This window comes from Streptomyces sp. NPDC031225, from assembly GCF_055570355.1.
On record NZ_JBVIHJ010000011.1, the window covers coordinates 111,904 to 295,538 of the forward strand.

The 183,635-nt window shown below is 70.9% G+C and carries 161 protein-coding genes, 4 pseudogenes and 1 riboswitch (1 of these 166 running past the window's edge); of the genes and pseudogenes, 84 read left to right on the forward strand and 81 right to left on the reverse strand.

Annotation, left to right across the window (positions count from 1 at the left end; genetic code table 11):
• Positions 1-178: the 5' portion of an RNA polymerase sigma factor SigJ gene (gene sigJ, locus ACZ48Z_RS20190; RefSeq protein ID WP_468737212.1), read on the reverse strand. It extends 731 nt beyond the left edge of the window; the window shows 178 of its 909 coding nt (coding positions 1-178); its start codon is at positions 176-178; the stop codon falls past the left edge of the window.
• Between the two features lie 232 nt (positions 179-410).
• Here sigJ and ACZ48Z_RS20195 point away from each other — a divergent pair, with 232 nt between their 5' ends.
• The 3 genes from ACZ48Z_RS20195 to ACZ48Z_RS20205 all read left to right on the forward strand — a co-directional run bounded on the left by ACZ48Z_RS20195 (position 411) and on the right by ACZ48Z_RS20205 (position 3,195).
• A complete protein-coding gene (locus tag ACZ48Z_RS20195; RefSeq protein WP_468737213.1) occupies positions 411-656 on the forward strand; it encodes a hypothetical protein in 246 nt (81 codons plus the stop codon).
• Between the two features lie 3 nt (positions 657-659).
• On the forward strand, positions 660-1,037 hold the full coding sequence (locus ACZ48Z_RS20200) for a hypothetical protein (protein WP_020134791.1): 378 nt from the start codon (positions 660-662) through the stop codon (positions 1,035-1,037).
• Positions 1,038-1,581: 544 nt separating this feature from the next.
• Complete coding sequence (locus ACZ48Z_RS20205; protein WP_468737214.1) at positions 1,582-3,195, forward strand: RICIN domain-containing protein; 1,614 nt, start codon at positions 1,582-1,584, stop codon at positions 3,193-3,195.
• Between the two features lie 39 nt (positions 3,196-3,234).
• Here the strand turns inward: ACZ48Z_RS20205 and ACZ48Z_RS20210 are convergent, their stop codons facing one another.
• From ACZ48Z_RS20210 to ACZ48Z_RS20220, 3 genes are all read right to left on the reverse strand, one after another.
• A complete protein-coding gene (locus ACZ48Z_RS20210) occupies positions 3,235-4,404 on the reverse strand; it encodes a lactate 2-monooxygenase (RefSeq protein WP_468737215.1) in 1,170 nt (389 codons plus the stop codon).
• 58 nt (positions 4,405-4,462) lie between these two features.
• On the reverse strand, positions 4,463-5,164 hold the full coding sequence (locus ACZ48Z_RS20215) for an alpha/beta fold hydrolase (RefSeq protein ID WP_468737216.1): 702 nt from the start codon (positions 5,162-5,164) through the stop codon (positions 4,463-4,465).
• 135 nt (positions 5,165-5,299) lie between these two features.
• The gene (locus ACZ48Z_RS20220) at positions 5,300-5,863 is read right to left on the reverse strand and encodes a hypothetical protein (protein ID WP_468737217.1); all 564 of its coding nucleotides are present in this window, start codon (positions 5,861-5,863) and stop codon (positions 5,300-5,302) included.
• A gap of 319 nt (positions 5,864-6,182) precedes the next feature.
• Here ACZ48Z_RS20220 and ACZ48Z_RS20225 point away from each other — a divergent pair, with 319 nt between their 5' ends.
• Positions 6,183-6,617: a protease inhibitor gene (locus ACZ48Z_RS20225; protein ID WP_468737218.1), complete on the forward strand. Its 435-nt coding sequence runs from the start codon at positions 6,183-6,185 to the stop codon at positions 6,615-6,617.
• A gap of 132 nt (positions 6,618-6,749) precedes the next feature.
• On the opposite strand, the gene ACZ48Z_RS20230 is transcribed toward ACZ48Z_RS20225, so the two are convergent.
• The 13 genes from ACZ48Z_RS20230 to ACZ48Z_RS20290 all read right to left on the reverse strand — a co-directional run bounded on the left by ACZ48Z_RS20230 (position 6,750) and on the right by ACZ48Z_RS20290 (position 20,032).
• A complete protein-coding gene (locus ACZ48Z_RS20230; RefSeq protein ID WP_468737219.1) occupies positions 6,750-7,139 on the reverse strand; it encodes an STAS domain-containing protein in 390 nt (129 codons plus the stop codon).
• A 137-nt stretch (positions 7,140-7,276) separates the two neighbouring features.
• Positions 7,277-7,480 (reverse strand): CDGSH iron-sulfur domain-containing protein, encoded by a 204-nt coding sequence (locus ACZ48Z_RS20235; RefSeq protein WP_468737220.1) that lies wholly within the window; start codon positions 7,478-7,480, stop codon positions 7,277-7,279.
• A complete protein-coding gene (locus ACZ48Z_RS20240) occupies positions 7,461-8,159 on the reverse strand; it encodes a HemK2/MTQ2 family protein methyltransferase (RefSeq protein ID WP_468737221.1) in 699 nt (232 codons plus the stop codon). Before ACZ48Z_RS20240 ends, ACZ48Z_RS20235 begins: the two co-directional genes overlap by 20 nt.
• Complete coding sequence (locus tag ACZ48Z_RS20245; RefSeq protein ID WP_468737222.1) at positions 8,160-9,173, reverse strand: iron-containing redox enzyme family protein; 1,014 nt, start codon at positions 9,171-9,173, stop codon at positions 8,160-8,162. It abuts the gene before it with no gap.
• Positions 9,174-9,288: 115 nt separating this feature from the next.
• Entirely contained in the window at positions 9,289-9,459 is a 171-nt protein-coding gene (locus tag ACZ48Z_RS20250; protein ID WP_468737223.1) for a hypothetical protein, read from the reverse strand.
• Positions 9,460-9,532: 73 nt separating this feature from the next.
• Complete coding sequence (locus ACZ48Z_RS20255) at positions 9,533-10,540, reverse strand: Ppx/GppA family phosphatase (protein ID WP_468737360.1); 1,008 nt, start codon at positions 10,538-10,540, stop codon at positions 9,533-9,535.
• Between the two features lie 170 nt (positions 10,541-10,710).
• On the reverse strand, positions 10,711-12,213 hold the full coding sequence (locus ACZ48Z_RS20260) for an MFS transporter (protein WP_468737224.1): 1,503 nt from the start codon (positions 12,211-12,213) through the stop codon (positions 10,711-10,713).
• Positions 12,214-12,370: 157 nt separating this feature from the next.
• Positions 12,371-12,790 (reverse strand): GNAT family N-acetyltransferase, encoded by a 420-nt coding sequence (locus ACZ48Z_RS20265; protein ID WP_468737225.1) that lies wholly within the window; start codon positions 12,788-12,790, stop codon positions 12,371-12,373.
• Between the two features lie 118 nt (positions 12,791-12,908).
• Positions 12,909-15,722, reverse strand: a complete 2,814-nt coding sequence (locus ACZ48Z_RS20270; RefSeq protein ID WP_468737361.1) for an NHLP bacteriocin export ABC transporter permease/ATPase subunit — start codon at positions 15,720-15,722, stop codon at positions 12,909-12,911.
• 16 nt (positions 15,723-15,738) lie between these two features.
• Positions 15,739-17,961 carry an NHLP family bacteriocin export ABC transporter peptidase/permease/ATPase subunit gene (locus ACZ48Z_RS20275; protein ID WP_468737226.1) on the reverse strand — a complete coding sequence of 741 codons (2,223 nt, stop codon included), beginning with the start codon at positions 17,959-17,961 and terminating at the stop codon, positions 15,739-15,741.
• Positions 17,958-18,764 carry a hypothetical protein gene (locus tag ACZ48Z_RS20280; protein ID WP_468737227.1) on the reverse strand — a complete coding sequence of 269 codons (807 nt, stop codon included), beginning with the start codon at positions 18,762-18,764 and terminating at the stop codon, positions 17,958-17,960. The genes ACZ48Z_RS20275 and ACZ48Z_RS20280 overlap by 4 nt, the downstream gene beginning before the upstream one ends.
• 170 nt (positions 18,765-18,934) lie before the next feature.
• Complete coding sequence (locus ACZ48Z_RS20285; protein ID WP_468737228.1) at positions 18,935-19,150, reverse strand: type A2 lantipeptide; 216 nt, start codon at positions 19,148-19,150, stop codon at positions 18,935-18,937.
• A 468-nt stretch (positions 19,151-19,618) separates the two neighbouring features.
• Positions 19,619-20,032 carry a hotdog domain-containing protein gene (locus ACZ48Z_RS20290; RefSeq protein WP_468737229.1) on the reverse strand — a complete coding sequence of 138 codons (414 nt, stop codon included), beginning with the start codon at positions 20,030-20,032 and terminating at the stop codon, positions 19,619-19,621.
• Between the two features lie 186 nt (positions 20,033-20,218).
• On the opposite strand from ACZ48Z_RS20290, the gene ACZ48Z_RS20295 reads away from it, so the two are divergent.
• A complete protein-coding gene (locus tag ACZ48Z_RS20295) occupies positions 20,219-21,646 on the forward strand; it encodes a S1 family peptidase (protein ID WP_468737230.1) in 1,428 nt (475 codons plus the stop codon).
• Between the two features lie 196 nt (positions 21,647-21,842).
• On the opposite strand, the gene ACZ48Z_RS20300 is transcribed toward ACZ48Z_RS20295, so the two are convergent.
• Positions 21,843-23,990, reverse strand: coding sequence for a PP2C family protein-serine/threonine phosphatase (locus ACZ48Z_RS20300; protein WP_468737231.1), 2,148 nt, complete (start codon positions 23,988-23,990; stop codon positions 21,843-21,845).
• A gap of 348 nt (positions 23,991-24,338) precedes the next feature.
• Between ACZ48Z_RS20300 and ACZ48Z_RS20305 the strand changes: the two genes are divergently transcribed.
• A complete protein-coding gene (locus ACZ48Z_RS20305; protein ID WP_468737232.1) occupies positions 24,339-24,947 on the forward strand; it encodes a LuxR C-terminal-related transcriptional regulator in 609 nt (202 codons plus the stop codon).
• A 306-nt stretch (positions 24,948-25,253) separates the two neighbouring features.
• On the opposite strand, the pseudogene ACZ48Z_RS20310 reads toward ACZ48Z_RS20305, so the two are convergent.
• From ACZ48Z_RS20310 to lanKC, 4 genes and pseudogenes are all read right to left on the reverse strand, one after another.
• Positions 25,254-27,092, reverse strand: a pseudogene (locus ACZ48Z_RS20310) (ATP-binding cassette domain-containing protein); the annotation flags it as partial.
• On the reverse strand, positions 27,089-28,798 hold the full coding sequence (locus tag ACZ48Z_RS20315) for an ABC transporter ATP-binding protein (protein WP_468737233.1): 1,710 nt from the start codon (positions 28,796-28,798) through the stop codon (positions 27,089-27,091). The gene ACZ48Z_RS20315 and the pseudogene ACZ48Z_RS20310, both read right to left, overlap by 4 nt.
• Positions 28,799-28,886: 88 nt before the next feature.
• Positions 28,887-29,003: a SapB/AmfS family lanthipeptide gene (locus ACZ48Z_RS20320; RefSeq protein ID WP_468737234.1), complete on the reverse strand. Its 117-nt coding sequence runs from the start codon at positions 29,001-29,003 to the stop codon at positions 28,887-28,889.
• Positions 29,004-29,062: 59 nt separating this feature from the next.
• Complete coding sequence (gene lanKC / locus ACZ48Z_RS20325) at positions 29,063-31,732, reverse strand: class III lanthionine synthetase LanKC (RefSeq protein WP_468737235.1); 2,670 nt, start codon at positions 31,730-31,732, stop codon at positions 29,063-29,065.
• Between the two features lie 196 nt (positions 31,733-31,928).
• Between lanKC and ACZ48Z_RS20330 the strand changes: the two genes are divergently transcribed.
• The 5 genes from ACZ48Z_RS20330 to ACZ48Z_RS20350 all read left to right on the forward strand — a co-directional run bounded on the left by ACZ48Z_RS20330 (position 31,929) and on the right by ACZ48Z_RS20350 (position 36,877).
• The gene (locus ACZ48Z_RS20330) at positions 31,929-34,376 is read left to right on the forward strand and encodes a SpoIIE family protein phosphatase (RefSeq protein ID WP_468737362.1); all 2,448 of its coding nucleotides are present in this window, start codon (positions 31,929-31,931) and stop codon (positions 34,374-34,376) included.
• Between the two features lie 45 nt (positions 34,377-34,421).
• Positions 34,422-34,841 carry a CBS domain-containing protein gene (locus ACZ48Z_RS20335; protein ID WP_468737236.1) on the forward strand — a complete coding sequence of 140 codons (420 nt, stop codon included), beginning with the start codon at positions 34,422-34,424 and terminating at the stop codon, positions 34,839-34,841.
• Positions 34,842-35,009: 168 nt separating this feature from the next.
• Positions 35,010-35,186 (forward strand): hypothetical protein, encoded by a 177-nt coding sequence (locus ACZ48Z_RS20340; RefSeq protein ID WP_468737237.1) that lies wholly within the window; start codon positions 35,010-35,012, stop codon positions 35,184-35,186.
• 76 nt (positions 35,187-35,262) lie between these two features.
• Entirely contained in the window at positions 35,263-35,691 is a 429-nt protein-coding gene (locus ACZ48Z_RS20345) for a sugar phosphate nucleotidyltransferase (protein ID WP_468737238.1), read from the forward strand.
• Positions 35,692-36,073: 382 nt separating this feature from the next.
• Positions 36,074-36,877, forward strand: a complete 804-nt coding sequence (locus ACZ48Z_RS20350) for a class I SAM-dependent methyltransferase (protein ID WP_468737239.1) — start codon at positions 36,074-36,076, stop codon at positions 36,875-36,877.
• A 61-nt stretch (positions 36,878-36,938) separates the two neighbouring features.
• On the opposite strand, the gene ACZ48Z_RS20355 is transcribed toward ACZ48Z_RS20350, so the two are convergent.
• The gene (locus tag ACZ48Z_RS20355) at positions 36,939-38,885 is read right to left on the reverse strand and encodes a glycosyltransferase family 2 protein (protein ID WP_468737240.1); all 1,947 of its coding nucleotides are present in this window, start codon (positions 38,883-38,885) and stop codon (positions 36,939-36,941) included.
• Between the two features lie 167 nt (positions 38,886-39,052).
• Between ACZ48Z_RS20355 and ACZ48Z_RS20360 the strand changes: the two genes are divergently transcribed.
• The 3 genes from ACZ48Z_RS20360 to ACZ48Z_RS20370 all read left to right on the forward strand — a co-directional run bounded on the left by ACZ48Z_RS20360 (position 39,053) and on the right by ACZ48Z_RS20370 (position 43,660).
• A complete protein-coding gene (locus ACZ48Z_RS20360; RefSeq protein WP_468737241.1) occupies positions 39,053-39,553 on the forward strand; it encodes a metallophosphoesterase family protein in 501 nt (166 codons plus the stop codon).
• Between the two features lie 247 nt (positions 39,554-39,800).
• A complete protein-coding gene (locus ACZ48Z_RS20365; RefSeq protein ID WP_468737242.1) occupies positions 39,801-41,747 on the forward strand; it encodes a GTP-binding protein in 1,947 nt (648 codons plus the stop codon).
• Positions 41,748-41,806: 59 nt separating this feature from the next.
• Positions 41,807-43,660: a cellulase family glycosylhydrolase gene (locus ACZ48Z_RS20370; RefSeq protein ID WP_468737243.1), complete on the forward strand. Its 1,854-nt coding sequence runs from the start codon at positions 41,807-41,809 to the stop codon at positions 43,658-43,660.
• A gap of 99 nt (positions 43,661-43,759) precedes the next feature.
• On the opposite strand, the gene ACZ48Z_RS20375 is transcribed toward ACZ48Z_RS20370, so the two are convergent.
• On the reverse strand, positions 43,760-45,004 hold the full coding sequence (locus tag ACZ48Z_RS20375) for a YncE family protein (RefSeq protein WP_468737244.1): 1,245 nt from the start codon (positions 45,002-45,004) through the stop codon (positions 43,760-43,762).
• Between the two features lie 183 nt (positions 45,005-45,187).
• Between ACZ48Z_RS20375 and ACZ48Z_RS20380 the strand changes: the two genes are divergently transcribed.
• Positions 45,188-45,862 (forward strand): TetR/AcrR family transcriptional regulator, encoded by a 675-nt coding sequence (locus ACZ48Z_RS20380; protein WP_468737245.1) that lies wholly within the window; start codon positions 45,188-45,190, stop codon positions 45,860-45,862.
• A 12-nt stretch (positions 45,863-45,874) separates the two neighbouring features.
• On the opposite strand, the gene ACZ48Z_RS20385 is transcribed toward ACZ48Z_RS20380, so the two are convergent.
• The 3 genes from ACZ48Z_RS20385 to ACZ48Z_RS20395 all read right to left on the reverse strand — a co-directional run bounded on the left by ACZ48Z_RS20385 (position 45,875) and on the right by ACZ48Z_RS20395 (position 48,706).
• Positions 45,875-47,104 (reverse strand): glycosyltransferase, encoded by a 1,230-nt coding sequence (locus ACZ48Z_RS20385; RefSeq protein WP_468737363.1) that lies wholly within the window; start codon positions 47,102-47,104, stop codon positions 45,875-45,877.
• Positions 47,105-47,237: 133 nt separating this feature from the next.
• On the reverse strand, positions 47,238-48,086 hold the full coding sequence (locus tag ACZ48Z_RS20390; RefSeq protein WP_468737246.1) for a bifunctional 5,10-methylenetetrahydrofolate dehydrogenase/5,10-methenyltetrahydrofolate cyclohydrolase: 849 nt from the start codon (positions 48,084-48,086) through the stop codon (positions 47,238-47,240).
• A gap of 22 nt (positions 48,087-48,108) precedes the next feature.
• Positions 48,109-48,191, reverse strand: a riboswitch (ZMP/ZTP riboswitch).
• A gap of 149 nt (positions 48,192-48,340) precedes the next feature.
• Positions 48,341-48,706 carry a nuclear transport factor 2 family protein gene (locus ACZ48Z_RS20395; protein ID WP_468737247.1) on the reverse strand — a complete coding sequence of 122 codons (366 nt, stop codon included), beginning with the start codon at positions 48,704-48,706 and terminating at the stop codon, positions 48,341-48,343.
• Between the two features lie 174 nt (positions 48,707-48,880).
• On the opposite strand from ACZ48Z_RS20395, the gene ACZ48Z_RS20400 reads away from it, so the two are divergent.
• Positions 48,881-49,177 (forward strand): hypothetical protein, encoded by a 297-nt coding sequence (locus ACZ48Z_RS20400; protein ID WP_468737248.1) that lies wholly within the window; start codon positions 48,881-48,883, stop codon positions 49,175-49,177.
• 513 nt (positions 49,178-49,690) lie between these two features.
• Here ACZ48Z_RS20400 and ACZ48Z_RS20405 read toward each other — a convergent pair.
• Positions 49,691-51,445 (reverse strand): ABC transporter ATP-binding protein, encoded by a 1,755-nt coding sequence (locus tag ACZ48Z_RS20405; protein WP_468737249.1) that lies wholly within the window; start codon positions 51,443-51,445, stop codon positions 49,691-49,693.
• A 189-nt stretch (positions 51,446-51,634) separates the two neighbouring features.
• On the opposite strand from ACZ48Z_RS20405, the gene ACZ48Z_RS20410 reads away from it, so the two are divergent.
• The 6 genes from ACZ48Z_RS20410 (at position 51,635) to ACZ48Z_RS20435 (ending at position 57,491) form a co-directional block, all read left to right on the forward strand.
• On the forward strand, positions 51,635-52,723 hold the full coding sequence (locus ACZ48Z_RS20410; RefSeq protein WP_468737250.1) for an S-(hydroxymethyl)mycothiol dehydrogenase: 1,089 nt from the start codon (positions 51,635-51,637) through the stop codon (positions 52,721-52,723).
• Positions 52,723-53,352 carry an MBL fold metallo-hydrolase gene (locus ACZ48Z_RS20415; RefSeq protein WP_468737251.1) on the forward strand — a complete coding sequence of 210 codons (630 nt, stop codon included), beginning with the start codon at positions 52,723-52,725 and terminating at the stop codon, positions 53,350-53,352. The genes ACZ48Z_RS20410 and ACZ48Z_RS20415 overlap by 1 nt, the downstream gene beginning before the upstream one ends.
• 110 nt (positions 53,353-53,462) lie before the next feature.
• Entirely contained in the window at positions 53,463-54,377 is a 915-nt protein-coding gene (locus tag ACZ48Z_RS20420; RefSeq protein WP_468737252.1) for an SDR family oxidoreductase, read from the forward strand.
• A gap of 71 nt (positions 54,378-54,448) precedes the next feature.
• Entirely contained in the window at positions 54,449-55,246 is a 798-nt protein-coding gene (locus ACZ48Z_RS20425; protein WP_468737253.1) for an SDR family NAD(P)-dependent oxidoreductase, read from the forward strand.
• Positions 55,247-55,303: 57 nt separating this feature from the next.
• Positions 55,304-56,578 carry an MFS transporter gene (locus tag ACZ48Z_RS20430; RefSeq protein WP_468737254.1) on the forward strand — a complete coding sequence of 425 codons (1,275 nt, stop codon included), beginning with the start codon at positions 55,304-55,306 and terminating at the stop codon, positions 56,576-56,578.
• Between the two features lie 217 nt (positions 56,579-56,795).
• Positions 56,796-57,491 carry a L,D-transpeptidase family protein gene (locus tag ACZ48Z_RS20435; protein ID WP_468737255.1) on the forward strand — a complete coding sequence of 232 codons (696 nt, stop codon included), beginning with the start codon at positions 56,796-56,798 and terminating at the stop codon, positions 57,489-57,491.
• A gap of 29 nt (positions 57,492-57,520) precedes the next feature.
• Here the strand turns inward: ACZ48Z_RS20435 and ACZ48Z_RS20440 are convergent, their stop codons facing one another.
• Genes ACZ48Z_RS20440 through ACZ48Z_RS20455 form a run of 4 tightly spaced genes read right to left on the reverse strand, consistent with a single transcriptional unit; the run spans position 57,521 to position 62,033 of the window.
• On the reverse strand, positions 57,521-58,723 hold the full coding sequence (locus ACZ48Z_RS20440; RefSeq protein ID WP_468737364.1) for a Gfo/Idh/MocA family protein: 1,203 nt from the start codon (positions 58,721-58,723) through the stop codon (positions 57,521-57,523).
• Positions 58,724-58,749: 26 nt separating this feature from the next.
• Complete coding sequence (locus ACZ48Z_RS20445; RefSeq protein WP_468737256.1) at positions 58,750-60,093, reverse strand: ABC transporter substrate-binding protein; 1,344 nt, start codon at positions 60,091-60,093, stop codon at positions 58,750-58,752.
• 31 nt (positions 60,094-60,124) lie between these two features.
• The gene (locus tag ACZ48Z_RS20450) at positions 60,125-61,051 is read right to left on the reverse strand and encodes a carbohydrate ABC transporter permease (RefSeq protein WP_468737257.1); all 927 of its coding nucleotides are present in this window, start codon (positions 61,049-61,051) and stop codon (positions 60,125-60,127) included.
• Between the two features lie 16 nt (positions 61,052-61,067).
• Positions 61,068-62,033 carry a carbohydrate ABC transporter permease gene (locus ACZ48Z_RS20455; protein WP_468737258.1) on the reverse strand — a complete coding sequence of 322 codons (966 nt, stop codon included), beginning with the start codon at positions 62,031-62,033 and terminating at the stop codon, positions 61,068-61,070.
• 167 nt (positions 62,034-62,200) lie between these two features.
• On the opposite strand from ACZ48Z_RS20455, the gene ACZ48Z_RS20460 reads away from it, so the two are divergent.
• Together ACZ48Z_RS20460 and ACZ48Z_RS20465 are read left to right on the forward strand one after the other, a co-directional pair.
• Positions 62,201-63,361, forward strand: coding sequence for an ROK family protein (locus tag ACZ48Z_RS20460; protein ID WP_468737259.1), 1,161 nt, complete (start codon positions 62,201-62,203; stop codon positions 63,359-63,361).
• 99 nt (positions 63,362-63,460) lie between these two features.
• The gene (locus tag ACZ48Z_RS20465; RefSeq protein WP_468737260.1) at positions 63,461-63,646 is read left to right on the forward strand and encodes a hypothetical protein; all 186 of its coding nucleotides are present in this window, start codon (positions 63,461-63,463) and stop codon (positions 63,644-63,646) included.
• Positions 63,647-64,082: 436 nt separating this feature from the next.
• Here the strand turns inward: ACZ48Z_RS20465 and ACZ48Z_RS20470 are convergent, their stop codons facing one another.
• Positions 64,083-65,450, reverse strand: a complete 1,368-nt coding sequence (locus ACZ48Z_RS20470) for a S1 family peptidase (protein WP_468737261.1) — start codon at positions 65,448-65,450, stop codon at positions 64,083-64,085.
• 350 nt (positions 65,451-65,800) lie between these two features.
• Between ACZ48Z_RS20470 and ACZ48Z_RS20475 the strand changes: the two genes are divergently transcribed.
• Positions 65,801-66,181 carry a PPOX class F420-dependent oxidoreductase gene (locus ACZ48Z_RS20475; protein ID WP_468737262.1) on the forward strand — a complete coding sequence of 127 codons (381 nt, stop codon included), beginning with the start codon at positions 65,801-65,803 and terminating at the stop codon, positions 66,179-66,181.
• A gap of 94 nt (positions 66,182-66,275) precedes the next feature.
• Here the strand turns inward: ACZ48Z_RS20475 and ACZ48Z_RS20480 are convergent, their stop codons facing one another.
• The 4 genes from ACZ48Z_RS20480 to ACZ48Z_RS20495 form a co-directional block, all read right to left on the reverse strand.
• Positions 66,276-69,020 carry a hypothetical protein gene (locus ACZ48Z_RS20480; RefSeq protein WP_468737263.1) on the reverse strand — a complete coding sequence of 915 codons (2,745 nt, stop codon included), beginning with the start codon at positions 69,018-69,020 and terminating at the stop codon, positions 66,276-66,278.
• A gap of 168 nt (positions 69,021-69,188) precedes the next feature.
• On the reverse strand, positions 69,189-69,494 hold the full coding sequence (locus tag ACZ48Z_RS20485; RefSeq protein WP_468737264.1) for a hypothetical protein: 306 nt from the start codon (positions 69,492-69,494) through the stop codon (positions 69,189-69,191).
• A 184-nt stretch (positions 69,495-69,678) separates the two neighbouring features.
• On the reverse strand, positions 69,679-70,092 hold the full coding sequence (locus tag ACZ48Z_RS20490; protein WP_468737265.1) for a Zn-ribbon domain-containing OB-fold protein: 414 nt from the start codon (positions 70,090-70,092) through the stop codon (positions 69,679-69,681).
• A 190-nt stretch (positions 70,093-70,282) separates the two neighbouring features.
• Entirely contained in the window at positions 70,283-70,972 is a 690-nt protein-coding gene (locus ACZ48Z_RS20495) for a TetR family transcriptional regulator (protein ID WP_468737266.1), read from the reverse strand.
• A 130-nt stretch (positions 70,973-71,102) separates the two neighbouring features.
• Here ACZ48Z_RS20495 and ACZ48Z_RS20500 point away from each other — a divergent pair, with 130 nt between their 5' ends.
• Positions 71,103-71,966: an ATP-grasp domain-containing protein gene (locus ACZ48Z_RS20500; RefSeq protein WP_468737267.1), complete on the forward strand. Its 864-nt coding sequence runs from the start codon at positions 71,103-71,105 to the stop codon at positions 71,964-71,966.
• 79 nt (positions 71,967-72,045) lie between these two features.
• Positions 72,046-72,714, forward strand: coding sequence for a peptidoglycan-binding protein (locus ACZ48Z_RS20505; protein WP_468737268.1), 669 nt, complete (start codon positions 72,046-72,048; stop codon positions 72,712-72,714).
• Between the two features lie 106 nt (positions 72,715-72,820).
• Here the strand turns inward: ACZ48Z_RS20505 and ACZ48Z_RS20510 are convergent, their stop codons facing one another.
• The 4 genes from ACZ48Z_RS20510 to ACZ48Z_RS20525 form a co-directional block, all read right to left on the reverse strand.
• Positions 72,821-75,217, reverse strand: a complete 2,397-nt coding sequence (locus tag ACZ48Z_RS20510) for a SpoIIE family protein phosphatase (protein WP_468737269.1) — start codon at positions 75,215-75,217, stop codon at positions 72,821-72,823.
• A 162-nt stretch (positions 75,218-75,379) separates the two neighbouring features.
• Positions 75,380-75,946, reverse strand: a complete 567-nt coding sequence (locus tag ACZ48Z_RS20515; protein WP_468737270.1) for an antibiotic biosynthesis monooxygenase — start codon at positions 75,944-75,946, stop codon at positions 75,380-75,382.
• 47 nt (positions 75,947-75,993) lie between these two features.
• Positions 75,994-76,386 carry a hypothetical protein gene (locus ACZ48Z_RS20520; protein WP_468737271.1) on the reverse strand — a complete coding sequence of 131 codons (393 nt, stop codon included), beginning with the start codon at positions 76,384-76,386 and terminating at the stop codon, positions 75,994-75,996.
• A gap of 409 nt (positions 76,387-76,795) precedes the next feature.
• Entirely contained in the window at positions 76,796-77,719 is a 924-nt protein-coding gene (locus ACZ48Z_RS20525) for a MurR/RpiR family transcriptional regulator (RefSeq protein ID WP_468737272.1), read from the reverse strand.
• Between the two features lie 221 nt (positions 77,720-77,940).
• Here ACZ48Z_RS20525 and ACZ48Z_RS20530 point away from each other — a divergent pair, with 221 nt between their 5' ends.
• Positions 77,941-78,342, forward strand: coding sequence for a DUF3662 domain-containing protein (locus tag ACZ48Z_RS20530; protein WP_468737273.1), 402 nt, complete (start codon positions 77,941-77,943; stop codon positions 78,340-78,342).
• 29 nt (positions 78,343-78,371) lie between these two features.
• On the opposite strand, the gene ACZ48Z_RS20535 is transcribed toward ACZ48Z_RS20530, so the two are convergent.
• From ACZ48Z_RS20535 to ACZ48Z_RS20545, 3 genes are all read right to left on the reverse strand, one after another.
• Positions 78,372-80,048, reverse strand: coding sequence for a phospholipid carrier-dependent glycosyltransferase (locus tag ACZ48Z_RS20535; RefSeq protein WP_468737365.1), 1,677 nt, complete (start codon positions 80,046-80,048; stop codon positions 78,372-78,374).
• Positions 80,049-80,141: 93 nt separating this feature from the next.
• A complete protein-coding gene (locus ACZ48Z_RS20540; protein ID WP_468737274.1) occupies positions 80,142-82,073 on the reverse strand; it encodes a phosphatase PAP2 family protein in 1,932 nt (643 codons plus the stop codon).
• A gap of 170 nt (positions 82,074-82,243) precedes the next feature.
• On the reverse strand, positions 82,244-83,143 hold the full coding sequence (locus ACZ48Z_RS20545) for an N-acetylglucosamine kinase (RefSeq protein WP_468737275.1): 900 nt from the start codon (positions 83,141-83,143) through the stop codon (positions 82,244-82,246).
• Positions 83,144-83,451: 308 nt separating this feature from the next.
• On the opposite strand from ACZ48Z_RS20545, the gene ACZ48Z_RS20550 reads away from it, so the two are divergent.
• From ACZ48Z_RS20550 to ACZ48Z_RS20575, 6 genes are all read left to right on the forward strand, one after another.
• Entirely contained in the window at positions 83,452-84,573 is a 1,122-nt protein-coding gene (locus ACZ48Z_RS20550) for an ROK family protein (protein ID WP_468737276.1), read from the forward strand.
• A 278-nt stretch (positions 84,574-84,851) separates the two neighbouring features.
• A complete protein-coding gene (locus ACZ48Z_RS20555) occupies positions 84,852-86,174 on the forward strand; it encodes an extracellular solute-binding protein (RefSeq protein ID WP_468737277.1) in 1,323 nt (440 codons plus the stop codon).
• A gap of 121 nt (positions 86,175-86,295) precedes the next feature.
• On the forward strand, positions 86,296-87,216 hold the full coding sequence (locus tag ACZ48Z_RS20560; protein WP_468737278.1) for a carbohydrate ABC transporter permease: 921 nt from the start codon (positions 86,296-86,298) through the stop codon (positions 87,214-87,216).
• A complete protein-coding gene (locus ACZ48Z_RS20565; RefSeq protein ID WP_468737279.1) occupies positions 87,213-88,115 on the forward strand; it encodes a carbohydrate ABC transporter permease in 903 nt (300 codons plus the stop codon). The genes ACZ48Z_RS20560 and ACZ48Z_RS20565 overlap by 4 nt, the downstream gene beginning before the upstream one ends.
• Positions 88,116-88,117: 2 nt before the next feature.
• Positions 88,118-89,836, forward strand: a complete 1,719-nt coding sequence (locus tag ACZ48Z_RS20570; protein ID WP_468737280.1) for a hypothetical protein — start codon at positions 88,118-88,120, stop codon at positions 89,834-89,836.
• A gap of 70 nt (positions 89,837-89,906) precedes the next feature.
• A complete protein-coding gene (locus ACZ48Z_RS20575) occupies positions 89,907-91,742 on the forward strand; it encodes a hypothetical protein (protein ID WP_468737281.1) in 1,836 nt (611 codons plus the stop codon).
• Positions 91,743-91,764: 22 nt separating this feature from the next.
• Here ACZ48Z_RS20575 and ACZ48Z_RS20580 read toward each other — a convergent pair whose 3' ends face one another.
• The gene (locus ACZ48Z_RS20580; protein ID WP_468737282.1) at positions 91,765-92,424 is read right to left on the reverse strand and encodes a nucleoside/nucleotide kinase family protein; all 660 of its coding nucleotides are present in this window, start codon (positions 92,422-92,424) and stop codon (positions 91,765-91,767) included.
• A gap of 77 nt (positions 92,425-92,501) precedes the next feature.
• Between ACZ48Z_RS20580 and ACZ48Z_RS20585 the strand changes: the two genes are divergently transcribed.
• The 6 genes and pseudogenes from ACZ48Z_RS20585 (at position 92,502) to nicT (ending at position 98,820) form a co-directional block, all read left to right on the forward strand.
• Complete coding sequence (locus tag ACZ48Z_RS20585; protein ID WP_468737283.1) at positions 92,502-92,933, forward strand: YybH family protein; 432 nt, start codon at positions 92,502-92,504, stop codon at positions 92,931-92,933.
• 43 nt (positions 92,934-92,976) lie between these two features.
• Positions 92,977-93,714, forward strand: coding sequence for a beta-phosphoglucomutase family hydrolase (locus ACZ48Z_RS20590; protein ID WP_468737284.1), 738 nt, complete (start codon positions 92,977-92,979; stop codon positions 93,712-93,714).
• Complete coding sequence (locus tag ACZ48Z_RS20595; protein WP_468737285.1) at positions 93,711-96,068, forward strand: glycoside hydrolase family 65 protein; 2,358 nt, start codon at positions 93,711-93,713, stop codon at positions 96,066-96,068. The genes ACZ48Z_RS20590 and ACZ48Z_RS20595 overlap by 4 nt, the downstream gene beginning before the upstream one ends.
• 210 nt (positions 96,069-96,278) lie before the next feature.
• Complete coding sequence (locus tag ACZ48Z_RS20600) at positions 96,279-97,220, forward strand: lysylphosphatidylglycerol synthase transmembrane domain-containing protein (RefSeq protein WP_468737286.1); 942 nt, start codon at positions 96,279-96,281, stop codon at positions 97,218-97,220.
• Positions 97,221-97,261: 41 nt separating this feature from the next.
• Positions 97,262-97,534, forward strand: a pseudogene (locus ACZ48Z_RS20605) (proteasome subunit beta); the annotation flags it as partial.
• Between the two features lie 128 nt (positions 97,535-97,662).
• Positions 97,663-98,820 carry a Nickel transporter NicT gene (nicT, locus tag ACZ48Z_RS20610; protein ID WP_468737287.1) on the forward strand — a complete coding sequence of 386 codons (1,158 nt, stop codon included), beginning with the start codon at positions 97,663-97,665 and terminating at the stop codon, positions 98,818-98,820.
• Positions 98,821-99,327: 507 nt separating this feature from the next.
• Here nicT and ACZ48Z_RS20615 read toward each other — a convergent pair.
• Together ACZ48Z_RS20615 and ACZ48Z_RS20620 are read right to left on the reverse strand one after the other, a co-directional pair.
• Positions 99,328-100,290, reverse strand: a complete 963-nt coding sequence (locus tag ACZ48Z_RS20615) for a hypothetical protein (RefSeq protein ID WP_468737288.1) — start codon at positions 100,288-100,290, stop codon at positions 99,328-99,330.
• 11 nt (positions 100,291-100,301) lie between these two features.
• Positions 100,302-101,774 (reverse strand): APC family permease, encoded by a 1,473-nt coding sequence (locus ACZ48Z_RS20620; RefSeq protein WP_468737289.1) that lies wholly within the window; start codon positions 101,772-101,774, stop codon positions 100,302-100,304.
• A gap of 350 nt (positions 101,775-102,124) precedes the next feature.
• Here ACZ48Z_RS20620 and ACZ48Z_RS20625 point away from each other — a divergent pair, with 350 nt between their 5' ends.
• Positions 102,125-102,610, forward strand: a complete 486-nt coding sequence (locus ACZ48Z_RS20625; RefSeq protein WP_468737290.1) for a DUF5709 domain-containing protein — start codon at positions 102,125-102,127, stop codon at positions 102,608-102,610.
• 20 nt (positions 102,611-102,630) lie between these two features.
• Here the strand turns inward: ACZ48Z_RS20625 and sthA are convergent, their stop codons facing one another.
• A complete protein-coding gene (sthA, locus tag ACZ48Z_RS20630; protein ID WP_468737291.1) occupies positions 102,631-104,034 on the reverse strand; it encodes a Si-specific NAD(P)(+) transhydrogenase in 1,404 nt (467 codons plus the stop codon).
• Positions 104,035-104,191: 157 nt separating this feature from the next.
• On the opposite strand from sthA, the gene ACZ48Z_RS20635 reads away from it, so the two are divergent.
• Positions 104,192-105,334 carry a sulfite oxidase gene (locus ACZ48Z_RS20635; RefSeq protein WP_468737292.1) on the forward strand — a complete coding sequence of 381 codons (1,143 nt, stop codon included), beginning with the start codon at positions 104,192-104,194 and terminating at the stop codon, positions 105,332-105,334.
• A gap of 51 nt (positions 105,335-105,385) precedes the next feature.
• On the opposite strand, the gene ACZ48Z_RS20640 is transcribed toward ACZ48Z_RS20635, so the two are convergent.
• Positions 105,386-105,592, reverse strand: coding sequence for a hypothetical protein (locus ACZ48Z_RS20640; RefSeq protein WP_468737293.1), 207 nt, complete (start codon positions 105,590-105,592; stop codon positions 105,386-105,388).
• A 190-nt stretch (positions 105,593-105,782) separates the two neighbouring features.
• On the opposite strand from ACZ48Z_RS20640, the gene ACZ48Z_RS20645 reads away from it, so the two are divergent.
• The gene (locus ACZ48Z_RS20645; RefSeq protein WP_468737294.1) at positions 105,783-108,032 is read left to right on the forward strand and encodes an MMPL family transporter; all 2,250 of its coding nucleotides are present in this window, start codon (positions 105,783-105,785) and stop codon (positions 108,030-108,032) included.
• On the opposite strand, the gene ACZ48Z_RS20650 is transcribed toward ACZ48Z_RS20645, so the two are convergent.
• Positions 107,989-109,077 (reverse strand): PP2C family protein-serine/threonine phosphatase, encoded by a 1,089-nt coding sequence (locus tag ACZ48Z_RS20650; protein ID WP_468737295.1) that lies wholly within the window; start codon positions 109,075-109,077, stop codon positions 107,989-107,991. The genes ACZ48Z_RS20645 and ACZ48Z_RS20650 overlap by 44 nt on opposite strands.
• Positions 109,078-109,121: 44 nt before the next feature.
• Positions 109,122-110,312: a glycoside hydrolase family 64 protein gene (locus tag ACZ48Z_RS20655; protein WP_468737296.1), complete on the reverse strand. Its 1,191-nt coding sequence runs from the start codon at positions 110,310-110,312 to the stop codon at positions 109,122-109,124.
• Between the two features lie 332 nt (positions 110,313-110,644).
• Here ACZ48Z_RS20655 and ACZ48Z_RS20660 point away from each other — a divergent pair, with 332 nt between their 5' ends.
• Positions 110,645-111,541: a GNAT family N-acetyltransferase gene (locus ACZ48Z_RS20660; protein ID WP_468737297.1), complete on the forward strand. Its 897-nt coding sequence runs from the start codon at positions 110,645-110,647 to the stop codon at positions 111,539-111,541.
• A 132-nt stretch (positions 111,542-111,673) separates the two neighbouring features.
• Here the strand turns inward: ACZ48Z_RS20660 and ACZ48Z_RS20665 are convergent, their stop codons facing one another.
• Positions 111,674-112,564 (reverse strand): Gfo/Idh/MocA family protein, encoded by an 891-nt coding sequence (locus ACZ48Z_RS20665; RefSeq protein ID WP_468737298.1) that lies wholly within the window; start codon positions 112,562-112,564, stop codon positions 111,674-111,676.
• A gap of 260 nt (positions 112,565-112,824) precedes the next feature.
• Here ACZ48Z_RS20665 and ACZ48Z_RS20670 point away from each other — a divergent pair, with 260 nt between their 5' ends.
• Positions 112,825-113,682 carry an aldo/keto reductase gene (locus tag ACZ48Z_RS20670; RefSeq protein WP_468737299.1) on the forward strand — a complete coding sequence of 286 codons (858 nt, stop codon included), beginning with the start codon at positions 112,825-112,827 and terminating at the stop codon, positions 113,680-113,682.
• Positions 113,683-113,841: 159 nt separating this feature from the next.
• Positions 113,842-114,660: an SAM-dependent methyltransferase gene (locus tag ACZ48Z_RS20675; RefSeq protein WP_468737300.1), complete on the forward strand. Its 819-nt coding sequence runs from the start codon at positions 113,842-113,844 to the stop codon at positions 114,658-114,660.
• A 183-nt stretch (positions 114,661-114,843) separates the two neighbouring features.
• Here the strand turns inward: ACZ48Z_RS20675 and ACZ48Z_RS20680 are convergent, their stop codons facing one another.
• Both ACZ48Z_RS20680 and ACZ48Z_RS20685 read right to left on the reverse strand, forming a co-directional pair.
• Positions 114,844-115,761: a helix-turn-helix domain-containing protein gene (locus ACZ48Z_RS20680; RefSeq protein ID WP_468737301.1), complete on the reverse strand. Its 918-nt coding sequence runs from the start codon at positions 115,759-115,761 to the stop codon at positions 114,844-114,846.
• A 141-nt stretch (positions 115,762-115,902) separates the two neighbouring features.
• Positions 115,903-116,133 (reverse strand): DUF397 domain-containing protein, encoded by a 231-nt coding sequence (locus tag ACZ48Z_RS20685; RefSeq protein ID WP_468737302.1) that lies wholly within the window; start codon positions 116,131-116,133, stop codon positions 115,903-115,905.
• Between the two features lie 211 nt (positions 116,134-116,344).
• Here ACZ48Z_RS20685 and ACZ48Z_RS20690 point away from each other — a divergent pair, with 211 nt between their 5' ends.
• Both ACZ48Z_RS20690 and ACZ48Z_RS20695 read left to right on the forward strand, forming a co-directional pair.
• A complete protein-coding gene (locus ACZ48Z_RS20690; RefSeq protein WP_468737303.1) occupies positions 116,345-116,896 on the forward strand; it encodes an ATP-binding protein in 552 nt (183 codons plus the stop codon).
• 28 nt (positions 116,897-116,924) lie between these two features.
• Positions 116,925-117,467, forward strand: coding sequence for a hypothetical protein (locus tag ACZ48Z_RS20695; RefSeq protein ID WP_468737304.1), 543 nt, complete (start codon positions 116,925-116,927; stop codon positions 117,465-117,467).
• A gap of 105 nt (positions 117,468-117,572) precedes the next feature.
• On the opposite strand, the gene ACZ48Z_RS20700 is transcribed toward ACZ48Z_RS20695, so the two are convergent.
• Complete coding sequence (locus ACZ48Z_RS20700) at positions 117,573-117,920, reverse strand: hypothetical protein (RefSeq protein ID WP_468737305.1); 348 nt, start codon at positions 117,918-117,920, stop codon at positions 117,573-117,575.
• A 172-nt stretch (positions 117,921-118,092) separates the two neighbouring features.
• On the opposite strand from ACZ48Z_RS20700, the gene ACZ48Z_RS20705 reads away from it, so the two are divergent.
• A complete protein-coding gene (locus ACZ48Z_RS20705; RefSeq protein WP_468737306.1) occupies positions 118,093-118,335 on the forward strand; it encodes a DUF5133 domain-containing protein in 243 nt (80 codons plus the stop codon).
• A gap of 39 nt (positions 118,336-118,374) precedes the next feature.
• Here ACZ48Z_RS20705 and ACZ48Z_RS20710 read toward each other — a convergent pair whose 3' ends face one another.
• A complete protein-coding gene (locus ACZ48Z_RS20710; RefSeq protein ID WP_468737307.1) occupies positions 118,375-119,346 on the reverse strand; it encodes a GlxA family transcriptional regulator in 972 nt (323 codons plus the stop codon).
• A 181-nt stretch (positions 119,347-119,527) separates the two neighbouring features.
• On the opposite strand from ACZ48Z_RS20710, the gene ACZ48Z_RS20715 reads away from it, so the two are divergent.
• Positions 119,528-119,983 carry a hypothetical protein gene (locus tag ACZ48Z_RS20715; RefSeq protein WP_468737308.1) on the forward strand — a complete coding sequence of 152 codons (456 nt, stop codon included), beginning with the start codon at positions 119,528-119,530 and terminating at the stop codon, positions 119,981-119,983.
• A 117-nt stretch (positions 119,984-120,100) separates the two neighbouring features.
• Positions 120,101-120,316: a hypothetical protein gene (locus ACZ48Z_RS20720; protein WP_328752572.1), complete on the forward strand. Its 216-nt coding sequence runs from the start codon at positions 120,101-120,103 to the stop codon at positions 120,314-120,316.
• Positions 120,317-120,323: 7 nt separating this feature from the next.
• Here ACZ48Z_RS20720 and tgmB read toward each other — a convergent pair whose 3' ends face one another.
• From tgmB to ACZ48Z_RS20735, 3 genes are all read right to left on the reverse strand, one after another.
• Positions 120,324-121,298: an ATP-grasp ribosomal peptide maturase gene (tgmB, locus tag ACZ48Z_RS20725; protein WP_468737309.1), complete on the reverse strand. Its 975-nt coding sequence runs from the start codon at positions 121,296-121,298 to the stop codon at positions 120,324-120,326.
• 17 nt (positions 121,299-121,315) lie between these two features.
• Positions 121,316-121,507 carry a putative ATP-grasp-modified RiPP gene (gene tgmA, locus ACZ48Z_RS20730; RefSeq protein ID WP_020134687.1) on the reverse strand — a complete coding sequence of 64 codons (192 nt, stop codon included), beginning with the start codon at positions 121,505-121,507 and terminating at the stop codon, positions 121,316-121,318.
• Positions 121,508-121,639: 132 nt separating this feature from the next.
• Positions 121,640-121,957 carry a YkvA family protein gene (locus ACZ48Z_RS20735; protein ID WP_468737310.1) on the reverse strand — a complete coding sequence of 106 codons (318 nt, stop codon included), beginning with the start codon at positions 121,955-121,957 and terminating at the stop codon, positions 121,640-121,642.
• 214 nt (positions 121,958-122,171) lie between these two features.
• Here ACZ48Z_RS20735 and ACZ48Z_RS20740 point away from each other — a divergent pair, with 214 nt between their 5' ends.
• Both ACZ48Z_RS20740 and ACZ48Z_RS20745 read left to right on the forward strand, forming a co-directional pair.
• Entirely contained in the window at positions 122,172-123,167 is a 996-nt protein-coding gene (locus ACZ48Z_RS20740; RefSeq protein ID WP_468737311.1) for a hypothetical protein, read from the forward strand.
• 89 nt (positions 123,168-123,256) lie between these two features.
• Positions 123,257-123,928 carry a maleylpyruvate isomerase N-terminal domain-containing protein gene (locus tag ACZ48Z_RS20745; protein ID WP_468737312.1) on the forward strand — a complete coding sequence of 224 codons (672 nt, stop codon included), beginning with the start codon at positions 123,257-123,259 and terminating at the stop codon, positions 123,926-123,928.
• Here the strand turns inward: ACZ48Z_RS20745 and ACZ48Z_RS20750 are convergent.
• Positions 123,921-125,033, reverse strand: coding sequence for a hypothetical protein (locus ACZ48Z_RS20750; protein ID WP_468737313.1), 1,113 nt, complete (start codon positions 125,031-125,033; stop codon positions 123,921-123,923). The genes ACZ48Z_RS20745 and ACZ48Z_RS20750 overlap by 8 nt on opposite strands.
• Before the next feature lie 374 nt (positions 125,034-125,407).
• On the opposite strand from ACZ48Z_RS20750, the gene ACZ48Z_RS20755 reads away from it, so the two are divergent.
• Together ACZ48Z_RS20755 and ACZ48Z_RS20760 are read left to right on the forward strand one after the other, a co-directional pair.
• Complete coding sequence (locus ACZ48Z_RS20755) at positions 125,408-125,767, forward strand: PadR family transcriptional regulator (protein ID WP_468737366.1); 360 nt, start codon at positions 125,408-125,410, stop codon at positions 125,765-125,767.
• Positions 125,764-126,771 (forward strand): hypothetical protein, encoded by a 1,008-nt coding sequence (locus ACZ48Z_RS20760; protein WP_468737314.1) that lies wholly within the window; start codon positions 125,764-125,766, stop codon positions 126,769-126,771. Before ACZ48Z_RS20755 ends, ACZ48Z_RS20760 begins: the two co-directional genes overlap by 4 nt.
• Here the strand turns inward: ACZ48Z_RS20760 and ACZ48Z_RS20765 are convergent.
• The 3 genes from ACZ48Z_RS20765 to ACZ48Z_RS20775 all read right to left on the reverse strand — a co-directional run bounded on the left by ACZ48Z_RS20765 (position 126,755) and on the right by ACZ48Z_RS20775 (position 130,219).
• Positions 126,755-127,249 carry a lamin tail domain-containing protein gene (locus tag ACZ48Z_RS20765; protein ID WP_468737315.1) on the reverse strand — a complete coding sequence of 165 codons (495 nt, stop codon included), beginning with the start codon at positions 127,247-127,249 and terminating at the stop codon, positions 126,755-126,757. The two genes, ACZ48Z_RS20760 and ACZ48Z_RS20765, sit on opposite strands and share 17 nt — an antisense overlap.
• 82 nt (positions 127,250-127,331) lie before the next feature.
• Complete coding sequence (locus tag ACZ48Z_RS20770) at positions 127,332-128,708, reverse strand: glycoside hydrolase family 43 protein (protein ID WP_468737316.1); 1,377 nt, start codon at positions 128,706-128,708, stop codon at positions 127,332-127,334.
• Positions 128,709-128,878: 170 nt separating this feature from the next.
• Entirely contained in the window at positions 128,879-130,219 is a 1,341-nt protein-coding gene (locus ACZ48Z_RS20775; RefSeq protein ID WP_468737317.1) for a jacalin-like lectin, read from the reverse strand.
• A gap of 285 nt (positions 130,220-130,504) precedes the next feature.
• Here ACZ48Z_RS20775 and ACZ48Z_RS20780 point away from each other — a divergent pair, with 285 nt between their 5' ends.
• Positions 130,505-131,419: a peptidoglycan-binding domain-containing protein gene (locus ACZ48Z_RS20780; protein ID WP_468737318.1), complete on the forward strand. Its 915-nt coding sequence runs from the start codon at positions 130,505-130,507 to the stop codon at positions 131,417-131,419.
• Between the two features lie 10 nt (positions 131,420-131,429).
• On the opposite strand, the gene ACZ48Z_RS20785 is transcribed toward ACZ48Z_RS20780, so the two are convergent.
• Positions 131,430-132,812, reverse strand: coding sequence for an alpha/beta hydrolase family protein (locus ACZ48Z_RS20785; RefSeq protein ID WP_468737319.1), 1,383 nt, complete (start codon positions 132,810-132,812; stop codon positions 131,430-131,432).
• Between the two features lie 151 nt (positions 132,813-132,963).
• Here ACZ48Z_RS20785 and ACZ48Z_RS20790 point away from each other — a divergent pair, with 151 nt between their 5' ends.
• Positions 132,964-133,941, forward strand: coding sequence for an ABC transporter substrate-binding protein (locus ACZ48Z_RS20790; RefSeq protein ID WP_468737320.1), 978 nt, complete (start codon positions 132,964-132,966; stop codon positions 133,939-133,941).
• 47 nt (positions 133,942-133,988) lie between these two features.
• Here the strand turns inward: ACZ48Z_RS20790 and ACZ48Z_RS20795 are convergent, their stop codons facing one another.
• The 5 genes and pseudogenes from ACZ48Z_RS20795 to ACZ48Z_RS20815 form a co-directional block, all read right to left on the reverse strand.
• Positions 133,989-135,152 (reverse strand): FAD-dependent oxidoreductase, encoded by a 1,164-nt coding sequence (locus tag ACZ48Z_RS20795; protein WP_468737321.1) that lies wholly within the window; start codon positions 135,150-135,152, stop codon positions 133,989-133,991.
• Positions 135,153-135,318: 166 nt separating this feature from the next.
• Positions 135,319-136,683 (reverse strand): FAD-dependent oxidoreductase, encoded by a 1,365-nt coding sequence (locus ACZ48Z_RS20800; RefSeq protein ID WP_468737322.1) that lies wholly within the window; start codon positions 136,681-136,683, stop codon positions 135,319-135,321.
• A 132-nt stretch (positions 136,684-136,815) separates the two neighbouring features.
• Positions 136,816-137,208, reverse strand: a pseudogene (locus tag ACZ48Z_RS20805) (ATP-binding protein); the annotation flags it as partial.
• A gap of 51 nt (positions 137,209-137,259) precedes the next feature.
• A pseudogene (locus ACZ48Z_RS20810) lies at positions 137,260-139,608 on the reverse strand (SpoIIE family protein phosphatase); the annotation flags it as partial.
• Positions 139,609-140,137: 529 nt separating this feature from the next.
• The gene (locus ACZ48Z_RS20815) at positions 140,138-142,783 is read right to left on the reverse strand and encodes a SpoIIE family protein phosphatase (RefSeq protein WP_468737323.1); all 2,646 of its coding nucleotides are present in this window, start codon (positions 142,781-142,783) and stop codon (positions 140,138-140,140) included.
• 203 nt (positions 142,784-142,986) lie between these two features.
• Here ACZ48Z_RS20815 and ACZ48Z_RS20820 point away from each other — a divergent pair, with 203 nt between their 5' ends.
• The 7 genes from ACZ48Z_RS20820 (at position 142,987) to ACZ48Z_RS20850 (ending at position 151,768) form a co-directional block, all read left to right on the forward strand.
• Entirely contained in the window at positions 142,987-143,613 is a 627-nt protein-coding gene (locus ACZ48Z_RS20820; protein ID WP_468737324.1) for a helix-turn-helix transcriptional regulator, read from the forward strand.
• Between the two features lie 136 nt (positions 143,614-143,749).
• Positions 143,750-144,886, forward strand: a complete 1,137-nt coding sequence (locus ACZ48Z_RS20825; protein ID WP_468737367.1) for a DSD1 family PLP-dependent enzyme — start codon at positions 143,750-143,752, stop codon at positions 144,884-144,886.
• Positions 144,887-145,569: 683 nt separating this feature from the next.
• Complete coding sequence (locus tag ACZ48Z_RS20830; protein ID WP_468737325.1) at positions 145,570-145,950, forward strand: DUF742 domain-containing protein; 381 nt, start codon at positions 145,570-145,572, stop codon at positions 145,948-145,950.
• A 147-nt stretch (positions 145,951-146,097) separates the two neighbouring features.
• Positions 146,098-147,462 carry a cytochrome P450 gene (locus tag ACZ48Z_RS20835; protein ID WP_468737326.1) on the forward strand — a complete coding sequence of 455 codons (1,365 nt, stop codon included), beginning with the start codon at positions 146,098-146,100 and terminating at the stop codon, positions 147,460-147,462.
• Between the two features lie 325 nt (positions 147,463-147,787).
• Positions 147,788-150,367, forward strand: coding sequence for a tryptophanase (locus ACZ48Z_RS20840; RefSeq protein WP_468737327.1), 2,580 nt, complete (start codon positions 147,788-147,790; stop codon positions 150,365-150,367).
• Between the two features lie 407 nt (positions 150,368-150,774).
• On the forward strand, positions 150,775-151,137 hold the full coding sequence (locus ACZ48Z_RS20845) for an ArsR/SmtB family transcription factor (protein ID WP_468737368.1): 363 nt from the start codon (positions 150,775-150,777) through the stop codon (positions 151,135-151,137).
• Positions 151,130-151,768: an SRPBCC family protein gene (locus ACZ48Z_RS20850; protein WP_468737328.1), complete on the forward strand. Its 639-nt coding sequence runs from the start codon at positions 151,130-151,132 to the stop codon at positions 151,766-151,768. Before ACZ48Z_RS20845 ends, ACZ48Z_RS20850 begins: the two co-directional genes overlap by 8 nt.
• Before the next feature lie 16 nt (positions 151,769-151,784).
• Here the strand turns inward: ACZ48Z_RS20850 and ACZ48Z_RS20855 are convergent, their stop codons facing one another.
• The gene (locus tag ACZ48Z_RS20855) at positions 151,785-152,444 is read right to left on the reverse strand and encodes a lipoprotein (protein WP_468737329.1); all 660 of its coding nucleotides are present in this window, start codon (positions 152,442-152,444) and stop codon (positions 151,785-151,787) included.
• A 76-nt stretch (positions 152,445-152,520) separates the two neighbouring features.
• On the opposite strand from ACZ48Z_RS20855, the gene ACZ48Z_RS20860 reads away from it, so the two are divergent.
• Positions 152,521-153,315 carry a maleylpyruvate isomerase family mycothiol-dependent enzyme gene (locus tag ACZ48Z_RS20860; protein WP_468737330.1) on the forward strand — a complete coding sequence of 265 codons (795 nt, stop codon included), beginning with the start codon at positions 152,521-152,523 and terminating at the stop codon, positions 153,313-153,315.
• Positions 153,316-153,445: 130 nt separating this feature from the next.
• Positions 153,446-153,973 carry a hypothetical protein gene (locus ACZ48Z_RS20865; protein ID WP_468737331.1) on the forward strand — a complete coding sequence of 176 codons (528 nt, stop codon included), beginning with the start codon at positions 153,446-153,448 and terminating at the stop codon, positions 153,971-153,973.
• Between the two features lie 103 nt (positions 153,974-154,076).
• Here the strand turns inward: ACZ48Z_RS20865 and ACZ48Z_RS20870 are convergent, their stop codons facing one another.
• Entirely contained in the window at positions 154,077-154,640 is a 564-nt protein-coding gene (locus ACZ48Z_RS20870) for a hemerythrin domain-containing protein (RefSeq protein ID WP_468737332.1), read from the reverse strand.
• A 482-nt stretch (positions 154,641-155,122) separates the two neighbouring features.
• Between ACZ48Z_RS20870 and ACZ48Z_RS20875 the strand changes: the two genes are divergently transcribed.
• Complete coding sequence (locus tag ACZ48Z_RS20875) at positions 155,123-156,313, forward strand: amidohydrolase (protein ID WP_468737333.1); 1,191 nt, start codon at positions 155,123-155,125, stop codon at positions 156,311-156,313.
• Positions 156,314-156,384: 71 nt separating this feature from the next.
• On the opposite strand, the gene ACZ48Z_RS20880 is transcribed toward ACZ48Z_RS20875, so the two are convergent.
• From ACZ48Z_RS20880 to ACZ48Z_RS20895, 4 genes are all read right to left on the reverse strand, one after another.
• Positions 156,385-157,110: a metallophosphoesterase family protein gene (locus ACZ48Z_RS20880; RefSeq protein WP_468737334.1), complete on the reverse strand. Its 726-nt coding sequence runs from the start codon at positions 157,108-157,110 to the stop codon at positions 156,385-156,387.
• Entirely contained in the window at positions 157,107-157,379 is a 273-nt protein-coding gene (locus ACZ48Z_RS20885) for a BON domain-containing protein (RefSeq protein WP_468737335.1), read from the reverse strand. The genes ACZ48Z_RS20880 and ACZ48Z_RS20885 overlap by 4 nt, the downstream gene beginning before the upstream one ends.
• Positions 157,376-158,053 carry a nucleotidyltransferase domain-containing protein gene (locus ACZ48Z_RS20890; protein ID WP_468737336.1) on the reverse strand — a complete coding sequence of 226 codons (678 nt, stop codon included), beginning with the start codon at positions 158,051-158,053 and terminating at the stop codon, positions 157,376-157,378. The genes ACZ48Z_RS20885 and ACZ48Z_RS20890 overlap by 4 nt, the downstream gene beginning before the upstream one ends.
• 181 nt (positions 158,054-158,234) lie before the next feature.
• Positions 158,235-159,005 (reverse strand): MBL fold metallo-hydrolase, encoded by a 771-nt coding sequence (locus ACZ48Z_RS20895; RefSeq protein ID WP_468737337.1) that lies wholly within the window; start codon positions 159,003-159,005, stop codon positions 158,235-158,237.
• A gap of 85 nt (positions 159,006-159,090) precedes the next feature.
• Here ACZ48Z_RS20895 and ACZ48Z_RS20900 point away from each other — a divergent pair, with 85 nt between their 5' ends.
• Positions 159,091-159,696, forward strand: a complete 606-nt coding sequence (locus ACZ48Z_RS20900; RefSeq protein WP_468737338.1) for an ABATE domain-containing protein — start codon at positions 159,091-159,093, stop codon at positions 159,694-159,696.
• Between the two features lie 302 nt (positions 159,697-159,998).
• On the opposite strand, the gene ACZ48Z_RS20905 is transcribed toward ACZ48Z_RS20900, so the two are convergent.
• From ACZ48Z_RS20905 to ACZ48Z_RS20915, 3 genes are all read right to left on the reverse strand, one after another.
• Positions 159,999-160,529, reverse strand: coding sequence for a GNAT family N-acetyltransferase (locus tag ACZ48Z_RS20905; RefSeq protein WP_468737339.1), 531 nt, complete (start codon positions 160,527-160,529; stop codon positions 159,999-160,001).
• Between the two features lie 63 nt (positions 160,530-160,592).
• Entirely contained in the window at positions 160,593-160,760 is a 168-nt protein-coding gene (locus ACZ48Z_RS20910) for a hypothetical protein (protein WP_468737340.1), read from the reverse strand.
• 105 nt (positions 160,761-160,865) lie between these two features.
• Positions 160,866-161,435 carry a 3'-5' exonuclease gene (locus ACZ48Z_RS20915; RefSeq protein WP_468737341.1) on the reverse strand — a complete coding sequence of 190 codons (570 nt, stop codon included), beginning with the start codon at positions 161,433-161,435 and terminating at the stop codon, positions 160,866-160,868.
• 264 nt (positions 161,436-161,699) lie between these two features.
• Between ACZ48Z_RS20915 and ACZ48Z_RS20920 the strand changes: the two genes are divergently transcribed.
• Together ACZ48Z_RS20920 and ACZ48Z_RS20925 are read left to right on the forward strand one after the other, a co-directional pair.
• Complete coding sequence (locus tag ACZ48Z_RS20920; protein WP_468737369.1) at positions 161,700-163,778, forward strand: DUF1996 domain-containing protein; 2,079 nt, start codon at positions 161,700-161,702, stop codon at positions 163,776-163,778.
• Between the two features lie 384 nt (positions 163,779-164,162).
• The gene (locus ACZ48Z_RS20925; protein WP_468737342.1) at positions 164,163-165,338 is read left to right on the forward strand and encodes a serine hydrolase domain-containing protein; all 1,176 of its coding nucleotides are present in this window, start codon (positions 164,163-164,165) and stop codon (positions 165,336-165,338) included.
• A gap of 22 nt (positions 165,339-165,360) precedes the next feature.
• Here ACZ48Z_RS20925 and ACZ48Z_RS20930 read toward each other — a convergent pair whose 3' ends face one another.
• Complete coding sequence (locus tag ACZ48Z_RS20930; protein ID WP_468737343.1) at positions 165,361-166,287, reverse strand: GNAT family N-acetyltransferase; 927 nt, start codon at positions 166,285-166,287, stop codon at positions 165,361-165,363.
• Between the two features lie 574 nt (positions 166,288-166,861).
• Between ACZ48Z_RS20930 and ACZ48Z_RS20935 the strand changes: the two genes are divergently transcribed.
• The 10 genes from ACZ48Z_RS20935 to add all read left to right on the forward strand — a co-directional run bounded on the left by ACZ48Z_RS20935 (position 166,862) and on the right by add (position 174,742).
• Positions 166,862-168,049 carry an ATP-binding protein gene (locus tag ACZ48Z_RS20935; protein WP_468737344.1) on the forward strand — a complete coding sequence of 396 codons (1,188 nt, stop codon included), beginning with the start codon at positions 166,862-166,864 and terminating at the stop codon, positions 168,047-168,049.
• Positions 168,046-168,447 (forward strand): roadblock/LC7 domain-containing protein, encoded by a 402-nt coding sequence (locus ACZ48Z_RS20940; protein ID WP_007386761.1) that lies wholly within the window; start codon positions 168,046-168,048, stop codon positions 168,445-168,447. The genes ACZ48Z_RS20935 and ACZ48Z_RS20940 overlap by 4 nt, the downstream gene beginning before the upstream one ends.
• Positions 168,444-168,821: a DUF742 domain-containing protein gene (locus ACZ48Z_RS20945; protein ID WP_468737345.1), complete on the forward strand. Its 378-nt coding sequence runs from the start codon at positions 168,444-168,446 to the stop codon at positions 168,819-168,821. Before ACZ48Z_RS20940 ends, ACZ48Z_RS20945 begins: the two co-directional genes overlap by 4 nt.
• Positions 168,793-169,401, forward strand: a complete 609-nt coding sequence (locus tag ACZ48Z_RS20950) for a GTP-binding protein (protein WP_468737346.1) — start codon at positions 168,793-168,795, stop codon at positions 169,399-169,401. The genes ACZ48Z_RS20945 and ACZ48Z_RS20950 overlap by 29 nt, the downstream gene beginning before the upstream one ends.
• 98 nt (positions 169,402-169,499) lie before the next feature.
• Positions 169,500-169,655, forward strand: coding sequence for a hypothetical protein (locus ACZ48Z_RS20955; protein WP_468737347.1), 156 nt, complete (start codon positions 169,500-169,502; stop codon positions 169,653-169,655).
• A gap of 121 nt (positions 169,656-169,776) precedes the next feature.
• Positions 169,777-170,745, forward strand: coding sequence for a phosphotransferase enzyme family protein (locus ACZ48Z_RS20960; RefSeq protein ID WP_468737348.1), 969 nt, complete (start codon positions 169,777-169,779; stop codon positions 170,743-170,745).
• Positions 170,746-170,862: 117 nt separating this feature from the next.
• Entirely contained in the window at positions 170,863-171,291 is a 429-nt protein-coding gene (locus ACZ48Z_RS20965; RefSeq protein WP_468737349.1) for an OsmC family protein, read from the forward strand.
• 41 nt (positions 171,292-171,332) lie between these two features.
• Positions 171,333-172,289, forward strand: a complete 957-nt coding sequence (locus ACZ48Z_RS20970; RefSeq protein ID WP_468737350.1) for a GlxA family transcriptional regulator — start codon at positions 171,333-171,335, stop codon at positions 172,287-172,289.
• A 109-nt stretch (positions 172,290-172,398) separates the two neighbouring features.
• Positions 172,399-173,397, forward strand: coding sequence for a type I glyceraldehyde-3-phosphate dehydrogenase (gene gap / locus ACZ48Z_RS20975; protein WP_468737351.1), 999 nt, complete (start codon positions 172,399-172,401; stop codon positions 173,395-173,397).
• Between the two features lie 262 nt (positions 173,398-173,659).
• Positions 173,660-174,742: an adenosine deaminase gene (gene add, locus ACZ48Z_RS20980; RefSeq protein WP_468737352.1), complete on the forward strand. Its 1,083-nt coding sequence runs from the start codon at positions 173,660-173,662 to the stop codon at positions 174,740-174,742.
• Here add and ACZ48Z_RS20985 read toward each other — a convergent pair.
• Positions 174,739-175,926, reverse strand: coding sequence for an acyl-CoA dehydrogenase family protein (locus tag ACZ48Z_RS20985; RefSeq protein ID WP_468737353.1), 1,188 nt, complete (start codon positions 175,924-175,926; stop codon positions 174,739-174,741). The genes add and ACZ48Z_RS20985 overlap by 4 nt on opposite strands.
• Positions 175,927-176,232: 306 nt before the next feature.
• Between ACZ48Z_RS20985 and ACZ48Z_RS20990 the strand changes: the two genes are divergently transcribed.
• From ACZ48Z_RS20990 to ACZ48Z_RS21005, 4 genes are all read left to right on the forward strand, one after another.
• Complete coding sequence (locus tag ACZ48Z_RS20990; RefSeq protein ID WP_468737354.1) at positions 176,233-178,542, forward strand: glycosyl hydrolase family 95 catalytic domain-containing protein; 2,310 nt, start codon at positions 176,233-176,235, stop codon at positions 178,540-178,542.
• Positions 178,543-178,568: 26 nt separating this feature from the next.
• Positions 178,569-180,467 carry a glycoside hydrolase family 97 protein gene (locus ACZ48Z_RS20995; RefSeq protein WP_468737355.1) on the forward strand — a complete coding sequence of 633 codons (1,899 nt, stop codon included), beginning with the start codon at positions 178,569-178,571 and terminating at the stop codon, positions 180,465-180,467.
• 116 nt (positions 180,468-180,583) lie between these two features.
• A complete protein-coding gene (locus ACZ48Z_RS21000; protein WP_468737356.1) occupies positions 180,584-181,849 on the forward strand; it encodes a 4-hydroxybenzoate 3-monooxygenase in 1,266 nt (421 codons plus the stop codon).
• Positions 181,850-181,904: 55 nt separating this feature from the next.
• Positions 181,905-182,858 (forward strand): expansin EXLX1 family cellulose-binding protein, encoded by a 954-nt coding sequence (locus tag ACZ48Z_RS21005; RefSeq protein ID WP_468737357.1) that lies wholly within the window; start codon positions 181,905-181,907, stop codon positions 182,856-182,858.
• 120 nt (positions 182,859-182,978) lie between these two features.
• Here the strand turns inward: ACZ48Z_RS21005 and araD are convergent.
• Positions 182,979-183,635 (reverse strand): L-ribulose-5-phosphate 4-epimerase AraD (araD, locus tag ACZ48Z_RS21010; RefSeq protein ID WP_468737358.1); only part of this gene is annotated, 657 nt, incomplete at its 5' end.

The window sequence follows — 183,635 nt, forward strand, 5'->3', positions numbered from 1 at the left end:
GCGGGTTGTCGATTCCGCCGGTGCCCCGGCGCGACCACGACAGCCAGGTCTCCTGGAGCACGTCCTCGGTGTCGGCGACACCGCCGAGCATGTTGTAGACGACACCGAACAGCAGCTCTCGGTGCTCGACGAAGACACCGGTCGCGTCTTCGACGTCGGGAACGGGTATCTCGGACATGTCGTGTGGCCTCCCAGTGGCACGCTCACTACTGCGAGGCCTTCAGCTACCGGAATGTGACATCGGACGGCCCGAATGTGACCCACGCCTCACCGAGCCGGGTCGGTGGGCCGGGACGCGCCGAACGTCCTGCGGGATTCGGACAGCATGTTCGTGAGCTCGTGGTACCGCCGAAAACATGGCTTGAACTGGGAGTATTTACGGTTGAGTACCCGAGCGGTACCGTGAGGACATGCCAGCTCTCAACGTGGAGTTCAGCGATCGCGAGCTAGAGGACCTGCGGCAGATCGCCAAGGAGCGCGGTACGTCGATGAAGGCCCTCGTACGGGAGGCTGCCGCGGCCGACATCGCCCGGCACCGGGCCCTCCAGGAAGGCGCGGAGGCCTTCCGGCGGTTCTTCGCCGCCCATGCCGACGAGTTCGCCGCCGCGTTCCCCGAGGACGAACCGGCGGCCGAGGGCACGGGGCGGGTCGGCTGACCGATGGCTTCCGTCGTCCACATCGACGTGCCCTGGCTGCTCCAGCGGCACGAAGAGGTCCTGCCCGAGCAGCCCACGATCAACGACTTCTCGGCCCTCGTCGCCGCCGTCGCCCGGCATCGCGTCGACCCGCCGCGGCTCGGCGTCGACTCCGACCCGGCCTGGCGTGCCGCCGCTCTGCTGCACACCCTCGCGCTGCTCAAGCCCTTACCGTCCGCCAACGCCCGCTTCGCCTGCGCCACCGCCGTGGCCTACATGTTCGTCAGCGGTGTGGGCATCGACCCGCCCTACGGTGCCCTCGTCGACCTCGCCCGCGACCTGATCTCCGGCAAGACCGACGTGTACGGCGCGGCGGACCGGCTGCGCTCCTGGCAGATCTGAGCCGGCCGAGCGGATCCTGAGCCGGACTGAGGGCCGGAGCCAGGCGCCCCGGCCGGCCGTCGGCCAACCCGCCCCCGGGGCCGCCGACCGGGGGCGGGAGGAACAGGGCCGGCGGCCGGGGCTTCGCGCGGGAGAGCCGCCGTGCCGCGCGGGGCCTTCGAGAAGGACCGGTACCAGTGGACTACCCGTCGCCGTGCGAAGGGAGCGTGCGCGGCGCTCCGGCGCGTGCGCGGGTTTCACACGGGGCGCATGGAATGTCGAAAGCGGGTACGGGTGAACGCAGTTGCGAGGGCCTGCGGCGAACTTTCCCGTGTCTCCGATGTTGCCCGGGTGCCTTGTTGGTCACGAGTGACTTGTGCAATGGTGAACCACCTGTGTGGGGGGCAGGGGCCGGGCTGCATTCGTCCCGTGGGGAACCGGGATGGACAGGCGTCGGTGAATTCGTGCTTCCCACGCCCGCCCGAAAGGGATGCGCCCTTCGGCGCTTTCTTTTCGGCAACGAGAACTTCTGTGAGTCCCATGCCCGTGGGAAGGAATCCGCTCAGTGCCCACCCCCCACCCACCGCTCCCGCCTTACCCGCCGCCGGGCGCCGCGTCCGGCGAATCCGACGAGGACCTCGCAGCCCGGCTCAGAGGCCGTCCCGACGGCGAGGCCGCCCAGTCCGTCGCGCTGCTCATGGCGCGCCACTGGAAACCGGCCCACGAATACGCGGTCATCTGTCTCGCCTCCCCGTCCGAGACCGCTTCCATGGTGGCCACGGCCGCCTTCCACCAGGTACTGGACCGGCTCGCGCTCGGCGAACCGGCCCTCGCGCTGCGGCCCAGAACCCTTGTGGCCGTGCGGGACACGGTCAAGGAGTGGACGGCCGAGGACCGGATAACCGACGTTCTGCCGGATTTGGTGAAACCCAACGGCGGCCGGGGTATGCGGGCCGCGAAGTCCATGACACCGGAAAACCGCAAGCTCGCCGAGCGGTCATTCCAGTCCCTTCCCGGACTCGCCCGCTGTCTGCTGTGGCACACCGAGGTGGAGGCGGAGTCGATTACCGTGCCCGCCGCACTCCTCGGCATGGCCACCGACACCGCGTCGACGGCGCTCGAACAGGCGCGTGAAAAATTCCGGGAAGGATGTGTACATGCCCATCGGGAACTCGCTCCGACCAAGGACTGCCGCTTCTACAACCGCCTCCTCGACGTTCCGATTCGTCGCGGCGGAACCCTGCTGCCGGATGTCCAGCAGCATCTCTCGGAGTGCCGCTACTGCCGTTCCGCCGCGGAACAACTGAGCCATTTCGAGGGCGGTCTGGGCATACTGCTCGCCGAGGCGGTGCTCGGCTGGGGTGCCCGCCGCTATCTCGAACTGCGCGCCGGGCGTACGCCCCAGGAGGCGGGACGCCGGGGCAGCGGCCGGCACGGGGCGGCCCGCCGCCGCATCCTCGCGCGCATTCCCACACCCGGCCGGCGCGATCCCGGCACGGGTGGCGGACTGCGGTCCTCTCGGACGCTCCTCACCGGCGTGGGCCTCACCTCCGCGGGACTCCTCGCCGTCATGCTCGCCTCCGGGCTGTGGTCGCACGACGACGGGGCCGACCCGGCCGCCTCCACCAGCGCCAGCGACGAGGGCGTGGTCCCGGGAGCCGGGCCCGGGACGCCGGGCACCGCCCAGCTGCCCAACGCACCCGAGGTGACCCGGCTGCGCAACGCCGCCGCCGGCCTCTGCCTCGACATCCGGGGCACGCCCAAGGAGGGCGCCGCCGCCGAACTGGCGACCTGCTCCACCGAGCGGACCCAGCAGTGGTCGTACGAGATCGACGGCCTGCTGCGCAGCGAGGCGGATCCCGAGCTGTGCCTGGACTCGCATGTGGACGCGGGCGTGGTCATCCTCGGCGAGTGCGCCGACGCGAAGGCGAAGCGAGGCGGTGATGTGCGCTACGACCTCACCGTGCAGGGGGAGTTGCTGCCCCGCTGGGACGAGCAGCTCGCTCTCGCCACCACCACCGAGGCCCCGGGCGCCGACATCGTCGTCAAGGTCCGTGACCACTCGGACCAGCAGCGCTGGCTGACCGACCCCGCCACCGACGCCAGCCCCGGCTCGCTGTCGGTCACCGGGAGCGAGGCCCCGCAGGCGCGGCCCGCCGACCTCACGGACCGGACCTAGGAACAGGGGGAGGCCTTCCCGCAAGGAGGCCTCCCCCTGTCAGGCTGGGCTCTCCACGAGGTCGTCGGGGCCGATCGTCGCCGGTGTCGCGTGCCCGGACAGCGCCAGCGTGAGGTCCAGCTCGGCGAGCAGGCAGCGGATCACGTGCTCGACGCCCGGCTGCCCGTCGAGGCCCAGGCCGTAGACATAGGGCCGTCCGAGGAGGACCGCGCGGGCGCCGAGCGCGAGGGCCTTGAAGACGTCGTCGCCGGTGCGGATCCCGCTGTCGAAGAGCACGGTCAGCCGGTCACCGACCGCCTCCACCACCCGTGGCAGTGCGTCGGCCGCGGCGACGGACCCGGCCACCTGCCGTCCGCCGTGGTTGGACACCACGACCCCGTCCATCCCGGCGTCGGCGGCCAGCCGGGCGTCGTCCGGGTGCAGGACACCCTTGAGCACGATCGGCCCGTCCCAGTGCTCCCGCAGGAACGCGAGATCGGGCCAGGTCTTGCCGGGGTCCGCGAACATCCCGACGAAATGCAGGACGGCCGCGTTCGGGTCCTCGTGCACCGGCTTGGCCAGGCCCGCCTGAAAGGCCGGGTCGGAGAAGTAGTTGGCGGTGCCCACGCCGTGCAGGAACGGCAGATACGCCTGGTCGAGGTCGCGGGGCCGCCAGGACAGCAGCGGGGTGTCCAGGGTGACGACCAGGGCCGTGAACCCGGCCGCCCTCGCCCGGTTCAGGAAGCTCAGGGCCACCTCGGGGTCCTTCGGCCAGTACAGCTGGAACCAGCGCTCGGCGTCCCCCATCGCCTCGGCGACCTGCTCCATCGGCGTACTGGACGCCGACGACAGGATGTACGGCACGCCCTGCGCCGCGGCTGCCCGGGCGGCGGCCGGCTCCGCGCCCGGGTGCATGATCGACAGGACGCCGACCGGTGCCAGGGCCAGCGGGACGGGCAGGGAGCGACCCAACACCTCGACCGACAGGTCGCGTTCGTGGACGTCCCGCAACATGCGCGGGACGATCCGGCGCCGCTCCAGGGCCACCCGGTTCGCCCGCGCCGTACTGCCGTCACCCGCGCTGCCCGCCACATAGCCCACCGGGCCGGGCCCGAGCCGCTGCTCGGTCAGCTCCTCCAGCCGGGTCAGGTCGGTGGGGAGCCGGGGCACCGCGCCGGACATGCCGCTCAGGTAGATCTCGTACTGGAAGTCCGCCCAGTGCCTGGCCATTCGTCCGCACCGCCTCTCGTCGTCGAGTGCGTCGACGATATCCGTGGGCGGGCGCAGGTCAGGAGCGGGTGGCGGTCCCGGACTCGGCAAGGATCCGGGCCAGTTCGCGCGGCTGCGAGTACATCGGCCAGTGCCCGGTGTCCATCTCGACCAGGTTCCAGCGCTCGCTCTTCAGCAACTCGGTCACGACGGGCATCGGTTCACCGCCGTCGAGGAGGCACTTGACGTAGGTGGCCGGGAGGTCGCCGAGGGGACGAGTGAGGACGGCCGGTTCGGTGAGCGTCGCGCCCGGGTGCGGGGTCGCATCAGCGAGGATCCGGGATATCTGCTCGTCCGTCAGCCCCTGGTCGGCGTAGTGGTCGGCGCCCACCGGCGGCCAGAAGCCGTCGTTCTCCTCGATCTGCTTGCGCACATGGTCGCTCGGCCACCCCGACAGGAACGACTCCCCGTCGACGGGTACGTCGGAGTCCACGAACACCACTCGCGCGAGCCGGCCGCCGATCCGTTCGGCCGCCTGTCCCACGGGTACGCCCGCGTAGCTGTGTCCGACCAGCACCACCTCGCGCAGGTCCAGCCGCTCGACCTCGGCGACGATGTCCTGAACGTGCGTCTGCTGTCCCGCCGGGACACCGCGCTTGTCCGCGAGGCCCGACAGGGTCAGGGGACGGGGCCGGTGCCCGGCCGCGCGCAGCTCGGCCGCGACCTCGTCCCACGCCGACGCCCCGAGTCTCGCTCCCGCCACCAGTACGAAGTCGGTCATGCCCGCAATGTAGTCGAGGGCACTGACATCGCCCCGGGCCGGTGGTGCCTCTCCGGATCGAACCGGGCGCGGATGCCGTCCTGCCGGGGCCTGCCGACGGCACGGCTCGCGGCAGGACCCCAGCCGGCGGGCGTCTCATCCCTGTTCCGTGTCCTCGGTGGAGGTGTCGGCCACCTCCTCGGCGTCCGGTCCCTGGGCCCGCACCCGCTGGACGTGCTCCAAGGACTCCCGCAGCTCGGCGAGCCAGTCGTCGCTGTGGCGCTGGACCAGCCGGACGCACCAGGCGAGGGCGTCACTGCGGCTGCGGGCGACCCCGGCGGCGATGAGGGTGTCCAGGACCTGGCGCTCGGGCTGGCGCAGCCGGGTCATGACGGGCGCGGCCACATGTGTGAACAGGACGCGCTCACCGCCGCACTCCACACCCCAGGAGACCTTCCGGCGGAACGTGTGCTCGGCCTCACGCGCGACTGTGATCCGCTCGTCCCTGGTGCGTTCCCGGAACTCCTGGATCCGGCTCTGTACGGCCGCTTCCCGCTCGGCGGCCGAGACGTCCTCGGCGAGCCGGGGCTCGGGGATGCGGCCGACCACGGTGATCTCCTCGCGGTCGACGACCACCTCGGCCGGGGCGTCGAAGAGATCGTCGGGCAGCCGGCCGGCGAACCAGCCGCGCAGCTTCTCTCGCTGTTCGTTGGTAATCATGTAATGACGATTACTCCACCGAAGCGTGAACGCAAGGGAACGTGACGGTGTGCGCTGACGGCTGAAGCGGAATGTTTCAGGCCTATTGCCGAGGCGGGGTGATCAGGCCATCCGGCCGGATCGGACGATCAAGAACCGTGCGGTTGAAGGGATCGGATGTTCGGATGATGTGACTTCACGCCACTGATTCAATACGCAAGGTTACTGAAACCTGTGGGGTCGATGTGAAGTTCGGGCCAGGACTCGGCAGACTCACGCTCGCCGCTCCGGCACCGACCGAGTCGGAGGGCACCCTCGAACCAGCGGAAGGATGCACACAATGCGGAACACCGCGCGCTGGGCAGCGACCCTCGGCCTCACGGCCACCGCCGTCTGCGGACCCCTGACCGGGGCCGCTCTCGCCGAACCGGCCGCCGCTCCCATGGGCCTCTACGCCCCGTCCGCGCTCGTGCTCACCCTCGGCCACGGCGACAGCGCCGCCGCCGTCACCCCGGAACGGGCCGTGACCCTGACCTGTGCCCCGACCTCGTCGGGCACCCACCCGGCAGCGGCCCAGGCCTGCGCCGAACTGCGCGCCGTCGGAGGCGACCTGGAGGCCCTGGTGAACAGGAGCGACGCGCAGTGCACCAAGGAGTACGCCCCCCTGGTGGTCACCGTCGACGGCGTGTGGAGGGGCAAGCGCGTCTCCTATGAGCACACCTTCGCCAACGAGTGCGTGAAGAACTCCTACGGGGCGAGCGTCTTCACGTTCTGAGACCGGGATCGCATGGTTCCCGTGATCTGTCCGAGGGGCTCGCGGTTGGGGAGTGCCGCCCCTCTCACGGAACCCTGTGATCCCGCACCGAGGTCCGGCGGACGGAGTGGGGCCGTCCGCCGGACCCTCGGGTCATTCCGCTTCGGGCAGCTCCGAGGGCTCCGGGAACCCGGGCAGCGGCGGAAAGCGGCGCCACAGGCCCGCGGCGCGCAGCAACCGGTGCAGGCGTGGCTCGTCGGCGAGCACGCGCAGTCGTCCGCCGCGCTCCCGGGCCCGGGTGTCGGCGCGGCACAGCACCCGCAGGCCCGAGCAGTCGAAGAACTCGACCTGCCGCAGGTCCACCAGCACGTCCGGCCGGGGCGTCGCGGTCGCCGCGTCCAGATGCTCCGCGAGGAAGCCCGCCGTCGCGAGGTCGATCTCGCCGGCGGCCTCCACCACGGTGAAACCGCCGTCGGCCCGGGTGCGGGCATACGGGTTAGCCGTGGGTGTCTCGGGAAAGCGGTCGTCGGACTCCGGCGTCATGGCCGCTCCACCTCGGCGAGGGACGCATGTGATCTCGGTAGCTACCCCGGAGCGGCCCGGAACATCCATCCAGCGAGGTCCGCAAGATCTGGTTCACTCGACCAAGTGAATTTCAGTCAATAGCGTTGACTTCTTGTCTATGTGTGGGTGCGGTCCCGGTGGCTGGTGTCGCACCAGGGGTAGCGACGACTGCGCCGGCACGTGCACAGAGCCACCCGGAAGCGGTCGGAGACGACCGTGCTGCCGTCCTCCAGCTCCACCTCCACCGGCCCTTCCACGAGGAGCGGACCCCGGTGCTGGACGCGGATGCGGCACGGCTGCTCAGAGGGGGAGTTCGGCACGGACGACCACCAGCTCTTCCTTCTCGTCGGCCGTGGCGGTGGCGGACAGCAGCCCGCACCGGCGCAGCCAGTCCTCCCGGGTACGCAACACCGGACCGAACGCGATGCGGTGACGGCGGGTCACGGCGGCCTTGAGACCGGCCTCGCGCAGATGCCCGACCGTCCGCGCCGAGTCGCTCAGCTCGGAGTGCACGATCAGCAGCACCCCTCCGGGACGCAGCAGACCGGGCGCCTCCCGGCAGACCCGGTCCAGCACGAACCGCCCGTCATGGCCCGCGTCCCAGGCCCGGGCCCTGCCCCGCGGCAGTTTGCCCGCCGTCGTCGGCGCGGGCACGTACGGCGGATTGGTCAGGATCAGATCGAACGACTGGTCCCGTACGGGCGTGAACAGGTTCCCGCGCCGGACGTGGACGGACGCCCCGGTCAGCCAGGCGTTCAGCCGGGCCGTGCAGACCGCCCGCCACGACACGTCCACCGCCGTCACCCTGCTGCCCCGGTGCGCTGCCTGCAGTGCCAGCGCACCGGTGCCGGTGCCCACGTCGAGGACGTGCGCGCCCGGCGGCAGCGGTTCTTCGGACAGGGCCCCCGCCAGGAGCGCGGTGTCCTCCTGCGGGGTGTACACACCGGGGAGGACCAGGGGCGGAATCAGTGATCTCACCTCGGCCAAGTACCCCGGCATTCAGGAAATATGGGAGGTTTCGGAAGGAAGCGGAATGCGCAGGGACGAGCGGCCGGCCCGCCAGTCACTCAGGAGACGCTCCGCGAGCCGGTCCTCGACATGACCGGTGACGTCGATGCCGAAGGCGATGTCAGCGGCGAGATGCGGCTCCTCGTCCAGCAGACCCCCGATGACGTCATGGCGTACGACCTGCTCGTGGACGGCGTCGGCCTCGACGTGTTCGTCGTAGAAGTGCTCGGCGGCCGCTCCCGCGCCGGTGCGGCGCATCGCCTCGGCCAGCCGCCGGGAGCCGGGCGAGGAGGTGATCTCGACCGCCGCGAAGTGGCCCACGAGTGCCCCGCGCAGACTGCGGTGCAGGCCCAGCAGCGACATGAGGTTCACCGTCGCGAGCAGCTCCGCGCAGGCCGCGTCCAGGTAGTGCCCGTAGGTCGTGTCCAGGCGCAGGTCCGTCATCAGCTCGGCGAACAGGAGGGCGTGGACGCGGTCGGGGCGGCCGCCGCCGAACTCGTCGAACTCCACGGCCGCCATGCCCGCCTTGGCGCGGCCCCAGAGCCTGGGCAGCACCCATGCGTGCGGGTCGGCCTCCTTGAGGTGGTAGAGGGAGCGCTGGGCCGCGTACTCGCGCACCTGCCACAGCTCGCCCTCCTTGCTCAGGAAGTGGCTGACACCCGTGCCGTCGACGGGTTCGACGAGAAGTCCGGCGAGCGCGTCCTCGACGCTGTCGTGGACTTCGGTGTCCGTGCGCAGGGCGGACAGGAAGCGGTGCTCCAGTGCGGCCCGGGTGCGCAGCAGGTCGGGGTCCCACTCGTGGTCGGGGGACACGCCGGCGAAGCCGCGGTAGTGCAGTTCGTAACAGAGGTACAGGGCGAGCTGGAAGTCGTCGCCGTACACGGCTGCCGCCGCGACCTCCTCGTGGCGCGGCAACGATCCGGCGCCGAGCAGATACTCCTCGACGGCCGCGGAGACAGGGCCCCGGGCCGGCGGCAGCAGTGGTCCTTGGAGGTCGTGATCCATGCGCCCCGAGTACCCGGGGAACACGAGGTCATCCGGCCGCGTCGACACCCAGGAGGGCGCGCACCACGTGATCACGGAGATCTCGGGTGCGCCGGCCGGCATCGGCTGCCCGGGGTCACTCGCCCTTCGACTCCTCCTGGGCGTGGGTGTTCGGGGTGATGGCCTCTCCGGCCTCGCCCTCGTGTCCGCGCTTCTCGTCGGGGTCCTGGATGCGCGTCTCGGCGTCCTCGAACTCGCGCAGGACCTCCTCCAGGGAGGTGTCCGGCCTCTGCCTCCTCTCGGACACGGTCGGCTCCTCTCTGCTCGTCCACCGGTCGGCGGCCGGTGGCCTTCTCGTCGTTCGGATGGGGCGGCTTGGCTCAGCGTGTGGCGGCCGCGATGCGCAGGGGCACCGGGTCCGGGGGAGTGGTCTCCTCGTTCCGGTGGGCGACCTCCGCCCACCAGGACGGGCCGTCCTCGATGTGCCGCAGCAGGACGCCCTCGCGGATCGCCCAGGGACAGATGGTGACCGTCCTGATGCCGGTGAGCTTCATCGCCGTGTGTCCGACCACCGCACCCGCCAGACTCTGCGCGGCGCGCGGCGCGGAGATGCCGGGCAGTTCGGACCGGCGTGCGGCCGGGAGCGCGGCCAGCCGCTCGATCGCGTCCCCCAGGTCGGCGCGGTGCATCCGCCGTTCCACGAACGGACCGTGCCGCCCCGGTGAGGTTCCGCAGAGCCGACCCAGCTGCTGGAAGGTGCGCGAGGTGGCCACCGCGGTGCGTGGTCCTTCCCAGCGGATGCGCGACGCCACGTCCCGCAGCTGGTGGCGGACCTTGCGGCGCAGTGCCCGCAGTGCCTCCGGGGGCGGTGGGTCCTGGCCCAGGAGGAACTCGTGGGTCAGCCGGCCCGCGCCCAGCGGGAGCGAGGCCACGTAGTCCGGCAACCGGCCGCGTCCGAAGGCCACTTCGAGTGAGCCGCCGCCGATGTCGAACAGCGCGAGCGGCCCGGAGCGCCAGCCCATCCACCGTCGCGCCCCGAGGAAGGTGAGTTCGGCCTCCACCTCGCCGGGCAGCGTGCAGAGAGCGACGCCGGTCCTCGTCCGCACGGCGCGAAGCACCTCCTCGCGGTTCGGTGCGGAGCGCACGACGGCCGTCGCGAAGGCGAGCGGTCCGGCCGCACCCCACCTCGCGGCGGTCCGCTTCGCCCCTTCCACCGCCTCCACCAGTTGCTCCACGGCCTCCTCGGGTACCGGTCCACCCGGCCGCACATGATTGGAGAGTCTCAGCCGCCACTTCGCCGTGTGCACCGGCAACGGCACCCCGTCCTCGGCGTCCGCCACCACGAGTCGCACCGTGTTCGAACCCACATCCACCACGCTTATCCGCATGGAACTGTGGGTACCCATGCGCGACCCCCTTCAACGTCAGCCGTCGCGCCGGGTCGTCACTCCGGGCGACCGGGCCCGAGGAGTCCCATTACGCGTACGGGACCACGAGAAGGGCCGCCGTCTCCCTGCTGACGGCGGCCCTTCGGACCTGGCGGCTCCTGCGGCGGCGGTTACATGTGGACGACGGGTGCGGCGTCCGCGTCCTGCTCCGGCACCCCGCGCCGGAAGAGCAGCAGGGTGATCACGGCGCCGGCGCCGAAGAGGCCCGCCGACCACCAGAAGGCGGTGGTGTAGCTCTCGATCGTCGCCTGGGCCTGGACCAGCTTGTTCGCGGCGTTCCTGCCGACCAGGTAGTCGGTGGCGGCGCTCGCGGCCAGCGTGTTCAGCAGCGCCGTACCGATCGAACCGCCCACCTGCTGCATGGCGTTGACGGTGGCGGAGGCGACACCGGCGTCCTCGGACGCCACCCCGCCGGTGGCCAGCTGCATGGCCGGAGGCATGACCAGGCCGAGGCCGAGTCCGGTCACGATCAGCTGCGGCAGCACCGCGGAGACGTAGCTGGAGCCGACGTCGATCCCGGAGAGCCAGGCCATGCCGACCGCGGCGATCGCGAAGCCCAGCGGGATGACCGCCTTCGGGCCGATCCGGGGCACCAGCATCGTGGTGCCGATCTGCGCGGCGACCATCAGCGCGGCGACCATCGGCAGGAAGGCCACACCGGTCTTCGTGGGGCTGAAGCCGAGGTTTAGCTGGAGGTAGTAGGTGAGGAAGAGGAAGACACCGAACATGCCGCCGCCGGAGATCAGCACGGCCAGGAAGGACGCGGCGCGGTTGCGGTCCAGCAGGATGCGCAGCGGCAGCAGGGGGTGCGCGGCGCGGGTCTGCCACCAGGTGAAGGCGGCCAGCAGCGCGCCGCCCGCGATCAGGAAGCCCCAGGTCTGCGGGGAACCCCAGTCGTGGGTCTCGGCGTTGGAGAAGCCGTACACCAGGGAGAAGAGACCGCCGGCGACCAGTACGGTACCGGGCACGTCCAGCTTGGAGTTGGCGGCGTCGCGGTGGTTGTGCAGCAGCAGCCAGCCGCCCGCGAAGGCGACGACGGCGATGGCGACGTTGACGTAGAGCGTCCAGCGCCAGTCCAGGGCGTCGGTCAGGACGCCACCGAGCAGCAGGCCCACCGCACCGCCGGCACCGGCGATGGCGCCGTAGACACTGAACGCCTTGGCGCGTTCCTTGGCGTCGGTGAACGTCGTGTTGAGCAACGAGAGCGCGGCGGGCGCGAGGAGCGCGCCGAACGCACCCTGCAGAGCGCGGGCGGTGACCAGCATCTCGAAGTTGGTGGCGGCACCGCCGAGCGCGGAGACGGCGGCGAAGCCGACGACACCGATGAGGAAGGCCGTCTTGCGGCCGAAGAGGTCGGCGATCCTGCCGCCGAGCAGCAGCAGGGACGCGAACGCCAACGCGTACGCCGTGACGATCCACTGCCGGTTGCCGTCGGAGAAGCCGAGGTCGGCCTGGGCCGAGGGCAGGGCGATGTTCACGATGGTGGCGTCCAGGACCACCATCAGCTGGGCGAGGGCGACGACGGCGAGAATCCACCACCGCTTGGCCGAGGCGTCGGGGTGTGCCTGTACGGCGTCCTCCCGGCTGCTCTCGGTCAGAGTCTTCTCGGACATGGGAATCCACCACTCCAGGGAAAGTCGGCTGGGCGTTACCAATGCGTAAACGAAACCGTTTCGTACACATGGAGGCTAGACCACTCTCAGCGAAACGGCAACGTTTCGCTGAGAGTGGGTGGAGTGGGGGCGGTGCGCGAGGGAGGGGTCGCCGGTCCTAGAGCGGCTTGACCCAGCGGCGCCAGTGGTCCTCGCGGTGATAGCCGGCGGCGGCCCAGGCATGCTGTGCCTGTTCGTTGGCCTCCAGGACCATGGCGTCGACGCGGCGCCCGCCCAGGGCGGCGAAGCGCTGTTCGACCGCGTCCAGCAGGGCGGTGGCGATGCCCTGCCGGCGGTGGTCCGGATGTACGGCGAGCCGGTAGGCGGAGCAGCGCCAGCCGTCGAAACCGGCGATCACGGTTCCCGTGAGCAGTCCGTCGCGCTCTGCGAGAAGCAGGGCTTCGGGGTCTCGCGCGATGAGTCGGCCCACTCCGTCGTGGTCGTCGCTGATGCTCGTTCCTTCGGCGGCGTCGCGCCAGAACCGCAGCACGGTGTCGATGTCGGCAGGGGTGGCGTGGCGGATGTGGAGATCGGTCATGGGGTCAGCCAAGCAGAGCGCCGGGCGGTCCGGCGAACGGTTTCTCCGCCGTGGACACAGACGGTTCCCGCGAACGCCCTGACCGGTCCTGACGTCACCCCGTCAGGCCGTCTCAGCGTCACGCCATCTGTCGTCGCACCAGCTCGTGCAGCCGTCCGCCGGTGTCCGCGAGGAGTTGTGCGGGCGGTCCCTGCTGGGCGACCTTGCCGTTCTCCATCACGATCACGCGGTCCGCGTCCAGCACCGTGGACAGGCGGTGGGCGATGACGATCCGGGTGGCGTGGAGGGCCTTGGTGGACTCGATGACCGTGCGCTGGGTCTCGTTGTCCAGGGCGCTGGTCGCCTCGTCGAAGAAGAGGATCCGCGGCCGCCGTATCAACGCCTGGGCGATCATCAGGCGTTGGCGCTGCCCGCCGGAGATGGCGCCGCTGCCCGACACGATGGTGTGCAGGCCCATCGGCATCCGCTGGATGTCCTCCGCGAGCCCCGCCATCGAGGCCGCCGCCATCGCCTCCTCCGGGGTGTAGGGCTCGGTGCCGCAGATCACGTCCATGATGGAGCCGGTGAACGGCTGGGCGTGCTGGAGGACGACACCGCACTGCCTGCGCACCGCCGACTGGTCGAGGGCCGCCAGGTCCTGGCCGTCGTAGAGGACACTCCCGGAGACCGGGCGGTCGAATCCGATCAGCAGCCTGAGCAGGGTCGACTTGCCGCAGCCGCTCGGGCCGACGATCGCCACGAACTCACCCGGCCGGATCTCGAAGGACACGTCGTCGAGGATCAGCGGACCGTCGTCGGAGTAACGGAAGGAGAGCCTGCGCGCCTCCATCGCCCCGGTGAGCGGACCCGGACGGGTGCTCGCGGTGCGGACCTCGGGGGCGGCGTCCAGGACCGGCTTGATCTCCTCGAACAGCGGGAGCGCGGCCACCACCGAGACGAAGGAGCCGGTGAGCGAGGTGACCGCGGTCAGCAGCATCGTCACCGAGGTGTTGAAGGTGAGGAACTCCGCCGCCGACATCGAGCCGCGCGCCGGGCCCGCGAGCAGCATGAACATCAGCAGGGTGCACAGCGGGAGGTAGACCGAGCCCATCACCGTGGTGAGGTTCTTGATCCGCCCGACCTTCTGCTGGAGTTCGCGGCTGCGGGCGAACTCCGAGGCCCAGGCCGCGTAGGCGTAGTTCTCGGCCGCCGCGACGCGCAGCTTGGGCAGCCCGCGCAGGGTCTGGAAGGCCTGGTTGTTCAGCTTGTTGCTGAGGACCACCAGCCGTCGCTGCCAGCGCACCTGCCACAGCCCGAGGCCGAGGAATCCCGCGGCGATCACGACGAGCATGCCGATCGCCGCCATGGCCATCGGCGCGCTGTACCAGAACAGCAGTGCCAGGTTCATCGCTCCGACGGTCAGCGACTGGGCGACCGCCGGGCCGATGCCCGCCATCATCCGGCGGATCGAGCTGATGCCCATGGCCTGACTGGCCAGTTCACCGGTGGAGCGCTCGGTGAAGAACTTCGTGGGCAGCCTCAGGAGCCGGTCCCACACCGCCGGCTGGAGGGTCGCCTCGATACGGCCCTCCAGGCGGAGCATGGTGAGGTTCTGGAGCAACATGAAGGCCGCCGTCACCACACCGCTGACCATCACGGCCAGACACACCTGGACGATCAGCCCGGTCTGCGCCTTCGGTACGAACTCACCGAGCACCTTTCCGGTGGCGATCGGGACCAGCGCGCCGATCCCCACCGTCACCAGACCGCTGAGCAGCAGGTTCGACACGTCGCCACCGGTGCCGCGCATGCTGAACCGGAGCAGTCCCGGCAGGCTGAGCTTCCGGTCGGGAAGGGGGCGGTAGAACATCACCGCGCGGGGCTCGAACTCCTCCGTGTTGTCCTTCTCGACCGGCGTCTCCCGTCCCGTCGCCGGGTGCACCGCCACATAACCGCCGCGTCGCCACAGCAGCGCGACCGGCGCACCCGACAGGGCCCGGTGACCGACCAGCGGACCGACGTTGTCGTGCCACCAACTGCCCTCAAGGCGTACGGACCTGATACGGACCCGGGAGGCGAGGGCGATGCGCTCGACAGGATCGAGGCGGTCGCTCTCGGTGCCGCTCCGGGCGTTCTCGGCGAGCGGGATCCCGGCGGCCTCGGCGACCAGCTTGCACGCCGCGTAACTCGCGTCCGCGTCGGCGGCCGTCGCCCGCTGCTTCGACCGGCCGATGGACGCCAGCAGTGTCCGGTCGGCCTGGGCGCGGACCGCCTCACCGGCCTTGATGCCGGCGGCCGTCCGGGTCTCGTGGGTGTGTTCCAGCTGTTCGATCCAGCGGTCCAGCGTGGTCAGCAGCCGGTACTGCTGGTCGACCATGCTCTGCCAGACCCCGGGGTCCATCAGCAGGTCGGCGGCCGCCTCGGCGCCGTAGTGCGAGCCGTACTGCACGCTTCCCGGCGGCACCTGCATCCAGAAGACGTCGTCGTCGGTCGGGGCGGCGGCCCGTTCGTCGGCCATCGGCGCCTGGAAGAGGATGGACAGACTCCGGCCCACGCCGAGTGCGAGGGCGTACTCCAGCGGGCTCGTCGTCGGCGGTACGTACTGGGGGTTGCCGTACGCGTCGTACGACCACGTCTGGGTGTTCGCGGGTTCGTACAGCTCGCGCAGGCCGATGCGGTGGACCACGCAGTCCCGCAGGGGCCGTGCCACCAGGGTGTGCTGGGGTCCCGCCACCGGCCCGAGCAGCAGGGCGCCCGGCTCCAGACGGCCCAGGTGATGCCAGTGGCCCTGTTGTTCGGCGTCCACCGCGAACAGGTCCACGGCACCGGACATCACCAGCCACAGCACCTGCGGGCCTTCGAGGTCCAGGCGGCTGTGCCCTGCGCAGTCGATGCGGGTGCCCATCTGCCCCAGAGCACTGAGGACCACGTCACCGTGCTGGGGGGAGTTCATGTCCGGGGAGGTCATGTCACCGTTCCTTGACCAGCGCCGCGTACGCGCCGCCGCGCGCCACCAGTTCCTCGTGCCGCCCGCGCTCCACGATCGTGCCGTGTTCCAGTACGACGATCTCGTCGCTGTCGCGCACGGTGCTGAGCCGGTGCGCGATCACCACACAGGCGCAGCCGCGCTTGCGGAGGTTGTCCATGACGGTCAGTTCGGTCTCCGCGTCCAGCGCGCTGGTCACCTCGTCGAGGACCAGGATGCTGGGTCTGCGCACCAACGCCCTCGCGATCTCCAGGCGTTGGCGCTGCCCGCCGGAGAAGTTGCGGCCGTCCTGCTCGACCCTGGTGTGGATGCCGCCGGGGCGGCGCAGCACCACGTCGTACAGGGCGGCGTCCCGCAGGGCGTCCACCACGGCGTCGTCCGGGATCGACGGGTCCCACAGCGCCACGTTGTCGCGGACGGAGCCCTCGAAGAGGAACACGTCCTGGTCGACGAAGGACACCGAGGAGGCGAGCGCGCCGCGCGGGATGTCGTCCAGGCGCTGTCCGTCGATGCGGATCACCCCCTCCCAGGGGGCGTACAGGCCCGAGATCAGCCGGGACACGGTCGACTTGCCGCTGCCGGAACCGCCGACCAGCGCAACCTGCCGGCCGGGCCCCACGGTCAGGTCGAAGCCGGTCAGCAGCGGCTTGTCGAGCGGGTTGTAGCCGAAGGTGATGTTCTGCAGCTCGACGTGACCCTGCAGCCGGCGCGTCGAGTCGCCGGCGCCGGGGCGGTCGTAGAGCGGGTCGGCCTTGAAGTTCTCCACGTCCTTCAGGCGGGCCACGTCGGCGGCGAAGTCCTGGATGCGGCCGGCCACGCCGTTGAGGCGGGTGATCGGCGCGGTGAAACGGGTGACCAGGGCCTGGAAGGCGACCAGCAGACCGACGGAGATCCCGCCCTCGACGGCTCGCATGCCGCCGATCCACAGGATGAGGGCGCTGTTGAAGGTGGCCAGCATCGGCGCCACCACACCCAGCCAGGCGCTCGGCACCCCGAGCCGCTGCTGCTCCTCCAGCGTGGTGGCGTGCTGCCCGGCCCACTTGCGGAAGTAGCCGTCCTCGCCGCCGGTCGCCTTCATCGTCTCGATCAACTGCAGGCCGGTGTAGGCGGTGTTGGTGAGCCGGGCGCTGTCCGCGCGCAGCTTCGCCGTACGGGTGGCCCGCAGCCGGATGACGACCCGCATCGCCACCACGTTGAGCAGGGCGACGCCGATGCCGACGTAGGTGAGCTGCGGATCGTAGGTGTAGAGCAGGAGCGCGTACAGGACGACGACCACGGCGTCGACGCCCGCCGCCGCGAGGTCGCGGGACAGGGTCTCGGCGACCTGGTCGTTGGACTGGAGTCGCTGGACCAGGTCGGCCGGGCTGCGCTGGGAGAAGAACGTCACCGGCAGGCGCAGCAGGTGGCGCAGGAAACGGGCGCTGGAGAGGGTCGAGGAGATGATGCGGCCGTGCAGCAGGTTCGCCTGCTGGAGCCAGGTCAGGGCGAGGGTGAGAGCCACACAGGTGCCCATCGACGCGAAGAGCACGCCGAGCAGGGAGGTCTGGCCGCCGATCAGGAACATGTCGATGTAGGTGCGGCTCAGAGCGGGCGTGGCGGCGCCTACCAGCACCAGCAGCAGACTCGCCAGGACCGACGCCGGCATGGTGCCCGCGGTGCCGCGCAGCCGGGCCGGCATCGCGCCGAGGATCCCCGGTTTGCGGCCGCCCGTGGTGAAGCCCTCGCCGGGCTCCATCACCAGCACGACACCCGTGAAGCTGCCGTCGAAGTCCTCCATGGGCACGAAACGACGGCCCTTGCCCGGGTCGTTGATGTACACACCGCGGCGGCCGAAGCGGCGCCCCATGCCGTCGTAGACGACGTAGTGGTTGAACTCCCAGAACAGCACGGCCGGTGTCCTCACCCCGGCGAGCGCGGCCGTGTCCATCTGCATGCCCTTGGCGGTCAGGCCGTAACTGCGGGCCGCCTTGAGGAGGTTGCTGGCCCGCGAGCCGTCCCGGGAGACACCGCAGGCGATGCGCAGCTCCTCCAGCGGGACGTGCTTGCCGTAGTGGCCGAGCACCATGGCCAAAGACGCGGCGCCGCACTCCACGGCCTCCATCTGCAGGACGGTGGGTGTCCGGACCGTCTTCGCCTTCCCCGTGGGGACCGGGCGCTTGGGCGGGGCGGAGCGGCGTCTGCTCCTGGTGTCCTGTGCGGTGCTCACGGCAGCAGCCAATCGACGGGGCGCTGGTCGGCCAGCCGGATCGAACCCGAGGCCACGGTCATGGAGGTGAGGGCGAAGGGCGGTCCGTCCGCGGATGACCACTTGTAACCGCTCTTCGTGCCCTTCGACTTGTCCAGCCTCACCAGGACGGCGACCGGACGGCCGTCCTTGGAGAACTGCTCGCCGAGCTGGCTGTCCCCGAGGAAAGCGGCGATCTGCTGCGCCGACTGCGCCGAGCGGTCCACCGACTTCACATGGCCGCGCAGCACGCCGTACTCCTGGGTGGGCACCGAGGAGACGGTCAGGTCCACGGGGGCGTTCGCCGGGATGGCGGCCGCGTTCTCGGCGGGCACGTACACCGTGGCGTACATCGGGTCGGAGCTGTGGGCGACCTTCTCCACGGCGGCGACGTTCGCGCCGGTCGAGATGATCTGGCCGATGGTGGCCGCCAGTGCGGTGACCCGGCCCGCGGCGACCGTACGGACGACCGTGTCGCCCTTGGACGTGCGGACCTTCAGTACGGGGGAGTCGGCGGGCAGTTGCTGCCCCTCGGCGGCGAGCACCTTCGTGACCTGGCCGGCGACCGGGCTCTGCAGGATGTAACTGCCCTGCCCGTGCGTGAGGATGGCGGGCGCGCTCACCGTGGAGGCGACCGAACCGGTCACCGCCCACACGGCGGCGGCGGCCATCACGACCACCGTCACGGACATCACGAGCCAGCCCTGCGGACGGGCGAAGCGCACCGGAAGGTCGAGCTCCTCCGGTGACTGGAGCTTGGCGAGGGCCTGTTGGCGGAACTGCACGGAACTTCCCTCACCTGCGAAAGAGAGAGGACCGGCTCGCGTGAGCCGGTTGGTGTACGATCCCCGGCCCGTGAGCCGGCTGGTTTTCGAAACCCGAAAGCCCCGGAGCCAGTAAGCGGCTCCGGGACAGGGCGATCACAAGTGGTGCGATCAGATCACGTGGAGTGTGATCAGAGACCGGCGACCAGGCCGGTGACCGGGGCGGTGTTCAGGCCGGTGACACCCTCGACGGTGCCGACAACGGTGTTGACCAGGCCGGAAACCGGGGCGACGCCGTCCACCAGGCCGGTGACGGTGCCGAGGGCGTTGAGGGCGAGGCCGCCGGAGACGTTGTCGAGGTCGGCGTCCGAGATCTCGACGGTCTCAACCTGGGGGGTGGAGTTCATGATGGAACTTCCCTTCGTGTGGATATCTCAGCAAGGGGGGAGCGGCCCCCTCTGGGGACAGATGACGGCCGCGATCGCAGATGCCCGACCCCCGTTTCCGGGAATGCCTGGCTGCCCTGCGGTGCGATGGATCAAAGCACGCTGCGGCGCCGCGCTTCCAATCAATCACCCGTCTCACCAGGGAACTTGAGTCACAGAAGCTTCCATCGGTGCAGGGTTGCGCACGCCTTGGAGTCGACTTCTTCACATGTGATGCCGTAATGGCGTGCGGCGGCGCTTGCCGTCGGTGCGGCGAATGCGACACACCTCTCCAATGGCATGGGCGCCGGCCGCCAAGTGTGCAGAACTTCCGCCACCGGTGACCTGGTTGAGCATTCGATGTGCAGATTCGCTGAAGGGGGGATTCGGGGCAGAATCCACAACGGAACGTCGCCGACCACTTGCTGAGCGTGTCATTTCCGCGAGTGTTCAGCCCAGGAGCGCGTAGACCGTGCTCGCGCGGGCCGCGAGTCCACCCGACACGGAGTCGGTCAGGGTGATGTCGGCGAACGGCATGCGGCGGCCCAGCTTGGTGACGACCGCCTTGATCAGGACATCCGAACCGGCCACCGCCCGCTGGAAAGCCGTGGACTGCTGCACCGCCGTCATGGGCCCGTGGCTGCCCCGGTCCGCCGCCACGGCGATCACCGCGGCGGTGTCGGCGGCGGCCGTCAGCGCCTGGCCCGACAGTGCGCCACCCTCCCGGGCCAACCGCTGTGACCAGGAAAGACGCAGGACCGCATGGTCGTCCCCGAGCGTCTCGACCATGAGGCCGAGGTCGAGGACCCAAGGGGCGAAGTTGCCGGTGAGGATCTTGTCGGCTTCGGCGGGCGTCATCGTCATATGGGGGATTGTTCCCGCCCGCCACGCGCCCGGCACGGCCCGTGGCCGAATCGGCGTGGCAATCGGCGTGTAAAGAAACGGCATTGAACGCACCGGGCGCACCCTGCGTACCCATGACCATCCAGGCGCCCCGCACAACTGCCATACGGCGGTAAAGACTCCGGTCCCCCCAGGAGGTCGAGAAGTTTGAGTCACAAGCGAATTCCGAAGCGCAAGGCCGCGTTCGCGGCAGGCACCGTCGTAGCGCTCGGAGCGGCCGCGATTCTGCTGCCCAACGCCAACGCGTCCCAGGACGGCTCGTCGAACGACACGGCGGCCGTCGCACCCAAGACGCTCAAGGCGACGGACGCCTCGGACCTCGCCTCGCAACTCGAGAAGCTGCTGGGCGACGCCTTCGCCGGGTCCTACTACGACTCCGACAAGCAGCAGCTCGTCGTGAACGTCGTGAACAACGTGGTCTCCGGCGACAGCAACAACGTCGTCGTGCAGGCGAAGAAGGCGGGCGCAGAGGTCCGCGAAGTCGACAACAGCCTCCCCGAACTGGCTGCCGGCGCGAAGACCCTCAAGCAGGAGGCGACCATCCCGGGCACCTCCTGGGCCGTCGACCCGCGCACCAACAAGATCCTCGTGACCGCCGACAGCACGGTCACCGGCGCCAAGTGGAACACCATCGAGTCGACCGTGAAGAGCCTCGGCTCCGACATGGCGACGATCAAGAAGTCGGCCGGCACCCTCAAGACCTTCGTCTCCGGTGGTGACGCGATCTTCGGCGGCGGCGCCCGCTGCTCGCTCGGCTTCAACGTCACCGCGGGCGACGGCAGCCCCGCATTCCTGACCGCGGGTCACTGCGGGGTCGCGGCCGAGCAGTGGTCGGACACCCAGGACGGCCAGCCCATCGCCACCGTCGACCAGGCCACCTTCCCCGGTGACGGCGACTTCGCCCTCGTCAAGTACGACGACCCGGCGACCGTGGCGCCCAGCGAGGTCAACGTCGGCGGCGGCCAGACCGTCGCGATCAACCAGGCCGCGGACGCCGAGGTCGGCGCCCAGGTCTTCCGGATGGGCTCCACCACGGGCCTCGCCGACGGCCAGGTCCTCGGACTCGACGCGACCGTGAACTACCCCGAGGGCACCGTCACCGGGCTCATCCAGACCGACGTCTGCGCCGAGCCCGGCGACAGCGGCGGCTCGCTGTTCACCCAGGACGGCTCCGCGATCGGCCTGACCTCCGGCGGCAGCGGCGACTGCACCGTCGGCGGCGAGACCTTCTTCCAGCCGGTGACCACCGCTCTCCAGGCGGTCGGCGCCACCCTCGGCGCGGGTGACGCGGCCGGCGGCGCGGGCGACGACCAGGCCGGCGGCGAGGAAGCCGGTGCGGGCGACGCGGGTGCCGGTGACGCCGGTGCCGGTGCGGGCGAAGAGGCCGGTGCCGGTGACGACGCGGGTGCCGGTGCGGGTGCCGGTGCGGGCGACGAGGCCAGTGCGAGCCCCGGCGAGGAGGTCGGCGGTGACCAGATCGGCGGCGAAGAGGCCGGCAACGGCGACGCGACGGGCAACGGCGACGCGACGGGCAACGGCGCCGACGACGGCACCGGTGTGACGGAGTCCCACTGATCCCTCAGGGGGTCTGACGCCGGACCTCCTGTACCGGTCCCCTGTACCGGCCGCGTCGGCAGCGGTCCGCCCCCCACCCTCCGCTGCCGACGTCGGTCCGCACGACCACCTTCCGGCCACAGCGCGATGCAGGACGGAAGGTGCAACGGTCCGGCCCTCCGGCGGGAGGGCCGGACCGGCGCGTTGCGCCCCGTCGTCAGCCGTCGGCCCGCAGCAACAGCAACGCCACGTCGTCGATCCGCTCCCGCGCGGCGGCACTGCGGCGGACGAGTTCGTCGGCCAGGTCGTCGAGTGGACGGTCACCGGCCTCGGCCAGCCGCTCTCCCAGATCGGCCAACGCGTCCTCGATGTCGACGCCGGGGGACTCGATCAGACCGTCGGTATAGAGGACGAGGACGGAACCCGGCGCGAGCTCCACCTCCGTCGACGGGTAGACGGCCGAGGCGTCGATCCCCAGCAGCGGGCCGCCGGCCAGGTCCAGCACCCGCACCCGTCCGTCCGGCCGCCGCAGCAACGGCGGGGGATGCCCCGCCCGCGCCATCACGGCCCGCCCCCGCCCGGGATCGAGCCCCAGATACAGACAACTCGCGAACAGGTCGGCGCCGAGGTCGATCAGCAGCCGGTTGGTCGAGCGCATGACCTCCTCGGGCGGCTGGCCGACGGTCGTGTACGCCCGTACCGCCGTCCGGAGCTGCCCCATCAGCCCGGCTGCCGTCACGTTGTGCCCCTGCACATCCCCGATCACGGCGGCCGCGTGTCCGTTCACCGGCACCAGGTCGTAGAAGTCGCCGCCGATGTCCATGCCCTGAGTGGCCGGCAGATAGCGGGCCGCCGCGTCGATGCCGGGCAGTCGGGGCAACGTGTGCGGCAGCAGGGCGGCCTGCAGACCGTGCGCCAACCGGTGCTTGGCGTCGTACAGCACGGCCCGCTCCAGGGCCTGGGCGATCAGCCCGCCGAGACTCGTCAGGACCGCACGCTCGTCCGCGTGGAAGGGGTGCGGTTCCGCGTAGGCCAGCACGCATGTGCCCACCGGGCGCCCCGAGGCGATCAACGGCAGGTAGGCCCAGGCCGCGAACCCGTCGGGGGTGGCGTTCCGCCCCGGATACAGGTGCTCCAACTGTTCCCGGGAGTCGAAGAACGCGGGCACCCCGGTGTTCAGGGCGTGCGTCCCGGGCGTCGGTTCGGCCAGCGGCAGCCCGTCGAAGCGCTCCACTACCCGCGCGTCCGGATAGCCGCGATGCCCGAGCACGTGCAGCCGCCCCGCCTGCGCACCGAGCACCACCAGCGCCTGGCCCCCCACCGCCGGGGCGATCTCGTCCGCCACCAGCTGCACCACGTCCTGCACCCCGACCGCCTCGGTCAGGGCCCCGGCCAGACTCAGCACCTGCGAGATCGTCACCAGTCGGGCCGGCGTGTCCCCGGGCCGCGGTCCTGCCCGGTTCATCTCCGCCACGGCCCGGGCCCGGCTGACCCGGACGCTCAGCCCGGTCGTGCTCGGGTGCAGCCGGAACGACAGCCAGTCCCCGGGCGGCCGCAACGCCACGAACGACGTACTGTGCTGGCTGAGCAGCGCGGCCCGGTAACGGTCCTCGTAGACCGGGTCGTTGAGCCACGGCACCGCCGCCCACAGCTGCGAGCCCAGCAGCCGGGAGACCGGGACCCCGATCAGCCCGGCCGCCGCAGCGTTGGCGAACGAGACCCGCCCGTGCAGGTCGAGCGAGCACAGCCCGTACGGCAGCCGCGCCACCATCCGAGCCGCCTCCACCGTGCCCAGCGTCCCGGCCACGCCCCCCGCCGGCGCCGCGGCGAGCAGATCCGGCTCGGCGTACGGCGGCCGGCTGTCCTGCACCGCCCGCTCCAGCCGCATCGCGAGCCGCCCGCAGGCCGCGCTCAGATGGTCCCGCTCCCGGTCGGTCAGCTCCGGCGGATGCGAACCCGGCCAGGTCACGAAGACCGCGCCGTACACCTTGGACGGGGTCGCCACCGGCACCGCGGCCAGCGCGAACGGATACGGCAGCACCACGGCGATCCGCGGATAGCGGTGCGCCATGTCCCGCTCGCCGCCGACCCACACCAGCCGCCGCTCCCGCACCGCCTCGGCCACCGGGATCGGCGCGCTCAGGCCCACCCGTTCCCAGGGCGCCGCGAACGCCCGCGGCAGGCCCGCCATCACCGCCATCTCCAGCACCGGTTCGCCGGGGGCCAGCAGATACACCGCACCCGAATGGGCGTGCACCTCGTCCATCATCGACGCCAGTGCCAGGGAGAGCAGCGGACGGCCCACCCGCGTCCGGGCGCTCGCCGGCGCCGGGGCGGACATGTGCCCGTCGGACACGCCGACCACCTCCTCGCACGGGCGCGTCCCGGAAGGGGCACCGGGCCGCTGACGCACGCCGGGCCCCAGGGATCAAATCTCCCCCCTCCCGGCGCGTCCCGCACGGCGAGGATTCCGCGCCGGTGACCGGGTGCGGGCACACGGGTAGCGGTGCGACGGCGAGGTGGGCTGTGTACCCCCTCGCTCCCGGCCCATGCCCCCCCAGTCGAAGCGCGCGGCGGCTGACGGGCGCCGTTCGTGCGCCCCCGCGCACCCTGATGGCCAATTCTTCGCGCCCGCCGGACGTCCGGGACCCGAACAATTGGGCACGCGTTCATGGCCATGAATCCGAGTACGGCGAATCGAGGGGGACGAGCAGTGATCCGGGTGCTTCTGGTGCACGACGCGTGTCTGGTCAGATCGGTGCTGGCGGAGTGGCTCCGCCGGGAACCGGACCTCGGGGTGTTCGACGCCCCGTGGCACACGGCGCCGGGCCGCATGCGATCCGTGCAGCCCGATGTGTGCGCCGCCGACCTCGAGTCCTCGGACGCCCACGGCATCCCGCCCTTGGGGGAGTTATCGGTGCGCGAGCCGGACCGCAGTCCGCCGCGCCTCCTCGTACTCGCCACGGCCAGCCGGCCCGGGCTGCTGAAACGGGCCGCCGAGGCGGGAGCACTCGGCTATGTCGACAAGGAGGGTTCCCCGGAGCGTCTGGTGCGCGGGATCCGACGCGTCGCCGAAGGGAAACGATTCGTCGACGACTCACTGGGCTTCGGTTTCCTCCAGGCCGCCGAGATGCCGTTGACCAGACGGGAGTTGAGCGTGCTGACCCTCGCGGCCGAGGGCGCCTCCATCGCGGAGATCGCGGGGAACCTGCACCTGTCCCACGGGACCGTGCGCAACTACATGGCCGCCATCACCCGCAAGACCGGCGCCCGCAACCGCATCGACGCCATCCGTATCTCGCAGGGGCAGGGCTGGCTCTGACCGGTCCGGGGACGCGGTCCGCTTCGGGGCCACGGCCGTCCAGCCGCCCACGAGTTCGCGGTACGCCGCCGAGTCGCGCACGAGCTCGTCGTGGGTGCCGTGCGCCGTGCGGCGGCCGTCCATCAGCAGCACGCTCCCGGCGCGCCGGGCCGAGCTGATCCGGTGGGCGACGACGACCAGCGTGGTGTCCGGCCGCTCGGCGAAGGCCCGTTCGGCGCGCTCCTCGGCCCGGGGATCGAGATGGCAGGTCGCCTCGTCGAGCAGGACGAGCGGGGCGTGTGACAGATAGGCCCGGGTCAGCGCGATGAGCTGCCGCTCACCGGCGGAGAGGACGGCCGGGTCCACGGTCGCCTGCGGCCCGCCGAGCGTTTCGAGCAGGGGGGTGAGCCCGACCGCCCGGGCCGCCGCGAGCAGCTCAGTCTCCGGCACCGTGTGCGGCCTGAGGTGCCCGAGGTTCTCGGCGAGGGTGCCGGAGTGGACGTACGCCTCCTGCGGGATCAGCACCCGCCGCGCCGCGGCCTCGGGGGAGGGCACGGGGTGTCCGCAGAGCCCGATCTCTCCGCCGGTGGGGCGCAGGAGACCGGCGACGAGAGCGGTGAGCGTCGACTTCCCGATCCCGCTGGGGCCTACGACGGCCAGGTGGGCGCCCGGCTGGAGGGCGAGGTCCAGGTCGTCGACGACGGGGGTGGCGGTGGGGCCGTAGGCGAAGGTGACGGAGCTGAGTGAGAGGACGGGGGTGCGGGTGGCCTCACCGCACGCGGTGCGCGCCGCTTCATGACCGTCGGGCGGGCCCACGGTTACCGCGGCGGTCGGCGCCCCATGCTCGGGTCCGTGCCCGGAGCGGGGTGATCCTGTGCGGCCGGGGCACGGGGGGTCGGCTCGCGTTGCGAGGGTCTTGGAGGCCTTCTGAGGCGGGCGGTCCTCGCCGGGGGATGCGGTGTGTTCCGGTCCGCAGCGGGCGTGCGCTGCTGTCGCGACGGTCGCCGAGTCGCGCACGAGTCCGTCGTGTGTTCCGGTACGGCCAGGTGCGTCAGGGGAGTGCGCCGTCGTCGTGGGGGGCTCGGTGGCGCACCGGGGCAGGCCATCCCCGTTGTGGGAGCGGGTACCTTCCGTTGCGTTCTGCGCGACTTCCGCCGGTGCGGGGGCCCTGTCGTTCCCGGGCAGGCGGTCCCCGGCGCGTTCGCTCACGCCCTCGGCCGGTTCGCGGGTCAGTCGGCGCAGGACCACGACCAGCCGCGACCCACTGGTGCCCAGGCCGTGGACCAGGTTGCGCAGGGCGGGGAGGAGGGACTGGGTGACGTAGGCGAGGGCGCCGACCAGGGCGCCCGTGGTGACGCCCCTGGACAGGAGCCAGGGGGCGCAGGCGAGGAGGAGGACGACCGGGAGCTGGCCGCCGAGGGCGAGGGAGGCCACACGCAGCACGGACCAGTGGGCCAGGGAGTACGCGACCCGCTGCTCGGTGTCGACAAGTCGGCCCGCGTCGGCGGCGACGCGCCCCTCCGCGCCGGCCGCCGTGATGTCCCGCAGCCCCGGGCAGACCCTGCCGAGACCTTCGGCCAGTGCCTCGTCGGCGACCAGGAACTCCTCCTGGCGCCGGGCCAGCGGCCGCAGCGTGGCCGCGAACAGGCCCAGGCCCGCGGCGAGCGGCGGCCCCACGACCAGCAGGAGCAGCGGGTCGAGCGAGGCCAGTCCGACGACGGCACCGACGGCCGTGAACACGAACGAACGCGACACCAGCACCAGCCCGGCGAAGGTGTCCCGGGCGATCTCGACCTGCTGGGTCAGCCCGGACAGCGCCCCTGTGTCCGCCTCCCGCACCCCGCGCCCCACCACCCGCGTGACCAGGAGGTCCCGCAGCGGTTCGACCAACGCGGCGACGGCGGCGTACACCCGCACGGTCCCGTACGCGCCGACGAGCACCCCGAGACCGGCCACGCAGAGCCAGGCGAGTCCCGTGCCGGGCCGCCCGGCCAGAAACCCCGCGTCCAGCGCGCGGGCGGGCGCGTACCCGGTGAGGAAGGTCTGGCCGGTCTCCAGCACGGACCACCCGGCGAGCCGCGCCACCGCCCGCCACCGGAGCCGGAGGAACCGCAGACCGCGTGCGGTGATTCCGCGGGTGACGGGGCCACTCCTGCGGAAGGTCATGAGCAGCCCCCGTCCGGCACGGCGGTGTCCGCCCCCTCCGCGAACACCGCCCGGTACTCGGCCAGACCCCACAGCGTTTCGTGCGGCCCCACCGCGCGCACCCGCCCCCCGTCCAGCCAGGCCACCGCGTCCGCGCGGGCCGCCGTGGCGGCGCGGTGGGCGACCAGGAGGCGGGTGCCGCCGGCGCGGCCGTTCACCAGGGCCTCGGTGATGCGGGCCTCCGTCACCGTGTCGAGGCTGGAGAGTGCGTCGTCGAGGATCAGGACGCGGCCACCGTGGGCGAACGCCCTGGCCAGGCCCAGGCGTTGGGACTCACCGCCGGAACGCGGGGCGTCGGCGACGAGGGTGTCGTACCCGTCGGGCAGCCGGCGCACGAAGTCGTCCGCGTGGGCGGTCCGGGCGGCTTCTCGGACGCGGGCGGGGGAGGGGGACGCCAGGGCGAGCCCGATCTCCTCCGCGACGGTGCCGCCGAGCAGGGCGGGACGTCCGAAGGCGTAGCAGGTTGAGCGGCGGAGTTCGTCGTGGGTGAGCTCGCGCAGCGGTACGCCGTCGAGGAGGACCTCACCGGCGTCCGGGTCGGTGAGCCTCCCGGCGACCGCCGCGAGCAGCGACTTGCCCGCGCCGGACCGGCCCACCACCGCGAGCGTCGTCCCGCCCGGCACGACGAGGTCGACCCCGTCGAGCACGGCCCGTCCGCCGCGCAGGGCGGTGACGCCGCGCAGTTCGAGCCGTCCCGGGCCGGGCGGCAGCCGGCGTTCGCCGTGAGCGACGGCGGGTTCCGCGAGGACCTCGTCCAGGCGTCCGGCCGCGGCCCGGGCCCGGGCCAGGCCGGCGAGCTGGCCCACCAGGGCGCCGAGGCCGGTCCCGAGGACCGCGTATCGGGAGGCGGCGAGGACCTCGCCCACCGTGACCCGGTGCCGGGCGAGCAGGACCCCGGCCACGGCGACGACACCGAGCTGGAGCAGGGGGGCGACGGCGACGGACTGGCCCGAGGCGCGGCCCTGCACCCGCCACATGCGGTGACCGGCCTCGGAGAGCTCGGGCAGGGGTCGCAGGATCCGCGCCGTCTCCCGGTCCGCCGTTCCGGCGGCCTGGATGGTGCGGTGTCCGCCGACGGCCTCCGTGAGTGCCTGCGCGATCCGGCCCTGCACCTCCTGGTAGCGGGTCACGCATTCCCGGGTGTCACGGGCGAAGGCGCGCAGCAGCAGGGCGAGGACCGGGGCTCCGGCCAGGAACACGGCCGCCAGCCATGGCGAGATGAGGCCGAGGGCCACCACGGCGCCGACGGGTCCGGCGAGCGCGGCGAGCAGCGCGGCGCGGGCGGTCGGGGCGGTGCCGGCCTGCGCGGCGTTGCCGATGAGGCGGGCGACGAGGTCGCCGGGCCCGAAGCGGGCGGTGGCGCGCGGGCCGACGGCCAGGACGTGACCGGTGAGGCGGCGGCGCAGCCAGGCGGTGGTGCGGGCGTCGACCGTGCCGCCGAGGACGGTTTCCGACGCGTCGAGCAGAGCGATCAGGAGGACCAGTGCGGCGCAGTACAGCACCCAGCGGGTCGCCGGTGCCTGGGCGAGCAGCAGGTCCAGGGTCCGGCCCAGGGCGGCGGGCAGCAGCAGTCCGGCAGCGGTCGCGGCCGTGCTCACCAGGCACAGCACCAGCCAGCGGGCGGGCGCCGGGCCCAGCGGGCCGGACCCCGCTGTGCGAGTGGTCATGCGGTGGCCTTCCCCAGGTGTGCAGAACCCCGGGCGGCCCCTCCCTCGCGGGAGTGGACCGCCCGGAGTCATGGGCGCACGGTCTCTGTCAGAGACAGAGGGTGACGCTCGCCGCGCTGACGCAGGACAACAGGCTCAGAGTGCTGTTGGCGCCGGTGGCGGCCTGCTCGTCGGACTCCATCGTCTGCAGGTCGAGAAGTGCCATCTCGTTTTCCTTCCTTCGGTGTCGTCCACCCGTGGGGACGGGGTTGGGTCACGGCTCCGTCAGGTCGCGGAACCGCGTATGTGGGGCCGCCTGAGCGGCGGGAGGAACGGCAGGTGCGCGGTGGCGGCCTCGCCGGAGGACACCTGGAACTCGGCGGCCGCTTGGGCCGCTTGGGCCGCGCCGAGCGCGAGCAGGCACCCTGCCGTTCCGGTGCCCAGATCCATCGAAAGCCGCATCATCTGGTGGCCGGGGAAGGCCAGTTGGCCCTGGTAGTCCATGGAGAACCAGCCCAGCCCGTCGATCTGTTCGGCGAGCCGCTGCCGGGTCGCGCCGGGTGTGTCCGTGCGGGCGAGGTGCAGAATCATCCCGGCACGGCCCTGGAAGAGGCCTGGCTGTACGTAGAAGCGGCTGGTGGCGGCGGTCAGGATCCCGGCGCGCGCCCGCTCCAACTCGCCTTCGGTGTCGATGCCCTGGGCGAGGTAGTCGTCCAGGACCATCCCGATGCCCGCGCTTCCCTCGCCGAGGTACGGCAGCGTCCGCCAGCCCTCGTCGACCTCCAGCGAACCGCTCGGATGCGTCACGCAGCACTCCAGGTCGCGGCGCAGCGCGACATCGGCCGCCCTCAACAGCAGTGGTTCACCAGTGTGTTCGTACTGCCGCAGCAGGAACAGCGCCGGCCCGGCCCACCCTCGCAACAGCCCGGCCCGGCGCCGCTTGGGGGTGTCCGCGAGGGGCTGCGCGAGTCGTCGTACGAGAACGTCGGCGGCCTCGGCGGCCCGGTCCCGCAGCTCTTTCTCGCCGGTCGTGCGGGCCAACCCGCCGAGCACGAGCCCGAGTCCGGCGAGGCCTCCGTGCAGGTCGGAGGAGAGGTTCTGCCAGCGTTCGGCGAGGACGCGCTCGACCAGGTCGAGAGCGCGCTGCCGGTGGCCGAGCCGGTCCAGGACGTGGGCGACACCCGCGAGTCCGTCGTACAGGCCCAGCGGTGTGCCCGTCGGCGGGGGCGCGGTGCGCTCCAGGAGCCAGCGCTCGCCCTCCTCATACCGTTCGGCGCCGACCGCGTCCAGCGCGTACAGCACTCCGGCCGCGCCGTGCGCGATCCCGAGACCGCCGCCGTCGTTGAACTGGGTGATGTCGCCGGGGAACAACCGGTCCGCGCGCTCCGGGGTGGCCGAGGCGAGGAGGGCCTTGACCATGGAGTCACGGCTGTAGGGCCAGTCGCCGGGCTCGATGAAGGAGGGCGCGACCTCGGTGCGGACGGCCGACCGGTCGCTCCCGGTGCCGGGGGCCCGCGTGGCGGTGTCCCGGGTGATCTCCGTGACCGCCTCGTCCAGGAACTCCTCGGGCACGTCCGGGAACTGACGGAGGATCACCTCGGCGAGGTGGGCCGCCTTGCCCCGGTCGACCACGAACAGCGTGGTGACCGGCATGAACAGGGCGAGCCGCAGACAGGCCAGGGCGTAGCGGTCGACGTCGATGCCCTTGCGGTCCGGCGGGGCGAAGAAGCCGGGGTGGGCGACGACCTGGCGGCCGTTCTCCTCGACCGGCGCCGCCGCCTCGAAGTCAAGCAGGGACACCGACTCCTCGTCGGGGCCGACCATGATGTTGAAGACGTGCAGGTCGTTGAAGACGATCCCGCGCGCGTGCACCGCGGCCACCGCCCGCTCGACGGCCCCGTGGATGCGTACGGCCCACGCCGTGTAGTCGGCGACCGCTTTCGGATCGGGGTCCGGGGTGAGCAGCGGATGCCGCTCGGCGAAGAACGAGTTCAGCGTGCGCCCCTCCAGGAAGTCCATGACGAGGAACTTGTGGTCGCCGAGCGTGAACCAGTCCCGCACCTCGGGCACCACACCCGTCCCCGCCACCTGCTCCAGGGCGTACTTCTCCCGCTCCAGGCGGGCGATCGCGTCCGCGCCGTCGGCCGCGAGCCCCGCGTGCGGCCGGCCCTCCTTCAGGACGACCTTGCGCCCGTCGCGGGTGTCGGTCCCCGTGTAGACCCCGCCGCCGTTGGAGAAGTGCAGCGCCTTCTCGATCCGGTACGGCAGCTCGCCCACCGTCGTGGTGTTCCGGGCCTCCAGATGCGGCTCCAGGAAGGCGGGCAGCGTCACCCACTCCGGCACCTGGAAGGACGGCGCCCGCCGGTCCGGCACCAGCGTCCCCTCGCCGTCGCGTACCGCCGGTACCAGCGAGCCCCGCTCGTCGACGACGAAGGTGCGCGCGAACGCGCCGTAGCGGACGTAGAGCGGCCCGTCGTGCCAGCGCAGATCGGTGAGGATGTACGGCCCCTCGCAGCCGTCGAGGAGCGCGCCCAACTCCCGCAGCACGACGTGCAGCTGCTCCTCGTCGGCCGGGTAGATCGTGACGAACTTGCCGCTGGTGTCGCGGCCCGCGTACTTGGTGTTGCGCAGATGCAGCAGATGCGGGGCCGGCACGAACTTGAACGAGATGCGCCGGGGCACGCAGTAGTCCCACACGGTCGCGGCGATCCGCTCCGCGTTCGCCCGGGTGGCCGAGGCGTGGATCTTCCAGCCCTGCGACGGTCCCGATACCGGCTTCCCGTCCGGACCGAGGGGCGTCAGCGTCAGCCAGTCGCCGATCCGTGCCGCGTCCCAGCCCTCGGGAACCTCGCGGCGCGTCGTCTCGTAGACGGGCGCCTCGCCCGCGGAGATCCGGTCGGGCGTCTCGTAGAAGTGTCTGTCGGCGAGCGCGTACACCTCGTAGCGCTTGTCCATGCGTCCTCCTCCTTGGCCCGCTGTCGAGCTTTCCAGCGGGACGGTGGCCACGGACAGTCACGGCTGTCACGAGATCACCGTGCGAAACGCATGGGTCAAGAATTGTTGGGAGGGTTTCGAGCACGGCCCCCGCGGATGCTCCACGTACCGCCCTCAGGGGCTGCGCACGTGCCGTATAAGCGCTGTAATGGCGAACGTGGTGAGTGAGGACGCTGCGGGACGCGGAACGAGAGCGTTGCGTGCCGAGGACGCCCTGACAGCGCTCATGGACGGTCCCGGATCGCCGGAACGACTGCGCAGCGTCCTCGAACAGGCGCTCGTCTTCGCCGGGGCGACCCTCGCCGCCGTGTACATCCCAGGCGACGACGGGGACCAGCTGTGCCTCGTCGAGTCGGCCGGCGTCCCCCGCACGCTGTACGGGCTGCGCGACAGCTACCCGAGCTCGGGCGCCTCCCCGCCCGCCGAAGCGCACCGCTCGGGGAGCCCGCTCTTCCTCGGCCCCGAGGAACTCGCCGCCTGCGCCGAGGTCCCAACAGTGCCCCGGCGGGACGTCCACCTGGCCGTGCTGCCCGCGCACGGCGACGACGGCCGGGCCTGTCTCCTGGCCGTCGGTGAGGGTCCTGGCGGCTTCGACGACGAGGACCGCAAGTGCCTCGAACTGATCGCCGGCGCGATCGTCTGTCCCGTCCCCGAGGCGGTCCAGGAGGACGCCGAACCGCGCTCCAACGCGTTCAGCCTCGCCATGGACACCGGCCGGGTCGAGGTCGGCGACGAGCTCCTGGACCTGTTCGGCATGAGCCCGGCCGCCTTCGACGGCAAGGTCGAGACCCTGCTCGGCCTCACCGTGCCCGAGGACCTGCCCTCGCTGATGTCCCTGTTCGAGGCCGGCCACATGTCCCTCGGCGACCGCGAGCTGGAGTTCCGCGTCCTCCAGCCGTCGGGTCCGCCCAGGTGGCTCAGACTGCGCGGCCGCATGCTGCCGGGCACCGAGGACCGGCCCGCCCGGCTCGCGGGCACGGTCGCCGACGCCTCCACCCTGCGCTCCGACGTCACCGACGTGTCCCGTGTGCAGCGCCTGGCCGCCGCCCTCGCCATGGCGGGCACGGTCCGTGACGTCAGCCAGGCCGTCGTCTCCGCCCTGCGCGCCCCGCTGCGGGCCGACCGCATCGCCCTCGCCGAGCTGGAGAACGAACGCCTCGTCGTCACCGTCCTCGACCCGCCCGAACCCGAGTCCTGGCCCGAACTGTGGCGCCTGGAGTGGCGCAGCGAGTGGCCCGAGGCACCGGTGCGGGCCATGCCCACCCTGGCCGCCGCCCTGCGCGAGGGCCGCGCCCAGATCTGGCCGGCCGGCACCGTCCTGGAACCGGCCCTCGCCGACGTCGGTCCCGGCGGCCTCGCCGTCCTGCCGCTGCCCGCGGCCGGGCGCATGGCCGGCGCCTGCCTCATCGGCTGGGACACCCCGCACCACTTCGGCCCCGACGAACGCGCCCTGCTCACCGCCTCCGCCGGCCTCGCCGGGCAGGCCCTGACCCGCGCCCACGCCCTCGACGCCGAACACGAACTCGTCGGCATGCTCCAGCGCCAGCTGCTGCCCCGCCGCCTGCCCGCACTGCCCGGTGCGACCGCCGTCGCCCGCTACCTGCCCAGCACCGCGGGCCTCGAACTCGGCGGCGACTGGTACGACGTGATCCCGCTGCCCGACAACCACGTCGCCCTCGTCATCGGCGACGTCCAGGGCCACAGCGCCGCCGCCGCCACCCTCATGGGCCAGATGCGCACCGCCCTGCGCGCCTACGCCGTCGAGGGCCACCCGCCGGACGTCGTCGTCGCCCGCGCCAACCGGCTCCTCATGGACCTGGAGACCGACCTCTTCGCCACCTGCGCCTACGTCGACCTCGACATGGAGGAGGGCACCGCCTGGTGCGTCAGGGCCGGCCACCTGCCGCCCGTCCTGCGCCACCCCGACGGCACCACGGAGATCGTGGAGGCGGACGGCGGCCCGCCGCTCGGCGTGCTGGCCCAGACCGACTTCCCGATGACCCCGCTCCGGCTGCGGCCCGGCACCCTGGTCGCCCTGACCACCGACGGCCTGGTCGAGTCCACCGAGGCCGACATCGACGAGGGCATGGACCGTTTCGCCCGCGGACTTGCCGCCTCCGACCCCGCCAACCTGGGACTCGTCGCCGACGCCCTGCTCGTCGGCGCCCGCCGCAGCGACGACGTGGCCCTGCTCCTGCTGCGGTACGACGGCATGGCCACCCACCCGCTCAGGGAGGGCTGGACGGTGTGGCGCGTCCCGCAGGCCGCCGGACACGCCCGCCGCTTCACCCGGCGCGTCCTGCGCCGATGGGGGGTACGGAACGGCGCCCTCGACACCGCCCTGCTCGTCGTCTCCGAACTCGTCACCAACGCCCTCGTGCACACCGACGGGCCGGTCCGCCTCGACCTCACCCTCGTGAGCCGGCGGCTGCGCGTGTCCGTCTCCGACGCCTCGCCCCGCACTCCCGTCAAGCCCACCGACATCGGCTGGGAGGCCACCGGCGGCCGCGGGGTCCTGCTCGTCGAGGCCGTGTCGGCGGCCTGGGGCACCGTCCCCGTCAGCGGTGGCAAACAGGTGTGGAGCGAAATCGCACTCGATACCTGAGCCTGGGTACCCGGGCCGCAGAATCCCCTGCCGGAGAGGTACGCCATGACCCAGCACGTCAGCGACATCATGACCAGCGCCCCGGTCACCGTGGAACCGCAGACCTCCGTGACCGCCGTCGCCCGCATCATGCGCGACCAGAACCTCGGCGCCGTACTCGTCACCGAGGGCGACGAACTGCGAGGTCTGGTCACCGACCGTGACCTCGTCGTGCGGTCCCTCGCCGAGGGCGGCGACCCCGACCGGACCACCGTGGCCGGCGCGTGCAGCGACGACCTGGTGACCGTCGGCCCCGAGGACGACCTGGACCACGCCATCGAGCTCATGCGGGAACACGCCGTACGCCGGATCCCGGTCGTCGAGGACGGCCACCCCGTCGGCATCGTCGCTCTCGGCGACGCCGCCATGGAACGCGACCCGGAGTCCGCCCTGGGTGACATCAGCGCGGCCCGCTCCAACACCTGAGCCGTGCAGGCGAGTTCGCCCCGCGGGTCCGGCCGGCCGTCAAGCGGCACGGGTACGGGTCCCCGCTGTACGCGTGTGCGGTGTCGACGCCCTGACGGCCGGTCCGGTCCGTTTGGGCCGGCCGTCACCGGGGACCCGGAGCGGAGCATGGAAGGACGGTGAACCACCGTGACCCCGCTGACCGTTGAGAAACCCCTCGCACGCCGGCCCGAGACGGGCTGGTCCAGGGCCCGACGCCTGCACGGCAAGGGCGACCTGCGGACCTGCCTGTCCGCTGTCGAGGACCACGTCGGATCCACCACCGCGCACACGGGCGAGAGCAACATCTTCCGCGGCGAGGACTGAGCGCCTCCCGGGTGCAACTCCCGGGCAATCCTCCCGCCATGGCCCGTTGCTGTGAATTCGGGCTAAGGTGGCGCAGATGAAGGCTCTCGTGCTGTCCGGCGAGGCCGGCACACGGTTGTGGCCACGTACGCGCACTTCGGCCGAACGACCGGTGCCCGTCGCCCACCAAGCAGTCCGTTCGCACGGCCTCGCGTCGATCGCCGACGCGGGGCTCACCCACGCCGGGGTGATCCCGGGCGACACCTCCGTACACACTCGGGAAACCATCGGCACCGAGGTGCACGACCCCTGCATCGGCCCCTTCACGTCCGTGGCGGAGAACCGCCGGGTCGTGGACAGTGAGGCCGAGTCCTCCGTCGCCCTGCGGGACGCCCCGACCGAGGGCACGGCCCGCGCAGAGGCCTCGCCGGCCGGCCCCCTCGCCGGGGAGTGCCCGGCGCCGAGCGCGCCCCGGGCCCACCACCTCGTACGCGGAGACGGCAGCAAGGTGCAGATTTCTTCATGAGTCCTCCCGCCGCCGCCCGCGACCGCTCCGGCGGGTCCAGCACCGCCCTCCGCCCCGTCGCCGGGTACGCGGCCCTCCCACCGGGACCGTGCCGCTCGGCGCGAAGCGCTGCCGTGAACACGGCACAGACGGTATGTTCCAGGGCACCGGATCCGGCGCGGGCAGCCGTGACGGACCGGTGCGGGAAGCGTTCCGGCACCACTGCGGTCGGCCCCTGCCGGGCCGCCCCCACCAGCAGCGAGGTCCGCATCGGGCCCGCACCACGTCCCGCCCTCCGCGCCCTCGGGCACGACCGGGGGACGGGGGCCGCACCGGCCTCGCACCGGCACCGGCGGTCCGCCCTGCACGAAGCACTGCCACACATCCGCAAGGAGATTTCCCAGTGAAACGTCACGAGTTCCTGCGGGGGCTCCACAAAGCCAGCGCGAACCGCAACTACCTGGAGATCGGCGTCAACGACGGCCGCAGCCTGACGTTCTCCCGGGTACCGAGTATCGCGATCGACCCGGCGTTCAAAGTGGTCTCGGAGATCCGCTGCGACGTCCATCTGGCCAAGGCCACCAGCGACGACTTCTTCGCGCGAGACAACCCGCTCCAGCATCTGAAGGGCGGCCGTCACCCGCTGCGCAACATCATCCGGAACCGCAGCCCGTTCGGCTACTGGCAGGACGTCACGCTCGACCTGGCGTTCATCGACGGCATGCACCTGTTCGAGTACGCGCTCCGCGACTTCATCAACGTCGAGAAGTACGCGGACTGGGCCAGCGTGATCGTCTTCGACGACATGCTGCCGCGCAACGTGGACGAGGCGGCCCGCGACCGGCACACCAACGCCTGGACCGGTGACGTCTACAAGGTCATCGAGGTCCTGAACCGCTACCGGCCCGACCTGGTGACCGTCCTGGTCGACACCGAGCCCACAGGCCAGCTCCTGGTCTTCGGCGCGGACCCGACCAGCACGGTGCTGCAGGACAAGTACGACGAGATCATCGCGGAGTACGTCGTCCCGGACCCGCAGAAGGTGCCCGAGTCGGTCCTGGAGCGCACCTCGGCGATCAAGCCGGAGACGCTGATCGAGGCGTCCTTCTGGAAGGCGCTGGTGAACGCCCGCAACCGCGGGAGCAAGCGGTCCCGTAGCTGGGAGCACCTGCGCACCAGCCTGGAGCGGCTCAACGACGCCAGCTGAGCGACATGCGGTGAGACGGGGAGGACGCTCGGCGTCCTCCCCGTCTGTCGTGCTCCCCGCGCTACTTGCCGCGTGCCCTGACCCGGCGGACCAGCCTCCCGGCGAGGCGCCTGGCCCTGCGGACCAGCCGCTGCGCGGCCCCCGGACGGGGCGGGTGGACGATCTGCACGCTGCCCGCTTTCGCCCGCACGGCGAACGGCAGCGGGTGGAAGCGCGGCTCCGTCGCGTCGGGAGCCGGGCTCAGCGCGACCCGCCAGGCCGCGCCCTGGAGCTCGTCGAGGGGCAGCACCGCTTCCAGAAGGGCCGCGGGGCCCTTGGGCCGCAGCGTTCCTGACACCTGCACGGGCGCGGCGCCGGAACCACGGGTGAGCTTCAGCAGCACCGGAGTCTCACCGGGTACGTGGAACGGCACCGACACCTCGACGCCGTCGCCGGACACGGTGACCGCACCCGCCGGCAGGCGCCCGAGTTCCAGACGCTCGCCGGCCGTGTCGACGTCGAGGGCGAGCGTGCCCTGCTTCGTCGTCCAGTACGGCAGTACCACCCGGCCGCCGGCCACACCGGCATCCGCGGCCGGACGTCCCTTGAGGGCGGCCGGTCCCAGTCGGCTCTGCTTGGTCCAGCCGCCGAGCTTGACGCGGATGTACACGTCCCACAGCCCGGCGCCGAGCGGGCTGCCGTCGGCCGCGGTGGCGGGGTCCACGGCCGCGGTGCCCCGCAGCACGAGCCGGACCCGACCGTCCCCCTCCGCAGGGACGGTCTCCCGGGTGAACTCCACCGGCTGGAAGTACTGGGCGGCACTGGCGCGCTCGCGCAGCAGCAGCTCGACCGTGGCACGGCCGAAACCGGCGACGCTGTGGGACCCCACCCAGTCCACCGCCTCCTGGACGGAGTCCGGCGCCCCGTCGAGCGGGGCGGCGGTGCCCTTCGCGGGGAACGTCATCGGCGTGCCGCCGGACGCGAGTTCGGCGGACAGCCCGATCCGCAGCACACCGCCGTCCCACTCGACGCCGTCCGGACCGGCCGTGGGCGAGACGGAGGACTCCCATTCCGCGAACGCCACCAGGTCGTCGAGCCGGCCGTCGGCGATCAGGGCGGCGATGACCTGCTGGGTGGGCTGCAGACCGGCCGCGACACCGGGACCGAAGCGCTCGACGACCACTGTGCGGATCTCGGCGAAGAGCTCCTTGCGGTAGTCCTCGGGCGCGTTGAGCAGCCGCTTGCCGCGCATCCGCTCGACCATCTCGTTGCGCAGCCAGCGACGCAGCAGCCGGTCACGCGAGGGCCCCGGCTCGGTGTACTTCTCGACGACGTCGAGCGCCTCGCGCAGGTTCGCGAAGTAGCCCACCGGGTCGAAGCGCTGGAAGCCCGCGTTGGAGGCGTCGTCGCGCTTGAGGTGGTAGTAGCAGACGTAGTCACTGAGCACGGAGACGTTGTCCGCGCGCAGATACGCCTCCGTGACGAAGACGTGGTCCTCCAGCCTGCGCCTGCCCTCGGGGAAGCGCAGCCCGATCCGGTCCAGGAAGGCCCGCCGGAACATCTTGTGCGGGGTGAGACTGTCGATCAGCGGCGCGTTGTCGACGGTGGCACGCGGATGGTTGCGGCGGAACAGCTCCACCGGCACGCCCCGGCCCTGTCCTGCCATCTTGCCGACGACCACGTCGGCGCCGTTGGCGACCGCGTAGTCGTACATCCGCTCCAGGGCCTCGTCGCCGAGGTAGTCGTCGTTGTCGACGAACATCACGAACTCGCCCCGGGCGGCTTCGATCCCGACGTTGCGCGGCTTTCCGGACCAGCCGGAGGCCTCCTGGTGCACGACGGTGACGCGCGGGTCCGACGCGGCGAGTTCGTCCAGCCGGGCGGGCGTCCCGTCGGTCGAACCGTCGTCGACGAAGATCGCCTCGTACTCGTCGGGGGGCAGTGACTGCCTGAGCAGCGAGGCGATGCAGTCCTCGATGTAGTTCCCCGGGTTGTAGACGGGGATGACGACGCTGACCTTGACCGGCATCGGTGTCCGGACTCCTTGGGTGGCTTGTGGCTTGCGTCACGGATAGACGCTTTGTGCGCCGATGTTAACGCCGCCGGGCAAGTGCCGCGTCAGTGGGCCGTCTTGGCGAGCGGATCCTGTGCCGTCGGTCGACGTTCCCGTATGTCGGTTCCTCTAGGGTGGTCGGCGTGCGCCTGCTGCTGATGTCCGACACCCACCTGCCCAAGCGCGCCAAGGAACTCCCGGCCCCGCTGCTCGCCGAACTCCCGCACGCCGACGTCGTGTTCCACGCCGGTGACTGGGTGGACACCGCCACGCTCGAACTGCTGGAGAGCCGCAGCGCACGGCTCGTCGGGGTGTACGGCAACAACGACGGGCCCGGTCTGCGCGCGCGGCTCCCGGAGGTGGCGTACGCCGATGTCGGCGGTGTGCGCTTTGCTGTCGTGCACGAGACGGGCGCCGCGCAGGGCCGTGAGGCCCGCTGCGCCGCGCAGTACCCCGACACCGACGTCCTGGTCTTCGGCCACAGCCACATCCCCTGGGACACCACCGCCCCCGGCGGACTGCGCCTGCTCAACCCCGGCTCGCCGACCGACCGCCGCCGTCAGCCCCACTGCACCTACATGACGGCGACCGCGGCCGACGGCCGCCTCACGGACGTACGCCTGCACCGGCTCCCGCCGCGCTGACGCCCACCCGCCCCGGCTGCTGAACAGGAGCAATCGAGCCTCGCCTCCGCGGTCCTCTCGTACGCGGGCGCCGTGAAAGTCGGGACGCGGCTGGACTGGTTGAGCGTTAATCCGTTGCCGCTGGGGCCCACACCTGCTGGACTTCGGATGTCCATGCCCTCGTCGTACGAACCAGGAGCAGCAATGCGCACTTCGTCCATGTCCACCCAGGAAGGAATGACCCCCATTCTTAAGGACATGACGCTTCGTGCACTTGCTCAACCTAGGGATCCTCGCCCACGTCGACGCAGGTAAGACCAGCCTGACCGAGCGGCTGCTGCACTCGGCCGGAGTCATCGACGAGATCGGCAGCGTCGACGCCGGCAGCACACAGACCGACACCCTCGCGCTGGAGCGCCGGCGCGGCATCACCATCAAGTCCGCCGTCGTCTCCTTCACGGTCGACGACGTGACCGTCAACCTCATCGACACCCCCGGCCACCCCGACTTCATCGCCGAGGTGGAGCGGGTCCTCGGCGTGCTCGACGGAGCGGTCCTGGTCGTCTCGGCCGTCGAGGGCGTTCAGGCGCAGACCAGGGTCCTCATGCGGACCCTGAAACGGCTGGGCGTCCCGACCCTCGTCTTCGTCAACAAGACCGACCGACGCGGGGCCCGCTATGACGGTGTCCTGCGGGACATCGCCGAGCGGCTCACCCCGGCGGTGGTGCCGATGGGCACGGTGGGTGACCTCGGCACGCGCCAGGCCCGTTTCCTGCCCGGGCTCGGTTCCTACGACGTCCTCGCGGACCATGACGACGACCTGCTGGCCGCCTGTGTCGAAGGGCGGGTTCCCGAGGGCCTGCCGCGCGCCGCGCTCGTCACGCAGACCCGGCGGGGCCTGGTGCACCCGGTGTACTTCGGCTCGGCCGTCACGGGCGCGGGCGTCCCCGAACTGGTCGCGGGAATCCGGGAGTTGCTGCCCGCAGCCGACGGTGACCCCGAAGGGCCCGTGTCCGCGACGGTGTTCAAGGTCGACCGGGGCCCGGCGGGGGAGAAGGTCGCGTACGCCCGCCTGTTCTCCGGCACGTTGCGCACCCGCGACCGGGTGCCTTTCGGCGCGGCTCGCGCGGCACGAGGCCGTGCGGAAGCGGTCCGCGCGGAGGGCCGTGTCACCGCCGTCAGTGTCTTCGACAGCGGCACCGAGGTCCGTCAGGACGCGGTTCCAGCGGGCCGGATCGCCAAGCTGTGGGGCCTGCCGGGCATCCGCATCGGTGACGCCCTCGGCGAACCCCGCGCGGCCCACGAGCGTTTCTTCGCCCCGCCCTCCCTCGAAACAGTCGTCGTCCCGGCCCCCGGCACCGACAGCAGGTCCCTCCACCTCGCCCTCACCCAGCTCGCCGAGCAGGACCCCCTGATCGCCCTCAGGCACGACGAGGGCCGCCAGGAGACCTCCGTCTCCCTCTACGGCGAGGTCCAGAAGGAGGTCATCCAGGCCACGCTCGCCGAGGAGTTCGGCCTCGACGTCACCTTCCGCGAGACGACGCCGCTGTGCGTCGAGCGACCGGCCGGGACGGGCGCGGCCGTCGAGTTCAACAAGAAGGACGGCAACCCCTTCCTCGCCACCGTCGGCCTGCGGGTCGACCCGGCGCCGGCCGGCTCCGGCGTGTCCTTCGGGTTGGAGGTGGAGCTCGGCGCCATGCCGTACGCGTTCTTCAAGGCCGTAGAGGACACCGTGTACGAGACCCTCGGCCAGGGCCTGTACGGCTGGCAGGTCACCGACTGCACGGTGACCATGACCCACTCCGGCTACTCACCTCGGCAGAGCCACGCTCACCAGGGCTTCAACAAGAGCATGTCCAGCACGGGCGCCGACTTCCGCGGCGTGACCCCGCTGGTTCTCGTCCGGGCGCTGCGGCGGGCGGGCACCGTGGTCCACGAGCCGATGCACCGGTTCCGTGTCGAGGCCCCGGCCGACACGCTCGGGACCCTGCTGCCCGCGCTGGCCGCGCTGCGGGCCGTACCGGAGACCACCGATACGCGCGGCGAGAGGGCCTGGGTGGAGGGCGGGGTTCCGGCGGCCCGGCTCCATGAGCTGGAGCAGCGGCTGCCGGGACTCACCCGCGGCGAGGGCGAGTTGGAAAGCGCCTTCGACCACTACACGCGGATCACTCACGGCATTGTTCCGATTCGTCCGGCGGTTACCCGGAAAAGCTGAAACTTACTCATCAGTCATAAGTGTTGACGGTGTGCCGGATGAGTCGGACTGTAAGGGACATGCCGAATATGCGCGCGCGTCTGCTCGTTGTTCTGGTTGTCCTCTGTGGATTCCTGACGGTGGCGGGAAACCCGTCCGCCTCCGCCGCCGGTATCGCCGACTCCCTCCCCTTCGACGGAACCGCCCTCACCGTGGCGAACGGCCGTTTCGTCGACGCCGACGGCCGCGAGGTCGTCCTGCGCGGCTACAACGTCTCGGGCGAGACCAAACTCGCCGAGAACCACGGTCTGCCCTTCGCCTCGGTCGCCGACGCCAAGAAGTCGGCGACCGCGCTGAGAGCTCTCGGCGGCGGCAACTCCGTCCGCTTCCTGCTGTCCTGGGCCTACGCCGAACCGGTGAAGGGGCAGGTCGACACCGCATATCTGGCGAACGCCACCGAGCAGATGCGCGCGTTCCTCGACGCGGGCATCCGCGTCTACCCCGACTTCCACCAGGACCTGTACTCCCGCTGGCTGTTCAACTCGGGCAGCTGGTACACCGGCGACGGCGCGCCCGCCTGGGCGGTGGCGCTCGGCAACTACTCCGCCGAGTCCTGCGGCATCTGCATCATGTGGGGCCAGAACATCACCCAGAACGGCGCGGTGAAGGCCGGCCAGTACGACTTCTGGCACAACAGGTACGGCCTCCAGGACTACTTCCTGGCCACCGCCCAGAAGACCATGACGTACATCAAGGCGAACCTCAGCACCGCACAGTTCGCCGGGATCGTCGGCTTCGACCCCTACAACGAGCCCTACGCCGGCACCTACGACTCCGGGCAGACCAGCCGCACCTGGGAACGCGATGTGCTGTGGCCCTTCTACGTGAAGTTCCGGGCCCGGATGGACACGGCCGGCTGGACGGACAAGCCCACCATGGTCGAGCCGAACCTCTTCTGGAACGGCAACGTCAGCAAGGAGGAGGGCGGCCTCCTGGACGCCGGCACGCTCGGCTCGCGGTACGTGTTCAACACCCACTTCTACGACCAGAAGGCGATCTCCGGCATCCTGATGTGGGGCAACGCCTCCGACGGCCAGTACGTCACCGACTTCGGCACCGTCCGCGACCGTGCCACGGCGACCGGTACGACGGCCGTGGTCAGCGAGTTCGGGCACCCGCTGAACGGCAGCACCGCGGGCAAGGCGCCGACCGTCCTCAAGGCCATGTACCAGGCCCTGGACTCCCGGGTGAAGGGCGCCAACTGGTGGTCCACGCCCGCGGGTTCGGGACCGGTCCTGTCCGGCAGCCAGTGGCAGTGGGACATCTACAACGGCCGCCACCACGAACTCATGAACGACAATCCGGACAAGGTCATCACCTCGGGCGACGGCTGGAACGACGAGGACCTGTCGGCCGTGAAGCTCGACGACTCGGGCACGGCGGTGCTCCGCCAGGACGCCCGGCTCCTCGACCGGATCTACCCGAGCGCCACCTCGGGCACGACGGCCGCCTTCACCTACGAGGACCGCTCCAGGGACGGCTCCACGACCCTGACCTGGAACCCGGTGCCGAGCAGCCTGCCGAACGTGTCGTCACTGGTCGGGTCCGGCCAGTACTCGGTGCTCGTGTGGCGGTCGGGCAGCGGCACGGCACCCACCGAACTCCATCTCCCCGCCTCCTTCCCGAACGCGACGACCACGGTCGTCTCCGACCTCGGCACTGTCTACGGCCCGCCGGCGTACACCTCCTCGACCCCCGTCGGAACGGCCCTCGAACCGGGCGGCACCGGCAGCCGCCGGCTCCTCCTCACCGACTCCGACTCCGGCGTGCTGCACTATGCGCTGGTCACCAACGGGGCCGGCTCGCCCTCCGCGTCGCTGCTCGCCGCGGCCAGGTCCGAGCTCGCGACCTGGACGGCGCAGAAGTTCGGCTGACCCCGGCCATACCGACAGCCGGGCCGGTACCGCCTCCGGAGAGGGGCGGTACCGGCCCGGCTGCGACGTTCGCCCGGTCGGTGCGCGTGGACGCTCCCGCTATGAGGAAGGGCTCGCCCAGTCCGTGGCCACATGCCCCAGCCGCACCCGCTGGGGATGGTCGCCGACCGCCACGGACACCGTCTTCTGCCCGGTCGCGAAGTCGATCGCGGTGACCTGGTCGGCGCCGCTCTCGGACACCACACAGCTCTTGCCGTCGCCGCTGACGGTGGCCCAGTACGGCTTCGAGGCCGGCACGAGCGGGCCCTCCTGGAGGGTCGTGCGGTCGACCACGGTGGCGTAGTCGTCCATCGTGCCCGCGACGCACAGCTTGCTGCCGTCCGGGCTCATCGAAATGCCATGGTGGCGCGAGTCGTTGACCATGGTGGTGCGGTCGTCGCTGGTCGCCGGGTTCTTCGGCAGGACCTTGGTCCGGGTGATCTTGTCGGTCGCGACGTCGTACTCGAAGAAGCCGTTGAAGAACGAGACCTGGAAGTACAGCTTGGACTCGTCCGGCGAGAAGACCGCGGGCCGGACCGCGTCCGAGTAGTCCTTGAGGCCGATCGCGTCCAGCTTGGCCCGCATGTCGATGACCTTGACCTGCTTGTACGTCGTGGCGTCGACGACCGTGATGTGCCGGTCGCCCTTCGTGAAGTCCTGCCACGGGGCGTCGGAGTCGGTGTTGACGTCACCGATCGCCATGTTCCAGATGTACTTGCCGTCCTTGGTGAAGATGTTCTCGTGCGGCTTGTCGCCGGTGGCGAACGACCCGAGCTGCTGGCCGGTGTTGATGTTGAGCACGTGCACGGTGTTCGCGGTCGAGGCCGACACCGCGACCCGGAGGCCGTCGGGGGAGACGGCCATGTGGTCCGCGCGGTAACCCGACACCCGGAAACGCCAGTTGATCTTCCCGGTGGCCACGTCGATCGACACGACGTCCGCGAAGCTCGGCCGGGAGACGACCACCGACTTGCCGTCCGGCGTGGAGTACATGTCGTCGGCGAACTGGTCGTGGCCCTCGCCGACGCTGTTGCGGATCGCCATGAAGTAGATCCACTTGATCGGATCGGCGTTGATCTCCGCCATCCGGGCGTCCTTGTCGGGGATCACGTTGATCCGGCCGATCTTGGCCAGATCACCGGAGGACTTCAGGACGTCGGCCGTGCCGTCCCAGTTGTTGCCCACGAACAGCACCTCGCGGAGGGCGGCCGCGTCCACGGCGCTCGCGGAGGTGGCGGGGGCGGTGAGGGCCAGGACGACTGCGGCGGCCATGGCGCACAGGTGTCTTGGGCGGAGAGCGGACATGAGGGGGCTCCCTTGGGCGGCTCATGAAGGAGGCATGACACATCGGAAAATCTGAAGACGCGTGGATTCAGAGTGAACTTACTGCAAAGTAAGGAAGGGGGGCCCTTCTCCACAAGACTGCGTGCACGACAAACTTGGGCGACATACGGAAGGCCGGAGCGTCCGGCCCGGGTAGGAGGTGCGGTGACGGGCAGGCTCAGGGCCCCGACCGGTCGCTATGGCGGCAAGACCGCCGCGGAGCGGCAGGCCGATCGACGCCGGCGTTTCCTGGACGCGGCACTCCAGCTCTTCGGGGACACCCCCGGATACCGCGCCACGACCGTCGCGGCCCTCAGCGAGGCCGCGGGCCTGTCCACCCGCCAGTTCTACGAGGAGTTCCGCACCCTCGAGGACGTCCTGGCCGCGCTCCATCTGGAGGTCAACGACTGGGCGACGGCAGCCGTGCTGGAGGCGGTCGCGGGCGGGGACCACCTGCCGCTCGCCGAGCGCGCCGCCGCGATCTTCCGCGCCTACGCGGCGAACGTCACCGCGGACCCGTGTCGGGTGCGCATCACCTTCGTCGAGATCATCGGCGTCAGCCCGCGGCTGGAGGAACAGCGCCTGGCCCGCCGGGCGCACTGGGTGGACCTGGTGTGCGCCGAGGCACAGCGGGCGGTGGCCCGTGGCGAGGCGGCGCCCCGCGACTTCCGGCTCGCCGCGACGGCGTTCATCGGCAGCGTCAACGGTCTGCTCCACGACTGGAACGCCGGGTGGGTGGACGCGACCCTGGACGAGGTCGTCGAGGAACTGGTCCGGCAGCTGCTGGGAATCCTGCAGCCACCGGGCTGGACGGCACCGCCCGCCCGGGATTCCGCCTGACCGCCCACAGCGCTACGCGGTCATGCGGTCCAGGGCCGCCACCACCGGCGCCACCCCGTCCTCCTCGCGAACATGTGCCGCCAGCACCTGAGCCCGCTCCCGGAAACCGGCATCCCGGGTGGCCCGCACCAGCGCCGCCCCCAGTGTGTCCGCGGTCAGACGTCTGAGCGGCAGCACGCGCGGAGCCACCCCCAGCGCGACCAGCCGAGCCGCCCAGAAGCTCTCGTCGAACTGGATCGGCACCGGTACGGCCGGTACCCCGGCGCGCAGTCCCGCCGCGGTCGTGCCCGCGCCCGCGTGGTGGACCACCGCCGCCATCCGGGGGAAGAGCGCGCAGTGCGGTGCCTCGTCGATGGTCAGCATGTCGTCGCCGCCGGCCGCCAGGCCCGCCCACCCGCGCTGGATCACCCCGCGCAGCCCGGCCCGGCGCAGCGCCCGCACGATCTCGGTGCTGATCCTCCCGGGATCGGGCACGGTCGCGCTGCCCAGCCCCACGAACACCGGCGGCGGCCCCGCGTCGACGAATGCGCGCAGCTCGTCGGAGAGCCGCTCGTCCCCGGCGTACGGCCACCAGTAGCCCGTTACGTCGAGCCCGCGACGCCAGTCACGGGGCCGGGCGACGACCCGCGGGCTGAATCCGTGCAGCACCGGCCAGCCCTGCCGCTCCCGGGCCCGCAGCGCCGCGACCGTCCCCACTGGCGCCAGCCCCAGCCGGGTGCGCACCGACGGGAGCGCCGCGGCGAAGACCTGCTCGACGGCCAGGTTCAGTCCCGCCCCAGCGACCCGGTTGCCGAGCGCGCCCCAGGAACCGACGCCCAGCATGGGCGGCGCGAACTCCCGGGTGGCCGCGAGAGGCTGGAGGTTGAGGCCCAGGCTGGGCAGTGCCAGTCCCTCCGCGACGGCGTGCCCCAGCGGGGCCACCGAACCGGACAGGAGCAGCGCGTCGGCGGTCCGGGCGGCAGCCACCAGCTCGTCGGCCATCTCCACGGCCAGGGTCCTGGCCATCGCGACCACCCGCACCAGTTTGCCCACGCCGGTCGTGCTGCGGTGCAGGGCCCGCCCGCGCGACGACTCCAGCTCCGCCCGCGGATCGACGGGCAGGGCGTGGAACCCGAGCCCGGCCCGGGCCGCGAGCGGCTCGAAACGGCTGTGGGTGACCAGGGTGACCTCGTGACCGGCCCGCGCCAGACCGTGCCCGAGACCGGTGAAGGGGGCCACGTCGCCCCGGGAGCCCGCTGTCATGATCGCTACCCGCACGACGGACAGTATGGCGCCACGGCCCGCCACAGGGCCTCAACGACCCGTGACATCCGGCCAGTTCACCCTCGTCGCGAACTGCGGCCCGAGGGTGAGCGGCCGACCCCCGCGGCCCGCGCTAGGCCCCGAGCTGCCGGGCGGCGGCCGCCACCGTCTGCTCCAGCAGCGTGGCGATGGTCATCGGACCCACGCCGCCCGGCACCGGTGTGATCAGCGAGGCACGCTCCACCGCGGAGTCGAAGTCGACGTCGCCGACGTTGCCCGCGTTGTAGCCGGCGTCGATCACGACCGCGCCGGGCTTGATGTCCTGGCCCCGGATCAGCCGGGGCCTGCCCACCGCGGCGACCACGATGTCCGCCTCCCGTACGGCAGCCGACAGGTCCGCCGTACGGGAGTGGCAGTAGGTCACCGTGGCGTCGCGGGCGAGCAGCAGCACGCCGGCCGGCTTGCCGAGGATCGCGCTGCGGCCCACGACCACGGCACGCTTGCCGGCCGGGTCGACGTCGTACGCGTCGAGCAGCCGCATGATCCCGCCGGGCGTGCACGACACGAAGCCCGGAAGGCCGAAGCTCATCGTCGCGAAGGAGGCGAAGGTGACACCGTCGACGTCCTTCTCCGGTGCGATCGCCTCGAACGCCGCCCGCTCGTCGATGTGCGCGCCCATCGGGTGCTGGAGGAGGATGCCGTGCACGGTGGGATCGACCGACAGGGCACGCAGTGTGCCGACGAGTTCCTCGGTGGTGGTGGCCGCGGGCAGCTCCACGTGCCGGGACTCGATGCCGGCCTTGCGGCAGCGGTTGCGCTTCATGCGCACGTAGGTGACGGAGGCGGGGTCCTCGCCGACCAGTACCGTGGCCAGACAAGGGGACTGACCTGTGCGTTTGGTGAGGTCTGCCGCCCGCTCGGCGGTGTCCTCGCCGATGCGCCGGGCAAGCGCGGTGCCGTCCATGAGCCGTGCCTGGGACATGGTCCACTCCTGAGCCGATCGAAGGAATCGCCCAGGCGCACGGCATCGAATGTGCGAACCGCTCCCCGGTGGTGATCCACCTCAGCGCCAGTCACGGTCCGGACATCAGGCTAACCGACGTGCAACCGCCCGACGTGCCCCGTGCTCCTTTCCGCGGGCACCGCGGCAGAACCTGCCGCGCGGATACTCCCCGCGCCGAGAAGGTCCAGGTCAGCCGTTCGACGTGACCCGGACCCTCGGCCTTTTCGTTCTCGCTATTCGTCCCACGCCTGGATCAGGGTCTGCTCGGTGATCTTGCCGTCCCGCAGGGTCAGCATCGACTCGGAGAGGACGCGTACCCCGTCGGAGTACTCGCACGACTCGCTGAAGGCGACGTGATCGCCGTCGACGACGCACTGTTCCAGCTTGTGCGTCATGTCGCGGCTGTAGACGTCGTCGAGCATCGCGCTGATCTGGTCCCTGCCGTGCAGCACCGTGGGGTGGCTCGGCTGGCTGTTGCGGTCCACGACGCGTATCTCGGCGTCGTCCGCGTAGAGCGACAGAAGAGTCGCCGCAGTGTGTCCTTCGATGCCCCGGCGCAGTGCGTCGGCGTCGAAACCGGAGCGTGCCGCAGTGCCCATGGTGACCTCCTTCGAGGGCCGCGGCCCGACGAGGAGCGGGCCGCGTAGGGCCTCTTTCCTACGAGACTCCTCCGCCTCGGCGGTCACGGCAAGCCCAGTACGGGCGCTCCGCCTGACGAGTGAGCGGCGCCGGACGGCCGTGTCCGCCAGGGGGTCGGTGGCGTTGCTGACAACATGATCTCAACTCGACGTATCGTCGCCGCGGTCGGTCTCGCCGTCGGTGTCACCGGCCTCGCCGCCCCCCTCGCGAACGCGGCCGACGCGGCTGCCCCGGAGGCGAGCCCGCTCAGCCCGATCGCCATGCTCGACTCGCTCGCGGCCAGCGACATCCCCGCGGAGCACAAGGCCGAGATGCCGAAGGTCTCCGCGCAGCTGAACAAGGCCAACGACCTGTACAAGCTCAACGAGCTGCACCAGGTCACCGACCTCGCCGCCCCCGTCACCGGGCTGGTACCCGCGGTCGAGGCCTGACCGCTCCCGCACACACACCGAGGGCCGCCCGGTGATCCGGGCGGCCCTCGGTGTGTGTCCGCCGGAAGTGGCATCAGGGCCGGGGATGCCTCAGGCAGGACGACCACCGGGCGCCGGGACCCTTGTCAGGAGGGCTGCCCGAGGTGCTGACGCTGCCTCAGGAGCGGTACTCGTGCGCGCCGTTGCGGATGGCCGTCGCCGATCGCATGCGACCGCTTAAGACCGCGCCCGGCCCCGTCACCTGCGGCCGCCCACAAACCCCCGGTCTGCGGCCTCCGGTACCCGGACCGGATGCCGGGCCAGGAGGCCGCGGCAGTGCGGCGGCCACCGACGCCCGCCGCTGGGGGTGCGCCCGTGCTCGGGTGGAACGGACTTCCGTCGACCGGTGGACGAGGGCGTCGGCCGGCACGTCAGCCGCACCCGGACGGGCTGCCGCGTGTTCCACACGATCCACGCGCCCGCGAGCAGGAGATGCCGTGCGGCTCAGACGGCCGGGAAGCCGACGGCGCGAACTCACCCTGCGGTGGCGAGGAACTGCGTCGCCGCCAGCTCCGCGTACAGCGGATCCCCGGCGACCAGCTCCTGGTGCGTTCCCACGGCCCGCACCCGCCCCGCATCCATCACCACGATCCGGTCGGCCATCGTCACCGTGGACAACCGATGCGCCACGACCAACACCGTGGTCGTACGCGCCACATCGGCCACCGTGTCCCGCAGCGCCGCCTCGTTCACCGCGTCCAGCTGGGACGTGGCCTCGTCAAGGAGCAACAGCCGGGGCCGCCGCAGCAACGCACGGGCGATCGCCACCCGTTGCCGCTCACCGCCCGACAGCTTGGTCCCCCGATGCCCGACCAGCGTCTCAAGGCCGCCGGGCAGCTTGGCCACCAGCCCGTCCAGACGCGTCGTCTTCAGCACCCGCGCCACCGCGTCCTCGTCCGCCGTCGGGTTCCCCAGCAGCAGGTTCTCCCGCAGCGACCCCGACAGCACCGGCGCGTCCTGCTCCACATACCCGATGGCGGAGCGGAGTTGGGGCAGATCCCACTCGGCGAGATCCCGCCCGTCCAGCGTCACCGCCCCGGACTCGGGATCGTAGAACCGCTCGATCAGCGAGAACACCGTCGTCTTGCCCGCCCCCGAAGGCCCGACGAACGCCGTCATGCCCCGCGCCGGCACATCGAAGGTCACGCCGTGATGGACGTACGGCAGATCGTCGGCATACCGGAACCGGACGTCCGCGAAGGCGACGGCCGCCGGTGCCGCGCCGTCCGCGGGCAACGGCGCGGGCAGAGCCGCCGGTTCGGCCGGCAGGCTCAGTGCCTCCTGGATGCGGGCGAGCGCCGCCGCACCCGTCTGGTACTGCGTGATCGCCCCCACGACCTGCTGGATCGGCGACATGAGATAGAAGACGTACAGCAGGAACGCCACCAGCGTGCCGACGTCGATCGCCCCGGTCGCGACCCGCGCCCCGCCCACCGCGAGCACCGTGATGAACGCGATCTGCATCGCGAGGCCCGCCGTGTTGCCCGCTGCGGCCGACCACTTGGCGGCCCGCACGCTCTGCCGCCACGACTCCTCGGCCGCCGCGTGCAGCGTCAGCTCCTCCCGGTGCTCGGCCCCGGACGCCTTCACCGTGCGCAGCGCCCCGAGGATCCGCTCCAGCGACGCGCCCATCACACCGACCGCGTCCTGCGCCTGCCGGCTCGCCCGGTTGATGCGCGGCACGATCACCCCGAGCACCGTGCCCGCGGCCAGGATCACCGCCAGCGTGACGCCCAGCAGCACCGGGTCGACCAGGCCCATCATCACCACGGTCGCCACCAGCGTGAGGCCGCCGGTGCCAAGGCCCACCAGCGAGTCGGTGGTGACCTCGCGCAGCAGGGTGGTGTCCGAGGTGATCCGGGCCATCAGATCGCCGGGTTCGGTACGGTCCACGGCCGGGATGCGCAGCCGCAGCAGATACGACGACAGGGCGCGCCGCGCGCCCAGCACCACCGACTCCGCGGTGCGCCGCAGCACATACGAACCCAGTCCGCCCATCGCCGCGTTGGTGATCACGAGCGCCGACATGATGAACAACGCGCCGGTGATCGTGCGGTCGTGGGACAGGTCGTCGATCAACTCCCGTGCCACCAGGGGCAGCAGCAGGCCGGTGGCCCCGGTCAGGAGCGAGAGCACGGCACCCGCGAGCAGGGTCCACCGGTGCGGCCTCACGTATCCGAGGAGCAGCCGCCAGGTGGGCGGGCCGCTCTCCGTCTCGGCAGTGCTCACGGTGCTCCCTCGTGCCCGGTGACGTGCTGAGCCTTCAGGCTACGTCGGCGCTCTGGCGACGTGCGGTCGCCCAGCCCCCTCCGTCCCGGTCGCCCGGCCTGCTCCTCCGGCCTGGTCCGAGTGCCGTTACCGATCAGTCACGCGTAGGGTCGGCAGGGACGTGCACCGGGCGACAGAAGGGGTCAGGCCATGGCGCAGGAGGTACGCGGAGTGATCGCACCCGGCAAGGACGAGCCGGTGCGGGTGGAGACGATCCTGGTGCCGGACCCGGGACCGGGAGAGGCCGTCGTACAGGTGCAGGCCTGCGGGGTCTGTCACACCGATCTGCACTACAAGCAGGGCGGCATCAACGACGAGTTCCCGTTCCTGCTCGGCCACGAGGCCGCCGGTGTCGTGGAGTCCGTCGGCGCGGGGGTCACCGATGTCGCGCCCGGCGACTTCGTGATCCTCAACTGGCGCGCGGTGTGCGGGAACTGCCGGGCCTGTCTGCGCGGGCGGCCCTGGTACTGCTTCGACACCCACAACGCCGAGCAGCGGATGACCCTCGCCTCGACCGGCCAGGAGCTCTCGCCCGCCCTGGGTATCGGCGCCTTCGCCGAGAAGACGCTGGTCGCCGCCGGACAGTGCACCAAGGTCGACCCGTCGGTCTCGGCTGCCGTCGCGGGGCTGCTGGGCTGCGGGGTGATGGCCGGAATCGGTGCCGCGATCAACACCGGGAACGTCGGCCGGGGCGACACCGTCGCCGTCATCGGCTGCGGTGGTGTCGGCGACGCGGCGATCGCCGGATCGAACCTCGCGGGCGCGGCGAGGATCATCGCCGTGGACATCGACGACCGCAAGCTGGAGAAGGCCCGCACCATGGGCGCCACGCACACCGTCAACTCGCGCGAGAACGACCCCGTGGAGGCGATCCGCGAACTGACCGGCGGCTTCGGTGCCGACGTCGTCATCGAGGCGGTCGGGCGCCCCGAGACGTACAAGCAGGCCTTCTACGCCCGCGACCTCGCCGGCACCGTCGTCCTGGTCGGCGTGCCGACCCCCGAGATGAAGCTGGAGCTTCCCCTGCTGGACGTCTTCGGCCGCGGCGGCTCGCTCAAGTCGTCCTGGTACGGCGACTGTCTGCCCTCCCGTGACTTCCCGATGCTGATCGACCTGCACCTGCAGGGCCGCCTGGACCTGGAGGCGTTCGTGACCGAGACCATCCAACTCGACGAGGTGGAGAAGGCGTTCGAGCGCATGCACGACGGCGACGTCCTGCGTTCGGTGGTGGTGCTCTGATGGCCGCCCGCATCGAACGCCTCGTCACCTCGGGGCAGTTCAGCCTCGACGGCGGCACCTGGGACGTCGACAACAACGTCTGGATCGTCGGCGACGACCATGAGGTGATCGTCATCGACGCCGCCCACGACGCCGACGCCATCGCCGAGGCCGTGGGCGACCGCAGGCTCACCGCGATCGTCTGCACCCACGCCCACAACGACCACATCGACGCGGCGCCCGCCCTCGCCGACCGCACCGGCGCGACGATCTGGCTGCACCCCGACGACCTGCCGCTGTGGAAGCAGACCCACCCCGACCGTGACCCCGACGCCCACCTGCGGGACGGGCAGGTCATCGAGGCCGCGGGCGCCGACCTCAGGGTGCTGCACACCCCCGGCCACGCGCCGGGTGCCGTCTGCCTCTACGACCCGGGCCTCGCCACCGTCTTCACCGGCGACACCCTGTTCAAGGGCGGGCCCGGCGCCACCGGCCGCTCCTGGTCGCACTTCCCGACGATCATCGACTCGATCCGCGACCGGCTGCTGGCCCTGCCGCCCGAGACGAAGGTCCTCACCGGTCACGGAGACCCCACCACCATCGGTGCGGAGGCTCCGAACCTGCAGGAGTGGATCGCCCGCGGCCACTGACGCCGACAGGTGGGTGACGCCGTACAAAACACGACAGAGGTTGTCCGACTTCCCCGTCATGCTCGAACCGACAAGCCACAGGCGACATCGGGCACAACGGGAGGTCGGACATGTCACAGCCGCTGGAGGGCAGGGTCGCGCTGGTCGCCGGAGCGACAAGGGGAGCCGGACGCGGGATCGCCGTGGAGCTGGGGGCGGCCGGTGCCACCGTGTACGTCACCGGACGCAGCACCCGGGCCCGCCGCTCCGAGTGCGACCGCCCCGAGACCGTCGAGGACACCGCCGACCTCGTCACCGCGGCCGGCGGCCAGGGCATCGCGGTCCCCACCGACCACCTGGACCCGGCACAGGTCCGCGCGCTCGTCGCCCGCGTCGCCGACGAGCAGGACCGCCTCGACGTCCTCGTCAACGACATCTGGGGCGGCGAGCACCTCTTCGAGTGGGACAGCCCGGTGTGGGAGCACGACCTCGACAACGGACTCAGGCTGCTCAGGCTCGCGGTGGAGACCCACGCGATCACCAGCCACCACGCCCTGCCCCTGCTGCTGCGCCGCCCCGGCGGCCTGGTCGTCGAGATGACCGACGGAACCGACGCCTACAACCGCGGGAACTACCGCAACTCCTTCTTCTACGACCTCGCCAAGACATCCGTCCTGCGCATGGCCTTCTCCCTCGGCCACGAACTCGGCCCGCGCGGCGCCACCGCCGTCGCGCTCACCCCCGGCTGGCTGCGCTCGGAGATGATGCTCGATGCCTTCGGAGTAGGCGAGGACAACTGGTACGACGCCCTGGACCGCGTCCCCCACTTCGCCATCTCGGAGACCCCGCGCTACGTGGGCCGCGCAGTGGCCGCGCTGGCCGCCGACCCGGACGTGGCCCGCTGGAACGGCGCGTCCCTCGACAGCGGCTCGCTGGCCCGGACGTACGGCTTCACCGACCTCGACGGCAGCCGCCCCGACGCCTGGCGCTATCTGGTGGAGGTCCAGGACGCGGGCAAACCGGCGGACGTGTCGGGCTACCGCTGATCCGGCACGTCTCGCGCCGGTGCGCCGGCGCTCCATCCACGCCTGCCGGCTCAGGGACTACGTTCGGTCGCATGACACACACCAACCGCTTCGAGGGACACGGAGTTCTCCTCACGGGCGCGGCGCGCGGCATCGGCGCCGCCGCGGCCCGTCGCCTCGCCGAGGAGGGGGCGGCGGTTCTGCTCACCGACCGGGACGGCACCGTCGTCGAGGAGACCGCCGCTGGTCTGCGTGAACAGGGCCTGTCCGCGCGGGCGTTGGCGTGCGACGTGGCGGACCGTTCGGCCATCGAGGCGGCCATCGCCCACGCCGTCGACGCGTTCGGCTCGCTCGACGTGCTGGTCAACTGCGCCGCCCGGTGCACTCCCGAGACCCCCCGCTTCGAGGACGACGCCGACGACGAGTGGGACCGGGACCTCGACGTCACCCTCGGCGGACCGTACCGCTGCTCGCGCGCCGCGCTCCCGCACCTGGCCGCCTCCGGACGCGGTGCGATCGTCACCATCGGTTCCGTCAACGCCCTCCAGGACTTCGGCAACCACGCCTACAGTGCGGCCAAGGCGGGCCTCGGCTCTCTGACCCGCACCCTCGCCGGACACGCGGCCGCCCGCGGGGTACGCGTCAACATGGTCGTCCCGGGCACGGTCCGCACCTCGGCCTGGGAGGGGCGGGAGGACGAACTCACCGCGATGCGACGGCTGTACCCGCTCGGCCGGGTCGGCGAACCCGAGGACATCGCCGCCGCCGTCGCCTTCCTCGCCTCCCGCGACGCCGCCTGGATCACCGGCACGACCCTGGTGGTCGACGGTGGCCTCACCGCGGTCAACACCGGGTTCCACGCGACGGTCCATCCATTTAGAGGCGCTTAAAGGTTGCGGTAGATCTTTTCACTTGTCCTTCGTGGATCTCTCGGGCAGCGTTCTCGTGTGCCGATACCCCCTCCCGCGTCCCCCTGGCGCACCGCCGACTTCCGCACCTTGTTCGCCGCCAGCACGCTCAGCCAGCTCGGGGCGAACGTCAGCTATGTCGCGATACCCCTGACCGCCGTCGTGGCCCTGGACGCCGACCCGGGTCAGGTCGGCGCCCTGGCCACGCTCAGCACCCTGGCGTTCCTGCTCATCGGGCTGCCCGCCGGAGCCTGGGTGGACCGGATGCGGCAGCGCACGGTGCTCGTCGGGGCGGACCTGGCCCGCGGGGCCCTGTTCGCCTCCGTCCCGATCGCCTGGTGGACGGACGCGCTCACCCTCGGCCAGCTGTACGCGGTCGTCCTCCTGAGCGGCTGCGCCACCGTGTTCTTCGACGTCGGCTCGCAGAGCTTCCTGCCCCGGCTCGTGGACCGTGCGGCCCTCGTACCCGCGAACACCGCCATGGTCGGACTCCAGGCGGCCGGCACCATCGCCGGACGCAGCGTGGGCGGCGCCCTGGTGCAACTGCTCACCGCACCCGTCGCCGTCCTCTGCGCCTCGCTCACCTACTTCGCCTCGGCCGTCCAGCTCGCCTTCCTCCGCCGCGAGGCCGCCGCACCCGTCCCCGTGCGCGGCACGCCCCTGCGGGCCCAGATCGCCGAAGGGCTGCGCCACGTCTTCGGCAACCCGGAGCTGCGCGCCCTCGCGCTGACCGCCGCCCTCACCAACCTGGGCATGCAGACCGTCAACACCATGCTCCCGATCCTGTTCGTGCGCGAACTACGCCTTCCCGCAGCGGCGTTGGGCGCCTTCTGGGCGGCCGGCGGGGTCGGCCTGCTCATCGGCGCCCGCTGCGCCCGCCCGCTCGCCGGGCGACTGGGATACGGCCGTACGCTCGGCCTGGCCGGTGCGGTACTGGCACCCGCAGCACTGCTCGTGCCGCTGATCGGCCGGGGCCCCTGGCTGTGGCTCGCGGGCGCGGGCTGGGTGCTGGCCCTCTTCAAGACCGGCACGGACAACGTCCTGGGCGTGAGCCTGCGCCAGCGCATGACCCCGGACGACCTGCTGGGCCGTATGAACGCCACTTTCCGGTTCGTGCTGACCGGATCCCTCGCGATCGGCGCCGCACTGTCCGGCCTTGTCGGTGAACTGGCGGGAGTACGCGCGACGTTGTGGCTGGGCGGCGCCCTGATCGCCGTGGCCTTCCTGCCGGTGTTCCTGTCGCCCGTCCGCTCACGGCGCCACCTCCCGGCCCAGCGGGCCGTGATGCCCGAGCAGGCACCGGCACCGAATTGATCGCGCCGATCACCCCCGGCGCGGACCTGTGTGATCAGCCACAACCGTGGACCGCGCTGCGTCTCAGCCGGCACCCGGCGGGTAGCCTCGCCTCGCGACCCGGGTGAACGTCGAGGTTTGTCACCGTTTCGTCGCAGCGTGCCCGGCGGTACAACGAACACGTGCGGACACCGGTCTAAAGGGCAGAGATCGCAGAACCGTACTGAGGAGACAGGCCATGGGGGACATACGCAGACGGGGTGCCATCGCACTCGGGATCACCGGACTCGTCGCACCGCTGACGCTCGCGCTGGGCGCCGCGCCCGCACAGGCGGCGAGCTGCACCACGCAGGCGGGGCCGTACCAGAAGCAGGTGGAGAAGTTCCTCGGCCGACCGGTCGACGGCAGGCAGTCCACCGCCGACTGCAAGGCGATCAAGGCCTTCCAGACCAAGCACGGCATCACACCGAACATCGGCTACGCGGGATCCGTCACCTGGGGCGTGATGGATCTCATGAACAAGCAGAAGGCCGTCGGCAGCAACCCCAACAGGGACGGCAAGTGCCCGACCAACAAGGGCCGCATCGCCTGCGTGAACCTCACCCTCCAGCTGAGCTGGATCCAGGACGGCAGCCGGCTCGTCTACGGCCCGGTCCCGGTCCGCACGGGCCGTGACGGCTACGAGACCCGCACCGGCCTGAAGAAGATCTACTGGCGTGACATCGATCACGTGTCGAACATCTACAACGTGCCGATGCCCTACAGCCAGTTCTTCGACGGCGGCCAGGCCTTCCACTCGGTGAATCTCAGCATGTGGAACCCGCCCGGCTCGCACGGCTGCACCAACATGACGCCCAAGGACGCCAAGAAGTACTGGTCCCTCCTCAAGACGGGCGACGACGTCTTCGTGTACGGCCGCAAGCCGGGCACCTGAGACAGCAGGCGCCCGGCGTGACGCCGGCGTCACGCGTCAGGCGCGTCTCCGAAGTCCGGGATCTCCAGCCTGGCTCCACCCTGCCGCGCCGAATCGTGCGCGATGATGCCCGGCAGGGTGTAGCGGGCCGCCACCCAGGCGTTGACCGAGGGCAGCGACCTGGTGTTCACCGCGGTCACGAAGTCGTCCACCAGGAAGTGGTGGCTGCCCTCGTGACCGTTGTGCAGGTTGTCGAACGCCCGCGGCAGCCGTGCCCGGTCGTGCACCGGGGCCGAGCCCGAGGTGAACGCGGCCCGGAGTTCCGGCGCGATGTGCTGAAGTGACGGGTCGTCAGGAGACATGGTGGGCTTGGGCTCAAGGAGCTCGCTGATGTCCTTGACGCCCTTCTTGTCCTGCCAGAAGGCGACCGTGGCGAGCTGCTCCATGCTCGCCTCCGTCCCGAAGAACCGGAAACGCGACTCCCGGATGTGGGACGGATAGCCGACCCGCCGGAACTCGTTGGTGCGGAACGACCCGCCGCCCGCCACCTCGAACAGCGCGGTCGCGTTCGAGATGTCGTTGCCGAACCGGCTGACGTCCTTGTCGAACACCCCGTCCCCGCGGTCGTCGACGACACCGATCGCCGACACGCTCACCGCGTGCGTCTGCCAGGCGCCCAGCACCCCGCCCACCGAGTGCGTGGGGTAGAGCAGCGGGGGATAGCTGGCGGTCTCCTTCCACTTCTCGCCGCCGCTGTACTGGTACGCCTCGTAGAACCCGAGGTCCATGTCGTGGACGTAGTCGCCCTCGGCGTAGAAGAGCCGCCCGAAGGCGCCCTCGGCGATCTGGTTGCGGGCGTGCACGGTTGCCGGGTTGTACTGGCTGGTCTCGCCCATCATGTACGTCAGCCCGGTCGCCCGGACCGCGTCGATGATCGCCGCGATCTCCTCCGTGGTGATCGCCATGGGGACCGCGGAGTACACGTGCTTGCCGGCGTTCAGGCCCTGGAGCACCAGCGGGCCGTGCGTCCAGCGCTGGGTGAAGATCGCGACCGCGTCGACCTCCTGCGCCTCCAGCATGGCCTCGTACGTGGGGAAGGTGCCGGCCAGTCCCTGCGCGACGGCGAGCCGCTCGGCCCGTTCGGGCAGCAGATCGGTGACGTAGACGTCACCGACACCGGGGTGGGCCTGGAACAGCGTGGCGAACTGGCCGGAGAACTGGCCGGCGCCGACGATGCCGATCGAGAACGTCATGACGTGCGTGCCCTTCGGAGGAGAGATCACTGGGAGAGGATCAGGTTGATCTGGTCGTTGGTCCGGTCGAGGCTGGTCACCGACCTGCCGTTGCCGAAGATGTCCTGCATGGCGGGATGCATCAACGCGTACACGTCCGCCGCGTAGTTGGTGATGGGGTAGGAGAAGGTGGTGAAGTCCTTCTTGTCGGCGATCGGCTCGGTGAAGGCCGTGACGTCGATGCCCTTCTTCTTGTAGGCGGCCACGGCGGCGGCGGTGCCGTCAGGGGTGGCCGGGAAGACGATGCCGTAACCGCCCACCGTCTTCTGGCACTCGTTCGACGACAGGTACTTCACCCACTTGCGGGCGCCTTCCTTGTTACGGGCGTTCTTGGTGATGGAGTCGGCGAGGCCGTTCATCATGGTGGCGCGCTTGCCCGTGGGGCCCACGGGCGTGACGGCCGTACGCATGTCGAGGCCCTTGAAGCCGGCGTACGTCGAGATCATCCAGGCCCCGTCGAAGGCGGTTGCCGCCTTGCCGGCCGCGATCTGGGTGTTGGCCTGGTTGGACTGGGAGTTGTAGTCCGTGAAGGGTGCCATGTAGCCCTTCTTGGCCAGGCCGAAGTACCACTTGATGACGGACTGGAACTTCGTGCTGTCGTACCGGTACTTCGTGCCCCACCGCTTCTCGTCGGTGTAGTTCCAGCCCGCGGAGGCCGCGAAGGTGCTCCACTGGGTCTGGCCGTCGCCGTCCCCGCCGCCGTTGGTGGCCAGGCCGTACACCTTGACGCTGTTCTTGTCGAAGCCGGGTTCGTCGCCCCGCTTGCCGTTCCTGTCGACACTGAGGTGGGCGATGGCCTTCTCGAAGGTGCCGCCGTCCTTCGGGTTCCACGACAGGTCGTTCAGCTGCGCGGCCGTGAGCCCGGCGGCGTCGGCCAGCTTCTTGTTGTAGAAGAGGGCGACGGTGTCCCAGTCCTTCGGGGCGCCGTAGCGGTGGCCGTCCTGGCCCATCCAGTTGGCCGCCAGGCCCGGCTGGTACGCGGAGTCGTCGACGCCCAGGTCGTCGAGCGGTTCGAGGACCTTCAGGTCGGCGAACTGGCCGAACTTCTGGATGTGGTCGGTGAACACGTCCGGCTCGGTGCCCGCGATGAAGCTCGCGGTGAGCTTGGTCCAGTAGTCGTCCCAGCCCAACTGGGTGATCTTCACGTGGAGTCCGGGGTTCTGCTTCTCGAAGTCCTTGGCGCAGGCCTGGTAGGCGGGCTGCTGGTTGGAGTCCCACAGCCAGTAGGTGACCGTGTCCGACCCCGAGCCCGTCGTACCGCCCTGCGCGCAGCCGGTCAGCGCCACCAGGCCCAGCGCGAGGACGCCGGCCAGCCGGGTGTGCGGTCGCATCCGTCGTGTCCCAAGTCGCATGCGTGGTCCTCTACTTGATGCCGGTGAAGCTGATGGTGGACACGATGCGGCGCGCGAAGAACCCGAACAGCGCCAGCATCGGCAGCGCGGCGATGAGCGTCGCCGCCATGAGGCCCGACCAGTCGACGCCGGTCTGCGGGGTCTGTGCCCGGAAGATGGCCAGCGCCACGGTCAGCACGCGTGAGCTGTCGCTGTAGGACACCATCAGCGGCCAGAAGTAGTCGTTCCAGGACGTGATGTACGTCAGCACGGCCAGCGTGAGGACCGGCGTGGACGCCATCGGCAGCAGCACCCGGAAGAAGATCCGCACCTTCCCGGCACCGTCGAGCAGGGCCGCCTCCTCGACCTCGCGGGGCACGTTCATGAAGAACTGCCTCAGGAAGAACACCGCGAACGGCGTCATGAACATCGTCGGCAGCGCGATGCCCAACAGGTTGTCGATCAGGCCGAGTTCCTTGATGAGCACGAAGTTCGGCAGCAGGGTGAAGATGGTCGGCACCATCAGTCCGGCCAGGAACAGCGCGAACATCTGGTCGCGGCCCCGCCAGCGCAGCCGGGCGAACGCGTAGGCGGCCATCGCGGAGAAGAAGATCTGGCAGGCGGTCACCAGGGTGGAGACGATCACCGAGTTGAGCAGGTAGCGCCAGAACTTCAGTCCGCCGCCCGCACCGCCCTGCGCGATCGCGTCCTTGGTGGACTCCAGGCCCAGGGCGCGGGCGAACCCGGTGCCGGTCAGGCCCACCGGCAGGGGGTCGGAGGCGTGGGCGGCGAGCCCTGAGTTGGTGGACAGCGCGGTGCGCAGGATCCAGTAGAACGGCAGCAGGGTCACGAGCATGATCGCGCCCAGCGCCGCCCAGGCCAGGACCCGGCCGGGAGTGAGGGGACGGCGCCCGGTGGACCGTACGCGTGTCGTCGTGGTGGTGGCAACGGCAGCCATGTCGACTCCTTCCCGGTCAGCCGAGGTCGGTCTGACCGGCTCGGGTGAGCCGGTACTGGAGGAAAGTGATCGCGCTCAGCACGACCAGCAGGGCCACGGACATCGCGGAGGCGTAGCCGAACTGGAAGCGCCCGAAGGCCGATTGGTAGATGTAGAACTGGAGCACGTTGGTGGCGTTCGCCGGGCCGCCCGCGGTCGTCACGGCGACCGTGTCGAACACCTGGAACGAACCGATCACCGTCATGATCAGCACGACCGCGAGGACCGGCCGCAGCAGCGGCATGGTGATCCGCCAGAACATCCGCCACTCGCTCGCGCCGTCCACCTTCGCCGCCTCGTACATGTCACCCGGAATGGCCATGAGCCCCGCGAACAGCAGCAGCGCGGTGTAGCCGACATGCCGCCACACGTTGATCAGCGCGATCGTCGGGATCGCCCAGGTCTCGTCGGCGAGGAAGGGGATCCGGTCGAAGCCGAGCCCGGCGATGATCTCGTTGCCGATGCCGAGCTGGTTGTCGAGGATCCACAGCCAGACCAGGCCCGCGACGACGTTCGACATCAGATACGGGGTGAGCACGATTCCGCGCAGCACCGCCGACTGCGTCAGGCGCTGCAGCAGAACCGCGATGGCGAGGGCGGACATGGTCTGGACGCCGATGTTGATGACCACGTACTCGACGGTGACCTTCAGCGAGTCCCAGAAGATCGGGTCGTGGACCATCCGGTCGTAGTTGGCGAGGCCCACCCACTGTGCCGGGGTCAGCAGGTTGAAGCGGGTGAAGCTCAGATAGATGCCCCGCAGCGTCGGCCAGAGCAGGAAGACTACGAACCCCACCAGGGCCGGCGCGATGAACACCGCGGCGAGCCGCCCGTCCCCCCGGCTGTGACCGCCCCCGCTCCGATCGGTCCTCGATGGGGCCCGTGCCCCCTCCGCGCTGCCTGTCGGCAGGCGCGACGGGGGACTGCTGGAGGCGATCGTCATCGGGAGACTCCCTTGTCTGCGGCGGCTCATCCTCGACCACTTACTTTTGTGGCGGAAGAATCCAGGCGTCAAGAGGTGCGCAGATATCTTTTCAGGCCGAAGCTGCAGCCCTAGCGTGACGGTGTTGCTTTCGCGATGAAAAGAAATCGTGTGGGAGTCTGACCTTCATGACCGCAGTTGCCGCCAGCTGGCTACCCCTGAGCACCGGTGAACGCTCGGTGGCGATCGAGGTGCTCGTCCACGGGCCCCTGTCACGCACCGAACTCGCCCGCCGCCTCGACCTCTCCGCGGGCAGCCTCACCCGGCTGACCAAGCCGCTCATCGAGTCGGGCCTGTTGATCGAGGTCCCCGAGGCGGGCACCCCGGCCGAGGTGCGCCAGGGGCGGCCCTCGCAGCCCCTCGACGTCGTCGCCGAGTCCCGGTCCTTCATCGGCTTCAAGATCACCGAGGACATGGTCTACGGCGTCGTCACCACCCTCAGGAGCGAGATCGTCGCCCGTCACGACCGCCCCCTCGCCGACCACGACCCCGCTCGGGTCGCCGACCTGCTCGCGGAGATGACCGCCGAACTGGCCCGCACCTCTCCGCGACTCGCCGGCATCGGCATTGGGGTCGGCGGACTGGTCCAGGAACGTGCCGTGGTCGGCGAGTCCCCGTTCCTGCACTGGCGGGACGTCCCCCTGGGCGAACTCGTCGAGGAGCGCACGGGGGTGCCGGTCGTCGTCGAGAACGACGTCTGCGCCCTCGTCGAGGCCGAGACCTGGTTCGGCGCCGGGCGCGGGCTCGACCGCTTCGTCGTCCTCACCATCGGCGCGGGCATCGGCTACGGCCTCGTCCTGGGCGGCCGGCGCGTCCCCAACGCCGAGGAGGACCGCGGCTTCGGGCGGCACTGGATCATCGACCCCAACGGCCCGCTCACCCCCGACGGCGCCCGCGGCAGCGCCGTGTCCCTCCTGGCCATCCCCAGCATCCGCTACCAGGTCCGGGCCGCCACCGGCCGCGACCACACCTACGAGGAGATCCTCGCCCTCGCCGCGGCGGGCGAGTCCATGCCCGCCCGCGTCATCGACGAGGCGGGGCGTGCTCTCGGCGTCCTGGTCGCCCAGATCGCCAACTTCGCCATGCCGCAGAAGATCCTGCTCGCCGGTGAGGGTGTCGGGCTCATGGACGTCGCCGGCAAGACCGTCGAGGACACGATCCGCGCCCACCGGCACCCGCTGGCCGCCCCGATCGACGTGGAGACCAAGGTGTCCGACTTCCACGACTGGGCCCGGGGAGCGGCCGTGCTGGCGATCCAGGTGCTGGTCCTGGGTGTGGCCGAGGTGTGAAGCAGCCGTGCTCCTTGACAGAACGACGTGATCAGTAACACGGTCCGATATGCCCGTTTCTTCCGTGATCGCTCACGGTGCCTTCACTTCCTGAACCGTATGCTTCACACCATGTGCACCACTGTTGAACCCGTTACCGATCGATCGGCCGACGAGGTCAACGAGGAGATCCGGGCCCTGTGGCGCCGGGCGGGCGGGACACTGAGCGGCGAGCAGCGCGAGGAATACCAGCGTCTCGTCCTGGAGTGGGCCCTCGCCGCTCCTCATCCGGCCCAGGCGGTCTGACAGTCCCGTTCGGCGGGACTCCGCCGCCTTCCCTGGGCATCCTCCAGGGAAGGGGCACTCTTCTCGCGCTGGCCTCAGCGGTCTGCCACCCCGGGCGGCTGCGCCTTCCGCCCCTTCGAGCGCTTCAGGCGCTGCTGGTCGGAGCAGGCGCAGCCCTCGGGCTCATCCTTTATCTCCTCGCCGCCCAACGGCAGTTGGGCGGCGGTCGCCGTCGTGCGGGCCTCGCTCTATCCGGCCCTTCCCGTGATCCTCGGACTGGCGCTGCTGCACGAGAGGCTCAGCACGAGAGGCTCAAGGGGAAACAGCCGGCCGGACTTGTGGGGGCGGCCCTCGCCACGGTGCTGCTCAGCCTGGGATGACAGCGGGGACACCCCAGGCCTCGGGGCGTCCCCAGCTCGGATACCCCCCGCGCCAGACGTCTCCGCCCCAGGCGTCCTCAGCCCCAAGTCGCCGAGTAGTACCGCTGATAGGCCCTGCGGTCCTGTTCCGAGCGGATGTACCGCGTCGCCACCAGGGCGATCAGGCTTCCCCCCACGACCAGCAGACCGGGCCCGATGTTCCGGGTGTCCGTGAGCCGGCTCAACAGAGGTGTGCCCGGCGCCCCCTCGACCGCCGCCGAGGAACCGGGAGAAGCGGCGCCCGGAGCAGCCGAGCCCTGCGCAGAGGTGGCCGACGGCGCGGGAGACGGTGCGCCGGCCGCGGCCGGGTTCGACACGAGCAGCTTCACGTTGAGCGCCGTCAACGCCGTGGACACCGGCTCGAAGAACGTCGTACCGCCCTGCTTGCAGTCACCGCTGCCGCCCGAGGTGATGCCGAGCGCGATCCCCTCGGAGAACATCGGGCCACCGCTGTCCCCGGGCTCGGCGCACACGTTCGTCTCGATCAGCCCGGTGACCGTGCCCTCCGGGTAGTTCACCGTCGCGTTGAGCGAGGTCACCTGGCCGTCGCGCAGTCCGCTGGTGCTGCCGCTGCGGAACACCCGCTGGCCGATGGTCGGATCGCCCGCGCCGGTGATCTGCACGCCCTTGCCGTTGCCGATGAACACGACGCCCGCGCCGTCGCCCGCCTTCCCATTGGCGTACTGCACCAGGGAGAAGTCGTTGCCCGGGAAGTTCTGCGTGACCGTCTTGCCCAGCTGGTTGGTGCCCCCGGTGTCCGAGAACCAGATGGAACCGGTGGGGCCGCAGTGCCCGGCGGTGAGGATGAAGTCGCTCTGACCGTTCGTCACGTTGAAGCCCGCCGAACAGCGCCCACCGGTCGACAGGATCGGCTGCGCCCCGTTCAGCCGGGGCGTGAACGTGCCTTCGGCGCGCTCCGTCTTCACGAAGCCGCCGATGCCGTCCGCGACCTTCGTCATCGCGGACCAGTCGGAGGCGGAGACGGTGCTGTCGCCCTGCACCACCACCTGATTGGTCCGGTAGTCCATGGACCAGGCGGTACCGGCGACCCGGGGCGCCGAACGCAGCGTCTTCGCAGCCGACTTGAGATCGTCCATGCTGTGTTCGACGACCTTCGCCACCGCGCCCGCGGTGCGCACCTCGGCGGCCGCCTTCTCGTCCGTGACCGCCACCACCGGCTTGCCGTCGGAGCCGATCCAGGTGCCGGCCGTACGGGAGCTGCCGAGCCGCGCCACGAGATCGGCCCCGGTCTGCCCCGCCTCCATGGCGTACGTGCGCGGCGGGACGGTGGTGGCGGGAGTCTCGCTCGCGACGGCCCGCGTGACCATCGTCCCTCCCAGGAGGAGTCCGCCGACGGCCGCCAGCCGTGCCACTCGCCGGACGACCCGTCGTCGTGCGTGCCTCATGCATGGCTCCCGAACCCGAACAAGCGGTGACTGCACCGCAGGGCCCTCTGATCGTTGAGTGCCCTCCTTGCATACGTGGCCCGGGCCGGGCGCGTTCACGGCATCGCGGTGATCCTGTGCCGGAAGATCTTGCCGAGGTGTCCCAACCAGCCATGTGCGGGCCCGTGTTGGCCTGATCCGGGCACATGCCGGCGCATCCGGGCTCAGCAGGGCGCGTCACCCGGTACGGGCACATGCGTGGCCGCGGTGCCGGGTTCCGCTGTCGGACTCCAGGTCACGCCGCCGCTCCCGTGACGGGCGTCGCGCACCTCACCTGTGCCGGCCGGGCGCGTCTGCATAGACTTCCCGCCATGGACAACACCCCGCTGGACCGGCTCGGCGCAGGCAAATACCTGCTGCTCACCAGCTTCCGCAGGAACGGCACCGCGGTTGCCACCCCCGTCTGGGTGGTCCGCGACGGGGAGGCGCTCGGCGTCTGGTCGGCGGCCGACGCCTGGAAGGTGAAGCGGATCCGGGCCCGCGCGGACGTCCTCGTCGGCCCCTGCGATGTACGGGGCAACCCGACCGGTGACCAGATCCCGGCCACCGCGGAGATCTGCGACGCGGGGACCACGGCCCGTTACCGGCAGCTCCTGTCCCGCAAGTACGGCATCCTCGGCCGGCTCACCCTTTTCGGCAGCAGGCTGCGCCGGGGCCTGGACGGAACGGTCGGGATCCGCGTCACGCTGTGAGAAACGGGGCCCGGTCGGACCGGGCCCCGCTCAAGAGGGTGATCATGAACCGTCGTACGGGACGGCCTCTACCGCCGGACGTACGACACCGGACTCACGGCCGGTCGAGCACCGTCCCCGTCAGCACCGGCCTGCCGGGCAGCGGGTTGTCGTAGTAGTCGGTCAGCGCGAGACGCGTCGACTCGGCCGGCTCGGCCACCTGGTCGCGGACGGTCGGCACGACGAAGTCGGCGCTGGTGGTGCCGGCCGGGATCTCCAGCCATACCCACAGGTTCGCGCCGGACAGCGGCCGCTCGGGGTCGGGCGCCTCACCGGAGGCATCCGCCAGCCACTGCGGGTCCACGTCCTTGGTCGACAGTTCGGTTCCCCCGGTGACCGGGAGCACCCGGACGGGCTGCGTGACGGCCACGGACGCGGCCTTGTCGAGGGTCAGCCGCCAGGTCAGCGACTCGCCCTCGGTCACCCGGTCCGCGACCGGCGTCATGGTGACCACCGGCTCCGGATCGTCGTTCTCGACGGTGACCCCGCCCCGGACCTTGCCGACGACCGCGTTGTGAACTGCCTTGACGGCGATGTCGTGGTCCGCGTCGTCGCCGTAGACCGTGTCGCCCTTCACGACGACCGGTACGTCGATCGCGTCGCTTCCGGGCCGTACCGTCACGACGCTGTTGCGGGTCCGGCCGCTGTCCGGGTCGAAGACGTACACGCGGACCTGGCCGCTGCCGTGCCCGGAGATCTTGACCGGGATCCGGTAGGTGCGGGTGCCCGAGTCGCCTTCCTTGACGGTCGCGCGGCCCACGTCGACCCGCGGCAGCGCTGCCGCCTGCACTGCGGGAGTGCCGGGAGCCCAGCCCCAGGCGTCCATCAGCCAGGCCTGTCCCGACTGCGAACGGGGCGTCAGCACAAGGGACTTGACGTGCCTGAGGTCGAGCCCGGCACGGGTGGCCGGCGCCAGCGGGACACGCAGTTCCTGCGCCCAGTAGGAGGCGGTGCCGGCGGAGCCCGGCAGTCCCGCCACCTCGGCCCGGCCCAGCGTGGCCCGGCGCCCCGAGGAGTCGGTGACGGACACGTCGAACTTCGTGCCGGTGGTGTTCGGCGGGACGAAGACCCGCAGGGCGAGCTTCTGGGCGCCTTGCAGCGAGAGCGGCCGGGCCGCGGTGACGCGTGCGGCCGTCCCCGGCGCGGACCACTTCAGGGCCACCGCGCTGCGGCCCGTCTCCTGACCTGTCTCCCATTGCGCGAAGTGCGGTGACGATCCGGGGGTCTCCGGGTTCAGACAGGCCACGGCCGGGTCGGGGTCGATCGCGGAACACAGCCGGGCACCGGTCACCTTCACCCCGCCGTCCGGCAGGAAGCCGCCGCTGCGGCGACCGCCGACGGCGTGGGTCAGCACCCGGGCCGGGTCGGCGGACGGGGCCCGCTTGCCGGAACCGTCGAGCAGCGGACGCGCCCGGTCGTCACCGGCGAGGAAGAGCCGGGCCGCGGTCGCGATGTACGTGGCGCCCGCCTTGTGCTGCTGGGCGGCGGTCAGCCGGGTCGCGGCGCCCGGCGAGCACACCGGGTCCGGCTGCTGATCCGGGTCGGTCCAGAAGTCGTCCTCGGCCGGAGCCTTCGCCTCGCCCGGGGTCCACTCACTGTTGAAGAAGTTGTGGTTGGCGCCGACCACGTAGACCGCGCTGTGCAGCGCGGCGCCCCTGCTGATCCCGCGCGTCCCGTCGACGAACGTCTCGCCCTGGAGGTCGGACACGTCTCCGTCGCAGCCCGGCAGCAGCGTCACGGACGGCACGTCGGCGACCGGATTCTGGCCGAAGATCGTCGGTCCGATGAGCACGGTCCCGCGCACCTTCCAGCGCACCGGGCCGCGATAGCCGTCCTCGGCGGCCGGGGGCGGGTAGAGGCTGTCCATGGCGGCCCGGTTGACGCCCTCACCGCCGCGGGAGTGGCCGACGAGCAGGACCTTGGAGAGGTCCGCCTTCGGTGCCTGGCGGACGACGGCCGGGGCGGTGGAGGGGTGGGCGGCCCAGTCGGCCCAGTGGGCGAGGTGCTGCCGTACCAGCGAGGAGCGCGCCTGCGCGCCGGCGTCCTCGGGCTCCCAGTCCTGGGCGTTGATGCCGTTCGCCGAGATCGACACCGTCACATAGCCCTGGGAGGCCAGCAGTTGCTGGTCGCGCAGGTAGCCCAGGTAGCTCGGGATCGGCTTGTAGCCGTCCGCGCAGGGCCAGTCGCCTGTCACGTCGTCCTCGGAGCCCGGCTTGTAGCAGGTGGAGTGGCGGCCGTGCAGGAACAGCGCCAGCGGCCGGCTGCCGGTCGCTCCCTTCGGCGCCACCACCTCGGCGCGCATCTCGACGGGGGTGGCGAACCCGGGCAGGCGCACCGGGGCGAGTTCGTACTCCCCGGTGACCGTGCGGTACGAGCCGGGCTTGCCCGGATCAACGCTGTTCGCGGGCGCTTGAGCGGGGACATGCGCCCCGCGCGGGCCGCGCTCGGCCGTGTCGTCGGCCGCGTCCAACCGGCGTCCCGCGGCCGTCACCTGCAGGTCGGCCAACCGGGCCGGACGTGCCGTGTCGAGGGCGAGCCGGAAGGTCCGCCCGTCCTTCGCGGGTTTCGGCACCCCGAGCAGCCGGTCCCCGGTACGGAACTCGACACGCGCGTCCCCCATGGGCACCGCCGTCGGCGCACGCCAGACCAGCTGACGCGCCCCGCTCTTCCCGTCGATCCGCCACCCCGGCGGAAGTCCGCTGTCGTCCGTCGCGCTCAACAGTCCCGCGTGGGCCGGCTGTTGCGCCTGTGCCAGTCCGGGCGAGCCCGCCAGGGCCGCCACCACCGCCACGGCGGTCACACATATTCGCCGGGCACGGATCAATGGTTCTCTCCTCAAGACCCCGTGCGCAGACGTCCCGTCGGTCCCGGGCGTCTCTCGCGTCACGTAGGACGGGAGCGGGGCGTCTGTGGGTTGTCTGTGCGTGGGGCTTGGTTGCGCCACAACGGCGTGATCAAGCCAGGGCGTTCATGGGGACTGGCGCGTCACCGGACAGGGGAAGCGCTGTCCATCAGCCGAACTCCCCACCTCCGCGCGGCCGTCGTCGGCACCGGCCACCGCGTCCAGCTGTTCACCCGGGCTCTTGCCGTCCGCCCCGGACACCGCGTCGTCGCCCTGTGCGATCCCAGCCCCACCCGCATGGCCTTCCACAACCGGCTGCTCACCGAGGTGGGCGAACCCACCGCCGCCCAGTGGGAGCCCGAGCACTTCGCCGACCTGCTCGCCAAGGAGGGCGTGGACGAGGTCGTCGTCACCACCGTCGACGCCGAGCACGACCGCTGCATCGTCCCGGCCCTGAAGGCGGGCTGCCGGGTGACGGGACGGCGCCCTGGCGCTCGGCGTGGGTCTCGCCGCCAACCGGTGCTTCGAGACCGGGCAGCCGGTCAGGGTGCGGGACCTGATTCCCGGGGCATGGCGAGCGGTGAAGTCCCGCAACCCGCAGCGGAGTTGACGTTCGTCAGCTCCAGGCGCGGTAGGGCTCGTCGAGCAGCTGGAAGACCGGCTCGGCACGCACCGGGTCCTTGGCCGTCGACATCCGCACCCGGTCACCGCTGTGGATCGCCGCGGGCGGACCCATGACCCGCCCCCGGACGACGAAGCCCTCGGCCAGCTCGATCAGTGACACGTTGCGCGCGGCGGGGGTGTTGCGGTTCACCACCGTGGAGTGGCGGACCGTGCCCACGCCCTCGCTGCGTTCCGTGCGCAGATCGCCGCCCTGGCAGACCGGACACAGCAGGCGGTGGTACATCGCTGTGGCGCACCAGGTGCAGCGCTGGAAGAGGATCGCGTTCGTGGCCGGGGCGACGGGATCGAGCACGCCCGTCGCGGAGCCGACTGCCGGACGAGCAATGCTTGCTGAGTGGTGGTACACGCTGGTCAACTCCCTGCGCTCGACCGGAATCCCCCGTGCGCGGGTCACCGGGCACGGACGTGCGCGCGGCTCTCCGTGCCACCGTGCACGGCGTCAGCGTATGGCACTCAGTGCCGGGAGTAAAGGTACTGGGTACCCTCCATTTTGGACGGATGCAGTGGCTCACCCGGGAGTCCGGCCGGGGCGCGACTCACACGTCGTCGAGCGTGGACTCGATCTCCTGGACCACCCGCCACAGCGGGGCACCGCGGCGGGAGACGATCACCACCACGTCCTCGGGCCGTTCGACGGCGGCCGGCGCGGCGGGCTCCCCGAAGGCCGTCTGCACATAGCCGAGTGCGTGCTCCACCGCCTGTTCGGCGTCCCCCTGGCCGTCCGAGCGCAGCCAGGAACGCAGGGCGTTGTTGTGCGCCGCGGCCACGGCGGCGGCGATCACATCGGCCCGGAGCGTCCCGTCGTGCAGGCCCTTCAGGCGCCCGCGCAGGTACTCGGCGAAGGACCGCTCGTAGCGCCACACCACGGACAGCTCGTAGGCGCGCAGGCCGGGCACCTGCTTGGTGAGGCGGTAGCGCTGCACGGAGAAGGTCGGGTTCTCGGTGTACATCCGCAGGACCAGCCGCACCGCCTCGCAGACCCGTTCGAGGGGGTCGCACGCGGGGTCGCTCGCGGCCAGGAAGGCCGTCATGTCGGTCAGGCAGCGCTCGTGGTCGGGGAAGACCACGTCCTCCTTGGAGGGGAAGTACCGGAAGAACGAACGGCGTCCGACTTCGGCGAGCGCGACGATGTCGTCGACGGTGGTCTGCTCGTACCCCCGTTCCAGGAACAGCTGGAAGGCGGCCGCGACCAGCGCGTCCCGCATGGGGGGCTTAGTGGAGCTCATGGTCGCGAACGTAGCACCTGGACCACTCGTATGGCACTGGGTGCAGTGCGAGAGGGAACTGAGTGCTGTTTGCGTTGCCCGGTGGGGTTTGGCCGCATACGATCGGCTTCCGCCCACCGAGGAGCCCCGCATGCCCCGCCGTCCCGCCCTCCTGTACGTGACCGACCTGGCCTACCCGGCCCGCGGGCGCCGGTACTGCGACGAGGACATCTTCCTCACCTCGCGGCTCAGGGAGGAGTTCGACCTCGCCCTGTGCCATCCCCTGGATGCCGCCGCGCTGGCGGACGGCTTCGACGCCGTCGTCGTCCGCAACAGCGGGCCCGTCCTGGGGCACCAGGAGGCGTACGACGCGTTCCGCGAGCGTGCGCTCCGGGTCGGCACGCGCGTGTACAACCCGCTCTCCGGCAAGGGTGACATGGCCGGCAAGCAGTACCTGCTCGACCTCACGGCCATGGGCCACCCCGTCATCCCCACCGTCGACCGCGCCGAGGACCTGCACCGGCTGCCCAGGGCTGACCGGTACGTCGTCAAGCCCAGGCTCGGCGCCGACTCCATAGGCCTGCGGGTGGTCCCCGAGCACGAGGTGCGCGACCACATCGACGGGCACGTCCTCGTCCAGCCCTGGGTCGACTTCGCCTACGAGGTGTCCTTCTACTTCGTCGACCACGACTTCCAGTACGCCCTGTACGCCCCGCACGCCGACCGGCGCTGGGATCTGGAGCCGTACGAACCCACCCCGGACGACCTGGAGTTCGCCCGGCGCTTCATCGACTGGAACGCCCTTGGCCACGGCATCCAGCGCGTGGACGCCTGCCGGGCCCCGGACGGCGCACTCCTGCTGGTCGAACTGGAGGACCTGAACCCGTACCTGTCCCTGGACGCCCTGGACGACCGGGGCAGGGACGCCTTCGTCAGCGCGATGACGACCTCGCTGCACAGGTTCCTCGCCTCCGGGAACACCGGTGGCCCGGCCCCCACGCCCGCACAGCGCTGAACTCCCGGCCCCGCGGCCCCGTATCTCTCTCCGGGGAACGGCGCGCAGACCTCTGTGCACGGGACGGAAGGAGACCGGGATGCCCACACCGTCCGACCGAGGGGTGCCGCCGGACAGAGAGCCCATCGAACCCATCGTGGTGCTGCGCCCGCGCCGCACCGACGCCCTCGCGGAACTGCTCAAGGACCTGCCGCCCCGAGGCGCCGTCGGCTACGAGTCCATCGCCCTGCCCGGCCCGCAGCCGGGAGCGGAGGACGCGACCGAGGAACTGCCGCCCGTCAGGGAGCGCGGCCGCACCGGCACCCGTGACGTTCCCCGCGGACGGGTGCCGGGGCTGCGCCGAACTGCGATCGCGACGGCCGTGACCGCTGCCGCGGTGATCGGGTTCGGCTGTGCGCTGCTGCTGGTCGGGCGCGGGGAGAGCGCCGCCGAGGCCGCTCCCCAGCCCTCCGCCACCGCCCCCGCCTCCGTGCCGCCCACCCCGTCGCCGACCGTGTCCGGCGCCACCGACCCCGACGGCCCCGGCACCCTCCGGGAGGGGGCGAGCGGCCCCGAGGTGACCGACCTCCAGGAACGCCTGCTGCGCATCCCGGACGTCTACCCCGACGGATCGACAGCCGGCACCTACGATGCGACCCTGACGGCCGCCGTGGCCCGCTTCCAGCTCTGGTACGGCATCCGCGGCGACGAGAACGGTGTGTACGGGGACGACACGCGGCGCGACCTGGAGTCCCGTACGGGCGGCTGAGGGAGCACGATGAAAGCGGCGTCGTGACCGTGGCCGCGAACGGCGAGCGTGCGGGGGGCCTGGTCGGATTCGCCTCCCAGTGCCCGGCCGGAAGGACGGGAAGGGCTCAGGCGGTTCCGTCCGGGCCGGCCGGTACCCGGATGTCCAGGACGCAGACGTCGTCCCGCCGGTCGCCGTCCAGCACCGAGGCCAGCAGCGGGGCCAGGGAGCCGGGCTCGTCCGTGTGGTGCGCCGCGACGGCCGCGGCGAGCCGGTCCAGACCGTGGTCGATGCCCTCCGCGGGCCGCTCGACCAGGCCGTCCGTGTAGAGCAGGACGCGATCGCCCGGTTCCAGGACGCAGCGTGCCTCCTCGAAGTTCGGATCGGAGCACGCCCCCAGCAGCATGCCGACCGGGCGGTCGAGAAAGCGCACCTGTCCGCCGCGCACCAGCAGCGGTGGCGGATGACCGGCCTGGGCCCACACCAGACAGCGTTCGTCGGGTTCGTACCGGGCCAGCACCATGGTCGCGGTGCCGTGCGAGTCGCGTGAGTGCAGCAGCAGGGTGTTGAGCCGGGCCAGCGCCCCCGTCAGGGACGAGCCGGTGATGACCATGCCCTTGGCGGTGAAGCGCAGTTGGGCCATCGTCGCCACGGCGTCCATGCCGTGTCCGGCGACATCCCCGACCACGAACAGGGCGTCACCGTTGGGCAGTTCGATGGCGCTGAACCAGTCGCCGCCGACGTGGATACCCGACTGGGCCGGCAGATAGGCCACTTCGACCCGCAGCCCGGCGAGGTCCACCGGGCGGGTCGGCAGGGGCAGCAGCGCGTGCTGGAGCCGCGTTGCCAGGGTGCGCTCCGCCCGCAGCACGCCGTGCTGGGTCACGATCGCCGCCTCGCTCTCGACGAGGGCGAGTTCGGCGCTGCGCTGCGCGGTGAGGTCCTGGACGAAGCCGTGCACCTCGACGGGCCTGTCCTCGGTGTCCGTCACGACCTCGGCGACCATCCGCAGATGGCGGATCCCGGCTCCGGAACTGATGCGGAACGGGACATCGAACTGCCGCCCCGTCTGCACGAGTTCACGCACGGCCCGGGCCAGGGACGGGGCGTCCTCGGGCAGTGCGAGCTGCGGCAGCTCGGCGAGGCGGACCGGCCCCAGCGCGGGGTCCCGGTTCATCACCAGGAAGGCCTGGGAGGACCAGCTGCCCTCGCCGGTGACCAGGTTCCAGTTCGCCCAGCCCAGGTTCCCCAGCCGCTGCACGTCCGCCAGACGCTGCTCCTGCCGGTCGGAGGAGTCCTGCCGGACCCAGCTGACGACCAGGGCGCCGTCCAGCCGGGCCGAGTGCACCGTGTACGTGGACAGTTCGGCGGTGCCGTCCACGACCTCCTGGTGGGCGAACGGCTCGCCCTCGAAAGGTTCGCCCGTGGTGAGCGTACGCAGGCAGCCGTGCCACAGCGCATCGTCCGCCATGCTCGGGAAGCACTCCAGGATGCGTCGGCCGAGCAGTTGCCTGCCGGTGCGGCCGACGACGTCGACCGCTTCCCTGGTGGCGGCGTCGATGCGGTAGTCCTCGACCTCACCGGTCGGGCCGCGCAGGGGCGTGAGCAGCATCGCGGAGCCGGGCAGCGAGTCGAATACAGGCTGTGTCGCGGAGGCCGCGGCACCGGTGCTGCGTTCCGGGCGGGCGCCGAAGGACCGCAGCCAGCCGGCGCACAGCCGCACGACGGCCGGCAGGAGCTGTCGGACCCGCGGCGAGAACGGTCCGCTCCGGCTGCGCAGGAATCCGATGCAGACTTCGGCCCTGTCGCCGATCGGCACCGGCAGCCAGGCGCGGGACAGCCAGCGCTCGGGCGGGTCGCCGATGAGCAGGAACCTCTCGCGGTCGGTCGGGAAGTCCTCCAGCCAGTAGGGCTTGCGCGCGCGCAGGGCCTCGAGCGCGGCGATGCCGCTCAGCGGAGGGACCTGGGCCCACTGGGTGGCCAGCGTCTCGTCGATGCCGGCGTGACCGATCAGCGCGAGTCCGCCCGTGGGCAGGGACCGGAAGATGAGGAGTGCGTCGGCGTCGACGTCCGCCGCGAGCTCCTCCAGGAGGCACCCGGCCAGGTCGTGGGGTGAGACGACGTGCACGAGGGACTTGCCGAGACGGGCGAGCACGGCGAAGCCGTCGTCCATGTCGGAGGTGTCCCGGCCGGCGGTGACCGGCGGGACGGCCCGCGGACCGGCAGGTCCGGGAATGGCGGACAGAGGCGCGGCGGTTGGAACGACGTCGCGGCCGGGCTCGGGAGCGGTGCCGGGCAGCGCAGGCACGAGGGAGCCGAGGACGATCCAGCACTCCTCGAGCAGTGTGCGATTGGCGGCCTTGGCGCGCTGCTGCAGGTCCTCGCCCGCCGCGTCCGGAGTGCAGCCGCTGAGGGCCATGAGGACACCCTTGGCCCGCTCCAGTACCGCCTCGGTGGCGGCCTGGTCCCGCAGCCGGTCCATTTCGGCACGTTGCCTGGCCACGACCTTGGCAAGCGCGGCCATGTCAGGAGTGGTACCGGCGGGCGAAGGGCCGGCGGGCTCGCTCGTCACGCGTTGAGCATCGCACATAGGACGCACGTCGATCACACCCTTGCGAACACACATCCCACACACCGGTGACACTGCCCGTTCACGGAACCGGAACCGCCACCGGACCATTGTGACTCAGTGGTCCGGCGGTGGGTACAGCCACCTCCGCAGCAGCCGGCTCAGCAACGGCATCACCAGATATGTCAGCGTCGGCAGCAGTACCACCGGGAACACCGCGGCCCGCAGCGGCAGCGGCCAGGCGGCCGTACGGGGCGCCGCCAGCCACTGGATCAGCAGCGTGCACGGGAAGGCGCCGAGGAACGTGGTGAGCACCATCTTCCAGCGGACCGGGGGCCGCACCGTGGTGCCGGGCAGGCTGAACCAGGTCTCAAGGCCCGTGGTCGACTGGCGTTCGCTGCCGAGTTCCACGGCGATGTCCTCGATCCGCGCGTGCCAGGCCGCCCGTTCCCCGGACTCCAGCCAGGCGGTGAGCCGGTGCGCGTCGGACCAGCGCAGTACCGCGTGGAAGCGGTGGCCGCCCTCGGGGCGCAGCCAGGACACCCCCTCGTTGCCGGGGAAGCGTCGTGCGCAGCGGGTGATGCCGCGCGTCCAGCGTTCGAACTCGCGCTCCCGGCCGGGCCGCACCTCCCAGGTGAGAACCGTGGTGACCGGGTCGCCGCGCCGTACGTCGGTGGTGCTCATGCTCACCGCGGGTCCCACGTACGGCGGGGATCATGCCCGCGCGGACGTCAGCGGCCGTGATGGTGCCCGACGAGGGCCTGGGTGACCTCGCGGACGCTGCGGGCGATGTGCTGGAGCTGGAGGAGTTCCGCCGCGTACAGCTTGATGGTGTGCTCGATGACCGATTCCGGCAGTCCGAGTGCGGGCAGGTCGGCCCGGGCGGTCTGGAGCGCGGTGCGGGCGACCCTGATCTCGTGCTGGACCTGGATCTGCGCGTGCCGGGCGAGGAGCACGGTGTGCCGCATCAGCGCCGGGTAGCCGGCGTACCGCGCGGGCACCAGTTCGCGCAGCCACTTGGCCGCGGAGCGCTCCCAGTCGTAGCTGCCGGGGGTCTTGACCTGGCACGGCCAGTCCGGGCCGAGGCGGGTGGTGGTCCGCGTGGTCGTCAGGGGCATGGTCATCGCTTCCGGGTGTGCGGCGTCGTGCGGGTGGTCCGACGGTTTGGGCGGCCCCGGTCTAGGGGATGACCGGGGCCGCCATGGGCTCGCGTGCAGGCGAGGCCCTACCGAACACCCCGGGCGCCGACGCGGGTAGGAGACGACGGCTCGGGATGTTCGTACAGGAGCCCTGGAAGGCGGAACGGGGCCTGCGCGGCGGATGGGGCAGCGTGCGCATGGGCGGTCCGTCGGCTTTCTCGGGCGGATGTGGGGGAGGGGACGAGGGTGCGGAACGGGGTCCCGGTGGGGTTCCCGGGGTGATCCGTGAGCAGTATTTATATATGCCGTCCGCTTTGCAAGCGGTATGAAAACATTCATGCTCGATTTGTTGTGGATGGTCCCGTTGTCACGCAGGACGGCGAGGGTGAGGGGGTCAGTCCCTGAGGAAGAACTGGTGCAGGTCGGAGATCTGTTCGTACTCCTCAAGCCGCGCCTGGGTGCGCTCGGGATCGGCGTCGGTCATCGCCTGGAGCAGGGCGGCGGCGATCACACCGGGGGCCGCGTAGGAGTCGAAGACCAGGCGGGAGCCCGTGCCGGTGGTGAACAGGACGTCCGCCTCGTCGGCCACGTGCCCGAGCGCCAGGTCCGTGACCAGGGCGACCTTGAGGCCGGCGCTGCGGGCGACCCGCAGGGCGGTGAGGGTCTCCTGGGCGTGCCGCGGCATCGAGAACGCCAGCACCCAGGTGCCGCCCGCCTCGCGGGACTGCAGGAGGGAGTCGTAGGCGACGCTGCCACCGCGGGTGACCAGCCGTACGTCGGGATGGATACGGCGGGCCGCGTAGGCGAAGTACTCGGCCAGCGACGCGGAGATGCGCAGGCCCAGGATGGTCAGCGGGGTCGACTCCGACAGCTTGCGGCCGAGGTCGATCATCTGGTCGGGGTCGGCGAAGTCACGGCGCAGGTTCTCCAGGTTCTCGATCTCCGCGTCGACCGCGGCCTGGAGTTCGTTGCCGCGCGACTCCTCGTCCGCCACCGGGCCGCCGGCGAGGGTGCCGAGCGCGATGGCCTGGAGTTTCTCCCGCAGGGCGGGGTAGCCGCTGAAGCCCACGGCCGCGGCGAACCGGGTCACCGAGGGCTGGCTCACACCGACGCGCTCGGCGAGGTCGGTGATGGAGAGGAACGCCGCTTCGGTGATGTGCTCGATCAGGTACTGCGCGATGCGCCGCTGCCCCGGGGAGAGCCGGGGCCTGTCGAAGAGCGTCCTGAGCTGGGAGGCCGGGGCGGCCTCCGTTTCCGGTGCGGTCCTGCCCGAGGTGATCGCGGATGCCTGTGCGCGTGCCTGTTGCGGCGATGGCACCGAGGCGCCTCCTTTGTCTCCCACGGTGAGTCAACATAGCTCACACGCCCCGGTGACCAGCGCTTGTCCGAAGGCATCCGGCGACCGCCGGAAAGGGCGGATACCCGGCCGCCACAGGGGCACCCGCCCCTGGGCGTCCGAGGAGGCGCGGGTGCGGCCCGACGACTTCGCCGGGCGACGACGCCGTACACGACACCGGATCTATCGGCAGGTGAGAGGTAATGGGCGCGCTGAGCACGCTGGAACAGGCAATGGAGCACGGGTGGGAGGCGCTGTGGTCGCGCGTTGTCGACCGGGAGCCCGTCGAACTCCTCGAAGCGCTGCGGCGTGAGTGCGACAGCAACGTGGTCGTGTGCAGCGAGAACCGGGTGGTGGTCCCGAACGCGTACGACGTCGAGCTCGCGGACTTCGCCTACGACGAACTCGCCCGCCGGGGCAGCGACGTGGGCCAGGAACTCACGGACACCCTGGTCCGGCACGGCGAGCGGCACGGCTACGAGTGGGCGGGCCCGCTGACCGTGCACCTCACCAGGTCCGACCGGGTGCCCAACGGCCGCTATCGCGTGGCGAGCAGGGCGATGCCGCACGTGAGCGCCGAGGCGTTCCAGCGCGCGACCCGCTGAACACGCGCGCGCCGCATCCGACGGGGTGGTCATCGGCGGTAGATCGTGATCGAGTGGCCGACCTCGTCGATCGGACGGCTGCTGTCGATCAACTCGGCCAGCCGGCCCTTCGCTTTGGCAACCGACGAGTCCGAGACCACCAACAGCCCGTGCACGTCGTCGACCGGTGCCTCACGCGGATCGGATGCCTCGATGCCGTAGGCGGACGGCACCCCGCTGCCCTTGTAGACGAGCCAGATCCGCTCGTCCGGATAGCGCCCGCGCAGCCGGTCGGCGAGCCGGCCGAGGTCCTGGCCCCAGTCGACGTTGGAGTCGTGCAGCCGCAGATGAGTGCGGGACGGACCGCCGAACGCCTCGTTGGAGTACGGCAGATAGTAGGGAAAGGCCAGCAGTGAACTGACCGCGACGAACAGCACCATGACACCGGTCACGACCGTCGCCCGGCGTCGGCGCACCGTCAGGACACAGCCGGCCGCCACCGTCAGGAACATGGGCAGGAAGAGCGCGTACCGGGTCCCGAAGTCCCGTGACCCCGTCATCGCCGAGGCCAGCAACACGCCTGCGGGCACGAGCAGATACGGGGCGGCGGGCCGCAGCCGCCGTACCGCGACCAGCACGACGGCACCGACGGCCCACAGCGCGAGCAGGCCCAGCGGGGTCTTCACCAGCAGTGCGGCCGGCAGGTAGTACCAGAGGTGCCCCGTGTACACCCGCCCGAACAGGAAGCCCTCCCACGGGTAGTTCTCGAAGTGGAACTGCAGGCGCATCCCGTCCGCGTAGGCCTGCGGGAACGGCAGCAGGTCGACGAGGACCCCCCGCAGCCCGTGCACGACCGGCACCGGATCCTGGGACGTCCACCGCAGCCGCGGATCCACCACCAGGTACGACGCCCACACGACGGCGGTCGCGGCCACCGCCACGACGGCTGCTGCGGCGAGCGCCCGCAGCAGCCTCCGGCGGGTTTCGGCGCCCCGGCACGCGCTCCACACCGAGACGGCGGCCAGCCCCAGCAGTACCGGCACCGCCGGCAGCGCGCTCATCTTCGTCGCCAGCGCCGCCCCGAGGGCCAGACCGGCGAGCGGCACGTACAGCCGTGGCCGTCGGCGGGCTCGCCACGACAGCCACACCGAGGTGAGCAGGAAGCCGGCCGTCGGCACGTCGAGGGTGGCCAGCGACCCGTGGGCGACGACGTCGGGGGAGAAGGCGTACAGGGCGAGTGCGGCCAGGCCGGCGGCCCTTCCGGCGAGCTCCCGGGCGAAGGCGAACACGACCAGCCCGAACAGCAGCGTCAGCACGATCACCGGCAGCCGGCCCCAGAACATCAGCTTCCAGGGGTCGTTGCCCGACTCGTAGAGCAGATGCGGCCCGAGCCCGATCTGGGGACCGCGGTACGACGTGTCGACGTGCGGGTCGGCGATCGCCACCCCGGCGGCGATGACGAGCTTGCCGAGCGGCGGGTGCTCGGGGTTGTAGCGGATGCCCTGACCGCGCAGGTACCCGGCGGCCGTGGCCACGTAGACGGGCTCGTCGATCGTCGGGGTCTGCTGTACGGCGGTGGTCACCATGGCGGCGGCCATCTGGGCGAGCAGCACGACGACGAGGAGCGGCACCAGCCATCGTCGCGATGGTCGGGGCCGCTGTTCCTCGTCGCGTGTCCCGGACCCGGGGGCCGTGTCCGGGACCGTCTGCTGTTCGCTCGCCATCATCCGCCCCGCGGTGACACCGGCCGGGCGGTGGCGGGAGCGATGCGGAGCCACCTCATGAGGGCCACTCTCGCACCGGCTCCCGCCCCGTGGGCGTCACCGCTTCAGGAGCCGTACCGACAGACCTTCCGCCGTGTAGACGGGTACGGCCCGCAGCGTGTCGGAGTTCAGTTCGACACGGTCGAACCGGCCGCGCAGTCCCTGGGAGCCGAGGACCCGGACCGTGTGCCCGGCCTTCGGCGGCTTGTGCGCGTCGAGCTGCAGCGACAGCACGCTGCCCGCGCCGAGCGCCGCGCGCCGCGTCACCTCCAGGACCGGCTCCTGGCCGGAGCGCAGGGTCAGCTCCAGCGTGCCGGCCTCCTGGCTGTAGGAGCCGTGGATCTGCAGGGACTTGTGGCCCACCGTCAGCTTTCCGCCCTGCACGCGCACGTCGCCGTGCCCGAGCGCGTGGGCCGAACCGGCGACCAGGCCACCGTCCTTGAGCACCGTCCCGCCGGTGTAGGTGTTGTGGCCGGTCAGGGTGAGCGTGCCGCTGCCCCGCTTGGTCAGGCCGCCGCAGCCGTCGATGTCGTTGCGCCAGCTGTCGGCTGCGTTGAAGCCGCCGGACTTCGCGTCGAGTGTGACCGAGACGTCGGAGTCGAAGGAGGCGTAGGCGTCCGCCGCCGCGAAGAGGTTCAGGCGGCCCCACTGCTCGAAGCCGTCGAGGAGGACGTACCCCGAGGGCAGCGCGGTGGTCCGCAGCACCTCACGGCGCTGTTCGGCGCTGAGGTACGGCTGGCGCGTCTCCAGGAGGACCTCCGCGCCCTTCGGCACGGTGAACGGCTTGCTGCGGCCCTCCCGCTTGAGCACGTAGGTCAGCCGGGGCGTGACGGCGCGCTCGTTGGCCTCGCGGTCCGCGTAGGGGTCGGAGGCGTCCGAGTGGGCGTAGGCGAACAGGGTGTCGGCGGTGGTGCCGGTCTGCTGGGTGAAGTACGCCAGTGCCTGGGCGCGGGCGGCGGCCTTGAGGTCGGCGTTCGCGGGGTCGGCCAGGGTGGCGGCGGTCAGCGCGGTGGCCATGACGCGGCCGCCGAGCACGTCCACGGGGGAGTGCATGCCGGCCAGGATCCGGGTGTGGCTGAGCTCCAGTGCCCGGGTGACCAGCTCCTGGAACCGCTCGGGGACGGCGTAGGCGTAGGCCAGCGAGGCCAGGTGGAAGGCGTTGGTGTGACCGCTGGGGAAGCCGCCGTCGTCCGCCGGGGAGGTGCTGCGCTGGCGCAGCAGCTGGGGCGCGACGACCACCTTCGAGTCGTACACCGGGTAGCCAAGCGCGTCCTTCTGCCCGGTGTCGACGACCTGGCTGTCCTCGTTCATGCGCCACGGACGGGGATACAGGTAGGTGTACTTGGACGGGTTGCCGGATGCCCAGTTGCCGCGCACGGTGTCGACCAGTTCGGCCACCTTGCCGAGCGCCGAGTCGTGCGAGCCCGCGCCGAGCGCGGAGCCGGCGGGAGCGTCGGCGGGCACGGCGTCGTCGATGGTGGTGGCGGGAGTGCCGTCGGGCGCGCCGGTGATGGACGTGACCGCCTTGGCGCCGGCCTTGTACAGGCCGGTGAGCGGGCCGAGTCCGGCTATCGTCGAGTAGCTCTGGTGCTGGCGGTCGTAGAGGAACGCCAGCTTCGACTCGGCCGGGGTGCGCCGGGTCGTGACGTCGATGCAGTAGCGCACGTTGGCGCGCAGGATGTCGGGCCGCAACGGCGTGCCGGTGTTCCAGGCGTCGCCGGTCTTCCACACCTGGGCGAAGCCTCCCAGGGCACGCACGACCGCGTTGGTCTCGGGCGAGCGGTTCGCCGAGACGTTGGTCTTGTAGTCGTCGACGAACGCGAGGGTCGCGGTGGCGGCCTTCGCGTCAGCGGCGGCCAGCCAGCTGACGAGGGTCGGCGCGGCCAGGACGCCGGCCGAGGCGCCCAGGGACGCCTTGAGGAATCCCCTTCGTCGCATGGCTCGTTCGGTGACCGGCGCGGGGGAGTGCTGCCCGGCGGAAGACGGCATGGGTGTGGCCTCTCTTGAGTTCTGCGGCCCTGCGGCCGGGGAAGCTGGTGCGGATGCGACTCATGATGCGCCGGACGACGCGCGTGTCGAATGCGCTTTCTTAATTCGTACGAGCGAACATCTACGGGCGAGTCATGTCGGAGTGGAGGAGACTCAGCGACCAGGACATGTCACGCAAGTGAACGGGCCATCGCCACGGCTCCGTCGACCGGCGGGGCGCGCAGAGGCGTCGGCCGGGCCGAGGGCACAGCGGCCGCCAGAGCCGTCACGAAGGCGTCGTAGAGCGGGGGTTGGGCGAGAACGGTGCTGCCCGCCACCACGACGTCGTCGACCACCACCCCGCGCGCGGCGAGACGTTCGACGAGCCCGGCCAGGGCGCGGCCCGCCTCCGCGATCACGGTGTGGGCCAGCGGGGAGCCCGCCTCGGCGGCGGCGAAGACGGCCGGGGCATGCCGGCCCCACTCGGCGGAGGCGGCCGTGACATGCTCCAGCGCGGCGCCGAGTGCGGGTACCTCAAGGACGTCGAACCCGGCCAGCAGACCGAGCGCCAGCGCGTCGGGCTCCTCGCCGCGGTCGTGCGCCGCCCATACGGCACGCACGGCCTCGCGGACGAGACCGGCGGCCCCGCCCTCGTCGCCGAGCAGCGCGCCCCAGCCTCCGACCTGGACGGCGGTGCCGTCGGCGAAGCGGCCCACCGCGACCGAACCGGTACCGGCGACCAGGCCGACACCCTTGTCCAGTCCCGCTGCCGGGACCAGCAGTTCGGCGTCGCCCACGACCAGCGCGGGCGCGTCGAAGTGCAGTTGGAGAGCGGTGCGGATCTGCGCGCACTGGCGCGGGGTCTCGCAGGCGTGCCCGCCGACGGCGAGGGCGGACGGGCGGGTGCCGGCGGGAAGTGCGTCTGCGGCCAGTGCGGCGAGCCAGGCAGCGGCGGTCACGGGGTCGTGCGGCCGCCAGCCGCTGCTGGAACGGACGTGGTCGGCCACGAGAGTGTCGCCCGCGAACGCGCGGAGCTGCGTCTTGGTGCCGCCCACGTCGATGCCGACCACCAGGGGTGCGGTGTCCTGCACGGAACCTCTTTCGTCGATGCGCTGTGTGCTGCGACGGTGGGCGAACCGTGCCTGGAGGCAGGGTAGTTGAGCACTAGGGAAGCCCCGGGACGGGCCTCTGACGGACCACGGCAGGCGAGTACCGTGACGTTCGTTAGGAAGTTAACTAACGAAGTACAGTGCGTGTCAATAGGCGTCACGCACTCGACTTGCCAGGCATCTCGCCGCGGGTCGGGACGCGTGCCGCCAGGGCAACCCACCGCCACCTCCCGCCGAGCCGCTCGGCCCCGGAGCATGGCCCTTGACCTGGGGGAACTGTGGAACACGACGTGGCAAGAGCCCCCCGTCTGACCGAAAGCGCGAACGCTGTGTTCACCGTGCTGGCCCAGGCGGGCACCGCGACCCGCCCGCAGCTCGCCAGCCTCGCGCGGCTGTCCAAGCCGACGGTCTCCGCCGCCGTCGCCGAACTGGAGGGCGTCCACCTCGCCGCCCACTCCGGGACCTCCTCCAGCGGCACGGGCCGCAGCGCCGCCGTGTACCGCCTGGGCCCGGCCGCGGGTGCCGTCCTCGCCGTCGACCTCGGCCCCGCCCTGACCAGGGTCCGCGCCTGCGCCCTGGACGGCACCCTCCTCGCCGAGGCCACCGGACCCCGCGCCGAGGCCGCCGACGTGGTCCGCGACGCACTCATGGCGCTGCCCGCCGACGCCCCGCTGCGCACCATCGTCGTGGCCGTCGGTGACGTCACCGCACCGCAGCGGATGCGCCCCGCCACGGCCAAGGCGGGCCCTGTCTTCGACGCGGTGACCGTCGCCCTGCCGGCCGGAGTGCCCGTCCACCTCGAGAACAACGTCAACTGCGCCGCGCTCGCCGAACTCCACGAGGGTGCGGCGCGCGGCCGTCACACCTTCGGCTACCTGCGGATCGGTGTCGGTATCGGTCTCGGCATCGTCGTCGGAGGGCAGGTGCTGGCCGGGGCCAACGGCGCCGCCGGAGAGGTCGCCCGGCTGCCCTACCCCTGGGACGACGCCCTGGAGCCGCGCCACGAGGCCCTGGAGGAGTACATCGGGTCCCGCTCCCTGCTGCGCCGGGCCGCGCAGGCCTGGCCGGAAGCCGACGGTGCCCGCCCCCACACGGCCGAGCGGCTCTTCGCCCTCGCCGGACAGGGCAACGCCACAGCCCGCGCGATCGTCGACCGGCACGCCGTGGACGTGGGCCGGCTGGCCGCCGCCGTGACCGCCGTACTCGATCCCGGACTGCTGGTGCTGGGCGGCAGCACGGGCGCGTATCCGCAGCTCCTGGCCGGTGTGCGGGCCGAGCTGGAACGGCTGAGCTGGCCCACCGAGGTGGTCAGCAGTCAGGTCGGTGATCTCGGCACCGTCGTGGGCGCCGCCCGCCTCGCGGTCGCCCGAGGAGTCCAAACCGTGACCCAGGTGGCGCGGACGAAGGATTGACGGTTTCGGACTCGGTCTGCCAATGTCCGGACAAGCGCTTTCTAGGTCGGCCGGGACGTCGGCTTGGAGCGAGCGTCCCGCCCGTACTCGACGTACGGCAACCGCACCAGGGCGTGCTCGTGCGGTGACGGCCACGAAGGCCGGGGATCCTCGCCCGTCAGGATGACGCGGCCGGGCGAGGCCGCGCCCTCGGAAAGCAAACCTTCCTGCAAACTGCACCTGTGCCGCATCGGTCGGCGCCGTGCTCCGTCCCCTACGACGAAAAAAAGGGATCGAAGATGACCACTGTAGGTGTGCGGCGCTCTCGCCGACTCGGCCGCGGCGGCATGGGCCGCCTGGTCTCCCTCGCTGCCGCTGTCACGGCAGGTGCTCTGACGCTCACCGCCTGCGGCGGGGACTCGGGCTCGGGCGGCACGTCCAAGTCCCTGACGTTCTGGATCTCCACGGTTCCGGGACAGGACGCGGGCTGGAAGAAGTCGGTGGCGGCGTACCAGAAGGAAACCGGCGTCAAGGTCAAGCTCGTCAACATCCCCTACGACGGCTACACGACGAAGCTGCACAACGCCGCGCAGGCCAACTCCCTGCCCGACGTCGCGGCCGTGCCGGCGCTGGACCCGATCTGGTCGAGCAAGCTGATCGACCTCGCCTCCATCGCCAACAACAAGACCAACAAGATCAACCCCAACTTCCTGGCGAAGGACTCGTCCGGGAAGGTGCTGGCCATCCCCTCGGACGTCACCGCGTCCGGCCTGTACATCAACAAGAGCCTGTTCGAGAAGGCCGGCGTCTCCTTCCCGACCTCGCCCGACAAGACCTGGACCTGGACCGACTTCATCGCAGCGGCGAACAAGGTCCGCGAGAAGACCAAGGCCAAGTACTCCCTGACCTTCGACCAGTCGCCGTCGCGACTGCGCGCCATGGTGTACGAGATGGGCGGGCAGTACGTCCACGCGGACGACTCCGGCAAGTTCTCGGTGGACGCGGCGACCAAGAAGGCCGTGAACACCTTCGTCGGATGGAACGACGACAAGACCATGCCGAAGTCGGTGTGGACCAGCGGCGCCGACCCGTCCGCCATGTTCCAGAGCGGTGACGTCGTCGCCTACTGGTCCGGTGTGTGGCAGGTGCCCGCCTTCGCGGACAGCATCAAGAAGTTCGAGTGGGCGAGCGTCCCGACTCCGGCCCAGCCGGTGCAGGCCAGTGACGTGAACAGCGGCGGCAACGTCGTGGGCTTCAACAACAACGCCGACGCGTCCGCCGCCGCGAAGAAGTTCCTGTCCTGGCTGTACGAGCCGGCCCACTACCAGGCGCTGTGCGAGGCGTCCGGTTTCCTGCCGGTCGAGAGCGGTCTGAACCCGAAGTACCCCTTCAAGTCCGAGGCGGCGCAGGCGGCGTTCAAGCTCTACAACGAGTCGATCCCGCTGTACGCCCCGATCTCCGGCTACTTCAACGGCGCGCAGACCAACTGGGTGCTGAAGGGCAAGAGCCTCACCGAGGACCCGACCAAGACGGAACTCGGCAAGGCGATCAACGGCCAGCAGTCGGCCGACAAGGCCCTGCAGAACATCGTGGACGGCTACAACCAGCAGGTCGGCGGCTGATCGTGGGCCGGTGTCCGGGCGGCGGTGTCTTCACGCCGCCGCCCGGACCGGGCGCCCACGCGATGCCGGGCTCATGGCGTGAGCCCACAGGAATCCCTTCCACCAGCACGGAGTCAGGAAGATGACAAAACGCGCCTCGGCCGTGACCGCGAGCCCGCCGAGCCGGTCCAGGAGACGCAGCAAGTACACCCTTGCGCCGCTCGTCCTCATCTCGGCCAATGTCGTGCTCTTCGCGCTGTTCTTCGTCTGGCCGGCGGTGATCGGGCTCGTCTACTCGTTCACGAACTACACAGGCGTGGGGGCGTTCCAGTTCATCGGGCTGGACAACTACCACAACCTGTTCGGGGACTCCACCTTCTACGACGCGCTGACCCGGACGCTGCTGTACGCCGTGCTCTTCGTCCCGCTGAACTTCGTGGTCTCGCTGCTCGCCGCCAACCTGGTGGTGAGCAAGCACGCGAAGGGCGGGTCGGTCGCCCGCGTCATCTTCTTCATTCCGTGGCTGCTGTCGCCCATCGTCGTGGGTGTCCTGTGGCGGTGGATGTTCGGTGAGAACTTCGGTCTGGTCAACTACGTCATCGAGAAGTTCGGCGGAGACGCCGTTCCGTGGCAGTCGAACGCGGACCTCTCGTTGCTCGTGGTGGTGATGGCGGCATCCTGGGCCTGGACGGGTTTCACGATGCTGCTGTTCATCGCGGCGATCAAGAACGTACCCGTGTCGTACTACGAGGCCGCCTCGCTCGACGGCGCCGGCCCCTGGCGCCAGTTCTTCAGCATCACGCTGCCGAGCATCGCGCCCACCTCGTTCATCGTCATCCTGCTCAACACGATCAACGCGATGAAGGAGTACCCGGTGTTCGTCGCCCTCAACAACGGCGGCCCCGGATCGTCGAACAACCTGCTCGTCCAGTACATCTACGAGACCGGCTTCAAACGGGGACAGATCGGCTACGCGAGCGCCGCGTCGTTCGTGCTCATGCTCATCCTGATGGCCGTCGCGGTCATCCAGCTGATCGTCAACCGGCGGGTGGAGAACCGATGACAACCACAGACGTCCCGCGCCCGGCCGACGCCGCTCCGCGCCGATCCGTCTCCAAGAGGCGGCCCCGCAAGACGGCCACCGGTGGACTCAGGCAGGCGGTGTCCGCGACGACACTGCTGTGGATCATGGCGTGCCTGTACGGGTTTCCGGTGCTGTGGTTCGTCCTCAGCTCCTTCAAGCCGTCCAGCGACCTGTTCTCGTATCCGCTGACGCTGGTTCCGCACAACCCCACCCTGACGGGGTTCAAGGCGGCGTGGGACAGCGCGAACTTCTCCCAGTACTTCATCAACACGGCCCTCGTGTGCGTGATCACGACGATCCTCACGGTGGGAATCAGCTGCTGCACCGGGTACGCGCTGGCCAAGTACGACAACAAGTGGCTCAAGGCGTTCTTCATCTGCATCCTGGCCACCACGATGCTGCCGGGCGAGGTCATGCTCGCCCCCGAGTTCCTGGTGGTCCGCAACCTCGGCCTCTACAACTCCTTCGCCGGCATCATCCTCCCGGCCGTGCTCACCGCGACCGGCTGCTTCATGTTCCGTCAGTTCTTCCTGACGGTTCCCGACGAACTCGTCGAGGCCGCACGCATCGACGGGGCCAAGGAGCTGTCGATCTTCCTGCGGATCATGGTGCCGCTCTCCCGGCCCATCATGCTGACGCTGGCCATCCTGTCCTTCCAGTGGCGGTGGAACGACTACATCTGGCCGCTGCTGATGCTCAACGACCCCAACAAGTTCACCGTGCAGATCGGCATCCAGAGCATCGTCGGCGCGCAGAACATCAACTGGTCCGTGCTGCTCGGCGCATCGGTCATCTCGATGATCCCGCTGATCCTCATCTTCCTGGTCTTCCAGCGCTACGTCATGGGCGCCGACATCAACGCCGGACTGAAGGACTGACCTTGCCCACCCCGCTCGACCACGAGTTCGTCCGGTCGGCGGCGCGCGCCGCCGACCGGCTGGCCACTCCGCTCGCGGCCGGTCCCGACGAGGAACCCGCCGGTGTGCCACACCGTGGTCTGGCGCGGCGGGTGAAGACCCTGGTCGCGGCATATCGTTCTCCGGACTCGGCACTGCACGGCAGCGGACAGGCCGTCGCCGCCGCGATCACCCACCTGCGTGCCCTGCGGGCCGCGCAGACCACGACCGGCCTCTTCGCCGGCGGCGACAACGTGCAGTCCCCGCCGGACTCCGCCTTCACCGTCAACGACGTGTGCGACGCGCACGTCCTCGCTGCGGGCGCGGGTCCGGAACTGCACGACGTCACGGCCGCGCTCGCCGAAATCGCCCGCGCCGCCACCGGCAGTCTCCTGACGGGCGGGGTGCACACCCCGAACCACCGCTGGGAGCTGTGCGCGGCACTGGCCCGGCTGCACCGGTCCTTCCCGGACGACCGGCTGCTCGCCCGCGTGGAGGAGTGGCTCTCCGAGGGCGTCGACATCGACGCGGAGGGCCTGTACTCGGAGCGGAGCGCCATCTACGCGTCCCACGTCTCCAACCCCTCGCTGCTCCTGCTGGCCGATGTCCTCGGCCGCGCCGACCTGCGGGACGCCGTGGAGCACAATCTCGCCACCACCCTGGACCTCATCAGGCCGGACGGCACGGTGGAGACCGTCCACTCGCGACGCCAGGACCAGAACCACCCGTTCCCGCTGGCGCCCTACCTGCGGCACTACCGGCTGTTCGCGGTCCGCACCGGCCGGGGCGACTTCAGCCGGGCGGCGCGGCTGGCGGCCGACGGCTGTGTCGACGACCCCGACCTGCTCGCCGAGACCTTCCTCACCCCGGACCTCACCCGTGCACTGCCCGCACCGGCCGCGGAGGCCCTGCCCCGCGACCGGTACCTCACCACCGCCCGCCTCGCCGACCGCGCCTCGGCCACCGCGCACACGGTGGTGTACGGCGGCTCCGACGTGCCGGAGCACCGGCGCATCCGCTCGGGCCTGGCCTGCAATCCCACCTTCCTGCGGCTGTTCGCCGGTGATGCCGTCCTCGACGCGGTCCGCCTCTCGCGGGGCTTCTTCGACCTGGGCCCGTTCCGCGCCGCCGACATGCACCAGCTCGCCGACAACCGGTACCGGCTCACCGAAACCCTCACCGCCGCCTACTACCAGCCGCTCCCGAGGGACCTGAGGCGCGACGACGGCGGCTACCGACTGGTGGACGACGGGCGCTTCTCGGCCTCGATGGCCTTCCCCGACCGGCCTCGCGACGAGGTCTCACACACGACCCGCGTAGAGGTGGACCTGCGGGAGGACGGCGCCGACCTGCGGATCGACCTCAGCGGACCACGGGTGCCCTGGTCCCTCGAACTGACCTTCCGGCCGGGCGGCGTGCCCGAGGGCGCCGTACCGATCGACGACGGACGCTGGTGCCTGACGAGCAGCCCGATGACCTATCGCGCGGGCGGCGACGAGATCCGGGTCGAGGTCGGCGTCGAAGCGGGCGAGCCGCTCGCCGGTCCTGACCGGAGCGAGGTCCTGCGGTACGACCCGGGCCAGGACCACACCGTGGTCGGCGGCACCGATGCCACGGCCGGGAACCGCGTCTACATCGGCGGACTCGGCCCGCACACACTCACCGTCGCACTGCGCGCCCACCGGCCCGCCCTTGTCGTGTGACCCAGACGAACCCCGCCATGGCCACCCCCGGCATGAAGGACTGAACTCCGTGCACCTCACGCCTCCTCCCGTGCATCTCCCGCGCCAGCTCGGCCCCTTGCACGACCTGCCGGACAGCCCCGAGGCGTACGACGCCGTCCTCGCCGACGTCACCGAGCAGGCCCTCGCCCGGCTCACGCCCGAGGGCAACCTCGAACACCCCGACTGCGTGGACGACATCGGTGACACCTCGCTCGGCATCACCTCGCTGCTCGCGTTCGCCTGGCAGCGCGGCAAGGACCCACGGCTGCCGGAGGCGGTGAGCCGCAGCCTCGCGTTCCATCTGCGCGAGCGGGTCTATACCGAGGACAACCCCGGCTACCCGAACCTGAGGGTGCGCAACTCCGGTCTGCCGTACGCCCGTTACACCCTGGCGGCGGGTGCGCACCCCATCGGTGACTGGCCGAGCACGGTGTGGGCGCTGCTCCAGGCGGTGAACATCCTCGACGCGGCGGAGGGGCTGGTCGAGGACGGGCAGCGCGCCGAACTTCTCGACCTGGCGCGCGGATACTGGCGCTGGCTGACCGAAGCGACCTTCTTCAACCCGCAGGAGGCCGGCAACCAGGCGATCGGCTGCGTGGTCGGCGGCCTGATGCTGGCGGCCCATCTCCCGAACTCGGAGTCGGAGTCGGTCCGCGCGCGGGCGCTCCAGCTGTACACCGACGAGATCCGCGCCCACCGGGTCGGCGACCGGGGCGCCCTGCTGCCCCCCGAACACGGCGGCGCCTACGACAACAACTACGGCCCGATCTCCCTGTCCTTCCTCGCCCAGGCCCACCGGATCAGCGGCGAGGAGGTCTTCGCCGAGGACGGCGACACCCTGGCCCGCTACATCGACGCCCGCCTGACGGGCGGTGGCTTCGACAACGGCGGCGCGCGCTACAGCGAGCAGCACTCCGCCTTCGAGTCGGTCCTCGGCCTGCGCTACTTCGGTGCCCGTATCGGCGCCGACCTGGGCCGCTACCGGGGCGACTCCCGCTGGGGCCGGCACGCGGTCAAGGAGGACGGGGGAGTGGACGGCCACTTCGCCTGGATGCTGGTCTGGCAGATCCAGGACACCGCGCGCTGGCACCGGGAACCGTCCACGGCGGCCGCACGGTACCAACTGCGCGCGGGGACGGTGTCGGTGGCCTTCGACTCCAAGGGGACTCCGGCGGTGGTCGAGGCGGCGGGAACCTACTACCTGCCCGCGGCCGTCAACCGCCAGCACGGCTTCGGTCCCGTCGTCGACGGCTTCCTGTTGTGCCGCCCGATGGGCGAGGTCCGCGTCCGCGACGTCCGCGCCGACGGCCTCACCGCCAAGCTGGTCACCAAGCCCGTCGTCGGCCGCGACCACGTCCTGCGCCACATCCAGTCCCTGTACGTCACCGACGGCACACGCCTGTGGACCACGGTGACCGTGGAACGGCTCCCCGGCACGCCCTACCTGCTGGCCGGAATGCCGTACGCCGAGGACGACGGCGACCGGGTGCGCCGGACGGCCGAGGGCGAAGTGGCCTCCGTGGGCGCGCTGCGGCTGACGCACCCCGAGGCGACGGGCGTCGACCACTTCGACGCCCGCTCGGAGACGACCCAGGAGCAGGCCGCCTTCGCGCTGGCCGCGGACCCGCGCGGCTACGGCAACCCGGACGAGGGCTGGCGCCACCTCGTCAGCTCCACCGCGCTGGAGGCCGACCCCGCCCAGGACGCCCCGGACGACCTGCACGCCTTCGCCGTCCGCTACGGCCCTGCGGGCGCCCCTCTCACGGCGGCCTTCGCACGTGACGGCGCCGCACTGACGGTCCGCACCGAGGCGTTCACGGCAAGGATCGGAGACCCGGCGGGCGACGCCCACGGCGAACCGGAACTCACCTTGTCCGCCTGCTGAGACGAGGGACTCGGGCCGGCCTTCACGCGGTGTCGACGCGCGCCATTGTCGCCACCGGCACCACGAGGTCGGCCCGGTCCCGGGTCGCCGCCACCAGATCCGCGTTGCGCTGGTCCGAGCGCAGGACCCACGCGACCGCCTCCTCGTGGCTCTTGCCGAACTCCTCGTGCCGGGCGACCAGTCGGCGGACCCGCTCACCCTCGTCGAGTTCGCAGAACCACACCTCGTCCAGCTGCGGCCGGACCCGGGCCCACGCGTCCGTGCCCAGGAGCAGGTAGTTCCCCTCGGTCACGGTCAGGCGGACGGCCGGGAGCACCGAAATCGCCCCGGCGACCGGCTGTTCCAGCACGCGCTCGAAGCCCGGCGCGTACACGATGTCGCCGTCCGGATCCTCGCGCAGCCGCCGCAGCAGGGCCGCGTACCCGGCCGCGTCGAAGGTCTCGGGCGCCCCCTTGCGGTCGCGCAGACCGAGCCGGTCCAGTTCCACGTCGGCCAGATGGAAACCGTCCATCGGAACGTGCGCCACCCACGGCTCACCGGTGCCGTTGAGCGCCCGCACCAGGTGCTCGGCGAGGGTCGTCTTGCCCGCACCGGGGGAGCCGGCGAGCCCGAGGACGGCACGGCCCCCGTGCTCGGCGAGGGAACGGGCGCGGGCCAGGAGGTCGTCGAAGGTCAGCGGCACACGTCGAGTGTGTCATTCGAGGACTTCAGGTCGGCCAGGCACCCTTGATGCGGAAGGGGGAGAAAGGAGGGCCGGTCGTGTCCCACGACTCCTACGGCTCCCGTGGCTCCGCCGCCTCTGACGACGAGGCGCGGATCCGCGCTCTGATCACCGGGTGGGCCGCCGCCGTCCACCGCGGTGACCTCGCGGGTGTGATCGCCGACCACGCCCAGGACCTGGTGATGTTCAACGTGCCGCCGCCCCACCACGGCATCCGGGGTCTCGCCGCCTACCGTGCGGCGTGGCCGCCCTTCTTCGAGTGGCAGGCCCAGGGCGCCCGCTTCGACATCGAGTCCCTCGACATCACGGCCGGCACCGACGTCGCCTTCGCCCACGCCCTGGTGCGCTGCGCGACCCCGGAAGAGCTCGCCGCCCAACCGGGCTTCCGGCTCCGGCTCACCTTCGGCCTGCGCAAGGAGCGCGGCCGCTGGCTGGTGGCACACGAGCACCACTCGTTCCCGCACGAATGAATCCACCTGTTGGCAAGCCGTCTCGCAGGGAACCGGGTCCTGTATGACGAAGCTCGGTCTACCCGAAGACATCAAGGCCTGCCTCTTCGACCTCGACGGGGTCGTCACCAGGACGGCCGTCGTGCACGCGGCCGCCTGGAAGGCGATGTTCGACGCCTTCCTGCGCGAACGCGAGGGCGAACACTTCCGGCCTTTCGACGACAACGACTACGACGAGTTCGTCGACGGCCTCCCTCGCGCCGAGGGCGTGCGCACCTTCCTCGCCTCCCGCGGCATCGAGCTGCCCGAAGGGGCGCCGGACGACCCGCCCGGCGCCGAGACGGTCCACGGCCTCGGCAACCGCAAGAACGACCTCGTCCTGGAGAAGATCCGCACGGACGGCGTCGAGGCCTACGACGACACCCTGGCCTACATCCGGGCGGCCCGCGCACAGGGGCTGCGCACCGCGATCGTCTCCTCCAGCGCCAACTGCCGTGACGTACTGCGCGCGATCGACGCCGAGGACCTCTTCGACGTACGCGTCGACGGCGTGGTCGCGGCCGAACGCGGGCTGCCCGGCAAGCCGCACCCCGACACCTTTCTCGCCGCCGCAGCCGACCTCGGGCTGGACGCACCCAGGTCCGCCGTCTTCGAGGACGCCCTCGCCGGCATGGACGCGGGCCGCGCAGGCGACTTCGGATACGTCGTCGGACTCGACCGTGTCGGACAGACCGACGCCCTGTACGCGCACGGCGCCGACGTGGTCGTGAAGGGCCTCGCCGAACTGGGGGACCGCGCATGATCACCCACCGGAACTACACCGTCGAGCCCTGGGCCGTACGCGAGACCGCCCTCAACCTCGACGTCCTGGCCCAGAGCGAGTCCGTGTTCGCCCTGTCCAACGGCCACGTCGGCTGGCGCGGCAACCTCGACGAGGGCGAACCGCACGGCCTGCCCGGCTCCTACCTCAACGGCGTCCACGAACTGCACCCGCTGCCGTACGCCGAGGCGGGCTACGGCTATCCGGAGTCCGGCCAGACCGCCATCGACGTCACCAACGGCAAGATCGTGCGTCTCCTCGTCGACGACGAGCCCTTCGACCTGCGCTACGGCCGTCTCGTCTCCCACGAACGCTGCCTCGACCTGCGCCGGGGCGTGCTGGAGCGGTCCTGCGAGTGGATCTCACCGGCGGGCTCCCGGATCCGGGTGCGCTCGACCCGGCTCGTCTCGCTCACCCAGCGGGCGATCGCCGCCGTGGCCTACGAGGTGGAGCCCGTCGACAGCCGCACCCGGGTGGTGATCCAGTCCGAGCTCGTCACCAACGAGAGCCTGCCCGAGCCGAAGAACGGCGACCCGCGCGCCTCCAAGGCCCTCAAGTCTCCGCTGGAACACGAGGAGGGCTTCGCGGACGGCACCCGCCTGCGCCTCGTGCACCGCACCCGCCGCAGCGGCCTGCGGGTCGCGGTGGCCGCCGACCATGTCATCGACGGGCCCGAACGCACCACCACGGCCAGTGAGGAGATGGTGGACCTGGCCCGGCTCACCGTCACCTCGGTCCTGGAGCCGGGCCAGCGGCTACGGCTGGAGAAGCTGGTCGCCCACGGCTGGTCCGGCGCCCGATCCCGGCCCGCGATGAGCGACCAGGTCGACGCGGCCCTCGCGGCCGCGGCCCACAGCGGCTGGGACGGACTCCTGGACGAACAGCGCGGCTACCTCGACGACTTCTGGGCCCGTGCCGACGTCGAGGTCGACGGCGACGAGGAGATCCAGCAGGCGGTCCGCTTCGCGCTCTTCCACGTGCTCCAGGCGGGCGCCCGCGCGGAACAAAGGGCCATCCCCGCCAAGGGCCTTACCGGCTCCGGCTACGACGGGCACGCCTTCTGGGACACCGAGACCTTCGTCCTGCCCCTGCTCACCTACACCGAACCCGGCGCCGTGTCCGAGGTGTTGCGCTGGCGGCAGAACACCCTGCCCGCCGCCCGCGAGCGCGCCGCGCAACTCGGCCTGAAGGGGGCCGCGTTCCCCTGGCGGACCATCGACGGCTCGGAAGGATCCGCCTACTGGCCCGCCGGTACCGCCGCCTTCCACATCAACGCGGCCGTCGCGGACGCCGTGGTCCGCTACACGGCGGCCACCGGAGACACGGAGTTCGAACGCGACACCGGTGTCGAACTCCTCGTGGAGACGGCCCGGCTGTGGCGCTCGCTCGGCCACCACGACCACCACGGCGTCTTCCACATCGACGGCGTCACAGGACCGGACGAGTACAGCGCGGTCGCCGACGACAACACGTACACCAACCTCATGGCCCGCGCGAACCTCCTCGCAGCCGCCGACGCCTGCGCCCGCTACCCGGAACAGTCCGCCGCGCTCGGTGTCGACGACGAGGAGAGCGCCGCCTGGCGGGACGCCGCCGAGGCCGTGCACATCCCCTACAACGACGAACTCGGCGTCCACGAGCAGCACGCGGGCTTCACTCGCTACCAGCAGTGGGACTTCGCCGGCACCGATGCCGACCAGTACCCGCTGATGCTGCACTTCCCCTACTTCGACATCTACCGCAAGCAGGTCGTCAAACAGGCGGACCTGGTCCTGGCGATGTACCTGTGCAGCAGCTGGTTCGAGGAGTTCCACGACGAGGAGCAGATAGCCCGCAACTTCGCCTACTACGAGCCCCTGACCGTACGGGACTCCTCGCTGTCGGCCTGCGTCCAGGCCGTGGTCGCAGCCCGTGCCGGACACCTGTCCCTGGCCTACGCCTACACGGCCGAGGCGGCGCTGATGGACCTCGCCGACCTGGCGAACAACACCCGCGACGGACTCCACATCGCCTCCCTCGCCGGTACCTGGACCGCTCTCGTCGCCGGATTCGGGGGTCTGCGCCGAGACGGCGACTCCCTCCGCTTCGCGCCCCGCCTGCCCGAGCGGTTCAGTCGTCTCGCGTTCAACCTGCGGCTCCTGGACCGCTGCCTGCGGGTGGAGATAGGCCCGGACAAGGCGACGTACACCCTGATGTCGGGCTCCCCTCTGACGATCCGCCATCACGGCGCCCCCCTGACCCTGAACGGCGACGGCCCCGTCGTCCGCCCCGTCCCGCCTCCCGAGGACCGTCCGGCCCCACGGCAGCCCCCGCACCGGGTCCCCCGCGCCCGCTGATTCCTGACCGGCGGTCCGGTCGGACGGGTGGTCAGGTCGGACGGGCGGACAGGTGGTCCGGCGGCCGCTTGGCCGAACTCCACCCCGCGGCCCCTCCCCTCTCGGGTTACTTTGTCCATGTCCATGCTTTTCATGACTGGACCAGGTTCCCGCGGTGTGCGGGGCTGAGGGGTGGACGATGGCCGACGGTGACAGCGCGGACGGACGGGCATGACGTCCGAGCGGATCGCCGTCGCCGCCTCCCGCAGAAGCGGCTACTGGCAGCTCGCCCTCACGCTCGCCGTCCTGACGGCCGCCGGCTGTCTGGCCCGGCGCCACTGGCCCGTACTGGAGAACGGGGCCCTGCGGCTCGCCGTCGCCGACCAGGGCTGGCTGCTCGTCGCCGCCGCGGCCACCGCCGCGACCTGGGCCTGTGCGGCCCTCGCCCAACAGGGCGCGGTGCGCAGGGCCCTGCCCTGGGGGCGCCTGGTGGCGGCCCAGTTCGCGGCCTCCGCCGCGGGCCAGCTGCTGCCCGCCGGTCTCGGCTCCGGCGCGGTCAACCTGCGCTTCCTCATGCGCTGCGGAATGTCGGCCTCCCGCTCGGCGACCGCGCTCGCGGTGAAGGCCACGGTGGGCGGCCTGGTGCGGGCGGCCCTCATCGCCGTACTCGCGACGGCCTGCCCCGGCGTCCTCGGGCTCCCGCGTCTCTCCGCGGGATGGCTGGCCGTGGCCGGGGCGAGCTCAGTCCTGGCGGTGCTCCTGACGGCCGCACTGTGGGCGCGGTGCCGTACCGCCCTGGTCCTCGTCCTGGCCGACATCAGGGCGATCCACGCGCGACCGCGCAGGGCGGCGGCCCTGTGGGGCGGCTCCCTGGCATTCGCCGTCCTGCACGCGCTCGTGCTGATCGCCGTCACCCGAGCTGTCGCCCTGCCGCTGGCCCCGTCCCTGGTGGCCCTGCTCTACCTCGCCGCGAGCAGCGCCGCCGCCCTGCTCCCCACCCCGGGCGGCCTCGGCTCCCTCGACGCGGCGCTCACCTTCGCCCTCACCGCCGGTGGCGCACCGGCCGTGACCGCCGCCTCCGCCGTGCTCGGCTACCGGCTGCTGACCGTGTGGCTGCCCCTGCTCCCCGGCCTGCTGGTGCTCGCCCTGCTCGTCCGCCGCAAGGCGCTGTGAACGACGACCGGCGTTTCCGGGTCCTGTGGTTCTGGTAGGACTCCGGATACGCCAGGGGTGCGCTGAAAAAGCTGTTCCGCAAGGGACTCGACCGCCACGAGGCCGCCCTCGCCGCGCTCCAGGCGCTCTACGACGCGGCCGACGACGACTCCGCGACCGGCGGCCCCGACATCAACCGCCGGATCTTCCCCGTCGTCTCCGTCATCACCGAGGACGGCTTCGAGCGCCTGTCCGAGCCGGAGACCGAGGAACTCAGCCGCGAGATCGTCGAGCAGCGCCGCACCAGGCCGGACGGACCGACCGCGGCGCCCTGACCGGGGACTTTCCCCAGTCGTGGAAAAGACCTGCCACGGGCTTTACTGCACATGACTTGCAGGTACCGGAGGATGGCACAAGGCTGCTGACCGCGGCCGTACCCCTCCGAAAAGGATTCCTCCGCTCGATGACGGCCGCCCCTGACTCCGCTCCGCCCCTCCTCCCCGCCACCGCCCCCGCGAGGGGCTCGGTCTGGCACCGCGTCCGTGGCTCCATGACGCGCCAGGAGTGGATCAGGGCGGGCGGCATGACCGCGGTCGTGCTGGCGCTGCACGTCATCGGCTGGTTCACCCTCGTCGCGATCGTCGCCCCGCACCACTACGGCGTCGGCGAGAAGTCCTTCGGCATCGGCATCGGCGTGACCGCCTACACCCTGGGGATGCGGCACGCCTTCGACGCCGACCACATCGCGGCCATCGACAACACCACGCGCAAGCTGATGGGGGAGGGGCAGCGGCCGCTGTCGGTCGGCTTCTGGTTCTCGCTCGGCCACTCCAGCGTCGTCTTCGTCCTCGCGCTGCTGCTCTCACTCGGCGTGAAGGCCCTCGCGGGACCGGTGCAGAACGACAACTCCCGCCTCCACGACGTGACCGCGCTGATCGGTACGACCGTCTCGGGCGCGTTCCTCTATCTGATCGCCGCGGTCAACCTGGTCGTCCTGGTGGGCATCTGGAAGGTGTTCCGGCGGATGCGCTCCGGCCGCTACGACGAGGCCGCGCTGGAGGAGCAGCTCAACAACCGCGGCTTCATGAACCGTCTGCTCGGCCGCGTCATGAAGTCGATCACCAAGCCGTGGCAGATGTACCCCCTCGGACTCCTCTTCGGCCTCGGCTTCGACACCGCGACGGAGATCGCCCTGCTGGTCCTGGCCGGCTCGGGCGCCGCCTCCGGTCTGCCCTGGTACGCGATCCTCACCCTGCCCGTCCTCTTCGCCGCCGGCATGTCCCTCCTCGACACCATCGACGGCTCCTTCATGAACTTCGCCTACGGCTGGGCCTTCTCCAAGCCGGTCCGCAAGGTCTACTACAACCTCACGATCACCGGCCTTTCCGTGGCCGTGGCCCTCCTCATCGGCACGGCCGAACTCCTGGGCCTCCTCGCCGAGAAACTCGACCTCCAGGGCCCCTTCTGGAACTGGATCGGCGGCCTCGACCTCAACCTCCTGGGCTTCGTCATCGTGGGCCTGTTCTTCGCCACGTGGGCCGTCGCCCTGGTGGTGTGGAAGGTCGGCCGGATCGAGGAGAAGTGGACGGCGGGGCTGGCGGGGGAGCGGGCGGGTGACTGACCGCATGCAGGAACGCCGGATGCGGTGTGGAGACGGCTGCCGATCCGCGGCCGACCTCCGGGGCCGGGCAAGTCACAGTTGACCGCGGCCGCCTGATCCCATGTCCGGCGGGCCACCGGATCTCCCCACGGGTGATCCCGGAAGAGGAGCGCGAGGCCCGATCGCGCACCGCCCTCCTCCCCGCACCGGACGTGGCGACGCCGTGCCCCGGCCGGAAATACGCAGACCAGCCGGCGGGAGCTCTCCGACCGGTGCCACGGCTCGGGGCCCCAGACGGAAGCCGACCGCGGCGACCGGCCCGGTGACGCGGACCCGTCGATCCGCCACACCGGATACCCACCACACCGGATACCCACCCGCTCCCTCGCGGCGGGAGCCGCCTCTCCCGGCCCGCCCCCCGGACGGCGACGCGTTCGACGTCGTGCGCCCCCCGCCTGCTCGGCCCGGTGCTCCACCCAGGTCGCCCTGTCCGGCTCGCCGGGAAGGGGCACACCCCGTCCCCGCCGCTCAGGCCCGCACCTTGAACTCCTTGCGTGACTTGGCGAACTGCTGCTCCGGATCCCCGGTGTACGACCACGGGGCGCGGGTGCCCCGGCGGTCCAGCATGCGCAGCAGGGGGACGGCGACCTCGGGGAGACCGGCGTGACAGGCCGCGTGGGTCAGGTAGTTGAGGTCGCGCAACTCGCCGGGGACGACGGTGTGGTCGGTCCGGCCCATGATCCAGCGCTGCCAGGTGCGCCGCACGTCGCTGACGGCACCGTCGTGCTTCCAGTGCTGGCCGAGCGCCGCGGAGGCCGACCGGTCCCCCTCGGCCGCGTCCACCGCGGCGCGGAACTCCTCCACGCGCGCGTACTGCACCAGCACCGGCAGTGCGCAGCCCGGCGGTGCCACTCCGGCGGCGTCACGGGCGAAGTCGTACATCAGACCGTGCGAGCCGTGCCACCGCGACGAGTAGTAGTGCAGCACCTGGAGGTGCCCCTCGACGCTGTACGGGTCCCGGCCGTGCAACTCGTCCCACCAGCGCCCCAGTTCCTGCCGCCGCACCCCGGCCGGGTACAGCCGCGCCACCGAGATCAGGGAGATCCACGGCGTGGGGTCGTCGACGAACGCCTCCGCAGCGTTGAGGCAGGACATCACCGCCGCGTCGATGCGGCGCTGGTCGATCGGCACACCCCGGCCCGCGGAGATGGCCAGATTGAACGCCCGGGCCGTCTCCGTGGCCGCCCGCAGCACCAGCGCGTCCCCGCTGTTCGGCTCGGCCGCCAGCCACGACTCCACCGTCGAACTGCCCGCACAGGCCTGGGCGAGCACCCGCACGCGGTGGCCTCGTGCCAGCCAGTCGGGCCCGGTCGCGCGCAGCAGCTCGCGCAGACCCTGCCAGCGGCCGATGACGATGTCCTGCCGGGCGGTGGTGAGGGGGAGGTCCCCGAAGTCGGGGTCGAACTCCGGGGCGAAACGGTCGCGCGCCATCGCAGAACCCCTCAGAAGTCGGTCGGGAGACCCTCGTGGACGAGCGAGGGCCCGGCCTCCTGGCCGTCGGGCACGTAGTCCGCCTCGACGGTACGGCTCGCGTCAAGTCGCGCCGGCCGGTAGTAGTCGCTGCCCTGCTTCCAGTACCAGAGCATCGGGACCAGCCCCACCGCCAGCCCGCCCACGCCGATCGAGATCGCGGCGGTGCTCAGCTCGCTCAGCGACTCGACGAAGATCCAGAACATGAACAGGGCGCCCAGCAGCGGCCACAGCCCGCCGAGGAGGAAGTCGGTCGGCGACTTGAGCAGCATCTTGCGGTACGCGACGACCACCGCGAGGCCGGTGAGGCCGTAGTAGACGGCGATCTGGAGCCCGATCGCCGAGATCGCGTCGGAGAGGATGTCGCCCACCGAGCCCAGGGCGTTGGAGGCGATGAACATCATCAGCGCAACGCCACCGACCACCACGATCGCCACCCACGGCGTGTTCCAGCGCCGGTGCACCCGGCCCAGCGCGGAGGGCATCGTACGGTCCCGGCCCATCGCGAACAGGGAACGTGTGACCTGGATCAGCGTGGTCTCCAGCGTGGCGATGGTCGACAGCATCACCGCGACGATCAGCAGCTTGCCGCCCCAGCCCGGCCAGATCTCCTCACCCAGCACGGCCAGTACGTTGGCGTCGTTGTCCTCGATCTGCTTCGAGGTGAGGATGACGTTCACCGCGATGGTGAACACCTCGAAGAGCAGGAAGACGATGCCGACGCCGATGAGCCCCGCGAGCCCGGTCGTGCGGCGGCTGTTGCGAGTCTCCTCGCTGAGGTTGCTGGTGACGTCCCAGCCCCAGTAGTAGAACGCGGCGATCAGCGCGCCCGACGCGAAACCGGCCATGCCGTCGAAGTGGCCGAAGCCCAGCCAGGACCAGTCGAAGGCCCGCGCGTTGCCGGTGTGGAAGAGCGCCAGTACCGCGAACACGGCCAGTATCGCCAGCTCCACGCCGGACATGACGAGCTGCGCGCGCACCGTGAGCCGGGCGCCGCCGAGCACCACCAGCAGCATCAGCACGAACCAGGCGGCGCCCACCACGGTCGACAGCGCGGTGTTGTCCGCGAGGTCCTGGTCGAAGAGGGCGAGCGTCATCGAACCGGCGGGCAGTGAGCCGGCCACCATGAAGATGGTCGCCGAGATCACCAGCGCCCAGCCGCTGACGAAGCCCAGAAAGGGATGGAGGGTGCGCCCCACCCAGGAGTAACTGGCGCCCGCGTTCACGTCGATCCGGCTGAGATAGCTGAACGCCAGCGCGATGCCCAGCATGGGTATCGCGCAGTACAGCAGAGCCGCCGGACTGGCCAGACCCACCGAGCCGACCAGGACCGCGGTGGTCGCGGCGATCGAGTACGCCGGTGCGCTGCCGGCGACGGCCATCACCACCGTGTCGAACGTACCGAGGGCATTGGCCTGCAGCCCTCTGCCCCTGTTGATGCTCATGGTTGCGCTGCTTTCCGTAGGGCACGACGCGCGGACGGAGGGGCCCGTACGGCGCAAGGGGGTGGGGGGTGGCTCCGCCCGGGTCCGGAGAGGGATGGCCTCGGCCAGGTGCGGTGAAGCGGGACAGCGAGGGGTGCGGGCGACCGTACGGCCGCTGCGTCGAGGAACGGTCACTCCGTGTGTGCGAGTGATGATAGCCGTATTCCTTGACCCTTCAAGATTAACTGGGGGGTAACCTTCCGCCCCGTGGAATGCCTTACTCCGGCGGTCTTTTGAGGTTGGAGCGCGCGTACCGGGAAACGCGGATCAGGACACCGCACAGCACACCCGACGCGCGAGGGAGGCAGCCCATGGGCGCCGAACAGACACCCGCCGAGCCGATGGCCGACGACGCCTACCAGCCCACCGGCACCAACGAGGAGCAGGAGGACGCGAGCCCGCTCGACCTCCAGGACGCCCTCGACGAACGGACCTACGACGACATCCTCGACGAGGGGTACTCCCCACCGGAGAAGCCGCTCGGCGTCACCCGGCACGGCACCACCGCCGCCGAGCAGCATGACGGTGAGAGCCTGGACGAACGTCTCGCCCAGGAGGTCCCCGAGGTGGCCGGGCCCGTCGGTGACGAGGTCGGCGACCTGCCCGGCGGCGAGGGCGAGCCGGTCGACCCGCAGGCCGGAACCGACCGCGCGGGACGCCTCGTGGCCCCCGACGAGGGCGCCCACTCCGCCACGACCAAGGAGGAGATCGCCACCGACGTGGGCATCGACGCGGGCGCGGCCGGAGCCGAGGAGGCCGCCATGCACATCGTCGAGGACCCCTTCGACGAGTCCTGACGTCCGCTCCCCTCGCCCGCTCAGTCCCCGATCCGGTCGATCTGCCGGAGCTTGTTCGTGGCGTCCAGGGCCGCGACCTTGTAGGACTCCGCGAGCGTCGGGTAGTTGAAGACCGCGTCGACCAGGTAGTCGACGGTGCCGCCGCAGCCCATCACGGACTGTCCGATGTGGATCAGTTCGGTGGCGCCGGAGCCGAAGCAGTGCACGCCGAGCAGGGTGCGGTCCTTGGAGGACACCAGCAGCTTCAGCATGCCGTGCGAGTCGCCGATGATCTGGCCGCGGGCGAGTTCCCGGTAGCGGGAGATGCCGACCTCGAACGGCACGCGGTTCTCGGTCAGTTGGTCCTCCGTCTGCCCCACGAAGCTGATCTCCGGGATGGTGTAGATGCCGATCGGCTGGAGGTTGTGCATCTGCCCGACCGGCTCCCCGCAGGCGTGGTAGGCCGCCGACCGGCCCTGCTCCATCGAGGTCGCCGCCAGCGCGGGGAAGCCGATGACGTCGCCCACGGCGTAGATGTGCGGCACCTCGGTGCGGTAGTGCTCGTCGACGGTGATCCGCCCGCGCCGGTCCGCGGACAGGCCCGCCTTGTCGAGGTCGAGGTCGTCGGTGAGCCCCTGGCGGCCCGCCGAGTACATCACCGCGTCGGCCGGGATCTTCTTCCCGCTCTCCAGAACGGTCAGCGTGCCCCGCGGATGGCTCTCCACCGCGGCCACGGTCTCCCCGAAGCGGAACGTCACGGCGAGGTCCCGCAGGTGGTACTTGAGCGCCTCGATCACCTCGACGTCGCACATGTCGAGCATCCCGGCACGCTTCTCGACCACCGTGACCTTGCTGCCCAGAGCGCCGAACATCGACGCGTACTCCATGCCGATGACGCCCGCGCCGACGATGACCATGGAGCGCGGAACCCGTTGCAGATCAAGGACGTTGTCCGAGTCCATGATGGTCTGACCGTCGAACTCGACGCTGTCGGGCCGCGCGGGCCGGGTTCCGGTGGCGATCACGATGTGCTCGGCGCTGAGCAGACGCTCATGGCCGGTGACCTCGCGCAGGGCGATCGTGTGGTCGTCGACGAAGCGGCCGGTGCCGGCGTAGAGGGCGATGTGGTTGCGGGAGAGCTGACTGCGGATCACGTCGACCTCACGGCCGACCACGTGCTGGGTGCGCGCGGTCAGGTCGGAGACGGTGATGTCCTCCTTGAGCCGGTAGCTCTGTCCGTACAGGTCGCGCTGGGTGAGGCCGGTCAGGTACAGCACCGCCTCGCGCAGGGTCTTGGAGGGAATGGTGCCGGTGTGGATGGAGACCCCGCCGACCATGTCGGGGCGGTCGATGACGGCCACCCGGCGGCCCAGCTTGGCCGCGGCGATGGCGGCCTTCTGGCCACCCGGACCGGATCCGATGACGAGCATGTCGAAGTCGGGCACCCTCGGAAGTCTGGCAGCCGGGAGGCCTCTTTCGAAAGGGTGAGCAGTAAACCGGCCGCCCGCCGAACCGGCGTGGGCCGCGGGGAAGTTGCCCGGAGGCCGCCGGAGATGTCCCGCAGACCGCGACAGCTCGCGCGGACCGCGGGACAATACGCCCATGGGTCACCGACTCGCCGACGCGAGCACCCCGGCCCGGTTGGCCGCCCCCGACGAGGGCATCAGCCGGGACGAACTGGCGCTCGCCACCCGCAACCACGGCCTGCCGCTCGAAGCGATGCGCCACGACCTCACCCCGCCAGGCCTGCACTACGTCCTCACGCACTACGACATTCCGTACGTCCCCGACGGCGCTCCCTGGCAACTCACCCTCAAAGGACGGGTCCGCCGCGCGCTCACCCTGGCCCCGGCCGACCTGCGGGCCCTCCCGCAGGTCACCACCCGGGTCACGCTGGAGTGTGCGGGCAACGGCCGCGCCCTGCTCACGCCCCGCCCGGTCAGCCAGCCCTGGCTGGTGGAGGCCGTGGGAACCGCCGAATGGACGGGCGTCCCCCTCAGGTTGCTGCTCGCCGAAGCCGGCGGAGTGGAGAGGGACGCCGTCGACGTCGTGTGCACCGGCGCCGACCACGGAGTGGAACGCGGCGTCGAACAGGACTACCAGCGGTCCCTGCCCGTGGACGTGGCCACCGGGACCGACCCCGAAGTGCTCGTGGCCTACGAGATGAACGGCGCGCCCCTGCCCCCGCAGCACGGCCATCCGCTCCGGCTCGTCGTACCCGGCTGGTACGGCATGGCCCATGTGAAGTGGCTGCGCGAGATCACCGTCACCGACACCCCGTTCACGGGGTTCCAGCAGACCGTCGCCTACCGGCTCAGGCAGCACCCCGGGGACGAGGGCGAACCGGTCACCCGGATCGCACCGCGCGCCCTGCTGGTCCCGCCCGGGTTCCCGGACTTCATGTCCCGGGCCCGGGTCGTGCGGCCCGGCACGGTAATGCTGGAGGGGCGCGCCTGGTCGGGGCGGGCGCCGGTGACCAGCACCGAGGTGAGCACGGACGCCGGACACACCTGGCACCGGGCCGAACTCGAACCGGACACCGGTCACCGTTGGGCGTGGCGGCGCTGGAGCATGCCCTGGACCGCGGAGCCGGGGGAGTACGTCCTCAGCGCGCGGGCCACCGACGCCGAGGGGCACACCCAGCCGCTGGAACAGCCGTGGAACCGGGGCGGCTTCGTCAACAACCTCGTCCAGCGGGTCGACGTGCTGTGCCTGGACGAGGAGCCGGAGGAGACCGGCGGCTGAGGCACGGCCGCGCCCGGCTGTCCCCGCGGACAGCCGGGCGTCCGGCCATGGCTAGGGCAGCAGCTTGTCGAGCGCTGCCGGGCCCTCCGCCTCCAGCTTGCGCCGGGCCCATTCGAGACTGTGCGGGGTGATGTCCTTGCCCGAGGCGAGGACGATGTCCTCGGGCGACACCTCGGTGCCGGTACGGGTGTGGAGCAAGGCGTCCGGGGTGGCACGGTCCTCGGGCGGCCCGGACGCGTCGGGCTGTGACGTCGGCATGATCTCTGCTCCTCGGATCCGGATCACTGTGCGGTCCCGGTGCTGTCAACGGGTCCGATATCACCATTCAACGCCCGGGCCGACCCTGCATCCGGAAGCGCCGGCGAGGGCGCCCGGGATGCCCCGTCAACCGGACGGGCGTGTAATGGACGGGAGCGATCTCTCGGGGGGCCGGCAGGGAGACGACGCCATGACCACCACCCGGAACAGCCCGAAGGGCGCCTTGCGCAGACTGGGCGAGTGGTGCGCCCGGCACTTCGTGATCGTGCTGGTGGCCTGGCTCGTGGCCCTGGTCGCCCTGCAGACCCTGAACCGGTCCTTCGGCGGGGAGTACTCCGACAACTTCTCCCTGCCCGGCGTGCAGTCCCAGGAGGGCCTGGACGTCCTGAAGCGGCACGACCCGGCAGCCGGCGGCTACAGCGGCCAGATCGTCCTGCACGACGGTGACAAGCAGCTCACCTCGCTCGGCTCACAGATCTCCACGACCGTCGCCGACCTCCAGAAGCTGCCCCACGTGCTGTCGGCGCAGAACCCGCTCTCCGTGCCCGCCTCGAAGGTCGGTCCGCTGTCGTCGGACGGGAAGACGGCGTACATCACGATCCGCTTCGACGTTCAGCCCTCGACCCTGGGTGACGGCTACCTGAGCGGCGTCGACCACGCCGTACAGCCCCTCAGGGCGGCCGGCGCGGACGTCGAGTACGGCGGTCCGCTCGGCGAACTGGCCCGGCCCGCCGCCGACGACCGGGTGAGTGAGCTGATCGGCTTCGCCGTCGCGATCGTCGTCCTGCTCCTCGGGTTCGGCAGTGTCATCGCCGCCGGAATCCCCCTGGTGACCGCCCTGATCAGCGTGATCGGCGGACTCGCCTGCCTCGGCCTGCTGGCCTCGGCGTTCACCTTCGCGACCGTCTCGCCCACCCTGGCCACGATGATCGGGCTCGGCGTCGGTATCGACTACGCGCTCTTCCAGATCACCCGCCACCGGCAGAGCCTCATGGACGGAAAGGACCCGGTGCGCGCGGCGGGCGGGGCCACCGCCACCAGCGGCCGTGCCGTACTCGTCTCCGGCTGCACGGTGATCATCGCCCTGGCCGGGCTGTCCGCCTCCGGAGTCGCGTTCATCGGGAAACTCGGACTCGCCGCCGCCGTCACCGTCGTCTCCGCGGTCCTCGGCGCCCTGACCCTGGTCCCGGCCCTGCTGGGCCTGATCGGCACCCGCATCGACCGCTACCGGGTGCGCCGCCCGGTCGCCGAGACCGACGCCGCCGAGGGCGAAACTCCGCAGGGAACATGGCACCGCTACGCCCAGCGGGTCGAGCGGCGCCCCTGGCGCTACCTCGCCGCGGGCGTCACGGCCGTCGTCGTCCTCGCCATCCCCGTGCTCTCCCTCCAGCTCGGCCACATCGGTGACGGCGCGGACCCCACGTCCTTCACCGACCGGCGGGCCTACGACCGGATGACCGACGCCTTCGGGCCCGGCTCCAACGGCCCCCTCACCGTCGTCATCGACCAGACCTCCGTACCGTCCTCCCAGCGCTCCGCTCTCACCACGCAGGCACAGAAGAGCCTCGCCGGTGTGCCCGGCGCCGCCACCGTCACCCAGCTGACCCCCACCAAGGACGGCGACGTCCTGCTCGCCACCGTCTACTCGAAGCAGTCCCCGCAGAGCTCCGGCACCACCGACCTCACCAACCGCCTGGTCGACACCACCCTGCCCGCCGCGGTCTCCGGCACGGAAGCCAAGGGATACGTCACCGGCACCACCGCCGCCCAGGTCGACTTCCGGGACATCGTCTCCAGCCGGCTGCCGCTGATCATCGGCGTGGTCGTCGCCCTCGCCTTCCTGATCATCCTGGCCGTGTTCCGCGGACTGCTCGTCGCCCTCAAGGCGGCCGTCCTCAACGTCCTGTCCATCGCCGCCTCCTACGGTGTCGTCGTCGCCGTCTTCCAGTGGGGCTGGGGCGGACCCGCGCTCGGTGTCTCCGGCAAGGTGCCCATCGAGAGCTATGTGCCGATGATGATGTTCGCCATCATCTTCGGACTGAGCATGGACTACGAGATCTTCCTGCTCTCCCGGGTCCACGAGGCCTGGCTGCGCACCGGGGACGCCAAGGCCTCCGTCGCCCACGCCCTGGAGATCACCGCGCGGGTGATCACCTGCGCGGCACTGATCATGGTGAGCGTCTTCGCCGCGTTCGTGGTCAGCGACAACATCGTGGTCAAGATGCTCGGACTCGGCCTCGCCGTGAGCGTGCTGATCGACGCGACCGTCGTACGGCTGCTCATGGTCCCGGCCGTCATGACCCTGCTGGGAGCGCGCGCCTGGTGGACACCCCGGTGGCTCGACCGGATCCTCCCGCACATCGACGCCGAGGGGGACGGCGAGGCGGCCGGGACGGTCAGCGGGGCTCCGGGGCGCCGGGCGCGAGAACGAGCATCGTGACGTCGTCCTGGAGTACCGGGGCCCAGCGCACGAGATCGGCCCACACCCGCTCGGCGAGCCCGGGGAGGTCGTCCGCGAGCCCGGTGATCCGTTCGAGCAGCGGATAGAAGGCACCGGCGGCGTTCCGTGCCTCCCACACGCCGTCCGAGGCCAGGAAGAGCAGGTCGCCGGGGTGCAGCGGGACCGTGACCCCGGTCGGCGGCGCCGCGTCGGACAGGCCCAGACCGAGCGGGCCGCCCACGGGGACATCGAGCTCCACCGCCCGCCCGTCGCGCAGCAGCACCGGGCCGGCCTGGCCGCACGCCACGATGCGCACCACTGTCGCGTCGAGCCCGAACTCCAGCACCACGGCCGTCGCGAACAGCTCCGAGTGCCGTACGGCCGCGGAGTCCACCATCAGCCTGCGATCGAGCCGGGCGGCCACCGACTCGGGGTCCGGCCGGTCCAGCACCGCCTCCCGGAAGGCCCCCAGCAGCGAGGCGACGGTGGCGACGGCCGACAGCCCGTGCCCCTGCACGTCGCCCATCACCGCCCGCACCCCGCAGGGTCCCTCCCGCACGTCGAAGAAGTCACCGCCGACCAGCGTCCCGCGCTGCGCCGCCCGGTACAGACCCGCGCACCGCACCGGCCCCACCCGCTTCGGCAGCAACGGCACGACGGCCCGCTGCGCGGCCTCGGCGACCGCGCGCTCGGTCACCAGCTGCGCGTCACGCCGACTCCGGACGAACGACACGAGGACGCTGAGCGCCGCGACGAAACCCACGGTCAGCACATCGGTGCTGCCGGGATCGTTCAGCCGGAAGGCCGGAACGTTCAGCACGGCCAGAACGAGCGTCCCGAGCACCGCGGTCGCCGCCGGCCCGTACGACAGCACCGCCAGCGGCGGGATCGCGCCCAGCAGGAACCCGATGTCGAGCGGACCGGGGCTCGCGAGAGTCGCCACGCACACCCCGGTCAGCATCGCGGCCGGCAGCACCCGCACCCAGCCGGGCGGCGGCGCACCCGTCAGCCAGCTCCGCCGGTCCCCGTCGTGCGCTCCGCTCACACCACTACGCTGCTACGACCCGTCCGGCCCCGCACGCCGAGCCGCTAGAACGGCGTGAGCGTCAGCCGGATTCCCGTGGGCGCGGTGTCCTGGACGTAGGAGGCGAAGTCGGCCACGTCGTCGAAGGCGAAGCCGTACGCCTTGCCGTCCTCGGTGGCCGCGTGCATGGCCTTGGCGTAGTGGTTGGTGAGCGTGGTCCGGTAGAAGGCCGCGGGGTCGGTGGCCGGCTGGGCGGCGGAGCTCAGCAGCGTCGACCGGTTGAACCCGGCACCGAGCACGGCGGCGACCGGCCCCGTCGTGCCGTCGTTGGGAGCGGCGAGCGCGCCGTCGCAGAAGAGCACGTCCCGGGTCGACGGGCGGGCGAAGGAGACCTGCGCGGGCCCGTCGAACACGAGCCGTCCGCCGCGCACCCGGCCGGTGAAGGTGCCCGCGTTCGTGGTGACGGTCAGGTCCCTGCCGGTGTACGTGCTCCACACCTCGTCGAGGTACGGCGCGAAGTAGTCCGCCGGGAACAGCCCGGCATCCAGGCCGTGACCGGGCGCGATGACCCGCGTGTCGGCCACGACCAGCGGCGCGAACTTCTCGGCCTGCCGTACGGCGGCGAAGGCGGTCGCCCGCCCCGAGGCGCGCAGCGTGCCCGTCGTCCGGTCCCGCGCTCCGGTGAGCCGGATGCTCATCGGCACGCTGAACATGTCCACCATGGTGGTGTTGCAGAACATGCCCGCCGCGTTGTGCGTGAACTCGACGCAGTCGTGCAGCACCGGGTAGTTGGGATCCGAGGCCACCCAGCCGGCCGGGTACTGGAGGGCCGGGTTCCCGTTGCCGTCCGTGACGACCCTGAACTTCAGCTTCGCGCCCAGGGAGACGTAGATCCGGCCGGACAGGTAGGGGAGGGACAGACTGGTCCCGCCGCTGCCGGCCAGGCTTATCGCGTAGTCGGTGTAGCCGTCGGGGCCGTTGTCGGAGAGGGCAACCGGAGCGAGGGCGCCGTCCGGGGTGACGCGGACCTGCCTGCCGTCCAGGTTGCCGACGATGTAGACGTGGACGTTCGCGTTGTCGTAGGCGCCGGTGTTGTTGACGACCGTCAGCGGCAGTGCTCCGGCCGCCGCGGCGCGGTTGCCGGCCGCGAGGGCGTACGGGGCGAGCGCGGCCGCGGCCGGGACGGCCACCAAGGTCCCGCCGAGGCCGAGGAGGACTGTGCGCCGGCCGGGACCGCGCTGGTGACGAGGTGTCATGTGGGGGGTCTCCTCGGGTTCTTGAGAGCGCTCTCACGTCGTGGACGGGCCCCGATGCTACGGACGGAGGAGGTTCCGGCATACAGAGCGGACGGCGTTTAATCCGGCCTTAAGGACCGTTTAAGCGGCTGCGAGGACCGGGCGCGCGTGCCGTGAAACCGATGGACGCCGCTCCCGAAGATCCCGTAGCGTGAGCCGCCACGCCCCGAGTCGGCGAAAGGAGGCGAGTGCCGTGCAGTCCACCACCGTCCAGCGCTCCCTCTCCGCGACCCCGGCGTGCCTCGGCTGACCGGGAGCGCTCCCAGCAGTACGCACCCGGAGGAATCCACCCCATGACCGATCTGGTCATCCGCGCGCTCGACGAGCGCGACGCGCACCTTTTCGACACCCTTGCCGACCCCTTCGGCAATCGCGAGTCCCACCGGCTCACCCGTCACCGCCCCGACTGGAAACGAGTCGCCCTGCGCGACGGCAGGGTCGTGGCCCGCGGCGCCTGGTGGGGCGGCCCCGACGACGCCGAACCCCTCAACGTCAACTGGTTCGACGTGGCCGAGGGCGAGGAGGAGGCCGGCGCCGAACTCCTGCGCACCGCGCCCTGGCAGGTCGAACTGGAGATGAACCTGCCCGCGGGTTGGCGCGAGAACCCGGAGCTGCGCGCCGCCGCCGCAACCCGGTCCGCCGCCCTGGAAGCGGCCGGATACGAACTCCTCGTGGAGCGGTTCCTGTACCGGTGGACACCGGAGTGCGGGCTACCCGAGCGGCCCGGACGCCTCACCTTCCGGGCCGAACCGGACGACGCGGTCTTCTTCGACCTGCTGCGCCGCATCCACTCCGCCACCCTCGACGCGCACGCCCTCAAGGCCATCGAGGAGGGCGGCCTCGACAAGGCGGCCCAGGAGGAACTGGACTTCTTCCACTGGTGCCCCTCGCCCCGCGAGTGGTGGCAGATCGCCCGCACACCGGAGGGGGATGTCGCCGGGATCCACATTCCGCTGCACAATCCGTCGGGTCCCTGCGTGGGGTTCATCGGGGTCGTACCGGAACAGCGGGGGCACGGCTACGCCTACGACCTGCTGGCCGAGTGCACCCACTATCTGGTCGAGCAGGGCGCCGAGTTCGTCTCCGCTGCGACGGACCAGGGGAACTTCCCCATGGCCGCGAACTTCGCCAAGGCCGGCCATCCCGTCGTACGGGAACGCCTGAACTACCGGCCGCCACACAGCGGATGACCTGAAGCGCGGCCCCGGTGCCGGCGGTCGGTCCTGACCGGCTGTCGGCACCGGGTGCCACGCCGGCCGACAGGACGACCGGCGGGTGGCGGAGACGGGTTCGACGGGGGTTCCGGAGAATGAACCGATGCCTCAGGCCGCGCTTCCGCCGTCCAGCAGAGCCTCCGCCTCCGTCAGGATCTCGGTGACCCGCAGACCGAACGTGGCGTCGCACGGGTGGGCCTGCCCGGTGCGCGCGGCGGCGAGCAGTCCGTCGACGGCCCGCAGCACGGCGGGTACGACACCCTCCGACGGCTCGGGGAGCAGGGCGACGCCGCCCGCGCCCCGCAGCTCCACACCCGCTCCCGCGGCCGCGGGCGGAGCCGTGAGGCTCAGCGTCAGGGTGCTCGACGCACCGCCGGTGTGCCGCAGGACCAGATGAACCGTGTCCCCGGGGCCGTGCGCGGCCGCCGCCACCTCCCGGACCTCGCCGAGGATCGGCAGCAGCACCGAAAGGGCATGCGGTCCGACGTCCCACAGGGCGCCCTTCTCCTGGCGCCAGGGCGAGTCGGCGAACGGGCTCTCGCTGGTGAACACCGACCCGAGCCACTCGGCGCGCGCCGTGAACCAGCCCTCCACGCCCGCCTGTTCCCCGATCCACGCCTCGGTCTCGGCGAGGAAGCGGGAGGTGAAGAACACCACCGAGGCGACCCCGCTCTCCCGGATCGCCTCGACCACCGCCCGCCCCTGCTCGACCGTCGTGGCAAGGGGCTTGTCCAGCAGCAGATGGCACCCTGCCCGGGCCGCCCGCGCCGCGAGATCGGCCTGGACGGCAGGCGGCAGGGCGATGGCGACGGCGTCCACGTCGGCGAGCAGCGCGTCGACGTCGTCGTACGCACGTGTGCCGTACTCGTCGGCCAACTCCTTCGCGGCGTCCGGGCGACGGCCCCACACCCCGACGAAGTCCAGCTCCGGATGTGCGCCGAGCGCGGGGGCGTGGGCCATCCGGGCCCAGGGACCGGTGCCGAGCAGTCCGATACGCATGCCGCCGCCTCTTTCACCTTGCCGAACCTCACGGGACCGGCCCCGGATCACCGGCCGGTCGAGGTGAGGGTGTCACACGCGCACAGCTGCCCCGCAACCCCGGTTCCGCGCCTCGGACACCCATGAGCGCCATGAGCGGCGATTCAGTTGCTCCGTCGCTGAATCCGTTCTCATTCTTCTATTGGACCCCGGGAGCGGGAGGCGGCCACCCTGGTGGGAGCCCTGCTCCGCCGCCCGACAGCCGAAAGAGGTCCAAGGCCATGCACACCCGCCGCATCGGTGATGTCGACGTCAGCTCGATCGGTCTGGGCGCGATGCCCATGTCCATCGAGGGACGGCCGGACGAGGAACGCTCCATCGCCACCGTCCACGCCGCGCTCGACGCGGGAGTGACCCTGATCGACACCGCCGACGCCTACCACCGGGGCGCCGACGAGGTCGGCCACAACGAGACCCTGATCGCCAAGGCACTCGCCTCGCACGAGCGCGGCGGTGACGTCCTCGTCGCCACCAAGGGCGGCCACCTCCGCCCCGGGGACGGCAGCTGGACCCTCGACGGCAGCCCCCGGCATCTCAAGGAGGCCTGCGAGGCGTCCCTGAGCCGACTGGGTGTCGAGGCCATCGGGCTGTACCAGTTCCACCGCCCCGACCCCCGGGTCCCCTACGAGGAGTCCGTCGGCGCGGTGCGCGACCTGCTCGACGAGGGCAAGATCCTCGCCGCGGGCATCTCCAACGCCGACCCCGGCCAGATCAGGCTGGCCAACGAGATCCTCGGCGGCCGGCTGGTCTCCGTGCAGAACCAGTTCTCCCCGGCCTTCCGCTCCAGCGAGCCGGAATTGCGGCTGTGCGACGAACTCGGCATCGCGTTCCTGCCGTGGAGCCCCCTCGGCGGCATCTCCCGCGCGGGCGAACTCGGCTCGGCGCACGCCCCGTTCGCCCGGATCGCCGAGAAGTACGCGGTCAGCCCGCAGCGCGTCTGCCTGGCCTGGATGCTCGCCAAGTCGCCGGTCGTCGTGCCGATCCCGGGCGCGAGCCGCCCGGAGACGATCCGCGACTCCCTCGCCGCCGCCGACCTCGTGCTCGGCGCGGACGAACTCGCGGAACTGGACGCCGCCTGACCCCTCGCCCTACGGGCCCTCGCAGGTGCCGTCCGCCGCGCCCGCCGCGTAGCTCTTCCGTGGTCGCAACCGTGTGCGGACTGGCACCGGCGATCGTGGTGTCTCTAGGATGGACTCCCTGTCCTGCCAGGCCAGTTGGCAGTATGAGCTGGGGGAAAGATGAGCACCGGTAAGAAGCTGTCCACGGCGATCGACGCCTCCGTACCCACAGCCGCACGCATGTACGACCACTATCTCGGCGGCAAGGACAACTACGCGGCCGACCGGGCCGCCTGCGAAGAGCTCGACAAGGTCGTCCCCAGCACCCGCAGGCTCGCCGTGAACAACCGGCGCTTCCTCCAGCGGGTCGTCAGGACCCTCACGGCGGAGTACGGAATCCGGCAGTACCTGGACCACGGCTCCGGCCTGCCCACCCAGGACAACGTCCACCAGGTCGCCCAGAGCATCGACCCCACCACACATGTGGTCTACGTCGACAACGACCCCATGGTCCTCGTCCACGGCCGGGCACTGCTGGAGGAGGACGAGCGCACCACCGTCATCCACGCGGACATGCGGGAGACCGAGGCGATCTTCGCCCACGAGGACACCCGGCGGCTGATCGACTTCGACCAGCCCGTCGCCGTCCTCTTCAACTCGGTCATGCACTGCATCCAAGACAGCGACACGGACGGGCCGGCCGCTCTGGCCCGCCGCGTGCGCGAGAAGCTCGCGCCCGGCAGCTTCATGCTGATGTGCCAGCTGGTCAGCGGGGACCCCGAAGTCCGTGACTTCGTCACCAACTTCATGGACCAGGCGACCCACGGGAACTGGGGCCGGGTGCGCGAGGAGAAGGACGTCGCCGCGTGGTTCGAGGGCCTGGAGATCCTCGAACCGGGTCTCGTGGAGGTCTCCACCTGGCGGCCCGACTCCGAGGTGGCCCCCCGTCAGCTCACCCACGAGTGGATCGAGTTCGGCGGCGTGGCCCGAATCGTCTGACCCGACACGAACGCCCCTGACGCGACCGCGAAGGTCCCGCGTCAGGGGCGTACTCGTGCTTCGCCGACGGGCCCACGGCGTCCCGTCCGCCGGACACGGAGCTCCACGGGCAGGGCCGGCTCGACGGCGGAGCCGCTGCACCGGATCTTCTCCGACCTCACCGAGACCGCACTGCGGCGACCCTCAGCCGCCGTAACGCTGTTCCATCGTCTCGCGCAACAGCCGAAGCGAGTCCCGGGGTTCCAGCGCGTCGTCGGCCAGCCGGTCCAGGGCGAGGCGGTACTCCTCCGTCTCGTCCCGGTCCTCCAGGAAGTTGGCGCTCTTGATGTGCTCCAGGTAGACGACGTCCGGCAGATCCAGGCCGCCGAAGCGCAGATACGTGATCGGGATGGCGGGGGCCGAGGCGTTCGTCACGTCCAACGGCACGACCTGCACCGTCACATGGGGGCGCTTGGCCATGTCGATGAGGTGCGCGAGCTGTTCCCGCATGACCTCCCGGCTGCCCAGCACCCGCAGCAGCACCGACTCGTCGATCACCGCCCACAGCTGCGGAGGGTCCTCGCGGTGCAACAACTGCGCGCGCCGGGTGCGCAGTTCCACGCGGCGGCCGACCTCGCCGGCGGCCGCGGTGGGCAGCCCGCGCTCCACCACGGCCCGGGTGTAGTCCGGGGTCTGGAGCAGACCGGGGACGTACTGGATCTCGAAGGTACGGATCGCCGCGGCCGCCTCCTGGAGTCCGACCAGCCGGTCGAACCACTCGGGCATCAGGCGCTTGTCGTACCGCTGCCACCAGCCCGGCTCGCCGGCGCGCTGGAGCAGCTTGACGAGCACCGAGGCCTCGTAGTCCTCGGTGCCGTACAGCTGGAGGAGGGCCCGGACGTCGTTCTCCGACGGGGGCCTGCGGCCCTTGCCCGACTCGATGCGGGAGAGCTTGGCGGGGCTGAACCCGAGGGCCCGTGCCGCCTGGTCCTGGGCGAGCCCGGCATCCTCGCGGAATCCCGCCAACTGGACACCGACCAGCATCTTCAGCAGGGTGGGAGCCGGTTCGGACCGGTCCAGATACGGTTCCAGACGGGAGATGCGGTGGGACGCGGCAGACATCCTGACTCCCAGTAAACCGGCATAGAGACGTCTCACACTATCGCACGCAGTGTGGTCGTTCCGCATCATTCCGTAGATGCCGTGGGCGGCGCGGGAGTTGGAGCCGCTCCCGCTGCCCGGCCCCCGACCCGGACCCGGAGGTCACAGGAGGTGGTCGAACTCACCGTCCTTCGCCCCGGCGACGAACGCCGCGACCTCGGCCGGTGTGTAGACCAGCGCGGGGCCGTCGGGGTCACGGGAGTTGCGCAGCGCGACGTCACCGTCGCCGAGTGAGGCCACTTCGACGCAGTTGCCCTCGGCATTGCTGTGACGGCTCTTGACCCAGCGGGCGTCCAGCGAACTCGCCCGCACTCCGTTCTGCATGGGTGGCACTGTCAGTCTCCTTGCTGTTCACGTGCTGTGCCGGGCGCTGTGCCCGGCCGTCCGGGCGGGAGAGGGCACACCTCCACAATCTCTGTGGCCCCACCCGCCGTTCGCGCAATTTCTCGTGCAATTGCACGCGGGCGCCTTCAGCGTGGATAATAGCTCCGGCGTCAACCCCCGTGGTTGCGCCCCCGCCTTGACGTCGCATCAGGGAGATGCCGTGTCATCACCTGTGAATCACGTGCTCCGGCCGCCGGGCCAAGCTGTGCCGACGGCGGGCGGTGCGAACACCCTCGGCGAGACCGTGGGGCGTCCGAGTGCCGCCGTCGGGAGACAGCGACCGCTGCCGGGCGCTCCCCTCGTCTCCGCCGCGCTGCTCGTCAGCTGCAGCCGGGAGGGCTTCGCCCGGGCGCGCGCCTTCACCCGCGAAACCCTGAGCTGCTGGTCCCTCGGCCACCGCAGCGACGACGCCACCCTCGTGATCACCGAGCTCGCGGCCAACGCCGTGGCCCACGCGGTCCTCCGGCCCTCCGCGGGCGGCGCGGCGGAGGTGTGGCTGGGGCTGGCCCTGGACCAGGCCCATCTCCTGGTCACCGTCTCGGACCCCGGTGACGATCCGCCCGCGTACACGCCCGCCGATGTCTGTGACCTGCGCGAGCACGGCCGTGGCCTGTACATCGTCGACGCCCTGGCGGAGGAGTGGGGCTGGACCTCGCGGCCCCCGGCCGGCAAGACCGTCTGGGCCAAGCTGTCGACCTCCCCTCCTTCCTGACATGACTGCCGCGGAAAGGCCTCACGCCATGCGCACCGCTCCGGACCAGCCGAGCAACGAGCGCACGACCTGCCCCGTGTCCACGACCGGGGTGTCACGGACCACGCCCTTGGTGGCGCTGAGCCAGGTCCCCTGGGCCGAGATCCAGGACTCCACCGGCTCCGCGGCGGCCATCCCCCTCCTCCTCAACAGCGTGGCCTGGGGCGACCCCGACACCGCCGGCGCCGCACTCGCTGACCTCCGCATGCGCATCTGCCAGTACGGCTTCGTCGTGGAGCAGGCCACCGCCGCCACCGTCCCCTTCCTGTGGGAGCTCGCCCAACTGCCCCAGGTGACCTGCCGGGCGGAGATCATCCAGCTGCTCAGGAGCATCGCGGGCGCCCGCCAGTGGGAGAGCACGGCGGCTGTCTACCCCAAGCTGCTCAACCACCGTGAGAACCCTGTGGTGTGGGAGCGTCAGGCCCGCCAGGCCGTCCGGGCCAAGAGCGGCGCGCTCAGCCGGCTGATGGCCGACGACGACACGGAGATCGCCCACGCCACCACGGAGCTGGCCCGCACGCTGGACGAGTAGAAAGTCCTCGGCACACCCGGTCGCCGCACGACGGACGGACCCGGGAGGCGGCGCGACGGCTGCCGGTCGGGGACCTGCTGCGCCGCACCGCACGCCGAGGAGCCGTCAGGCCGCGCTGCTCCTGGGCACCCGCCGGGGGCACGTCGAGTCGTGGTCGGTGCCGCAGCTCGTCCACCAGCGTTCGCAGCACGCGGTGTCGAGTTCGGCGCGGACGATGTCGTCGGCGCCCCCCGCACCCGGCCCGGCCGCCCGCCTCCACATCTCGGCCAGAGCGTGCCGCTGGTCGCAGATCACGCACTCGCGCACGACGGCGATCACCGGGACCAGGCTCGCCGCGGCGAACAGGCACGCGGCCCACGGCGGGCCGTGGCGCAGGGCGAGGACCCCGGTCCAGGCGAGTCCGGTGCTCGTGGCGAGGTAGAGGGCGCTGAGGAGACCTGCAGAGCGGTTCATGGGCGTATACCGTTCATGGTGCGAGGGATGCCCCTTGTTCAACGGTTTGCGGCCCTTGTGGAAGCGGGTCGGGTCGCACGGTATTGCGCCAATTGCGTGCCGGGCGGCGGCGGATGGGATTGGGCCCGGGGAGACGGGGCATACGCAGCGAAAAATCGAGAGAGGGGCTTTCGTGCTCGTTCCGGACCCGAAGACTGTCAGAACGCTGCTGACCCGCTACGCGTCGCTGAGGATCGCGCAGGCGGAGAGGATGAGGCCGACGACGGCTCGTGAGCTGGACGACGTCAGCTACACACTGTGCGTGATGATGGGCACCACCGATGTCGCTGAAGCGGTCGCCAGGGCGGATGCCCTGCTGCAGGCCGCCGGGCGTACGGACCCGGAAGGTGAGAGCGGCCTGCCACTGGCCGTGTGACACGCGACAGGAGCAGGACGCCGTCCCCCGGCGCGCAGGTCAGGCGTGCGCCGCGGGGACGGCGTCCTTCGCGTGGAAGGCCGCGCGGTACGCCTGCGGTGTGGTGCCGACGACGCGGCGGAAGCGCTCCCGGAACGCCGTGGGGGAGCCGAACCCCGCCTGCCGCGCGATCCGTTCGACCGGGTGGCCGGTGTTCTCCAGCAAATACTGGGCGCGCCGCACGCGGGCCCGCAACAGCCACTGCAGGGGTGTGCTGCCCGTCTGCTCGCGGAAGCGGCGACTGAAAGTACGTTCGCTCATCCCGGAGCGGGCCGCCATCGCCCCGAGGGTGATCTCGTGTGCGAGATGGTCCTCGATCCACTCCAGGAGCGGCTCCAGCGCCGAACCGCGGGGCACGGGCGGATGGTCGTGCACGATGAACTGGGCCTGCCCGCCCTCCCGTTCGAGGGGCATCACCGACATCCGGGCGGCGTGCGCGGCGACCGACGACCCCAGATCCCGGCGGATCATGTGCAGACACATGTCGAGGGCCGCGGCCGCGCCCGCGGAGGTCAGGATCCGACCGTTGTCGACGTACAGCACGTCCGGCTGGACGTCGACGGCGGGGAAGCGCCGCGCCAGGTCGTCCGCGGCCACCCAGTGCGTGGTGGCGCGCAGCCCGTCCAGGAGTCCGGCCTCGGCCAGCACGAACGCGCCCACGCACACGGACGCGATCCGGGTGCCCGCCCCGGCTGCCTCTCGCAGGGCCGTCAGGACGCGCGGGGAAGGAGGTGCGGCGGTGGGGGAGCAGCCCGGCACGATGACCGTGTCCGCCTCGGCGAGGGCTTCCAGCCCGTGCTCGACCCGCAGGGTGAAACCCCCGTCCGCCCGTACCTCCGGCGACTCGGCGCACAGTCGGACCCGGTAGGCGGGGCGGCCGTCGGGCAGGTGCGTCCAGTCGAACACCTGCATGGGGGCCGCCATGTCGAACGGCACCACGTCGTCGAGGACCAGGATCGCCACGGAGTGCATGACGGACACGATAAGCGGGTTCCCGCCACGGCCATGACCTCGGGGAGGGGAGGGAAGCCGCTGTGAAGCGCATTGGCGAGAATCCGTTGGAACCTGTCGTTTCAGCCTCTGTGTGATCACCGGGCGGCTTCCTACGGTGGGCGGGCACCGCCGACCGCACCGGAGAAGGACACGCCACCCCATGACCAAGTTGCTGCTGACCCTGCACGTCCTCGTCGCCATCGTCGCCGTGGGGCCGGTGACCGTCGCGGCCAGCATGTTCCCGCCGGCGGTCCGCCGGGCCCACACGGAGGAGGCCGGGGCCGGCACGGCACGGCTGCTGCACCGCATCTGCCGGGTGTACTCCGGCATCGGCATCGCGGTCCCCGTCCTGGGCCTCGCCACCGCGGGCGCGATGGGCGTCCTGGGCGACGGCTGGCTCACGACCTCCATCGCCCTGACCGCCGCGGCCGCCGGAGTCCTCGCCGCCTTCGTGCTGCCCCGGCAGGGCGAGCTCCTGGAGGAACTGACCGGGCAGGGCGCCGTCGAGCGCCGGGGCACGGTCCAACTGGCCATGTTCACGGGCATCTTCAACCTCCTGTGGGCGACCGTGACCGTCCTGATGATCGTCCGGCCGGGGTCCACCACCGGGGCGTGACGGCCCGCGGCCCGTCAAGGCCGGCGCCGGAATTCGCACGTCGGTGCGTGGGGGCGCCTAGACTCGTCAGCCGTGCCCCTGCGCGTGGGGCCGAGAAAACGAAAGGCGCGTTGACGGGTGTTCCAGGATTCCCCCATTTACGACCGACTCGTCGCCGAGCGCGGCGACGTCCCCGCTGTAGCCCGCAGGGAGGCCGAGCGCGTACGCAGGGAACTGGAGTACGTCATGCGGCCGTTTCAGCCCCTCATGCCCCCGCCCGCCCCCGAACGCCCCGCCTCGCCCGGCCAGGGATGGGTGCCCGCCGCCCTTCCCCCCGGCCCGCGGCCCTACTGAACCGTCTTCAGGACACCGTGGTGTTCGCGCCGTTGGCGGATGCGCGCTGCTCCGGGCCCGGCAGGGCCAGCCACTCGGCGATGCTGCGCGCGATCGGCTGGCCCGTCTCCACCTCGACGAAGCCGAACTGTCCCGACTGGTTGCACTCCAGGAACCACCAGGTCCCGTCCCCGTCCTCCGCGAAGTCGAATGCGCCGTAGGACAGTTCGGCCCTCTTGAGATAGTCGAGAACGGCCGCGGCGACCCGCGGGGCAACGTCGGTGGGGTGCCAGGACGCGTCGGACGCGGCGAAGCGGACGTCCACCTCGTCGTCGGCACCGGTGACCTTCCGGGCGGCCAGGATCGTCCCGCCGACGACGGTCAGGCGTATGTCGGCCCGTTTGGCGACCCGCCGCTGCAGCAGGGTCGGGCCGAACGCGACGGCCGCGAAGTCGGTGTCCGGTTCGACCCGGCTGGTCGGCACCGCCCGCGGCGGATCCTGCGGATGCGCGCCGGAGACCGGCTTGACCACCAGATCGGGGTAGCGCTCGGCGAACTCGCGCGCGGCCTGCGGGAACGTCGTCACGATCGTCGCCGGAACGGGCAGACCGCAGCGCTGGGCGAGCCGCAGCTGCCAGGGCTTGTGCCGGGCCCGCCGGGCCGCGTCGGGATGGTTCATCCACCGGGCGTCACTGCCGCGGAGCATGCCGTACAGGGCCTGGGCGGACTCCTCGGTCAGCCAGTCGGAGGGCTGCGCCGCCCGCGCGGCGGGTGTGCCCGGCCGGCGGACCCAGATCGAGCGCAGCCCGGTGATGCCCACCAGCCGGCCGCCGGCCGAGAGGTGGCCTCGGAAGGCGCCGTGGACGTACTCGCCGGACAGCGCGACCCCCTCGGTGAGATCGGCCGGGTCGAGCCGGACCACCGGAACCCCCGTGGCGTCGAGGTGCACCACGACCATGTCGGCCGTCACGTCCTCTTCGCAGGTCAGAATCAACACGGTCATCAGTCGTCGGCCTGTGTTCAGTCGTCGAAGTGAGTCTTGGAGCCCGCCGTGGACGTGGTGGTCCCCAGTTCCCTCATCAGGGCATGGTCGCGGGCCGCGACCCGGCCGTCCATGAGCACGTTCAACTGCCGCCCGGAGTCGTAGACGTACGGAGTGGTCGCCTCCAACGCCGCTGCCGGACGTGCGTAGTTGAGCGCGAACGGTTGCATCGTCTCTCCCTCGCCGGTACTGCCTCTCGCCGACGGACGTCACCCCAGGACGCCGTCAGGTCAGCCGACTTCGTTCGGCTTCCAGAGACTTATACGAATCGAACGAGTGATTGGTTTCCTCACACTGCGTAATCACGGTCGGCGCGGTGTCTCCGGGCCCCGCTCGGCGAGCCGCAGCGCGGCCCGGTCCTCGGGAGAGACGCGCAGGGTGCGCAACGCGAGGAGCAGGACACCGATGTCATCGAGATACACCGGGTCCGGCACCAGATCGGTGGGCAGCACGAAGTACAACAGGGCGCCCCAGAAGACCCAGCGGGGTCCGGTCGGAAGCCCCGCCCGCCGCAGACCGCGACGGGTTCTGACGAGCCGTACCAGCAGTCCTACGGCCACCGCCAGCGCCAGCGCCGCGAGCACCGCGGCGACGACGATCAGTGCTGTGGTCGAATCCACGGGCCGACCTCCTCCTCGGGGCGCCGTGCGGCGCGCTGTCTCACGGATTCCCGCATCCGGCCCCCCTAAGGCTCGCCGAGGTCCGCCACTCACACCCGTGGCTCATCCGAGTGGCACTGCGCCGCGTACCCGCTTACGAATTGGTTCACCTCAGTTTCGCGGTCGCACGCGGGGGGCGCACGGAGGCGACCGCACTCAATTCCTGGAGCACAGCATGACCACCGGCCCGTCAGCAGCTCACCCGAACGAACCCGCCATACCGATGGACCGGCCGTACGGCGATCCCGTCGGCGACCTGGTGCGCGCCGCCGTGTCCGACCGTCCCCTGGAGGACGTCGTCCACCTCATCACGCTGCTGGAACAGTCGCCCCAGTACGCCCAGGCCACGGGCGCCGCCCTGCGCGCGGTCGGCGTGGACCGGTCCGTGGAGGACGTCACCCGGCTCGTCGCCCTGCTGACCCGGCCGCCGAGAGACGTCGACAGCGCGGACGAGGCGATCCGGGCCGCCGCCGAGACGCGTCCCATAGAGGACGTGACCCGGCTGGTGGCCCTGCTGAACCGGTCCGAACTGCAGCCCCACTGCGGGCAGGAGGCGGTGCGGGCGGCCGCGACCGGCCGCCCCGTCGAGGAACTCGTCGAGCTCATCGGCCGACTGGCGGTGGAGAGGCCCGAGCAACCGTCGTACGAGGCGCCCGGGTCCTACGAGTTCGCAGGCCGGCCGGAGCAGGAGAGCGCGGGCCCGGACGTCTTCCCGGCCCCGCCGCCGCATCCCCCCGCCCGACGTCGGACCGTGAGAGTACCGGCCTGGCCGGGCCGGCTGGCCGCCCTGGCACTGCTGGTGTGCGGTCTGCTCTGCTTCCCCGCGCACCGGGACGGGGCGTCGCTTCGGGTGTACGGCTTCGCCGTCGGCGTGTCGGGCCTGTGCGCCCTGCTGGCGCTGCTGCTGGCGATCCGGCCGGTCGTCGCGCTCCTCGCCCTGGCGGTGCTGGTACCGGCAGGCGTGGCCGCGGGCCAGCTGCTCGACGGCCGTTTCCGCTCGGCGGGTCTGTCGCGGGCCCTGGAGCTTCCGCTCGCCCCGGCCTGGCTCGCCGGCACGGTTGCTGTGTGCGCGTCCCTGGCCGCCCTGACCGCACTCGTGGTGCGTCTCGCGGTGCCGGCACGGCCCGAGATCGTGCTGACGGAGCGGCCGCTGGCCGAGGCGGTCCGCTAGGCGGGCCGCGTCCGCGTACTGCTGCGTCCGGTACGGGAGTTGAGGACATGCCCGACATGGTCCCCTGAGCCCCCGCCTAGGCTGGCGCCATGAGCCGAACCCAGCCCGCCGAAGTCCTGCGAGCCGCCTACGAGGCCTTCGCGGCCGTCGTACGCCCCCTCGGGGACGAGGAGTCCTGGCGGCCCACCGGCTGCGCGGGCTGGGCGGTGCGCGACCTGGTCTTCCACTGTGCCGGGGACGCCCAGCGCGCCCTGGTCGCCCTGCACACGCCCGCGGCCGGACCGCCCGACCGGACCTCCGTGACCTACTGGCGGGACTGGGCGCCGAACCCCGTCGGGGCGGCGAACGGGCGGCGCTGGAACCGGGTGAGCGCCAGCATGTTCCTCGACTTCCGCGAGCTGCGCGACCTGTATCTGGAGACCGCGGCGGCCACCGTGTCCGCCGCCACGGGCACCCGGCCGGAGCTGCGGGTCGCCACGCAGGGGCATGTCCTGACCGCGGGCGACCTGATGCTCACCCTCGCCGTCGAGGCCACCGTCCACCATCTCGACCTGGCCACGGACCTGCCGGAGGCGCCGGGACCGGCACCGGCCGGACTGGACGCGGTCCGGGTCACCCTCGACGGTCTCCTCGGCCGGCCCGTGCCGCTCGACTGGAGCGACGAGCACTATGCCCGCGCCGCCACCGGCCGCGCGCCCCTCACGGACCCCGAACGCCTCGCTCTCGGGGCCGACGCGGAGCGTTTCCCGCTCTTCAGCTGATCTGGCCGTCCGGGTCGTCGTCACGGCCCGGGGGCCGCAAGGTGCCCTTCCACCGCCCGAACGTCCGCGACAACTGCTGCAACGGCGAGGTGGCCTGCGGATCCACCGGGGGCAGTGGCGCCGGTGCGTTCTCGCGGTAGATGGCCAGGGCCTCGTTCGCCCGTTCGGCGGCCTCCCGGTACAGGTCCCGGGACTTCGTCATGGCGTCCAGAGCCTCGGCGTACATCGTCACCAGTGCCCGCGCACGTTCGACTTCCTCTGCCGGGGTGAGCAGCTGCCACCGTTCCCGCAGTGCGGTGAGAGCCGCCTCGGCGCCGTCGGGCAGCGGCTTCGGCATCGCGGCGTAACGCGTCACGGTGGCGATCAGCTCGGTGGGCTCCGAGCCGTCCAGGAAGACACTGCGCACGGAGAAGTCCTGGCCGTCGTAGCCGGGCGGCTCCGGTGTCCCGGGCAGCACAACGGCGCCGCCGCGCGGCACCTCCACTCCGAAGTCCTTCACGGCCCAGTTCAGGATCCGCAGCTGATGGGGCTGCGCCCGGTGTTCGACGATCCGGTGGCGCAGGCTGGGCGGCAGCATGTCCGCCAGTGGACGGCGGCCCTTCTGGCCGGTGGTCATGGCCTCGTGGACGACGACATGCACGGCCCAGCTGCCGCGCACGGCCTGCCGCAGCAGCCGCCGTACGTCCTTGTCCTCCTCCGGCAGCACGCTCAGCTCGCGCAGGCGCAGTCCGGTGGCGGCGTCACGGTCCCAGAAGACGTCCTCGTCCTCGGGCCAGAACATCGTCGCGGGCGATGGCCAGCGCAGATCCCACGGTTGTTCCGCCTCGGCCACCAGCACCCAGTCCTGGCTGCCGCTCGACACCGGAGCCAGCGAGAGCCGGGCCCGGACGGTCACCTCGTCGGCGACCCGCCAGCGGGCCTCGAAGATCCGCTCCGGGACGTCAGCGGTCTCGGAGGGTTCCTGGAAGTCGTCGAGGACGGCACTCTCCTTGAGGCGACCCAGACTTCGGCGCAGGACGTCGGTCGCGTCGGATCCGAGATGGCGGCCGTGGGCCAGCCAGACGGTGGAAGGTGCCGTGGAGTCTGCCGAAGGAGTGCGTGACATGGGTCCATCTGTGAGAGGGGGCGGTGCTTGCCACGGCCAAGTATCGTCGCCGCCGGCCCGTGCGGACCAGGCGGGGTCCGGCAGCCGGACAGGATGCCTGCGTACGGCCCGGGGGAGCCGGGACTCGCCCGGTGTCGGAGCGCGCGGCCGGTCCGGTCCCGGCCGCTCACACGGGGCGCACATGTTCCGCACCGGACAACCGCCTTTCACCCGTGCCCAGTTCGGCGCGCGGCCGTCAGAATGACCTCTCGAACAGGGCCCGCCCACCATCCGCTTAGGGGCGGGTCCTGTTCCCTTTCTCCTGCTGACCTCGTGTCTCGGCTCGCTGAATATATCGGCATCCGATATATTCTTGTTTCATGGCACCCAGGAACATGACACAGGCGGCGTTCTTCGTCCTGACCGCCCTCGCCGATCAGCCGCGGCACGGCTACGGCATCCTGCGCGAGGTCGAGGAACTCTCCGAGGGAAGCGTGCAGATGCGCGTCGGCACCCTCTACGGCGTACTCGACCGGCTCACCGCCGACGCCCTGATCGTGCTGGACCGAGAAGAGGTGCAGCAGGGCCGGCTCAGGCGCTACTACCGTCTCACCGACGCGGGGACCGCGGCCCTGGACGCCGAGGCGGAGCGGCTGGCCGCCGGAGCGAGCGCCGCCAAGGAGCGGATCGCCCAGGGACGGCGCACCCCCGGCAGTGCCCCCACGGGCCGCGGACTCGCCGGAGGTCTGGCATGACGACTCTGCTGGAGACCCGCTACCGCTCCGTCCTGCGTCTGCTCCCCGCCTATTACCGGCGCGAGCGTGAGGAGGAGATGGTGGAGACCTATCTCTGGGACGTCGACCCGGACGTCCAGGACCAGAGCCGGCCCACCCTCGCAGAGGTGGCGAGCATCGCCGCACTGGCCGTGCGCAGCAGGCTCGGTGCGAGCGGCGCACCCCGCCGGTACGCCGTGCTCGGCTCGGCGCTGCGCCTCTTCGCGCTGTTCGCCGTCCTGCTCCAGGCGGCGTCCGCCGTGGTCGACCGGGTCCTGGGGCTGACCTGGGCGTCGACCCGTGGCGGACGGCAGTGGGACATGTTCATCGACGGCTTCACCGGGCACGGCGTGTGGGACGGTGTCGGCGGGGCCGCCCAGTGGTTCCTGCCGCTGCTGTGGACGGTCGCCTACTTCGCTCTCCTGCGCGACCACCGCCGTCTCGCCCGGGCGTCCGCGCTGCTCGCGGCCCTGGCGACGCTCTGGCCGCTGGTCGATCTCTGGACCCTGGACTTCGCCCCCTCGGACTCCGCCTATGTCGTCGCGGCCGCCCTGCTGGCCTGGTCGTCGGCGCTGGCGCTCTGCGCGGCCCATCACCGGGACGCGCCCCCGGCGGCTCTCCCCGCGGGCGCTCCCGGCCTGGTCTTCGCCGCCTGCTGCGTGCTGATGGGCAGCTCCGTGGTGGCCCTGCCCGACGGGGTCGACACCGTCTGGGCGCTCGTCACGTGCTACCTGGTTACGGCCCTCGCCTGGCTGGTGTACCGCGTCAGGGGCGAGAGCCGCACTCCCGCCCCCGGAGAGGCCGCCGCCCTCGCGGCCCTGGGCCTGCTCCTGCTGGCAGTCCGGATCACCGCGGTCTACCCGTGGCTCGACGCCCTCCCCGGCCCCCTGCGTGTGGGTGTCCTGACCCAGGCGGCGGCCCTGGTCGCGCTGACCGCCGCGCTGGCCGTCGTGAGCGGACGCGACCTGCTCAGCCGTGGTAGGTGATGTACCCGTTGCCGTCCCGGTCGTTGGCGCTCGCGGTGTACGCGTGGGTGTCGGCATGCGCGCCCGAGGGCTTGAAGAGGCGGATCGTGTCCTTGTCGTTGTTCCAGATGAAGTTGCAGTTGTTGCGGTAGACGACGTTGTTCGCGTCGGAGTCGGTGCCGCGGCCGCCGCGCAGCTTGACGTAGTCGCCGGGCTGGAGCGTGTGGTTCTTCGTGAACGTGAACTTGTTGGTGCTGGTGGAGTCCCTGACGACGTACCCCTTGAGGTTCACTGTCGCGGTCCGCGAGTAGTTCTTGATCGTCAGGTACTCCTCGTCGGTGTTGCCGGTGGCGCAGTTGTTGGAGTCCCGGCCCGGGGCGTCGTACTGGACGCCCTTGATCTTGAGCGCCGACGAGTACTCGGCGGCGTGGGCCGGGACCGCGCCCAGCAGCGTCAGTGCGCCCGCGGCCGCGACGACGGCTATGTGTCCTCTGCGCATGGAAAAGCCCCCCTGTGAAGGTCTGGTGAAGAAGGTCTGGAGCGTATACAACGCGGGGCACCAAGGGGGCTTTTCGGTTGAATCAGTAACCGACTCGGAATGTGGCGTCCTGCTGTTCCGTGGCCGTGGAGACCGGGTCGATGCGCAGGACGTAGTTGGAGTGCCGGATGTAGCGGGTCGGGTTGTTGTACGAGCGGAAGGAGGCCCAGCTCGCGTCCGCGAGGCCCGCCGTGCGGTAGAAGGTCGCGTCACCCGCGAACGTCGACGTGCCGTCGTTCACGTCCAGTTGGAGCGCGTAGTTGTAGTGCCGCAGGTAGCGGGTGGGGTAGTTGACCGACCGGAAGGAGACCCCGGAGCTGTCGGCGAGGCCCGGGACGAGGGTCCACAGGGAGTCCTTGTAGGGCTCGACGGGGTACTCGTCGATGCGGCCCACGTAGTCGGAGTGGCGGACGTAACGGGCCGGGTAGTTGTAGGACTTGAGCCGGTTCCAGGCGGGCGCGCCCCACTTGGTGAGCAGGTTGTTGTACTCGGCCGTGGTGATCGTCGCGATGCCGCAGTGCTTGGAGTTGACCGGCTGGGTGTAGGTCCTCTGGTCCAGGGCGGTCCAGGTGCCGGAGGCCAGGCTGCTCGACTGCCAGGCGTAGAAGACACCGTTGGGTGTGTAGGTGTCGCCCCACAGCCACCAGGTGCCGGCGGACAGGGACTTGACCAGCGTGGGGGCCTCGGTGCCGCCGTGCGCCACTCCGGCGCTGTACTCGGTGAAGCTGCCCGGGTTCAGGGAGGTGGACCTGGCGCTCACCAGCGTCTGGTTCTTCTTGAAGTAGAGGTAGTTGTAGCCGTTCACGCCCACGGCCATGTCGCCGTCGATGACGTCGTACCCGGGGTCGAAGAAGACCTGCGGGGAGGAGGCGGTGACGAAGTCACTCGTGTAGTTGACCATGATCACGTTGTGGCCGCTGCTGTTCACCGACGAGTAGATGACCGCGTACTGGCCCCGTCCCGCGTCCCAGAACGCCTCGGGGGCCCAGCTGTGGGTGGTCATGTCGTGCAGCTTCAGACGCCGGTAGCTGGTGAAGGTGCGCAGGTCGGCGGAGTCCCAGACATGGATGTACTGGCTGTTGTAGCTCCAGTCCGTGCCCTTGAGGTCGGTGGCGAGCACCACGAACGTGCCGTCCTGCTTGCGCATCAGGAACGGGTCGCGCAGGCCCAGCGCGCCGGCGGTGGGGGTGACCAGCGGGTTGTTCTGGTTGAGCGGCGTCCAGTTCAGCCCGTCGGGGCTGACCGCCAGGTGCAGGCCGTAGTCGGTGCCGTCGCCGAGGTTGGTCGACTCGGTGAAGTAGACCATCGCGTACGCCGAGTCGGCGGCGTGGGCCGTGCCGGAGCCCAGGGTCAGGGCCAGGGGGAGGGCGGCCGTCATGCCGAGAAGGCCACGACGGGACAGGTGGGGGTGTGCGCTCATCTTGTTCTCCAAGGTGGCGTGCGGGGGCACCTCAATGACCGATATTTCGAACGGAGTTCGGTAAATCGGTCAGAAAGTAGAGCCCTGGCCCTGAGCGCGTCAATCGTCTTGCCGGTACTTTGTGATGTCTGTGAACCCGGGGCACGGTGACGTGCCCCGGGGCGGGTGGGTCAGCGCTGGGTGTAGATGAAGCCGATCTTGTCGACCTCCTCGCCCGAACGTCCGTGGAACCCGGCGATCTGCCAGCCGCTCGGAGCGGTGCGGGTCACGCAGTCCGAGGTCGTGGAGCCGCCGGCCAGCGTGCGGCCGAGGTTGGTCGTGAACTTGGCGTAGAAGATCCGCGTGTGACCGTCCTTGTCGGCCTGGCAGAGGTTCGCCGTCGTCACGTACTCACCGCTGCCGAGCGTCAGGGAGGACGCGGTGCCGCCCGTGCCGCCGTGGGCGAGCGTGGTGCCGTTCGCCAGGGTCAGGCTCATCTGGTCGACGCGTGAACCGGCCCGCAGGCCGATGGTGGTGGCGCGGGCGCCGGCCGGGACGCTGTTGATGTCGTTGTAGTAGTCGCCGTGCGGGCCGCCGTACTGGTCGCTGAGCTGGTAGGCGGCGTTGCGCGACCAGGTGAAGCCGACGGTGATCGGGTCGTGGTCGGAGAGCATGAGCCCGGCGTCGGTCAGGAACTTGGAGTGCTCGTTGTTGTACGACGTCGCGTTCAGCGAGACCAGCCTGCTGCTGCGGTAGAGGACCTTGTCCACGACCTCGCAGGTGTTGGGGACGGTGGTCCCCGTCTGGTCGCAGACGAGCGCGTCGCTGCCCTTGGCGGGCGCGCTGCCGCCGCGGATCAGCTTGACCCAGGCGTCGGTGAGGCCGTTGGCGGCGCCGAACTCGGCGATGGTGTCGGCGCTGCGGGTGTAGCGGGTGTTGGTGTCGCCCATGACCACGACGGCGTTGCCGGCCGAGTGGCTGTTGATGAAGGCGGTGAGCTGGTTGAGGTTGTCGGCGCGGGAGGCCTCGTCGCCGTCGTTGGTGCCCGCGTTGGTGTGCAGGTTGTAGAAGTCGACGTAGACACCGTCGGCGAGGCGCTCACGCATGAAGCTGAAGCCCTTGGGGGTCAGGCAGTCACCCGAGTCGATCTGGCACGAGTTCCAGTGCACACGCTCGAAGTCGTCCTCGTCGTACGGGAGTTTGGAGAGCGTGTTCAGACCGCTGCCGATTCCGGCGCCACCGCTGGTGGGGGTGCGGTAGGTGTGGTTCGTGTCACCCGCGTACAGGTAGGAGTGGTAGTTGAAGTCCTCCTCCACGTGGACGATGTCGTACGGCGCTATGCGCTGGCCGATCGCCGTGGTGCTGGTGTCGCGCGGGGTCGACGCGCTGGAGATGGCCGAGGGCAGGCCGGCCACGTTGTACGTGAGGACGCTGAAGCTGCCGGAGTCGGCGGCCGAGGCCGACGGGGCCGCCACGGTGAGTCCGCCGAGAACGGCGGTGGTCGCCGCCAGAGCGGCGAAAAGTCTGCGCATGGGGAGTGTCTCCTGCTGGAGTGGCGCGGGGTGAGTGGTACGAGCGGGAGAGAAGTTACCGGCGGTTATCCCATGTTGTCGCGGTCTCGCGCGTATTTGGATCGCCAATTTGCCCAAGGCTGAGCGACGTTGGGGCCCCGCGCTCGCCGCCGTTCACCTCTGCTTCACACGCCGTGGCTGAATCTGGGCCTTGTGGATGCCGTGGCTCCAGATCAATAAGAGTTGTGGAATTTCCGCGCGGCATATCTGCCTACGATATGAAGATCGTATGGAGAGGGAACGCGCGTGAGTGAACCACCAGTCCTCGTCTGCCCGGAATGCGGGGCGCCCAGGGTGGCGGACGGCACTCCTGCCTGCTCCTGCGCGCACCGTGCATCCGAGGCCCACCTGGAGTTCCGTACGGCAGAGGCGGCGGCCGCCGAGGACTTCGACCCGGTGCGCATACGGCCGTTCGTGGAGGTCGGCGAGGAAGGGACGGAGTCGGCGGGGGAGCCGGAACGGTCCGTCGAGGCAGGGGAGTTGACTGAAACCGCGCTGATGTCAACCGACGTGCTGCCGGCCGGGGCCCCACCGCTCGACGGGCCGCCCGCGGACCTCCCGGCTTCCGGCGGTCCGGACCGTCAAAAGCGGCGGACAGTGCTCGTCGCTGGAACAGGGGCGGCCGTCGCCGTCCTGATGACGGGTGCATTCGTCAGCGGGCTCTTCGCCTATGACAGCCCGGTGCGGGACGGTTCCGTGGCCGGCGGCGTGCGGGCGGGTGTGCCGGAGGAGCCGCCTGCCTCGAGCAAGCCGTCCGCCATGACCTCCTCTCCCACGCCGACCCCGACGCAGTCGTCCGCATCGCCCTCTCCCTCGCCGAGCGCGGAGCCGAGCGACAGCGCGACCCCGACGGGCACCACCACTCCCGTCGGCAGCCCGTCCAGCGTCGCCGCCACCGCCACGGCGGCACCACGTCCGACCGCGTCGGACAGCCGGCCACCCGTCCTCCGCCTCGGCGACCGGGGACCCGAGGTCGTCGAACTCCAACTCCGCCTGCGGCAGACCGGCTTCTACGACGGCGACGCCGACGGCGACTTCGACCGGGACGTCGAGAGCGCGGTCCGCTCCTACCAGGTGAGCCGCCTGATCCTTCAGGACGAGTCCGGCGTCTACGGCGCGGCGACGCGGGCCTCACTCGAAGCGGAGACCTCGCAGCCGTGACCGCCGGAAACTACCTCCGGTGCCCGTCGGACGGATGCGCCCGGTCGTAGGGGCGCGGGTAACCGGTGGGGGTGTAGGCGAGGTAGCGAGCCGGGGACGTGGGATCGGCTTCGGTGGCACGGGAGTTGAGATTGATGGGATCAATTCCCCGCCAGTGCCCCGTCCTGATCCGGTCCTCCAGACTGTGCAGGGCGGCGATCTGCTCGCCCGCACTGAAGGTGCAGTGGCCTGCGTTGTCGACAAAGCGCTGACGCAGCAGCCCTGCCGAACCCGCGGCCGTCACGGCCCGCAGGTAGGCGCTCTCGGACTGCACCGGGATCAGGGCGTCACCGGTGGTGTGGATGTCCAGTTGAGGCTTGGTGAGGCGACCGGTGAAGGAGCTCGTCCGGCTCATCCAGTCCACGGCGTTCACGTCGGCGCGGGTGCGGGGTGCCTCGTCGAGGGCGGAGAGGTCGGACCTCAGGGAGAGTCCCGCCTTCGCGTACAGCTCCTGGACCTCCTTGCGGTAGGGGGAGTCGCGCAGCATGGCGCGGTAGTCGACCCCGGTGTTCCACGACATGGTGCCGCCCGCCCGGGACTCGGCCTCCTGACGCCAGACGAAGGCGGGAAACCTCACCAGCCCGACGACGGCCTGGTACTGGCCGGACTGCTGGGCGTTCCAGTCGGTGGGCGCGGGCCGCGGCTGCGAGGGGTCGTTCCAGCCGGGGATGTTGTGCAGAGCCGCGGCGAGGGCGATGCGGGCCCTGCCGTCCGCGGTGTCCTGCGCCCCGGCGACCACGGCCGTCATGGCGTCGGACGCCCTGGTCGCGGCGGCCCGGTCCGGCAGCCCGGTCAGACGGATGCCGGAGCCGGGCGCGAGGAGGGTCTTCAGCGCGAAGACCGGGTCCAGTGTGCTGTTCCAGTTGGCGACACCGCCCTGGACCAGCCCGCACATGGACAGTGAACCGGCGAGACGGGACGCATGACGCTCCGCCAGGGTGGTGGTGACCAGGCCGCCGTACGAGGTGCCCCAGGCGATGGTCCGTGCGGCGCGGCCGAAGCGGGCCTTGAACGCGTCGAGGGTGGCGAGCTGGTCGGGCACTGCCTCGGTGACCGCCCAGCCCGTGGTGGCGTACGAGGACCCGATGAGGGCGTAACCCTGGCGCAGCAGCAGGGACTTCGTGGTGTCGTCGGGCGCGTTGCGCGCGGGGTTGGGGGCGCCCTCCGGGGTGTAGCCGTGGCTGTAGAGCAGGACCGTGCCGTTCCAGCCGGCCGGTACGTCCATGAGATAGGCCGCGCCCGACGGCAGGCTGCCCTCGACATGAACGTCCTGGGCGGCGTGGGCGGTTGGGGCTGCAGCGGCGACGAGCAGCAGTGCGGCGAGGGCGCCGATCGTGCGGGTGCGGGGCTTCACGAGGTGGGGGCTCCTTCGGCGCAGTCCGTCTTTGTTTCGGTCGGGGGCGCTGACACCGCGAAGGTAGGCGTGTACATTGCGGGCGTCAATGATGTGCACAACATCAATGGGCGGGTCATGAGGTGTTCTGCCGCCTCGTCAGGAGGGCCCCATGCGAAGGCACTTGCTCGGACTCGCCGTTGCGGTGGTGACCCTCGTGGGCGCCGCCGGGTGCGGATCGTCGGACTCCGGCAGCGGCGGTACCTCGTCCGCGGGCGGAACCAAGAAGACGCAGGTCACGATCGGGGTCATCCCCATCGTCGACGTGGCGCCGCTTTACCTGGGCCAGAAGAAGGGGTTCTTCGCCCGCAGGGGGATCGAGCTGAAGATGGTGACCGCGCAGGGCGGCGCGGCGATCATCCCCGGGGTGGTGAGCGGACAGTTCCAGTTCGGCTTCAGCAACACCACGTCCCTGATGCTCGCGCAGACCAAGGGCGTTCCCGTGAAGTCCGTGGTCAACGGGGCCGCGTCCAACGGCAAGGTGGGGGCCGACGTCACCGGTGTCCTGGTGAAGAAGAACAGTTCGGTGAAGTCGGCGAAGGACCTGGCCGGACGCACGGTCGCCGTGAACACACTCCAGAACATCGGGGACACCACGGTCCGTGAGTCGGTGCGCCGGGACGGCGGCGATCCGGCGAAGGTCAAGTTCGTCGAGATCCCCTTCGACCAGATGCCGGCCGCACTGGACGGCGGTCGCGTGGACGCCGCCTGGATGGGCGAGCCGGCCCAGACCGTGGCCAAGGCGCAGGGCGCCCGGGTCATCGCCTCGCCCTTCGCCGAGACCGACCCGAAACTGACCGTCGCGACCTACTTCACCTCGTCGAAGATCGTGCAGCAGGACCCCGCGCTGGTGAAGAACTTCACCGAGGCCATGACGGAGTCGCTCCAGTACGCCACCGGCCATCCGGACGAGGCCCGGCAGATCCTCACCACGTACACCAAGATCAGCGGCGATGTGCTGACCGGGCTCATCCTCCCCAGCTGGCCGGCCCAGGTCGACACGGCCTCCCTGGAGAAGCTCGCCGCCCTCGGTGAACAGGACGGCATCTTCAGCGGCAAGAAGCCGGACATCCCGGCCCTGTTCTCCTGACCGGACTCACGCAGCGGCGCGCCGACCGCCGCGCCGAGGGCGGGTGGCTAGCCGGTCTCCACCTGCCGTTCGGCCCAGAGGTCCGCGTTCCAGTCCATGAGCCGGGCGAGCTCCTCGTCGGAGGGTCGGGAGGCGGCCGAAGGGGTGTGGGTGCCCCGGGAGATGTTGCCGCTGACGGTGATGTTGTGCTCCACGCGGGGGCGGCGGAGCGTCTCGTAGAGGGCGAGTGCGGCATCCGTGTCCGGCGCGTCCCGCAGGGACTTGGCGAGGACGACCGCGTCCTCCAACGCCATCGAGGCACCCTGGCCCGTCGCAGGGGAGGCCGCGTGGGCGGCGTCGCCGATGAGCAGGGTCCGTCCGGAGCGCCACGGGGTGCCGGTGGGGATCTCGGTGGCGTTGGTGACCATCAGGTCGTCGGTGGTGGCCGCGACGATGTCCGCGGCCGGGGTGGCGTCCTTGCGCAGCAGCGGCAGCAGGCGCTCGCCCCGGTCCGCGGGCGTCCCCTGTGCCAACTCCTCGGCGGACAGCGGGTCGCCGGTCACCCGGGCGAACCAGTACGTCTCGCCGTCGGGCGACACCGTGTAGCCGAAGGCGGCCCCGCTGCCGCGGACCATGGTGATGCAGGCGTCCGGGCCGGAAGGAGCAGCGGCGCGCGTGTAGCCGTAGAAGACGTACTGACCGGCGTGCAGCGGCTGGGTCGCGGGCGAGAACGACCGCCGTACGGCGGAGTTCAGGCCGTCGGCGCCGATCAGCAGGTCGCCTCGCGCGGTGTTGCCGTCGGTGAAGTGCGCGGTCACGCCGTCGGGGCCGTCCTCGGCGGATGCGAACCGGGCGCCGTGCCGGACGGTGATGCCGCGGCGCGCCGCCTCCGCCTGGAGCGCGGTGGTGAGGTCGCCGCGGCGCAGGCACCGGTAGTGCAGGAGCGGGTCACCGGTGTCGCCCATGGGCGCGTGCGCCACCTTGGTGCCGGTGTCGTCCAGGACCCGCAGCGAGGTCAGCGGGAAGCCGATCGTGGTGACCGCAGCGGACGCGTCGAGCTGGGCGAGGGCGCGCATGCCGTTGCTCGCCAGGGTCAGGAACGCGCCGATGTCCTCCGCCGAGTCCGGATGGGCCTCGTGCACGGTGACCTCGATGCCCGCCTTGTGCAGCGCCAGAGCCGTCGCCGTACCTGCGACACCGCCGCCGATGACCAGTACGCGTGCCACACCCACCCCGTTCGTCCCGCGTCCGCCCGCACGATTCGTACGGACAGGGAAGGAACGACCGGACGGCGGCGAGGGTTCCGTGAACAGCACGGCCGAACAGCACGGCCGAACAGCACGACGCCGGTCGTGCCGCCCCTGAGGGGTCTGTGGCACGACCGGCGTCGCGTGCGGATCAGGCGCCGCTCTCCCGCAGCATGTCCTCGCGCTCGACGAGCTTCACGCGCGCGCGGCCCTGCGGCTCGCCCAGCGCCTTCTCGGCGGCGTCCAGCTTGTACCAGCCCTCCCAGGTGGTGAAGCGGACGTTGCGCTCGGCGAGGAACGCGTCCACGGCCTTCGGCTCGGGCGAACCGGGGCTCTGGAGGCGGTCGTTCGCGAAGTCGTCCAGAAGGTTGGCCACCGTCTCGTTGGCGTCGCCCTTGGTGTGGCCGATGAGACCCACCGGGCCGCGCCGGATCCAGCCGGTGACATACGTCGACTGCAGGTGCTCGCCGCTCTCCTGGAGGACGCGGCCGCCCTCGTCCGGGACCGTGCCCGAGTCGATGTCCCAGGGCAGCTTGGGCAGCTTGTCGGAGAGGTAGCCGACCGCGCGGTAGACCCCGGTGACGTCCCAGTCCTTGAACTCGCCGGTGCCCTTGACGTTGCCCGTGCCGTCCAGGGCGGTGCGCTCGGTGCGCAGGCCGACGACCTGGCCGTCCTCGCCGAGGATCTCGGTGGGCGACTCGAAGAAGTGCAGGAAGAGCTTGTGCGGGCGGTCGCCGACGTCGCGGATCGCCCAGTTCTCCAGGGTCTTGGCGACCATGTCGGCCTGCTTGTTGCCGCGCCGGGTCTCGATCGACCCCGCGTCGTAGTCGATGTCCTCGGGGTCGACGATGACCTCGATGTTGGGGGAGTGGTCCAGCTCGCGCAGCTCCATCGGGGAGAACTTCGCCTGCGCCGGGCCGCGGCGGCCGAAGACGTGGACCTCCAGGGCCTTGTTGGCCTTCAGGCCCTCGTGGACGTTCGGCGGGATCTCCGTGGGCAGCAGTTCGTCCGCCGTCTTGGCCAGGATGCGCGCCACGTCCAGAGCGACGTTGCCGACGCCGAGCACCGCGACCTTCTCGGCCTCAAGAGGCCACGTGCGCGGCACGTCCGGGTGGCCGTCGTACCAGGACACGAAGTCCGCGGCGCCGTACGAACCGTCGAGCTCGATGCCCGGTATGCGCAGCTCACGGTCGGCCGTCGCGCCCGTGGAGAAGATCACGGCGTCGTAGAACGCGCGCAGGTCGTCCAGGCTGATGTCGGCCGGGTAGTCGACGTTGCCGAACAGACGGATCTGCGGCTTGTCGAGCACCTGGTGCAGGGCCGTGATGATGCCCTTGATCCGGGGGTGGTCCGGAGCCACGCCGTAACGGATCAGTCCGAACGGGGCCGGCATCCGCTCGAAGAGGTCGATGGACACGCCGGGGTCGGCGGCCACACCGGACTTGAGCAGCGCGTCGGCGGCGTAGATCCCGGCGGGGCCGGCTCCGACGATGGCTACCCGCAGGGGGCGGGGCATGATCAGGTTCCCTTCGAGCGACGACAGATCAACTCGGGGGAAGCCTAAACTGAGGCAAGCCTAAGTCGGTACGCGGGTCCGGTCTATGGACTCATAAGATCGGCTTATGTGCGATCGAGGGTTCAACGCCGCTCACGGCAGCGGCTGTTCCGCCCAGATCACCTTGCCCGCCGGTGTGTACCGCGTGCCCCAGCGCTCGCTGAGCTGGGCGACCAGGAACAGTCCGCGGCCGCCCTCGTCGGTCATCGCCGCGTACCGCAGATGCGGCGAGGTGCTGCTGCTGTCGAAGACCTCGCAGATCAGGGTGCGGTCGTGCAGCATGCGCACATGGATGGGGTCGCCGCCGTAGCGGATCGCGTTGGTGACGAGCTCGCTCAGGATCAGCTCCGTCGTGAACGCGAGATCGTCCAGGCCCCAGCGGGCCAGCTGCCGGGACACCGTCGCCCGGACGTCCGCGACGGCCGCCGGATCGGCGGGGACCTGCCACTCGGCGATCCGGTCGGCGGCGAGCGCCCGGGTGCGGGCCACGATCAGGGCGATGTCGTCGGTTGCCCGGGTCGGCGGCCGCGCGTCGAGCACGGCCCGGCAGGTGTCCTCGGGTGAGGGGCCCGCCTGTTCCAGTGCCGTGCGCAGCAGTTCCAGGCCTACGTCGATGTCGCGCTCCCGGTCCTCCACGAGGCCGTCCGTGTAGAGCACCAGACGGCTGCCCTCGGCCAGCTCCAGGTCGGCCGTCTCGAACGGCAGACCGCCGAGGCCCAGCGGTGGGCCGGCGGGCACGTCCGGGTACTCGACGCTGCCGTCGGGGTGGATGAGGGCGGGCGGCGGATGACCGGCGCGGGCGATCGTGCACAGCCGCGACACCGGGTCGTAGACGGCGTACAGGCAGGTCGCGCCCGTGACGGGGGAGTTGTCGCTCTCCTCGGCCTCGTCCTGGTCGATGCGGGCGACCAACTCGTCCAGCAGGGCGAGCAGTTCGTCGGGCGGCAGATCGAGGGCGGAGAAGTTGTGCACCGCCGTGCGCAGCCGCCCCATCGTGGCCGCCGCGTGCAGCCCGTGCCCCACGACGTCACCGACCACGAGTGCCACCCGCGCACCGGACAACGGCAGTACGTCGAACCAGTCGCCGCCCACCCCCGCCTGTGCGGGCAGGTATTTGTAGGCGATGTCCAGGGCGTCCTGCTCGGGCAGCCGACGCGGCAGCAGACTGCGCTGGAGGGTCACCGCCATGGTGTGCTCACGGGTGTAGCGGCGGGCGTTGTCGATGGAGACCGCGGCCCGGGTGACGAGCTCCTCGGCGAGGACGACCTCCTCGGTGTCGAAGGGCTGGGGCTTCTCCGAACGCCAGAAGCTGACCGTGCCCAGGACGAGACTGCCGGCCCGCAGGGGGACGGTGATCAGCGAGTGGATGCCGTACCCCACGACCTTGGCGGAGCGCTCCGGATCCTGCGCGTGCCACCCGGTGGCCTCGGCGAGGCGGGCCTCCAGGACGGCCCGGCCGCTGCTGATGCCGCGGCTCTGGGGGGCGGAGTCGACCAGGGGGATCTTCTCCCCGACCTGGTACAGCGGGGCGTCCTTGCGGATCCCGCTCAGCGCGGTGCGGCGCAGGGTGGTGGCCGCCTCGGGCTGACCGCCGCTGAGCACCGGGTCGAACAGGTCGACCGTGGCGAAGTCCGCGAAGCGCGGCACGGCCAGTTCCGCCAGTTCCTCGGCGGTGCGGGTGACGTCCAGGCTCGTGCCGATACCCATCGTGGCGTCGTACAGGATGTCCAGGCGCTCACGGGCCGCCTCGGCGCGCCCGGACAGGGCACGCAGTTCGGTCGAGTCGCGCAGGGTGGCGACGCTTCCCGGCGGGCCGCCCTGGATGTCCGTGGGCCGTTGGTTGACCGCCAGGAGCCGGTCCCTGACCCGGTGCACCTCGTCGGTGGCCACGCGCCCGGAGGCCAGCAGCCCGGCGGTGTCGGCGGGCAGCGCGAGGTCGAGCACATGCCGGCCCTCGGCGTCCGCGGGCAGGTCGAGCAGCCGGTGGGCCTCGTCGTTGGCGAGCAGCAGACGGCCCTCGCCGCCGACGATGAGGACGCCTTCCCGCACGGCGTGCAGGACCGCGTCGTGGTGCTCGTACATGCGGGTCATCTCGTGCGGGCCCAGACCGTGCGTCTGACGCAGCAGCCGACGGCTGACCAGGGCCGTACCGGCCGTGGCGAGGATCATGGCCACCGCGGCTGCCGTCAGGAGCAGCGGCAGCTGCTGGTCGGCTGTTCCGCCCACCTTCGCGGTGGTGATGCCGGCCGACACCAATCCCACGACCTTGCCGTCGGCCGCCTTGATGGGGACGACGGCCTGCACGAGCGGTCCGATGGTGCCCGTGATGTCCTCGGTCACGACGTGCCCGGCCAGCGCGTCCGTGATGTCCCCGACGAACTTCTTGCCGATGCGGTCCGGCTTGGGGTGCGTGTACCGGATGCCGTCGGTGTTCATGACGACGATGAAGTCCACCTCGGTCGCCACCCGGGCCGCCTCGGCGCGCGGCTGGAGCACCGCCGAGGGGTCGGCGCTGCTGAGGGCGGCCACGGTGCCCGGGGCGTTGGCGAAGGCCTCCGCCACGGCGACGGAGCGGTTCCGGGCCTCCACCGTGCTGTCGTGCCGCACCTGGAGCACCAGTGCCCCCACCGCGGCCACGACCAGCAGAAGGACGATCACCACTTGCAGGACGAACACCTGTCCAGCCACGCTGCGTCCGCCGAGCGCCGCCCGCAGGGCCCCCTGACTCCGCTCAGTCCGGTCTCCGTCGTGCTTCGTCCGCGGGAGCGGAACGCCCCGGACGGGGCCCTCGTGCCGGTCGTGAGCGCGGTCGGGTGGGTGCGGTGGGCGGGGGCCGTCGGGGCGACGGGCCGACCCGCCCCCGGAGCGGCCCAGGAGTCGGACCATGTGCCCATGTCTACACTGCCGCGCCGCAGGAGGCGAGGGGCGTCACACGGTGTGACAGAACGGGGACAGACCCTACTCATCCCGTCCCGAATCCACCGCGGACACCTCGGCGTGTCCCGGCGACGGCGAGAGGGTGGGCGGGTGTTGGGGTACGGGGGTGCGCGTCGGGTGGGGTGTGGGGGGCTGGGGGGCGCGTGCCCGACGGGTACGTGTCGGGCTGCGGGGCGCACGTCGAGTGGGTACGTATTGGGCTACGGGGTCGCGCGTCGGGATGGCACCTGTGGGGCTACGGGGTTGCGCGTCGGGTGGGCGGGTGTGGGGCTGCGGGGTCGCGTGTCCGGCGGGCACGTGTTGGGACACGGGGTCGCGCGTCGGTGGGGCGGGTGTCGTGCTGCGGGGTCGCGTGCCAGGTGGGCATGTGTGGGGCTTCGGGGTCGCGTGTCGGGAGGGCATGTGTGGGGCTTCGGGGTCGCGTGTCGGGAGGGCATGTCGGGGTACGAGACGGCGCGCCGTGCGGGCAGGTGTCGGGCTATGGCGCCGCGCGCCGGGTGGCGAGCAGCAGGGCGATGTCGTCGGGGCGGTCCACGGCGTGCCGGGCGATCGCCGTCAGCCGGTCCGCGACACCCGCGAGGTACCGGCCGCCCAGGCGCGCGGCGGGCGCACCAGCCTTCGCCAGCGCCACGCGCAGCGCGGTGATCCCCTCGTCGATGTCGACGCCGGGCCGTTCCACCAGCCCGTCCGTGTACAGCGCGAGAATCGCCCCGGGTTCCATCTGGAGCTCGGTGACCGGATAACGGGCCCTCGGGTCCACTCCGAGCACGACCCCGCCGGGCAGGTCCAGCACCTGGGTGCGGCCGTCGGGACGGCGCAGCAGCGGGGGCGGGTGTCCGGCGCGGGCAGCCTTGGCCACGCCGGTTGCGGGGTCGAGCCGGATGTAGCAGCAGCTCGCGAACAGTCCGGGGTCGAGGTCGATGAGGAGATGGTTGGTGCTGCTCATCACCTCGTCCGGCGGCCGGTCGCCGAGCGCGAACGCCCTGACGGCACTGCGCAGTTGGCCCATGGTGGCCGCCGCCTGCACGCCGTGTCCCTGCACGTCCCCGATGACCAGGGCCAACCCGTCCCCGGACTCGACGACGTCGTACCAGTCGCCGCCGACGTCCATCCCCACGGTCCCCGGCAGATACCGGCCGGTCGTCTCCAGCAGTGGGTGCGCCGACAGCCGGCGGGGGAGCAGGGCCTGTTGGAGACCCCGGGCCAGCGCGGTCTCCGACTCGTAGCGCTGAGCCTTCTCCAGGGCATGGGCGATGAGCCCGGCCAGCGCGGTGAGCACCGTGCGTTCCTCGGTGGTGAAACTGCGCGGCCGGTCGAAGCCGAGGATGCAGGAGCCGACCGGCCGCCCGGAGGCGATCAGCGGCAGGAAGGTCCGGGCGCCCTCGGTCGCGTCCACGGCGATCCCGGGATAGGCGGCGGTCAGCTGTTGCATCGAGTCGAAGAAGAGTGGCCGGCCGCTGGTGAGGGTCTCCACACCGGGCAGGCGCTCGTTGAGGCCCACACCGTCGAAGGGTGCGAGGAAGCCCTTGGGGAAGCCGGTCTCCCACTCCAGGTACAGATGCCGGTCCTGGAGCAGGTAGATCGCCAGCCGTCGCCCGCCGAACGCGGGGAGCAGCTCCCGCATCACCACGGCGGACACCTGCCGCGCGGTGACCGCCTCGGTGAGCGCGATGGCCAGCGCGATCGGCCGGTACAGCGGCGCCAGCGGGCTCGCGCCCTCGGCATCGTGTCCGGCAGGGCTGTCCGGCACACGGCTCGCGGGCCGGATCGTGCACGTCAGCCGGTCCGGCCCGGGATACACGGACAGGGCGAGCCAGTCGCCCCCGTACGGCTGCGGGGCGGAATCGGTGTCCTGCGCGGAGGGCGGGGTCGTGGCGATCTGCCCGGACGGCAGTGGACCGGTGTCCCGCGCGGACGACGGGGACGTGACGGCCTTCGCGGACGGTGGCGACTCCGTGTCCCGCACGGCGGACGAGGACGTGCCGGTCTGTGGGGACAGCTGTGACCCGGTGTCCTGCGCGGATGGCCGTACGAGATGGAAGTGGACCGGATCCGGTGTCAGTAGCGCCGCTCGCAGATGGTCCTCGAAGTCGGGGCGGCCCAGCCAGGGCACGGCCTCCCACAGGTCGCGGCCCACGAGCTCGGCGCGGGGGCGGTCCAGGAGCTGGGCGGCGCGCGGATTGGCGTAGACGACCAGGCCCAGCCGGTCCAGGCAGAACACGCCGTCGGGCAGCAGGTCGGCCGCCGAGTCCGCCGTGGGGGCGGGGCCCGGATCCACGACGACGCCCCGGACCGCAGGCGGGGAAGGCGGGTCGTAGGCGTTCCAGAGGTCGAGCAGCCGCAGGGTGCCGTCCTCGGCCCGCAGGTAGAGGGGCAGGGCAGGGGGGCGTCCGCCGCCGGTGTCCCGCAGGGTGGCCAGGATCCGGTGCGCGTCGGAGGGGGCCACGGCGTCGGCGAACGCCTCGACGGTGCCGGGGAACTCGCTGGGCGGTACGCCCAGCAGGGTGTGCAGGTCCTCGTCCAGGGTGATGGCGGTCCCTTTCGGGTCCCAGGCGAAGCGCCCGGCACGCCCCACGGACGTGGAGGCCGTCGGCGGCCGCAGGCACATCGGCGCGCCGTCCCAGGCGACCAGGTCGGCGTCCTCGTCCTCCAGGTTCCGCAACGCCGTGCCCAGTTCCTGGGCGAGCCGCATCACGCGGTCGCGGTGGGACAGCACGTCGGCGGCGTCGGTCACGGCGGGGCGCAGCACGGTCAGCACACCGTAGGTCGTCGAACCGCCCACGACGGGAACGTAGAGCGAGCCGAACTGGAAGGGCAGCCCGGCCGCGAACTGGGGGTAGCGGCGCATGGTCTCCGTGGCGTTCGGCAGGACCACCTGGACACCGAGCCGGTAGGCGTCGGCGACGGGGAACGGCCGGTCCGCGTGCAGTCGCCACCAGGGCCGGAAGAGTGGCCCGGGGAGCCCCGCCAGGACGGCGAGCCGCAGCAGCCCGGGCGTGCGGGAGCGCAGATAGACCCCTCCGGCGTGACCGCCGGCCGCACTGATCGCCTCCGTGGAAGCGTCGATCAGCAGCGGCGCCAGCCGCCCGGCCGTGGAGTGTGCGTCCTCGACGCTCCCAGTCATCGGCCCTACCTCGTCCGTGCGCCGTCCTGCGGGCGACACAGCAAGAATGCGCCACCAGGCCGCCGGCCCGCACCCGGGCGGCCCATATGTATACCTCCGTTGCCCCGCTGGACAACTGTCGGACGGACTCTTAGTCTGAATATCTAGATCTGGACAATGAGTCCAAACGAACCCGGGGACGGTACGCGGTCGTGGAAGGTGTCGTGAACGGTGCGGACGAGCACCTCATCGGGGAGGCCGAGAAGATCGCCACGGCGCTCGGCCGCATGTTCCCGGGGTTGTGCGAGGTGGTGCTGCACGACCTGCGGGATCCTCGGCACGCCGTCCGGGCGATCGAGAACAACCTCTCCGGCCGCCAGGTCGGGGACTCCGCGACGGAGCTGGGGCTGGCCCGCATCGCCGATCCCGAGTACCCGAGCGTCATCCAGAACTACCCGAACCGGTTCCCCGACGGGCGCCCGGCCAAGAGCACGTCCATCGGGATCAGGAACTCCGCGGGCGAGTACATCGCCGCCCTCTGCCTGAACCTCGACGTGTCGGTGCTGTCGCCCGTGACGCTCGCGCTGGCCAACCTCGTGGCCACCGGAACCGAGCACCGCGAGCAGTCCCTGGAGACCCTGCGGGACCGCAACACGCGCGAACTGCGGCGTGCGGTGGAGGAGTTGGCCGCGGAGCGGGCCGCGGCACCGCGGTCGCTCAGCAGACAGGACAAGAAGGCACTGGTGCGGCAACTCCATCAGGACGGCTACTTCGACTCGCGCGATGCCGCGCAGACCATCGCCGACCTGCTCGGCGTGTCCCGGGCGACCGTCTACAACTACAGCAAGTGAGGAACCGTTCCGACCTGTACCCGGCCCCGGCCCTCCTGAAGAAGACGGACATCCAGCTGTGACCCCCGAGAACCTCTCCGCAAGCGCAAGCGCAAGCGCAAGCGCAAGTGCCACCGCAAGCGCCACCGCGCTCACTCTGGCCGACCCCGACACCCCGTTCGCCGTCGTCGACGTCCACCGGAGCAGGCGCAACATCGAACGGCTGGCGGCCAGGGCCGACCGGCTCGGCGTCACCCTGCGCCCCCATGTGAAGACGGCCAAGAGCCTCGACGTCGCCGCCCTGCTGCACGCCGGTGACCGGCCCTGCCCGGTCACCGTCTCCACCCTGGCCGAGGCGGAGGCGTTCGCAGACGGCGGTTACACCGACATCACCTATGCCGTCGGTATCGACCCCCACAAACTCCCGCGTGTCGTCGCGCTGTTGCGTCGTGGGGTGACCGTGCGTGTCCTGCTGGACAGCGTCGAGCAGGCGGAGTTCGTCGCGGAGGCGTCCCGTCGTGCCGGGCGTCCCGTCCCGGCCCAGATCGAGATCGACTGCGACGGCCACCGCGGCGGCCTGCGGCCCGACGCCCCGGTCCTTGCGAGGATCGGGCACGTCCTGCACGAACAGGGCTGCCTGGACGGGGTGTTGACGCACGCGGGCGAGTCCTACTTCGCCCGCACCGCCGAGGACCAGCGCCTGGCCGCGAAGAACGAACGCGACAGCGCCGTCGCCGCGGCCGAGCGGCTGCGGGCGGAAGGCCTGCCCGTGGCCACCGTCAGCGTCGGCTCCACACCCACCGCCCACGCCGCCGACGACCTCACCGGTGTCACCGAACTGCGCGCGGGCAACTACGTGTTCTTCGACCTGGTGATGGCCGGCCTCGGCGTCTGCCGCCTGGAGGACCTCGCTCTGTCGGTCGTCGTCACCGTCATCGGCCATCGCCCCGAGTACGGGTGGGTCGTCACCGACGGCGGCTGGATGGCCATGTCCCGCGATCGCGGCACCGCGGCCCAGGCGCAGGACCAGGGCTACGGCCTGGTCACCGACCTCGCCGGAAACCTCCTGCCGGGCCTGGTCATGACGGCCGCCAGCCAGGAACACGGCACCCTCACGGCCCGCGACGGCAGCCGCCTGCCCGACCTGCCCATCGGCACCCGGCTGCGCATCCTGCCCAACCACGCCTGCGCCACCGCGGCCCAGCACCACGGCTACCACGTCGTCGACAGCACTCGACCGGCGAAGGGCGCGCCCGTCGTCGAGGCGGTCTGGAACCGCGTCAGCGGGTGGTGATCCTCTACGGCGCCCCGGTGTCGCGCCTTGGTGGGCCCGACGCACAGGCGCCGCTTCCGGTTCGGGGCACCACCCACTTGTCATGCCGGAAGGCGACGGACAAAACCCGAAGCCGGCAGGTCGTCCTCGCCGACGTCACGGGTGTACGAACACAGCTGCCACGGTGTTCGTCAAACCCGTCATGGAGGACCGTGTCCAACGACCACATGAGGCGGTGGCAGAAGCCGGCGGCAGGTCGTGGCGCCGGGCACCAGCGGATCGTCCAAGTCGGGCAGCCGGGTCCGCTGACTGGGTGTCAACCATGCCCAATGGTTCGCAAGTTGACACCCTGTGTCGGTCCGGCCCAATGTTATGATCTCGCCACTTGTCAAGCGGTGGGGTGGGACGCGAACGACTGCATGACCGTCGGGCGCCTACCTGTGATCGGGTGTCGCCCGTTGGGTGCTCCACTCGCGTCGATGAGATCAAGCGGTTGACCCTCAGCCCTCCGAAGAGAGTCATATGGGGCACTACACAGAAGACCCGACATCTTGGGTCGTGCTTGCCGAATTCCCCGTGACGACCGCCTCCGCCGCTTGGCGAGGCGGGAAACCTGGAGCTCTGCTTCAGCGGTCTCAGATCGGCAACTTCGGTGCCCATGGGTGGACATTGACCGTTCACGGCGGGATCGTCGGGTCGGTGCCATGATCGAAATCCGCTTGGATCCCGGCGAGTCACCAGAGTTTGTTCGGCTTTATGTCGTCACGCAAGGGCGGAAACTTTCCGGGGGGACGCAGCTTCCGCTCACCGCGTTCATCGCAACCGTCGAGGGTAAGCAGCATCTCCCGAGCCGGTTATCACCCGAAGAAAAGCACATCCTTCAGCTGTGCCAGGGTGGCTGCCTGTCGGTCGCTGAAGTAGCGGGGCACACCAGCCAGCTACCGCTGAGCGTGGTGAGAACTTTTCTTGCTTCGTTACTCGAAACCGGATACATCACGGTTCGCCAGTCAAGGACTGACGGGGTGGCATCCGGCGCACAAGCTCTCCGGAATGTTCTGGATGGCCTTGAGGCTAAATTCGGGTGAACCCTGGCGCCGCTCGAACGGAGCGCCGGCCATTTCGGCGGACCCAAGGGCCTGAGGGTACTTCTCGTTATTCAATCGCGGCGCCGAGATGAAGAGACGTATGCCCAGGCGCTCACACTTCTTGTACATGAGTGATCAGGAGTAAATATGACCGACGCTGAAGCCGTTCCCCCGCCCGGCTGCCCGGCTCACGGAGGCCGCGTCCCCCTGTACGGTACCGAATTCGCCGCTAACCCTCAGGAATACTACGAATATATGCGGCTTTACGGCCCGACTGCCCCCGTCGAGCTCGCGCCTGGGGTGGAGGCGACCCTCGTCACTGACTACAGCGCAGCCCTTCGACTCTTGCAGGACCCCCATTCCTTCCGGAAGGACTCCCGTCGCTGGCGGGACCTGAACGAGGGCAAGGTCAGTCCTGACAGTCCTGTGCTCCCCCTGCTCGCGTACCGGCCCAACTGCATGTTCAGTGACGGTGCCGAACACCTGCGACTTCGTCAGGCAGTGACGGACACTCTGGCGAAGATCAACTCCCGCCGACTCAGCGACAACACGCGGAAAATATCTGACTACTTGATAGCCCAGTTCTCCGCTCGCGGCTCAGTCGACTTGATGAATGACTATGCCAAGCAGCTGCCGTTGTTCGTGTTCAACGACCTCTTTGGGTGCCCGGCTGAAATTGGCGACCGTGTCCTGTTCGGGATAACGGGGATCTTCGACGGTGTCAAAGCAGAGCAGGCCAACCAGGTACTTGTTGAGGCCGTAACCGAGCTGGTGGCCATCAAGCGACGGAAGCCCGAAGAGGATGTCACCTCCTGGCTCATGCAGCATCCGAGCCAGCTCAGCGATGAAGAGATGGCGCATCAACTGGTCCTTCTCCTCGGCGCCGGTGGAGAACCCGAGCGCAACCTCATCGGCAACACGCTGCACCTTCTGTTCACAGATGAGCACTACGCCATGAACGGATTGTTGGACAAAGCCATCGAGGACACGCTTTGGGAAGCGCCTCCCATGTCGAACTACGCACCGCACTACGCGGCTTCGGACATGGAGTTCGCCGGGCAGAAGGTACGGGCGGGCGACCTGATGCTGGTCAGCTTCGCCGCCGCCAACACCAGCCCTGCACTCGCGGCGGCCCGCCAGTCCAGCGGCGACCGGTCTCACCTGGCCTGGAGCGCCGGCCCGCATGCCTGCCCCTCCCAAGAACCTGCCCGAATCATCGCCCACACGGCCATCGAGAACCTGCTCAATCGGCTGCCTGACATCAAACTGGCGGTGCCCGAGGGCAGCCTCACCTGGCGCCCTGGCCCGTTCAACCGCGCACTGGCGGCCTTGCCCGCCCGGTTCACCCCCATCCCTTCCGCGCCGGGACCTCGTCCGCCGACGGCGTCCGTGCATCCCCGTCCGATGCCCGCCCACGCCTCCGTTGCCCCAACTGTCAGCCGCGACGTCGCTTCACCGCAGCCGGAGCAGGGTGGAGTGTGGAGCTCGTTCCTGAAGTGGTGGAAGAGGTGACGTAGGCAACATGGGTCAACTGCTGCCTCTCGCATGAACGTTGAATCACACGGGTAGTCAATCGCGGCATTCGTCGGTTTCCAGCCGAAGGAGACGTGGTGCCCCGCCTGTGCCGCCACTCCGTTCAACGTCCATACGCAGTTGCTCCACGGAGGATCACCCAGTTCAGCTTCCTGATACCAACTGATCGGCCCCGCTCCATCGAGGCCGGGATATGCGCTTTACGAGGCGCGTATCCCGGCCTCGTGCCGGGGGGCACCCACTTGGGAACTCCCCGGCTGCACGACCGCTCCGGCCTGCCCTTTGAGTCGCGCCGGAGGTCCGGGTGAGGGCCCCTGACTTCGATGCCGCAGGCCGGGGGAGGCCCGCGACACTCGGAGTTCTCGCCGAGAGTCAGCTGCGGCTGCTGGGGGAGATCGTCGGCCTGTCGCGCGGCGACACCGAGGCCTACGCGAATGTACTGGTGGAGTCGCTGGGCAATGCCGCCCAACGGTCACTGGCACTGCCGCCCCCCTCCCGTAGCTTCCTTTCGGACGACCACACGCCGTTCGAGTTCTCGCTTTCCTGTCAGCCCGGGAAGGTTCCGTCGCTGCGCCTGCTGTTCGAGCCTGGCTGCGCCGAGGACAACCTCTTCGAGAACGGCCGGACAGGCTGGCACGTTCTCCATGGGCTTGCGCAACGCTGGGGGTTCGGCGTTCAACAACTTGACCTCCTGGAAGACCTGTTCTTGCCACCTTCTCCCCAAGGTCCGCTGGCCCTGTGGTGCGCAATGGAGTTGCGTCCTGGTGGTGTGCCCCGTTTGAAGGTGTACTTGAACCCCGCCGCATCCGGGGCACACACAGCCGGCGCGACCGTGCGAGAGGCGCTGCGCCGCCTCGGCTATGACCAAGGCCTGGCCGCTCTGCCACCGGGCGACGGATACCCGTTCTTCGCTCTTGACCTGGGGGACTGGGATACACCCAGAGCCAAGGTCTATGTCCGCCACGAGAATCTGACGGCCACTGATGCCGCCCTGCTTTCGCGCATGCCGGATGGCCCGTCACCGGCGGTCGTGGAGGGATTTTTCCGGACGGCGGCAGGCTCCGGTACATCCACACCGGAGCAGTCGGAGTCGCGCGCGGAGCTGCGCCTTGACCAGCTGCCTGCACTGACCTGCCACTCCTTCACAGAGACCACGACCGGTCTCCCCAGCGGCTTCACCCTCCACATACCCATCAGGGCCTATGTACGGCACGACGGAGAAGCACGCGCACGGGCTGTCGCCGCACTCAACCAGCACGGCATCGACGCCACGCCACTGACACGTGCTCTGTCCGCCGTCACTTCGCGACAACTGGCCGCTGGACCAGGGCTCATCGCCTATCTGGCCCTTGTCCACGAACACCGCCAAGCACCGCGCGTGACCGCCTACATCTCCGCTGAGGCGTACACCTTCCCTTCGACCACCCCACTGCCGCCGCCGCGAGCAGCGACCAGCCCAACGACCCTCGCCAGTCAGCACAACCGTTGCGGAGCAACAGACAAAGACAGGAGCACAACCACGGTGGAGCCCTACCGAATCAAGGTCGTCGAACCCATCCCGATCACAACGCGAGCTCAACGCGAGCAGTCTCTGCAACGCGTGCATTACAGCCTCTTCGACCTGCGAGCCGAGGAGGTGACCATCGACCTTCTCAGCGATTCGGGGACCGGCGCCCTGTCCGCCGCGCAACTCGCGGCGGGAATGGAAGGCGACGAGTCCTACGCAGGATCGCGATCCTTCTACAAGTTCCGCGACACAGTGGCTGAACTGACCGGCTTCCCGCACATCCTGCCGGTTCATCAGGGGCGCGCTGCGGAACGCATCCTGTTCAGCACGCTGCTGTCCCCCGGCTCGGTCGTCCTGTCCAACACCCACTTCGACACCACGCGAGCCAACGTGGAGCTGGCGGGCTGCGAGGCTCGCAACCTGCCCTGCCCGGAGGCAGCCGATCTGGACAGCAAGGAGCCGTTCAAGGGGAACATCGACCTGGATGCCCTGCAGCGCGAACTCGGCGCAACGGGTGGTGCGCCGGTCGCCGCTGTGGTGATGACCATCACCAACAACGGAGGCGGGGGGCAGCCGGTCTCGATGCGGAACCTGAAGGAAACCGCCAGCCTCTGCCGACGGTACGACGTTCCTCTGATCCTCGACGCTGCGAGGTTCGCGGAGAACGCCTGGCTCGTCACCCAGCACGAGGAGTCCTACCGCGACCGCACCCCCCGCCAGGTCGCGGAAGAAGCCTTCCGCCTGGCTGACGGCTGCGTCATGAGCGCGAAGAAGGACGGGATCGTCCACATTGGCGGCTTCGTTGCGCTCAACGACACCGAACTCGCTCAGAAGTGCCAGAACCTCCTGATCGCGACCGAGGGGTTCCCGACCTATGGGGGCCTGGCCGGGCGTGACCTCGCCATGATTGCTCAGGGGCTGCGGGAGGTGACGGAGCCGGCCTATCTCGAGGAACGAGCCGACATCGCCCGGTACTTCGCCGATCAGGTCCGTGCCGCAGGAGTCGACATTCTCGAACCCCCCGGCCTGCACGCCCTGTATCTCAACGCCGGCCGCCTGCTGCCCCACATACCACCGCACCGGTACCCGGGCCACGCCCTGGCCTGCCAGCTCTACCTGGAGGGAGGCATCCGCTCGGCCGAGCTGGGTTCCCTTTACCTCGGCGAAGAAGACGAGGAGGGCAATCCCGTCAAGAGCGCTCCCTACGAACTGGTCAGACTTGCGTTGCCCCGACGGGTCTACACGCGGAGCCACTACGACCACGTCGCCGCGACGCTCCACCGGATCGCGACGAACCCGGAGAGCGTCCAGGGCTTCCGAATAGTGAAGCAGTCCCCGATCCTGCGCCACTTCAGCATCGAGCTGGCGCGAGCGTGAATGTAATCAATCGACGATGACTCAGCCCGTGCTGTACCACCGGCCGCGGGTCGGCACACCAGCACGGGCCGCCGCATTCAAAAGCAGCATGTGCGAGCGCGCGGCATAGCAGTGGAGGGACATCCACTCAATGAGAGTGCGGGAAGGGCTGGTGGCTAGCTGACAGCCCTTCACGGAAGGCTGGCAGTCATGCCTCGTCCCTGTCCTCCGGAGTTCCGGGCGCGCGTCATCGCGCTGATCCGCGCCGGCAAGCAGGCCAAACAGGCAGCGGTAGAGCTCGGCCGAACCTGCAGCAGACCCACGCCTTCGCTCGCACCGTGAACGATCATCAGGCCTCAGGGGTCGCCGGACGCCGGCGGCCTCTCTTCTTTATTAAGTTCTGGCTTATATAAGTGGTGGGTGGCATAGTGGGGCATGTGCACGCGTTCGACGTTCTCGGGGATCCGGTCAGGCGCCGGATATTGGAGCTGCTCGCCTCGGGGGAGCAGGCGTCGGGCGAGGTCAGTGCCGTGATCCGGGACGAGTTCGGGATCTCCCAGCCGGCCGTCTCGCAGCACCTGAAGGTCCTGCGGGACAGTGGCTTCGCCTCCGTCCGCGCCGAGGGCAACCGGCGGTTGTACGCCGTCGAGGCCACGCCGCTCCGGGAGGTGGACGCCTGGCTGGAGCGCTTCCGGGGTTTCTGGGAACAGCGGCTCGACGCGCTCGGAACAGAGCTCGCGCGGGGGAAGCGTGAGCGCAGGCGACAAGGAGAGGTGAGCGAGGATGAGTGAGATCGCCGACGAGATCAACCGACTGCACCGACGGGTCGGCACCCGTCAGGTGGAGACCGGTGAGGCCCGGACGGTGCTGCTGCGGCGCACCTACGACGCCGAGGTCGCCGACGTGTGGGACGCGGTCACCTCTGCCGAGCGGATCGCGCGCTGGTTCATGCCGGTCAGCGGCGAACTCAAGGTCGGCGGCCGCTACCAACTGGAGGGCAACGCCGGCGGCGAGATCCTGGAGTGCGTGGAACCCGAGCGGCTGCGGGTGAGCTGGCTGTTCGGCCCCGACCCGGGCTTCAGCGAGGTCGAGGTGCGCCTCACACCCGAGGACGGGGAACGTACGGTCCTCGAACTCGAACACGTGGCCGTCGTACCGGACGACTTCTGGGACCGGTTCGGGCCCGGCGCCGTCGGGGTCGGCTGGGACCTGGGCCTCTACGGGCTCGGACTCCATCTCGCGGGCGGCGAGATCAGCAAGGAAGAGGCCGCGACCTGGCACACCACCCCCGAGGGCAGCGCGTTCATCACCGGCTCGGGCAGGGGATGGGGCGAGGCGTACGCCGCCTCCGGAGCGGACCCGGAGACGGCTACGAGGACGACGGCCGCGACGATCGCGTTCTACACGGGCACGCAGGCCTGACGGCGAGGCTCCCCGCTCAGACGGTGCGCAGGGTGCGCTTCGCGAGCTCGTACGCCGGGAGCATCTCCTTGTGCTCCTCGGTGTCCAGCCCGCCGAGGTGCACCACCACCGGCCCGTCCGCGGTGACGACGGCGAAGGCGCTCTCCTCCTTCTTCTCGTCCAGGAGCTCACTGGCGTACAGGTACTCGACCTCCACGCCGGTGAACTTCCCGGACCGGAACGAGCGGTATCGCGCCTTGTCCGCCCCGTCCTCGGCCGCCACGAACGCCTCCAGCACGGTCCGTGCGTCGGCGTCACCGGACGCACCGGTCCACACGCGGACGAAGCCGATGTTGCCCGCGGGCTTCGCGTCGACCTCGCACGCGAGGGAGACCGGACCCTGGCGCAGAGGCGCTTCGACGGCCTCCGCCTTCCAGCTCTTCGCGATGTCGAAGCCGACGGGCAGCTCGCACGCAGAGCCCGCGGCGCCGATCGTGCCGCCGCTGTCCGCGGCCGTGCCGACTGTGCCGTCCTTGCCTTCCGTGCCGTCCTTGCCGGACGTCTCCGCCGTCGCCGACGGGCGCGCGGACGTCTTCGCGTCGTCCCCCTCAGGAGCCTCCTGACAGCCTGTCAGCACACCCGCCAGCAACGCCACGTGGGCCATGCCCCGCCATGTGTTCCCCGCCCCGACCGGCATGTCCGTGTCTCCCCATATGCAGTAGTGGTTCCCGGAGGAGTCAGGTTAGGTGGCAGGGATAACGAATCGTGCAGCGATGGGGGAAGCGTTGTTGACCTTCGAGGACTACTGCGACGCGATCGTCGCCCAGACCGAACTGCTCGCCGGTCACGTCAAGGGCGCCGACCCGACCACTCCGGTGCCCACCTGCCCCGGCTGGCACCTCGGCCGGCTGCTGCGGCACGTGGGCGGCGACCACCGCTGGGCGGCGGACATCGTGGAGACCCGGGCCACCGAACCGATCGACGACGACATGGTCAACGACCCCGCCGCCTACGCCTACCTGGACGACACAGCCGTCGGCGACTGGCTCGTCAAGGGCGCCGGGCAGCTCGTCGGCATCCTGCGGGACGCCGGGCCGGACGTGCGGGTGTGGACGCCCGCCGACGAGCAGCTGGTCGAGCAGTCGGTGATGTTCTGGGCCCGGCGCATGACCTACGAGACCCTGCTGCACCGCGCCGACGCGGCGACGGTGACCGGGGCGGAGTTCGTCGTCGAGGAGCGGCTCGCGGTGGACGCCGTGGAGGAGTGGCTGGAGTTCGCGACCGTCCCCGAGGCCTACGAGCCCGTGCCGGGCGAGCCGGACCTGCTCGGACCCGGGCGTGCCCTCCGCTTCGACGCGGGGACGGCGGGGGAGTGGCTGCTCGACCTCACCGGACAGCGGCCGGTATGGCGGCGCGGATCCGGCGTGGGCACGGTGACCGTGAACGGGCCGGTGACGGACCTGCTCCTGTTCCTCTACGCCCGTCCGGCGCCCGGCGTCGGGACGCGTGGGGACGCGGAGCTGCTGGACCTGTGGCTGCGGCGCACCCGGTTCTGGCTGGAGGCGTAGGCGCGCGACGGGTGCCGGTGTGTGGCCGAAGCCACGTGCCGGGAGAGGTCCGGGCCATGTCGCCCTCCCGACCCCGCGGGCTACCGTTCGCGCAGTCACCTCTCCCACCAGCAGCCCGGGCGGCCCGCCAGTGCAAGCAGATCTCTCCCCGGTCATCGCGGCGACCGCGCACTGGCTGACCTGTGCCTACCCGCCCTCGGGCGGAGCGCTGGCCGCGGCGCTGTGCGAAGTGCAGGCCAGGCAGGCCGTGACGGCCGCCGCGTGGCTGCGCTATCCGACGGCGATGGACGCCGCGCTGCTCGGCATGACGGGCCCGGGCGGCTCCGCCCGCCTCGACTGGGTCATCGGCGCGGACGGCGCAGCCGGCCGGGACATCGAGGAGCAGGCCTGGCGCACCTGGGTGGACGAGGTGGTGGCCAGCTGGGCGGCCTGTCTGCTCACCGACCCCGAACTCGCCGAACTGGCGGTGGCCGAGGTCGCCAGGGGTGAGCACACGGCGGGCACACCTGCCGCTTTCCGCCGCCTGCTCACCCCCGACGCGACCGACCGGCGCGCGGCAGCCCTGCTCAGGCACCCCGACCTGCTCGCGGCCGTGACCGCGTTGCACCGGGGTGAGTTGCTTGCCCGGCTGGGGTCGGACGAGGCCCTCATCGCCTGAGCGTGCTCGCTGTGCGGGCGCCGACCCCGTCCACGGTCGGGACCCCGTGCACCGACGGGTTCCTGTGCACCGTCGGGACCCCGTGCACCGCCGTACCCGCGTATCAGTCGTGCTTTCCGCGGCCCGAGAGCGCGTCGCGCAGCCGGTCGACCAGTCCCGCCCCGGGAGCCATCAGCTTGTTCATCGGCGGAGTGTCCGGTGCCGACGGGTGCGGGCGGGTCGGCGCCATCTTCTTGGCGCGGCGCACCTTCTCGCCGAGTTCGTCGAGTTCCTTCTCCGAGCATGCGACACGGAGCTGCGGGAAGAGGGTTTCCTCCTCCTCGGCGATGTGCGAGCGGACCTCGGTCATCAGCTCGCCGATCAACCGGTCGAACTCGGGATCGTCCGCCTCGCAGCCCTCCAGGTCCTTCATGAGCTGCTCGGCCTTGGAGTGGTCCTCGATCTCCCGGTCCGCCATGGTGTTCCCGTTGACCAGGTACTCCCGCACCGCCGGGTAGAGATACTCCTCCTCGGCCACCGAGTGCCGGATGAGCTCCATGGTGGCCTGGTCGGCATACACCTTCCGGCTCTTCGCACCGGGTGACAGGGCCTCGATCTTCCCGAACAGTTCCTCGACCTCGTGGTGATCGGTCACCAGCTCGTCGATGACGTTTCCTCCGTGTCCCATGTTCATCACCTCCGGCCGTCGAGTGCCCTCGGTCGCACTCCTTATTCCTGGTCACAGGCTCGCAGCAAGGTGCGGGGACGGTTGCCTGATCAAGGTGTCGCTCCAGCGCGTCTGCCGCAGCGTGTGCGGATCGCACGCCGAGACCGGCATGGAGCGAGCTCAGGTCGTACAGCAGCAGCCGCTCGGCCACCGCCTCCAGTCCGCCCGGGGGTGGACCGATCCGCCGCCTGCCCCCGCACCCTCGCGATACGGCCGTCCACGACGGCGACCTCGATGGCGTCACTGCCGGAGTGCAGCAGCGGCGTCGCCGGCACCCCACCTCTGCACCGTGCCGGGCTTCACGCCGTCCGTGAGATATGTCGACCCGGGCAGGCCGTGTCCCGTGACCCTGCCCCGTTGACGACGTTCACCGGGTGTAAGGGGGCCCACACGATGGAACCCGCACCGGGACAGACACGTATCCAGCCCCGCAGGAGGCCGATGTGACCGACGCCGTGGACGAGGTGCTCGCGCGAGTGCGCGGGGAGGTGGCCGCACGGGCGGACCGGCTGTGGGACATGGCACGCATGCTGCACTCCGACCCGGAGTACGCCTTCGAGGAGCACCGGGCTGCGGCGCTGCTGTGCGGGGAACTCGAATGGGCCGGGTTCACGGTGCAGCGGGACGTGGCAGGCCTGCCCACCGCCTTCACCGCACGGTCCGGTACGAGGTCCCGCCCCGCGGTGGCCCTGATGCTGGAGTACGACGCCCTGCCCGGCCTCGGCCACGCGTGCGGCCACAACCTGATCGCCGCGGCGGGACTGGGCGCCGCCCTTGCCGCGCGGGCCGTGCTCGACCGGGACGCGGGCACCGTGTGGGCCATCGGCACCCCCGCGGAGGAGGGCGGCGGAGGGAAGGTCGCCGAGACCGACGCCGGAGTGTTCGACGACGTCGACGCGGCACTGATGTTCCATCCCGGTGTGCACAGCTGGCAGTGGGCGCCGCTGACCGCGCAGGCCCAGTACCGGGTCGGCTTCCACGGTCGCGCCGCCCACCCGACCGGCAACCCCACCGAGGGCGTCGACGCCCTCGCCGCGCTCCTCCAGCTGTTCAACACCCTCGCCGTGATCGGACGCCGGCTGCCCGAGGGCTCGCACGTGCAGGGCATCGTCACGGACGGCGGCAGGGCCACCAACATCGTCCCCGAGTACGCGGAGGGCCTGTTCGGCCTGCGCGCGGTGACCACGGCCGCCCTGGAAGACCTGGCGGGCGAACTGCTCACCTGCGCGCAGGGGATCGCGCGAGCGACCGGCACGACGGTCACGGTGGAACGCGCCACGCCGCGCTACGAGCACTTCCGGGACAGCGCGGTGCTCTCGACCCGGTTCGCCCGGCATCTCGCGGGGACGGGCATCTCGATGACACCGCCCGCGCCGGGCGTCTACCTGGGGTCCTCCGACGTCGGCAACGTCAGTGGGCGCGTGCCCGCCATCCACCCGTTCGTGGCCATCATGGAAGAGGACGGCTCCGACCACACACCCGAGTTCGCCGTCGCGGCCGGCTCCGAGCGCGGCCGTCAGGTCATGCTCGCCGCAGCGGAGGCACTGGCCTGCACGGCGGTGGAGGTCCTGCTGCGCCCGGAGCTGCGGGACGAGGCGTGGGACGGCCACGACCGGGCCGTCGCCCGCCTCTGAGCCCCTGTCAGCCCGCGGGCAGGTGGCACACGGTGAAGGTCAGTCCGAGTGCAGTGGGCACACGTTGAAGGTCAGTCCGAGTGCAGGTGGTACACGTTGAAGGCCCGCCGGATCACCGGCTGGGCCACGTTCCGCACCCGCACCCCGCCCGCCGTCATCCCGTGCTCGGTGCCCGCGTGGGCGTGTCCGTGCACGCTCAGGTCGGCACCGGCCGTGTCGATCGCCTCGGCCAGCAGATAGCTGCCGAGAAACGGATAGATCTCCGGCGGCTCACCGGCGAGGGTGTCGGCGACGGGGGAGAAGTGGGTGAGCGCGATCCGGGTCGCGCAGCCCTGCCGGTCCAGTTCCTCCAGCGCGGTGCGCAGCCCGTCCGCGCAGCGCCGTGAGTACCGTACGAACTCCTTCATCAGCGGCTCGCCGAACTCCCCGGCACTGCGGCCCACGAACCCGCCGCCGAACCCCTTGGTCCCCGCGACGCCGACCCGTGTCCCGCCGCACTCCACGACCGTCCCCTCGCCCTCCAGGACCCGCACGCCCGCGTCCTCCAGGAGGGCCGCGACCTTCTCGGGCTGCTCGTCGTGGTGGTCGTGGTTGCCGAGGACGGCCACGACGGGTACCGCGAGGCCCCGCACCTCCTGTGCCACCACCCGGGCCTCCTCCGGCGTGCCGTGCCGGGTGAGGTCCCCGGCCAGCAGCAGCAGATCGGCGCAGTCGGGCAGCGTGTCGAAGGCGGGCCGCAGCACGCCCTGGCTCTCCGGGCCCATGTGGATGTCACCCACGGCGGCGACGCGGATCACGGCAGCTCCTCGGCATGATCGGGGGTGGCGGTCTCCGCCACCAGCACGTCGGTGTGCACGTCGAGTCCGGCCAGCTCCTCGCGGACGGTCCGCAGCACGGTGTCGCGGCACTGCGCGGACGGCACCGTACCGGTGACCACGACCGCCCCGGCCCGTACCTCGGCGCGGACCCCCAGTTCGCCCAGTTCCTCCGCGGCCAGCCGGTCGCGCAGGTGGGCGACGCGGTACTCGACGTTCTCCCCGGAGTGTTCCTGCGCGGACCTGCTCATGACCGTCCCTCCTTCGTGACGGGCTCGATGACCTCCATGCGTTCCAGGAAGTAGAAGAACGCGTCCGGCATCGGCGCGTCCCCGCAGCCCCGGCGCACCGCCGCCCAGTCGACCTTCTCCCGCAGGGTGCGGGCGATCGGCAGGACGGCCCCGAAGTCGCAGTGGTGCTCGGAGAACGCGGACAGCAGGCTGTGCAGCAGATCGGTCGGCGACAGCACGGGCATGAACACCGAGTCCACCGAGAGTTCGTCCGCGCGCGCCAGCAGTTCCGTGGTGACCTGCTGGTGAGCCAGCTCGAAGATCAGGTCGACCTGCTGTCCCAGACAGTCGGCCTTGAGCAGCCAGTCCTCCGGAGGAGTGCGGACCGGGAGACCCGCCTCACGCAGGGTCGCAGCCACCGCCTGCGTGTCCTCGGGGCGGATGGCGAAGTCGACGTCGTGCTGAAGGTTCTGGGCACCGCCGTGCGCGTACACGGCGACACTGCCCGCGAGTGCGAACGCGTGTCCTTCCCGCTTCAGGATCGCCCCGACCTGCTTAGCCGCCTCCAGGATCGCCTGGTTGCGGTCGACGGGCAGGCTCGCGGCGAGCGCGTCGCCGGTGGTGTTCCCCGTTGCCAGCCGCAGTCCGGCGACGCCCCCGTGGCGGTCGACGTCGTCGTCGGCGTGCTGCGTCATCGTTGCCCCCTTCCTGGTCCGGCCCGCACCGCTGGGGCCGTGACGGCGAGCCCCGAGTACCCGGGGCGCCGTTTTCGACACGACGGCAGATGGGCACCCGCCGCCTCGCAGACGGTCCGTACGCCGCTCCCGCCCGACGACGCCTCATCTCGCCGGCGCCTGCGGACCCGCCGGTCGTGGTTCAGCCCAGCTGGAGGCGGTCGGTGAGTGCCGCGGCGGTGAAGGCGGCGACCAGGGCGTCACGGCCTTCCGTGAAGTGGCCCCAGCTGTCGAAGTGGACCGGGACGACACGGCGGGCGCCGAGGATCACGGCGGCTTCGGCGGCCTGGGCGCTGTCGAGAGTGAGGAGCGCGCCGTCGAAGAGCGGGGTGCGGGCGGCACCGGCGAAGAGGACCGCGGTGTCGACCGGACCGAAGCGGTCGGCGATCTGCCTGACCAGGTCGAGGGACGCGTTGTCGCCGCTGACGTAGACGGTGGGCAGATCCTCGGCGCTCAGGACGAAACCGGTGACTTCACCGGTGAACTCCTCGGCGCCCTCGGGGCCGTGCAGGGCGGGCGCGGACGTCACCGTGAGGGCGCCGCCGTCGGGGCGTTCCCACTCCACGGATTCCCAGGGAGCCAGTCCCCGGGCGGTGCCGCCCAGTCGGTCGGCGCCGCTTGGGGTGGTGAGGGTGACGGGGACGTCGGCGAGCAGGGCCCGCCCGGAGTCGTCGAGGTTGTCCGGGTGCTGGTCGTGGGAGAGCAGCACCGCGTCGACACGCCCCAGTTCGGCCGGGGTGGCGGACGCCGGCGCCGTCTTGGTCAGGACCCGGCCCTTGCCCACGGGGTAGTCACCAGGCGCGTCGAAGGTGGGGTCCACCAGCAGCCGCAGCCCGCCGTACTCGATCAGGGCGGTCGGCCCGCCGAAGGTGCGGACGGGGACTTGTTCGTCGTCGACTCGGGTCTCGAACATCGCTGCCTCACGGATATTTGATTGCGTTTCCGTGAGGCACCGTAGCTTGGGGTCACGGAAAACTGCAAGGGATACCATGAGACCCATGAATGAACCCGTCGCTGCCGACACCGCGCACCCGGTGCTGCCGCCCGCGCCGGGCGCCGAGCGCTTTCCCGCCCTGGACTTCGCCGACAGTGCCGCCACCGTCCCCGGCGGCCAGAGCTACGACCTCCTCGGCACCCCCACGTCCGCGATGCGCTGGCTCGCCGAACACGGTCTGACCGCGCCGGACATCGCTCTGCAGGACGTGTGCGCGGCCCGACTGCGTGGGTTGCGCGAGCATGTGCGCACCCTGCTTGCCTCGCGGGTCGCCGACCTGCCCGCTCCACGCGAGTCCCTGGACGCGCTGAACCGTGCGCTGACCCGGGTGCCCACCGCCCCGTTGATCGCGTGGAACGAGAGCCGCGGCCTGTACCGCGTGCAGGAGCACCCCACCGACCAGGCTGTCGATCACGCTCTGGCGGTCCTCGCCGCGGATGCCGCGGACCTGCTCGCAGGCCCGGACTCCGCGCGTCTCGCCGCCTGCGGGGCCGCCCCCTGCGACCGGTACCTGCTGCGCACGCACGGTCGCCGTCACTGGTGCTCGATCCGCTGCGGCGACCGGGTGCGTGCGGCTCGCGCGTACGCCCGGCGCAGTGCGCCCGCGTGACGGCGGTTCGGACTGGTTCGCCGGCGGTTCAGGACCGTCCGCCGATCCAATGGGCCCGTCGAATGTGGGCCGTGGCCGGGAGTCGGGTACGTCCGTGGCACGCGCCGCGCGTATCGGAGACGACTTGGTCCGCGATCGGAGTTCGGGCGTGCCGGTCTGGCGGGGCGGCCGGTGGTCGATCAGCAGGCGGCCTGTCGGTGATCAACGGGTGCGGCTCTTTTGCGAGAACTGTCCGACCTGGGGCGACCTGGGAGCGTCCCTGCACAACGGCGAACGCGGTCGGTCCGGCAGCGGCCCGAGCATCAGGGCCTCAGCAGTCCGCCCACCCACCAGTCGTGCGCCTTGCCGTCGTTGGCGATGCCGCGATTGCGCAGTGTCCCTTCGACGGTGAAGCCCAGTTGCTCGGCGACGGCACGCGAGCCGGTGTTCCCGGCCATGGCCCACCACTCGATGCGGTGGACGTCGAGGGTGTCCCAGCCCCAGTCACAGATGGCCCGGGCGGCCTCCACCGAGTACCCGCGTCCGCGCTGTTCCTTGACCGCCCAGTAACCGAGCTCCCAGACCCCGCGGCTGACGAGGGTCAGGCAGTACGAGCCGACCAGGGCACCGGTGTCCTTGCGGAACGCGCCGAGGGTGTAGTCCTTGTCCTCGGCCCACTGGGCGGGCAGCTTCTCGCCGACCAACTTCTCCGCGTCCGCACGCCGGTACGGCACCGGGACCGGGGTGTAGAACTGGATGTCCTCGTCCTGACAGGCCTCGTACACCGCGTCCACGTCGGCAGGTGTGAAGGCCCGCAGCGCCAGACGGTCGGTCTCAAGCGTCACTGGATCCATCGCGGCAGTATGACCACCATCGGCAAGCGGCGACCATCGAATATCCCGGCCGGGCACCGCCCGTCACCACACCCAGGGCTGGTCAACGGCCGTCGCATCGGCCCAGATCAGCTGCCCCGAGACGAAGCTGATTCCCACCGTCCAACGCGGGCCGAGCCGTTGGTCCCGGTCGATCAGCACACCGACGTCGGCCCGGCCGGTGATCGTCGCGTGGTGGGCCGTCGATGTCACAGGGGCCCGTTTCAGTACCGCGTGCGCTCTGGCCTCGCGGACCGCAGGACACCGGGCCTTCGGCAGCTCGTGCGGGGCCGGTGTCGGACGTGCTGATGTCGTCGCTCACTGCGCGGGCCGGCCGTCCCGGGCCGAGAGATGGAGCACGAGGGCGGCGATGTTCCACGCGTCGTCCTCGCCGCTGTGATGGCGTCCTTCCAGGGGCAGCCCGGCGATCTCCAGGGCCTGTGCCATTCCCGGGCGCTTGCGCAGGCCGTACGCCTCGGTGAAGGCGGCTTTGGCGTTGGTGTGGCGACGGCCGAACGGATACGGCGTCCTCGTGACCCCGCACTGCCGGGTGAACTGGTGACGGTCGTAGTCGCCCCAACTCGCCCACCTCCGGGAACCGGCACTGTGCTCCGCGGCCAGCAGCCGGCAGGCCTCCGCGAACGACAGCCCGCCGTCGACCTCCTCCTGGGTGAGACCGGTCAACTCCGTGCAGAAAGCACTGACGCCGGACCGGGCGGGCCGCACCAGGATCCGGTGCCGTCCGACCCGCTCGGCGGTAGCCAGGTCCACGACGGTCAGCCCGATCTCGATGATCTCGCTGACCTCGCCCGGAGGAGGAGAGCCCGGCCAGCACGTGGCTTCGACGTCCACGACGTTCAGGAGACGGTCGGTACCCGGGCTGTTCATGACGAGAACCGTAGAGGCGAAGGCGGGTGTCGAGCACCTCGTTTTCCCAGTACAGCGGGTCGGGAGAGGCCGCGGGCAGCCGACGCCGCATATGAGGTCCATGTGAATGTGCGGGGCGTTTGAACACTGGGGGGCCTCCATCCGTATAGGGCGGGGGACTTGCATGCCCGGAGAGCCGACACGCGCAGGAGTATTTCCGTGGGACGCAGCAATCGCAGACGCCCGACAGGCGCACGACGTGCGACCTTTGCCGCAGTAGCCCTGATGCTCGGGGGTGGTGGCCTGGTCGCGGCGAATGTGTACGCCTCCGCCACGGAGGCAGGTCCACCGCAGCAGACGTCGTGGGGAGCCGTCACGATCGACTGCCCGGACGTGGGGGACGCGCTCACCAGCGTGCCCGACGGGTCGAGGGCGGACGTCGACAAGGAACTCGCCCTGCTGGACCAGCAGACAGCTGAGGCCTACCGGCAGCTCCAGGACCCGTCGGTGCAGAGCAGCGAGGACGCGCAGAGCCGTATCGTCGACCCGCTCCAGGAGAACCGCGCCGCCACGATCGAGCGCATAGCCACCGCCCTCGAACGCACGGGAGCGCGGCCGGACGGACTCGACGGCATGGCCGCCTGCACCTTGCAGCAGACCGAGAACGAGAACGGTGACGGGCAGGGCCAACAGCAGGACGACGGCCAGGGCCAGGACGGTCAGCAGGGCAACGACCAACAGGGCAACGACCAGCAGGGCGACGGCCAGGATCAGGGCGGCCAGCAGCAGGGCAACGGCGGACAGGCCGGCAACGGTCCCGTCGCGGCCGACTACGCCGACATCACCACCGCCCCTTCCGCCGCGCAGGCCCCGAGCCCCCAGGGCGACGCCTCCCGTGGCACCTTCGTCACCAGCTGCGGTGTGAACGCCAACGGCCTGTTCAACTCGGACAACGTCATCGTCGCCCCCGGTGTCTCCAACGGCGCCCACCACTTCCACGACTACGTCGGCAACCAGTCCAACACCGCCTTCGCCAGCGATCAGGACCTGGCGAACGCCGAGACGAGCTGCGCCGACCAGGGTGACAAGTCCACGTACTACTGGCCCGTGATCCGGCTCCAGAACGGAACACAGGAACAGGACGCCAACAAGCCCGGCGGCGGCGTCGAGGGCAACGCCGGCAAGATCGTCACCCCCAAGGAAGTCACGCTGACGTTCGTGGGCAGCCCCCGCAGCAAGGTCACGGCCATGCCGCGGCTCCTGCGCATCATCACCGGCGACGCCAAGGCCTTCGTCAACGGCAACGCCAACGCCAACGCGTCCTGGAGCTGCACCGGGTTCGAGGACCGGCAGCTGAAGGACAAGTACCCGCTGTGCCCGCAGGGCAGTGACGTGGTCCGTACGTTCAAGTTCCAGAGCTGCTGGGACGGCCGCAACATCGACAGTGCCAACCACCGCACCCACGTGGCGTTCGCCCAGCCCGACGGGGCCTGCGCCGCCGGGTTCGAGGCCATTCCGCAGCTGGTCCAGCGGATCGTCTACGACGTCGACGCGCCGAGCCTCGCCGACGGTGGCCGCACCACTCCGCTGTTCGCGGTGGACTCCTTCCCGGAACAGCTGCACAAGCCCGTCACCGACCACGGCGACTTCATCAACGTCTTCGACGAGAACCTGATGAACGAGATGGTCGACTGCATCAACTCCGGCCGCCAGTGCGGCGCGGGGACGGGGCAGGACGATCCGGGCAACGGCGGCAACGGTAACGACAACGGCGGGAACGACAACGGCGGTAACGACAACGGCGGTAACGACAACGGCGGGAACGACAACGGCGGGAACGACAACGGCGGGAACGACAACGGCGGTCAGAACGGAAACGGCTCCACCCCCGACCCCGGCGCCACGCAGGACCCGGGCGCCGGGAGCGGGAATGGGAACGGCAACGGCTCCGGGGAAACCCCCGGAAACAACGACGAGCCGCAGCAGCAGCCGACTCCCACCGTCGAAGCCCCCGCCGGCACCGTGACAACCGCCCCCGCCGACGACCAGCCGAAGACCTACAGCTCACCCACCGCCCACAGCACGACCGCACCCGAGACCGGCGCCGGGAACGGCAACGCCAACGGCAACGGCAACGAGCAGGCAACCCCGACCGCCCCCCAGGACGACACGGCGTCCGACGACCCCGGAACCGGCTCCAACGGAGCCGTCGCGCTGCCCCCGCTCGGCGCCCAGACCGAGCCCCAGGGCAGCCAGAGCAGCCTCGCCGAGACCGGTACGCAGTTGTGGCCGGCGGCGCTCGGAGCGATCCTCCTGATCTCCGGCTTCGTTCTCCTGCGACGGACCAGCCGCCGCTCCATGTGACACCGACCGGCACCACCGAGTAGCAGGGACGGCTGTCCGCCGCCGCGGCTCCACAGGCGGACAGCCACTGCACCCGGGCACCCCCGATGAGCGCAGACGAAGCGCGCCCGAAACGGGGGCCGAAATGGCACCTCGAACATTGACGTGAGCCATTCTCGTTCCGGGAATCCCACGAGGACGGGCTCCCCTCCGGAGGCCGTCCCGGAGGATGCCGTTGTATCCGCCAACCAACCTGAACAAGGCCGCTCACCGGCACCCGCGGAGCGAATTCGGAGCAGCGCCCGGAATCCCGCCACTGGTCCGTATGCAGTAGCACGGGAAGCAGGAGGCGGTCACTCCCGGTGAGGCTGGACGGGTCCTGCCGTCCCCCTCCCCGGAGCCTTCATGTCTCTGCGCCACGCCGTCCTCGGCCCACGCCTGCGAGCGGCGTCCGTCGTCGCGGCCTGCCTCACCGCTCTGTCCCCGGCCCCCGCCGGGGCGGTCTCCGACCCGGCGGCCCACCCGTCGCTGCAGCGCCAACTCGACGACTTCGTGCACCGGCCCGGCGGCCCGCCCGGAGCCATCGCCCTGTTGCGGACCGAGAAGGGGACCCGCGTCGTGCGCGCCGGAGTCGCCGACATCAGTACGGGCCGCCCGCCCCGCCCCGACGACCACATGCGCATCGCGAGCACGGCCAAGGCCTTCAGCGGGGCGGTGGCCCTCACCCTCGTCGACCACCGCGTCCTGCGGCTGGACGACACCCTGCGCGAACGACTGCCCCAACTCCCCGACGCCTGGGGATCAGTGACGCTCCGTCAACTCCTCCAGCACACCAGCGGACTCCCGGACTACTCGCAGAGCGCCGGGTTCCTCGCCGCGCTCAGGGCCGACCCGCGCCATCACTTCGACTCCCGGCGCCTGCTCGACTACGTCGCCACGGAACCCCTGCGCTTCGAGCCGGGCACGCAGTACCGCTACTCGAACTCGGACAACATCGCCGTCGCGCTCATGGCGGAGGCTGCCACCGGGACGCCGTACGAAGAACTCCTGCGCAAGCTGGCCTACGCGCCGCTCCGACTCCACTCCACGAGCCTCCCGCAGGGCTACCGGATGCCGAAGCCCTACCTCCACGGCTACGACGTGAGCCCGCCCGCACCCCCGGAGGACGTCAGCGAGGTCATCGGCATGTCGGGCGTCTGGGCCTCCGGGGGCATCGTCTCCACGCCGAGCGACATGACCCGCTTCATCCGCGGTTACGCGAGCGGACGGCTCTACGGCAGGACGGTCGTCGAGGCGCAGCGGCAGTGGGTCGAGGGCGCGTCCGAGCCCGCCGGGCCGGGCCGCAACTCCGCGGGTCTCGCCATCTTCCGGTACGAGACCCGATGCGGTGTCGTCCTCGGGCACACGGGCAACACGCTCGGTTATACCCAGTTGATCGCGGCCACCCCCGACGGCCGCCGTTCACTGACCTTCTCGGTCACGGCCCAGGTGAATGCGTCCACCGACGCCGAACAGCTGCGGAGGATGCGCGTCATTCAGGAGAATTTCGTCTGCGCATTGTTGCGAGGAAAGGGCAAATAGCGGTATCGAGCCGTCCCGCGATTCACTTCACCGCGATTTCCCAGGTGTCCACCGCGTAATGGACCGACATTCCGTTGCGCGCGTACAACGCGGGGGCTCCGGTGGTGTTCCGGGTGTCCACGCCGAGGCCCACCGTGGCCCGCCCGCGGGCCGCGAACGCCGCGAAGGCCTGCCGCAGCAGCAGACCGCCGAGGCCGCGGCCGCGGGCCTCGCGTACGACCCCGAGGCTGCGGATCCATCCCATGGCCTCGCGGTCGTCGCGGGCGAGGAGGAAACCGACGTCCCCGAGGTCCTCGGTGGAGACGATCCACACCAGGGACCAGTCGAGCCGGTCGGCGGCCACGTCGTGCAGCCACTGCTCGTACGTGCGGGGCTGGAAGTCGAAGTGCTCGGCGAAGGTGGCCTGATAGAGGGCGTGGGCCTGCTTCCGGTCCGCTTCGTCGACGCAGGGGCGCACCCGCACGCCCGCGACGGGCTCGGGTGCCGGTTCCTCGCCGGTCCGCAACGGCCGCTCCAGCACGTGGTAGCGGCGTACGACCGACCAGCCACGCGCGCGCATCAGCGCGAGGTCGATCGTGGGTGCCACGTTGAGGTGCAGATGCACCACGGCCTTCGAGGCGCCGTTCGCCCGGGCCTTCGCGAGCGCTCTGGTCTCCAGCGCCGTCAGGAGAAGCTCCCCGGCCTGCTGGTGGTCGGGCAGTACGTAGTGGTCGGCGTCGATGCGCTCACCCTGGGAGTCGTCCCACACCAGGGCGTACGCCACCAGTCGCGGGCCGTCGAAGGCCAGCCAGGAGTCGTGGTCGAGGTCGACCCCGGGGTGCCGCAGATCGGCTTCCACGGAGTGCAGATCGGTCTCGGGCCGCCCGATCTCGATCCGGTCGATCTCGTTGAGCAACTCGGTGACGGCCGGCGCGTCTGTCGGCGCGGCAGCGCGCAGGAGATAGGGCATGGGGCCAGGGTCCGGTCCGGGCCCCGCAGCCGCAAACGAGTTTTTGCCGAGCCGTGGGAGAGCGTTCCCGGGGCCTTGCTGGGCTGCCGTGTTGATCATGGACGAGTGGCCGGATCAGGTGATCCGATGCGGACCGCCGGCGCCGAGGTGACCACCGTGCCGACGGGTTCGCCGTGTGGCGGCGCCCGGTCGGCGTGCGGTCCCTGACGTCACGGATCCTTGTGGGCGGGAGCGGCCGCGGCCGGGCGGTGCCCACGCCGGTGAGTCCGGCGCGCGCGGGCCGAAGTGACCCCCGCCGTGGGCGATGAGGCCCTGGTGCGGGATCTTTGTGGAGAGTCGTCAAGTGTGGCGCCTGATAGGCATGTTGACACTGTGACGACTGATAAGATCATTCCACTTTTCAGTAGGCTGATGACGCGTCATACGCGCGTACGGGGGACAGCCAAAACGGCCCCATCGTGAATGGAGTGACGGTTGGTCCGTCGGTAAGGTCCGCCAGCGCACAGCGGCGGGGATTTCCGGTGGTCTCATGCACGGTCAGTCTCCCGACGCGAGACGACTTGAAGAGAGTCTCATGACGTCATTGTTCGAAGATCCACTCCTGTGGGTCCTGCTCGTGATAGTCATCGCTGCGATTTTCGCAGTGGTGCGCGCACGGAGAACCAGCAACCAGCTCCGGGCGAACAACACCAAACTGCACGGCGACGTGGCCACCGTGCGGGGTCAGCTCGCCGAGCTCCAGACGACCTACTCGTCGGTGAGCTCGCGGCACGCCGCGGATCTGGAAGAAGTACGCCTGGACGCCGAGTCGGCGACCAAGGCCACCCTGAAGTCGGCGGTGGGCACCCTGGCGACCCTCGCCGAGGAGCAGCTGGCCCTGCTCGACGGTCTCCAGCAGAAGTACGGTGACGACAACGCGGTCCTCGCCGACCTGATGCTGGTCGACCACACCGGCAGCCAGTTCAGCCGCCGTACCAAGGGCATCTCGGTGCTCTGCGGCGGCTGGCTCGGCCGACGCGACCGCAACGCCTCGGTGTACGACGTCGCCCGCAGCGCCCAGGGACGGATCCGTGACTTCGACAGGGTCACCGTCCACTCCCAGGCGAGCGTCGCGATCACCAGCCGGGCGGTCGAACCGGTCGCCATGGTCCTGGCCGAACTGCTCGACAACGCCACCAAGTACAGCGCCCCCGGCACCCCCGTCGAGATCAACATCCAGACCGTCCCCACCGGGATCTGTCTGGTCGTCGACGACGCCGGCCTCGGTATGGACCAGGAGACCAAGACCCGCGCCGCGCACCTCCTGACGACGGGCGGGTCCGTGGACATCACCAGTCTCGGCGATCCGCCCAAGTTCGGCTTCGCCCTCTCCGGGAAGCTCGCCGCCGACTACGGATTCCACGTCTCCGTCGACGCGGTCTCCCCCTACGGTGGCGTGCGTGCCGTGATCCGGGTGCCCGAGAACCTTCTGACGGCGGACGTGCCCGCACCCGCGCCCGTCGTCCTGGACCACCTCGACGACGAGCCCGCGGCGGCCAAGCCTGCCCCGGTCGCCTCCCTCGTGGTGGGACAGACGGCCGGAGGTCTCCCCAAGCGCCGCCGGCGCCGCAACGGCGCCGTCTCCGTGGTGGCCTCGCCCGGCGCGGAGGTACCCGACCTGGACGAGATCGGCGAGGAGACGGCCTCCCGACTCAAGGCATTCGCTCGCGGAACCCTGCTCGGGCGGGACTCAGACAACACGGAAGGACCTCAGAACCAGTGAATCCCGACCTGTCGTGGGTGCTGAACGACGTGCTCGAGGTGCGCGGAGCCCGCCACGCCATCCTCGTCTCGGCGGACGGCCTGCTGATGCAGCGGTCCGACGGCATCGTCCGTGACGACGCCGAACGCAACGCCGCCGCGATGAGCTCCCTGCAGTCCCTGTGCCGCAGCGTCGCCCCCTTCGTCGGCGGCGGCAAGGGCCTGTGGAAGCAGACACTGATCGAGTTCGACGGCGGCTGGATCTTCCTCATCGCCGGGGGCAGCGGCTCCTACCTCGCCGTCTCGACCGCCCTGGACGTCGACATGGAGGCCATGTCGATCCGGATGCAGAAGACGGTGGGCGCGCTGACCAAGGCGATGAGCGCCACGCCGCGCCAGAACACCGGCGTAGACGCATGACCTGGCCCGGCGAGGACGCTCCGGTAACAAGCGACTTCGTCCGCTCGTACGTCATCACGGGCGGCCGGCGTCTTCCCTCCGACGACGACCTGGCCCTCCACACGCTGGTCTGCCTGGCCCCCGACCGGGCCCAGCCGCTGGGGGCGGGTCCCGAAGTGCGGGCCATCTGGGAGCTCTGTTCGGGCGGCTACCTGTCGGTCGCCGAAGTGGCCGGTCACCTCGGACTGCCCGTCGGTGTGGCCCGGCTGCTGCTGTCCGATTTATTCGAGCAGGGGCACCTCCTGCGCCGCGCTGAACCGGCCCCCGCCCAGCACGTTCCCCGAGCGATACTCGAGAAGGTTCTGCATGGACTCGAAACCCTCAACATCGGCTGACCCCGGGGCGCACGGCTCCATCTACGTCTCCGCCGACGTGACCACCGCCGCGAAGATCCTGGTGGTCGGACACTTCGCCGTGGGCAAGACGACCTTCATCGGGTCCCTGTCGGAGATCACTCCTCTGCGCACCGAGGAGAAGATGACCCAGGCGTCCATGCACGTCGACGACCTGCGCGGGGCGCCGGACAAGGCGACCACCACCGTGGCGCTGGACTTCGGCCGGCTGACACTGAGCGACGAGCTCGTGCTCTACCTGTTCGGCACTCCCGGGCAGCAGCGCTTCATGCAGTTGTGGGAGGACATGGCCCGCGGCGCGCTGGGTGCCCTGCTCCTGGTCGACCCGTCCCGGCTGGAGGAGACGTTCCCGGTCATCGACCTGATCGACGAGTACGGCCTCGAGTACGCGATCGCCGTCAACACCTTCTCGCAGACGAGTCACTTCGAGGAGGACGAGATCCGCGAAGCACTCGACCTGCTCCCGGACACTCCCGTCATCTACTGCGACGCCCGCGACCAGCGGTCCTCCGCCCGGGCCCTGATCGCTCTGGTGCGTCACCTGCTCGACCGCGCAGCCTGAACCACCACCCCGTGGCCCGGACCGTACGGTCCGGGCCACCAAAGCACACAGACACGGACGTTCACGACGCGGCGGCCGCCGGTGCGGCCGGATGCCCCATGTACGACGGCTCCTTCGCCGCCGACCCGCAGAAGGTCTACGAGTACATACGGGCGCACGGTCCGGCCGGTCCGGTCATCCCTGCCCCGGCGGCGGCGCGGAAGCCGGTCAAGGAGGGCTTCCGGAGCAGCTTCCTCGAGATCTTCCGTGTCTGACGGCTCAGCTCCGGCACCAGCGTTCGTTCACGGCGTTGGAGTCCTGCGGCCTCGGCGTGCACCGGGCCGGGCGGATGATAGTCCTGTGAGACAGCAACGGGGCGGATCGGAGAGGGAGTTCATGCGTGACACGGCCGACTTCATCGCGGAGACCTATGCGCTCGGTGCGGGAACCTGGACGCTGACGCCCGTCGCCCGCGGTGCCCTGGGGCAGATCTGGAAGCTGTCCGGGAACGGCACGTCGTGGGCGGTGAAGGAACTCCTCTTCGAGAGGGACGAGCCGGACGTCCGTGCCGAGTCCGCACTGCGCGACGCGGCGGAGAAGCGGGGAATCTCCGCGCCGCGTCTCCTGCCCGACCGCACCGGCACCCATGTCGTACGACTGCCCGAAGGCTCCTGGGCGAAGCTGTACGACTGGGTCGACGGCACCCCCGCGGACCCCTCGGACCCGGAGACTCTGAGGTGGTGCGGCCGGGCCCTGGCCCTTCTTCACCAGGCCGGAGAGAGTACGAGCGAGACACCGGACGCCTGGTACGAGGAGTGCCACCAGGCAGGCGACTGGGCCGAGTTGCACGCGAGGGCCGAACGGACGGGCGTGCCCTGGGCCGGGGAACTTGGCCGTTTCATCGCCACCACAGCGGCCGAACTGGCGCGGTATGTCTCGCCGTCGGCCCCCGGTGAGGTGGTGACGTCCCACCTCGACATGCGGCCACAGAACGTCCTCATCGGCCCCGGCGGGCCGGTCCTTCTCGACTGGGACAACACCGGACCCGTCTCGGCGGAGCGCGAACTCGCCCGGGCCGTCTACGTGTGGTCGGGAGGCAACCGCTTCGACGCCGGGTCCGCACGACTCCTGGTGCGCGCCTACCGGGACGCCGGAGGCACCGCCACCGTGAAGAACCTGGACTCCTTCTCGATGCTGTTCGCGACGGACCTCAACTACGTGTACGTACAGGCCGATTGCGCGGTCGACCCGGCCGTGACCGCCGAGCAGCGCGACTTCGCGAGCCGCGAGACGGTGGCCGCGCTGCGGCGCCTGCCGGACCTGGCCGCCGTCACCCGCCTGACGGAAGCCCTGCACACCGCATGAGGAGCGTGCCGAAGGCGACCAGGCCGGAGGTCACTTCGGGTGGGCGGACTCTGCCCGACCCGGCGATGGCATCGGGCCCCCGGGCGCCGCTCGGCACGCGGCACTAGTGTCGTCGGCATGAGCGAAAACCCCGCGCGGTCCGTCACCGTCGAGCGCACCGGCACAGGCCACTTCGTCGCCACCAACACCCGAGGCGGCACGATCGCCTTCGGCACCGGCCCCGACAGCGAGTTCACCCCGGTCGAACTGCTCCTCGCCGCGCTCGGCGGCTGCACGGCGGTGGACGTCGACCTGGCCACCAGCCGTCACGCCGAACCCTCGTCCTTCTCCGTCGAGGTGACCGGCAACAAGGTCGACGACGCACTCGGCAACCGGCTGACCGACCTCGCCGTCACCTTCACCGTGACCTTCCCGGACGGCGAGGGCGCCGACCGGGCCCGCACGATCCTGCCCCGGGCGGTGAAGACCTCCCACGACCGCCTCTGCACGGTCAGCCGTACGGTCGAGATCGGCACGCCCGTCACTGCGCGCGTCGAGGACGCCTGACCTCCCCGTTCACCCCGACCGCACCTGCGTACGCTGTCCCCGTGTCAGCCTCCCGCCTGCGTCGCGTCGCCGTCCTCGTCCTCGAAGGCGCGAAGCCACTGGACGTCGGGATTCCCGCGCAGGTGTTCACCACGCGCGCCAGCATGCCGTACGAGGTACGGCTGTGCGGCGCGGCGCCCGGGCTCGTGAGCGGCGGCGACGGACTGTCGTACCACGTCGCCCACGGCCTGGACGCGCTCGCATGGGCGGACATCGTCTTCCTCCCCGGCTACCGGTTCCCGGACCGTGAGGACCCACCCCCACCCGTCGTCGAGGCCCTGGTCGCCGCGCACGGCCGGGGCGCGCGGCTGGCCGCCATCTCGACCGGGGCGTTCGCGCTGGCCGCGACCGGCCTGCTCGACGGCAGGCGGGCCACGACCCACTGGCACTACACGAGGGCGCTCGCGGCGAAGCATCCCCTGATCCGGGTCGACGAGAACGTGCTGTTCGTGGACGAGGACATGGTGCTGACGTCGGCGGGAGCCGCCTCCGGCATCGACCTGTGTCTGCACATCCTGCGCCGCGACCTCGGGGTGTCCGCCTCCAACCACGCGGCCCGGCGCCTGGTCGCCGCCCCCTACCGCAGCGGGGGGCAGGCGCAGTACGTGCCGCGCAGCGTGCCCGAACCCCTCGGCGAGCGCTTCGCCGCCACCCGGGAATGGGCCCTGCACCGGCTCGGCGAACCCCTCACCCTCGACATCCTGGCGCAGCAGGCCGCGGTCTCGCCGCGCACCTTCTCGCGCCGCTTCGTCGAGGAGACCGGATACACGCCGATGCAGTGGGTCATGCGCGCCCGCATCGACATGGCCCGCGAACTGCTGGAGCGTTCGCAGCGCGGCGTCGAGCAGATCGCGACGGATGTCGGTCTCGGCACCGGCGCGAACCTGCGGACCCATTTCCAGCGGATCCTCGGCACGACCCCGAGCGAGTACCGGCGCACCTTCACCAGGGGCGAGTAGGCGGTGGCGCGATCCTTTTGAACCATGGCGATCGCGCCACTGTCAGCGGCGCACGCGGCGCGCGAGCCTGGTGGAGACAGGCAGTGGACATCGGGACAGGACAGATTTCATGACTCGCATCGCCATCAACGGATTCGGCCGCATCGGGCGCAACGTGCTGCGCGCCTTCCTCGAACGTGACAGCGCCCTGGAGATCGTCGCCGTCAACGACCTCACCGAGCCCGCCGCTCTCGCGAGGCTGCTGGCCTTCGACAGCACCTCCGGCCGGCTGGGGCGTCCGGTGACCGTCGACGGAAACACCCTGGTCGTCGACGGCCGCCGTATCACCGTGCTCGCCGAGCGCGAACCGGCCCAACTGCCCTGGGCCGAACTCGGAGTCGACATCGTCCTCGAGGCCACCGGGCGGTTCACCTCGGCCAAGGCGGCCCGCGCACACCTGGACGCGGGCGCGAGGAAGGTCCTCGTCAGCGCGCCCTCGGACGGCGCCGACGTCACCCTCGCGTACGGGGTCAACACCGACGCCTACGACCCGGACGTGCACACGATCGTCTCCAACGCCTCCTGCACGACCAACGCGCTCGCCCCGCTGGCCAAGGTGCTGGACGACCTCGCGGGCATCGAGCACGGCTTCATGACGACGGTGCACGCCTACACGCAGGAGCAGAACCTCCAGGACGGCCCGCACCGCGACGCCCGTCGCGCCCGCGCCGCCGGCGTCAACATCGTGCCCACCACGACGGGCGCCGCCAAGGCGATCGGCCTCGTGCTGCCCAACCTGGACGGCAGGCTCTCCGGTGATTCGATCCGCGTCCCGGTCCCGGTCGGCTCGATCGTCGAGCTCAACACGACCGTCGCCCGCGAGGTGAGCCGCGAGGACGTGCTCGCCGCGTACCGGACCGCCGCCGAGGGACCTCTCGCAGGTGTTCTCGAGTACTCGGAGGACGCCCTGGTGTCCTCCGACATCACCGGCAACCCCGCCTCGGCGATCTTCGACTCGGCCCTCACCCGAGTCGATGGCCCTCACGTCAAGGTGGTCGCCTGGTACGACAACGAGTGGGGCTTCTCGAACCGCGTGATCGACACACTGCAGCTCCTCGCGGAGAACTGAACCGGCCGGGGATCTTGCGAGGCACAGCCCAACTCGCCTCCGAGCCAACCGGGTTGACGGACGGGTCCAATGACCGTGGCGCGGCCGGCCGTTGCCGGTCGGCGCCTGCCGCCCTTTCCGGACCGGTGTGATTGAGCACCGCGGGGTCAGCCCCATGAAGGGCTCTGTCCTTGACGGCGCCGACGCCGGGATCACATCTGCCACGCAGTGATGGTTGTATCTCCCAACGGCCGTGACGGGGGTAGCCATAGAGTGAGGCGCCATGCGAAGCCTGGACCGTCTGCCGAAGGCTCATCTGCATGTGCATCTCGAAGGTGCGATGCGTCCCGCCACGCTCGCGGAGCTGGCAGGGGAGCGTGGCGAACGACCGCCAGATCCAGGCGGCTTCACCTCGTTCGAGGACTTCGGCGCCTTGTACGGCGCCGCTGCCCGGGTGGTTCGAGAGGGCCCGCGCAGGAACCTTCTGCGACTGGTACGCGAGGTGGTCGAGGACGCCGCCGCGGACGGAGCGGTATGGATCGAGCCGCACTTGAACCCCCTGACCTACGAGACCGATCCGGACGCCGCGCTCGACCTGTTGGACGAGGTGATCGACGAGGGCCGCCGCACGGGCGCCCGGCTGGGCGTCGGCTTCGGGATCCTGGTGTTCGCCCGGCGCAACACCGACCCGTCGGAAGCGGTCGAGGCCGCCAGCCTCGCGGCTCGACGATCAGAGAACGGGGTGGTTTCCTTCGGCTTGGCCGGCGACGAGGCCCGTCACGCCCCTGAGCCGTTCGCCGAGGCGTTCACCATCGCCCGCGACGCAGGTCTGATTCCCGCTCCGCACGCAGGTGAACTTGCCGGCCCGGCCGGCGTGCGCGCCGCCCTCGACGTACTCGGCGCCCGACGGATCGCTCACGGAGTTCGGGCAGTCGAAGACCCGGATCTTGTTGCCCGCCTGGTCGCGGAGGGCATAGTCCTCGACGTCTGCCCCACCTCCAACGTCGTCCTCGGGGTCGTCGCATCCCTGGCTGAGCACCCCCTGCCGAGGCTCCTGCAAGCAGGCGTCCGGTGCACCCTCAACGCCGACGACCCTCTCCTTTTCGGTCCGGGTCTGCTGCAGGAGTACGAGACAGCCCGCACGGCGCTCGCGCTCACCGACCTCCAACTCGCCGCCGTGGCCCGTACCTCGCTCGAAGCCTCCGGCGCCCCGCGCGCCACCGTGGACGACGCGGTCACCCGCATCGATGCATGGCTCGACATGCCGGGCCTGGCAAATACGCCCCCAACCCAACAGGCATGTCGGCCGCCCGATCACAAGGCGCCTTCCGGAGCGGCCGGCCAGGGATCGCGGGACACCTTTTAGAGGAACGGCGTGCCGGCATCGAGGCCCGACAGCACCCTCCCGTACAGCTCCAGGTTGGCCGCGGGGTTGACGAAGGAGTGCAGGTTCAGGGCGTTGATGTCCCGTACCGCGCGCTGGACCGGCATCTCCCGGTGCAGGGACGACGCACCGGAGGCGGAACCGATCAGGTCGACGGCCTCCTTGCACAGGCGGGCGACGTAACCGCACTGGGCCCGGATCCGAGCCCGTTCCTGCGTCGTGTACGGCTGCCCGTCGGCGACCCGTGACTCGATCAGCGAGACGAAGTCGGCGGTGAGCAGTTCCGCGCAGGAGACCTTCATCGCGGCCTCGGCGAACTGCAGATGTGTCACCGGGGCCTCGTGCTGACGCTCGTAGAGGGTGTAGGTGATGCCCCGCTGGTGGATGCGCTCGCCGAACTCCGACAGCGCCGCCCGGGCCGGACCGAGGGCGCCGGCCGCCGTCCAGGCGCAGAAGAGCAGGAGGACAGGCATGGTGTAGAAGGGGTCGGCGCTGTTGGTCCGTGAGGGGAAGGTGCCCGCCAGCAACGGCCCGAGCGGCAGCACGCGATGGGCCGGTACATGGACGTCATGGGCGACGACGCTGTTGCTTCCGCTTCCGGCCAGACCGGACACGTTCCAGTCGTCGAGGACTTCGAGGTCGGCCATCGGGACGGCCGTCCACAGGAGGTCCGGCGGGCCGCCGTCCCCGGAGGCGGCCACAGCGGTCAGCAGATGCCAGTCGGCGTCCTGGCAGCCGGTGGCGAACGGGGACGTCCCGTCGACCACGTAACCCCCGTCCGCCGGAAGGGCCTTGGCGTTCGGGATGAGGGTGCCGCCGACCCGTACGTCGGGAGCGGCGAAGATCTCGTCCTGTGCCTCGTCCGGGAAGAGCGCCGCGATGAATGCGCATCCGGCCTGGATCAGCGCCATGAACCCGGCCGACCCGCACGCGGCGGAGATCTCGCTCAGCACGTCGACTTGTGTACGCAACGAGGTCTGGTAACCGCCGTACCGGCGGGGCACGTTCATACGGTGGATCCCGGTGTCGCTCAGTGCCGCGACGACCTCGCCGGTCACCCGCCGGTGCTGCTCCGTGCGCAGGGCGTGTGAGCGGATGAGCGGCTGAAGTGCCCGTACGCGTGCGACGAGTTCGGCGTCCGATCGAGGTGCGGATGAACCAGTCAAGGCAGGACCTCCGGGCCCGGTGCACAGAAGAACCCTCAAGGTGACGCCGTTCCGTCAGGGTGTCAACGCCCGTTCCGGGCCAGGTTGTTGCAGTGGCGGTCGGGACGCCTGGCGTCAGCTATACATCGGATGAGTCAAGGCTTGATGACCGGTTGCTGGTGGGGGAGGAGTGATCGGCTGGTTCGATCAGTACTCGAAATTGCACGAGATTCGCATCTTGTTGAAGTCATTGACAGGCGCACATGAGCCTCCTAGGTTCCCGATACACCCGATGTATCGATGATCCGTCAGGTCTGGAGGACGACGATGACCTCAGAGCCGGGGCAGCCCTCGCAGGTTGCCCGAAGAGCCGTGATCGGTACCGCGCTGGGTGGAGTGGCGACGGCCGCTTTACCCGGGACGGCCCACGCCGAACAGTCCGCCCGCACCGAAAGCGGCGGCAAGCGCCCCTGGACGCTCCACGACACCATGACCACCGACAAGGCCTGGGCCGCATTCCTGCGCGGCCAGGACCTGTTGTGGACCAGACTGCCCACCCTCTGGTACGAGGGCCCCTTCCTCGGTGACGGCCTGCTCGGCAGCATGATCTACCAGGAGCCCGGCACCAATCTGATCCGCTTCACCGTCCAGCACGGCGAAGTCCAGGACCACCGAACCGAGTTCGGCAGCGGCTGGGGCACCTGCCGACTTCCCGTCGGCCACCTCACCCTCGAACCGGTCGGCACCATCACCGCCGTCGACTGGCGACTGAGTCTGTGGAACGCCGAACTCACCGGCACCGTCACCACCACCGCCGGCACTCTCACCCTCGCCGCCCTCATCCACGACGAGGTCCTGGCCGTCCGCGTGACGGCCGACGGCGGCGAACGGGCCACCTGGACCTTCCACCCCGAGGAGGCCATCAGCCCTCGCAAGATCAGCGAGGCGCCGCCCGCCGGCTACACCGCCAACCCGCCCTGGACCACCCGCGCCACCGGCGACGGCACCGAGCAGGTCCTGCAACCCCTCACCGGCGGCGGCCAGACCGCCACGGCCCACCGCCGGACCGGCGACGACCTGCTGCTCAGCGTCGGTCACAGTCACCCGTCCGACACCGCCGCGGAGGCCGACTCACTGCGCAACCTGGGGCGCGCGAAGTCGTACAAGGCGCTCAGGCAACGGCACCTCCAGTGGTGGCACGCCTTCTACCGCAAGAGCTTCGTGTCGTTCCCCGACCAGCGGCTGCAGAGCTTCCACTGGATCCAGCTGTACAAGGTCGCCTCCGCGAGCCGCGCCGGCGGCCCCGTGATGGCCACCTCGGGGCCCTGGCTGGAGCCCACCCCCTGGCCCGCGGTCTGGTGGAACCTCAACGTCCAACTGGAGTACTGGCTCATCCACGGCTTCAACCACCCCGAACTGGACTCCCTCGCCACCACGCTGCGCCAGAACCAGGAACAGCTCATCGCGAACGTGCCCGCCGCCTACCGCGCCGACAGCTCAGGCGTCGGCCGCAGCTCCGACATGTTCGCCAACCGCGGCGTGGGCCGGCCCGGCACCGGCGCCGAGACCGGCGACCTCACCTGGGCCCTGCACAACGTGTGGCTGTCCTACCGCCACTCCATGGACAAGTCCCTGCTGCGCGACACGGTGTACCCGGTGCTGCGCCGGGCCATCAACTACTACCTGCACTTCCTCACCCCGGGCAGCGACGGCAAGCTCCACCTGCCGAGCACGCTCTCGCCCGAATACCCCGTCGTGCCGCCGCAGGACACCAACTACGACCTGGCGCTGATCCGCTGGGGCTGCCAGACGCTCATCGAGTCCTCCGAACTGCTCGGCGTGGACGACGAGTTGAAGCCGCGCTGGCAGGAGGTGCTGGCCAAGCTCACGCCGTACCCGGTCGACGACAACGGCTTCATGATCGGCGCCGACACCCCGTACGCGCAGTCCCACCGGCACTACTCGCACCTGCTGATGGTGTACCCGCTGTACCTCGTCAACTGGGACCAGCCCGAGAGCCGCGACCTGATCACGAAGTCCATCGTCCACTGGCACGCGCTGACCGGCTCCCACCGCGGCTACAGCTACACCGGTGCCGCCTCGATGTACGCGATGGCCGGCGACGGCGACACCGCGATCACCTACCTGCGCAAGTTCTTCGACCCGACCACGCGCTACCCCTGCCGCCCCAACACCCACTACACCGAGGCGGGTCCGGTCATCGAGACCCCGCTGTCCGCCTCACAGTCCCTGCACGACATGTTCTGCCAGAGCTGGGGCGGAGTGATCCGCGTCTTCCCGGCCGTCCCGGCCGCCTGGAAGGACCTCACCCTGCACGACTTCCGCACCCAGGGCGCCTTCCTGGTCACCGCCGTCCGCAAGGCGGGGAAGACCCGGTTCATCAGGATCAGGAGTCTGGCGGGGGAGCCCCTCCGGCTCCGCCACGGTCTCACCGGCAGCCTCACCGTGCTGCTGGACGACGGCACCCCGGCCCGTACCCACGACCTCGGCGGCGGCACTCTCGCCATCGACCTGCCGCGCGGCCGCGAGGTGCTGGTCCACTCCGGTACCCGCCCCGACCTGAGCATCGCGCCCGTCGCCGTCAGCGAGCCGGGACCGGCGTGGGGCCTGCCGTAAAGGGCCGCACACTTCGGAGGGATTCCATGGCTGTTCCGATCAGAACGGCGGTCGCCGCGCTCTGCGCCTCGCTGGCGGCCGCACTCCTCACCGCGATCCCGGCACGGGCCGACCAGCATGTCCCGCGCGACCATGCCTGGTCCGTGTCCACGGGAACACACGCGCCCCGCGCACAGGTCACCCTCGACGACGCCACCGGCACGCTGACCCTCGCGGTGTCCCGAAACGGCCGTACGGTCATCGAACCGTCCCCCGTGGGAATCGTCACCGAACAGGCCGACCTGTCAAAGGACTTGCGTTTCCTGCACGACAAGAACCGTACGGTGCTGGAGCGTTACCGTACGAAGTCCGGCAAACGCCTGGACCGCCACGTCCGCATGAACGAGACCCGGCTGTCCTTCGCCACCAACGCGGGCGCCCGACTCGACCTCGTCGTCCGTGCCTCCGCCGACGGTGTCGCCTACCGATACGTCCTGCCCGCCGCATCCGGTGACGTCCTCGGCGAGACCTCCGCCTTCAACCTCCCGCCGGACGCGCGCGCATGGCTAGGCACCTACCGGGTCGACAACGAGGGCCAGTTCGCCCAGTACACCGCCGCGACGGCCCCCACCGCCGACTACTCCGACCAGGCACTGTTCGCGACCGACGGCGGCTACACACTGCTCGCCGAGTCTGCGGTCAGCGGCACGTACTCCGGCGCCCGCCTCGCGCACCAGCAGGGCTCAGGCACCTACCGCATCAAGCTCGCCGACGACCGCGTCACCTCCACCGGCGCCCTGGCCACCCCGTGGCGGGCCATGATCACCGGCGACCTCGCGACCGTCACCCGCTCCACCTTCACCGACGACCTCGCCCCCGCCTCCAAGGTCCGCGACACCTCCTGGATCAAACCCGGCACCGTCCTGTGGACCTGGCTCGCGGGCGGCAGGGAAGCCGGTCAGAGCCTCGCCGCGCAGAAGGCGTACGTCGACTACGCGGCCGAACGCCACTGGCCGTACGAGGCAGTCGACGCCGGCTGGTACTACCGGCCGGGGGAGTGGGACGTCACCGATCCCGACTGGCAGACCGACAGCTGGATGCCGGAACTCGCCCAGTACGCCCGCGCCAAGGGCGTCGGCATCATCGTCTGGATCCACCAGCGCGACCTCGACACCGCCGCCGAACGCGCCCAGTGGCTGCCCACCCTGGAGAAGTGGGGCATCAAGGGCGTGAAGATCGACTTCATGAACTCCGAGGCCCAGCCCATGCTCCAGTGGTACGACACGATCCTCGCGGAGACGGCCGCCCACCACCTCATGGTCGACTTCCACGGCTCCACGATCCCCAAGGGCATCCAGCGCACCTGGCCGCAGGTCATGACGCTGGAGGGCGTCGCGGGGGAGGAGAAGCGCACCAACACCGCCGCCCACCTCACCACCCTGCCCTTCACCCGCAACGTCATCGGCTCCATGGACTTCACCCCCGGCGCCTTCCAGCGCGTCGGTCTGCGCCCCAACTCGGACGCGGCCGAGGTCGGCCTCAGCGTCGCCTACGAGTCGGGGCTCCAGATGTTCGCGGGCACGCCACAGTCGTACGACGACCGGCCGCTCGCCCGGGCCTACTTCGACCAGGTCCCCGCAGCCTGGGACGACACGCGACTGCTCGCCGGTGAACCCGGCCAGGAGGCCGTGCTGGCCCGCCGCAGCGGTGACCGCTGGTTCCTCGGCGGTGTCTACGCCGGTGCCGCCCGCACCGGCGAGGTGCCGCTGACCCTCGGTCCGGGTCGGTGGTTGGTCGAGACGATCCGGGACGGTTCCGGTGGACTCGTCCAGGACCGGCAGGTGCTGCGCGGCGGCGACACACTGAGTGTCGACGTCGTGGCGAACGGCGGTTTCGCCGCGCTCGCCTGCCCCTGGCGGGCGGGCGTCACGACCTGTTACCGCTGAGCGCACGGTCGTTCCGGGAGTCGTGTCCGATCGGACACGACTCCCGGACACCGGACTTCCCCACCAGGTCCCGCCGGCGCACCGGCCTCGCTAGTCTGGGCATCGGAGGTGCCCAAGTGGCCGAAAAGGCACGGCAGTTGCAGGATGTTCCCGAGTCCGTGACGTCCACGACCGTCGTCGTGATCGGTGCGGGTCCGGCCGGGATGACCGTCGCCACCCTGCTCCAGCAGAGCGGCATCGACTGCGTCGTACTCGAACGCCGTTCCCGCGACCACGTGGCGCAGCGCCAACGCGCGGGAATCGTCGAGACCCGCGCGGTCCGGATGTTCGACTCCTGGGGGCTGACCGACCGTGTCCTCGGCGGTGTCCCGTACGACGGCATCCTGGAGTTCCGGGTGGACGGCCACAGCCACCTGGTCTCCGACAGCGACGGCTCCGAAGGCCCCGCGGCCCGCCTGTGCCCCCAGCAGGTTCTCGTGCAGAAGCTCACCGCGACCTTCCTGGAGGGCGGCGGCGACCTGCGGTTCGAGGCCGCCGACGTCTCCCTGCACGACCTGGCGGGCGAGCAACCCACCGTCCGCTACCGCGCTCCGGACGGCACGCCTCACGCCATCACCTGCGCTTTCGTGGCCGGCTGCGACGGTGACCGCGGAGTGAGCCGTACGGCCGTCCCCGACGGCGTTCTCACCGCGCACGCCTTCGACCACGGCATCGGCTGGCTCACCGTCCTGGCCGACGCCCCGCCCCCGGCCCACCCCCTGCTGGCCGTCAGCCGACAGGGCTTCGCCGCCCACTTCCCCCGCGGCCCGCACTCCAGCCGCTACTACCTCCAGTGCCCGCCCGACGATCACCCCGACGCCTGGTCGGACACCCGCGTCTGGGACGCCCTGCGCACCAGGCTCGGCGACCCCGCGCTCGCCTCCGGCCCGATCACCGACCGCGAGATCTTCCGGCTCCGCAGCCTCGTCCACGACCCCATGCAGTACGGCCGCCTCTTCCTGGTCGGCGACGCGGCGCACATCGTGTCACCCATGGGCGGCAAGGGCATGAACCTCGCCCTGTACGACGCCGATCTCCTCGCCCGAGCCGTGCGCGACGTCGTCCGGGGCGACGACGACACCGCCCTGCGCGCCTACTCGTCGCGCTGCCTGCGCCGGGTCTGGAACGACCAGGAGTTCTCCCACTGGCTCACCCGGACCCTGCACGACGCGGGCGACGCCGAGCCCTTCCTGCGCAACCTGGCTCGCGCCCGCCTCGACCGTCTCTTCAACTCCCCGGCTGCCGCCGGTGCCTTCGCGGAACTCATGACGGGCCTGGACCCGACCGGCCGCGCGGTCACGGAAAACTTCCCCGGCAACCTTTCCGGCGTCAGCGGCGACTGACGACTCGGAAGGTCCCTCCGCCGGAGGACCGCACGCACCACACAAGGACTCGCTCGTGGCATCTCGTTCGCACCGTTCTTCTGCGCCAGGCAGGCAACGCACCGCTCTCGTCGCCGCTGCCGTCGCGGCCGCCGTCGCCCTCGTTGCGGCTCTGATCGTCGCGTTCGGCCCCGACGACAGGACAGACGCCGGCCCTGTCGCAGCCACGCCCGTCTCCGGCACCCGCGCCACACCCGCTTCCCCTCCGACTCCGACGAAACCGGAGGCGAAGACCACGACGCCCTCCCCGACGGCGTCGGCCCGCAAGGGCAGCCCGACGCCCACCGCATCGCCCAGCCCTTCGGTCACGTCGGCCGCCAACCCGCCACGGAAGGCGTCCGGCGCGGCCCCGCTCGCCGACCGGATCAAGCCCGGCGTCACCTACGACGGGGTGGCCACCTTCTACGACACGGGCAACGGCGACGGTGCGTGCCTGTACGGGCCCACCGCCGACGTCATGACCGCGGCGATGAACCACACCGACTACGAGACGTCCAAGGCCTGCGGGGCGTACATCCTCGTGCACGCCGCGAGCGGCGCCTCCGTCACGGTCCGCATCACCAACGAGTGCCCCCTGCCCTGCGCACCCGGCCAACTCGACCTCAGCCCTCAGGCCTTCGCGAAACTCGCCGCCCCTGTCCAGGGCCGGATCCCGGTCACCTGGAACCTGCTGAGCCCCAGCACCTCCGACACGATCTCGATCCGCTACAAGACCGGATCGAGCCGCTACTGGTGTGCCATCCAGGCGATCGGCCACCGCAACCCGGTGGCCCGACTGGAAGTGCAAACCACCGCGGGCTGGAAGGAGTTGCCCCGCACCGACTACAACTACTTCCTCTCCGAGCAGGGCAGCGGCTGCGGTGGCACGATCAGGATCACCGACATCTACGGCGAACAGCTGGAGATAGCCGGCCTCGGCGTGAAGCCGGACGTGGTCCAGCCGACCCGGGTCCAGTTCGCCGGGCACTGAGAGCTCGGTTCGACCAGCTCGGCATGTGTCCTTGACGAGGGGTGGCCGCGAGGGACCGTTCCGCCGCACGTCACCGTCATGGCGGAACGGTCCTTGCACACGCCTGCGGTAAGGCGAACGTCAGTTGGTGGTGGGGTTGCCGTAGTAGGCGTTGGGTCCGTGTTTGCGGGTGTAGTGGCGGTTGAGGAGGTGGGGTGGGGGTGGGGTGGTGGGTGTCAGGGCGAGGGTGTTGAGGGCGATGTGGGCGACGGCTTCGCAGATGATGGCGTGTTCCAGCGATTTTCGTGGGGTGGTGCCCCAGGTGAAGGGGCCGTGGTGGGCGACGAGGGCGGCGGGGACTTCGATGGCCTTCTGGTCGTCGCTTTCCAGGAGGTCGATGATGACTTGGCCGGTGTTGTATTCGTAGTCCTTCGCGCATTGTTGGGGGGTGAGGTCGGGGGTGACGGGGATGGGGCCGTTGAAGGTGTCGGCGTGGGTGGTGCCCAGGACGGGGATGTCGCGGTGGGCTTGGGCGAAGGCGACGGCGTGGGTGGAGTGGGTGTGGGTGATGCCGCCGATGGAGGGGAAGGCCTGGTAGAGGCTGCGGTGGGTTTCGGTGTCGGTGGAGGGGCGCAGGTCACCGTCGACGACGGTGCCGTCTGAGAGTTGGACGGTGACGAGGTGGTCGAGGGTGAGCTGGTCGTAGGGCACGCCGGAGGGTTTGATGACGAACAGGCCGGCTTCGCGGTCGATGCCGCTGGTGTTGCCCCAGGTGAGGGTGGCCAGGCCGGCTTGGGG

Bases quoted from the DNA above. Each gene is read 5' to 3' on its own strand.
- ACZ48Z_RS20195 (WP_468737213.1), top strand. From the start codon at position 411: ATGCCAGCTCTCAACGTGGAGTTCAGCGATCGCGAGCTAGAGGACCTG.
- ACZ48Z_RS20200 (WP_020134791.1), top strand. From the start codon at position 660: ATGGCTTCCGTCGTCCACATCGACGTGCCCTGGCTGCTCCAGCGGCAC.
- ACZ48Z_RS20210 (WP_468737215.1), bottom strand. From the start codon at position 4,404: ATGGCCAGGCACTGGGCGGACTTCCAGTACGAGATCTACCTGAGCGGC.
- ACZ48Z_RS20215 (WP_468737216.1), bottom strand. From the start codon at position 5,164: ATGACCGACTTCGTACTGGTGGCGGGAGCGAGACTCGGGGCGTCGGCG.
- ACZ48Z_RS20220 (WP_468737217.1), bottom strand. From the start codon at position 5,863: ATGATTACCAACGAACAGCGAGAGAAGCTGCGCGGCTGGTTCGCCGGC.
- ACZ48Z_RS20225 (WP_468737218.1), top strand. From the start codon at position 6,183: ATGCGGAACACCGCGCGCTGGGCAGCGACCCTCGGCCTCACGGCCACC.
- ACZ48Z_RS20230 (WP_468737219.1), bottom strand. From the start codon at position 7,139: ATGACGCCGGAGTCCGACGACCGCTTTCCCGAGACACCCACGGCTAAC.
- ACZ48Z_RS20240 (WP_468737221.1), bottom strand. From the start codon at position 8,159: ATGCCGGGGTACTTGGCCGAGGTGAGATCACTGATTCCGCCCCTGGTC.
- ACZ48Z_RS20245 (WP_468737222.1), bottom strand. From the start codon at position 9,173: ATGGATCACGACCTCCAAGGACCACTGCTGCCGCCGGCCCGGGGCCCT.
- ACZ48Z_RS20255 (WP_468737360.1), bottom strand. From the start codon at position 10,540: ATGCGGATAAGCGTGGTGGATGTGGGTTCGAACACGGTGCGACTCGTG.
- ACZ48Z_RS20260 (WP_468737224.1), bottom strand. From the start codon at position 12,213: ATGTCCGAGAAGACTCTGACCGAGAGCAGCCGGGAGGACGCCGTACAG.
- ACZ48Z_RS20265 (WP_468737225.1), bottom strand. From the start codon at position 12,790: ATGACCGATCTCCACATCCGCCACGCCACCCCTGCCGACATCGACACC.
- ACZ48Z_RS20270 (WP_468737361.1), bottom strand. From the start codon at position 15,722: ATGAACTCCCCCCAGCACGGTGACGTGGTCCTCAGTGCTCTGGGGCAG.
- ACZ48Z_RS20285 (WP_468737228.1), bottom strand. From the start codon at position 19,150: ATGAACTCCACCCCCCAGGTTGAGACCGTCGAGATCTCGGACGCCGAC.
- ACZ48Z_RS20290 (WP_468737229.1), bottom strand. From the start codon at position 20,032: ATGACGATGACGCCCGCCGAAGCCGACAAGATCCTCACCGGCAACTTC.
- ACZ48Z_RS20315 (WP_468737233.1), bottom strand. From the start codon at position 28,798: ATGACCACTCGCACAGCGGGGTCCGGCCCGCTGGGCCCGGCGCCCGCC.
- ACZ48Z_RS20320 (WP_468737234.1), bottom strand. From the start codon at position 29,003: ATGGCACTTCTCGACCTGCAGACGATGGAGTCCGACGAGCAGGCCGCC.
- lanKC (WP_468737235.1), bottom strand. From the start codon at position 31,732: ATGGACAAGCGCTACGAGGTGTACGCGCTCGCCGACAGACACTTCTAC.
- ACZ48Z_RS20335 (WP_468737236.1), top strand. From the start codon at position 34,422: ATGACCCAGCACGTCAGCGACATCATGACCAGCGCCCCGGTCACCGTG.
- ACZ48Z_RS20345 (WP_468737238.1), top strand. From the start codon at position 35,263: ATGAAGGCTCTCGTGCTGTCCGGCGAGGCCGGCACACGGTTGTGGCCA.
- ACZ48Z_RS20355 (WP_468737240.1), bottom strand. From the start codon at position 38,885: ATGCCGGTCAAGGTCAGCGTCGTCATCCCCGTCTACAACCCGGGGAAC.
- ACZ48Z_RS20370 (WP_468737243.1), top strand. From the start codon at position 41,807: ATGCCGAATATGCGCGCGCGTCTGCTCGTTGTTCTGGTTGTCCTCTGT.
- ACZ48Z_RS20375 (WP_468737244.1), bottom strand. From the start codon at position 45,004: ATGTCCGCTCTCCGCCCAAGACACCTGTGCGCCATGGCCGCCGCAGTC.
- ACZ48Z_RS20385 (WP_468737363.1), bottom strand. From the start codon at position 47,104: ATGACAGCGGGCTCCCGGGGCGACGTGGCCCCCTTCACCGGTCTCGGG.
- ACZ48Z_RS20390 (WP_468737246.1), bottom strand. From the start codon at position 48,086: ATGTCCCAGGCACGGCTCATGGACGGCACCGCGCTTGCCCGGCGCATC.
- ACZ48Z_RS20395 (WP_468737247.1), bottom strand. From the start codon at position 48,706: ATGGGCACTGCGGCACGCTCCGGTTTCGACGCCGACGCACTGCGCCGG.
- ACZ48Z_RS20400 (WP_468737248.1), top strand. From the start codon at position 48,881: ATGATCTCAACTCGACGTATCGTCGCCGCGGTCGGTCTCGCCGTCGGT.
- ACZ48Z_RS20410 (WP_468737250.1), top strand. From the start codon at position 51,635: ATGGCGCAGGAGGTACGCGGAGTGATCGCACCCGGCAAGGACGAGCCG.
- ACZ48Z_RS20415 (WP_468737251.1), top strand. From the start codon at position 52,723: ATGGCCGCCCGCATCGAACGCCTCGTCACCTCGGGGCAGTTCAGCCTC.
- ACZ48Z_RS20420 (WP_468737252.1), top strand. From the start codon at position 53,463: ATGTCACAGCCGCTGGAGGGCAGGGTCGCGCTGGTCGCCGGAGCGACA.
- ACZ48Z_RS20425 (WP_468737253.1), top strand. From the start codon at position 54,449: ATGACACACACCAACCGCTTCGAGGGACACGGAGTTCTCCTCACGGGC.
- ACZ48Z_RS20435 (WP_468737255.1), top strand. From the start codon at position 56,796: ATGGGGGACATACGCAGACGGGGTGCCATCGCACTCGGGATCACCGGA.
- ACZ48Z_RS20440 (WP_468737364.1), bottom strand. From the start codon at position 58,723: ATGACGTTCTCGATCGGCATCGTCGGCGCCGGCCAGTTCTCCGGCCAG.
- ACZ48Z_RS20445 (WP_468737256.1), bottom strand. From the start codon at position 60,093: ATGCGACCGCACACCCGGCTGGCCGGCGTCCTCGCGCTGGGCCTGGTG.
- ACZ48Z_RS20450 (WP_468737257.1), bottom strand. From the start codon at position 61,051: ATGGCTGCCGTTGCCACCACCACGACGACACGCGTACGGTCCACCGGG.
- ACZ48Z_RS20455 (WP_468737258.1), bottom strand. From the start codon at position 62,033: ATGACGATCGCCTCCAGCAGTCCCCCGTCGCGCCTGCCGACAGGCAGC.
- ACZ48Z_RS20460 (WP_468737259.1), top strand. From the start codon at position 62,201: ATGACCGCAGTTGCCGCCAGCTGGCTACCCCTGAGCACCGGTGAACGC.
- ACZ48Z_RS20465 (WP_468737260.1), top strand. From the start codon at position 63,461: ATGCTTCACACCATGTGCACCACTGTTGAACCCGTTACCGATCGATCG.
- ACZ48Z_RS20470 (WP_468737261.1), bottom strand. From the start codon at position 65,450: ATGAGGCACGCACGACGACGGGTCGTCCGGCGAGTGGCACGGCTGGCG.
- ACZ48Z_RS20475 (WP_468737262.1), top strand. From the start codon at position 65,801: ATGGACAACACCCCGCTGGACCGGCTCGGCGCAGGCAAATACCTGCTG.
- ACZ48Z_RS20495 (WP_468737266.1), bottom strand. From the start codon at position 70,972: ATGAGCTCCACTAAGCCCCCCATGCGGGACGCGCTGGTCGCGGCCGCC.
- ACZ48Z_RS20500 (WP_468737267.1), top strand. From the start codon at position 71,103: ATGCCCCGCCGTCCCGCCCTCCTGTACGTGACCGACCTGGCCTACCCG.
- ACZ48Z_RS20505 (WP_468737268.1), top strand. From the start codon at position 72,046: ATGCCCACACCGTCCGACCGAGGGGTGCCGCCGGACAGAGAGCCCATC.
- ACZ48Z_RS20510 (WP_468737269.1), bottom strand. From the start codon at position 75,217: ATGGCCGCGCTTGCCAAGGTCGTGGCCAGGCAACGTGCCGAAATGGAC.
- ACZ48Z_RS20515 (WP_468737270.1), bottom strand. From the start codon at position 75,946: ATGAGCACCACCGACGTACGGCGCGGCGACCCGGTCACCACGGTTCTC.
- ACZ48Z_RS20520 (WP_468737271.1), bottom strand. From the start codon at position 76,386: ATGACCATGCCCCTGACGACCACGCGGACCACCACCCGCCTCGGCCCG.
- ACZ48Z_RS20530 (WP_468737273.1), top strand. From the start codon at position 77,941: ATGGGCGCGCTGAGCACGCTGGAACAGGCAATGGAGCACGGGTGGGAG.
- ACZ48Z_RS20535 (WP_468737365.1), bottom strand. From the start codon at position 80,048: ATGATGGCGAGCGAACAGCAGACGGTCCCGGACACGGCCCCCGGGTCC.
- ACZ48Z_RS20540 (WP_468737274.1), bottom strand. From the start codon at position 82,073: ATGCCGTCTTCCGCCGGGCAGCACTCCCCCGCGCCGGTCACCGAACGA.
- ACZ48Z_RS20555 (WP_468737277.1), top strand. From the start codon at position 84,852: ATGACCACTGTAGGTGTGCGGCGCTCTCGCCGACTCGGCCGCGGCGGC.
- ACZ48Z_RS20560 (WP_468737278.1), top strand. From the start codon at position 86,296: ATGACAAAACGCGCCTCGGCCGTGACCGCGAGCCCGCCGAGCCGGTCC.
- ACZ48Z_RS20565 (WP_468737279.1), top strand. From the start codon at position 87,213: ATGACAACCACAGACGTCCCGCGCCCGGCCGACGCCGCTCCGCGCCGA.
- ACZ48Z_RS20590 (WP_468737284.1), top strand. From the start codon at position 92,977: ATGACGAAGCTCGGTCTACCCGAAGACATCAAGGCCTGCCTCTTCGAC.
- ACZ48Z_RS20595 (WP_468737285.1), top strand. From the start codon at position 93,711: ATGATCACCCACCGGAACTACACCGTCGAGCCCTGGGCCGTACGCGAG.
- ACZ48Z_RS20600 (WP_468737286.1), top strand. From the start codon at position 96,279: ATGACGTCCGAGCGGATCGCCGTCGCCGCCTCCCGCAGAAGCGGCTAC.
- nicT (WP_468737287.1), top strand. From the start codon at position 97,663: ATGACGGCCGCCCCTGACTCCGCTCCGCCCCTCCTCCCCGCCACCGCC.
- ACZ48Z_RS20615 (WP_468737288.1), bottom strand. From the start codon at position 100,290: ATGGCGCGCGACCGTTTCGCCCCGGAGTTCGACCCCGACTTCGGGGAC.
- ACZ48Z_RS20620 (WP_468737289.1), bottom strand. From the start codon at position 101,774: ATGAGCATCAACAGGGGCAGAGGGCTGCAGGCCAATGCCCTCGGTACG.
- ACZ48Z_RS20625 (WP_468737290.1), top strand. From the start codon at position 102,125: ATGGGCGCCGAACAGACACCCGCCGAGCCGATGGCCGACGACGCCTAC.
- ACZ48Z_RS20635 (WP_468737292.1), top strand. From the start codon at position 104,192: ATGGGTCACCGACTCGCCGACGCGAGCACCCCGGCCCGGTTGGCCGCC.
- ACZ48Z_RS20640 (WP_468737293.1), bottom strand. From the start codon at position 105,592: ATGCCGACGTCACAGCCCGACGCGTCCGGGCCGCCCGAGGACCGTGCC.
- ACZ48Z_RS20645 (WP_468737294.1), top strand. From the start codon at position 105,783: ATGACCACCACCCGGAACAGCCCGAAGGGCGCCTTGCGCAGACTGGGC.
- ACZ48Z_RS20655 (WP_468737296.1), bottom strand. From the start codon at position 110,312: ATGACACCTCGTCACCAGCGCGGTCCCGGCCGGCGCACAGTCCTCCTC.
- ACZ48Z_RS20660 (WP_468737297.1), top strand. From the start codon at position 110,645: ATGACCGATCTGGTCATCCGCGCGCTCGACGAGCGCGACGCGCACCTT.
- ACZ48Z_RS20665 (WP_468737298.1), bottom strand. From the start codon at position 112,564: ATGCGTATCGGACTGCTCGGCACCGGTCCCTGGGCCCGGATGGCCCAC.
- ACZ48Z_RS20670 (WP_468737299.1), top strand. From the start codon at position 112,825: ATGCACACCCGCCGCATCGGTGATGTCGACGTCAGCTCGATCGGTCTG.
- ACZ48Z_RS20675 (WP_468737300.1), top strand. From the start codon at position 113,842: ATGAGCACCGGTAAGAAGCTGTCCACGGCGATCGACGCCTCCGTACCC.
- ACZ48Z_RS20680 (WP_468737301.1), bottom strand. From the start codon at position 115,761: ATGTCTGCCGCGTCCCACCGCATCTCCCGTCTGGAACCGTATCTGGAC.
- ACZ48Z_RS20695 (WP_468737304.1), top strand. From the start codon at position 116,925: ATGCGCACCGCTCCGGACCAGCCGAGCAACGAGCGCACGACCTGCCCC.
- ACZ48Z_RS20700 (WP_468737305.1), bottom strand. From the start codon at position 117,920: ATGAACCGCTCTGCAGGTCTCCTCAGCGCCCTCTACCTCGCCACGAGC.
- ACZ48Z_RS20710 (WP_468737307.1), bottom strand. From the start codon at position 119,346: ATGCACTCCGTGGCGATCCTGGTCCTCGACGACGTGGTGCCGTTCGAC.
- ACZ48Z_RS20715 (WP_468737308.1), top strand. From the start codon at position 119,528: ATGACCAAGTTGCTGCTGACCCTGCACGTCCTCGTCGCCATCGTCGCC.
- tgmB (WP_468737309.1), bottom strand. From the start codon at position 121,298: ATGACCGTGTTGATTCTGACCTGCGAAGAGGACGTGACGGCCGACATG.
- tgmA (WP_020134687.1), bottom strand. From the start codon at position 121,507: ATGCAACCGTTCGCGCTCAACTACGCACGTCCGGCAGCGGCGTTGGAG.
- ACZ48Z_RS20740 (WP_468737311.1), top strand. From the start codon at position 122,172: ATGACCACCGGCCCGTCAGCAGCTCACCCGAACGAACCCGCCATACCG.
- ACZ48Z_RS20745 (WP_468737312.1), top strand. From the start codon at position 123,257: ATGAGCCGAACCCAGCCCGCCGAAGTCCTGCGAGCCGCCTACGAGGCC.
- ACZ48Z_RS20750 (WP_468737313.1), bottom strand. From the start codon at position 125,033: ATGTCACGCACTCCTTCGGCAGACTCCACGGCACCTTCCACCGTCTGG.
- ACZ48Z_RS20755 (WP_468737366.1), top strand. From the start codon at position 125,408: ATGACACAGGCGGCGTTCTTCGTCCTGACCGCCCTCGCCGATCAGCCG.
- ACZ48Z_RS20760 (WP_468737314.1), top strand. From the start codon at position 125,764: ATGACGACTCTGCTGGAGACCCGCTACCGCTCCGTCCTGCGTCTGCTC.
- ACZ48Z_RS20765 (WP_468737315.1), bottom strand. From the start codon at position 127,249: ATGCGCAGAGGACACATAGCCGTCGTCGCGGCCGCGGGCGCACTGACG.
- ACZ48Z_RS20770 (WP_468737316.1), bottom strand. From the start codon at position 128,708: ATGAGCGCACACCCCCACCTGTCCCGTCGTGGCCTTCTCGGCATGACG.
- ACZ48Z_RS20775 (WP_468737317.1), bottom strand. From the start codon at position 130,219: ATGCGCAGACTTTTCGCCGCTCTGGCGGCGACCACCGCCGTTCTCGGC.
- ACZ48Z_RS20790 (WP_468737320.1), top strand. From the start codon at position 132,964: ATGCGAAGGCACTTGCTCGGACTCGCCGTTGCGGTGGTGACCCTCGTG.
- ACZ48Z_RS20800 (WP_468737322.1), bottom strand. From the start codon at position 136,683: ATGCCCCGCCCCCTGCGGGTAGCCATCGTCGGAGCCGGCCCCGCCGGG.
- ACZ48Z_RS20815 (WP_468737323.1), bottom strand. From the start codon at position 142,783: ATGACTGGGAGCGTCGAGGACGCACACTCCACGGCCGGGCGGCTGGCG.
- ACZ48Z_RS20830 (WP_468737325.1), top strand. From the start codon at position 145,570: ATGATCGAAATCCGCTTGGATCCCGGCGAGTCACCAGAGTTTGTTCGG.
- ACZ48Z_RS20835 (WP_468737326.1), top strand. From the start codon at position 146,098: ATGACCGACGCTGAAGCCGTTCCCCCGCCCGGCTGCCCGGCTCACGGA.
- ACZ48Z_RS20850 (WP_468737328.1), top strand. From the start codon at position 151,130: ATGAGTGAGATCGCCGACGAGATCAACCGACTGCACCGACGGGTCGGC.
- ACZ48Z_RS20855 (WP_468737329.1), bottom strand. From the start codon at position 152,444: ATGCCGGTCGGGGCGGGGAACACATGGCGGGGCATGGCCCACGTGGCG.
- ACZ48Z_RS20860 (WP_468737330.1), top strand. From the start codon at position 152,521: ATGGGGGAAGCGTTGTTGACCTTCGAGGACTACTGCGACGCGATCGTC.
- ACZ48Z_RS20870 (WP_468737332.1), bottom strand. From the start codon at position 154,640: ATGGGACACGGAGGAAACGTCATCGACGAGCTGGTGACCGATCACCAC.
- ACZ48Z_RS20885 (WP_468737335.1), bottom strand. From the start codon at position 157,379: ATGAGCAGGTCCGCGCAGGAACACTCCGGGGAGAACGTCGAGTACCGC.
- ACZ48Z_RS20890 (WP_468737336.1), bottom strand. From the start codon at position 158,053: ATGACGCAGCACGCCGACGACGACGTCGACCGCCACGGGGGCGTCGCC.
- ACZ48Z_RS20895 (WP_468737337.1), bottom strand. From the start codon at position 159,005: ATGTTCGAGACCCGAGTCGACGACGAACAAGTCCCCGTCCGCACCTTC.
- ACZ48Z_RS20900 (WP_468737338.1), top strand. From the start codon at position 159,091: ATGAATGAACCCGTCGCTGCCGACACCGCGCACCCGGTGCTGCCGCCC.
- ACZ48Z_RS20905 (WP_468737339.1), bottom strand. From the start codon at position 160,529: ATGGATCCAGTGACGCTTGAGACCGACCGTCTGGCGCTGCGGGCCTTC.
- ACZ48Z_RS20915 (WP_468737341.1), bottom strand. From the start codon at position 161,435: ATGAACAGCCCGGGTACCGACCGTCTCCTGAACGTCGTGGACGTCGAA.
- ACZ48Z_RS20920 (WP_468737369.1), top strand. From the start codon at position 161,700: ATGCTCGGGGGTGGTGGCCTGGTCGCGGCGAATGTGTACGCCTCCGCC.
- ACZ48Z_RS20925 (WP_468737342.1), top strand. From the start codon at position 164,163: ATGTCTCTGCGCCACGCCGTCCTCGGCCCACGCCTGCGAGCGGCGTCC.
- ACZ48Z_RS20930 (WP_468737343.1), bottom strand. From the start codon at position 166,287: ATGCCCTATCTCCTGCGCGCTGCCGCGCCGACAGACGCGCCGGCCGTC.
- ACZ48Z_RS20935 (WP_468737344.1), top strand. From the start codon at position 166,862: ATGACGTCATTGTTCGAAGATCCACTCCTGTGGGTCCTGCTCGTGATA.
- ACZ48Z_RS20945 (WP_468737345.1), top strand. From the start codon at position 168,444: ATGACCTGGCCCGGCGAGGACGCTCCGGTAACAAGCGACTTCGTCCGC.
- ACZ48Z_RS20950 (WP_468737346.1), top strand. From the start codon at position 168,793: ATGGACTCGAAACCCTCAACATCGGCTGACCCCGGGGCGCACGGCTCC.
- ACZ48Z_RS20955 (WP_468737347.1), top strand. From the start codon at position 169,500: ATGTACGACGGCTCCTTCGCCGCCGACCCGCAGAAGGTCTACGAGTAC.
- ACZ48Z_RS20960 (WP_468737348.1), top strand. From the start codon at position 169,777: ATGCGTGACACGGCCGACTTCATCGCGGAGACCTATGCGCTCGGTGCG.
- ACZ48Z_RS20965 (WP_468737349.1), top strand. From the start codon at position 170,863: ATGAGCGAAAACCCCGCGCGGTCCGTCACCGTCGAGCGCACCGGCACA.
- gap (WP_468737351.1), top strand. From the start codon at position 172,399: ATGACTCGCATCGCCATCAACGGATTCGGCCGCATCGGGCGCAACGTG.
- add (WP_468737352.1), top strand. From the start codon at position 173,660: ATGCGAAGCCTGGACCGTCTGCCGAAGGCTCATCTGCATGTGCATCTC.
- ACZ48Z_RS20990 (WP_468737354.1), top strand. From the start codon at position 176,233: ATGACCTCAGAGCCGGGGCAGCCCTCGCAGGTTGCCCGAAGAGCCGTG.
- ACZ48Z_RS20995 (WP_468737355.1), top strand. From the start codon at position 178,569: ATGGCTGTTCCGATCAGAACGGCGGTCGCCGCGCTCTGCGCCTCGCTG.